This window comes from Pseudovibrio sp. JE062 (genome assembly GCF_000156235.1).
GTDB lineage: Bacteria > Pseudomonadota > Alphaproteobacteria > Rhizobiales > Stappiaceae > Pseudovibrio.
In genome coordinates, this window is record NZ_DS996808.1 from 30,679 (window position 1) to 261,364 (window position 230,686).

The following is a 230,686-nucleotide window of genomic DNA, read 5'->3' on the forward strand; positions in this document are numbered from 1 at the left end:
TGCCGAAGATCAATCCAGTTCTGTACCTCTACGAATGCCCAAAAACCATGCGGGCAACCTTCGATAAGCTGGAGCGTTTCCTGAAGGAGCGTAATGTAGAAACCGTGATCTTTGCACACGAAGAACCTATGGGCGTAGAAGGCACCATTGAACTTCTCAATGACTGCCGTCGCCGAGTGGATCAGGTTGAAAAGTCCATTCTGGACGCAATTAAGGAAAAGCCGGGCATTTCCTTCCGGGAAATCCGTGACCGTGCTTGCGACGATCAGGGCATGGTTCGCGAATGGCGTGCACTTGTTTCTGTCAACGCGAGCCTGAATGCCTTCGAAATGAAGGGTGTCGTGAAAAAAGAAAACAACGGATGGGTATACTGCGGTGAGTAAACTGCCAAAATGCGCCGTGATTGGCGCCGGCACCATGGGAACGCACATTGCGTTCTCATTGGCCTTCGGTGGAGCTGAAGTTGCTGTTTGGGATCGCCCGGAAGCTGATCTAGCAGATTCTGCAAAACGTGCAGAACAAGCTTTCGACTTTGTGGCTTCTGAAGGCCTCGCCAAAGCAGAAGACAAAGAAGCTGTTCTCAAGCGCATTTCCTTCACCAATGACATGAAGGAAGCAGCTGGACCAGCAGGCTTTATTATTGAGGCTGTGCTGGAAGACATCAGCATCAAACAGGCGGTGCTGAAACAGGCAGAGGAGTTTTGCTCAGAAGACGCAATCCTGTCTTCAACCACATCTGCTCTGAGTGCAACCTCCATCCAGGCTGCCCTGAGCAAACCAAGCCGCTTTTGTATCGCTCACTACGCACAGCCAGCGTATTTAGTAAAGCTTGTAGAGGTGGTTCCGGGTGAGCAGACGGATGAAGCAGTGACTGAAGCTGTTACACAGCTGCTGAACGGTACCGACAAAACGCCTGTTCTCTGTCCGGATATCCCAGGCTTCCTCTGGGCACGCATCCAGCATGCAGTCCTGCGGGAGTTTGTTTGCCTCGTGGACAAAGGCCTTGTCACTCCGGAAGCTTGTGACACCATCCTGAAGCAAGGTTACGCCTCACGTCTCCCGGCAATGGGCGCATTCGAACATGCTGATCTTGCCGGTCTGGACCTGATTAGTGGCGACGCTGCACAAGCCGTCTGGAAAGACCTTTACAACGTCAGCAACCCACACGAGACCTCAATCGGCAAACTCCTGAAAGAAGGCCACACCGGCATGCGCTCCGGTCAAGGCTTCTACAACTGGAAAGACCGTGACCCCGACCAATTCAAATCCAACCGCGACGCCGAAATCGTCCGCCGCGTGAAGATTCAGGCAGGTGCTAAGGTTGTGATGTAAAACAAAAGACAAAAGAAACGGTGGCACGGGAGGCCTGTGCTGCCGACTACCAAAACTGATTTAGCTATTTGACCCTAACTTGATGATCTCTACCTGAATTGTGACGCATTAAGAATACTAGTAGTTCTTAATCTTCAAGTTTAAGATGATCAGCCTGCATATTAACTGCGGACAATTATCTAAGCCTTAGAGACATAGGCCTTAAGGGGGAGTGAACTGGCGTTATCTGGAACTTGACTTGGTATGCAACTCGGTTGCTCTGTAATAAGTGAGCTACAATTAACTCCTGGTTGTAATCGTACTTTAGCTGGTAGATCTTGGATTTGGGTTAAAGTAAAAAAATGTTTGCTGTGAAGGTACGCAAGCCTAATTTAGACAAGATTGTACTGTCACCAAAGACAGCACAAACTCACAACACCTGCCTAATAAGTGAATGATTGGGGCGGCTTACTGGGACTAGTGTTCCATTTTTTAGCTCTATGTGGAGTTTGGAACCAGTTTCTACGGTTTTGAACACCGCGCTCTTTCGTACCCAGTGTGATCGATGGACCTTGAAACCTTCTTCACCTGCAAGATCCTTTAGCGCAAGACCGAACCTATAATGAATTAGCTCGTGCTGACCTTTTCCAGAAACGCAAGTGTAGTGTTCTTCCGCTTTCACATGATCGATTTCATCCAAGCTGCTAATAGACTGTAGGCGTCGCAACAACTCATTTTCTGATTTTATATAATCAATGGAAGAGTTCTGTTGGGGTAAATCTTGTGTTTCATATCTAAAACGCGGGTAGTTGAGCAGTCTGTCGAAAGCATAGTTTGATGTAAGCCAGAAAATGACTGCTCTAGCAGTTTGCATCAACTCTTCGCTCACAGGATTGGTTGCAGCGTGATTAAGCAACTCAGAGTCACGTTCTGTTGGCCAGTATTCAGCGAATAAATAAGAAACTTGAGAAACTAAAGGCACGACCAAAACGCATGCCAATGTCACACCAACGCTGCATATGACCCAAAGAGGAGGCCGATAGGCTCGTGCTGATACCCAAACAAGTTTTGTCGTCAGCTCTGCAATCCACCAGGATACGAGTGCAATGAAACTAATGTAAATTATAGCACCGCTGTACCCAAGGGTACGATTGTATCCAGTCTCTGTTGCGGTGAACGCAGCCAATGCTAGTGGGATAACAACGAAAAAACTAAATCCACGCATGTCACGACGGCTCTGGAATGTAAACGGCTTGCTTTCGGTTTTTTCGACGGACAATGAACACTCCCAGAGCTTACACAACAACCGCATCACATGTCGGGCTGCACTACCAGTTTGTGGGAGGACAATTAACATAGTCTTCGTGAGGATCGAAGCCTAATGAATGGTAGGTTCGTGAAAAAGAGGCGGAAACCAGCCACTTTCAAGCAGCACACTTATAGGATTCAACCCAACCATGACGATAGGTTCCCAAAAATTCAATGAAGTAGTGGTTCGGGAACTCTATGCCAATCGTCCCTCAAACAGATCAAGACACAAGCCTACTTCTACGCTCTTTCCAAATTGAGCGTGAAGAGCAGCAAGATGAGAAGTCTAACAGCAAAATAATACCACTGGTTCTGCTGTTCGCAGCCGTTGCTTGTGCAGCAGTATTCTTTTTTTGGTACTTTGGCCAAGCCAATCAGCGGCCTACAGCCGCTCAAATAAGACCTACAGAGATACCTAGTGTACCTCCTCCAACTCCACCTGCAGCAAGTTGGATCGTAGCCGGCTATTTGTCCGCCGGGAATGAAGCAATCATAAGTACAGAGGTTTCGTCCACGTTAACTCGCCTACTCGTTGAAGAAGGCAGTACGGTTATTAAAGGACAAACTATTGCTCTGCTCGACAGTACCTTGGTGGAAGCAGAGCTGGAAATTGCAAAAGGGCATAGAAAAGCAAACTCATTGGCGGCTCAAGCGATTGAAGTGGAGTTGCAGGAAGCCAGACGTGTCTTAAGGCGTGCCACTCAACTTAAAGAGCGCGAGCTAACGAGCCAAGCAGAGCTAGATAAAGTTCAAACCCAGGTTGCTGTTTTAGAGGCAAAACATAGAGAGGCTGTTGCCAGGCATGAAGTGTCAGCTCATGAAGTCGATCGAGTAACTACCCTCCTAAAGAAACATACATTGACGACCCCTGTCTCAGGTGTAGTGACAAATTGTGGTGCTCGTCTGGGAGCGACAACATCACCAGAAGCTTTTGGCACCGGAGAAAATGGCGGCCTTTGCTCCGTCGTAGACATGTCTTCCATCTACATCGAGATCGACGTTCCTGAGACGATGCTGCACCGAATTAAACTCGGAGCAACCGCTCAGGCTTACTTGGATGCATATCCCGAAGACGCATTTACGGTAACAGTGCAATCCATTGCACCGATCGCAAACCGCGCAAAGTCGACGGTCCAAATCAAACTCAGCTTTGCCCGACCGGATGAGAGACTGCGTCCAAACATGATCGCAAAAGCGCACTTAAAGACTAATCCAGAGAGGACTGAGGATGACTAAGACACCAATTATCAAAGTTGTCGATGGGTGCAAGACGTATAGCAAATCCAGAAATGATGCAGTTGTTTTCGAACACCTGAACCTATCAATACAACAAGGAGAGTTTGTTGCATTAATGGGCCCATCAGGTTCTGGAAAAACAACGCTTTTACATTCTATTGGAGGTCTTGAGAAACTCACAAGTGGCCAGATCCTTATTGGAGGTCAGCAAATTGACCACTTCAACGAGCGACAACTTGCCCGTCTGCGGTCTCAGACAATTGGTTTCATTTTTCAGTTCTATAACTTGATGCCAATGTTGAATGCAGCAGGGAACATTGAGTTACCTCTGATGCTTACTAAACTTGGACAAAAGGAAAGACGCCGCAGAGTAGATGAAGCTGCAGAAATGGTGGGAATTCGACACCGTTTGAAGCATCGCCCAAATGAGTTGTCAGGAGGAGAACAGCAACGTGTGGCGATTGCACGAGCTCTTGTCGCTGACCCACCCATATTGCTTTGTGATGAACCAACTGGTGATCTTGATCGCGCGACAGCTACGGAAGTCATGAAGATCCTGCAGCTGTTGGGCGAAGAACTTGGTAAAACCATCGTGATGGTCACACACGATCCGTCAGCAGCAGACTACGCTGATCAAACTTACACCTTCAACAAAGGTGAGATCAGCAAGATGGATCGTGCGGCATGAACTCGGCTAAGTTTATTGCACTGAACTTTAAATCAGCATGGCTTCGTAATCTTCTCCTGATGTCTTCGATAGTAATCGCATATATTTTGTTCGGGATACTATCAGCGTTCCAGCAGTCTTACGGAGCAACCAGCTCAGACGATGATGCGAGCCGAATGATCACTGCAAACAAGATCAACTTTACTCAACCACTGCCTCTTTCTCATTTTCATGAGGTTCAAAAGATCCCAGCAGTAGGAGAGCAAACATATGCGGCTTGGTTCGGCGGTTATTATCAAGAGCCTCGCAACTCGCTTCACGCCATTGCGGTGGAGCCACAATCTTATCTAAAGGTCTACGGCAAAGATCTGCACTTAAGTGATAGTGCCCGGAAGAGTTTTCTCGATGATCGCTCTGCAATTTTAGTCGGTAAATCCATGGCAGAACAGTATGGCTGGCATGTCGGTGATCAGATATCTATTCTCAATAAGCGCATTACCCGAGCCGACGGGGCTCACAATTGGGTCTTCAGAATTGCAGGCATTTTTGAAGGCGCTACGGAGCAAATAGATACGTCCTTTCTCTACATTCACTACCGCCGGTTAAACGAGGCACGTGATCAGAATGTGGACACCATTGGCTGGATTGTTACCAAACCAGAAGTTGGAGAGAGTCCCTCTGCCATGGGGCAGGCTATTGATCAACATTTCAAAAGTTTCACTGACAGAACAACGACAGAAAGTGAACGCAGCTTCTCTCAGGCTTTTGTAGCCCAGTTTGGGGATCTGGCACTCGTAACCCTATTGGTTCTTGCAGCCGCATTAATGAGTTTAATTATGATCGTCGGAAGTACAACAGCTCTTTCTGTCCAGCAAAGAGCTCGTGAAGTTGGTATTTTAAAAGCCCTTGGTTTCACTCGCCAACAAGTTCTCCAACTCATCGTAACAGAGAGTTTTAGTGTCACAATTATATCGGGTTGCTTTGGTTTAGCGATTGCAGCTGGATTACTTGAGAGCATGGCTGAGAGCTTCGCTTCAATTGCACCTGGAATTGCCATTACATCAGAGATTTTTGTTGCCGGAGTTCTCTCTATGATTGCTCTTGCATCATTAGCTAGCGTTATACCCGCTCTGAAAGTCGTAAATGCAGACACAGCAACTTTGCTGCGAAGGAGCTGATGGAATGCAAAGTTTTGTGAGCCAAACAATTGCCATCACAAGAATGAACCTGAGAGGGTTAAGTGGTCGGGTAACGCTTACAGCTGCCACAATCATGTGTGTCGCGTTAGTAGTCGGAACATTGCTGGGACTAACTGCTCTTTCAGAAGGTTTGAGGTTCAGTCTTAGAAACTCTGGAGCTGCTGACGTCGTTATTGTTATGCGAGGCGGCAGTCAATCTGAGTTGAATAGTGAAGTGAGCCGGGAGCAAGTTCAGGTCCTGCAAAGTGCCGTTAACACCTCCGCAATTTCTCCTGAAGTTAGTCTCATTGTCGATGGTTGGCGAAAGAGCGACAACAAGCGAGCAAACATCGGATTGCGAGGTATTTCCGCTGCCGGAATAGCTATGCGTGATGGTATTGAAGTTGTTCAAGGACGTTGGCCTCAGGTGGGAACTGCTGAGCTCGTTGTCGGCAATAATGTAGCCAAAACCTATCAATACATGGAGGTCGGTGACACGATTACATTTGGCACAACAGCCTGGACCATCGTAGGCATATTTCAAGCGAATGGCAGCATGTCGGAATCTGAAGTCTGGGGGGACCTGACTGCGGTCCAAAGCTTCTTTAATCGTGCCGACCAAGTTCAAAGCGTTCGCCTCCTGTTGCCAGATCCAGCAGCGTTTGCAGACCTCTCGAATTTCAATGAAACAGACCCTCGCTTATTGTTGTCAATACAAACCGAAAAAGCTTATTTCGCTCGACAGGCTGCAAAGAGTAGCGATCTTGTACAAAAGCTTGCCTGGCCGCTGACCACTCTCATGGCAATTGGCGCGATTATTGGTGTGTTAAACATCGTAATGTCATCTGTAGCAAAGCGAACTACAGAAATAGGCACCTATCGCGTTCTCGGCTTCACTCGTTCCGCGATTTGCGTGGGATTGATACTCGAATACCTAGCGATTTGCTTTGTAGCAGGATTGCTAGGTGGGGGAGCTGTTTACCTATTACTTGATGGCTTTCAGGCATCAGCTCTTGCAAATGGCGTGACAAACATTGGCTACACCTTGAGGTTTTCGCATGAAGGATTACTCCAAGGTCTCATGCTCGCGACTACAATCGGTTTTTTGGTGCAATTTGTCCCGCGATAATCGTTAGCCTGCGCTCTCCCATAAGCAATCTTAAAAAATGATGCAGGCGAGCCTTTAAGCATTTGCCGTCATCAAGAGCCGTTAAAGCGAGATTGAGTGTGGGGAAGAACAACTAACCGCAACTTTCCCTACTCAAAGCGTCGCCCTTTCCCCAACACAAAGGGCGACGCATCAAAGGCAAAACGGCTCATCAGCCCCCTTAAGTTGGTTTCGTCTTTATTGACGATTGCTCTAAGCGACTCGGAAAGAATGATGATAGATCCCCTTTTTCCGTAGATATCGTGCCTCTCGCGCAGCGGATATTGCAATCGTTCGCTGCGCTGCGAGAACGCAGGTAAATAAGTGGCAGTTGCCAGCATTTGAGGCAGTTAGCAGACATTCAGACTACTCTATCAAGAGTTGAAGAATTAACGGATCGGTAATGTTGTAAAGCTTTTCTCAAACTCCCCTCTAACATGACTTCGCGCGTGAGTACCTCACGAAGAGAGTTTAGCTGATCTGTACAAACATCTGGACGAACAGACATAGAGCAAGGACCAGAGTGGCCTGATGGACACTCGCCTATTTCTGCATATTTTCAAGTGCATCGCCCCTTCTGTTGGGAAAAGGGGCGATGCTTTGGAAGGAGATGAAAGATGCGGTAATTTCTTTCATCTCCAAACTGCATAGGATGTGGTTAGCTGTATTTAGGGTTACATGACTTTTTTGAAGTTAGACACAACACCCCAGCTCAGCTGTCGTATTGCAGATCTGCTCTTACCTGTAACATCACCAAGCACCACCAGTTTTGTGTTACCACCTGCAGTATGCTTGAGAGACGCTCTGAGCTTTTGCAAGTTTGCCTCATTTTTATGGGTCCAGCTAAACCGGTCGTACGGCAAGATGACACTTGTTGCGTTGCCATGGTGATACGCAATCAGCTGCCCGTTGACGTTTTCAATCTTTGTGATTTTCTGCTTACCGTGCAGAGTATTGAGCATTTTGATCGCAACCACATTGCTGAATGCTGTTGAGCGGTTGCGCGGAGTGCCGCCAAACTCGACAAGTGCTGTTTTCGCCCCCGGAATCCGCTCTAGAGCTTTCACGTAGCCGGTATAGATCGTCTTTTCGCTAGGTGTGTATTGTGAGTTGAGCAGGAACTTATCGACTGCCTTGCGGGAAGTCCCGTTACCGAGCAAACGCTCCCTATTCACCTCAGCCATCTCCTTCGGAGATTTGTTCAAGGTGCGTCTGGTGATGCTATCAACTGTTGTAACGCTCAAGACCACATAACCGCCGACACCTGGGATCATTCCAAGGCCAGTGTCCACACCGAAGCTACCAGCTGCTCTGGCGCTTGCGTAGCTTTTCAGCTCAGAACGCAGAGGTTTGTAGTGGGTGTATGGATCAACTTTAAGCTTAAATGCCGCTTCACGCAGTGCATCGGGACGTCCAACAATCCCTGCAATCATGCCGTCTTTCTCACGCTTTGCAGTCTCTTTCGGCAACTTACCCTTGTTGGTGACAAAGGTCTTGGCTTTAGAGAGGCCTTTCTTCGCGCTTTTGTAGGTGTCCTTCGCATTATCATATGCGTTATTTGCAGCTTTGACGGGAGACGTGACAGTCGAGTAGACAGATTTAATCGGTGTTACTACCGCATCGCCAGCCCCTTTTGCAAAAGCCACCACCTTGTTTCGCTCTTTGAGCTCTGCAAGAGCCTGTAACTCACGGGTATGCTTGCTCATGAGCTGATTGCCATGAACTTTATATGTACCTTCCGGCGTTTTGACTGTGTAGATGTAATAGCGCCCATCCGTTTTCACCTCTGGGGCAATCGAATAACCAACTCCTCTCAGGGACGTTGAAAGCGTTGAAGACGTATTTACTGGGGCTAACTTGTCATAGTTTCGAGTAGTTCTACCAATTTCTGATTGTGCAGCAATCGAACTGTAAGTCTCTGTCATTTTTGCATCAAACAAAGACGTGTCACTACTATTGGCCATACAGGCAGTTAGAGATATACTCATGGAAGCGCAAATAACAATATGCGATGGACGCATGACTTTAACCTTCGTGTTGCTTGATTGTGTTCTTATGTAATCATGCAGTACATTTCTTTACTGCAGTTCCGGTATCATGAATGCATCACTTATTCTTGCATTCATGACTTTCAGTGTCGAACTCTCCAATCATGCGGATTAGAATGAGTGCGAAGAACACACCTACGACCAAGTCTAACAGACAAATTACCCAAAGCATTTATGTCCCATATGATAATATAATCGACACCCAATCATCATTTATATTCCATGATTCGAAATATAAAATACCAACGTCATCTTAAGTTAGATCACATATTCTTGTTGCAACCCCGTATTAGATTTAAATATAGTAATAAATATCTGCACTATTCCTCGCATTATCATTTGTTAATGGATTTCCACTTTGTAGTTATTGGCAAGTATCCTATGGTGAATAAGCATAACTCAAACTGGCCAGGAGGAGTGGAGATGCCTTATCGTCATCTAATAAATGCCTCATAAGCCTCCTTCTAAAAGGAGGTGATGATATCAATTGGCAATCTAAGAGTACTACCCACAAACCCACGCAGGTTTTGCCCCAGTCCCTTTGGGCTTTTCGAAGTGGAATCCGAAATCAGGTCTGATTGCTCAAGTGTCTTTCGAAACTCTGGACTAAACTCTTCCAACTGTGAGAACTTGGTGTGATGCAGTCCATCAAGAGCATTTAACTCTGTGATGTCCACCACCGTCGCGCCAAGTTTCGCCAGCTCCTTCTCATTCGGGTAGGCACCAACTCGTTCTTTACCGCCAGCAAGCGCTGTTGATATGCGAAGTGCTCGGTCATCGCGGGAAACAATCACGGTAAAGGAGCTATGGGAGAAATTGAGTTCACTTAATTGCGCCCTGAACAAATCGATGTCGATGTCCGGGGCTGCAAGAATGACATGCTTTAGCTTCTTTGAGAGGAGCTGGCGTTCTTTTTCTGTTGCTTGAAGGACCGTTTCCATGAGCAGCCAAGTTCCCATGGAATGGGCCAGAACGGTCACTTCCTCTGCCTTGCTCTGCGCAAGCATAACCAATGTGTCTTGTAGAGCCTTCCGTGCGATGGCCGCGCTGTTTAAGTCGTAAATATAATCCTGCGCTTTGCCTCTTGAAGCCCAGGAGAAGAAAACCGGGATCGCATCTGTTTTCGTATCATGAGCTATCTGTGCAAACCGGTATAACCCCTCAGGGAAATGTATATTGTAACCATGAATAAAGAGAAATATCTGCCGTTTTCCTTTGGGAAGCTTTGATAGCCTTTGGTTCAGTTTTTCCTTAAACTGCTCCTTATCAGCGATGTAGTTTGCCTTACGTGCTACAAAATCTGTGCTTGGATTTCCCGGTAACTCCTTAGGCCATTCAATCGCACCAAGCTTATGTTTTGGAGGTACTGAGATGGACGCCTCCGCATAGCTTGCCCCACTCGCCCGCTCACCGTTGAAGTAGGTGTTGGGGCGTTCATCTTTTTCTCTAGTGGTGACAATCATGATGTCTTGCTGCTTTGCACCTTTGGCAAAGCTGTCGTTCAGCTCCAATGCGCCAACCGATGGCCTGCTCATACATGAACACAGTGAGAGAGAGACAAGCAGCAACAGCGCAATTTTAAGAGGATCAAGTTGTATTTTAGAAGATGTGATGCAAAGTGACAGCTGATGCATTGAGTTAATTTAGTCTAGTAAACCAGGCCTCTTCCTTCTTTTCTGACGAAGTGTTCATTGCAAGCTACAAAGCGTTTGGGAGCATGGCATTATACCTTGTTAAGAAAGAGAGTTTTTTGTAATTCAATTACTTATGACTGCAGGGGCAGGCCTTTTCTCTGACCTGCCCCTGCAACCTTTAGCATCACTCCGGCTGTGCTTTAAACTTCCCAAAAGCAAACAAAGTTCGATAAAGAGATGGCACGAAAACCAGCGTGATTGGTGATGCTAGTAGCAGCCCTCCAATCATCAGGGTCGCCATTGGCTGGAACAAAACGCCACCTGTCAGCGCCATAGGAACCAGTCCCAATACCGTTGTTAAGGACGTCAAAAGAATAGGCGTCACCCGCTTCTTCGCAGCCGCAACGATTGCCTCATCCAGTGGAAGGCTCCGTCTCTCAATGTCTATCTGATCGATAAGGACAATGGCATTGTTGATGATGATGCCCGCAAGAGAAATCAATCCCAAGATTGCGAAGAAAGAGAGCGGACGACCAGTGACATAAAGCGCAAGTGGCGCGCCGATAACCACCAGTGGGATCGTCATGAACGTTAAGGAAACGCGGCGTACAGAGTTAAACTGAAGCATCAATGCTGTGAGAATGAGTAGCAATGCTGGCGGCATACCATTCATGAGAAGCTCGTTAACTTCTTCACTCGTCTCGGATTCACCACCGACACCAAGAGAATACCCCTCTGGCAACTCAAGCTTTTGCAAATGGGGTTCCATAAATGCCTGTAACTCGGGGGCTGTTAAAGTGGCGCTTTTTCCAAAAACGGTAATCTGCCGAACCTGATTTTCTCTACGGATCTGCGCATATTCGAAATGAGGCTCGATATCTGCTATCTGATCCAGCGTGATCATTCCGTTTGGAGTTACGACAGCAAGGTTTTGCAAGTCGCCGATATTCGTCCGAAAATCGCTCTCAGCCCTTAAAACAATTGGAATAGACTCAGATCCTTCACGATAGATGGACTGTTCTTTCCCTGAGAAGAAGGTATCCATCATCTCTGCAATCTGTGCAGAAGAAAGACCGTGCACTCGCGCTTTGTCCTGCGAGACATCCATCGTGAGCTTTACACGCTTGTTACCCCAATCATTTTCGTTTGTGGTTATGCCGGGAGCAAGCGCAAGGCCAGCTTCGATCTCTTTTGCTTTGGCAAGCAAGACATCACCATCTGGACCACGAAGCTTGTATTCAACAATTCCGGGCTCGCCTTCCCCCATGGAAAGGCGCGTCACCCGATAGCGGGCCGCTGGACGATGATCAGTCAGATATGCCCATGCTCTATCAGCAGCTTCTGCAACTACCGTGCTATCGCTCGCATTGACGACAATGAATGCATTGGCTGGATCACCTTCAGCAGGGTCCAAGCCGATGTAAAACCGCGGTCCGCCACTGGCAACATAAACCGTTGTGTTTTCGATCTCAGGGTTGATTTCTTTATCGTTCAACCAAGTGTCAACGGCCCGCGCTTCTTCAATAGTTGCTTCAACCGTGGCACCCCGAGGCATATCCAAATAAACAAGGTATTCGTTTCGCTCAGAAGGTGGGAAGAGTTCAGCCTTGAGTACGCCAAAAAGAGAGATAGAAGCGGCCACTGCTCCAAGACTGACGATGAGAACAAATAACCCGTGACGAATGGTGCTACGGCACAACTTTCCATATAGCTTTACCAGTAAACTCTCTCGCTCTTTCTTCTTGGAAGGTTTGAGAATGTGAACTGCAAACAATGGCAGCAAATAGTGGGCGCTCAACCACGAACCTGTCAGCATGAAGGCCACAACTGCCCCCAGCGAGAAGGCCATTTCACCTTCAGCTCCATCCAGTATGAACATCGGAATGAAGGCAGATATGGTCGTAATAGACGCCATGGCAAGTGGAATGAGGAACTGCCCACCTGCCTGACACGCAGCTTCCTTAGGCGGAACGCCAAGATCCAGTTTCTTCTGAACTTCTTCAACAACGACCAGACCGTTGTCCACCAGCAGTCCGAGCGAAATTATCACAGCAGCAATAGAGATCTGCTCCAATGCAACACCCCACCGAACCATCACAATGAGTGAGAACATTGCCGCAAACGGAACAATGCTTGCTATCACCAATGCCGGACGGATACCGAGGAACAGAAGGACTGCCAGAAACACAACTGCAAAGGTTTGTCCGACATTTTTGAGGGCTCCGTTGATTGTCTGTGTTACGACCTGTTCTTGGAAGGTTGAAAATTCAAACTGTATGCCTGTTGGATGTTTCTGCTCAAAACGTGGCACCGCTTCCTTCAGCATATTGCCGATCTTTTGCACGTCCCGGTCCTCAGCCATTTCAACGGAAAGGATGAGAGCAGGTTTCTCGTTATAATAAATTGGTGCAGTTGGCGGGTCGGCATACCCGCGCCTGACGCTAACAAAATCCTTGAGGCGCGTGAAACCACTTTGCTCCGGAAGCTTCGTCAGCAAATCTCCGATGGCGTCAACAGACTTGAAATCACCATTGACTTCAAGAGAGATCCGTTGTCCACCAGCTGTGAGGGTGCCAGCAGATGCAATGATGTTTTGTGCCTTTAGGTCATCCAGAACCTGATTTACGTTCTTACCGATAGAGGCAAGTTTCCTACTATCAAGATCGAGCCAAATGCGCTCTTCCTGACGGCCAAAGACCGTAACTTTCTTAATGCCATTCAGCGTGTAAAGATCCTCACGCAATCCATCAGCCGCATCCCAAAGCTCTGCGTAGTCAAAACCTTCGCCCGTTACAGCAATGGTTGCAACACCAACGTCGCCAAAATCAGTGTTCACCATAGGCCCAACTGTCCCTTCAGGAAGCTGGCCTTTGGCATCTAGCATTTTGTTTCGGATGTCCTGAAAGACCCGATCCAGTTCGCTTGTAGGCACCGCCGCATAGATCGTCACAGAAAGCTCAGCTTTCCCATCTGTGACCCATGTTTCAATGTCTTCAATTTCGCCCACTTCTCGTGCAACACGTTCAAGCGGTTTAGCAATCAGATCTTCAACCCGTTGCGTGTCCATACCGGGAAAGGAAGCTTCAATCTGCGCGATACGGATGGTTACAGCAGGGTCTTCACGCTTGGGGATCTGGATGTAACTTATCACTCCCATCAATAGGATACCCAGCGCGATCAGGCAGGTCAGGCGGGAACGTTCCAACCCTACGCGGGTCAAAAAACTAGTGTTCATCACTCTGCCCCTACATCCAAGAGGCGTACTTTTTGACCATCTCGCAAGAATGCAACACCAGCAGAAGCAATACGTTCACCGGTTTGTAGACCATCAGTTACAACAATGAACTCACCCAAAACACCAGAGGTCTCAACTATTCTTTCAAGAACACAATTGTATTTTTCATCGTAGACGAAAACGATAATTTGTTCTTCGCCATTCTCCACTTTGCTCGCATCCGTACTGATTGCAGAAAATGGAATGAGATACCCCTCAGGCTTATCTAGCGGTATTTTGAACTCCACTTGTGCCGCCATGCCTGCACGAATATCAACGTCACTATCTTCAACGAGCGACAACCTCACAGGGAAGGATGAGACCGCGTCCGCTCTTTGGCCTAGCTCAGTCACAATAGCAGTCAAACTAACATCTGGCTGATCAGTGAGTGTAACTTCAGCAGTCGTACCGATGTGAAGCTGAGAGGACAGCTGGTAACCCGCTGAAATTCTCAGCTCGAAGGCATCTTTTTCATAAAGCGTCGCAATTGGAGAACCAACGCTGACCGTTGCATGAGACACCGCTTCAACCGAGTTAATGACACCGTCGAACGGGGCATGGAGCGTGGCTTTCGTCAGGTTGTTTTGAGCCGAAGCAACAGCTTGTGTGGCTTGATCCAGACGGGCTTTGCTTGTGATTTCAGTTGTTTCCGCATTCTCAATGGCAACTTTGGAAGCAGCACCACGAGAAAACAAAGTACGCGCCCGTTCCAAGGCCCGCACTGCGTTTGAATGCTCCGCATTAGCAAGGTTAAGCCGTGCTTGCGCTTCACTTAACTCAATCTTCAAAGAAGTCGGATCAATCTGCGCAAGAATCTCGCCTGAGGAAATTGGCTGCCCGATCGTTAAATCAAGCGGTTTTAATGTTCCGCCAATCTCGAAGGACAATGCGTTTAACTCCGCAGGTTCCAACACACTTGGAAAGCTACGCAAACTATAAACGGGACGCTCTTTGACCAGATAGGTCTTGAGCGGGCGGGCTTTCGGTTCAATAGGATCAGTTGTATTCTCCTGACACCCCACAAGCGCAAGTGTTGCGAGTAGGACCAAGATTTTGCCGAGTGTAGACATACGTATCATCTTCACCAGGCCTGCTTATCTTCTGTACGACTTTGAACTGAGAGAGAGCAGCTATTAGCAAACACCTTTTGAGCGCAATAGGACAGCGGGTCCATTCTCGTAAGGAAGCAAAAGCTTACAAAGGAAAACGGGGTAATTTTGTTTCCGACACGCACTGAGCAAACTCCTTACCTGAATCTGCTTCAGAGATACCTACAAGGGCGCGCGTGCGACGATAACCTTTGTTAAGAATTTTTGATTTTTGACCGAATTCGGCTCAAAGAAACTGCTGTGATCCTGAGGTAAGACGCAATGTAATAAACGAGAATCATTTTAAGTAAATAGGCATCACCTCCTACTCTTGCGTGTGAGAACAGCTGCTCTTTTGAAGAACTCTGGATCCCAGTCGGTGATTGAAGTTTCTTCTACGGCGGATTGGAGGCGGAGGGTTTGGTCGGAGACGAGGGCGGAGAAGCCGGAGAGAGCGAGGTCTTCCAGCATTGCCAGTTCCATGAAGGCTTTTTGGCGAGGGGAGCGTTGGGATTTGTACTCGCCGTTCCATTTTGTTGCGAGTTTAGGATTGCTGACGAAGTCAGTCAGGCCTTTTTGCTCCTGCGGTACGCTTAATAGATCGGATGTTTCGCTATTCAGAGGCTTTGAGTTGAGCCATTCGGTCGTTTCGCCTTCGATGAAAGGCGTTCCATCATCAAAACACAGTTCGCGCAACTCAGGGACACGACTAACAAAACTCTGAGTGCTTTCAGTGATCGCATTTGCGACCTGGATGTGATCGGCTTTGAGTGCCAGTTGTGCGGCGAGATACTGGCCTTCAATCCAAAAGGGCATGGAAAAAAGTGTTGTTTCCAGCTGGTGAATGATCGAAATATCTGGCGTGCCTTGCTTTAAGGCATCCCTATACTTGTCGCAGGTATCGATAGATATTGCCGGGATAATGGTTCGTGGTTCTGAAGTGATTTGCGGAGCGCCTGTTATCTCTTGCCAACACGCGTGGCGACGGAGTTGGTAGATAAAGGGCAGAGACGGGTCTTGCTTAAAGATGAGTGTACAGATCTCAGCTGTGAGGCGCTTAAAGGAGCGAGCATCCATTGCTGTCGATGAGCCGATTTGACCGGCACTTGTTGAATCTGCAGAGGTGCCGGAACTGGAGGCTTTGCGTGCTTGCTCGTTCTCTTGCTGTTTTTTCTCCAGCTCTATGCGTTCTTGAAGGACACGAAAATCTTTTATCAATCCATGTTCAAGCAAAAGCTCGTTTTTGATCAGGCGGGCAAGACTTTCCTCAAGCTTATCTGCCTCTGATCCGGGTTTTCCGGGTAAAGTATCCAGACTGAAGAGCCCGCAAATGCGTCTTAGGATGAGCTCAAACCTGCGATCTTCTTTGGGGTGAAGCTCTGACTTGGGTGTGGTTAAACATGCATCGAGCGCTCTGATGCAACTGGCCAATGCGCCACGAGTTTTCCGCGTCATTCTTGCCAGCAGGAGTGCTTCGAAAACGGCCAGGCTCTTTTGCGTGTTCTGCAACAGTTTAAGGGCTTCTCGCTCCACCAGGTTCCAATCGATCGAGCCATGTGAGAGTGTGCCGCGCTTCATTAACTCGTCACTGACGGCATCGAAATCTGGGTGATCTTCGATATCATCTTCAAACTCTTCCGAAATAGGCGAAAGAACCACCTCTGCCAGATCATCGTAGGATGTCACGAAAATGGAAGAAGCAGCCGGAGCTACCTCTTCAGAGTTTGTGTCTAATGTGGTCATAGGCATCACATCTTTGCTGGCAGGATAAGGCCAGAGAGCGGCTGCTTGCGTGCCAGTGAACTGGCTCCTTTATGAAGCAAGGAGTATGTTGCTTTCTGCCCGTTGAAGCTGAATTCGATCAGCGCGCCATTGCTATCAAAGCCTTTTGTCGTGGCAAAATCCAGCAGTCGGAAGCCAGACCACGGCCCCTTAAAGGTGGTGGTGTGTGGACGACCACGACCCGCTGGGAAGACTGATAGGCTGCTCTCAGCTTCATTTGTGAGAACATTCGGCCAAATCACTCTAATAGGGCGACGTGGGCCGTGAGAATAAGAGATGATTTGTCCTTCAATATTCATCACGGCGCGGCGGAGTTTTGCGGAAAGAGAGACTGGCTGGATGTTGTACTCCACACCGATCAGTCCTTCTGAGTTGAAGTAGCTTCTGCGCAGATCTAAGATGATCTTGAGATTATCCTGAAATTCCTTAGCGATGGCGAGATGGCGACCATCGATGGTTTTAGGCTCGCCCGTTGCCTCATCAACAAACACGATCAGGTTCTTTTTGTAGAACGTTTCGATCTTGCCACCCGGACCGAAGAAGCTTTCAAATTCTTCAAGTGGGATCTCTTGCTCAGCCTGCTTGTTGAAAGGATAAAGCTGTGCGTAGTTGAGGTTATAGTCTGCATAGATTTCCTCGTTCCAACTGCGTTGCAGCTCTTTCTTGGCTTCTTGCAGTAACACTTTCCAACTTTGATCAGCCAGTTTTGCGAAGAAGCGATTGAGTGGGCTGGGAAGATCCACACCAATGCGTTTGAGTGTGTAGATTGGGTCTTCGCCCTGAAGATCAATTCTGGCTTTGGCGCGCGACAAGGCCACTTCGCCAGATCGTTCTCCAGCTTGGCGGATGTCTTTCAGATACTCATACAGAGTATTAAGAGCCGCATCGAGATCTTCAAGGTATGCCTTCTCGCCCTCTTCAGCTTCTACCAATCCATTGAGATTGGAAAAGGCGCGGCGAACGCGGAGACCTTGCTCTCTGTAGATGTCAAAAGGTAGGTCAGAGTTGACGGCTTGCTCAGCATTGAGCTCAATGAGCTTACTCTCGTAAATTTCTGTTTCACTCTTAACCCGGTTGATGAGCCGATTAAGAGGTCTGTCTGGCCCAGTTAGTGTTTCCAGAATATCTACGGCGTGATCCAGATTTCTGAAGTCCGTAATTTCCAAACGGTTCAGCGCGTCATTCCAGTTTGAGATGTAGTTCGTTGCATAGCGGGATGCGATTTTGCGACGGAACTCTTTCAGGTCAGCTTGGGAATATTCAACGGTGTCCCGCTCATCGGCCACCCAGGCATCTTCCACGGCGACGACGGACAGGCCGTCATTCATTTTGACGAAATAATCGAGATAAGCATCTTTTGTAAAAAACTGCTTTACCCCAATTGGTTGGTCGTCATGAGCGGTGTTGCCGGTTCCGCTGAAAACGATGTTGTATGCCGGCCCGATGTCGTTTCTGAAGTTCACAGGAGAAGCCAGTTGTCTGTCACTCACTTGCTCGATGTTGCGGTAGAGACGCAGATCTCGTGGCACTTCTCTCAAATCTCGTTGAGAGGTCTCGACCAGATCTTTGTCCAGCTTCGCTTCTAGCTCGGCAGTTTCGATGGCAAAGACAAGGTGATCGCGTAGCGCTTTTTGCAGCTTGAGATTGCCTTCAAACTGCTCCTGCCATTTCTGTTCCATCCAGGATTTGACGAGAAGCTCATTCCGCCGGGAAGCATCGCCCAGCATTAGGTAGACGCGCAACGCTTCCAGCCGTTCATTACTGTCTTTGCTGGGTTCATCATTCCCAAGAGCTGCGATCTCGTTTCGAACATATGCTGCAACCTCTGGCAGGAAGTAGCGGGCCAGCATATCGACGTAGGCTTTTTCAACTTCCGGGCCGATCTTATAGCCCTGATAAAGTGAGAGTTGGGAAACAAGCCAGTTTCTGCCGCGATAATTGCCAAAGATGTCGCTTGCAGATGTGAGTGCGCCAAGAGGACGGATGTAGTTCTGCCCAGAGGCGTTAAGATTCTTATCAGGACCTTGCTGAAGCAGCTCTTCAAAGCTCTCGGTGATATCGACGACCTCATCAGCTCGTGCCCGATTATTTTCATAGCCGACCCAGTAGGTGCTGAAAAAGCCAACATAGAGTAGTGAAGCGGCAATGCCAGACCCGACGAGAGCAAAGCGTTTGGCACGTTCAATCTTGATGTTGTCACCCGCCAGGCCAGCTTCTTTGAACACGACCTGATCAAAGAGCGAAGCAGAGAAGTACTGTTTGGATGGGCCGCTATGAATGGGCAGGATAGGTGCTGCGATCTCATATTTCTGCGAAGTTGCCAGTAAAACCGGATTAGTTGGAATGGCTTCCTGACGTGCAGAGGAAAAGAAGACACCACGGATATGAGGAGCGGTTGAAAACTTGTCCTGGTGGAGGGCTTTCCCCAGAAAAGAGCTCAGTATGTTGCTCAGACCAGCCATTTCGCGCGTGAACAAGTATAGCTGGCGCCTTTGATGCGCCGACCGCATTTCAGAAAGTCGGTCTACAACGGTGTTGTTGAGGTCATCAAGAAACTTGGCAAAGGCTGAGTTGAACTCGTCCAGCCATTTATCCTGATCACGGCCATCGTGAAGATCAAATGTAAAGCCGAAGGGTTTTGCTCTTTCGGCAGCAGCCAAACAACCAATAAACTCATGGAAGCCATCAATCAGGTCAAACTTTGTGAGGACCACGTGTACGGTGTAGCGAGTGCCGAGCACTTCCGTCATTTCGCTCAGGCGTGCGTGAACAAGGGCAGCTTTCGTTGTTCGTTCTTGCGAGCTGAGTGAAAGCAGTTCGGAGAGGTCCAGACACAAAACGACGCCATTGATTGGCCTACGAGGCCGGTTATCCCGCAGAAGTTTTAGGAAACGCCGCCATAAACCCGAGTAATGCGTTTCTTTGGAGTCTGGTTGTTGTCCGTTTACATGTTCAACGAACTGGCCTGCGACATCAAAGAGAACAGCTTCATCAGTTACCCAGCAATCGACGTCTTTGGTTGGTTGAACGTGTTTTGCATCTTCCTGAGAGAATAGGTGGGCGAGCGGGAACTTTAAGTTCGATTCAACGATTAGGGATGTCTTACCTGAACTGGGAGAGCCCAATACGACGAACCAGGGAAGTGCGTAGAGGTTCTTTCCTTTCTTCCGTTCACCCTTGCCTGCCCAGTTTCTGCTGATTGTTTGGAGTGCCTGTGTGAAGCCGCGTTCAAACTCATTCAGATAGGATAGATCAGGTGTCTTTGGCTTTTCTTTTTTGTCTTTATTTTTACTTAAATCAATCTTTTTCTTCTTTATGCTTACATAAACTAAGTTACTCACGCCCCAAATGACAGAAAATATGGCCATTGCTACTGTTGCATAGATTAATTTTCTTTCGTCTGTTGGTGCGAAAGAGAAGATCGTATCCCTGAATAAAAATACGCATAAAAATAGTAAAATTAGAAATGTTAGGCTGATAAATATATATGACGTAGTTATTTTAATAATCGATAATAGTATTAATTTGATTATTGAAAGGGATTTAGCCATTACTACGCTTCTCTGATTGGTGTTAATAGGCGCGAATCACGTGTTGTGTTTGAATAATCTATTTGTTTCAGAATATTTACTTTGCTAATCAATATGACTAAAGTCTAATAATGCAACTTTTACTTTTCTGTTGTCGATCGTTTTTCTTTCCGATAGGCCTAAAGAAAATTTAGAGTCGAATTGACGCTAAAGTGTTTAATTTTAGATTTGAGTATAATCTTAGGTAAATCCTAAGTTGTTTTCTGATTTTCTAAGAAGAGATGGGGAAGTTCTATGGCTGGCAAGGAAGGTTCTGTTGCGCCAAAAGAGCGAATTAATATTCGTTATGTTCCGGCAACTGGTGATCAGCAGGAAGAAGTTGAACTGCCGCTGCGTCTAGTCATGCTGGGTGATTACAACGGTAAAGAAGATGACACGCCTCTTGAAGACCGCGAGCTGCTTTCCGTCGATAAAAATACCTTTGCATCGGTTATGAAAGAAGCTGGTCTGGAGCGTGAGCTGACAGTCAAAAACACCCTTGTTGAAGATGAGGATGCACAGCTGGCTGTGAACTTGAAGTTCGAAGGCCTTAAAGATTTCGAGCCAGACTCCATTGTTAAGCAAGTACCTGAACTTAAAAAGCTAATTGACCTTCGCGAGGCGCTGGTTGCTTTGAAAGGACCGCTTGGGAACATTCCGGCGTTCCGTAACCGGCTCGAGCAGATTTTGCAGGACAAAGAGCAAAGGGAAAAGCTTTTGTCAGAGCTGGATGCAGTCGTGTCTTCTCAGGAAGAAACCAGCTGATTTCGAGCTGTTGCAAGTGAAATTTCTGTAAAGCTGCGGAGCTCCATAGTTTTGATCCGCAAGTACTTTTCTAATTAAAAACATGGATATGATGACATGGTAGATGTATCAGCCTCTGCCGGCCAGCCGGATGTTGCCGGTGCGGGCGCCGCGATTTCTCTTTTAGATCAGATTATGGAAGAAACGCGCATTCGTCCGGAAGATGAAGAAAGCTATTCCATAGCGCGCAGAGGCGTTGAAGCGTTTATTTCTGACCTCCTTTCCAGTCAGGAAGTTGATCAGCGGATCAATCGCGTTCTGGTAGATCGCATGATCTCCGAGTTGGACTTGAAAGTTTCCTCGCAGCTGGACGAAATCCTTCATGATGAGAAGTTTCAGGAACTTGAGTCTGCCTGGCGTGGACTGAAGCTGCTGGTCGATCGCACGGATTTCCGCGAAAATATCAAGATTGATGTGCTTTCTGTTTCCAAAGACAAGCTGCTGGAAGACTTTGAAACGAGCCCGGAAGTCGTGCAATCCGGCCTTTACAAGCACGTCTACTCTAGTGGTTATGGTCAGTTCGGTGGCGAGCCGGTTGGCGCCATGATTGCGAACTATGACTTTGGTCCGGGTGCTCGCGATGTAAAACTGCTGCAGTTTGCTGCTTCTGTCGGTGCAATGGCACATGCTCCATTCCTTGCGGCTGCCGGTCCAAAGATGTTCGATGTTGACGAGTACGTGGACCTGCCTGCACAGAAGGATTTGTTCTCCATCTATGAGGGGCCACGGTTCCGCAAATGGATGGGTTTCCGCCAGAGTGAAGACTCTCGTTATGTTGGCCTTACCTGTCCTCGTTTCTTGCTGCGCATGCCATATGATGCAGAAGAAAATCCGGTTAACTCCTTTGTTTATAACGAGAATGTAACCGAAGAGCACGAGAGTTACCTCTGGGGCAACACATCGTTCCTGATGGCAACTCGACTGACTGAGAGCTTCGCAAAGTATCGTTGGTGCCCGAACATCATTGGTCCTCAGTCTGGTGGTGCTGTTCACGATCTTCCAGTGCATGTGTTCGAAGCATTTGGTCAGCTTGAAGAGAAAATCCCGACAGAAGTTCTCGTCACAGATCGTCGCGAGTTTGAGCTTGCAGAAGAAGGCTTCATTGCGCTGACCATGCGCAAAGGCTCGGACAATGCCGCTTTCTTCTCGGCTAACTCAGCTCAGAAGCCAAAAATCTTCCAGAACACCAAGGAAGGTAAAGAAGCAGAGACCAACTATAAGCTCGGCACGCAGCTTCCTTACATGATGATTGTGAACCGTCTGGCGCACTACATCAAAGTACTTCAGCGTGAGCAAATTGGTTCCTGGAAAGAGCGTGAGGATCTGGAGCGTGAGCTGAACACCTGGCTTCGCCAGTACGTGGCCGATCAGGAGAACCCACCTCAAGATGTGCGTTCACGCCGCCCATTGCGTGCTGCTGAAGTTATCGTCTCCGATGTTGAAGGTGATCCAGGTTGGTATCAGGTGTCTTTGAAGGTGCGTCCGCACTTCAAATACATGGGTGCAAACTTTGAGCTGTCGCTCGTAGGTAAGCTGGACAAGGATAGCTAAGGCTGACTTATGAGAAAGCGCGAAGATACCGTTGTTTGGGACAGTAGACTTCGGACAGCTCGGGGCAGTTTGTTTGAGCGTTTGATTGCTGATGAGGAGGAGGTAGCTCCTCCTCAGAGCGTTGATTTGCTGGAAGCCAAAGTAAATTCGATCAAACGTCACTTGGCCAAACTGTTGAACGCCAGAGCAGGGGCTTCTGCTGCTACTCCGGATTTAGGGCTGGTGGATTTCAACCTGTCCAGTGTTGCGACCAACGATCTGACCCAACACATCGCAGCGTCTATTCGTCAATGCATCGAAAGATATGAACCTCGGGTGAAGGTGCGATCAGTCCATTTTGTCCGTGATCCCGACAGGCCGTTAGAACTGCGCTTCAAAGCAACGTTGCTCATGCCCGCCCTTAGCAAGGGAGAGCAGGTGCAAATCGATATCCTCATGAAAGACGGGCATGTCGCCCACATTGTTTAGTTAAGCAGGCAACCAGCTGTGAAAGCTTCTTACTTTCAGGACGAACTGACTTATCTGCGCGAGAGCGGTCGGCTTTTTTCCGAGCGCAATCCGAGGCTGTCAAAGTATCTGTCTGATGCCTCCACGGATCCTGATGTGGAACGGTTGCTGGAAGGCTTTGCGTTCCTGACATCAAGATTGCGCGAAAAGCTGGATGATGAGCTGCCAGAGCTCACCCACTCACTCGTGCAGTTGCTTATACCGAATTTCCTGCGGGCATTTCCTTCAACAACACTGATGCAGATGGTGCCCGTTGAAAAAGCGATTACAGAACGTCAGGTTCTACCTGCCGGTTCGCAAATTCTGTCGAAGCCCGTTGATGAGATTGTTTGCCCGTTTCAAACCACTGCAGATGTAACCGTTTATCCGCTTGATATCGTTGAGCAGGACGTTCAGCGCTCACGCGAGAGCACGGTCCTAACGCTTAAATTCCAGACACTATCTGGTTTGCCGTTGTCCCGGTTGAGCTTCCGTGATCTGCGTTTATGGATCGCAGGAGATGAAGTCGCCGCGCAGATGCTTTATCTGTGGCTGGGGCGATATCTGAAGGACATCAGTGTTTGCTTTGACTCCGAAGAGGCAGGGGATGACGAAGTTACTCGCTATAAGCTTCCGATCTCAGCATTACAGCCGGGCAGCTTTGGTGGATCAGAGGCCCTGCTTCCCAATGAAAACTCGGCCTATGAGGGCTATCGCTTGCTGCAGGAGTACTTCGTCTTTCCTGCGAAGTTCCAATGCTATGATATCGATGGACTGGAACCGTTTTTCCGAAATCGCGAAGAGACAGATTTCTCATTAGAGCTCACGTTCTCCAGACCTCTGCCACCAGAGGTTAAAGTCCGCCCTGGAACGTTCCGTCTTTACTGCGTGCCAGCAGTGAACTTGTTTGCCTATGATGCTGAGCCGATGAAGATCGATCATAGCCAGATGCGGTATCCAATCAGGCCAACTGCCAATGGGCGCGGTGCGATCGATATCTTCTCTATCGACCGCATTATGAGTTGGCGTGCTGCAAAAGATCCATCAAGTGGGTCTCATTTGCGAGAGTATCCGTCTTTTGAGTCTTTCCATCACGAAGTTGAACGGGCAGACGGTCTCACTCAGATTTATTATCGCTTGCGGCTTCGCGAAGCCTTGGGCAAGCGCGGCATGGAACATCTGGTTTCATTCGTGCGCCATGATAATGAGCGTGCGATCCCGGAGCATGAAGTTCTGTCCGCAGACCTGAAATGCTTTCATCCCAATCATGCGATGGAACTGGGAGCAGGGGATGTGTGTGAGCCAACTGGTGAAACGCCAAGCTTTGTGACCTTCAAGAACTTGGGTCAGCCAACCGCGCCAGTTTATCCGCCACTGGATGGATCGCTCTACTGGAACCTGATTTCCAATCTTTCTCTCAATTACGTCTCTCTTCTTGAGAAAGAAGCGTTGAAGACCGTGATTGCGACCTACGATTTTCAGGCGCGCCTGAACCGGCAAGACGAGCGGGTCAGTAAGCAGCGTATTGATGGCATTGTTTCGATTGAGACAAAGCCAGTCGACAAGCTATTCCGAGGGCAGGCTGTTCGAGGTTTGAAAACAGTCATGTCCCTCAATGAAGAGGCGTTTCAGAGTGAGGGCGAAATGTTCTTGTTCTGCAGTGTGCTCGCAGAGTTCTTTTCTCTCTATTCAAGTGTCAATTCGTTCCACGAACTCATCGTAAATGGAACGCAAAATAATGAAGTTTATCAATGGCCAGCGAAAATTGGGCGACAGCCTCTGATTTAAGAGGTGACATGCAGTTTAATGCTCGCAGCTGGTCCTTCTTCCAAGCTGTTGAGTTGATCCAGCGTTGTTATGACGAAAGCACTGAAGTTGGCACGCATCTTTTGCCAAAAGATGAGAAGATCAACTTCAGTGTCATGCATTCACTCGGCTTTCCGCTCTCTGATATTGCCAGTATCGAGAAACGAGGTGAGGCAGAAGATAGTGACGAATCGATCAGTTATGCTGACTTCAATATGGAAGTCACATTCCTTGGCTTGCATGGCTCAAGTTCGCCGCTTCCCTCTTACTATCAAGAGGTTATAGCCAAGTATGATGCGCAGGGCTCCTTGATGAAGGGGTTCTTTGATTTCTTCCATAACCGCCTTGTTGGCCTCTTGCACCGTTCCATGCGCAAGTATCGCTTCTACGTGCGTTATGAACCTGGGGCGTTGGATCCGTTCTCTCAATGGGTGTTCTGCATCTTCGGGCTTTCAGATCAGGAAGCTCGTCGCAAATCCCCGATCAATTGGGCACGCTTGCTCACATTTGCGGGTGTATTGGCCTCCCGAAATCGCTCACCGGCTGCCATTGCCAGTGTCGTCTCACATGCCTTCTTTCATAAGGATGTTGAGGTGGAAGAGTGGGTCGCTCGCAAGGTGGACATTCCTGCAGCTCAACGCTCCGAACTTGGACAGCACAATATGCTTCTGGGTGAAGACACCATTATCGGGGACAGCGTTTCCGATATCTCTAGCAAGTTCAATATCTTTATCAAGAACCTGAGTTTCGAGCGTTTTCAGGATTTTCTCCCGCACGGGCGTGACTACAAGGCCCTGCGAGATTTGGTGGAGTTCATGCTCCGCGATCAGCATGCTTACGACATCAAACTGGAACTTGCACCCAAACAGGCCGCACCTGTTGAGCTTTCAGATGAATATCAAGGACGGCTGGGTTGGTCGACGTTTCTCGACAAAGGCGATGAGAGCCCTCGCGAAGTTCTCATTTCAGCGCGGTTGTAGGAGGTAAAATGAAGCTGGTTTTAGTCATCAACAACACCTCCACGCTAGAGAATGGCAGCAAAGCCACCGCCACGTTTGAGAAAACCGGCGGAAGCATCGGCTCTGGAGCGCAGTGCCATTGGCAGCTGATGGATCGGCACAACTCCGTCTCTCGCGAGCATGTGCGCGTGTTCTTTCAGGATGGTGTCTATTGCGCCGAAGCCGTTGGTGATGAAGGGATCATCGTAAATGGCTCAAACCGACCAATCCCGTCCGGGCAACGCTTTCGCATTTCAGATGGCGATGTCTGGAAGGTTGGGGCGTTTAAACTGACAACCTATGTGATCGCTGAAGGAAGCGAACTGGAGGACCACAGCGAGCAGTGGGCGGGCCGGTTTGCAGCTATTGATACCATCGTGTCAGGGCATTTGCAGGACGAAGACGAACAGTCTCAAAGCAACATTGAATACATCTTGGCCGATCGCCTTGAGAGCGATCTGAGCGAAGACTTTTTCGCAAGCAATCAACGCTCCAACGCGCTTCTTTGTGATCCGGTTGAGGTTCTTGACCAGCAGGATGAAGAAGGCCTGCCAGGAAATCAGGACCCTCTCTCCCAACTCAATCACGACAGTGAGCCTGAGCAGCAAGAGCAGGATGAAGATCTTCTGGGCACGCTGGGATTGCAACCCGAATACAGCGGGAAGGCGGTGGGTATCGATGACCCTCAAGCACATCACCGCCTTATGATTATGCCCCAAGCAAAAGGAAACCACGCAATGTCCACGACGAGTACAGAGCCGGTTGACCCGGAAATGGATAGCTATCTTGAATCCCTGACGAACTCGGGCGGGCAGGAAATGCTGGTCAGCGATATTCAGGAGACCGAGAGCTGGCATGGGTCGGTTTCTTTATCTGAAACGGGCGAAGAAGGCATGGTGGATCACGTAGTGCTGCGTCCTCTCCTGTCAGCATTGGGACTACCGATTGGCGACATGAGTTTGCCTGAGGCAAACCGCATTACGCAGGAAGTTGGTGCGGCTTTGAAGACAGCGATTTCCGGTCTGATGTCCATTCACGCTCAGCAGTGGGAAGACCGGTCTTCCATGAACGACACCCATTTGCATCCGGTGGAAGACAACCCAATCCGGTTGGCGCAAAGCCCTGAACAGGCAATTGAAGATTTGCTGCTCGTTCAAAGCCCTGTGCACCTGAATGCACCATCAGCCATTGAAGAGAGCCTCATGCAGATTGAGTTGCATGAGAAGGCAAGCCGTATCGCTGCTGACGAAGCTTTGGAAGCGGTTCTGTTTGGTCTTTCTCCTGAGAACCTGACCAAACGCTTTGCGCGTTACAAAGGGCATGCGCCTCGTACAGGCGATCTGGATAGCTGGAACTGGCAGATGTACGAGCACTACTACAATGAAATGCGCTCAGGCCGGCAGCGGGGACTTACACGCATGTTCTGGGAGATTTTCCGTCAGGTTTACGACCGTGAGATGCGCAGCCATCAGCTCTGTGCTGCGGAGTAAGCGGGATGGCGGATCAGTACACCCAATACCTTCAGCTTCCCAAATAAGAAGGCGGTAAGCAGAAAATGAACTGGGGTTGGACACAAAACGCGCTCCTGAAAAAGAGCTTCCACTTGGTTTGCATGTTCGCAGCACTGCTGGTGCTGGGCGCATGCGAAGCGCAGAAGATACCTGAAAAGGTTTTCAAGGTGGTCATGGATCCGGGCATTCCAGTTGGAGAGCCCAAAGACCAGCCGAGTTTGATTGATGTCACCATTTTCTCTGAGCCGGGATCAAACAAGAATGATCTTGGTGAGAGTGTTCCCATTGATGTCTGGGTCTTTCAGCTGGGTGATGACGGTAAGTTGCTTCAGTCCTCGTTTGAAGAGGCGACGGAAGACTATGAGAACGCTCTTGGAACCACCTTTGTTGACGTGAAAGAGGTTCAAGTCATGCCTGGGGAGTCAAAGGTTGTGACGGAACTGGAGCTGGATAAGGAAACGGTCTTCATCGGTCTGGTTGGTGGATATGCCAAGCCTGAGAAGGTCGACTGGCGCGCTGTCGAGAAGGTCAAGCCCAAGGGAGAGACGTACAAGCTACTTGCTGTGATCAGCAGAAAAAAAATTATCACAAACCTGCATCGATAGGTTTGAGAGCAAATAGGTTTATTTAGATTATGTCACTGCGAAATCATGTAATTTGGCGAGATGGCTTGTTTTTGAAGCCCCACCATTTTCAGCAGCAACAGCGATACTTAGAACATCTTATCCGCTCTCGCAGCGAAGCTATTGATCCTTACCAGCATGGGGTGAGCCGGTTGGAGATCAATAAGGAAAGCCTTCTGCATGGCAAGCTGCTCGTTGATTATGTGCTCGGCATTTTCCCCGATGGCACAACAATTGATGTACCCGGCGAGTCCATGGCACCGGCACCTTTGGATGTGAGCGGCGAAAATGTGGTGGGTCAGACCGTCTATCTGGCTTTGCCACTGCGCTCCAATGGTGTGCCGGAAGTCGAAGATCCGCTTAATCCTCAGGACGCGACCAGAATGCGCGCCTTCTCTCAGGATGTACGCAACAACACCAGCTCAGACACAGAACCTTTCATGGTGGATGTGGCGCAGTATCGTTTACGCCTGATGCTGGAACGCGAAGATCGCTCTGCTTTCACCTGCTTGCCGCTGACACGCATTCGGAACAAGAACTCAGATGGTAGCGTTGTGCTGGATGACGAGTTCCTGCCAATGGCCTCGACTATCGATGCTCAGCCGCGTTTGCGCAAAACGCTTGATGATCTGGTGGGATTACTGCGTCAAAGAGCAACGCACATTTCAACGCGTATGGGGACGCCCGGTCAAAGGGGGGTCTCGGATGTCTCCGATTTTCTTATGCTGCAGACGATCAACCGGCTCTGGCCTGAGTTCCGGCATACATCATCGCTCAAAGGCGTACACCCAAGAGAGCTCTACAAGATCTTTTCTGGTGCAGCAGGAGAACTGGCGACGTTCACCAATGAGCAGCGGATGCCTACGTCCTGGCCTGCGTATCATCATGAAGAGCCGCAGGTTTGCTTCGATCCGGTGATTAGTTCATTGCGCCAATCACTGTCGACGATCTTTGAAGCGAACGCGATTGCGCTGCCGTTGAACAAACAGAAGTACGGGATCATTACCTCTCCGCTCAATGATCGCTCACTGTTGAACTCAGCAATCTTCGTGGTTGCTGTGAAAGCAAGCATGGAGCTTGAAGAGCTGGCAAAATCCTTCCCGGCACAAACCAAGGTCTCTTCCATTGAGCGTATTCGTGAGCTGATCCATCTGCATTTGCCGGGTGTGGTTCTGCAGCGGTTGCCGTCTCCTCCGCGGCAGCTGCCTTATCATGCCGGGTTCTCATACTTCCAGTTGGATGCCAACTCAGCAGGCTGGCAATACATTGAAAACGCGAGTGGTTTTGCATTCCACATTGCGGGCGAGTTTGCTGATCTACAGCTGCAGTTCTGGGCTATTCGCAATGAAAGGACGGCATGATGAGTGAAGTCGCAAATCTGTTTGACGCTAGCGATCCTGAAGTTGCAGAGGATGTGCCTGTCGCAACAGCAGAAAGCGTTCCGCAGAACCTGAAAGATGTTTCTCCGAGACCTGTTCAACACATCAGCTTTCCGATGCGGGGGCACAGCATCAATAAGATCATTGATGCGAGCCAATCATTGCTGGCTTTGATCTCGCGTATCCCGGAAGTCTCAGAAAACAACAAGCTAGATTACCTCCATAAGGATGTTCGGGCAGAGATTGAATCTCTGGAACTTGAACTCCAGCGTGAAGGGTTTGACCGGGCGACTATTCTGGCTCACCGCTATTGCCTTTGCTCTGCAATTGATGAGGCGGTGATGTGCTCTCCATGGGGGCAGAATTCTGACTGGTCCGAGCGTAGTTTGTTGGCGTTGTTTCATAGTGAGACCTGGGGTGGAGAGAAGTTCTTCATCGTTCTCAGCAGATTGATGCGGGATCCGGTTCGATACATCGAGTTGATTGAGTTCTTGTATGTGCTGCTTGGCCTCGGTTTTGAGGGCAAATACCGGGTCATGCACAACGGCAAGCTGCAGCTTGAGGAAATCATGCGGGACGTTCGCCACATCATCCGTCAAGAAAGAGGTGAGAGGACTTCTGAACTCGGTCAATCAGAAAACAAAATCATAGAAAAAGCGCATGTTGTTCATTGGCATACGCCTGTTTCCCTTGTTTGGATTAGCCTTTTTATTTTGTGCGCACTGACCTACGTTGGGTTTTATTGGCAGATCGACCAATACACCGACGGCGTTGTCACTCAACTGCGCGAAATGCTTTAGTTTTGGAGATCGGGTATGGCTCGACTGGAAATCAAGGCGCTGATTGAGCGTCTCAACCCGTGCTGTCGGCAGGCAGTTGAAGAAGCTGCTAGCCTGTGCGTTTCAAACTCGCATCAGGAAGTAACAATTGAGCATTTCCTCATTTCTCTTGCTTCACAACCTGCAGTCGATTTTAGGCTTCTCATACAAAGCCAGAATGTAGATGTCGACGTGTTGAATGAAGCATTTCGCGCGACGTTCAATCGTTATCGTCGGGTAGAAGCCGATCGGACGCCAACCTTTTCACCACTGCTTCAGGACTTACTGCAGGATGCCTGGTTGATTGCTTCCGTCGAACAAGGTAAAAAGACTGTTCGCTCAGGAGCTGTGCTGATTGCGCTGTTGAATGACCGTGGTCGTTACATGCAGATGGACTACTATCCGCTGCTTGAACGCGTTTCCTCAGACACTTTGCTCCGACAGTTTGATGAGCTAACTGCGGGTTCATTTGAGAAGGACCATCGTGCCGGGCAGGGAGCTGGTGGTGCGGCAAGTGCAGGCGATACCGCAGAAGGGTTTCTTCATAAATATGGAACCAACTTCACCCAGCTTGCGAAGGACGGAAAGATTGACCCAATCTTCTGCCGGGACAATGAGATCCGCCAGATCATTGAGATCCTGTGCCGTCGGCGCAAAAACAACCCGATTTGTGTTGGTGAAGCAGGCGTAGGTAAAACTGCACTCGCTGAAGGGCTTGCACTGCGCATTGCAAATGGCGAGGTGCCTGAAGACTTTGCCAATGTCGCGCTATGGGGGCTGGATGTTGGAGCCCTGCAGGCGGGGGCTTCCATGAAAGGCGAGTTTGAAAAGCGCCTGAAGGGCGTGATCGATGAAGTGCGGTCCAGCGCTGAGCCGATTATTCTGTTCATCGATGAAGCCCATACCCTGATTGGGGCAGGGGGCGACCAAGGTGGTTCTGATGCCGCGAACCTTTTGAAACCAGCCCTTGCCAGAGGTGAGCTGAAAACAATCGCTGCAACAACCTGGACAGAGTACAAAAAGTACTTTGAAAAAGATCCGGCGCTCACCCGCCGCTTCCAGTTGGTGAAGTTGGATGAGCCAACCATTGATGAGGCGATCATCATCATGCGCGGGCTCAAAAAGGCCTATGAGGAAGCGCATGGCGTTTACATCACTGAAGAAGCTATTGGCGCCTCTGTTCGGCTGGCTGCGCGTTACATCACCGGTCGCCAACTGCCGGACAAAGCGATTGATGTTCTGGATACTGCCTGTGCCCGCGTGCGCGCTGGAGCCAACACTCCACCAGTAGAACTGCAGGATGTGGAGCAAAGCCTTCAAACCTTGAGTTGGGAGAGGGAAGGCCTGGAGCGCGATCAGCTCACAGCACCTTTAGAGCCTGAGCAACTGGAGCGCCTGAAGGCAATTGCAGATCAGATCAATGATCTTGAGGAACGCAAGCAAGAGCTATCTTCTCGCCTAGAAGCGCAGGTGGCACTGGCCGAAAACTTCATCGCTGCGCGTGAGGACTTGTTCCAAAAACAGCCGGAAACGCAGGAGGAAGATGCGCTGGAGCAGGACCGCGCTCTTCTCGTCAGTCACAAAAATGCACTGATAGAAGAAGCTGGTTCTGAGCCTCTCATTTCAGTCGAAGTGGGTTCTGCGGAAATCGCTGCCATTATCAGCGATTGGACAGGCATTCCAGTGAACTCCATGGTTCAGGATGATTACCATCGCCTTCTGACGCTTGCTGAAACCATGAAGAAGGCGATTAAAGGTCAGGACCACGCAATTGATGCCATCGAAGCGCGGTTGCGAGCATCACGGCTTGATTTGCATAAAAAAGGCCAGCCGTTGGGCGTGTTCTTCCTTGCAGGACCTTCAGGCGTGGGTAAGACAGAGACCGCTCTTGAAGTGTCGCGCCGGTTGTTCGGTGGTGAAGAGTTTATCACAACCATCAACATGTCTGAGTATCAGGAACGACATACGGTCTCTCGTCTGATCGGTTCGCCTCCCGGTTATGTCGGTTATGGAGAGGGTGGTGTTCTGACTGAAGCGATCCGCAAGAAGCCATACTCAGTCGTGCTGCTTGATGAAGTTGAAAAAGCTGATCCCAACGTCCTCAATCTGTTTTATCAGGCCTTTGACAAAGGGGAACTGGCAGACGGGGAAGGGCGCCTCATAGATTGTCGCAATGTGGTGTTCTTCCTGACCAGCAATCTGGGATCGGATCAGATTGAGAACTGGGTTGCAAATGCTGAAGATGATCAGGTGCCGAGTCACGGCTCTATGCTGAAGTCTCTTACACCGCTCTTTGCTCAACATTTCAAACCAGCGCTTTTGGCTCGCATGGAGCCTTTGGTTTACATGCCGCTTTCTGAAGAAGTGCTGGCCGACATCGTTCAAATGCGTCTGGATGATCTTATTGAGCTGCTGAAAGAAACCCAAAAGATTGCTCTTACAATCACCGAGGCAACCTATGGTCGTGTAACGCAAATGTGCCGGGTGGCCTCAAATGGTGCGCGACTTGTTGATCAGGTCATTCAGCGTCAACTGCTCCCCACGCTCTCTATTGAGATCTTGGAGGCAGGGCATCGCGGCGAGCATATCGCTTCAATCACCATCGACTCTCCAGAAGATGATGGCGGTTTCTCTTTTTCTGCGGTTTTCCAGGAAGATGCGGTTGCTGAACCAACCGATGAAAACACCTTGGAAGAGGCATAGAGGTGCGGGTATGGACACATCCTCTACAACAGACGCTCTTATGGCTTTCATAGCATGCAGATCAGAAAATGAGCTGCGTGCAAAGGTCCTGAAGACTATTCTGGCGTCTACCAAAGCTCAGGCAATTGCCGTGTACCTGCCGGATGTTACAGGCCGAAAACTGGTCCCTTTTGCTTGCGATGGTGGCTTACCAGTAAGCCGACTGCCAGAGCTTGAGAATGAAGTTGGTACGGAGCGTGATGGAGTTCTAGATGCTTTGCAGACTGAGCCCTTTCATGAGGCGAAAACACAAGGCTTGAGCAAAGCCCTGTTTTGCCGACATGGTTCACTCATTGGGCATCGCCTCTTGCTGGAGAGTGCAGAACGAAACAACGCGCATCAGCAGGTCTATGTCTTCCTGCTGATGCCTTCAACAAGCATCACAACGCTTCAAAAAGACCACGCCGCGATGCATGTGTTGTGGCACTCTTACTTCCATCTTTCTCTTCTTCTGAACTCACTGGATACACTGCAGAAAGATGGCGAAACACAAGCAGTTCAGTCCAAGGTGCAAAAGGGGCAGGTGGATGCAATGCTCTCTGAAAGCCTCGTAGGACGTTCGCCGCAAATCGTTCAGGTCAGAGAGAAAATAGCTCAGTTCGCACAAACCAAGTATGCGATCCTCGTGCAGGGTGAGACGGGGTCAGGCAAAGAAATTGTAGCCCGCTCTTTGCATCGTCTGTCTCAGTTCGCTTGTGGGCCGTTCATAGCTGAAAACATCTCGGCTCTGCCTGCAAACCTTATTGAAAGTGAGCTGTTCGGTTACAAAAAAGGTGCCTTCACCGGGGCGATGGAGAACAGAGATGGCCTCGTAAAACGTGCCTCGGGTGGCACTCTGTTTCTGGACGAAATCGGCGATCTCTCCATGGATCTTCAGGTGAAATTGCTCCGAATTTTGCAGGAGAAAAAGCTTCGGCCCTTGGGCAGTGACAACGATGAGCCTGTCGACTTCCGTCTTGTGTGCGCAACTCATGTCAATCTGCGAGAGGCTATTGAGCAGGGCAAGTTCCGCGCCGACTTATTTTACCGCATCTCCCAGCTTGCCATTGAGGTGCCGCCACTGCGTATGCGTGACGGCGACAGTGTTCACCTTGCCCGCTACTTCCTTCAGGAAATCGCAGTGAGTGAGGGAGATACGCCAAAGACGTTGAGTTCCGAAGCGATGTCAGTGCTAGAAGCTGCTGAGCTAAAAGGCAACGTTCGCGAACTCCAAAACTGCATGATCAAAGCTGTCTTTCTTGCTTTTGGAACTGATGAGATCACAGGCACCATGCTGCGGCAGGCCATGGATGAGCAGATAACGTGTGCTCCAACTGTCCAGAGCAATGATGCCGCGCCGCAGAGCGAGACTGAAGAACTGATGCTGGCTGAAAAAGGACTTCGAACGGTTCTGTCTGATTTCGAACACCGCCTGTTGAGCAATGCCTACTCTCGCTTTGATGGCGACCGGCGGAAGATGGCTGACTTCCTGCAAATCCCAAAGCGAACTTTGGCAAACAAACTCAGCAGCTTCAAGCTATCTAACGGTGGGGTTTGATTATGAAGACGAATAGATTTCACCGTTACTTGGCAAGTGCTGCATTGGTGGGATTGCTGGCTACAACGCATCCTCTTTCAGCTGAAACCATTCAGATCGATCAGCAGGCGCTTAAACAATGCACGATGACTTTGGGGCGCGTTGATCGACTGTCGTGTTTTGACCAGTTGCTCGGAACTCCCTTGGAGGTGCTTTCTGCAGCTGAGCCGCAAGCGGAGTTTGTCGAAAAAGCAAATGCGCCTGCTGGTCCTTTAGAGCAGCAAGCAAAAGCGATGGAAAGAATGCGGCGGGCTGGTAACTCTAACTGGATGTTCCGCTTCGGGAAAATCGGCTACCCACCCGTCTTTGAGTGGGAGGATATTCAGGAAGCAAAGCAGCCTGAAAAGACACTCAAGTCTCGAGAAGGTGTCGTGCCAGAAAAAACACAGGCACTCAGCACGCGGGAGGGGCAGCAACCGGTGATCGAGCCGGGGGCAACCAATGTCTATCTCAGTACGAAAGCGCTGAAATCAGTTGATGAAAGACATGACCAGCCCTCTGCGATCCTTCTGTTATCCTGCGTTGAAGACATCACAACGGTTGCATTGGTGCTGGATGAACCGCATGCCAAACGACGGGTTCCGATCCGGGTGTTGTTACGGGAGCAACGCATTGACAATGATGTGTGGCAGAGTGCGGAAAGCAAGCGCGTTTTGATCAGTCCCCGCGGCTTAACCAGTATCGCGCATATCAACCGATGGGCTCAGGTTGATCGGGTGCAATTTGATGTCCTCTCGGATGAAGGATCGCGTGCCTACCTCTTTGACCTGGCAAACCTTCGCGAAATGCTGCCGCCACTGCGTCAGGCATGCCATTGGTAACGTTTGCTTTTTAAAACAGGTTTCATTTCAATGAAGTATAGTTTCCGTATTGCCGTAACGCTGGTCACCCTCGGTTTTCTCACCATCCCGGCCTACCTGATTTGCGACTACCTCAATCTTGTTCCCGATGAATACTCGATGGTCCGAAACCTCGTGGTGCTGGCAGGGGGCAAGATTGAGATGTTCCGCGGTGAGTTACCGGTGCCGAAAGGGGTGCCATACACCCCGATCGAACAGACATCGGTGTTCTATAACGTTGCTGCGGGCTTAAGTGCGTTATTTACCGTTTTTGTCGCGATTCCTGCGTTCTTATTGCTCGCGTACATCGCCAGCTCCGCTTTTGCTGCGGTTAAAGCAACACGGCGCAATTACGTTCTGGGGCAGTTCACCAAAGCGGCTGAGCTTCTTGAATCAGGTAACGGCGCATTACGTGAAGCAGGAATTGTGATCCTCTCCGAGATCGCAAAATCCAACCCGAAAGAGCACCATCAGGATGTCCTTCAGCTTCTGGCCGCACATATTCGCAGTGCTAGTTCAGCTCAGCGTGCAAACCTGATGGCTGGTAAAGAACACGCTCGGGCACGTGGAGAATTGATTGCTTCCATTCAAAAGGTTTCCGAACTTAAGAAACTGCTCAAGAAGAAAGACCAGAGCATCCAGCTGGACCTGAGCGGGGCTTATTTCCGCGGCATGAAGAACAGCGGCCCACTGGCAGGAAAACTTGCCTCCAACGGTCCTGACCTGAGTTACTGCGTGCTGGCCGACAGCGTCTTCGACGATGCCGACCTCACCAACGCCAACTTCTCAGATGCAAACGTGAGCCGCGCTCGCGTTGAAGAAAAATGGAAAGCCCTATTCTCAGTCGAACAATGGGCAAGCGTCCAGGTCATCAACGAAAAAGGCAAAGTCATCCGCCCCCCGATTAGTTGAAGGGGCAGCATTGTTGGGATGTTTAAGCTCTAACATTGTAAGCTAAACTGAAGGATATGTTGGCAACCTAACCAATTTCACGCACTACTACAGATTGACCGTAACCTTGGACATCAATGAACTGGAAGTCGATGAGCTGAGCCAGAATGGCGAAATGCTCTGGTGCCTTCAGCTTCTTCAATTTCTCCAACTCTGGCACACCGCCAAGCCCAAGTGCAGGCACAAAGCCGTAGCATTCACCTATGCTGACTTCTCCAAGCTTTTTCCGAACTCGTGAAAACAAGGGTTTATCGTCGAGGTCGTACAACTCGTAGCGATCTTTTCTTGAAGAAAATGCTGTTATAAAGGTCTTATGAAAGCCAACCTCTTTCTCTTCCTCTTTAGTTAGCCCGCTACAATAAATTTCACCATCCAACAGCAATAATCGTGAGTATCCATACTCTTGATGCCAAAAGAAAATTTCACCAAAAGAAGAATATGCGTAGGCATGGCACAGCTTATGGTTAAAATCTGTGTCTGCCTTAAACACTAATGCAAGCATACCGCTCAAATCTATCGGATGGCATATCTGAATCCTGCCTTCAAAAAGCACAGAACGACCGTATAATCTGAAATAGTCGATCAGATCATCCGGCAAAATACTCTCAATCGATTCTATCTCTTTATCGGAAAGCGCATCTGTCACATAAGGCTCACCTATGTCTTCAAAAACATCTTGCCAATCTTCTGATAAATCCATCTTGTGCCTCAAGCTTTCTTAAGCGATGCCGCCCACAGAGGAACAGCGGTCAACTGTCCAAACAAACAGAAACGCTCCTGTGTCTCTTCTCGGAACCAACTCTAGAGATACTCCCTCTTTATTATGGCGCAGCTTGTGAGTTGAACAGAAAATCTGAAGTAAAAGCAATTAATTGCGAGGGGGGTGCCTATCATTACCTCCGATTGCACTAGCCGATTTCACGCACTACCACAGATTTACCGTAGCCTTGGACATCAATGAGCTGGAAGTCGATGAGCTGAGCCAGAATGGCGAAATGTTCTGGTGCTTTCAGCTTCTTCAATGTCTCCAGCTCCGGCACGCCGCCAAGCCCAAGTGCAGGCACAAAGCCATAGCATTCACCGATACCGATCTCACCCAGCTTCCTACGAGCGCGAGAGAACAGAGGTCTGTCATTAGTGTCGTAGAAATCGTATTCAAACGTTTCAGATGCAAAACCCACGATAAAGGTCTTAAGAAAACCAGGGCCTCGTACGGTTTTCTTTGTAAATGACCTGCAAATTACCTCGCCTGAAAGTAAGTTAACGCTTCCATATCCATGCTCTTGGTGCCAAAAGGATATCTCACCGAAGGAGCTAAAGAGGAACGCATGGCAGTTTTTATGCGTAAAATCTTTGTCAGCTCTAAAAATGAGAGACAATACGCCTCTCATATCGTCAGGGTGGCAGGTTTGGTATCGCCCTTCGAACAGAATGGATCTGCCGTAAACGGTAAAGTATTCAAACAAATCATCAGGCACGCTCTCTTTTAATGACTTAGCTTCTGATGATTGAATTTTTCTGAATTCCCTTGGCCTATCAATATCTTCAAACAACGACTCAAAATCTTCAGACAGCATATTGCACCTCAACACTTTTCTAACTTGACGTTCATTTTTTCTTTGCCTTTTCCATCCTTCTGCATTCTTTTTGCTTCATCTTCAAGAGACTGTGAGCGCCGTCCTTTCCATTGAGCTCCTAGTGAAGAGTTGGTTGATCGGTTACCCATACCGCTTATGTTACTCGGATCTCCGCCAGCAATGATGTCTAATGTGTGCGTTGCCGCCAACTTCTTAAGTTCTTTCATTGCAATCTGCTTGGCTTCCGATCGAGACAAGCCCTGCTGTTCACGTAACTCTAGCATCCGGTCCCGAAGATGCTTTTCTCGTGCATCTTGCTGCGCTTTATGATCACGTACACCTTTCGTCCCACCTGCATCACGAATAGCTTGCCTGCGTTCTACCAGCTTATCAGCACTTGTATTGTTGATCTCATCTTCTTGCTCATCGAGCTGGCGCTTGAACTCATCATCATCCAGATGATCGGGTTTGTTGAAACACTCCACCTCAAATACTTTTTTGGCTGTCACCCGGACATTTGATGCAGCTGTAGCTGTGCCTTCTTCTTTTTCCTCTTTTTCTTTGTTTTCGTCAGCTGTTTCAGCCTGTTTGATGAGTTCTTTTAACTCTTCATCGCTGGAAACACCCATTTGTTCCATCAACTGGCGCTTAATTTTCTCCGAACTTGTTGGGTTTCCAAATGTATCAGTAATGGGTGGGCCCTGATCCACTAAATCCTTGTAGCGTTTTATACCTTCAACAGCTGTGCTCATTCCTTGAATAGCGGCCCCAAGCGGATTTGGTCTTCTGACAAACTTGCCAGCTTGCCTAGCTCCCCAGCTCGCAGCACTCTCTCTCGGTGGTGCCGCATCAGTCATTGTTGCTGAACCTGCCTGCGCTACCTTGATATGCTGGTTGCCATGGGCAGTGGTGTCTTCGACCCAGCTAACAAGACCCACAGTGTTTTTCTTATTCATGTGGAACTTGTCGCCGTGGCGGATGATGTAAGAGCCTTCGGCACGCACGGTGCTTGAATGGTCAATAGGCTCACAAATGTCTGTCACCGTTCCAGACTTTACACCTTTGGCAGATCCGGGTTCATCACCTGTACAACACGTGGTGTTGGATCGCAGTACCATCACCTTTTGCTTAGTGAACTTTACCGAGCCGGTATACGAGGCATCATCTGCAGGGTTAGAGGTGATGGAGTAAGGAATGGGCGGTGTTGATGAGCCGATTGGCGTCTTACAAACGTCCGGTGTGGTAGAATAGATCAGCGGTGTGCCATTGTCGCGAATGCCTTCCTTGGGCGTTGAGGTCCAGTAGGCATCTGGTGGAGTTTTACTCATCAGGCCAGCTTCCTTTGTTCAGCAGAGGGTGTGGGCTGAATGGACCTTTCAGCCTTTACGCGTCGTGTGGTGTCAAGCGCGATTTCGCTCACACCGCTTTGCCATGCGAAGGTTGTGCGCCAGGTCATGCAAAGGCGCGGCAAGCCCTTCTGCAGTAAATCGAAATGAAGGCCATCCAGATGGAGGGTTTGAGAAGAGCTGACACCATCTTCGAAAGTGGCTGTTGCCTCCATTTTCAATGCCGGAAGCGTGAGCGTTATGTTTTTGTGTACGGGATGCAGATTCACTAATTGAATCGCCTCATCGCCTTGCAGATAAGGCGTGAAGATCAGATCCGGATGAGCGCAGTTGTAAAAACGGTAATCAAAGTCGGGTGGCAGAAACGGATGCCGTGTTTCCAGCCAGGTCTCATCATAGGTACCGGTATATTGCTCGCGAAATCGCCAGACAGGAGCAATGGGAGCAAAACCTTTTGGTTCATAATCCTTGCACCAATCTATGATTGGGTCATCAATAGCTTCAACCTGTGGTGCTGTAAATCGTATGCCTGATGAACAATGTTCTTGTAAAAGAACGCCAGGTCCAAGAGGATTGTAACGATGGCAATCTTGGAGGCCTTCTGCGGCTTCATCATCTCGCGGGATCAAACCACCAAACGCCTGATAATAACTCAGCGGAACGTGCGATACTGGTTCAGCCTCTCCCATCTCCCAATCATGTTGACCTTCAACAGGCTCCCAGAAGCGAGGGCCGTATACCCGCAGCGCATGCTCTTTTTCTCCCACTCTAATGCCAGTCAGCCAGCTGCTTTCAGGTTTGCCTGATGGTGAATAAGAACGAGCTAGGATCGTTAGGTCCGTTCCAGGCTTATAGGGTATAAAATCAGCTTGCTGAACCAGATGTGCGGGGGGGGCTTCAGGTCCTGTATATTGATCTTTTAACGCAATATCAGGCTGCTCTTCCATAAAACGCAGGCTGTTGCCATCGACGATCTCATAGGTTGCTTTGGCGGTGATAACGGCAAGAAGCTCTGCTCGGTTGTTATATTGCTGAAAGGCAAAAGCCGGGGTTGGATAGGGATTGATCAGTTTCATGGCAGGCCTCAATTCAAATCGATGGTTTTGCCATTGATTTGAACGGCGCCGCTCATGGTAATGTTGAGGTTGTCGCCCAGAAGCCGGACCGATCCGTCCTTCTTCATAATAAAACGGGACTTGCCGACTGTAATTACCAGTTCTTCGGCAACATTGATGGTATAGGTGTGGCCCACGCTAGTATTCTTGAATGCACCGATCTGCTTGGTCTCAGCGATTCCGATTGTCTCTGAGCGAAATTTCTCAATGATTGTGTTTACAATGCCGGACACAGGCATGAGGCTTGAAAGTAACCCTCCCAAAAAACTTGCCGTTCCCTGCTGATCTTTACCTGCATCTAGAAAGTGATTACCAGCGCCATTAAAGCTACCGTTTGCTCCAAGGGATGCAGCCTCAGCAGCAGCTCCTACCGCAGCGACCGCACCAGAAAACCCTGTGACCTCACCATTACCCATCCGCGCTGAGCCTGCCTGCGCATCTGCGCCACCTGCAGCCACGATGCCGCCCAGCATGCCGAGTAGTGCACCGCCAGTCCCACCGCCAACTGTGAAGTTCATGGAACCACCAATTTTCTCCTGATGATTGCCCCCAATCTCGATGCTCTTGTTGGAGCCAACGCTTTCGATTTGGTTGTTCTCAATGCGTTTGGCACGGTTGTTGAGCACCTTGATGGTCTGGTCTTTTTGGGCGTGTGTGAAGATGTTTTGCTTTCCAGCCTCATCTTCAAACGAAATTTCGTTGTAGCCTTCTTCTTTATGACTATCAGACCTGATCACCATTTTGGTTTTATGGTCTGGCAGCTGATAAGGGGACTTGTTGTTGGCGTGGTAGGTTCTGCCGGTGATGATCGGTTGGTCGGGGTCTCCTTCCAGAAAATCGACGATGACTTCGTGGCCGATGCGGGGGATGGCGATGTGGCCCCAGCTGGCGCCGGCCCAATTGGAGGCGACGCGGATCCAGCAGGAGGAGGTGTCGTTCTTTTTGCCGTGCCGATCCCACGGGAACCAGACCTTCACGCGGCCATGTTCATCGCAGTAAATTTCTTCACCTTCTGGGCCTGTCACATGCGCAATTTGCGGTCCATCTACGAGTGGTTTTGCGCTTAGCTTAGGTCGGTATGGCAAACGGGCTGGCATCACTTCAAACCCGGCGCTGTAGGTGGTTGCGCCTGCGCCTGCTTCTTCTCCCACAGCTTGCGGTTGGCTGCCTTGATGGGAGACTGCAAGCAGGTGATACTTGATGTTGTACTGGCCATTTGGGTGGTCGGTGAGAGCGAACTGATGGCCAGCCATCAGATGAATGGCGTTGGTTGCTCCTTGTCCTGTGGTTGCCTCTACACGGGCCGCTTCCAGCCGGTGTTTTGTAAACGGCTTGCCCACACCATCGGCTTTGTAGCGACCAGGATACTCATAGAGCGCGTAATCTCCTGCAGAGCCGTTGTCTTCTCCACGCTGATGAGCATGCTGCTGATTATAAGGCGGGTTTTTGAAGGTGTAGTCGCGCTGCATGAAGCTGGTGGCTCTGAGCTGCTCTCGCAGGACAAAGCTGTTGCAATAAACACCTTTGACCGCTCCCCCAACAGTGCTGTTGTACTCCAGCGAGGGCTGATCCGGCAGCTCGGAGACGATCTGCGGATTATCTATGAAATGTAGCGTGTGCTGACCGTTGGTGCCATAGGTAAAGAAATACCAGATGCCTTCTTCAGCGGTAATGCGATCCAGAAACCCCAGATGACTTTCGCGATATTGAACGCAATATTCCCGAGCTTCATGCGGCTCAGTGAGGTTCCACTTTACGTCTTCTACTCCATGCTCTTTCAGCAAAATCTTGGCGATCTCAGGGACGCTCTTTTTCTGAAAAATACGGCAATCAGAACCATGTGCCATACGATGTAAGCTGGGAAGCAGCGTGAGCGAGTAACTGGTGCGATGATGACCTTCGTTGCCGCGGGCAATCTCAGAAACTACGCCGGACAGATGCCGCAGGCCCTCGTATTTATGATGGATTGTCAGCGTTGCTGGGGTGTCCAGCAGTGCATGCAAATCCAAGGCATTGTTGGGGCTGGCTAGCTCAATATGGATCTGCGTAAGACCATTCAGGCGCTCAGAGGCCGAGAAGCCTGTAACCAGCAACTCAGTATCTGGATCAGCAGGAGCTGAAAACGTAAAAGCCAGATCTTGATCTTGATAGAGCTGGGGAATTTGAACAATCGCATTCATAACAATCTCACTGGCAAAAAGAAAAACAAAGCACTTGCAAAAGAAAAACGGTGGTTGAGAAGAGTGTGTGGGCCCCTAGTCTGGAGGTGGATAGGGTTTCCCATTGGAAGGTGTTGGGGGGCACAGCACGCCAGGGGCTACCAGTGTTTCGTCGTCACGACGGAAGTCTTCCAAAAAGGTTTGGTCGCAGCTTTGGTAGCCTGCGAGAACGGCTTGTGTGCGTGCATGATCAGTAAGAGCGAAACCTAGAAACGCCCCTCCAATGGAAACCACCAGGATTGCAACTGAGAAGCTTTGGGCAGATCGTTTGATCCAACGTTGGCCCCAGGGGGTGAGGGCATAATGGATCATTGGAAAGCAGAGGCCTGCCAGAACCCATTGTTTTTTCCCTCTAGGAACAGACAGAAGCTCTTGAGACTGCCCGTACAAGACGTAAATGTCGGTGAGGATGATCCAGCAAAGGATCACCACGAGGCAATCAATCAAAAACATTGCAGCATGTGTGCGTTTGATATCGGCAACAAGCCACCTTGCAGATCTGTCAATACGGTCGAAGCACCAATCAAACATTAGTACCTCCGGTAGATCTGGTGATACAGATCCGGGCCACCCAGATGCCAGATCATCTCGCGTTCCAGCCGATACAGGAAACTGTTGCTGCGGCGTTCAAACTCTTCAACTTTCTGGCGCATGGAAATGTGAGCAGCTTGAATGACTTCTCCAGTCTTTTGGATACCATGGGCCACGGCTTTACCTGTCCAGTACAGCGCGTCGCCAAGTTTCTCACGAAGCCCGAAAGCCTTATCAATCTCGGTTAGGGCCACGCCCACAAGCATGCCAACAGCAATCGCGCCGGCGGTAACCCCTATCGCAGGAAGAGCAATCACAGTAATTCCGGCCAACATGCCGGCCGCGAGTGTTCCCGCAGCCATGGCGACCGTTCCAATCGCAACATCAGTGATAATATTGGCAAACAGTTCGTGATAGAGCTGCTCATCGCTCATGATGAACGTCATCACATCCAGCACCACATAACAGGTGATCATTATGATCGCATTGGACCTGCCGGCAGATTTAAGCGCCTCCGGCCCCACTCCAAAAGCGACGACCTTTGGGGAGGTAGACAGGTATCGTGTGCCTTTCAAAGTCTCTCGCAAAGCGGAGTAGCCCTTGAAAACCACATAGGTATTGCCGTTGACAGCCTTGGTATAATAGCGTCCATTCAGGCCGATCTCTTTCAGAAGTGCCTGTCCGCCTTTCAGGTCTCTCAAGAGCACCGGCAGACTTGCCAAATCCAGCGCGCCACCTGTTGTCGCACCCAGACTCTTATGAGTATCGACAACGACCTGCGCAAAGAGCGTCATGTCCAGCACAACAGCTTCTTCCTGCCGCTGATTTAATCGCTCTTCTGCCAGTCTTTGCTCTGCCAGCGGATAGACCATCAGAATATCTCCTTATGAGGCTTATCTCCTGGCTTGACCATCAGGTGATGACCGGGAAACTGATCCAGAAAGCCGCGGATCTCCAGCTCATCAGACAGATCTTCATTCATAACGTCTGCACTGCGTTTTGGTCGGTCCCGACCTGCCAGAACCACATGAGCCGTTCCAGCCGGGTCGCTCTGTTTAGGGGCGTCCTCTGCGCTTGCTTCAACTTTCCGATGTCGCCACAACAGGTTGCGAAAGAAACTGGAAAGGTAGCCACGTTTTCTGGAGGTTTTGCCTGAGACAAACCGCATACTGGAACTCCGCAGAGCCGATCTTCAGATCGCCCCATGTAAACTTCACCCAAAGGCAGTGTCCGGGTCAAAGCTGACCCGGATCTGACCTCATACCATTTGGAAAACAGCGTTAGGCTGCTGGTGCACGCCAGTCGTCAGCACCGGAAGTGCCGGAGACGGTGTGTTCCCACATGATCTTGCGGTAGGAAAGCTCAATGGTCAGAAGCTGAGTGAAGTCAGCGTTTTTTGGATCCTGACAATGCGGCAGATCACACTCGATGTTGGTGACCAGTGCATCTTCCAAAGTGGTGGTGAAGAAGTGCTCCTGCTTGCCGGAAGAGTTGGTGCGATACCATTTCACTTCACACTTTGGCAGCATCTCACCAGTGCACAGGGCGTTGTACAGCAGAGGGATGGACTTGTTCATGGAGCAAGTGAATTTGAATGGTGTATGCACACGCTGACCTGCAGGCTGACCGGATTGTGGGTCACGCGGAATGATAACTGTATGATCAATCTGCTGCACCATGATTTCATCTTCATGGCCTTCCTGCCATACGTTACCGACTGAATCCTCGGTGAACGCACCTTGAGTAATTGGACCCTGGGTTGACCCTTCAATGCTGATATAAGCGGGAGTTGGCATTACATGCTCCTTAAAATCAATGAATAAACCCCATTCAATAAAAATGGGCAGCCCCGCCATTCCTCACTCAGCGGACGCTTGCCAACACATCAGCAATTTATGTGCCAATCACAACTGGAGCTTTTATAAATTAATTTCAAAGTCCTATCTACTTGATATATTGGGATATATTCTAAAATATGGTTTGCGGATCCGTCTATGTCCAGTGTCCATTAAAGGCTTCGTTAGACCGTTTTTGGCCTAAGCTGAGCCGAAAATGGTTCTTTGCTAAGTTTCCGTTTTCTTCAAAGGATACTATCCAGGTCGGTTTTTCATCCTTTCTCGAGGCAAGTATGGTATTCAACTATCGAGGATGAAGTATTCTGCCAATAGCTCGATGATATGGATTCTTCAGGTTACGAAAAAATATGACTGGATCTGCTAGATAAGCAGTCACGGCGCTTTCTCCACCAATTTTTCTGACGATTGGCGTAGCAATTGGGCAAATATACTGACGTCTCCAGTCTGTATTTCTAATGATATTTGTATGTATGGTATTCTTTGGTTCTTTTATACTTTCTATGGCTGCGTCTGCTTTGGAGTGTTCTCCGATAATTCCATCTATATCTATATTAAGAAGTTCATAAAAATACTTCCTGCCATTCATCTGCTTCTTATAACGTGGCTTGAAAATTATAAAATCTGAATACTTGGAGTGTATTTCTATGCTCAACAAGGTTCCTTGCTTTTCTATTTTGGGTTCCAGAAGCCCTTCAGCATCATAAATGTAGAACTCGCACTTATCATCCACATTGCCTGGTTCGTATTTAAACTGCAAAGTTATCTTTGATGCATTTCTTTCAATAGGAATAGAAAAGCCACTGCAGTAGTGGAAGGATTTGATCTTCTCTGACGATCTCTCCATTCCGAGGCCTAGAATGCAAAACCGGTTTAGTTTCTCAAATATCCCAAATCGATTGAAATTTATTTTTATACCTCCCAAGACCCTCTGCTGTATAGGAACATGAGTGTTGTATATATATTCATAAGTTGAATGCATTGTGCTGGGAGATATTAATCTAGAATATTTCGGATTAAGTCGGGATTTCTTTTCCGCAAGCGACTTAACCCATTGTTGCTCCAGTTTCTTCGCAACGTTACCGGCCAAAAAGTGCTTTTCAACTAATGAAAAGCCGCTTTTTCCAACTTGACTTCTCAGGTTTGGGTTGAGGGTTTTTTTCAAAACCTGAAACCATTCATCAGGATCTGATGTGTGAGTGAAAAACCCGTCTTCGTTATCATGAAGTAATTCAGCAAACCCCGTTTTGAAAGTAAATATGGGCTTAGCAAAAACCATGCCCTTAAGTAATCGGGAAGATAATCGATACTTATTGAAGGTGTCTGGAACTCCAGGGGCACATATTACATCACTAATTTTTATATAGTTAATGTACTCTCTGTCACCAAGACGCCCTAATGATTTGAAGTGCTTGATCTTGCCCTCAAGGTTTGTGTCTCCTTCATTTCCGCAAACCAGTAATGCAATCGGTTTAGGGCTATATTTCTGAAGTTTTATCATTGATCGAATAAATAATTGATACTCTTCAGAGTACCGGTATACAGTTCCGTTTACAAAATATACGATGCTGTCCTCGGGTATTTTGAGCAACTCCAGTTTTCTTTTACGGACCTCTTCCGAAACTGGAGATAAATCAAAGTTTTCCATTCTGAGGACAGGCGGCAAAAGATCACAAGGCTTATGAAATTTCCCCTCAAGTCTTTCCTGCATGGGATACCAAATTGCACTAAACCGATCAGCAGAATGATACATTAAAGATCGCAAACATGGTTCAACCCAACGGTATGCCGATGGACTTGAAAAAGTTTTGATGAAGTTATCGAGATCAAGAAATTTCAGGAACTCAGCAATATCTTTGTCGAATAGAAAAGGTTTATCTAAGCTATCCATTAAGGAAGGGTTTGGCTCTGGATAGTACTTACTGAATGGTTGAAACTCGTCGTCCTCGCCTTGAACTATAACCAATGGATTGTGGCGCATGATAATCTCAAGAGCAGCCCGAATTGGTTTAGTTCTTACCCCTACTTCAACTAGAATATTTGGCTGCAACTCATTGACAGCGCTTTTTATGGTTTCACTCAACAACTGTCCTTGGAACGATAGTCGCATCCATCGCACACCTTCATCATTTGGGATACAGGTGCCTTCAGATAAAACCAGAACTCTATGTCCTAACTTTACCAACTCTGCAGATAAATCCTGCAAATAGTACCCAGAACCTCCCCAGCTAGGAGAAGGATGTACTATTACAATCCTGAGTTGCTTATTTTTTTCAATTTTTGGCGTTGTTGCTATCAGTGAATGCCGTTTGCTCGCGTCAAAGGTTAAATCTGATAGTTTAGGGCTGATCTGCTTGGCAGTTTCAAGACTTGATTTGGAAATATCTACTAGAAGCTCAAAAAGCAAGTAATGTAGAAAGTATAGACAAATTTCTAAATCCTTACTCTCCAAAGGAGATAAACTAAGAAAACTAGATAACTCACTTTGCAAGCTATCTGAGTTTTTTAGCGCAGTACAATTCGGTAATATTTCGTAAAACGATTTTCCCAATAGGAAGATACGTTTTCCTTTTGCAGCCATTTCCAAGCCGGATTGTGAGTTAATTACAATGCCTGCCGAGGACGCGTCCATTAAACGATATACGTTCTCATTGTTTTCATCTCCAATAAACAGCACTTCATCATGGCCAGCGCATAGATTTTTCAATCGCCTTTTGTACTCTGTTTTATCTCCTGGGTGTGCCTTCACGATTAGCGGCTGTTGCAGTTTAACGCAGGCGTCAATAACTCTGCTGTAAGCTTCTAAGGAACTCTTAAAATGAGGATTGTCATAGGTGACTACAGTGTCAATGAAACATTGTCCAAGAAGTAGCAGAGGTGCCTTATTGAAAGATGAGATGAAAGAAATAGTGTTTGATGAAAGCTCACTTTTGGGTTGGTTCCGGACTTTTCCTGAGTAATTATTTGAAATCCAGCTCTGAACCTTATGTTTTTCGTGATCTGCAAGCTGGTCATTTTTTGAACTCAACCTTGGCCAGTCTGATACAATGGAAAACTCATTGCCAATGCGTCCTGCTGCATCGAAGTGAATTTTGTTTTTGTCAAAGGAAAATTCTATAGCATAGACGGGAATGTTGTTTTGTTTTGCTAGAGCTTGAAGTACTCGAGGTTCAATTAGCATCCCCCCCCAAACAACGACACAGCTGGGTCTCGTTCTGCGATAGATATCTATGCATACATCGATGCATGACATTGCCCGAGAATATATTAGTTCAACTTCGGCAAGAAGTTCATCTGAGTAGCTTTCAAGAAATGCTGGGCACTCGTATCCAATGCTGCCTTTACACAGATCCCATAAGTTAAAATCTTTATACTCTAAGGAGTAAACAGTGTCTTGATCTAAGCTAACATGATTATCAGAGAAGTCAGGTTTGTATGGAATATAAAATTCTCCAACGAGCTTCTCTCCAAAAACGCACACATCATATCCGAGTAAAGAAAGTGCGTTATGAACTTCAATCTTTACTGCTCCACCAGGCACAACTGTGTTGTCTAAAAGTATCATCTGATGTTCACCCTTAATCTCGGACATCGTGATTAAAGCTGCTATGTTTTCGGCTTCCAAGCCCTTTGATCTGGAGGTAATCCGCGAGCTAAAGCAATGAATGAATTAAATTTGCCTATAAGGGAGAGTCAGAGCGCAATCAGGTAATCAGCAGTGGTGTATTTAGTAATGCGACTGGCAAAAAATAGTAAGTATTTGCAGAGTGCTTGGAGCATATAAAAAATAATACATGATTTTCAATTGTTGCATATAAAATGAATTGTGAGATTCTTAAGTACTCGGCTTAAGAGGAAGTGCTTTATCTGTTCTATGTCGTTCGGAAGCTGAGACGAACTCCAAATTTACGCCCTTATGCTGCGAGGAGTACTTTCAAATGTCGAGCGATGTTCTTAGCCAGATTAGTCAAAGCATATCTGATCCTTCATACCTAGATGAGACAAGTAAGCTTGAGAGAGAAGCAGTCAACTTGCTGGTGAAATATGCTCAATACTCACAGTTGGGCGATCAGCAACCGCCGCTTTCAGGTGAGTTGCTTGTTCAAGAAGCTAAGCAATTTTTGAAAGCGTTATCAGAGTGGGAGGATGAGTTTGGAGAATTGGATGTTTTATATAAAGCTGCCCGTAAAGAGATTGGCGTTCTTCGTAGTAAGGTGATGAAAGAAAGGTTGCAAAAAGCTAATCTTCAGCGGACAAATAACATATTAAAACAAGCTTTTATACTGTCTACGGAAATGCGTGATGAGCATCTTTCAGAGGTTAAGGATTTAGCCTTCGCAAGAGAGCTTTTTGTTTCCACTGTAAAGATGGTTGAAATCGAGGTGTTTTCTTATTGCAACCGTGTTTGTTGGTTTTGCCCGAATGCCATTCATGATCGTCGTTCTGCAAACCATCATATGAAACACGAGACTTATATCAAGATCCTAGAAGATTTGAGATCATGTGATTTCGACAAACGAATAAGTTTTAGTCGATATAATGAGCCTTTGGCTGATCAATCTATTGTTGATAGACTTGCAGAAGCAAGAAGTTATCTGCCTAAAGCAATTTTGCATATAAATACAAATGGAGATTATCTTCATGAAGAGTATTTATCTCGGCTATATGAGGCAGGTTTGCGATCTCTGAATGTACAGATCTATTTAAACAATGAAGAAAAATATGATCATGGGAGAGTTAGGCAAAAACTAGAAAGAAGAGTTTCTGATTTAGGATTGTCAGTACATGATGTCAAAGATATCCCAAATACTTGGTTAGAGGTTGCAGCACCTTACCGAGACATGAAACTTCGGATGTATGGTCGGAATTTTGACGTAAATGGGTGTGATCGGGGAGGTACTGTAGAAGTCCATAGTAAGAGCCCACGAGTTTCACCTTGTCGCTCGCCTTTCTATCACATGTACATTGATTACAACGGGTCAGTAATGCCCTGTTGTAATGTTAGATCAGATGTGCCTGAGCATAGACAATGCAAGCTAGGTGTAATGAGTAAAGATACTTCATTGTTTGAGATTTATGCAGGATCGAAAGCTGCAAGTTGGCGTCGGGCAATGGTGGGTTTCAGGCCCAAAGAAGGTGTGTGCAAGAACTGCAATTTTAAAGAATTTACAGACTCTATTGAAACACGAAAGGCGCAAGAGAGCATACTTAAAACCGCGCTGGATTTGGAAAAAACTATTTAAATGGGTTACTTAGTGCGCTTTTGGTTTTACTCTCCTTTTGCGAGCGCCCCCTTAAACTGAACTACATTAGCCGCGATGGAATGAGCCTCTTTCGCTGCTTCAGATGTTGTTCGCTCTAACAATCTTGCACCAACATATCCTGCGGCAAACGAGTCTCCTGCTCCAGTGGTGTCGACTGGGATAATGCCGCTTTGTGGGGAGACGGTGACTTTCTCTCCGTCCATCAAGATCAAGCAATCATTACCGCCATCTTTTACGACGACCTCTGTTGAACCCCATGAAGACCAAGTGGTTGCGATCATATCTTTTGATGTCTGCTCCCAAAGAGTGATGTGATCTTCCTTTGAGACAAGCGCGATATCAGCTAGCTTTGCGAGTTGTTTGTTGGCTTGACGGCAAATGTCATTATTAGGCCACAGGTCTGCCCGGTAGTTGGGGTCGTAGGCGATGAGGCTATGTGGTTTCACAATATGCAGCGCTTCAATCAGATTGTGTCGTTGTGCCTCATCTAGAATGGCGAGCGATATACCGGAGAGGTACAGGCTATCGTAGGATACCAATAGCTCTGCAATTCTTGCGGAGTTCCAGCCATCAAACATGTGGCGGGCGGCAGATGCAGAGCGCCAATATTGGAAGTAGCGCTCACCAGAAGCATCGTTTTCGATTATGTAAAGGCCGGGCATACGCCCCTCAATGCATTGAAGCGCATTCGTGCGGATACCTTCGCTTTCAAATGCAGCGACCATTTTTTGACTGTATGTGTCACATCCAACACCTGTGATGAAGGAAACATCCAGTTCGTCACCGAACTGACGCGCCAGATAAACTGCAGTATTGAAGGTGTCTCCAGCAAAAGACTGTTTGAACAAACCGTTCGTTGTTGGAGCAAGTTCCAGCATGCATTCCCCAATGCAAGCGATGGATTTTCTTTTTAAATTTAACATTGGGAGGCCTGTACGCAACATCAGCAAAAAGTGGGAAGTTGAACAGCCAACGATGCCTGAGATCATGTTGGCTGTATCAGTGTTAGAGAGCGATGTTCAGTTCAAAATAGCGATTTGCATTGTTGAAACTGATATCCTGAACCATGCCACCAAGCAGCTCCATGTCTTTTGGTGCTTCGCCATCAACCACCCAGGTGCCGATCATGTTACAGAGGATGCGGCGGAAGTACTCGTGGCGGGTGTACGACAAGAAAGATCGACTATCTGTCAGCATTCCTATGAAACGTGACAGCAGGCCAAGTTGGGATAATTGCTCCATCTGACGTAACATGCCGTCCTTTTGGTCGTTAAACCACCAGCCAGACCCAAATTGGATTTTGCCTGGAATCCCGCCACCCTGGAAATTGCCGCACATGGTTGCAAGCACTTCATTGTCTCTTGGATTAAGCGCATAAAGGATTGTTTTTGGTAGAGCGTCTTCTTCATCAAGCTTGTTGAGCAGTCTACCGAGTGGCTGCGCAATCAGGCCGTCATTGATGCTGTCGAAGCCAGTATCTGGTCCCAACAGGCTCAACATACGGGAGCTGTTATTGCGAAGTGCACCAATGTGATACTGCATGGCCCAACCGCGGTGCGCATATTCTTTGCCCAGATAGATCAGGACAGCTGTTATAAACGCTGCGGCTTCTTTTTCACTGACGAAGGAACCGGAAAGGCGGTTTGAAAGGATGTTGTTGAGCTCGGTTTCAGAAGCTTCTTCATAAACAACTGTATCGAGAGCATGATCGGAGATTGTGCAGTCGTGCGCTGCAAAGTGGTCTAGCCGTTTAGACAGTGCAGCACACAAATCTGCAAAGCTATTGATTTCAGTATCAGACACTTCAGAGAGCTTGGTGATGTAATCGACATAGCCCGTTGCGTTGATCAGAAATGACTTATCGGGGCGCCAGGATGGGTTCATCCGAACAGAAAAACTATTGTCTTCCGCTGTTTTCTTATGCGCGCTCAGATCATCGATTGGATCGTCAGTTGTACCGACCATGCGTACATTCATTTTTCTCATGATGGAGCGTGCTGAAAACTCTGGTGAGGCCAGCATTTCATTTGCACGGTTCCAGATATTCTCAGCTGTAGCGCCATTTAACAAACTATCATCAATTCCGAAGGGGCGGCGTAGCTCCAAATGTGTCCAGTGATAAAGCGGGTTGCCGATGGTTGCTGGTACAGTTTCAGCCCATTTCTGGAACTTTTCACGGTCAGATATGTCTTTGCCAGTGCAATACTTCTCTTCAACACCATTGGCACGCATAGCACGCCATTTGTAGTGATCTCCTCTGAGCCAGATCTCTCCGAGATTTGCGAACTGATAGTCGTCAGCAACTTGCTCTGGTGGCAGATGGCAATGGTAATCAATGATCGGCATATCCTTAGCGAAGTCATGATAAAGCTCGCGTGCAACTTCAGAATGCAGAAGGAAATCGTCAGTTAGAAAAGTGGTCATTTTGATACTTTCAGCTGGAGAAATATCGGGGTCTGAAATAGTTAGGAGGATGAAGTACCAGTCCAATCCGCTAGGCGATCAAGCGTGAATGGTTCAGCTTGAAGGAAAGCAAGCGCTTCAAGTATCAAAGCCACTAGAGCATCACTTGCAATAGACTTGCCCCAGAACGCTTCTTCACTGAGAAACGCTCGGATCATAGTGTCTGTGCCTTCTGTAACTTGCAGAGTGTTGAGTGTCTTAAAACGCTCGAGGACTTCGTCAGCGTCACGGGCTGGAAGTTCCTCAGCGTGCTTGAAAGCGCCAGTATAGAAAATCAGCCATGCAGCAAGAGAAAGTGCCATGTATCGAGGAGGCTTGCTCTTGGCGGCAATATAGCTTTCAAATCGTGGGAGGTTTCGGGTTTGAAACTTTGCAATGCCATTGAGCGATATGTCATGCCAGCGATGCTTGATATATGGATTGGAGAAGCGGCGCAGAACTTCGTCGCTAAATGCGCTCAGTTCGTCTTTTGGCAATGAGAGGAATGGGATGATTTCCTCCTGCAACATACCTTCCAGAAATGCTCTGCCGACAGGATGTTCGATTGCAGACTGCACGGTTTCAGTTTGAGAAAGTAATGCGAGCGGGCAAAAGCCAGTGTGAGCACCATTGAGGATTGCCACCTTTCGCTCTTTGTAGCCATCCGCATTGGAAGTTATCAGTGTGCCGTCATCATACTCTCCCAAAGGCAAGAGCAACTCAGGTTGATCTTCTCGTTTCTCAATAACAAGAAAATGAAAGAGTTCTGCTGTGACCATCAAAGGGTCTTCATAGCCAAGCTCTGCCTCAAATGTCTTTGCTTCACCACGAGGATAACCCGGAACAATGCGATCAACGAGCGTGTTGTAAAATGCGGAATGTGTACTGATCCAGTTGATGAACTCTGTTGGTAGTTTCCAATCACGAGCATGCTGGAGAACAATCTCTTCAAGAGTGCCTCCGTTCTTTTCTATCAACTCACATGGCAAGAACTGAAAACCAGGCGCACTGGAGCCGCCGAAGCTATTGAAGCGCTCCAGGAGTAGTCTCGTCACTTTTGCAGGAAATGAAACAGGCGGTTCATCCTGAAGCTTGCAGTCAGGCAGATAGGTGATGCCTGCTTCTGTAGTGTTGGAGATAACCGTCGTAAAGTCTGAGTTTCTCGCGAGGGCAAGAACCTCATGCCACTCACTGACTGCAGACATTTCTTTTCGAATGCATGCGACCTGACGAACATCAGAAACAGGTTTCCCATCCTGATCAACCCCACGTGTAACTGCGGTGTATGCGCCGTCAGTCTCATTGAGTGAGAATGGGATTCCACCATCAATGGGCCGGACCACAACAACACCAAAGTCGGTACCTGCGCGTTCATTCATACGATCAATTTTCCAATCCATGAAAGCGCGTAGGAAGTTACCTTCTCCGAACTGGATCACTCTTGGTGTTGGGCGAGGACGACCTGCCAGGTTTTTCTCTGAGATACGGTTCATAAATCTATCTCCTTGTGATGTTTCCAGCTACAGAGTGACGCCCGTCTTGAAGATGACGATCTCTTGCATACGGTTGATTTCATTGAGTGTCTGTTTGCCGCTGGCGACTTGCATTAAGTAGTCTGCAAAGTCAGTGCACAACTCATCCATGTCCGTATCGTCGTGAACCAGCGTGCCTGCCGAAAAATCGATCCAGTGCTTTTTTCGATCAGCAAGCTCAGTGTTGGAAGCGACTTTTACGGTTGGAACGACAGTCCCAAGAGGATTGCCGCGGCCAGTTGTAAACAGCACCATATGACAGCCCGCGGCTGCCAGAGACGTGATCGCCGTTCCATCATTTCCGGGGGCTTCCAGAAGGTTTAGTCCGTTCTTGCTTAAGCGATCCTGATAGCGCAGTACGTCTGTAATGATCGAAGTACCTGCTTTCTGCGTGCAGCCAAGAGACTTCTCTTCTAACGTGGTGATCCCACCCTCTTTGTTGCCGGGCGATGGGTTCTCATAAATGGGCTGATCATGGTCGATGTAATACTGCTTGAAGTCATTAATCAGCGAAACGATGTCAGCAAACACGGACTGGTTTTCAGCGCGCTTCATCAAGATGCGTTCAGCACCAAACATTTCAGGTACTTCTGTAAGAACCGTGGCGCCACCTCTGCTGCAAAGCCAATCTGACAAAGCACCCAGCAATGGGTTCGCCGTTATGCCAGAGAATCCGTCGGAGCCTCCGCATTTCAAACCAATCCGCAAACGATCAACACCTACCGGCACACGTTTGTCGGAGCTCAGAATACCTGCAAGATCCTGCAAGTGGCGATATGCTGTTTCGAACTCATTTTCGGTTTCTTGGGCGACCATGCAGCGCAGGCGCGATTGATCGGACATCTCCAGGTTTTCGAGGAACTCGGTAAGCGTGTTGTTCTCACAGCCAAGCCCCATCACCAGAACGCCACCTGCATTCGGATGCATGACCAGATTTTGCAAAATCGTGCGCGTATTGACGTGATCATCGCCAAGCTGGGAGCATCCAAAAGGATGCGCCAATACAGTTACTTGGGTGCCTTCAGGAAGCTCTTCGCTGTGCTCAAACTGCCGTGCAACGGCTTGAGCAACACCATTTACGCAGCCAACAAGTGGGACAATCCAAAGATCGTTACGAATGCCAATATCGCCGTTTGCTCGTTCAAATGCAAAAATCTGCGGAACTTTTATTTCACGTTCCTGTTGCTCTGGTGCACCTGCGTATGTGTAAGTCTCGTCGGTTCCAAGTCCGGTCTTCAAGTTATGAGAGTGAATATGTTCTCCGCATTTGATTGCCGAGCGCGCACGTCCAATGGAAGCGCCATACTTGATGACATGCTCACCTTCAGCAATGTCAGCTCGTGCAATCTTGTGACCTGCAGGTATATCTTGAAGAAGGCTAACGCCTTCGATAATTTCATTTTTCTTGAATGACTTCAAAGCAACGAGAACAGTATCATCGCGATGAATTTGCATATGGGATCTCACGGTGACTCCAGACCATGTCTATCCGTGCAACAAACACGGGCTTTTTCGTTGATTTTGAGGGAGGGTTTGAAGGGTGACAGTGCACCCTTCATGCTGGTCAGTGCATTCCAAACAAACCAGGTAAGAAGAGTGAGAGCTCTGGAATGTAAATGATAGCTAGCAGTGCAATCAGCAGGGCACCGAAGAATGGCAGCATTGGTCGGATCATGTCGTGTAGTTTGACATCTGAAACCGAACAACCGACGAACAGCGCCGCTCCAACAGGTGGAGTACACAAGCCGATACACAGGTTGGCGACCAACATGATCCCAAAATGCACTGGATCCATACCCAGATCTTTTGCAATTGGCAGAAAGATTGGAGTGAAGATGAGAACGGCTGGTGTCATGTCCATGAACACACCAACGATCAACAAGATCACATTAATGATGAGCAAGATGACTATAGGGTTCTCAGAGATCGCCAGCAGTGCATCTGTAATCATATAAGGAATGTCGGCGCGGGTCATAACCCAGGACATGCCAATGGAGATTGCGATAAGCACCATTACGATTGATGTGGTGACGACAGCCTCCAAAAGCAGTTTGGGCAGCTGATGAAGTTTGATTTCGCGGTATACGATCACAGAGAGAAAGAACGCATAAACTACCGCGATCGCTGAGGCTTCAGTTGCCGTAAACACGCCGCCCAGAATTCCCCCCATCACAATAATGACGAGCAAAAGACTTGGTATCGCATCCCACGTCACTTTCAAGGCTTGCTTGAGAGTTGGGCGCTCGGCGACCGGATACCCACGCCGCTTTGCGATGATGCTGCCAATCACCATGAGGCTCAGCCCCATGAGAACACCCGGCAGGTAACCAGCCATAAATAGTGTTGCAACTGACACACCACCTGCAGTGAGTGCGTAAATGATCAATACGTTGGAGGGTGGAATGAGCAACCCTGTAATGCAGGAGGTGACGTTCACTGCAGCTGAATAAGCGGGATGATAGCCGGACTTCTTCTGCAATGGCGCCATCGTGCCACCAACCGCAGCTGCCGCCGCTGTTGCTGAGCCCGAGATCGATCCAAACAACATGTTCGCCATGACATTAACGTGTGCCAGCGAACCTGGCATGCGGCCAACCAGGATCTGAGAGAAGTTTATCAGGCGTATAGCAATACCGCCGCTGTTCATCAGCACGCCAGCAAGAATGAAGAATGGAATTGCCAGAAGCGCAAAGCTATCCAATCCAGCGACCATGCGCTGACTAATGACGGCAAGGATTACCTCTAAGGGCATCATCATAGCGCCGGCGATGATTGCAGAAACTCCGAGAGAAAACGCAATCGGAACGCCTGTAAAGACAAGAAAGAAGAAAGACCCAAACAGAGCTAGAGCAACATACCATTCCATCACGCTACTCCATCCTGCTCGAGTTCACCGGAGAGATTATGAGCAGCTATAGTCTTCTCGAAACCAAGTAAGTTCCGCAGTGCTTCAATGGCAAAGTGAAGAGAGTAAATAACGATTACGCCGCCGCTTAAGGGGAGAACAAGATAGATGTACTCCATTGGCAGCAGCATAGCCGGAGACAGTTGGCCAGTTGCCTGCACCTTGAGGAGCAGTCGCATACCACCAAAGATCATTGTTGCTGCTGCAAAGCCTCCAACAACCAGATTGGAGTATGCTGTAAAGAGTAGCTTTTTGCGGCCTGTCAACCGGCCAGTAAAAAGGTCAATCGCCAAATGACGCTGTGCCCCAACACAGTAAGCCCCACCTAGTAAACCAACCCAAATCATCGAAAACCGAGCGATTTCATCGGTGAATGTGCTTGGTTGGCCAAGTATATAGCGGCTCACAACCTGCCAGGTGACACACACCACCAGCAGGGCCATGACGGATACGCTGAAAGCTGCAATGATCACGTCAATGAACTTTTTGAGTTTGTTTGGAAGCATCACGCCTCTCCAAAACAGGTATAAAGAGAGTGCAACTCAAGCGTTGCTGCTGAAAGATGGAGGGACACAGTATGCCCCTCCAAACATGTTGAAGTTACTTGCCAACTGCCTCAATGCGCTCAATCCAGGAGTATTTCTTTGGATCTTTTTTGGCATCGTCATACAGGGGCTGAAGAGCCGCACGAAATGGCGCTTTATCAACCTTGTAGAACGTTGCTCCTGATGCAGCGGCTTTCTCACGAGAGTTCTGAACTTCTTTATCCCAGAGGACTTGCTCATACTTCTCGGACATCTCAGCGGCCTTCATAAGGATTTCACGCTGTTCTTCTGAAAGAGCATCCCAAGTCTGCGTTGCGATCACGAGATAATCTGGAACCGAGGTATGGCGGTCTTCAGAGTAGTGCTTTGCGACTTCCACGTGACGAGTTTGATAATAAGAAGGCTCGTTGTTTTCCGCCCCATCAATGACGCCTTGCTGTAGTGCTGTGTAGACTTCACCAAATGAGATCGGAGCAGGAGAACCACCAAGCAACTCAATCATTTTGTTGGTTGTTGGTGTTGAAACAACACGAATTTTCATACCTTTCATGTCTTCAGGAGACTGAATAGGTTTACCCGCATAAAAGCTACGCTCACCGGCTACGTAACCAGCAATTGGAAGGAAGCCTTTTTCCTTTGGTAGTTGCATCATCTCACGACCAACTTCACCAAAAAGAACTTGGTTGAAGTGTTCTTTGGAGCGGAAAAGGTAAGGCATGCTGAAGACGGAGAATGCGCTTTCAAAAGATTCCATCTCACTAGCGGAGCCTTTTGTCATATCCAGTGCGCCTTGCTGAAGCATTTCGAGCGTTTCACGAGGGCCACCCATCTGACCACCCGGATAAATCCGAAGCTTCATTTTGCCATCAGACAGCTCTTTCATGTCTTCAGCCATTTTTTCAAGCGTCTGCGCAACAACGTGGCTTGGGTCCAGATTGTGGGCCAGGCGCAAGGTTACTGCCTCTAGTGCATAAGCAGAAACAGAAGAAAATGCAGCAGGCAGAGCAACAACCAGGCCGAGTGCTAGCTTTGAGTATTTATTAGTCATGTAATCCCAACTTCTTGGAAGAACCACTTTCCTCATAATGCTTAGCTAAATTGATCTATAGCAGCCCGAAACTAAGCGGATATATGGTAAAATTGGTTCGACCAAAACCTCCGATACGAATTGGTAGTTTTAATTTCCCATTGCGCCTACTCCGTCCAAAGAGTCTAGCGCTGATGAATTTGTTATACCAATAATCCAATGTTAGCAAATAAAAATCCAAGAAAATGGGGATGCTGGGTAGTGTGTCAAATATTGGTATGACAAATAAAAGTTATTAAAATCAATATTATATGTAGCAAATTGGTGAATTTTGTCGCATCGGTTTACAGATTTCTCACAGATGTGGAATTGATGTCTAAAACCCGAAATGCAATACAATGATTTTTTGTTATACCAATTGAAGAGAGGAATGTTTTGTCTTAAAATCGAAGCCAAATTTTAGAGTGAGTTCTTTCCCATTGGCGAGAATGTTGTTTTTTAATCGCTGAATTTGATGAGAGCTAATCCCTGAAAAGACAGCGTAAACCATTGGATTCGAGGAGACGGATCTTTGAGCTTATCTTGGGAGGCGATTGCTTCCGCGGTATGATCTTGGATCTGGAGTTTGAATGACTGAAGCTAATAATCGCCTGTACCGTATGATCGGCGAGCAACTCAAAGAGAAAATCAAAAATAAAGAATATGCTATTGGAGGAAAGTTGCCGCCAGAGCGTGCAATCTGTCAGGAACTCGGTGTTAGCCGAACCGTGGTACGCGAAGCCATTATTATGCTGGAAATTGAGGGGATTGTCTCAGTACGTAAGGGCTCGGGAATTCATATTCTGAGTGATCAGCCCAAAAGGGTGGAGCAGGCTCCCGAGGAGCTCGATAGCATCCTCTCGCGAGTTTCATCTGATTTGAAAAGTACTGGTCCTTTCGAATTGCTTGAAGCACGCCAAAATTATGAATGCATGATTGCAGAACTGGCAGCAATCAATGCAACGCAAAAAGACATAGAAGAACTCAGAAGAATCCAAAAAAACGCATTGGCGGAAGATCGTTCTCGCGATTCAAAATGGGACAAAGAGTTTCACATCGCACTGGCCAGATCATCCTCTAACCCGGTTTTGGCAATGCTGGAGGAGATTCTGTGGCATGACCGCACAGCAAACCCGCTCTGGCAAAACCTGCACACGCATATTGATGTGAACGACCTAAACAGCTGGCACCAGGAACACCAGCTAATCCTCGATGCTATCGAAGCCCGAGACCCCAAACGCGCCTACAACGCCATGTGGAACCACATAGAAAGCACCAAAAACACCCTCTACAAAGCCTCTTCTGCGTTGGAGTGAGGTTCGCTTTTTCGGTTTTTCTCAACAAGTGTTGTGGCGCGTTATTGGCGCCACAAATCTAAAGGCAACTTTCTGCAACAATCTTATACAGACTGCACCTTGTACAGGAAGTCGTCGATCTGTTCGCGCAGGCTGATCACTTCTTCGCGGACGGAAGAAGCTGTTTTTGAGACCAGATCAGAGGACTGGTTGGTCTTTTCAGCTGCTTGCGCCACCAGAACCATGTTTTCAGAAACGTTCTGTGTTCCTGTTGCCGCCTGATGCACGTTTTCGGTGATTTCAGCCGTTGCTGCGCCCTGTTGTTCAACGGAGGCTGCGATGTTGGAGGCGAACTCGTTGACTTGGCGGATGCTGGAAGTAATTTCCTGAATGGCTTCCACGGCGTCCTTGGAGGAACCCTGAATTTCCGCGATCTGCAGGGAAATCTCTTCGGTCGCCTTAGAGGTCTGGCTTGCTAGATCTTTCACCTCGGTTGCTACAACCGCAAAGCCCTTGCCCATTTCACCAGCGCGGGCTGCTTCAATTGTGGCGTTGAGTGCCAACAGGTTGGTTTGCTCGGCAATGTCCTGAATGAGGTTCACCACCTCACCAATGCGCTGCGCGGTGCTATCCAGATCCAACACTTTGGCATTGGTTGCTTGGGCTGCATCATTAGTTTTTGTGATCACCTTATTGGTTCGGGAAATTTGTTGCGCGATCTCTTCGATGGAGGCAGAGAGTTCTTCTGAGGCAGAGGCCACAGTTTGAACGTTTGTTGTTGCTTCCTCTGAGGCTGCTGAAGTTGCTGTGGTCTGAGCATTTGTGTCTTCCGCGATAACTGCCAGTTCTTTAGAAGTCTGCTCCAGCTCGTTGAACCGGGTATGTATGATGCCAAGAGCTGTTTCTGCCATGCCAGAAAAGTCCCCAATGAGCTTTGCAACTTCCTTCTGGCGGTTAGCTTCACGCTCATGTTCCTTCTCCGCCTCAGACTGTAAAGTCTGACGTTCCGACACAGCAGTCACAAAGACCTTCAAGGCGTTAGCCATCTGGCCGATTTCATCAGAACGGCCTGTATACTGCACTTCGTCCTTCACATTGCCATCTGCCAGGGATTGCATCCTGTGAGTCAGATTGACGATTGGGCGGGCGATAGAGTTGCCAATGAACCAGAGTACGAGACAGCTCACAAGACCAGCTGCAAATGCAAGAAGCAGGATAATGTTTCTGGTCGTCAAATAACTTGCGTGTAGCTCTGCGGTCGTAACCGACATTCCTGCATACCAATACTGATTGGTAGTTCCTAACCTGAACCGTTCAAGAACAAACTGCCGGTCATTTATCGTCTGCAGGTTCGGCTCATCTGTGACGCCGGATATGATTGATTCAACCATTGTGCCAACGGGTTCACCAAGCAGTGTCTGATCTGTATGGCTCACCCAAAGGCCTTGTTCGCTGATGACTGCAAGGCGACCACTTTCATAAAGGTCATAGGCAGCTAACTTGCTTTTGAGCTTATGAAAATCAATATCGACGATAACACCGCCTATACTTTTACCGGTAGCATCCAGAATTGGGGTAGTGATGGATGCAGACACAGTGTTCTCACCATCAACATCAAAGGTATAAGGCTCTGTAACGTATTGAGATCTTTGTCTGAGTGCAGTTTGGAACCAGCGTTGCACTTCTGGCTTATCGATGCCAGATACCCTGAAGCCAACCTGGCTATCCTTTAGATAGAAATAAGGCGCGAACTGTCCGGATGGCGTTGAGTATCTGTCTGCCTGAAACTCAACATCTCTGCCAAGAACATTAGGTTCCAGGACAACGGCAATGCCGAGGACATCAGAAGTGTTTTTGAGTGCGGCGATAGTGAGATCTGCGATTGTATCGCGATCAGCATCACTTCTTTGGATCTGCTGAGCGAGTAATACGGCCAGATTGGTTGATGTTACTTCCGCTTCACGGGTGACGTCTCTTGCAGTCACTGCCATTCCATTAGCGAATGAAACGAAGAGCGCTTTGGTTTCTTGCTCTGAATGTTGCGAGTTGAGGTAGGTTGCAGTCGTGATGATCAAGGAAAACGACAGAAGAAGCACGACGACAGATGCCAGAACGATACGGTAGCTGAGTTTCATTGGAATGGTCTTTGTGTGAAGCAGAGAGTCCAACGCTTCAGCCAGGTCAGCGGGGTTTGTGATGGCTTGGCTGGCTGAAGCGGGGAGAGAGTTTGTGGCACACAGGGGCAGTCAGCAGGGTTTTACAAACTCTCTGGGAGTTCCTTTTGGAAGGTCGGTGGAGTGGGCAACAAGCTTTCCCACTCCACGTTGCTTTTGACTACTCGACGTAGTCTTCAGCAAAGAGTTCTGCATCCATGAGTGGGAGTGGCTCAGCAACTCTTGCAGGCGCGTAGTCCATCTGATCCAGAATTTGGGTCTGCAGGTCGATACCTGGTGCGATTTCAACCAGGTGCAGGCCGTCTTCATGCACTTCAAACACAGCACGTTCGGTCACGATCTTGGCTTGCTGGTTGCGCTTCACCACGCCTTCTTTCACCAGATAGGTGATGTGCTGGGCAGTTTCGACGAACTTCTTGATCTTGCCTTCTTTGACGATTTCAAGCTTGCCGTCTTTAACTGCGGTTTTCAGGCCTGCTGTTGTGAAGGTGCCGGTGAAGACCAGACGCTCTGCGTTGTGCGCGATGTTGATGAAGCCACCTGAGCCCGGATTCACCTTGCCGAACTTACTGACATTGATGGTGCCTTTGGAATCGAACTCAGCAAAAGCTAGGGCTGCGAACTTACACAGACCACCTTCGATGACGTCAAACTGAGTCAGGCCATCCACGAGTGCTTCTGGGTTAGCATTGGCTGAGAACTGCCAGCCCATCATAACCACGCCGCCGTAAGAGCCGTGCTCTGTGGTGAATTGGTAGTCGTAGATCTCATCACCATCGAACTTGCCATCTTCTGCCATTACCAGCGGAATGTCGCCGGATGCGCCGAAGCCGAGGATGCCGAGTTCATGCTTCTTGGTTTCCCAGGATGCGCGGCGGGCGATGATCTTGTCGACGCAAACTGGAGGACGTGGCAGTTCGGTCATTTCGATGCGGTTGAGGCCGAGGTAGTTGGCATCATAATCGATGTCGGTGACCATTGGCTGCTGAGCGCTGTCTACCAGAACCACGTGATCCACCAGAGCGCCCGGCAGCTTCACGATGTTGGTTGGGCGACTGCCGCGGTCTACCTTGTTTTCTACCTGTGCAATGACGATACCGCCGGATGCGCGAACGGCTGTTGCAATTGCGATGTTGGAGGACAGCAGCGCTTCGTTCTCAAAAGACAGGTTGCCGTTGTCATCCGCACTTGTTGCACGCAGCAGACCAACATGGATCGGGCGAGTTGGGTAGAACAGATAGTCTTCACCCTTAAATTGGATCTTCTCGACCAGACCGTCCTGCGAGCTTTCGGTGAACTTACCGCCGCATACGTCTGGATCAACAAAGGTGCCGATGCCGGTTTTGGTCAGGTAGCCCGGGCTGCGGCGGGCAACTTCGCGGAACCAATGCATGGATGTGCCCATGGCCCAGCTGAAGCACTCGATCTCATTGTTTTGGATCATCTGCATCAGTTTGGGACGCTCGCCAGTTTCCGGATGAACCGGGTTGAGCATGGAACCTGCCATAATGCGGCGCAGAAGACCTTTCTTCGCAATATGGTCCATACCGCCAATGTGCATTGCATCGCCGGTGCCACATGGGAAGTAGAAATCCAGATTGCTTGGATGACCGGTCGCTTCAAAACGGTCAGAAACACCTTTCAGAAGAACGTCAGGTGTGATCCAGCCAATTACGCCGGTGGAGGCAACGGTGTCGCCGTCTTTGATGACAGACAGAGCCTGTTCCAGGGTTGAAAATTTAGTCACAGCTATCTCCCAGTGATCTATTATTTTTCGAATTTTTTGAAGGTTTCTTGCGCAGCTTCCATCTGGCAATGCTGGCGGAAGAGAGTGTTAAGCTTGGCGTCTTCAGCCTCTCCATCCGCCAGACAAGCATCCAGATACCAGCGCTTTGTCGCTTGTACTGAAACCGGTGGAAGAGCTGCGAGCTGTTCAGCAATGGTGCGAGCAGTCTCAAACAGATCATCCAGAGCAACCACTTCATCCACCAGACCGGTGCGAAGCGCTTCTGTAGCGGTCATGAACTTGTAGCCCCAGGCTGCGCGCTGTGCGTGGCGCGGTGCCATACGAGCATTGAGGGCGTGGAAACCCCATGGGGTGATCCAGCCGTTTGGCACTTCCATGCCTTTGAACTTCACGTTCTCTGCCGCGATGACCACATCACAAGCTGCTGCGAGGAATGCGCCGCCGCCAACAGCATAGCCCTGCACTGCTGCAACGATTGGCTTTGGGCAGAGGGAAATGCGACGCAGGAAAGCTGCTTTGCGCTTCTCAACATCACAGATACCGTCCAGATCAAGCGCACCCAGTTCAGTCAGGTCGCTGCCTGCGCAGAAGGATGGATCGGCCCCGAAGATCACAGCTGCATTGATGGTGTCACAGGTTTCAACCCGCTCCATCGCTGCATCCAGCAGGTCCAGCATTTCTTTGTTTTGCGCGTTGCGCTGTTTAGGCCGATTCAGCTGTATGTAGGCCACTTTGTTTTCGACGGAAAACTCAACTGACATAGTCTGCTCCCAAGTAATCCTGATCCGCTTTGCGCGGTTCAGCTTCCCGTTAATGTCAGAGGAGCTGGAGAGCATTTGTGGTGCCTCTTTGCCCTTCTGAATTGAGAGACAGTCTATTTTTGATTGTCATTTTATTTTATATACAGTAACTCTCTTCCATATATACAGTTTCATAAACCGGATTCAGAAAGAGAAGAAAATGTACGCCAACCTGATCCGAATTGATCGAAATTCAACCGAGAGTTTGCAGACACAAATTCGGCGTCAGTTGGCAATTGCGATTGTAAACAGGCAGTTTCCCGCCCATCGCCCATTACCTTCAATCCGCAAACTTTCCAAAGACTTAGGAGTGAGCGTTACGACTGTCTCCCTAGCTTATGAGAGCTTGAAACAGGATGGTTTTGTTGAGAGCCGAGACCGTGCCGGGATTTATATTCGTGAAGATGCGCTTTTATCCAGTCAGGCTTCAGATCATCTGTACACATCACAATCCGATAGTAGTGATACAGATGTGATTAAGATGGACTTCCGCTCTCATTTCCGCGGGCGGAGTTTTAATATGCCGCGCGTCGTTAAACCAAGCGACAGTCTGGTGCGGTTTCGCTTTCCGTTTATCTGCGGTTTGATTGACCCAAACTTATTTCCAATCGCCAGCTGGCGCGAGTGTATTCGCGACTCGGTGAATGTGGTTGAGATGCGGAACTGGGCAACAGATTACTCTTCCATCGACGACGAGTTACTCGTTGAGCAACTGATGCAGCGTGTGCTGTCGAAGCGCGGGATCATCGCCCACCCCGAAGAGATACTAATCACGTTGGGAGGGCAGCAAGCGCTGTACCTTGCTGTGAAACTGTTGCTACGGACAGGTGAGACGATCGGAATTGAAGATCCGGGATATCCGGACATTCTGAATATGGCGCAGATGGAAAACCTGAATGTGCGCAGGTTGCCGATTGATAAAGGTGGGATGATCCTGAGTGATGAGATCAACCAGTGTAAATGCCTTTACACCACACCGAGCCATCAGTTCCCGACAACTGTCACCATGCCCGTTGAGCGACGGGAAGAACTGCTGCGCATCACGGCGCAAAACCGTCAGTTCATCATCGAGGATGATTACGAGGCAGAGATCGCCTTTGACAAGACGCCGCCTCCTGCACTCAAGAGTCTGGACCGATGTGGGAACGTGATTTATGCGGGCAGTCTTTCCAAAAGCTTGATGCCGGGACTGCGCATTGGTTATCTGGTGGCAGATAGGGAGTTTATCCGCGAGGCCAAGGCGTTACGGCACCACATTCTGCGGCACCCGCCCGTCAACAATCAGCGCAGTGTCGCACTGTTTCTGCAGCGAGGATACTTCGACCGGTTTTTGGCTAAGATTTCGCAGGAGTACAAAAGCAGATGCAAAACAATGCATCAGTCGCTTGAAGCGCATTTTCCGGGTGCTTCTGTACTGCCGGAGTTTGGTGGGGGAAGCATCTGGTTGAAATTGCCAGAAGACATTGATGCTGGGAAGTTACAGCAGAAGGTGATGGAATCCAGCGTTTACTTTGAAACGGGCGGCTTCACATTCTCTAATCCAAGCGAGAACCTGAACCACATCCGCTTGGGATATTCTGTCATAGACAATGCTCTTATTCCGGAAGGAATAGAGCTCATAGCCAAGGCGGCATTGGGAGGAAAGTAAAAGAGGCAGCCGGGGCCGCCTCTTTTGTGTTTCTTAAAGGTCAGCAGTGTTCACCGTCAAAGTTCCATCATCCTTCCGCTCAATCGCGGAATACTGGGAACGGAACAAATGCGGGAAGTCTGTGCGGGCTGCTTTGACCATGCAGTACGTTGCCAGGAAGCTGAGAGCCACCAGTGGAATAGTTGGCACCAAGGCCAACGTGATGACCACATCAAGACCACCCACTAGGATCACACCAAAGCTGATGCCAACAATGATCAGGCACCAGATCATTCTGGATGACGTGGAAGGCTCAACATCACCACTGATGTTCTTGTTCGTCATGGACGCCAGATTACGGGTACATGCTTCAATCGTGGTGATCACGAAGATCGCCACCATGACCAGATAGATTGGCACAGCCAGTGCTGGAAGTGGGGTGTTGCTCAACGCCAGCGCTACTGTAGACGGAATACCGTGTTCATTGAAGTTTGCGGCAAGATCAACAGTGCCGGAGAGCTGAAGCTGAACAGCAAAAGCACCCAGAATTGCGAAGAACACGAAGGCGGACAGAGAGCCGTAACCAACGCAGCCCAGCACAACGTTTTTCAGAGTTCTGCCGCGAGACACGCATGCTACGAACAGGCCCATCTGAGGTGCATATGCGATGTACCAAGCCATGTAGAACACGCTCTGGTCCTGCGCATAACCGTTGGACAGGCCGTAAGTATCCGTCCAGGTGAACACGTGTGGCATAAGCTCCATTGCATTACCGAAGATGCTTGTGAAGCTGTTCATGATGTAAGCCGTTGGGCCAAACAGGATCATCGCACCCAGCACCACAACAACGAGCCAGCCGTTGAAGTCTGAGAGCAGTTTCATGCCTTTCGAAATGGTTTTGGAAAGGGAGTACATGGTCAACGCACCGAAGAAGAGCAGAACGCCCACTTCCACGAACATGGTGTGCTCGATACCGATGAACACGGAAAGCAGACCAGCCAGCAGCGGAATAGCAAGACCAAGGGTCGTGCCGATACCACCGATCAGACCGAAAACAGCGAATGCATTGATTGCAGTGCCGATTGGTCCCTCAACCCGCTTTTGTCCGAGAACTGGCTCAAAACAGAGAGCGAAACGCTGCACTTTTGGCTTACGTGCAAATAAGAAGTACGCGAATGGAAGGCCGAGCGCCATGTAGCCTACCCAAAGGAACGGGCCCCAGTGGATCAGACCATAAGCAAGCGCATCTTCAGCAGCTTTTGCAGAGAATGGTTCTGCACCAGCAGGAGCAGAGGCCATGGTAATCATAGGCTCAACCATGGACCAGTTGACCACGCCGATACCGAAACCGGCTGCCAAGATCATGAAAGCCCAGCTTGAATCGTTAAAGGCTGGTTTATCATCTGCATTGCCCAGCTTTACGTTGGCCAGTGGGCCAAAGGCCACCCACGCCAGGAAGAACAGGCCAATGGTGCCATAAGCCATGTATGCCCAGCCAAAGCTGTGCGACACGAAGTTATTGATTGCTGTGATGTAAGGATTGAGTGCCTCACCCATCAGGATCATCGGAATGATGATCGCAAGGCTGAAGAGTAGACTTGGCAAGAAAATGGACTTGTCCAAGCTGGGCTTAAGTATCTCCCCCTTATTTGTGGTTGGTTTTGTCATGGGTTCCTCCAAAGCCATAATATCTCTCCCGATGTTTGGCCTTCAGACAAGGGTTTCGGCGGCGTCAGGCCGCACGAGCCCCTTTGCAGGAAGCAGCATCCTTACGGCTACAGCTTCCTACAGTTACTTGTGGTCAGTTTGAATGTGACTAGGTGCTACAATGCGCTGTTATTCACGCGCATTTTCTGGCGGATTTGCTCCGGATCCAGATCTTTGTATTTCACTGCACTTTCGAGTGAAATTTTGGTTGCGACAGCCGCTGCATGCCCCATCTCAAAGCACTGAGCAGTCACGCGGGCAGATGCCAACGCCTCATGCTCTGCGCTCAGGCAACGGCCGGCGACAATTGTATTGTCCAACTCCTCAGGAACAAGCGTGCCCCAAGGGATCTCGTAGTAGTCGTTCATCAGCCAATGCAGCTTGCTCTGCTTGCCTGCATGCAACTCGATTGGCCAGGATGAGCGGGCAATGCCGTCCGCTGGCTTTTCGCAGTTCACGACCTGATCGTTTGTCAGTGTTTTCGTGCCACGGATCGTCCGAGTCTGGCGCACGCCGATCTCTGGCGGCATATCGATCAGCTGTGTTTTCTCAAAGCCCTCAACGTTCTCCTTGAAGAAGGCATGATAGTCACGGGCTGAACGGCGGCCATAGATCTCTGCATAGGTTCGGTCAGCTGGATTGATGACATTCAGCATCCGGCCACCTTGCCCCGCAAGGCGAGTGCAGTTCATCAAAAACACACCGTCCTGCGGTGTTGGGAAGACCCAGACCTTGTCCCGCGGCAGATGACGCTCACCACTTGCGTTGACTTCGCGGATCTTCTCGGTGACCTCAGCCGGTGAAATGGTGTCCTCGCCAAAGACCTTATAAAAGCCTTCTGCTTCCACGTTGGAAAGACGGAACATCATGGTTGGGTTCTGGATGTTGCCCTTGTCGCCATAGGAATGCTCACACCCGGCCTTTGCCAGTACAGCGGCATCACCGGTCGCATCAATGAAAGCCTTGGCTTTCAGGAACGTACTTCCGGCTGAACTTTCCAGTTTGATCGCTTTGATGCGCTGATCCTCTCTCATCACCTCAGTGATGAGGCAGTGATACAAACATGTTACACCAGCTTCTTCCAGCAGATCATCGGCTACCTCGCGCCAGCGCAGTGGGTCGAATGTCAACACATGCGTGTTGCCGTAGATCTGGGGCTCTGTAACGCCCTGCTTACCTTCCAGTCTCTGACGAAACTCTTCTGCAAAACCAAAGACGACCTGCTTAGGTGTTTTCTTGGCGATTTCATCCTGCGTCAGGTACAGACCGCAGATCGTCCCAGACAGACCGGCTGTTGCAGCGCCACCGCAAAAGCCATTCTTCTCGACAAGGATTGTTTTAAGGCCATCCCGGGCGCTCATCACAGCCGCAGCAACACCTGCCGGGCCACCTCCACACACTACAACATCAGCCTCGTCCAACACCGGACTGTCGACTGCGCTTAATGCTAATTCCTTCCAAGCCATATCGCCACTCACATATAAGATAACATATTGTTATATAACGCTAATATGAGAGGATGAGCTGACTTATGAGCCCTCTCTTCCTAACTAACATATTGTGAAACACATCACGAAGAGCGGGCACTGACAAAAGTAGAAGAACGTACATACAGTCAGCTAAAATAGTCACTGACAGTGTTGTGGCGAGTAGCCCTAAATTCTCACTCACACAAAAATTGTCATTACAAAACAAATAGATAATCGATAATCTATTGGGGCGACTGTTATGCCCTATGTATACAGATAGAAATTACACAGCAGTCATCTGTACATATACTTGCGCACAGCTAAGCACTATTACCAGATATACAGTTTGAAACTTATCCTAAGTACAAATGTGGAAATAAACAGATTGCTTCACTCGCAGATTCCATTGCTCTAGCTTCACCGCCAGAATTTACATGCCAGCTTAAGCAAGCGGAGCACCAGGTGTCTGATTTCCAAGCAACAACACAAGCAGCTTTTGCCAAGGCTGAGATAGAGCGCAAAGTCATTTTCAGGGAGCTGGATACGGAGCAGCTTTACTCAGAAAACAAACTCTCTGCCATATTACAGCTTGGACGCACTCCCGTCAGAGAAGCCCTTCAGGCTCTGGAACAGGAAGACATGCTGAAAGTGCATGCACGAAAGGGTGTCGAGTTTCTGGAGATTTCAGCAGCGCAGCAACTTCAGCTTTTGGAGATCCGCAAAGAGATTGAACCGACTTGCATCAAATATGCGATCCTGCGTGGTAGCAGCGAACACCGCGTTCATATGTTGCAACTGGCGCAGAACATTTTGGAAAGCGCGCAGGGCGATGAAGATGCCAGTCTGCTGGAGGCATTGAGAGGCATTCACTTCGCTATCACCAATGCCAGCGGCAACCCATACTTTCACCATGCGCTCGCCCGCGTACAGAGCCAATCCCGTCGGTTCTGGTTTGCCAATAAAACGCGTGACGACACCATGGTCTGTAGCCAGTTCCACGCAGACATCATGCGCTCAGTCGCTATTGGTAATGAGATTGCCGCGAAGGAGCAGCTCTTGAAGCTTCACGAGTATCTTGCCGGGAGTGCGCTGAAAGTCATCAAACTCTCAGCCAACTGATCCTCTGCGATGAGATCACCGCAGAGGATGGGATGGATTAAACATCGATACCCATGATCAGTCTTGGCAGAGCCAGCGACAGTTCCGGGAAGAAGGTGACGATGAGAACCATCGGCAGATGCCCAAGCAGCAGGAACTTGAGTGTGATGCCCACATACTTATCCAGCGTGAGCTTGCTCACCCCGGCGGCCATATAGAGCATGGGCGCACACGGTGGGGATACATTCCCCAGCCCCAGATTGGTGCCAACAATCGCTGCAAAGTGAATTGGATGAACGCCAATCTCCGTTGCCACCGGAAGCAATACAATTGCCGCCAACACACTGCCGGATACATCATCCACGATCATACCAATGAGCAGCAAAATAAGGTTGATCAGCAACAGGATCAGGATCTTGTTTTCCGTCAGCGAGATGAGTACTTCAGCCACCTCACGCGGCACTTGCTGCAGGATCATTGCCCGGCTCATCACAAACAGGAAGAACAGCACTGCGATGATGGAACTCGTGGTGATCGCCGCCCGCACAAAGGCTGCCGGAATATCCTTGAAGCTCAGCCCTTTATAGATGAACACCCCAACAACAATCGCATAAACCAGTGAGATTGCAGCAGCTTCTGTTGGCGTGGCAATACCGGAGTAGATCACTCCCAGCACCAGCAATGGCATCATCAGCGCCCAGAATGCCTTCAGCCCGCTGCTGGCAACATTCTGCGCCGCTTCCCTAAACGGCAAAGGTTCCTCGACCTGAATGGTATCCACCTTGCGCAGGAAGAAGAAGTTGAGGCCGATGTAAACCAGAGCCAGCAGGACGCCCGGAATAACTGTCGACAGAAAAGCTGCCCCCACAGATAAGCCACCAGTAACCGCAAACACAATCATCGGAATAGACGGCGGGATCATCAGCGCCAACACAGAAGAACACGCAACCAACGCCGTTGCGTGGCCAACCGGATAGCCTTCCTTCACCATCCGCGGGATCATGATCTGCCCAATCGCCGCAATGGCGGCAGATGACGAGCCAGAGATCGCACCGAACAAGGCACAGGTGATGACGGTCACCGCACCAAGCCCGCCTTTCATACGCCCGACAAACGCATTCACGAAACTGAGCAGGCGATCTGATATGCCGCCTTCTGCCATCAGCGTTCCGGCTAGGACGAACAGTGGCAGCGCCAGCAAAGCGAAGCTGAGTGTGGTCTGATAGGCGTAAGGGATCAGGAAGGAAACGTTTGAGTCTGAAGCAATGCCGAACACCAGCGCACCAACACCAAACGCAAACGCGATTGGCATTTCAGCCAGCAACAGCACGACGATAAGCAGAAGAGAGGCAAGAAAAATGAACATGATTAGCCCTTCTTCACGACTGAAAGTCTTGTTTTAAGATCAATGGTTTGATTGATGGCTTGCAGCGAGAGGTAGATGATGGTGCCTGCAAAGCCGATGATCATGGAGGCAGACCACAGCCCCTTTGGCCAGCGCATGTAAGAACTTGCGCGCCCACGCTCTATTTCAAAGATCGCGTACTTGCTGGCGTAATACCCAAACACCAGACAGGCAGCTATGCTGGCCAGTGTCATAATCAAGCGGATGCCTTGGATCTTTCGCGGGCTTTTGATCAGCAGTGTCACGATGCCACCGTGAATGTGCTCTCCATTACGGGTCACATAAGCAAGCCCCAGAAAGTAAAACCAGGCTCCCATCAGCAGAGCAAGCTCTTCAATGCCGACAAACGGCAGCGCAAACACATAGCGGAGCAGAACCTGCACAAACATGATTGCAGCAAGACCAATGCCCATCAGCACCAGACCGAAATAGAGAGACCTTTCCAGAAGCCGCTCCGCTTTCAGCAGCGCAGCCATACTTCCGGATTGCGGACCTTCGGGGATTGCGGTGACATGGTCCGGCGGTTCTGTTTCAGTAATTTCCGGATCATAGATGAATGAAGCGACCTGCACCGGCGCACGCGGGTGCTGTTTAGACTCGCGGTTCACGGTCATATGCCTCCCAACCGAAGACCGGAGCACGCTCCGGCCTTCTCTTCAATTATTATTAGTTTGCAGCAGCTTGGCGGATCTGGCTCATGATCTCAGAGCCAATAATTTTCTCCATGGCTGGCCATTCCGTTTCATGAGCAATCTTGCGTGCAGCTGCCAGCTGGGCATCATCCAGTTCAACCACCTTGATCCCGGCATCTCTGGCTTTTTGCAGGAACTCTTCACTCTTTGCTTGCGCTTCTCCCCAAGACCACTCAAGTGTGGTGTCGATCGCAGTTTGCAGGGCTTCACGATCAGTCGTCTCAAGGCCTTCCCACCAGTCCTTGTTCACTAGCCAGAAGGCGTGCTCGAAATAGTCATTGGTGAGGATGTTGGTTTCCAGAACGTCACGCAGTGAGTAAGTCTCAACCGCGGTTGAGAATGAACGCGCATCGACCGTACCAAGCTGAAGGGCGGTGTAAACCTCTGCCAGTGGGATCGGCACAGCTGAGAAACCCAGATTGTTGAAGCGTTCCACTGCCATCGGCAGACCCGGAACACGGATCTTCAGGCCATTGGCATCATTAGGAAAATTGACCGGCGCCTTGCCAACGCCTTTGCGGATTACAACAGAACCAAAGTCCGTCGGAATAATCCCGACCGCGTGCAAGCCGAGTTCATGAAGTATACCGTTGTAGATATCCAGCATGTCTGAGCCCGGACCATAAAGCTTCTGCGCCTGCTCCCAGTTGGAAACCACATAGCCGAGGTAAGCGAGATCCAACCGACCATCAAACTCAGATGCACCCCATGTCAGGCTCATTGGCACGACACCCTGCATGGACTGTTCAAACAGGGAGGTCCAGTCACCAAGATCGCCGCCGGGGTGATAATCAATGTTGATGGCTTTGCCGTCCAGCTCTCCCATAAAACGCTCAGAAAGCGCGTGAAACACGTGATCCGTGTTCATCGCATGCGCCAGGATCAGGCTTTCCTCTGCTTGCGCCTGTCCGCCGGCAAATCCAGCCATGCCCAGTGACAAAGCCAATGCCGTTGTGCGTGAAAATCTCTTAAGTGCCCCAATCATATCCTCTCCCTTTCTGAAAGCAGCTTTTTATGTTGCTTCAGTCAGAGACCGCAGAACGGGAGACACGACACCTCATTTCCGGAAAGGATCTTTCCAGATGAACAAGACAAACATTTGCGAAGGTATGCAGACAGACTGATCCAACACCAGAGCATTTGCTCGAAGCTTAATTGAGCTCACCGACGAAAGTCGCTGCGGGGTTGCGCACTTGTCGCCACTGCCCCAGATCAGTTCCAGTTCTCTTCACACTCCTGCCACGGTTCCCAACCAAAGCAAGTGAAGCTTCCAGCAAAACCAAGACCCAATGCCTTAACTCCGCTCATCCTCTCCACTCCCAAAACCATACCCCGCATCCGCATACCTGCTTATATACAGTTTGATTTTCCATTGGGTGCAATGGGCAAGGATGTTTTGCATGCAAGATTCTGCGAGATGATTTCATTCCACTCAATACTGGACAAACAGTCTTGCGTTGGCGCCGTGGTCTACGGCTTCGTCGGAGAGGAGGCCGTAGTAGTTGACGTTGAGTTGGATGTGTTCAGTGAGGTTGGATTGGAGGCCGGTTTCGATCAGGGCGACGTTGCGGGCGATTGGGACGCTGGCCACGGTGAACGGATTGCCGCTGTCGATGAAGCTTTGGGTGTAGTCCAGCGTTTCAGCGGAGGCGTATTGCCAGGCTGCCAGCCCGACGAAACTGGTGTCGCCGTAAAGGTAGTTGGAAAGATCAAACTCGCCGCGTGTTCCAAGTGTCAGGAAGGTGAGGGAGTTGGACTGGCTGTCGGCCTTCAGTGCCGCTGCACCACCGCTTTCATTAAAGCCGGGGCCGGTGAGATAAGCGTAGGCAACACCAGCGAAAGGTTCCAGATTGCCATAGGTGCTTTCCAGCGTGTAGCCTAGCTCGCCAAACACCTGAACGGAGCCGGCAAACTGGTCAGCTGAAAGCGTTTCTTCCGGGAAGAGGGCCACATCACGATCGGTTGCAATGTTGTACCATGTACCAGCAACACCGCCGCGCAGTTTGACATTGTCGATCGGGTTGGCACTTGCGTAGCCGCCCACGCTGTAGCTGTCACTGTCTGAAGAGGCATCTATGGAGCTGATGTCGATGGAGGTGCGGCCAAAGCCAGCAACCACACCGAGCTGGACCATATCGAAGTAGGTCGCATCAACACCGACCAGAACGCCGCCAACGCTTCTGCCGGTGGTGCGGGCGTTGCCGTCAGAGAAGAACTCACCCCAGCTGCCGTAGACCTGACCCCACATCTCAAAGTCACCGACGGTGCGGGTAACCATGTCGTCATCCACTTCTGACGCAAAGGCGCTGTGGGCCTTGTAAAGCCGGTCATTCACAGCTTGACGTAGGAAGCGGCTATCGGCGAGGAGGATTGCCCGGGTTGACGCGTTAATTTCACCGGAGAGGGGATCAAGAAGCGCCTTGATCTGTGCGTTGTTCATTGGGGCAAGGTGTGTGAACAGGTCACCGCTTTCATTGATGGTGTCCAGCGCCAGCGTGACAGAGTGTTCGTTGCGCGTTGTCGCCAGACCGTTGAAGTTGTTGGAACTGCGGATGAACTGGATCGCAACGTCGTTGTCATCACCAGGAATACCGTAGAGCACGTTTACATCCAGCATGAACATGTCGTGGCTGACGGAGCTGAATGTACCAGTTAACAACGATCCTCCAACGGAGAGATTGTCGATAATGACGAACTCATCACCAATCTTCACGGGTGTCGGGCCCGCGACATTCACTAGATCAAGGGCAACACCGGTCAGGTCTACACTGCCACCTGCCAGGATCTCGATCTGATCCGCATTTGCCATTCCGGTAACAGGGTCGGAACCGATCTCCATTTCCAACGTGCCGCCGGTACCTGTGGCATCCAGACTGCCGAGCGTGATGGTGCCGAAGGAGGCGCCGGGAGCGATGATGCCGCCATTCAGAGTGACACTGCCGCTGACCGTTCCATATCCTTCCAGCCGTCCGTCTGAGTTGACCGTCAGGCTACCTGCCAGAGTGGAGCTGTCTGTCGAAGACGCTCCGATCCGCATGGTGCCGCCGTTGATGGTGGAGCTGACCAGTGATTTGGTGCCATCTGAGAGAATTAGTGTGCCAGCACCGTTCTTGAGGAAGGTGCCGCCACCGGGAGAAGCGTTGCCAGTCCAGGTGAGGGAGGCACCTGCATTGGCCATATCGATGGCGTTGTCGTTGCTGTTCACTTGCAGTTTAGTGGTATCGACGGTTTCACTGCCTGTGCCCAGATAGAACAGGGTGCCGCCATTGATGATCACATCACCGGAACCAATGGCGGAGGTGGAGAAGCCTTCTAAACCAACAGTACCAGAATCAATTTCAATATCAGCAGAATAATCAGAGTTGTCGCCCAGCAGGTTAACTTCGCCCGGGCCGGTGAAGGTGACCTGATCTGAACCTGTGAGACCTGACATGATGTTGATCTGACCGACCACATCAGTTGTACCCACCACGTTCCCGGTACCAGAGAAGGCGAGTTCATTGATGGTGACTGTGCTGCCGCCTGTGTAGGTCAGGGTTGAGGAGTTCAGTGTGATGCCCACATTGCCATTGCCGATGTTGGCGCCGTCATTGAAGATCAGCTCTGTGTCTGTGATGCCAAGGTCACCGGTCCATGAGCTGTTGGTGCCGGTGAGGGTGGCTGTTTGGCCGCCATCGATGGACAAGTTGCCTGAACCAGAAAGGTTGGAGGAGATTTCCAGATCGACCGTATTGTCATCAATATCGATTGTGTTGCTTGTGCCGCTGGCAATGGCAATCCTTGAAAGATTGACGTCTGTGGTGCCCTGGTAAAGCAGATTACCATTGCTGAGGGTGGTTGTGCCAAGCCCCAGACGATCCGGATCGGTAAACTCGACGGAACTGTTTTCCTGAACGATGAGGCCACCGGAGAAACTGTTGTCGCCTTGCAGGTTGACCGTACCGCCAGACCCAATGGTGAGAGTTCCCGGGGAGCTTCCGCCATCTGTGATATCGCCCGTCAGTGTCAGGGTGCGCCCGGATTGTACATCCAGCGTCCCATCATCGTGCATCTTGAAGTTGTTGGTAATGGTCGCATCCGAGCCGGAAACATAACTCAGATCACCACCGTAAAAGAGAACTTCCCCTGTGCCGATGTTGGCTGCGGCTCCAAACTCTACAGTACCAGCTGCTAGGTCCAGCCCACCGCTGAAGTTGCTGGTTGCTCCGCCCAGAACCAGTGTTCCTGTTCCGAGTTTTTTCAGCAAGCCAGTGCCGCTGATGTCATTGCTGGCGGTGAGTGTATCGCCGGAGCCAACTGTTATGGCAGAGGTGCCCGTCAGGTCGAAGCCGTTGGCGATCGTTGCCGTGGTGCCATTAAAGATGAGATTACCGTTGTTGAGCGCAATATTGCCCGTGCCAAGATTGCTGGCACTGGTGAAGCCGACGGTGCTGTTTTCCTGAACGGTCAGGCCAGCGGTAAACGTGTTGGTTCCACCCAGATTGACAGTGCCGCCAGACCCAATGGTGAGCATGCCCGGTGTGCCATCGCCGTCTGTGATGTTGCCTGAGATGGTTAGGGCGCGGCCAGACTGCAAATCAATCGTGCTGTCATCAAAGAGCTCAAGATTATTCGTGATCGTCGCCGATGTGCCGATAAAACTCAGGTTCCCGCTGTCCAGTCCGATGTCACCTGTGCCCAGATCATTGGAGTCTGCGAAGCCAACCGTACTGTTCTCCTGAATGACAAGACCGCCGGAGAAGGTGTTGGATCCACGCAGATTGACTGTACCGCCGGACCCGATGGTCAGCGTGGCGGGGGAGCCTCCACCGTCAATTACGTTTCCGGTGATGGTGAGCGTACGCCCGGATTGCACATCAAGCGTACCGTCATTGTGCATTTCAAATGTGTTTGTGAGGGTGGCGTCAGATCCTGAGACGTAGCTCAGATCACCACCGTAATAGATGATGTTTCCAGTACCGATGTTGGCTGCTGCGCCAAACTGAACAGTCCCTTCGGCCAGATCCAATCCACCACTAAAACTGCTGCCCGCTCCACCAAGAACGAGTGTTCCATCACCGAACTTCTTCAGGCGGCCCGAACCGCTGATGTCATTGCTGACTGTAAGCGTATCGCCGGTTCCGACGGTCATGGAGGATGTGCCGTCCAGATCAATGAGGTTGCTGATGGTAGCCGTTGTTCCGTTGAAGGTGAGGTTGCCGTTGTCCAGTTCAACAGTGCCACTGCCGAGATCATCGGAATCTGAGAACCCAACCGTGCTGTTCTCCTGAACCACTAGGCCGCCAGAGAAGGAGTTGGTGCCTTGCAGATCAACCGTACCGCCGGACCCGATGGTCAGCTTGCCGGGAGAACCGCCGCCATTGACGATGTTGCCTGTGATTGTGAGGGTTCGTCCGGACTGCACATCAAGCGTGCCGTTGTTGTGCATTTCAAATGTGTTGGAAATGGTCGCATCTGAGCCGGAAACAAAACTCAGGTCACCACCATAATAGATGATATTGCCCGAGCCGATACTGGCTGCGCTCCCAAACTGAACAGTTCCGTCAGCCAGATCCAACCCACCGCTGAAGTTGCTGCCTGTTCCGCCCAGCACAAGTGTTCCGTCGCCGAGTTTTTTCAGGCGGCCTGAACCCGAGATGTCATTGCTGACGGTGAGCGTGTCGCCCGACCCAACTTCCATGGAAGAGGTGCCGTCGAGATCAAACAGATTGTTGACTGTGGCTGTCGTGCCGCTAAATGTGAGATGGCCGCTGTTGAGCTCAATCGGGCCACTGCCAAGATGGGAGGCGGTGGAGAAAACAACCTCTGTGCCATCAATATCGGCACCGCCGGTCCAGGTGTTGTTGCCTGACAGTGTGGTTATGCCATTGCCTTCAAACCTAACTTTGCCGTTACCGATGATGTCTCCGGAAAGAGTGAGGTTGCCGTTGGAGGTTTCGAATGTGGCGTCATTCACTGCACCCACATTTGTGACTTCAATATCACCGCTGATAGTCGTGCTGCCAGTGGTCACAACTTTGCCGCCGACAAAATCGAGTTGAGCGTTTCCTACCGCGTTGGTTCCGGTGAAGACGGCTGTCGCGTTTTCCTCAAAGAACATTTTGCCAGAAAACCGGCTGTTATTATTCGTTATCTGAGTGGTGCCGTTTTCAAAAAGGACTTCGCCTGAACCCGATGAGACAGAGACCAGATCTGCCATAAGATGATTTCCACCGGAGCTCGTGGTGTTAATCACAATCTTGGAGCCGTTTAGCATGTAAATGTCGTCTACCCTGAGGTAGCCGGCGGAACGTGCAGCTGCGTTTTCTTCCCCACCAATGTTGATGGTTCCTTGGCCTTCCAGAACTATGTCGCCAGTTGGCGCAAAAAGCTGACCGCTCTCATAGAGGTTTATAGTGCCCTCGTTGAAACCGTTTCCAACTTCTATGAAAACGAAATTTCCTGACTGAGTGACTGACGCACCCTCATAAACGTTCAGCGTGCCGTTTGCGTTTGCAACACCGATCTCTACCAGTTGACCGATGGGTACTGTCGTTCCACTGAACACATTCAGTGTTCCATCAGCCCCGTTTTGACCGATGCGCAATCCATTTGTGCCATTAATTGTGAAGGGAGGATTGTTGATGGTGCCAGTAATAACGGTCTGAGCGTTCACCCGTTCCACCTGAAGGCTGAACAGGCAGGCAAACGCGAGACCCGCAAGTGCAGTTGTTCCGAGAAGACGCTCACTGTACCACATTTCAACCCTCACACATTTGCCAGCAACAGCAGTTCGGAGACAGTTGTTCGGTCGAGCACAGCCGTCACGGAAAGCTGCGCAGAGCAGAACGCAGTTTCAGTGTAAGTAATCGCATTAGTAATCTGTTAAGATTTCTTTGCGTCACACAAGTATGCTGTATTCGACTGAAGAGCTATAAAGTGATACGCAAAACATTTTTCACAAACTATAGATTACCTGAACCGAATATATGTATTAATAGAGTTTTTATTTATTAAATTAGATTTAATTGTGAATTTGATTTTGTGTTGGTGAAATATACTTAATGTAAAGCCGATAGGTAGACATCAGTTTATTTCTACTGCTTTTGTTGTGTAACTAAGACATCTGGCACAGGCAGTCCTGTTATTGCACTCTCAATCGTCATCTCATCAAGCACATCCAGAAATGCGCTGGAGGCTCGCTGCATCAGAGGTTTCAGGCGGCAGGAGGGCAGGAAGCAGCAATGAATTTCACCGCACTCGCTCTGACGTAAACATTCAACAACGGCAAAGTCATTCTCGACGGCACGAACAACATCCCCAACACTGATATGCTTTGCCAGACGGCCAAGCTTGAAGCCACCGCCACGACCACGCATGGTCTCCAGTATGCCCGCACGCGAGAGCTGGTTGACCAGTTTCATCACATGCCCGCGCGAAAAGCCTTGCTGCTGAACCACCTGATCGATGCGCTGAATTACATCTGGTTGCATGGCGCATTGCATTGTGAGTCGCAGAGCAAAATCGCTCGCCTGATTTAATCGCATCGTGAAGCTCCAAAGATATATCCACCGTATATCATATCTCTTCGCGTCTCTGAACATGAAAGATAAAGAACCCTCAGCTTGCTGATATCATTCAGAAAATTGCGAGAATTACATGTTCATTGAGATTGAGAGGACAATCTCAGAGTCTAAAAGATGTAAATTATATATTCCATTTAAGCGGCGATATGATAAACATATATATGAAATAGATATTTAAGAATCGCGGTGGAGCAGCTCGCGATGTACAGCACGTGTCGTGATCTTTTCTGTTCTCAAACTCCCAGGAAAAGCGGCGCGTGCTGTGCTGCTCAGCATGCTCTCACACCCTCAGCTCCACTCGAGTTTCTGCAAATGTTTGGAGGTAAGTCATGTTACCCGCAATTGTTTTAGTGGCCGAAGGTCTCGTCGTTCTTTGGTTCCTGCTGTTTCTGACAATGATCACCAGCACTTATCTGGATGGAAAAAACTACGGAACCGCAATCAGGACCAGAGTCGAACAGGCCTTCCTCAAACACATCCGCAATTTTGTTGTTCTCGGCATCACAACAGCCTGTCTCTTCACCCTCGCCGAAGCCTTTGAACTCGTCTGACGAAACAAAAGGAGAGCCCTATGAACCTCTACCCCTATCTCCCCGCCATCTTCATCTGGGCCATAGTCCCAGCCCCCCTCTGGATCTGGCTCTGCGTCTCCTGGTTTGTTTGAGAGGTGAGGGGAGGCTCTGAAGAGAGGTCTGACCGTCGACACCACCTCACTCGTTTTTATTAAATATTCGCTCGATAGAGGGGGATTAGTGAAACACTATCTCATGGCGTAAGTGATATCCCGCACTTAGGAAATATAGTGCGCCAAGAGGTCTGATATGGCTGGTTCTGATACCCCTTCCGGTTCAAATGAAGCTACTGGTACTCCGAAACAATCTGGTGATGTTGATGTATGGGCGACTGAAATGCTCAAGGTCTGCAGCATCGACCCTTCTGAGGCTGGTGTTGAAGCTGTCCAACCGATTGAGACACCAACTTCTCCCCGCGATCTGAGAGATATTTCTCTGAATGCAATCAAGCAAGCCTTCAAAGATTTTGGTGCTATCACTGACAAGGCCCATCTTATTGTCGACCGTGAAGAGCTCAAAGTTTTCGAGAAGTTTGAGCAAGAGGCCAACGATTCTCTGCTGGACGCAGAACAGCTGTTTGACGGCAAGGATTATACTAAGATTGATTATACTGGGATTGATGACAGTCTTCAAAACGCTCACCGCAATATGGATGGGATGCGCGCAGCGCTTGAGCGCGGATCTTCAACTGCAAACAGAATAGATGGTTACGTGCAGGAAGTCAGCGATCTGCTCAAAGAAGCTGGTACCTATTACAAACAGCGTAATCAGATTCCGTATGAAGAGCAGCTTTCTGACCTTTTGAGCTATCAGACCATGGTCGAGACGTTTGGGCAGGAGGCCAAACTGTTTCTCTCTGAAAACCGTATTGCTGATGCCAAGACAGCCATCGAGCAGATGAAGACTGCAATTGGCAATATGCCCAAGTGCTTTGAAAAGCCGAAGAACGCCAAAAATGCGAAGAAAGCAAGCGCAGATGACGTCGAGTACGGTCTGGTTTCAAGAAATGCGCGCGCTATCCCGGATGATGATGCGTTTGGGGATGTATTTGAAGAAGAAATTGCACTTGCAGAGCGAACGGATGTGATTTTTGCTCTGAACCAGAAGGTGGAAGCAGACCATAAGCAGGATCAGTCTGGCTGGTCAAAGAAATCTGTGGCCGAGTTTGCAGATGCTTATCAGTTGGCCAGGAATGCCTTGGATGGCGCCCAGGAAATGGCAACGTCAGATCTCTGGCTTGATTCAGATGTCAAAAAAGCCCTGCCGAAGATTGATAGTCTGATTGAAACTGCGCGAACCATGCACATGCGCATGAAGAAAGCTGGTTTGGCAGCGCAAGGACTTAATACGGCTGAAGCTGATGAAGTCATTGCGGCAGATAAAGAATCCCAAGGCGATGTCTTCGAAAACCGCCTTGCCAGACTGACGAGTGATCTTGATAGCCTGAGGACTGCCCTCAACACGAGCAATGCAAACTGGCGACCGATTTGTCAGGATGTGAATGGGGCAGAGTTTGATGCAATTTATCAGGCCTCACTTGGGCACTATGAAAACGGAGTGGCTTGTGCACAGGAGGATAGAGACGATAAAGAGGCTCAATGTGAGCAGCTTCAGCAACTTGTCTCCCAGGTCAAGTCTGGCTTGACGCAGATGCAGCAGCTTTTTGCAAAAGCTCAGGAAACCCGCAAAACAGACATTTCTGAGATCAATGCCAGAGCAAAGGAATCTACTGAAAAGCTGCAGAGTCTGGTCAAGCGCCGGTCTGAGATTGAAGCGTGGAATGTGGACCTTAGCGCTTTTGATCAGACGGGCACATCAGCGGCAAAAGCATTGCAAGCTCTCAATGTTGCCGTAAAAGACAAAAGCGCGATCAGGGGAGCTGGTGGGTTAAGTGCGCTCAACAGCCATATTGCTGATCTGCAGGAAGCTTTTGATGCAGCTGCAATCGAGGTTGAACGCGTCGGCGCAGATATGAAGTTCCGCTTCAAGAATATCAAAAGTGTGTTTGCTACTCTGGCAGCGCGTAAAGAAGAGCTGAAAAAGAAACCGAAGGAGTTTGCTGAGTTCTACAAGGCAAACAACGAAGCCTTTACGTTGATCACGCAGGATCAGGCGGTGTTGTCCAATCAGGATAAAAAGGCTGCTGATGATCTGTTGGCGGGTGTTGAAGTTGCACTCGGAAAAATGCGCAACTTGCTTGGTATGCCCGATGCCGGAGAAGGTGGCGTTCAAAATGATGCTTCAGGCCGTAGAGAAGAGCTGCTGCAGGCTGTGAGAGACAGATTTAGCCAGTTGAAGCAACTTGAAAAATGGGCCAATGAAAACCCAGAGGTGGAAGGCCTCTGTGGAGATTTCGATGATACATATGCCGATGCTCAGGAGCATTCAGAGGTCTTCAACGTCGGCTTGATCGAGCTAGGCAATATGGATCCTAAAGTGGTCGAAAATGCCTTACGCGCCATTGATAGAGATCTGGATGATATGGACACGATCTTCCAGGCAGCCAAAGAGAAGATGGAGCAGCTCAAAGGCGCTGATGCTGTTGCAGACGAGCTCACTGAGAAGTCAGACCTTCTGGAACGCATCAGAGCTTACAATCCTGAGATCACCAAGTATCAGGACAAAACTGGCCAGTTTTTGGATTTGGGTGAGAAGAACTTCTTCAAAGGCACAATTGCCAACCTCAAAGAATGCCTGCTGACGGCCTCTGACTTCTATTACAAGGATGAGGATGCAAAAGGTGAAGCTGAGCTGGATAAGGTTGAGGTCTACTTTGAGAGCCTTGATGAGTCCCTTAAACAAGCTGCTTCGACCCGGAGAGAAGTGAAAGAGTTCGAACATATCGTTGATATGGCGAAACAGTCACTGGCTGATCTGGAAGCTAAAGACGAGAACCTTAAAACCCGGCCACAGCGTAACACATTTGTGTTGAACAGCGCAGAGGTGAAAAAGCTGATAGGTGAGGTTGGAAAGCATATCGGTCAAGAGGATATCAAGCCGATCCGAGACATCATTCCGCAACTGCAGGCAGCAGTTCAGAAGATGGAAGAGGACTTCCCGAAATCCCGAAGTGAAAAGGTAAAGGCTGCTCTAGGCAAGAAGAGCAAAGGCACCTTCGAAGATGAGCTGGCCGCCATGCAACAGCGGCAGGCGGAGGCTGAAGCGGAAAAAGCAGCTGAAGCCGAACGCCGTGCTAATTCTGATGAGCATTTGAGCGAAGAAGAAAAGCAAGCCAAGGCTATCAAAAAAGAAATCTTCGATATGGAGCAGATTGTCTATAAGGCCTGTGAGCTTATGGTTGGCCTGGACAAGAAGTTTGAAGCAGCACAAGAGGTCCTGAAAAAGAAGCAGAAAGCTGCAAAGAGCTCGAAGGAAAAACAGAAGCTTAAGAATGAGCATGAGCCTCTTACGCTGTACTACAACAACAGAGAAGCCTTTAAGGCACTTATCGTTGAGATCGGCGAGTTGCATCGTGCTCAAAAAATCGACGAAGCTTGGGCCCTTATTCCTAAGATCAAAGCTGCTGCTTTGAAGATGGAAGATGAGTATCCAAAAACCAGATCCGAAAAAGCAAAAGCCGCACTCGGCAAAAAGAAGAAAAAAGACTTCTTCGGCGATGACATCGAGCCCAAGGGCGGCAAGAAGAAGTAACGTAACTTCTCCACCAAGAGGCGTAGCTGTCTACGCCTCTTCCATCCCCTCTACAATCATAATATCGGCAAAGGCTGCGTGGGCTCTGTGGGATTTGGCTTGTTGGTATTCGGGGGAGTGGTAGCAGGCGAGGGCTTGGGTCATGCTGTCGAACTCGATGACCACGTTGCGGGGATGGGCGGTGCCTTCTAGGTGTTCGGTTTTACCGCCGCGGGCGAGGAAGCGGGCGCCGTATTTTTGGAAGGCGGCAGGGGCTGCTTTCGTATAGTCGGCATAAGCCTCAGCGTCAGTCACTGTGACATGGGCAATCCAATAGGCTTTTGGCATTTATTTTTCGCTCTTGCTCAGCTCGGCAGTCAGAAGGGTTCTTGCGATGTTAGCTGCTTCTGTCAGGTGCACCTTGATGGCTGCGGCGGCTGCATCAGCATCGTTGGAATCGATCGCAGAGTAGATTTTTTCCATCCGCTTGTACCCGGCTTCATGACGGTCACGGGTTCCCAATGTCATTGCACGTAAGCGGCTGATGCGACCGTTGAGTCGCTGAACAACTTCCCATGCCACGTTCTGTCCGCTGATCTCGAAAATGCATTGATAGAACAGAGTTGTTGCCTCAAACAGATCATTGGTCTCGCCGCTGCTGTACGCAGATTTGAGCTGGCCGAGGGCTTTGCCGAGTTTTTTCTTATCCCCATCTTTGGCCAGTTCTGCGCATTTCTGTGCGGCGCTGGTCTCCAGAAGCATGCGGATTTCATAGATCTGCTGCGCGTTTTCCCAATCCAGTTTTGCGACGATTGGGCCTTTGTTTGGCAGGATTTCCACCAGCCCCTCAGCTTCGAGATAACGGATGGTTTCCCTTACAACTGAGCGACTTACGCCTAGCTGGTCGCACAAAGGGCGTTCCACCAGACGGTCCCCAGACTGGAAGTGCCCGGCAATGATAGCGGCCCGCATTTTCTCAAGGGCCATATCGCGAAGCGTCATTGTAGGACGCTCAATCTTCAAAGGATTATTTGCAGTCTCGATCATGGTCGCAATCTAGCCCGCGTTTACTTCATTCGCAAGAAGGTATTGACATTCGGTATTATGGTATACCATCTTATCACCATCGATTTTGTGAGTGGAATGAACGGAAGATCAAATGCCGGCAGAAATACGCAAGACGCTTCTTCATGTGGAAGACACGCTGATTGAGGGTGGCAAAAAAGCAGAGGTACCTTTGCGGATGATTGCTGCTGTGGCTGTCATCAAGAACCCATGGGCCGGACAGGGCTTTGTTGAGGATCTTCGCCCGGGCATCCATGATGTTGCGCCGGATGTTGGCAAACTGCTGACAGACATGATCATCAACTTTGCCGGCTCGGGTGAAGCGGTTGAAGGATACGGCAAAGCGGCTGTTGTTGGTGTGAACGGTGAAGTGGAGCACGCTTCTGCGCTCATTCACACACTGCAGTTTGGCAACTTCTACCGTGAAGCGGTTGGCGCAAAAACCTATCTGGCGTTCTGTAACACTCGCGCTGGTGCCAACGCGCCGATCATGATCCCGCTGATGGACAAGAACGATGGTGGACGTCGGTCTCACTACCTGACCATTCAGCTGGCGATTCCGGATGCTCCGGCCCCGGATGAGATCGTGATTGCACTGGGCGCTTCTTTGGCAGGCCGTCCGCACCACCGGATTGGTGATCGTTATCAGGACCTTAAGGAGCTGGGACATGACGTTGACAACCCTGCAGCTGTCACATCCTAAAGGCACCGTCTGCTACCGCGAAGTAGGCGAAGGCGAGCCGCTCGTGCTGGTGCACGGCGTTGGCATGCAGGACGCCTCCTGGGGTCCGCAAGTCGAGTTCTTCGCCAAAACGCATCGCGTGATTGCTGTGAATATGCCAGGGCACGGAGGAAGCACTGCGCTTCCTCAAGGCTCTCAGCTGGAGGACTACGTAGAGTGGCTTCATGCTGTGATCAGTGCATTGGGATTTGAGCAGGTGAATCTTGCAGGCCATTCCATGGGCGCGTTGATCAGCGGTGGTTATGCAGCAACGCATCCAGAACGCGTAAAACGCGTTGCTTTGTTGAACGGCGTTTACCGCAGAACACCTGAAGCCCGCAGTGCTGTGCAGGCGCGGGCTAAGGAGATTGCTCAGGGCAATATCAATATCGACGGTCCGCTGAGCCGCTGGTTCGGGAACAGCGATGTTGAGTTGAATGCCAAGGAGCAGGTCGGCAACTGGCTGCGGGAGGTAGATCCGGTTGGATATGCGATCACTTACAATGCGTTTGCACATGGTGATGCAACCTATGCAGACAAATGGGAAGAGATCCGGTGTCCCGCTCTTTTGCTGACAGGCGATGGTGATCCGAACTCGACCAAGGAAATGGCCGTGGATATGGCGCAGGCTGCTCAGGACGGCATTGTCTGCATCATTGAAGGCCACCGTCACATGGTCAACCTGACGGCACCGGAACAAGTCAACGCCGCGATGGCGAGCTGGTTGAAACAACCAATAAGAACAAACGGATAGAAAGGGAGATCTACCCGATGACAGCCATGGACCCACGGAGTTTGAGGAATGCGTTTGGGACATTCCTGACCGGCGTTACGGTAGTGACAGCCCATGGAGCAGATGGTGAACCGCTTGGCTTTACCGCGAACTCCTTCTCAAGTGTTTCTCTGGACCCACCCTTGCTGCTGGTGTGTCTTGCAAAGAGTTCCAGCAATTATGATGCGCTGACAAATGCATCCGGTTTCGCCGTCAATATTCTGGCTGAGACCCAGAAGGATGTGTCCAACACTTTCGCAAGCCGCGTTGAAGACCGCTTTGCGACCGTGGACTGGAAGGTTGGCCCAAATGGTGCACCAGTCATCTCCGATGTGGCAGCGTGGTTCGATTGCTCCATGCACAATGTGGTTGATGCGGGTGATCATGCGATCCTGATTGGTGAAGTTAAAGCGTTTGATACCGGCGTTGCTAATGGTCTGGGCTATGCCCGTGGCGCCTACTTTACGGCGACACAGGAAGTCAGCTCCATTCAGGTGGACAGCGAGACCATCATCAGCGCGCTTTTGGAACGAGACGGCAAACTGCTGTTTCTTGAAGATGATGCTGGGCAACTACGTTTGCCAAGTCGCACGGCCAGCAAAGGCACCCCTACAAAAGAACTTGCTGCGCTCTTGGAAGAAGCCGGGATTCCTTCTTCCGTTGGTTTTATCTACTCCGTTTATGAGGACGAGAGCGCAAATGCCCAGCATCTGGCCTTTCACTGCAGCGCTGGCGAGGGAGACAGCAAAGTCGGGAGCTTCCTGTCGCTGACGGATGACGTGCTGGCACGGGTGAAAGATTCAGCAACGCAAACAATGCTCACCCGATTTGCGAGAGAGGCGCAAAAGGGCAACTTCGGCATTTATTTTGGAAATCAGGAAAGCGGCGAAGTGCGCAAAATCGCACTGGGAGAGTAAGCCATGAAATTTTCACTATTCATCCATCTGGAACGTATTTCAGCAGACGAAAGTCAGCAAAAACTCTATGACGAGTTTCTGCAGCTCTGTGAGATCGCTGACAAAGGCGGCATGCATGCGATCTGGACTGGTGAACACCATGGCATGAACTTCACCATTGCGCCTAACCCTTTCATCAATCTTGTAGACTTGGCACGGCGGACTGAAAATGTACGTCTTGGAACTGGAACAGTCATCGCGCCCTTCTGGCATCCAATCAAGCTGGCTGGCGAAGCTGCTATGGCGGACATCATTATGGACGGCCGTCTTGAGCTGGGTATCGCTCGTGGTGCTTACAGCTTCGAATATGAGCGGATGATGCCAGGTCTTGATGCATGGGAAGCTGGTCAGCGCATGCGTGAGCTGGTGCCTGCGGTCAAGAAGCTCTGGGAAGGCGACTACACCCATGAAGGTGAGTATTGGCAGTTCCCGAAAACCACCTCTGCGCCGCAGCCGATGCAGCAGCCACACCCACCAATCTGGGTGGCGGCCCGTGATCCAAACTCCCATGACTTTGCAGTTGCAAACGGCTGTAACGTTCAGGTGACTCCGCTTTGGAACGGTGATGACGAAGTTGAAAGCCTCATGGAGCGCTTCAACGATGCTTGTGAGAAGAGCCCATCCGTTCCACGTCCAAAGATCATGCTGCTGCGCCACACGTATGTTGGCGGAGATGATGCGGATGTTCAGCAGGGTGCTGAAGAGATCAACCGTTTCTACAACTACTTCGGTGCATGGTTCAAAAACGAGCGTCCAATCACACAGGGTCTCATTGAGCCGCTGAGTGACGAAGATATTGCGAACCATCCGTTCTACAGCGCAGAGCAGATGCGTACCAACAACGTGATTGGCACCTCTGAGAAGGTTATCGAGCGCCTCAAGCACTACGAAGACCTTGGCTATGACGAGTACTCATTCTGGATTGATAGCGGCATGTCGTTTGAGCGTAAGAAAGCGTCTCTTGAACGCTTCATCAACGACGTAATGCCTGCTTTCCAAAAGGATGCATGATGAAACGCTTCCAGCACTATATCGATGGTCGTTTTGAAGAGGGTTCAGCACAGTTTCAAAGTCTGGACCCGGCAACCGGTCAGCCTTGGGCAGAAATGCCTGAGGCGCGGACAGAGGACGTCAACCGGGCGGTTGCTGCCGCTGAACGGGCTTTCTTTGATCCAAGCTGGAGCGGCCTGACCGCAACACAGCGCGGTAAGCTGCTCTACAAACTGGCAGATCTGGTTGAAGCCAACGCACCAAAGCTGGCTCAGCTGGAAACGCAGGATACCGGCAAGATCATCCGCGAAACCTCTGCGCAAGTGGCGTATGTGGCGGACTACTATCGGTATTATGCTGGTCTGGCAGACAAGATTGAAGGCGCTCACCTTCCTATCGACAAGCAGGATATGGAAGTCTGGCTGCGCCGTGAGCCTGTAGGTGTTGTGGCAGCGATTGTTCCATGGAACAACCAGCTCTTCCTGTCTGCGGTTAAGATTGGCCCGGCGCTCGCTGCTGGCTGTACACTGATTGTGAAAGCATCGGAAGAAGGCCCGGCACCGCTTCTTGAGTTTGCCAAACTGATTGAAGAAGCTGGCTTCCCGAAAGGCGTGGTCAACATCATCACCGGCTTTGGTCCAGAATGCGGTCAGGTGCTCACATCGCACCCATCCGTTGCCCATGTTGCCTTCACAGGTGGCCCTGAAACTGCCAAGCATATCGTCCGCAATTCCGCAGAAAACCTCGCCAGCACTTCGCTGGAACTGGGCGGTAAATCTCCGTTCATCGTGTTTGAAGATGCTGACATCGACAGTGCGGTCAATGCGCAGATCTCCGGCATCTTTGCAGCAACCGGGCAAAGCTGCGTTGCTGGCTCTCGTCTGATTATCGCAAAGAGCATCAAAGACGAGTTCCTGGCACGCTTGAAGGCGAAAGCTGAAGCCGTTGTCATCGGCCATCCGCAGGATATGGCGACTGAGGTTGGACCTCTATGTAGTCAGCGTCAGCGCGATCACATCAACGCGGTGATCAAAGCTTCCGTGGATGCTGGTGCCAAACTGCTGACAGGCGGTGCAGATTGTGAGCGAGACGGGTTCTATTTCCCGCCAACCATTCTGGATTGCTCAGAAGTGCCAGATGCCCCTTGCGTGACAACTGAATTGTTTGGCCCGGTGCTTTCTGTCCTCACCTTTGAGACAGAGGCTGAAGCTCTGCAGATGGCTAATGACACGAAGTTTGGCCTTGCATCAGGCATCTTCACGAAAAGCCTGACCCGCGCCCACCGCATGGTGAAAGGCATTCGCTCAGGCATCGTTTGGGTCAACACTTATCGCGCTGTTTCGCCAGTTGCTCCGTTTGGGGGGCAAGGCCTCTCCGGCCATGGCCGTGAAGGCGGACTGCAGGCGGCGCTGGATTACACGACAGTCAAAACAGTCTGGCTGCGCACGTCAGACGATCCGATCCCGGATCCATTCGTGATGCGCTGAGACAAAGGAGAACCCCATCCATAACCCCAGTTAATGGGGCTGTAGATAAGCCGGAGTGGAACCCGGCACGGGCAACATGCCCGAACATAGCCAGGGAGGGAACGATGGCTACCGATAACAAGCAGGCTCAGGGAGAACTGAGTGTTGCTGAAACCGGTCTCTTTAAGGGGCTTCACAACGGAATGTCGATTGCGGCCAAGGCAATGGTCGCAGCATTCGTTGTGTTTACAATTCTGAACGTTGATTATGCTGGCCAGCTGTATGGGGCGGTACGCAGCTGGGTAGAGACAGCGCTGAGCTGGTACTACATCTCTTCAGTCATGATCATCTTCTTCATCTGTATCGGCCTGATGGTCAGCCGCTTTGGCTCCATTCGTCTGGGCGATGATGATGCACGTCCGGAATTCAGCAATTTCGCATGGTTTGCAATGCTGTTTTCCGCAAGTGTATCTATCGGCATCATGTTCTTTGGTGTTGCAGAACCGCTGTTCTACTTCGATAACTCCGCAGGCTGGGGCTACCCGAACAACCCGTTCGCGGATATGGCTGGCCATACCGAGATGAACATGGACCGTGCAGTGGATGCTGTGCGCGTAACCAACTTCCATTGGGGTCTGCATGGCTGGGCCATCTACACCATCACTGGTCTTTGCCTTGCGTACTTCTCATTCCGCAAAAAACTGCCGCTGACGTTCCGCAGTGCTCTTTATCCGATCCTCGGTGAGCGCATCTACGGTCCTGCTGGCCATGCTGTTGATCTGCTGGCAGTTTTCGGCACAGTTTTCGGCATCGCGACCTCCATGGGCCTTGGCGTAAACCAGATGGCGGCCGGTCTGAACGTGCTGTTTGGAATTGATCCGGGTACGCTTACGCAGATTGGGCTGGTGATTGGTATCTCCATCATCGCAACGCTCTCTGCTGTTTCCGGTATTGGCAAAGGCATCCGTATCCTGTCTGAGTGGAACATCGCTCTAACGCTGATTTTGATCCTGTTCTTTGCACTCGCTGGTCCATCTCAGTGGCTTGCAAGCTTCTTCCTGACATCCGTTGGCGATTACATGTCTCACTTCCTGTCCATGGGTTTCTGGACTGCAAGCGAGCCGGGCGATGTGAAGTGGCAGGGTGGCTGGACCATGTTCTACTGGGGCTGGTGGCTGTCTTGGGCTCCATTTGTGGGCATGTTCATCGCACGCATCAGCCGTGGCCGTACCATCCGTGAGTTCATGTTCGGTGCAATGTTGGTCCCAACTGTGATGGCCTTCCTTTGGATTACCATCTTCGGCGGCAACGCACTCTTCATCGAGATGAATGCTCCGGGCGGTGTAGGCACTGCAGGTCTGATCGACACCGTAAACAGCTGGAACCTTGGCGGCGCGCTCTATGGCACCATTGAGCAGATGACCTCCAACGGCACAATCAGCTGGCTGATCGCGGCGCTGACCACCTTCTTGCTGGCCACATGGTTCATCACGTCCTCTGACTCCGGCACTTTGGTGATCACCACCATCCTGTCCATGGGTAACGCACATCCACCAAAACAGCACCGCGTCATCTGGGGTGTTGCTCAGGGTGTTGTCGCTGCGGCCTTGCTTGTTGCCGGTGGTCTGTCTGCCTTGCAAACAGCGGCAATCGCAGCAGCTCTGCCGATCAGTGCACTGGTTGTGTTGATGGCATGGGGCATCGTGAAGTCCCTGATGCAGGACCCAAGTGCGATCGCAGATGAGCAGAAAAAGCTACCACCAGATGGCACAACGCTTGATCGGGAACTACGAGCCTGACCCGATTTAACGGAAATTGAACAGTATGGGGGCCAAATCTTCTGGTCCCCATTCTTTTACGGCGTGATGAAAACCAGCGTGATTACAAGGAAAGACAAAAGGTGTCACCATGGACCTGAAGCTCAACAACCCCAACCTGCTGCAATCCGGTGCTTATATTGATGGCGGCTTTGTTTCGCGCCAGAAGACGTTCGCGGTCAACAACCCTTCAACGGGAGAGCTGATTGCCAACGTAGCCGATTGCTCTCGCGAGGATGTTGTTGATGCCATCAACGCGGCGAAAGTTGCCCAAAAAGCATGGGGCAAGCGCACCGGCAAAGAGCGCTCCCAGATCCTGCGCCGCTGGTTTGATCTTCTCATCGAAAATGCGGATGATCTCGCTGCTATCCTGACTGCAGAGATGGGCAAGCCATTGGCGGAGTCTAAAGGCGAGATCCTTTATGGTGCCAGCTTCATCGAGTGGTTCTCAGAGGAAGCCAAACGCGTTTACGGCGATACCATTCCGGGTCATCAGGAAGACAAGCGCATCATGGTGATCAAACAACCCGTTGGCGTTGTTGGTGCGATCACCCCGTGGAACTTCCCGAATGCCATGATCACCCGCAAAGCCGCGCCAGCTCTGGCTGCTGGCTGTGCCATGATTGTGAAGCCTGCTGACGAAACTCCGCTCTCAGCTCTTGCCCTCGCACTGTTAGCCGAACAGGCAGGCATTCCGAAAGGTGTGCTGAGCATCCTGCCATCAACCGATGCGGTTGCTGTTGGCGAAGAGTTGTGCAGCAACGAGATTGTTCAGAAAATCAGTTTCACCGGCTCCACCAATGTGGGCCGTATCCTCATGCGTCAGAGCGCTGATCAGATCAAAAAGCTCTCACTGGAGCTTGGCGGCAACGCCCCGTTTATCGTGTTCAACGATGCGGATCTGGATAAGGCCGTTGAAGGCGCACTGATCTCCAAATTCCGCAATGCCGGCCAGACCTGCGTCTGCTCCAACCGCATTTACGTGCAGGATGGTGTCTATGAGGCTTTTGCCAAAAAACTGGCAGAAGCCGTGTGCAATATGAAAGTTGGCGATGGCTTCGAGCCGGGCGTCACCATTGGCCCGCTCATCACAGATGCAGCCGTCGAAAAGGTGGAATCCCACATCCGCAACGCGCTTGAAAATGGCGCAAAGGTCGTTTGTGGCGGCGGTCGCAGCGACAAGGGCGGCACTTTCTTCCAGCCGACCGTTTTGTCAGACGTCACCAGCAAAATGGAAGTGGCGAGAGAAGAAACCTTCGGCCCCCTAGCACCACTGTTCCGCTTTAAAGAAGTTGATGAAGCCATTGAAGCGGCCAACAACACCGAGTTCGGTCTGGCCTCTTATTTCTACAGCAATGATCTGTCTACAGTCTACAAAGTGGCAGAAGAGCTGGAGTACGGCATGGTGGGTGTGAACACCGGCCTGATCTCGACGGAAGTGGCTCCATTTGGCGGCGTCAAGCAATCCGGCCTTGGCCGTGAAGGTTCCAAGTACGGCATCGAAGATTACGTCGAAATCAAATATATCTGCATCAGCGTTTAAGAGAGAAATTGTACATGTCTGACCGGTTTGAAAAAGGCCTTGAGCAACGCAAGGCCACCCTTGGCGCTGATTATGTGGAAGCCAATCTGGCAAAAGCGGACGACTTCAACCGTCCGTTTCAGGAAGCCATGACCGAATGGTGCTGGGGCTTTGGCTGGGGAGATGACGCCATCGACGCCCCAACCCGCAGCCTCATGAACCTGGCCATGATCGGTGCTCTGGGAAAAATGCACGAATGGGAACTTCACTGCAAAGGAGCTCTACGCAACGGCGTCACCAAAGAGCAAATCCGCGCCGCCTGCCACATCGTAGCCATCTACGCCGGCGTCCCCGCCGGAGTAGACTGCTTCCGCAGTGCAAGGAAGGTACTGGAGGAAGCTGGGGAGTTGTGAGCCTTTAGTTGAGAGTGACTGAAGCGCATTCCGCTATTTAGACTTATGCTTACGCTCTGCGTTCATTTCCGTACGCAGAGCGTAGTTCTCATTCTAGACACTGGTCATTGGGTTATGAGAAGGTTCAGCAAGACAAACTGCTTGTGAGGACCATACCGTGCTGCTGAATACGCCGATTTGTGATTTTGGTTGGAAAGCTCCCGACTTCACGCTTAAAGATGCTGATGGGCAGGGTTTTACGATGTCGGAGCACATAGGTGAGAATGGTCTACTGATCGCATTTATCTGCAATCATTGCCCTTATGTTCAGGCGATTGGTGACCGACTGGCGGCAGACACCAAGCTTTTGATGTCAGAGGGCTTTAGCGTGCTGGCTATCATGTCCAATGACTACAGATCAGTTCCGGCAGATTCTCCTGCAAAAATGAAAGAATTTGCGGAGCTCTATGGATTTGAGTTTCCGTACCTGATCGATGAAGATCAATCCATCGGCAAGACGTATGGTGCTGTATGCACGCCTGACTTCTTTGGTTTGAACAACAAAGGCGAACTCCAGTATCGCGGCCGTCTGGATGATGCAGGGTTTAATGACCCCACAGGACGAACACCCGAATTGCTCAACGCAATGCGTTTGATTGCTGAAACTGGCTCCGGACCTAAGGACCAAGTGCCGAGCATGGGCTGTTCAATTAAGTGGATTAATTAGTTCCATAATGTTGATTTTGCGTTTAGTGGCCTGAAAATGCTTTCAGCTACACAGCTTGCTTAACTCTTCCCCTACCCAAAACAAAAGAAGCCTGCGCGGGGCGCAGGCTTCTTGTTCAGCGGTGTTATTATTGTTTTTAGCTGACTGCGATACCTGGGAAGATGATCAGCAGGGCTACGGCGACGATCTGGATCATGATGAAAGGCAGCAGGGCCTTGAAGATCTCGCCGAGGCTTATGTCGGGTGGGGCCACGCTCTTTAGGTAGAAAGCGGCGGGACCGAATGGTGGTGACAGGAAGCTCACTTGCATGTTCATGGCGAACACAACACCAAACCAGATTGGATCGTAGCCAAGCTGTGAGACGATTGGCACGAAGATCGGCATGGTGAGCAGTGCGATGCCAACCCAATCCAGGAACATGCCGAGCACGAACAGGATCAGCATCATGAACAGGATCACGATGGTTGGATCATCAGAGATGCCTGTGATCAGTGCCTGAACGAAGCGAATGCCGCCCATCAGGTTGAACACGCCGACCAGTGCGGATGCACCAACACCAATCCATACGATCATACCGACGGTAGACAGTGTCTGCTTCGCTGCGCCCATGATGAGCTTCACGGTGAACTCGCGGCGGATGATGGTGGAAATAGTTACGCCGAGCACACCAATCGCAGAGGCTTCCGTCACGCTGGCGATGCCGCCATAGATGGAGCCGAGCACGAAGACTACAACGAGGATTGGCAGGAACAAGCCCTTCAGAAGGCGGATCTTCTCGGAAAGTGGGATCTCCCCCGCTTCTGGAATAGGTGCGACTTCAGGGTTGGAGTAGGCGCGGATCAGAATATAGGCCGCATACATAGCCGCCAGCATCAGACCCGGGAAGAACGCTGCGGTGAACAGATCGCCAATGGAAACACTGGCCGTCAGGCCATAGATGATCAGCACGATGGATGGTGGGATCATGGTTCCCAGTGCACCACCTGCGCAGCATACGCCAATGGCGAGTTTGCGATCATAACCAAGGCGTAGCATCTGAGGCAGGGCGATCACGCCGAGGAGAACCACCTCACCGCCGATGATGCCGGACATGGCGGCCAGAACAACAGCCACAAGAAGTGTCTGGATGGCGATACCACCGCGCAGGCGCCCACCCACAAGGCGCATGGCGTCAAACAGGTCCCTGGCGATGCCCGAGCGATCAAGGATCGCGGCCATGAGCACGAACATGGGAACTGAGACGAAAACAAAGGAGTTCACAAAGCTGAAGATGCGGCTGACGATGAGCGGCACCGCGCCGGGGCCGAACCAGCCCAATGCGAAGATGAGAGCAACCAGCAGTGTGACGAACGCAAGAGGCATGCCCGTCAGCAGCAGGAGAAGCAATGAGCCGAACATCAGAAGCGTAGCCACCTCGATGCCCAGAGCTTTAAAATCCGGGATCAGGAAGAGTAAATCGGTCATTTTTTCTTAGCGTAGTTGACGGCCAGAATTGCAAATTGCAGGCACATAAGAATGAGGATGCCAAGCAGGAACAGCTTCAGCAGACCTGGTGTTGGCGGGTTCCATGCCGAACCGGAGGTCTCCAGACGAAAGTCGCCGGAAGGTGTCCAGATTGCGCGCTTCACAACGAGCCAACCTGCCCAGGAGAACAAGGCACTGGCGAGCGCACAGGCAACGGAAATGGCAACGTTGAAAACGCGCCGCATTTCGGGAGAAAGTGCATCATAGATGAGAACCACACGGATGTGCTTGTTCGTAGATGCGCAGTAAAGACCACCAAACAGGAATGTTGTCGCCGTCAAAAAGATAACGGTTTCATGGGCCCAGGTGGTCGGTGAGTTAAACAGATATCGCATTGCGACTTCAACAATCAGAATTGCAGCAGACAATACGATTGTGAGTGAAAACAGCGTGCCGAATTTTGCTATTATGCTCCCGAACAGACCTGCTTCAGGTATGGCCTTTTGGCCTTTGTCCTTGTCTTCTTGATCTGACATTCACCTTGCCTCCCCCGCTAGGTACCGAACCGTCGGGGAATTTGACGGTCCGGTATGTTTCACGCGATTAAAATCGGCTTACTCAGCAAGCAGACCTTGCTCTTTCAGGTAAGCAGACAGTACCGCGTAAACGCGTTTTGCGTTCTCAGATTTTTCAGCAACTTTTTCCCACTGAGAGCGTGCGATTGTACGGAACTTAGCACGTTCTTCTGCAGACCAGTTGTGAACGGTGATGTTTGGATCTGCAATAGCTTCTGCCACTGCAACAGCGTCACGCATGGAAAGCTGAGCGGTGATGTCACGTGCGTAGTCACGAACGGACATTTCCAGGATTGCCTGAATGTCAGCTGGCATTGTGTCCCATGTTGCTTTGTTCATGGAAACTTCAACCAGTGGCATGGAGTGGAAGCCTGGGTACACTGGGTGGCCAGCTACGCCGTGCATGCCCTGCTGGTGGTTGGTGGAGAACACAGTGTAGTCAGCTGCGTCGATCACGCCTTTATCAAGAGCGGTGAATACTTCAGAACCAGGCAGGTTCACAGGTGCTGCGCCAGCTGCGGCAAATACGTTCTGAACCAGACCTTCAGGTGCGCGCATTTTCAGACCTTTCAGGTCTTCAACGCCGTTCAGTGGAACTTTGGAAATGAAAGCTTCAAGACCTGGGGTTGTTGCACCGATGAACTGAAGACCATATGGGTTCAGCAGTTCGTTCATCAGCTGCTTACCGCCACCGTACTCCATGAAGTTCAGCATTTCGGAAGGAGAGCCGTAAGCACCAACTGGGTTAGCGATCAGACCGAAAGCAGCGTCTTTACCGGTGAAGTAAGAGGTGTCGGTGATGTGACCGTCGATGATGCCTGCAGCAACAGCGTCCTGAGTTTCAGTGTGCTGAACGATGGTGCCTACTGGCAGCATTTCGATGTTCACACGGTCATTGGTGAGAACGCCTACACGCTTTGCCCAAGCCTGCTGCAGTTCAAAGTTTGGGTTACCAGCTGGGTCAGAAGACTGGAAACGCAGCGAAAAATCTGCTGCAAGTGCCGTGGTTGCGGTGGATGCTGCAATCACTGCTGCAGCTGCAAATTTCAAAAGTTTCATACTCACAGTACCTCCCTGAAGAGTATTCAGTATATTGGTGACCTCAGGCCACAGTTTCCGGCATGATTTGGCGCAAAATTTGATTGATGATTTCAGTTTTGGCGCCACTCACATCGATGTTTATGTGCAGCTCGTCAGATGACGGGGGCTGCAGGATTTCCAGTTGGCTGTCGAGCAGCTCAAGCGGCATGAAATGATCCTGCCGATTCACCATTCTTTCGCGAATGAGATCTTTTGATCCTGAAAGGAAGATAAAACAGGCATGAGGCACGTAGCTGCGGATGATATCGCGGTACGACCGCTTGAGAGCGGAGCATGCAACAACAACAGCAGGTGTTGCCTCTTGCTTGGACAGGTCAACAATCGCTTGTGAAAGATCGTTCAGCCAAGGCCGGCGCATTTCATCCGTTAACGGATGCCCCCGGCCCATTGCTTCAATATTGTCTTCAGGATGAAAATCATCGGCCTCGACATAGGTCGCCGGTAAACACGTAGCCAAAGCGCGTGCCACTGAAGTTTTTCCGACGCCACAAACACCCATGACGACAAATACTGATTTTTTATAGTCTTCCACGGCCCTAGTTTTCCTCCTAAGAGAATTTGATCATAAATGATTGCGCAATCATTTTGCAAGGGGTATCTGAAATATCTAAAAAGGCGCTCAGGAATAGGGAGTATTTTTTGATGCCAAAACCGACGCTTGTAGATGTTGGACGAGAAGCTGGAGTTAGCGCAATCACAGTTTCCCGCGCTCTTCGCTCACCGGAAAAGGTGTCGGAGGCTTTGCGCGCAAAAGTTGAAATTGCTGTGAAAAAACTTGGCTATGTGCCGAACCAATCCGCTTCTACTCTAGCGTCAAATAAGTCCAGTTCCATCGTGGTCATGGTCCCTTCCATCTCGAACAACGTGTTCACAGATGTGCTCGGGGGAATCAGCGACTCATTGTATGGATCGCGCTTCAACATGCAGATCGGTTACACCAACTACGACTCGCTGGAAGAAGAGCGTATCCTGCGTTCATTCCTGAACCCTACTCCCTCAGGTGTGATTATTTCCGGTATCGAGCAAACCCCCGAAACCAAGCAGATGCTTGAAAATGCGGGTGTTCCTGTTGTTCAGATTATGGACATCAGCGAAGACCCAATCGACAAGATCGTTGGGTTCTCTCACGACAAGGCAGCTGAAACAGCAACGCAGCATCTCATCGATTCAGGCTACAAAAACATCGGCTTTATGGGCGCACAGATGGATCCTCGTGCTCAAAAGCGTCTGGCAGGTTTCAAGAAGGCGATCAAAGCCAATGGTGAGCTGCAGGAAAAGAGCATCGCGGTAACCAACAAGCCCTCCAATGTACAACTAGGGGGTACATTGTTCGGCAAGCTGACATCGCAATTTCCAGAGTGTGACGCGGTTTTGTGCAACAACGATGACTTGGCGATTGGTGTTTTGTTTGAGTGTCAGCGTCGTGGGATCAAGGTACCGGAAGAGTTCGGTATCTGTGGCTTTAACGATCTGGGCGTCTCATCAGAAACCGTTCCGAGCGTTACTTCAGTCTCTACGAACCTGCGCGAAATCGGTCGATTGGCAGGTGCGATGGTGATTGGCAAAGAAGATGCGCCGACTGATCCAATTGTTGATCTGAGCTATCATATCTGCGTGCGCGAGAGCACTAGAAGGTCTTAGGCCAGAGCAGTCACTCTGGCCCTTTAATCAGTGGTAGTGTTTGCAGCGAGATGTTTTGCCCAGTCCCGGATTGAAGCTGTTTGTTGGGTCGATTGATTTGTAAAACTCGACCAGATCCGGTTTGGCTTTGTAGATGTGCCCGACATTATGTTCTGCTGGATACTCCGCACCACGGGTGTCCAGAATCTCAAGCATCTCCTGCTTGAGTGCAGCCACGTCAACACCCTTCTTCACGATGTAATCCTGATGAAGCACATGGCACATGAAGTGCCCGTAATAGAGACGGTGGATTAGCTTGTCTTCGATGTGGTCAGGCAGTTGCTCAAACCAGCTGCGATCATCGCGGCGCAGAGCAATATCCAGTGCGAGAATATCTTCAGCAGCATCACCATGAACGGCTTTGTAGCGCACCGCTGCTCCGGCAGCGGCAAAGCGGTGAAGCGCTGCCATCTTGCCTTCGGTGGCGTCACACTCAAAATAGCCCCCTGAGCGAGATGCAAAGAAGTCTTTCAGGAAGCCCCCTGCCTCATCAATCCCTTCATCGCTCATCTTCAAGATGAGATGATGTTCGTAGTCTTGACGATACTGGGTCATGCGCTCTGGCAGCACACTTGGCCAGATTTTTGCCAGCACCTGCATAAAGCGGTCTGTCAGGTTCTTGGGCAGGAAGCTGATCTTGTTCAGATAAGCATCCATTGCACCTTTGAGTGCAAAGAACATAGGCAAGCGATCCGTACCAAGATGATTGATCATCACCACGGTGTCTTTGCCGTACTTCTCTGAGATGTCGTAGGCTTCGCGGTGCATGTACTCCGCGGAAACCGGCAGGTTCTCGAAATGCGAGAGGATATGGCGGCGCAGTTCTGTCAGTTCAGCTGGATCATTTGTGCCGATGTAGAAAGTCTTTTCTGCGCCAGCTTTGGGGAACGTATCCAGACGAACAGCAAACACACCCAGCTTACCTGCACAGCCGCTGGCCTCATAAAGGCGCCGCTTATCTGCGTTGAAGCGGGCCGGGGTTGAGGCATCGACTTCACGAACGCGGCTGTGATACTCGCTATCAGAAGCTTTCTGGTTGGTGTCCTTCACATCTGCGGATGTGTAACTACCGTTTTCCAGATTGGTGAGGATCTCTTCAGCGGAACTGCCAAGCTCTATGCCGAGGTGATTGATCAGCACCAGCTCACCATTTGCGTTGAGCTGCGCAAAAAGAGAAAGCTCGGTGTAAGACGGGCCGCGATTGACCAGTGATCCACCGGAGTTATTGCAGACACCACCGATGATAGACGCACCGATACAGGATGATCCAATGACCGAATGGGCCTGACGACCGAGCGGTTCCAGCAGTTTCTCCAGCTCGAACAAGGTTGAGCCGGGAAAGCTGATGATCTGCTTGCCGTCATCCAGTGGCTGGATCTGGGTCATGCGGTTAGTGTTAATAAGAACCACATCGCGCTCATACACACCCTTCGGTGTCGAGCCTTCGGTAAGTCCGGTGTTGGCTGCCTGCATAATGACGATCTTGTCAGCTGCAACACAGGCTTCCAGAACTTTCCATTGCTCCAGCAATGTGCCGGGGCGGACAACTGCGATGGCCTCCCCTTCTCCAGAGCGGAACCCTTTTCGGAACCGCTCTGTTTTCTTTGGATCGCTGAGAACGTGGCGACTGCCAACGATGCTCTCAAACTGCTTGATCAGTTCTGCGTTGGTCATCACGACATCCTAGTAGGCGACGGATGGCAGCCATGTGGCCAGCGGCGGCATGTAGTACACCAGCATCAGGCCCAGCAGCTGTAGCAGCACGAATGGAATGATACCGCGGTAGATGTCAGTTAGCTTGATCTCTGGTGGACACACGCCCTTCAGGTAGAACAAGGCGAAGCCAACGGGCGGTGTCAGGAACGATGTCTGCAGAGTTACCGCCACAAGGATCACGAACCAGATCAGCGCAGGCTCATCAATCACGCCATAGCCGCCAATGTCGAGGCCAAGACCGTTGATGATTGGACGCATCAGCGGCAGCACGATCAGGGTAATCTCGATCCAATCCAGCACGAAGCCGAGCAGGAAGACGATGAATAGGATGAACAGAACAGTCCCGTTCGCGCCGAACCCGGTGGATGCCACCATTTCTTCGATCAGTGCGTCACCGCCCATCTCACGAAGGACGTAAGAGAAGATGGTGGCGCCAAGGAAGATAGCGAAGATGTAAGCAGTGGTGTTGAAGGTGGACTTCAGCACGTTGACCAGCTTGCGGAATGTGAGCTTGCGATAGCCAAGAGCCAACAGGGTCGCACCCAGAGCACCGATACCAGAGGCTTCAGTCGGAGTGGTCAGGCCTGCGAAGATGGAACCAAGCACTGCGAGGATCAGCAACAGAGTTGGCAGCGCTGCGATTAGAACATCTTTGATCGCATGCCAGTCCGGAGCCTTTGCACCTTCTGGCACAGGAGCTGCATCACGCTTCACCAAAGCAATCACGAAGATGTACAGCAGGTACAGCATGCCAATGATGATGCCGGGGAACACCGCCGCCATGAACAGATCACCCACGGACAGAGCCATCTGGTCTGCCATGATCACCAGCATGATAGATGGTGGAATGAGAATACCGAGCGTACCGGACGCAGACACCACACCTGCTGCGAGTGACTTGGAGTACTTCTGCTGCATCATGGATGGCAGGGACAGCACACCGAGCAGCACAACAGATGCACCGATGATACCGGTGGAGGCAGCAAGGATGATACCGATCAGCGTAACCGTGATTGCAAGACCACCGCGCACTGTACCAAACAGCTTCTGCATGGAGGTCATCAGGCGCTCAGCCACACCACTCTCATCCAGCATCAGGCCCATGAAGATGAACATTGGCAGCGCCACAAGCACGGCGTTGGACATGGTCGCATAAACGCGGTTTACGGTTGCGCCCAATGTCAGGTAGTCGAGGCCAGTGAACGTGCTCTCAAGGCCGGTCCACGCCATGTGGTCGTTATCAAACAGGTAAGCCAGACCGCAATAAGCGATACCGACACCTGCCAGCACCCAGGCAACTGGATAGCCAGAGAAGAGCAGCGCAATGAAAGTGAGGAACATTGCGATGACGAGCTTCTCTTCGGTTGTCTCCACGAGGAAAGACAGGCCGTAGGCAACCACGGCAAAGCCCAGGAATGCAAGGAGGATGAGGCGGATGCCCTTCCCTTTTCGCTCGCTCTCACTGTTGACCCAGATTGCGTGAACGTCGTGAATGAGGCGGGCGAGCGCTGCAACTCCTAGAAGGACAAAGCTTAAGGGGATGATTGCTTTGAAGGCCCAACGTGCAGGCAAGCCTGTTGGGCTGGAGGAGCGTTCGCCAACGCGGAAACTGTCGTAGAAATAGTCGTAGCCCTGATCCACCATCAGATAGATGAACGGAACCAGAAGCGCCAAAATACCAATAATCTCAATGAAGCGCTGGGTGCGTGGGCTCAGCTGCATGTGCAGCAGGTCAACGCGTACGTGACTGTCTGTCACCAGTGCGTAGGAAATACCCACCATGGTCACCAGACCGTAGAGGTGCCATTGCAGTTCATCAAGCTTAGGGAAGTTGTAGTTAAACAGGTAGCGCATTGTTACCTGAGTGACGATTGCGAGGATCAGGAACAGGTTGGCCCACATAACCACGTGGCCAACGCCCTTTACAAAGTGATCCAGTGCAACGGCTATGGGTTGTTTGTCAGTGTCTTCGTGCTCGAGAATTTCTTCAAAGAGCTCAATCGGATCTGAAGTGTCCTGAGGATTTTTTATCATAGCATTCACTCTTGCAGGTCAACGCCGCAACTATCTGGGCTGGAAGGCTGAGGCCAATAGCAAAAAAGGGAGCGGCAAAAGGGGGAGCCGCTCCCAAGTTTTTATTATTTACGCGGCAGGAACGCGTTTTCTTTCCAGATTTTGTAGTTGTCGCGGAACTGGTTCAGGTCAGCCAGAACCTTCGCGAAGAACGCATCGTTCGCAGCTTCTTCCTGAGCAACTTCGTCCCAGGTTGAGCGGAATACGTCGAGCATTTCAGGAGACCACTGCTTGATCTGAACGCCATTGTTGTTGACGTTGTCGAGCAGAGCTTCGTGCTGGATTGCTTCACCTTCTGCAAAGCTGTCAGTCACAGATGCCTTACAGGCGTTCTCAATGATTGCTCTGTTGGTGTCGCTGGTTTTGTTCCAGACGTCTTTGTTGATCAGCAGCTCAAAGACAGTTGCCTGCTGGTGCCAGCCCGGGAAGTAATTATACTTTACCAGTTTGTGGAAGCCGAGGCGTGCATCGATCGCTGGCATGGAGAATTCGGTCGCGTCGATCGCGCCTTTTTCAAGCGCCGGGAAGATTTCGCCACCTGGCAGCAGGGAAGTCGCAACGCCGAGTTTCTGCATCACCTTACCGCCAAGACCGAAGAAGCGCATCTTCAGGCCTTTGAGGTCTTCTGGGGAGTTGATCTCTTTGGAGAACCAGCCGGATGTCTCAGGAGCGATGATCGCACATGGCAGAACTTTTACGTTGTAGCCAGCCTGATCGTACATTTCCTGATAAAGGGACAGGCCGTTACCGTAGTAGAGCCATGCAGCGTATTCACCAGCTTCCGGGCCGAACGGAACGGCAGAAAACAGCGGGGCAGCTGGGATTTTACCTGCCCAGTAACCTGCTGTGGTGTAACCGGAGTTGATCTTGCCGGAAGAAACGGCGTCGAGAATTTCGAATGGTGGAACCAGCTTGCCCGGCTCATACACCTTCATTTTGATAGAGCCGCCGGACATCAGCTTCAGCTGGTCAGCGACGCGAGGAATTGGGCTACCCAGACCTGGCAGAGAGGTTGAGAAAGCGATTGGCGTCTTGAGCAGCAGTTTGTCGGCTGCATTCGCAATTGGAGCTGCGAGCACAGATGCAGCGACAGAGGCGGCGAGAGCAAGGCTTAAGACAGATTTTTTCATGTTTCCTCCAAATGGCATTCGGCTGCTAAACGCACTTTTGCGCTGTCCTCCCAAGCAGCTGATTGCTGGTAAATAATATTGACCTCTAAAATAAATCAAGAAATATATTTTGCGGTTTTAGCCGTTTTTCGGGCTTGACACGCGTGTAAATACTAATGGTGCGGTTGCGTATAAATTTTGGAATTTTGTGCCTAGGGAATGGAAATTAAGCGGTAAAACAACGTATTAGTGCGTAATACATGCTTTGATATATCAATATTGTGGCTCTCTGGCCTCTTCCTCTTGAATTGGAAAATAAAATCGACCAATATTGGATTTGTGTCCGGCGGGAAGTGTAAAATGGTGTCTGTAGATAATCTTTTTGAGCCGATCGATCACGATACAGTGGTGGATTCTGTAACTGAACAGATCGAGGGTCTCATTCTGGCCGGTGTGCTGAAAGAGGGTACGAAGCTGCCTTCTGAAAGGGACATTTCAGAGCGCATGGGCGTGTCTCGTCCCAAGGTTCGTGAGGCGCTGAAGCGTCTGGAGGATTCCAATCTCATAACCATTCGCCATGGAGAAGGATCGTTCATCGCGCCTTTGATCAGCGCGGCAATGAGCCCTGCCCTGATCAACCTGATCAGCCGAAACCAGACGGCTTTTTACGATTACCTTGAATATCGCCGAGTTCAGGAGGGTTTTGCCGCTCGTTTGGCTGCGGAGCGCGCAACGAAACTGGATCTTGAGCGCTTGGAGGCGATCCTTGAAAACCTGCGGGATGCACAGGCTCGGGCGGATGATATCGCCTCAAAAAAGAACGACATCGCCTTCCATCTTGCAATCGTTGATGCCAGTCACAACGCCATGCTCATTCATATGATGTCATCTATTTATGAGCTGACTCAAAAAGGTGTCTTCTATAACCGAGAGTTTCTGCGCTCGATTGACGGTACGGGCGAGCAGTTGCTGGAGCAGCACGAGGAAATTGGCCGCGCGATCTTCAGTCGTAATGGTGCTAAGGCAGAAGAAGCTGCGCATCGCCATATTGACTTCGTGGAGACGTCTTTCCGTCTGGGGCAGGATCAGCAACGCCGCGAACTCATCTCTTCAAAACTCTATGCTCTGCAAAGAGGTGAAGAATAATTACCACTGTTACGTATTGGGAAGCTCTGCCGTTTCCCATTCAGTGAAGGATCATTCGCAAGCGTGCCTCACGAATGATCTTTGGGCTAAGGTGCTTAGCGGTTCTCAATCCATGCTTTCAGGTCAGCAACGTTTGGCTCAATAAACTCCGCCATGCCGCCAGAGAACTCTTTGAAGGCGTCAATGTTGATGTCATTCGTGCCGACGAGCACTGACGCGCCGCTTTCCAGCGCTTTTACAATCAGATCCCTAAAGCCGCTGCCATTGGCTTCCTGTTCGCCAAACTTGTTCAGGATGAACACATCAAACGGCTGGTCAATGCGCTGAGACACCTCGCCGGCAGCTTGTGCAAGTGCTGATGTGTCCAGTCGGCAACCGGAAGATTCCTTGCCAAGAGATTGAGTGATCGAGATCTGTGGGCCATCTGGCAGGACGAGCACGTCCATGTCGCAGCGGTGACGATCTTCGTTCACTGTTTCTGCCTGCACAATACCGCAAGTCCGTATGCCGTCTTCCCGAAGTTTCTCGGAGAGTTCTGTCAGCACCAGTTTTCCTTTTGGCAGGGTGTAAGCAATTCTCATCAGGGGTCTTCCTTGCGCTTCTGTTTTTTCAGCTATGTGAAAACTCTCATATCAAACTGTAATAATCCTAGTTTGATCTACGCAAGGTTACCCCTGCGGCGAATGCGCACAATCTTCTTTCCAAGGCAGACTTTGCACATTCATTGCAGGATGAAAAGTGTGGCTACTGTCTCTGGTTTAGCCTGCATGTGCCAGTTCTGGCGGATGAAAAGCCTCTGCAAGGATATCTGTCAGGCGTGCTGGTGGCTTTGGCGATGTCGCATTGTTGAGTAGTTCCCTTACTTGTGGGGATGAAGTCGGGTCGAAACGAACAATCGCATTCGGTCCGCCAGTCAGCGTGATGGATTGTACCTTTATAGGCGATTGTGCGTAGGTGCCAAGAAGCAGCCGGAGCTCCTTTGCATTCAGTAACTCATAAGGTTTGGGCGTGGTCAGATGGACTCTGTCGGTCTCGATGCGGCGCAGGACAACTGGCGTTTCCATGTTGGTTCTGAGGCGTACAAGACCCGCTATATCCGTGTCCATGAGTGCGGAGGTCACCTCCTGTGCGCCGAAAAGGTGATCGTGCTCATGTGTGGGGTAGTGGCGCCGGAGCAGTTTCAGCTCATCCGGTGTCAGCGAAGCTGCGCCCTGGATTGGGCCATGAAGGAAGTGCTCCAACTCTTTTGCACTCCAGCGATTACCGTCATAAGCTGCCGACACTTTGCTTAGCTTTTGAAAGCTGTCGAACTCATATTCCATGTAGTATTTGAAGAGGTTGCGCTCCTCGGGAGTGTCACCATAGACCCTCAGGTAATCGGCGTGCATCTCAGTGAAGTTTAGATAAGCTCCGGTTGCTGTTGTGCCGTTCACGTAATCGAACGCATCAATCACTTCGTGGCTTAAACGCCTGAAGAGCAGAAGTGCCTCGTAGAAATCCATGTGCTTTGGAGTGCAAGCCATGACGAGATCGTGGATGCCCAAATCCTCTCTTGCGACCTGAAACATGTACTTCAGCAAGGCGTGGATGAGTGACCCCTCCTGAGAGCGGTAATCCGGGTGAACTGTGAGTGAGGAGGCTTCAGCGATGCGGCGGTCCCACTTGGTGATGTGATCCAGAGAGAAAATCTGCTCAACAGGCAGTTCTTCCTGAGACTTCACGATAACCGTTGTGGTTGCGATGACGGTATCACCCTGCTTTGCGATGAGAGTGTAGCTGGATGGGAGGATGTAGTAGGGCGTGAACCTGTAGCCCGTACCGTCCTCCTTCATGTAACCCACCTGAGTATAAGAGTCGTAGAGTAACTTGCAGACCTGGGTGAGCTCTTCAGGTGTATCTGCTTGTTTGAAAATGACGCCTGCAGGAGGGCTGTTTTGCAGCTTTACCCTTCTGCGGAAAATGGAAAACTTTCGCGATCTGGCCGCTTCATGATTTGCGCAGTGCTGATTTGTATTGATCATGCTCAATCACCTTTACTTGAACAATCTCGCTTGTTGCAGAATAAAAATCAAAATTACCTAAAGTTATAATTCTGCAATGCTTTGGTGAATCTGAATAGAATAAAAATAATATTAACGTTAATATTATAATTAACATTGACAAATACTTGTTATGATAAAAATATGCTTAGTTGGGTTGTGTTTTAAATTTAAGCGCAATCGATAAATTATATTACTGAGCGCGTTGAGCACTTGGATTGAATTCACGTTTTATTTGTGGAGGAAGGCATTGACTGTTTTAGCTGCATCCCAAGTTCCTGAGGTATCACCGGTCGCAAGCGCCGGATTTTCCTATGAAGCTGCATTTTCCAGAAACATTGGATGGGTCACTGAAGAGGAGCAACAACTGCTTCGAGGCAAGCGGGTTGCCATTGCCGGAATGGGTGGTGTTGGCGGCATCCATGCCGTTACGCTGGCGCGCCTGGGCATTGGCGCGTTCAGCGTGGCAGATTTTGATCACTTCGATATCGTTAACTTCAATCGCCAGATTGGCGCAACCGTCAGCACACTTCAGGAGCCGAAGGTCTCGGTGATGTCCGAGCAAGTGCGAAACATCAACCCGGAGGCGGATCTTCGTGTGTTTCCTGACGGAGTAACAGATGAGAATATCGATGCCTTCCTGGAAGGCGTGGACATGTTCGTTGATGGGTTCGATTTCTTCGTGCTTGGCATGCGACGCAAAGTGTTTGCGAAGTGTCGTGAACTTGGTATTCCGGCTGTGACTGCTGCGCCTCTTGGTATGGGGACTGCCTATCTATGCTTCACACCTGATGGCATGAGCTTTGAGGACTACTTCCAGTTTGAAGGTGAAGACGAGCTGCATCAGTACTTCAAGTTCCTGCTCGGTCTTGCCCCAAGTGCGTTACACCGCCATTCATTGGTTGATACCTCTCAATTGAACCTGAGTGAGGAGCGCGGCCCCTCTACGGCTGCTGGGTGCCAGTTGGCTGCAGGTGTTGTCGGTGCGCAGGCCGTGAAGTTGCTGCTTGGTCGCGGGCCTTTGAAACCTGCCCCTTGGTATCATCACTTTGATGCCTACGAGGGTAAGTTCGTCACCAAGCGCCTCCCTTCTGGAAATAGCAACTTCTTCCAAAAGTTGAAGCTTAAGAAAACGATGAAGATGTTTTCTTAGGAGCAGGTCTCTAAGTTTTGGTGCGCGCAGGATAAAACTTGTCCTGCGCGTGTTCTGTTTTGGAGATTTTGGAGCATTGCACGATTTAATATGAGTTAAAATCTCATATTATTGACTTTCGTCAAATAAGAGCGCCCGGGAACGTGATCTACAGTTCTTGCAACTCATTCGCATTTGCGAACTGCCCGTTTTCTATCCCTTTTCGATGGAAGCCCCGTAATGATCACACGTCGTTCTTTTTTGAGCCATTCTGCTGGCTTTGCTGCCGCCGCCTCAATTGGCGGAACTTTGCCAATCATGGCAAATGCAGCTGCGCCAAGCCTATCCCTTTATGGGCCTCCGGTCGGTCCATCTGTTGTGCTTTCTTACATTGCCAACAAAGGTTTGCTGTCTGAGTACACGTCAAAGGTGGATTTTTCCGTCTATAAGTCACCAGATGTTTTACGTGCAGGCTTTGTTTCTGGAGATTGGAAACTGGCAGGCACTCCATCTTATGTTGCAGCGAACCTTTCCAACAAAGGCCTACCGGTTAAGATGCTCAACATCATGACCTGGGGCATGCTCTACGTGCTCAGCTATGATGGTTCCGTAAAGGCTCCGGCTGATCTGGCGGGCGAGAAGATCGGTATGTTCTTCCGAAATGATATGCCGGATCTCGTGTTTGGCCGCGTTATGCAGCAGAACGGCCTGACTGAAGGCAAAGACTACACGCTGCATTATGTCAGCACACCGTTTGAGGCGCTGCAGCTCCTGCTTTCAGGTCGCATCAAACATTGTGTCCTGCCAGAACCAGCAGCGACAGCTGGCATGGTGAAAGGCAAAAAGCTTGGCAAGAAGATCCATCGGTCAATCGATCTGGCGAGTGAATGGGCTTCTGTTACCGGCGGCAAAGGCCGTTTCCCGATGGCGGGCATGATGGTGCATGAAGACCTGCTGAATGCGCAGCCAGAGCTGATTGAAGGTTTCCATAAGGCCTGCATTGAAGGCACCGAATGGGTTAAGGCAAATCCGAAGGAAGCAGCGGCAGTCGCTGCCGAAAACATTAAGCTTCCCGCACCAGTGATCGCCAAATCGGTGCCGCACACGCACCTGACAACAGAACGTGCGAAAGACATTCAGGCAGAGCTGGAGCAGTTCTACTCCATTCTGGCAGAGAAGAATCCTTCCATCATTGGCGGGAAGCTTCCAAGCGCGGACTTCTATCTCTAGCTAAGTTGGCTCGGCAGGCCGCTCAAAGGTTACGGTCAACTGGTCTGCTGAGCCCTTTAAAGAACAACGAGAAAATGCCTCATGATCCATCACATGCTATCAACGCTGCTCAATAAACTTTGGAGTGGGTGGGGCACACTTGCCGGTGTGTTTCTCATATTTGCGTTGTGGCAGATTGGATTTGAGGCATTCGGCTCTCTGGTGTTACCCGCACCTATGGAAGCACTTGGCCGGCTGATTGATCTGGTCGCATTGCCTTCCGGTTTTGAGTATATTCTGATCACTGCAAAACGCGCTTTCGCTGGCTTCCTGCTGGCCAGCGCTTTCGGCATCTCCTTTGGATTGATTGCCGGTTGGTCCAACACGCTTTCTCTGCTGTGTAAGCCATTTATTACCGTTGCTCTCGGCGTCCCTCCGATTGCATGGATCGTCCTGGCTTTGCTGTGGTTTGGAGGTGACGACGGAACTCCGATCTTCACCGTGTTCATCTCCACGCTTCCGCTCATTTTCGCCGGAGCCTTACAAGGCGTGCGGATGCGGGAGAAAGAGCTGGACGAAATGGCACAGAGCTTTCATGTGCCGCTGATACAGCGGTTCTGGCAGGTGCAAGCGCCGCAGATCGTTTCCTACCTCTTTCCGGCATGGGCAACAGCGTTGGGGTTGAGCTGGAAAGTGGTGGTGATGGCAGAGCTGCTCTCCAGCACCCGTGGGATAGGTGCTGGTTTGGCAGAAGCACGCGTAAACATCGACACCGCCTCCACCATGGCATGGATCGTGGTTGTTGTAGGCCTGTTGCTGGTGATCGAAGGCATGTTGCTGAACCCTGTCAAAGACTATGTGGAGGGCTGGAAGCATGCCGACTGAAACTGCTCCTCTGCTCTCTGTCGTGCCAAACACTTCAGTCGACCCAAAACCATCAGTCCTGTCCGTTACGGTGAAGGATCACCGATACCATCCGCTGCAGCAGACACTGGCACCGTGCACGCTGGAGCTTGCAAAGGGTGAGATTGTCAGCATCATCGGTCCGTCTGGCTGCGGAAAGTCCACTTTTCTTCGCATTGCTGCTGGATTGATTGAAGCCAGTGAAGGCAAGATCTCCAACTCGTCGAAGCGTGCCGCAATCCTATTCCAGGAGCACAGGCTGCTGCCATGGAAGAGCTTGCTCAATAACATAAGCTTCGGATTGCAGGGTCAGAAGCTAACTAAGTTTCAGCGTATGAAAAAGGCGCGTGAAGTGGCTTACGCCATGGGTTTTTCTGAGGATGATCTGATCAAGTATCCCTCAGAGCTTTCAGGCGGTATGCGCCAGCGTGGAGCATTGGCTCGTGCTTTGGCGGTGGAGCCCGATCTGCTGTTTCTGGATGAACCATTCAGCGCGCTCGATATTGGTCGCCGTCGTGACCTTTATCGGCAGGTGCTGCACGAGGTAGATCAGAAACAGTGCTCTGTTTTGATGGTCACTCACGATGTGACAGAAGCATTGGCCTTGAGTGATCGCGTTCTCATAATGGCGCCGGATCCGGGTTATTTTGCCAAAGAGTACAAAGTGCCATTGCCGCGTTCTGAGCGTACACGCCGAAACCTGATGGATCTGGAGGCAGGTCTGTTGGCAGATGATCGCATCGCTAGCCTGTTTAACATGAGCAATTGGGAGAAGCTGGTATGACTGATGTTGTACGTATGCCAGAGCATAAAGCCTCCTTTTTCGATGCTCCTGTTTTTTCTGAAGGGTTTCGGGTTTTCTTCCCGCTAACGGCGCTCTATGCACTGTTTTCCATCGCTATGTGGGGCCTCGTTCTGGCGGATGTTCTGCCAGTGCCTTTTGATGCTGACCCGCTGTTGTTCCATCAATACGAGATGTTCTTTGGTCTGTTCGCTGGTGCAATGGCAGGCTTTCTGACGACAGCCGTGCCTTCCTGGTCGAACACACCAAAGATAGCTGGAGCTGAACTCGCTGGCCTCGGTGCCTTGTGGCTGGCAGGCCGAGTGGCTTTCTGGACGCTCGATATTTTCCCGAGTGCCATTGTCTTCGGCATACAGGCTCTCTTCCCTGCAGCCTTGCTTGTCGTGGTGTTACCTAGACTGCTGCGAGCAAAGATGCGTCACCTCATGTGGCCCGTTTTGATGCTTTGTGCTGCACAGCTTGTTTGTTTTTGGGAGTATACCGAGCTTGGCGTGCTTAATCAGGGGCTTGCGATTGCTGAAGGTGCGTTCGTACTGATGGTTTTGACCGCTCTGGCACCGGTCTCCATGGTGATCGTGAATGATGCGCTCTTAACTCGTGAAGATGGTGCGGTGTTTATTCCTCGTCCGCCAATGAGACGCGCGGCGCTGTTCTGCATTTCAGCTTTCACGCTCGCCAAAGTGTTGGGTGTTTCGGATGCCTTGCAAGGATGGTTAGCACTGGCGTCTGCGTGTGCGGTTTTGAATGTTCTGCAGGATTGGCATCAGGCGGGATCCTTAAGAACCCCGTTCTCAAAAACGCTTTATCTGGTCTACTGGTTCTTCGGTATAGGCTTTGCTCTGGAAGCTGGTGGCCTGCTGGGAGCGTTGTCTGCTGGTTCTTATGTTTCCGGGCAACATATGATCTTTATCGGCGGATTGTCCTTGGCGACATTCATGGTTCTGACCATCGCAGGGCTGCGTCACGCAGGCTATTCCTTGCGGTTGCCCAAGGTGTTGGGTGTCGCGATCCTGTCTCTCATTGGAGCATGTCTGGTTCGCTCTCTCGGACCGCTCCTCGTGCCGGATCTGGATGTTATGCAGATTGCCTGGAGTTTATTCGCGTTGGCCTTCGGGCTCTACCTGATCCACTTTCTGCCAATTGTCTTTCGAGAAAACGTTGATGTGTAGGAGGTAACTATCGATGCTTTTCCTAACCAAACTGCTTGAACCGAAGCGATATGAGCTGACTGAAAAGAAGGTGTCAGCGGACAAGTTTGCTCGCACCTGCATGAGTGACACGGAGTGCTGTCATGATAACAGATGCGTGGTCCTCTCCGCCTATGCCAATAACGCAAGCACAGATCAGCATCAGTTCATTGATGCGATCTGGTCAGCAGACAAGCACTGATTGATTTCAGTGCTTTGTGAAGCCGCCCATGTTGAAGCGTTGCAGTTGTTGGTGCAGCGCTTCGGCGAGTTCTTCTTTGGTGTAAGGCTTGGCGAGGCGGGTGATTTTTTCTAGGCTTTCGCCTTCCGGTTCCAACGCTTTGGGGAAGCGACCTGAAGTGACAACTACCTTTTGGTCTGCGCAAGCTTTGATACTGGCCTCGGCCAGATCCCATCCGGTTTTACCGTCTTCCAGCTGAACGTCAGTGAACAGAACATCAAAGAACGTTCCGTTATCGATCAGCACCTTAGCCGAACCATAGCTGTTAGCCTCAATGCACACCAAACCCATCTCCTGCAGCATGGTTTTTGCGCGTAGTAGGGTTTGCAGATCGTCCTCAACCAGCAGAATACGATAGGGCTTGTCAAAGGTGATTGCGGTGTTGGGCACCAACTCATCGACCGGCGCCTGTGGGATGACGAGTGTGACTGTTGTGCCCTCCCCTTTCTCACTGGTGATGCCCATTTCACCGCCGGATTGCTTGATGAAGCCGAACACCATACTCAGACCAAGACCAGAGCCTGCTGACGTTCTGCGGGTGGTGAAGAACGGTTCATACACTCGGTCCAGCGTCTCTTGATCCATACCGCAGCCATTGTCTGTTACGCTGATGGAGACGCTCTCCACACCATTGACCTCAACCCGAATGGAGATGGTGCCATCCTCTGCAATCGCGTGCGAGCTGTTGATGCACAGGTTGAGCAGAGCGCTCTCCAGTTGGCCAGGATCAATGCGGACGTAAGTCTCTTCCTCGGGCAAATCCGTAGTTAAAATGATCCGCTCATCTACGCTGAGGGAGATGATCTCGGCGACGCTCTCAATGAGATGGTTGATCTCAATAACCTCAGGCTCAAGGTGCTGTTTGCGAGCGAAGGCGAGTAGACGTTGTGTGAGGTTGGTGGCCATCTCCACAGCGCTGTGAATGCGTTGGATGTTCCCTCTTAGATCAATCAGCTTGTCGCTCTTGCGCTCAATGATGCCCACGCTGCCAGAGATGCTGGTGAGGATATTGTTAAAGTCATGGGCCACTTCACCTGTCAGCTGGCCAAGACTCTCCAGTTTCTGTTTTTGTCGCGCCTGCTCCTGCACAAAATGGCGATCTGTTGCATCCGAGAATGACCAGACAGCGCCGCCTTCCGGTAGAGGGCTCTTACGCACTTCGATCAGGATACCATCATCATGGATCAACTCAGCGAACCGGAAGCGGCTGCCATGGGGGCGTACATTCGCGTCTTTCCAGCGAAAGCCTGAGTTCTGGATGAGGATACGGATGTCCTTTGCCGCTTTGATGTCGGTTTCTTTGATGCGGAGAGTTTCTGCAAGGCGTGGATTCCAGGCTGTCATATCCAACGAGTCGTTGGTCAACACCAGCCCTTCAGCGATGCAGTTGAAGGTGGTCTCAAACAGCTCCGTCTTGCGCTGCAGCTGTCCATAAATGCGTCTCAAGCGAATGGAGTTGGCGCGGAAGATACGGAAGGAGTGCAGCAGACGTGTGATCTCATCGTCCTGTCTGGCCGGACGCGGCAGTACGGTGGAATGATCTCCCTTTGCCAGATTGGACATGGCGCGGGAGATGCGGTTGATGTTCTTGGTAACGTATCCGGCGATGTAGTGCGCCGAAATCAAGGCCAGAATGATACTGGCTACCCCGGTGACCAGAACGACGAGCTGGGCGCTGGAGATGTAGGAGTAGGTTTCCTGTCGCTGCTTGGCGATCTCTTCGCCAGACAGACGCACAAATTCGGCAACAAGCTGGTTTATTGTCTGAGCGCTGGATTTGATTTTGAAAAGAGCGTTGCGCGCTTCCAGCTGCCCAGCCATAGCCAGATGGCGGGTGGCATAAAGCCCTGTTTCATCTTCGGCGATGGCTTTCAGTGTCTGTGTTGCCTGCTGAACTTCTGGCGCTGGCATCCCATCAAGATCCGCCATCTGCACGTGATAGCGGCGGCGCAGTTCACCAAGGCTGAGGAAATCGGTGACATGGGCTGCAGAGATCAACAGATTGGCAGCTTGTCCAATCCCTTGCCATGCTTTGCGCTCCTCTGCACTCTGGTAAAACGTGGAGGAGTTTTTGACGGCCAGACGTTCCATCTTTGTCAGGTCTACAAGAACGCGGCGCACCTGATCTTCGGACTCGCTGATCTGCTGAGCTGCGTTGACCAGCACGGCCACTTGAGAGCGCATGAGGGAGAGGTTCTTCTGCACTTCTGGCAGGAACCGCCCAAGGCTTCCTTCCTGACGAGATAGCGGAAAGTTATCGCGATACTGCTGTTCAGCCTTGCTCAACTCCACCAGCAACCGGGAGCCTTCATTCTCAATCTGATAGACGGAGGAAAGGTTCAAAATGAACGGAGCCGAACTCACCAGACCAGCAGATTTGTTAGCCAGCTGTAGGGAACTTGCAATGGCTTCGATGGTTTTCTGATAATGCCCAACGAGTTTCACATTGGCCTGATCCAGCCAATACCACGCGATGGACCCTGCAAACAAAGTTGCGAAGGTCAGCAGCGTGATGGCTGCAAGCAGGCGTGTTTTGATGGAAAGCAGGGCTTTCACACGTTGAGGCAGTAGGGTCATGGCAGATCTACAGCCGCATCTTCCAGCGCGAAGACATAACCTTTGCCGCGGCGGGTTTGCAGAAAGACTGGCTTGGAAGGATTAGCTTCAATTTTCCGCCGCAAACGCAGGATTAACACATCAACGGTGCGGTCCATATAGCGAGAGAGATCGCCACCCAGATGCTCCAGTAGTTCCACCCGGTCAATTGGTCGGTTTGGGTTCTCAATGAGGAACTCCAGCAGGCGCAACTCGGAGTTTGTCAGGTTTATTTCCCGCAGGTTCGTATCCAGCAAACGCCGCTCATCGCAAATGAAGGAGAGGTCGCCGAGTGGAATGATCCCAGCACTTGAAGCTTGTGGAACTGGTGCTTTAGCAACATTGGGCTCAGGTTCTGCCGGGACGTTGCGTTTGTAACGACGCAGAACCGCACGAATGCGTGCAATGAGCTCACGCGGATTGAATGGCTTCATCAAGAAGTCATCGGCACCGGTTTCCAGTCCAACGATCTTGTCTACTTCGTCGCCGGTGCCAGTCAGCAGGATGATTGGAAAATCATAGGACGTGCGCAGGCGTTGAGCCAGCATCATGCCGCTCTCACCGTCCAGTTTCAGATCGATGATTGCCAGATCAAGGCTTTCCAGTTCCTTCAGATTTATAAGGTCTTTGCTCCCATGGCACGGCAGTGCCTGAAACCCATACTCGTGCAGCAACTCCTGCAACACCTCACGGATAGCTGGATCATCATCGACGACAGCTACTTTTGAGGGTGACCTATCCCAACTCTCGGTCATTGACGTAACCTTCCTCGCAACCCGTACCATGCTCCCAGACGCATACTCGGAGGTCGTTTTTGATTTTCTTCAGATTGCGGCGACAATGCACGGGAAAGTGCCTTGTCATCAATAATTCTAATATTTCATATGTAACTCATTTCTGTAATAAATGTAACATTTAAAATATATATCTGCTAAATGAGAACATACTTAACGGTAAATCATAAGCGTTCCTGTGATGTTTCATGTAATTTTCAAATCAAGTTACGTGATGATGTGGGTGTACTTATAAGTTGTTACACTTACATGCGTTTTAACTTGGGAGAAGATAATGAAAAACGCTCTTTTAGGTGGTCTTGCTGCTGTTAGCCTCCTTGCTGCACTTCCTGCAACAGCTTCTGCAGAAGAACTCAACATGGTCTGCGGTGCAGAGCAGGACTGGTGTGAACTGATGGCTCGCGGTTTTGAGGAAGAAACCGGCAATGAAGTTCTGATGGTTCGTAAGAGCACTGGCGAAACGCTCGCCCAAGTGCGTGCAGAAGCAAGCAACCCTAAAATCGACGTTTGGTGGGGCGGCACCGGCGATCCACACCTGATCGCAGCGTTTGAAGGCCTGACACAAGATCCTGGCGTTGACACCAGCGAGCTGCTTGGCTGGGCATCCAACATGCACAAGATCTCCAACGGTGGCACCGTAGGCATCTACGCAGGCGCTCTGGGCATCGCCTATAACTCTGAAGTTCTGGAAGAGCGCGGCCTGCCAGCACCAGCTTGTTGGAAAGATCTGACCAACCCAGCTTATGCGGGTGAAATTCAGGTAGCGAACCCGAACAGCTCTGGCACCGCTTACACTGAACTGGCAACATTCGTTCAGCTGTTTGGCGAGGACGAAGCTTATCGTCTGTTGACTGAAATCGGCAAGAACGTGAACCAGTATACCAAGTCCGGTTCTGCACCAAGTAAAGCTGCTGCTCGCGGCGAAACCACCATCTCCATCGGCTTCATGCACGACATGGTTAAACTGGCAGGTTCCGGCTTCCCGCTGAAGATCGTGGCACCTTGTGAAGGTACCGGTTACGAAGTGGGTGCTGTTAGTGTGATCAAAGGTGCCAAGCACCCTGAGCTGGCAAAACAGTTTGTTGAATACGCGCTGCGTCCAGACGTTCAGTCCCGTTCTGTAGAAGTGAAATCTTTCCAGGTTCCTTCCAACTCTAAAGCATCTGTTGCTCCTGAGTCCCCAGATCTGGCAAGCATCAAACTGATCGACTATGACTTTGCAACATACGGTGAGCGTTCTACTCGTGAACGTCTTCTGAAGCGCTGGAACGAAGAAGTTAAAAACGCTTCTCACTAAGTAAATCAAGCGCTGAAGGGCGGATCCGTCCGCCCTTCCCTTACATGCATTGCTTCGTATTCGCGCTTGCGCCAATACAAAACTCTCGGATCAACATCATGCGAAAGACAATTGCGCTCTGGCTCGCCGCCGGAATAGTGGGATTTTGCATATTTCCCTGGTACTCAGTAGATAGCGGCTTTTGGTCTTTTAGCTGGTTGTTCAGCGAATTCCTCAGCGAAGACGCCGCACCTGCCCTCTTCCAAGCTCTGCTTTATAGCCGTTGGTGGTTTGTTCCATTGGCACTGGCATTCGTGGGCATTGCCCTGTCGTTTGCCGTGCTGAAAGATGAACGCACCCGTGCAAAAGCCCTTGTTATTCTGTCCATTACAGGCATCGTTCTGTTGTTTGCGCAGGGCTTTGCAATTGGCAGAACCGGCCCTGAACTGTTCAATGATGCGCTTAACTTCGGTTCAGCTGCGTCTGGACAGATTGGCTTTGGTGCCGGTGCCATGCTCACCGCTGGCGCTCTGCTCTTCATCCTCACCACCAGTATTTCAGGTCTTGGTCAGGGCCGCGGTGATGCGTTCATCGTTGGCAGTATCGGCCTCATCATTGCACTGGTCGTGACCTTCGTCTTCTATCCGGTTTCTCAAATCCTGATCCGCGCTTTTGAAGCATCAGATGGCAGTTTTGATATTACTGCCTTCTTTACCCGCTTCTTCTCCAGCGATATCTGGAGCCTTGCCTGTCTCGCTGGCGGCAAGACCTGCGGACCGGCATGGAACTCCGTTTTCCTCGCAGTGCTCACCGGTGCTGGTACAACCCTTCTCGGTCTCGCCTTTGCGTTGATCGCGACCAAAACCGCGTTTCCTGCGAAAAAGCTGCTGCGCGTTCTCACCATCATTCCAATCATCACTCCTCCCTTTGTGATTGGTCTTGCGCTGATCCTTATGTTCGGTCGTGCTGGTGTAGTGACAGATGTGCTGCATGAGATGTTCGACATCTCCAAGAGCCGGTGGCTCTACGGCTTCTCCGGCATTTATCTCGCGCAGCTGCTTTCCTTTACGCCGATCGCGTTCCTTGTGCTGATTGGAGTGGTTGAGGGCGTCAGCCCATCCATGGAAGAAGCCTCTCAGACGCTGAACGCAACCCAGTGGCAAACGTTCAAGAACGTCACCTGGCCTTTAATGCGCCCGGGTCTGGCAAACGCCTTCCTACTGGGCTTCATTGAAAGTATTGCTGACTTTGGTAACCCGCTGGTTCTGGGCGGCAACTACAACGTCCTGTCTACCGAGATCTATTTCGCGATTGTGGGTGCTGTGGCTGATCCATCCCGTGCGGCTGTACTTGCTGTGGTGTTGCTCATGCTCACCCTGTCTGCCTTCATCGCGCAGCGTCTCTGGCTCGGCAAGAAATCCTACGCAACGGTCACAGGTAAGGCTGACTCTGGCCAGCATTCTCCGCTGAACCCGGCTCTGAAGTGGGCTTGCTACGGTTTCGCGCTTCCTTGGGCAGCGTTCACCGCAGTTGTGTACTCTATGATTGTGTTTGGTAGCTTCGTGAAGCTTTGGGGTTACGACAACACCTTCACGCTGGATCACTACATCCGTGCGTTCTCCGTTAGCTTCAACAACGGCATTCGCTGGACCGGTGTGGCATGGGACAGCTACTTCACCACGCTGACCATCTCCACTATCGCAGCTCCTCTGACTGCTGTTGTTGGCCTGCTCACCGCTTACCTACTGGTGCGTCAGAAGTTTGCTGGCAAGAACCTGTTTGAGTTCAGCACAATGCTCAGCTTTGCAATTCCGGGCACAGTGATTGGTGTGGCTTACATTATGGCCTTCAACACACCACCAATCGAGCTGACCGGCACCAGCATCATCCTGATCATCGTGTTCGTGTTCCGTAACATGCCAGTGGGTGTGCGTGGTGGTATCGCGGCAATGTCCCAGCTGGATAAGAGCCTTGATGAAGCTTCTATCACTCTTGGTGCCAACAGCTTCGTCACCGTTCGCAAAGTGATCCTGCCACTGATGGGGCCGGCGATCCTCGCAGCACTGGCTTACAGCTTCGTTCGCGCCATTACTTCTGTGAGTGCGGTGATCTTCCTGGTGAGTGCACGCCACAACATGGCAACCTCGTTCATCGTAGGCCGTGTTGAGCATGGCGAGTACGGCATCGCGATCGCGTACTCCTCCGTGCTGATCATCACCATGCTTGTGGCAATCTTGCTGCTGCAACTCGTCATTGGGCAGCGCAAGTTGCGCCGTCAGAACCGTCTGCAAACCTCAAACAAGAACAAAGAGCTGGCTTCAGCTTAATCCTAGAGTTTCTGGAGTAAATCATGTCTATTATGCAAAAAGCAGGCTCTGTACAGTTCCGGGATGTTGTCAAAAAATACGGTTCTGTCACCGCACTGAAGCCTCTCAATCTGGAAATCCAGCAGGGTGAGCTTGTCACTCTGCTGGGGCCAAGTGGTTGCGGTAAAACCACCACCCTGCGTCTCATCGCAGGTCTGGAAGCCGCTACTGAAGGTACCATCTACATCGGCGGCAAGGATGTCACTCACCTGACTGCGACCTACCGCAATGTCTCTATGGTGTTCCAGTCCTACGCCTTGTTCCCGCACATGAGCGTTGTCGACAACGTGTCTTACGGTCTGCGCGTCAACAAGGTGCCAGCCAAGGAAGCCAAAGCCAAAGCGGAAGAAGGTTTGGCAATGGTTGGTCTTGCTGGCTACGGTGAGCGCCTTCCATCCGAGCTTTCCGGTGGTCAGCAGCAGCGTGTGGCGGTTGCCCGTGCTGTGGTTCTGGAGCCAGAAGTTCTGCTGCTGGATGAACCGCTCTCTAACCTTGATGCGAAGCTGCGGCGTCACGTGCGTGAAGAGATCCGCGAGATCCAGCAGAAGCTAGGTCTGACTGCTGTCTATGTGACGCACGATCAGGAAGAAGCAATGGCTGTTTCTGACCGCATCATCGTGATGAACAAAGCAGAGATTGCACAGTCCGGTACCCCACGTGAGCTCTATAACCAGCCAAACTCAGCGTTTATTGCTGACTTTATTGGTGACGCAAACGTGGTGGACTGTGAAATTGCAGGTTTCGGCGAAGGCACCGTTTCGCTGAATGTTGGTGGGGCATCTGTTGTGTTGCCTTACTCCGGTCCGGCCTGCAAGCATGGAAAGCTGGCGATCCGTCCGGAAGGAATCTCCGTATCTCAGAATGCGACCAATGGTATTGCTGCTGGCGTCTCCTATGCAGCTTATCTCGGCAACCAGATCCAGTACTCCCTCAACACTGGTATGGGCAAGTTGTTCGCCATTGATCACAACCTGAGTGCAACTGTGGTTCCAACAGGCACAGAAGCCTTCATCCACCTGAAAGAAGAGGGGCTGGCCTTTTTGCCAGAAGCATAAGGGCTAGGACGGCCACCTCCATCCGATCCCTCTCTTCTCTAGAAGAAGCCCGGAGATCCCCCTCTCCGGGCTTCTTTACGTCTGGCTCATGAGAATATGCGGGGTGCATGAGGTGTGGATACCCGCATAAGCTGTACTTACCTGCGATTGCTCGTTAGGTTTAATTGGCCTGCAGTTTTGGGAGGTGGCGATGGCGAAGAACATAGTGGTGTTTTCAGACGGGACCGGTCAAGAGGGTGGCGATGGTCCGGATACGAACGTCTATAAGCTCTTCAAAATCTGCGAAAACAGAACCAAGCGACAGGTGCTGTTCTATGATCGTGGTCTGGGGACCAAAGCCCATCGCTCTCGCCTCACACGGTTTTTGGGCAATGCCACGGGATTTGGCATCAGCAAGAACCTGAAGGAATGCTACCAGTTCATTTTCGAGAACTATCAGGCGAAGGATAAGATTTACCTGTTTGGCTTCAGCCGTGGCGCCACCACCGTGCGGAGCCTTGCAGGTTTTATCGAGATGTTTGGCATCCTCCCGAAATCCCGCCCTGAGCTGATCGACCAAGCCTACAAGATCTATCAGATCAGTGATGGCCATTTGAGGAAGGCCAAGGCGCAGGAGTTTCGTGAAAAGCACCACAACATGTGGGCGGAGATTGAGTTTATCGGCGTGTGGGACACCGTTGCGGCGCTCGGCCTGCCATGGAAGCCGCTTTCAGCTGCCATCAACAAACTCCCCGGCTTCAAACACGAGTTCCATGACCTGACTTTGCCCGCAGCGGTGAAGAATGCCTACCACGCGCTCTCCATTGATGACGAGCGTGAGGTGTTCCATCCCGTTTTGTGGAACGAGAGTACAGCTCCCAACCAGATTATGCAGCAGACGTGGTTTGCAGGTGTGCATACGGATGTTGGGGGTGGTTATGAGGATTCCCGTCTCTCTGACATCACCTTCAATTGGATGCTGGAGCATGCTGAGCGCAATGGCCTGCGCATTCACGACGGCAGCCGTAAAGCGGTGAGTGCCAAGATGAACCCGGATGAAACCGGTACCATCCATAACCCGCGTGAGGGTATCTTTGAGTACATCTACAAAGTGAAGCAGCGTGCGTGGCCGAGGTTGGACTTAAACGCACGAGAGCGTGGGCAGCCGCATGTTCATCCAAGTGTGTTCAAGCGAGCGGATAATCCTGAGATGAGCTACAAGCCGTGGATGATGGAGAAGAACCCGATCGAAGAGCCTCCGATCAAACGCACGGCTCAGGCGCGAGAAACAGAGGCGACTTAGTCATGAAAAAGCCGGAGCAGATGTTGCCGCTCCGGCCTGAAAATTTGCGTTAATCACTTGGCTTTCCGGTGACCCGTAATCATTGGTGTGACGAGGTCTTCCTTCTTCCAGAAACGGTAGAAGAAGATAGCTGCCACATGCAGGATCACCAGAATAAGCGTTGCGCGGGCCAGAATGCCGTGCCACGCCAATGCGGTGCGGGCGCTGTCGATGCCCACCCACGAGGCGAACGGCCCGACATTAATGTAGTCTTCTGGATCCACGAACAATCCTAGCGCCGCCTGCGCTCCGATGACACCCAGCAAAAGGAAAACGAACAGGCCGCCGAGCGGATTATGTCCTTTCCAGTTGCTTGCCTGCCGTTTTGGCAGTTTGGCGATGTAACAGAACAGTGCTTTGGGGCTATAAATGAAGCTTGAGAAACGGGCTGTCTCTGACCCGATGAAACCCCAAATCAGACGGAACACAATGAGCGCGAGCACTGCATAGCCAAACCAGAAGTGCAGCGTCATTATGTCGGGCCCGAACTTGCCCAAACCCCACGCGGCAGCCACACAGCCTGCAAAGAGCCAGTGGAACAGGCGCAGCGGCAGATCCCAGATACGGGTGCCTTTTTTCTCCTGCGTTTCCAAAGGATGATCAGTGCTCGCAGTCGTCATTTCTTAAAAGTCCTTTGCGCGGAATTCTTTGTGGCAACCTTTGCAAGTGCCGCCCAGTTGGCCGAGTGCTTTGCCCAGTGCAGGACGGCCTTCGCCAGCGACTTCGTTGAGTGCAACAAGTGCCTGATAGAAGTCTTTTCCTTTGGCCTGATAGCCAGCCATGTCTTCCCAGATCACTGGACGAGCACGGGTTTTGCCTGGCAGGTCAGCGTTTGAGGTGCCTGGCATGTAAAGGCCTGCTGCGTTGTAGCTTGCAACTGTCATCATGTTGCCTGCAGCTGCTTTTGCTTTCTCGGCGCTGTACTCAACTTCGCCTTTGGCCATCGCTGCCAGTGCACCCATGTCATGGCCAAGCAGAGTGAAGTAAGCGCGGCGTGCGTCGACCACGTCTTCTTTGTTGGCATCGGCTGCATAAGCCGTTGTTGCAGTCATGGCGACCAGTGCGGTGATCAATAGTTTACGCATGGATTTCTCCGTGTTTGGTGATTGGAAAGTAATTGATGAGGTTTGGTTGGTTTTGTTTGTCTTATTGGAAATATAGTTTTCTCATCTGATTGAAGATCAGATCGGATCTTTTATGTATTCCTGCTGTATCTATGTATATGCCCGTATAAGCCGCGTTTGTGCTTGTCTTCGCTGAGAATAGATGAGCAAAACAACGCTTCAATGGGAATGTTGTAATAGTTTGTCGCAAGGTGTAACGGGCGCCTGCATGTTTCAGTTGGTGAGATCATGCGGGCACAGCCTCCTCAACCAGATGCCCTTCATCCATGGTCAGAATACGGTCCGCCAGTTGCAGGATACGGTTGTCGTGAGTGACCATTACGGTGGTGATGCCACGCTTGTCGCCCAGCTCCTTCAGCAGCTCGACCACGGTCAGGCCAGTGTCCTTATCCAGTGCCGCTGTGGGTTCATCCGCGAACACGATATCCGGTGAGGAAACCAGAGCACGTGCAATAGCAACGCGTTGTTTTTGGCCGCCGGAAAGGTGAGCTGGCAGATAGTCGAGCCGGTCTTCCAGTCCCAGCAAACTCAGCATGTGCCGGGCTGCTTTTTCCTGTTGCGCAGCATCTACTATTGCCTTCACTCCGCTCTGATGCACCTGAAGGCCCATCAGCACGTTTTGTGTTGCGGTCAGGCTTTCATGTAGATTGTGGGCCTGAAAAATAAAGCCAAGACGACGGCGCAGCATGATCTTCATGGTCTCATCCGCGCCATGCAGCTCATGACCTAGTAAGGAAAGCTGACCTTTTTGTACGTCGCGCAAGCAGCCCATCAGAGTCAGCAATGTTGTTTTGCCGGAACCTGATGGCCCCATCAGCACTGTCAGGCTGCCTTTTTCGATTTCAAAGTTGACGTCAAAGATCGCCTGCTTGCGCGCTTCCCCTTCACCAAACCAATGACTGAGGCCAGAAACGCTGATCGGGGCGTGTGGTGTGTATGTCATGCAGCCCCCTAGAACAGATCAGCCGGATCAGCATGTGCCAATCGACGTGTTGCGATGGTTCCGGAAAGGGCGCAGGCCGCGAGTGTGCCAACAAATACGATCAGCGCACGAGCCAGTGTTAATCCCACAGGTAGTCCGGACTTCAGCGCCAGCATTTTGTAAATGCCCGTTGCTGCCAGTGCGCCGGGGAAAAAGCCAAGCACGGCAAGGATCATGGCTTCCTCAAAGATGATGCCGAGGAAGAAACCCTGGCTGAAGCCCATGGCTTTGAAGGTGGCGTATTCTTTCAGATGATCGGCGACATCTGTGCTGAGAACCTGATAAACAATGACGATCCCTACAAGCACGCCAATGATGGTGCCAAAGCCAAAGATGATACCAACCGGCTTTTCTGAGGTCTGGTAGGCTTGCTCATCTGCCGCAGCTTTGGCAAAGCTTCTGATTTTCAGCGTATCTGTCGGCAGAACCTGCTTCAGCAGCTCAACAGCTCGCTCAACAGAGGCGCCGGGTTGCACTTTCAGCAGGATGTGGTCTGGTGCGCCGGAACTGCGTGAAGGAGACAAACGCAGGACGCTTTGGTCGGACATAACCAGATTGCCGTCAGCACTAAAACCGGCGCCAATTTGCAAGGTGCCGATCAGTTTGATCTGGCGGTTGTTCATTTCAAAGATTGCGGGTGTTTCTGGTGAGAGTGAGTTGAAGAACTCTTCCGTCCCACCTCGTGTCTTACGGTCAACCAGCGCCGTATCCGGAAGGGCTAATTGCAGGAACTGAGGCCGCAGCACAGGTGCCATAAAGTCGATGGCTTCAATAGGAAGACCCACCAACTGCAAACCTGCAATCTGATCTTCCTGCACACGCCAGTCGACTTTGGTGATGTAAACCGGCGCAGCTGAAGCCACTTCCGGCACCGTCAGCGCTTGCAACATATGCACGCGGGCGACGTTACCGCCTTCAGTCAGAGATTTGGCATCGGAGGCAGAGATGAGAATATCCGCCTCAAACAGCTCGTAGGGCTGTAGTGTAGAGCCAGTCAGCGCGCCCATCATGCCGAGCTGCACGAACACCAGCACGTTGGCGAACGCAACACCCGCCAGAGCCGCAGCGAAGCGCCCTTTATTGTGTGTCAGCTGCAACCAGCCTATGGGCAAGCGGCCCAGCAGCCATGTGAGAAAGCGGGTCACTTGGTGTCCCTCTCAGATGCAGGCTGAAAGTAGCCGAGGATTTCCAGATTGGTCAGGTTTGCTGCTAGCTCAGAGGATGTCTCATCCAGTGTGACGACAACCGTCACCACACGTGCATCGGTGTTTGCAGCTGGATCTACGCTGATGATGTTCTGGCGACCTACAATCAGGCCGATCTCTGTCAATGTCCCACGCAGTTCCTGCGCCAGAGCTTCGGCCCGCAAAACCACCGCATCACCAATGTTCAGGCGACCGATCTGGTTCTGGTAAATCTCCATCTCAGCGGTCATCTCACGGGTGTTGCCGAACTCGATCAGACCCGCAGAAGATGGTCGCTCACCGGGTTGCACCAGAAGGTCAAGAACTGTGCCATCAAAGGGCGCGCGAACGATGGATTTCTCCAGATTTACTTCAGCTGTGCGCAGAGCGATCTGAGAGGACTGAAGCTTGCGCTTGGCAAGTTCCACATCCGCCTGAGAGATATCCGCCGTGCTGCTGTATCGCTTGAGCGTCGCTTCTTTGCGGGCTACATCTAGTAACGCGCTTTCTGCTTCCGCCTTTGCGCGATCCAGTTGAGCCTCTGTCACAACCTTGCGAGCAAACAGGGACTTTGTGCGTTCCAGTTCGGCGCGTGCCAGATCTGCATTGGTTTTGGCACGGTTCAGGTCTGCTTCGTTCTCAACCTGACTGGCTTTGATGGAAAGCTGAACTTGGCTGAGCGAGGCTTCAGAAACTGCTACCTCAGCTTTTGCTGCTTCAACACTTGCCTCCAAAGACGGACGATTGTCGAGGGATGCCAGGATAGTACCCTTCTTAACCCAATCTCCGACTGAAACGGGAAGGTCCGCAATGCGGGCATCCCCTGCCCCAAATGGCAGAGCGATTGTTGACACGCCGTCCCGCGGGATCAACTTGCCAAGCGCGACGACAGCACCTGCTTCCAGCGCTTTGATGTCTTCTGGTGTAACGGTTGTATTGATGGGAACAGCGATTTTCTGATCACTTCCTCCCCCCGGTTCAAGGCCCGTCATTTCATAGAACAGGCGTAGGCCAGCGGGTTGGAAGTACATGCCCATGACTCCACCAGTGAACATGATGGCGATGAAAACAGGGATGAGCAGAATGATCCGCTTGAACGGCAAGCCCTTGCGTGCCTTACCAGAAATAGAAGAAATGCCAGTGTCTTCTAAAGGCAAATCTTTGTTTGGCGCATTGTGATGGGTCACAGGACCACCTCTGCTGTGACTTGTTAGTTATTACTTTCTAATATTCTAATATGAAGTTCACGCAACCCAAAAAATGTACAGATTTGTAACACAGGTGGATTTTGGGTTTTGGGAGCGGAAGGGGATGTCTGGAAAGTGCCCGAGCTGTCCCAATGGACAGCCCGGTTAATCTCAAGCCAATTAAGCTGAAGCAGCCTGAAGCGTGGTTTCTTCTTCTGCGATGCGGACGAGGAAGCTGTCGACTTCGGCAGAAAGGTCGTTGGTGACCTGCTCCAGCAGAGCGGAAGACTGATTGGCTGCACCTGCCTCAGTGGTGGTTTCATTGATAGCACCACTCACGGAAACAACGTTGCTGGCCGCTTTGGCGGTTCCATCAGAAGCGGCTTGAACAGCTTCTGCGATTTCCGCTGTCGCCATCTGCTGCTGTTCAACCGCATCAGAAATAGACGAGGTCAGCTCGCTGATCTCCTTCACCGCGGCGGTGATAGAGCCAATGGCTTCTACCGTGCTGCGGGTTGAGCTCTGGATGCCGTTGATCTGCGCCGAGATTTCCTCAGTTGCATGGGCGGTCTGGCTTGCCAGTGTCTTCACCTCAGTTGCCACCACAGCAAAGCCCTTGCCTGCATCACCTGCGCGAGCAGCTTCAATAGTCGCGTTCAGAGCCAGCAGGTTGGTCTGCTCAGCGATGTCACGGATCAGATTGAGCACAGTGCCGATTTGCTCGGCGGACTTAGCCAGTGCGATGACCTCGTTGTCCGTGTTCTGTGCGATCTGAGAGGTGGATGCCACCAGTGTATTGGCGCGCGTGGACTGGTTGGAGATCTTCTGGATGGAAACTGCCAGTTCTTCTGCCGCTGCAGCCACCGTTTCCACGTTTTGAGAGGCGCTCGCAGAGGCTTCGCCAGCGCTGTTCGCCTGCTGGGTTGCCTGATTGGCCACGTCAAACAAACGTTCAGATGAACTGCGCATTTCCATAGACTGGTTGGAAAGCATGGAGACGTTTCGCTCCAGAACCACACGGAACTGCTCGACGACCTCTTCCTTCTTCTGCTGGCGGGTCAACTCACGGGAACGTTCTGTTTTCGCTTGTTCTTCCAGATCCCTGCGGGCAATGGCGTTTTCGCGGAACACAATCACCGCGTCCTGCATCTTGCCAATCTCATCTTTGCGGGCCGCCAGATTGAGGTCTACATCCACGGCACCGGAAGCAAGCTCACCCATCTTAGAGGTCAGGGCCACAATTGGCTTGCTGAGACCATTCGCAAGCCACAGAGCAAAGCCAAGGCCGGCAAGGCCAACAACCAACGCAAAGCTGAGGGAGATGATGTTCACCCGGCGTGCATCCGCATTGGCCTGTGCCAGAGCGGATTGGCTCGCAGAGACGGTGGAAGAGACAATCGCATTGATGGAGCTGCGCAGAGCCTGATTGTGGCGCTCGATCTTCTCTTTGGTTGGGATCATGCGGGATGGCGTGATGCCGAGCAGGATTGCTGCGTCCTTGCTCCAGTTCTTAAAGGCAGTTTGCGCAGAGGTAACGGCCTGTCGCATTTCATCATTGAGCGCCACATCAAGCGTTTGCTCAATGTCCATACCCAAAGATGCGTTGATATCATTGAACTCGCGGTGGAACTCTTCTGGCTCGATGAAAGTCGTCATTGCCAGTGCTGTATCAACGACTTCCTTGGCATGCTCAAAGTCATTCACGATGGTGAAGGAAAGCCGCTGTGCTTCCAGCGCCTTGAGTGTGACACGCCCCAGGTTCTCGCGGCCTTCTGCTGCTTGCCAGACGAGGAAGGCCATCAGGGCCATTGCAACGATGATGAGACTGAGGATCGGAATAAAGATTTTGTAGCGAATGGTCATGGATTCCGGCCCTTAGTTCGGCAGCGTTGGCATTGGCGTTTCGGTGCGCTCAGCGGTCAGCGAAACGAGGAAGTTCTTGAGGTCTTCCACTTCCTGCTCAGACAGGTCCAGCGGACGCACATGCTCAGAACGGGAAGGCCGCTCAATGCCGCCAGCATTGTAGTGGGCGATCATGGTTTCCAGATCAGGAATGCTGCCATTATGGGTAAACGGGGCGCGGTAGGTCAGATTGCGCAGGCCCGGAGTTTTGAAGGCAAACTGGGCTTTCGGATTGTCTTCCTCATAAAGCCCGCGACCGATATCTTCTGTCGGTGTGCCGATGTCGTGGAACTTGTTGTCGGTAAAGTTCCAACCGGTATGACATGGCGCGCAGTTCCCCTTATCGTTGAACAATGCAAAACCGCGTTTGGCGGAAGCGGAGATCGCGCCTTCATCGCCTTCGACCCAGCGATCAAACGGCGCCCAACCAGAAACAACGGTGCGTTCATACGTTGCGATGGCGGTGAGAACGGTGTCTCGCGTAATTCCTTCATTTGGGAACACAGAGCCGAACCACTTGTAATAGCCCGGGATCTCATCGAGGACCTCGACGATGGTCTCGAACTTGCCGTCCATCTCTTCCGGATTGGTGATTGGACCAGCAGCCTGTTCTTCCAGCGTTTCTGCGCGGCCATCCCAAAACATCGGCGCGACCCAGGCGGCATTCAGCACGGTGGGTGCCTGACGTCCCAGATGCGTGTTGGCGGATCCAACAGCGGTGGGCACCGGAACCTCGTAACCAAACGATGGGTTATGACAGCTGACGCAGTTGATGTTTTTATTGCCTGACAGGCGCGGATCAAAGAACAGCATTTTGCCAAGCGTCGCCATCTGCGGTGAGTAAGGCGCGCTGTCTGGAAACGGGATTTCCAGTGGTCGGCGATACTGTTCTTTGAGTGAATTAATGTCTGCAGCACTCAGAGGAGATCCGGTGAGCCCCAACACAACGGCAGCAGACAGACTGCCTACAACTCTTCCTAGAAACGACACAATGCTCTCCCCTAAGCAAATATAAGGGAGATCCCCTAGCTGAGGAGGCGTTAATGAATGCTTTATCGATTGTTTTGATTGGGCACCCTCACCGATATGTGATGCGAAGTTTAGATGGCTTTCCACCGAAACTGGAAAAATCCTAGTTTCTATAGGATGTTATACGCTTAGTCGGTTTTGAGGATCATGCGCTGGATTTGCTTTCCTGATTTTAGTCTCGACAATCAAGTGCGTGCTGCATGCGTAAAACGGCAAGATCGACAACTTGATTCATCGAGAATCTCAACTTCGCATCGTTAGTTGAATCCAACTGAACCTGTGCCCCCAATTTTCAAAGATTGCGACCTGTCGGGTCCATGGTCAGCCTAGACGTTAACTCTTTGTTTTTGGATTCGTTTGGCCGGCGTTCTGCGGTGAACCACCCGTTGAAACTGTCTGAGTGGTCCAAGCGTAACTGCCCGGCATACATTGCACAATTTGACGGGTAGAGTTTTGTGCTCGGCGTACTTCGAGAAGTTTAAGTGCCTTAGTTCTGTAGTCTGAGGATTTAAATGCGCGGCACCGTCACATCAGTAAAGTCACAGCGAGTGGTATCTTCCAGTAGGCTATACCAGTCCCTCCTCCTCTCCACAGCTCTCATTGCGCTGCCAGTTGCAGCAATCGCTCCGGCAAGAGCGCAGTCGGTTTCCCCGCAGCCGCAGTGTCAGATCAGTGGGACAACGGTGACGTGTTCTGGCGATCTGTCCGTTGGGGTGGATGTTCAGGGCGGCGCGGGTGGAGCCTATACCAATCTGATTATTGAAAATGTGACTGGCAACATCACGCCTTCCTTCTTTCTGCCGGGCATTCAGTTTGATTCCAATGGCAACATCACGATCAACAGTGATACCGGTGATTTTTTCATCTCGACAGACGGCCGAAACGCAATTGAGGTGGACCCAGACGGCGGGAACGTCTCTCTCACGCACACTGGCGATATTCAGACAATAAGCCAGTACGCCTCTGGTGTTGAGGTGAGAGACGCTGATGCAGTGACGGTTACACAGAGCGGCGATATTACAACGGATGGTTATTACAGCCGGGGCATTGAAGTTGTTTTGTCTCAAGAGATTACGATCACCCATACTGGTGATATCACCACCACTGGCAATTATTATGCTCAAGGGATTTACGCCACCACGCAAGGTGGCAGTACAGGTGCCATAACTATTACGCAGACCGGTAATGTCGATACAGCAAACGGAGGAAGTACAGCTTTGTTTGCACGGTCTGATGGGACGGGCGATGTCGAGATCACGCATGTTGGAACGCTGACCACCGCTGGCAATGACTCGCGTGGTATTTTTGCGCGTGCTCGCGGTGTTGGAACCGTGACGATCGACCAAAATGGCACCATTACCACAAGCGGTAGCGCCGCGCATGGCATCATGGTGTACTCCGAGAACACTGCGACTGTGACTCACAGCGGGACGATCAACGCGAATGGCACAAACTCGGATGGGATACTGATTTCAGATGGCCTTGCGCCTGCAAGTAGCTTTCAGATCAACCTGACCAACAGCACAATCGATGCGCAGTCGTTTGGTATCAATATTCAAACAGTCGGGGACACCACCTTCACGCTCTCTGGCACCAACGTAGTCTCAGGCGTGGTGGGTGATATCAAAGGTGGAACCGGAGATGACACGATCAACAACTCCGGCACGTTGACCTCCACTAATGGCATTGATCTTGATGCCGGGACCAACGCCTTCAATAACCTGAGTGGCGCGCGATTTAACTCCGGGGCTGAAGTCATTCTAGGAGCGGGTAATCTGCTGACAAACGCCGGGATTCTCTCGCCCGGCGGGGATGCCAATATTCAGGAAACGGATATCACCGGCGATTTCCAGAATGAGGCCTCTTCGACCTACATGGTCACCTTCAATGCGGATATGACGACGAGTGATACACTGGATATCTCTGGAACGGCCACGTTGAATGGTGGTGTGGTGCAGACCAGCGGGGCAACGTTTGCGCCGGTTGGTGCGTTCACCATTGTGGATGCAGCAGGAGGTGTGACGGGTACGTTTGATAGTGTGGTCGATACCCTGTTTATCGACTGGGAACTGAACTATGGAGCGACCGCCGTCACGCTGACGGCAACTGCGCTGGCCAACAACTTCTGCGGTTTGGCAGGCAATGAAAACCAGCGTTCCGTAGCCTGTGTTGGGTTGGACAGTCTGCCACTTTCAGACCCCTTGCCGCAGGCAGTGCTAGGGCTTTCTAACGGAGCTCAAGCCCAAGCGGCCTATGATGATCTTTCCGGGGAGATTTATGCCTCTATTCAAGGGGCGCTGGTTGAAAACAACTACCGCCGCATGGCGTTGATCAACAACCGCATCCGCAATGCAGATGCTTCTCTGGGTGCGATCTCAGCGTCTCTCGCGCCTGAACAGGATCCGCTCGACCCAGAAAAAGAGCGCCGCAACGGTCTGTGGGGCATCGGTTATGGGGCGTGGTCCAACACCTTCAGCACAAGTGATACGGCTTCTCTGGACAACAGTCTGGGCGGCTTGCTCTTCGGGTATGATCGGGAGTTTGATGACAACTTCCTGGCAGGTGTTCTGGGTGGATACGGGCGCACCAATGTGAAACAGGATGCGCGCTCGTCCAGCGGGTCAGCGACCACATGGTCCATCGGGATTTATGGTGAAACTGATGTGAAGGACGTTGGCTTCGTTCTGGCAGGTATCTACAACTGGCACTTCCTTGAAGGGGCAAGGACGGTTGATTTCTCTACAATCGATGAGCGGGAGCACAGCAGCTACAACGGACGCGGCTGGCAATTCTATGCAGAGGCGAACTACGAGTTTCCTTTGATTGATGCCTTTGTGTTTGAGCCATTCTTTGGTGTGTCTTACATCGATGTGCGCACAGACGGGTTCACTGAGGATGGCGGCATTGCAGCGCTCACGAAACAAGGCGGCAGTTTTGATAGCACCTTCACCAATCTGGGTGTGAGGGGCGCTTACAATGTTCTTGATTGGGTCAACGTCAACGCATCTCTCAGCTGGCGACATGCCTATGGGGATGTAGACCCGTCAGCGCTGCTGGCTTTTGGTGGCAGCACGGCCTTCGGCGTGGATGGTGCGCCTATCTCACAAGATGCTTTTGAGCTGGAAGCGGGGATTGATGCGCGGGCGACGGAAAACCTCTTCCTGAATGCGGAGTACAATGGCCAGTTTGGTGACAACGCGACGATCCACGTGATCGAGCTGGATTTCACCATCAGGTTCTGATGCTCACACATGTCCAACCCCAAGATCTGCCTGAGGTTTGGGCAGCGCAAAGCCCTTATAGTTGCTTAATCTCGCAATGCATAAGGGGATGAGATGAGCGCTGCATCAGAACAAGCCGGACAAGCAACAGAAACGCCGGTTCGGTTGGGGCCGGGTGATATCGCCTGCTCACGTGGGTTGGCAACATGGCTCAGCACCCATCAGGTATCGTTGGCGCTTTCCTCTTACCAGACCGGACAGTTGTTTTTGGTGGGCGTGAAACCCAGCGGCGGCATTCACTTTCATGCGGTGGGCACAAATCGCGCCATGGGCTTGTGGGCGGAACCGCAGACATTGATCCTCGCGACCGCCAATCAGGTCATTCGCTTTGAGAACATTCTGGAAGAGAACCAGCGTATTGGTGATGCAGACAAGTACTATGTGCCCCGTGTGGCGCACACGACCGGTGATCTGGACATCCATGACATCGTGAAACTGAAGGATGACAGCATCGTCTTTGCCAACACTATGTACTCCTGCCTGTCTACCTTGCATCCGGTACATTCCTTCGCCTCTTGGTGGACACCGGACTTCATCTCAAAACTTGCGGCGGAAGATCGGTGTCACCTCAATGGCATTGCGCTCCGCGGAGGTAAACCGGCCTATGTGACCATGGTCAGCCGTGCGGATGTGGTCAATGGCTGGCGGGATCGACGAGATCTCGGTGGCTGCATCATCGATGTGCGCAGTAATGAGGTGGTGACAGAGAACCTCTCCATGCCACACTCTCCACGCTGGCATCAGGGTAAGTTGTGGGTGGTAAACTCAGGTACAGGCCACCTTGGCTGGGTGGATACGGCGAGCGGGGCGTTTCAGGAAGTTTGCTTCCTGCCCGGGTTCGCGCGCGGGCTTTCATTCCACAATGGCCATGCCATCGTGGGGCTCTCGCTTCCGCGTGATGGATCGTTCAAGGGCCTGCCGTTGGATGATGAGTTGAAGAGAAGGGATGCCGACCCATGGTGCGGTGTGCAGATTGTTAATCTGGATACTGGCGATGTGGTCGAGTGGATCCGCTTCAGCGGGGTGGTGAAGGAAATGCTGGATGTGTGTACGCTGCCGGGTGTTCGTCTGCCATCAGCGGCCTCGCCCACATCTCCGGAAGTGAGCAACCTGCGGACTATTGCCAGCTCGTCTAAACACGTGGAACCTGCTTAAGGCTCGGTGAGTGAATGTGAGCAGAGATTTCCCTGCTCACGTGCTTTGTGAGAGGCCTCAAACTTTCTGAAGGAAGTCGAAGTCGCAGCCCTTTGTCGCTGGCAGAACTGTGTTGTGATAAAGCTGCTTGTAGCCGCGGGCTGGTTCCGGGTTTGGTGAGGTAAAGGCTGCGCGGCGGCGCTCCAGCTCGTCCTCAGGAACCAACAGATCGATGCTCTTGCTCTTTGCAGAGAGGCGGATTCGGTCGCCGTTTTGCACCAGAGCCAATGGTCCGCCGAGATCCGCTTCCGGCGTAACATGCAGAACGATGGTTCCGAATGCCGTGCCGCTCATGCGGGCATCGGAGATGCGGACCATATCCTTTACGCCAGCGCGGGCCAGCTTTTTCGGGATTGGCAGATAACCAGCTTCCGGCATGCCCGATGGGCTGCGTGGACCTGCATTTTGCAGCACCATTACGTCATCGGCGTTGATGTCCAGATCAGGGTCATCGATGCGGTTGGCGAGGTCTTCCAGAGAAGAGAACACAACCGCCCTGCCCTCATGCTCCAGCAGCTCAGGCGTTGCAGCCGCGCGCTTCAGGATTGCGCCTTCGGGTGCCAATGAACCTGTTAGTGCAATCAGTCCGCCTTGTGGGTCAACCGGATTGTCAGCAGTGCGGATTACATTATGGTCGATCGGATCAGCCTTTGGCGCATCCAAACGCTCACCAAGGCTAACGCCCTCAATGTTGATTGGACTGCGGTGTACCTTGTCCTTGATCGCCTCGAGAACCCCGTCCAATCCGCCAGCAGAATGGAAGTCTTCCATGTAGCCTTGACCAACCGGCTTCAGGTCCACCACCACGGGTGTCTCATCGGAAAGCTGGTTCATGCGGTCCAGTGAAATGTCGATACCCAGGCGACCAGCAACAGCTGTCAGATGGATGATCGCGTTGGTGGAACCTGAAACGGCAAGCAAAACGCGCAGGGCATTCTCAACCGCTTCACGGGTCATGATTTTGTCTGGCGTCAGCGCGTTTTCTGAGAGAGCCATTTTAGCGGCAAGAACGCCTGTCTCTTCAGAATTACGCAGACGGTCTGCATGGACAGCAGGGATGCCAGCAGAACCTGGAAGGATCATGCCGAGGGTTTCGGCAATTACAGCCATGGAGCTTGCGGTGCCCATCACGGCGCAGGTGCCTGCAGTCGTCGCCAGTCGACCTTCGATCTGGTTGATCTCCGGCTCATCCACGGTGCCCGCACGGTATTGCGCCCAAAAGCGGCGGCAATCGGTGCATGCGCCAAGGCGTTCGCCCTTGTGACGGCCAGTCATCATGGGCCCAGCCACAACCATGGTGGCTGGTTTGCCAGCAGATGCCGCGCCCATCAACAGGGCCGGAACGGTCTTGTCGCAGCCTCCCATCAGCACAACGGAGTCCATTGGCTGTGCGGTGATCATCTCTTCCACGGCCATGGCCATCATGTTGCGATAGACCATGGAGGTTGGGCTTAGGAACACCTCGCCCAGAGACATGATCGGGAATGGCACCGGCAGTGCGCCGGAAGCCAGCACGCCGCGTTTGATGGCTTCCAGCATCTCGGGGAAATGCCGGTGGCAGTTGTTAAAACCGCTTTCGGTGTAGCAGATGCCAACGATTGGTTTATCGAGGCTGGCATCCGTGTAACCCATGGACTTGGCGAAGGACCGGCGCAGGTAACGGGCAAAGCCCTTGTCGCCATAGTTTGTCAGGCCGTTTTCCAGCCCCTGTACTTTTTTGCTCATCAGATGTCTCGGGAGATTAGCAGGTGGCGGGTGTATTTCGGCACGAGGTAATCCATGATGCCGAGCGAACCGCCCTCACGGCCAAAGCCACTTTCCTTGTTGCCACCAAACGGCGCTTCTGCAGTTGCCAGCAGTGTTTCGTTTATGCCAACCATGCCTGCTTCCAGCCGCTCGGCGGTTTTGATTGCCAGTGCGCTGTCATAGGAGAACACATAGGCAGCCAGACCAAATGGTGTGTTGTTGGCGCGCTCAATCACGTCTTCCACATCATCAAAGGTGGAGATCGGCGCGACCGGAGCGAAAGGCTCCTCGATCATGATCGCGGCTTCATCCGGCACGTTCATCAGAACCGTCGGCTCAAGGAAGCTACCCTCTGGCAAGTTCTCTGGCTGGTTGCCACCTGCGAGTAACTCGGCGCCCTTGGCGATGGCATCTTCAGTCAGGCGTAGTGCATGGTCGACGGCACGCTGGCGAATGAGCGGACCAGTAGTGACGCCCTCTTCCAGACCATCGCCAACCACCAGAGACTTGGCGTAGCGGGCGAACTCTTCCGCGAACTCCTTCGCGATGGAAGAATGCACATAGAACCGGCTTGGCGAAATGCAGACCTGTCCGCAATTGCGGAACTTGGTGGCGGCCAGTTTCTGTGCCGCTGCAATCGGGTCAAAGTCCTTATGGATGACCACTGGCGCATGACCACCCAGCTCCATGGTGACTTTCTTCATGCCATCTGAGCACTGTCGCATCACGTCTTTGCCCACCGGCACGGAACCAGTCAGGGACACTTTGCGGATCTCTGGTGCGTTGATCAGGGCTGGTGCAAGTGTGCGGCTGTCACCGGTCAGGATTGCCAGTACACCCGGCATCAGGCCAGCGTCCATCAGGGCCTGACCAATGGCAAAGCACGGGCCTGCTGCTTCGGAAGCCGGACGAGCGATAACCGTACACCCAGCCGCGAGAGCTGCTGCGATCTTACGGGCTGGCAGAAGCGCCGGGAAGTTCCAGGCGGACAGCGCCAGAGACGGGCCAACCGGCTGGTAGTTTACAGTCAGCCGCTCATCTGCGTTGCGGCCCGGAATGGTCTGGCCGTAGATGCGCTTGGATTCTTCGGCGTACCATTCAAACTGATCCGCCGCTGCTCCGGTTTCGCCAACAGCTTCCGCCAGTGGCTTGCCGGTTTCCGTGCTCATCACGCGGGCAATGTCTTGCGTGCGTTCACGGATCAGATCTGCGGCTTTACGCAGAACCTTGGCGCGTTCCCATGCCGGAACCGCTGCCCATTTCGGGAAGGTATCCTTCGCCAGCTTCAACGCAGAGGCAATGTCGTCTGCACTTGCCGCGGCGATGGTGCCGATGGTTTTGCCGGTGACCGGGCTGTGCACATCGCGGGTGTCACCAATGCTGGCTGCCACCCACTCTCCACCAATAAGAAGTTTCGCATCTGTCATGATTAAATGCTCATTTTCAAATATTTGTTCTGAACGTCATCGCACCAGTTGCCAACGTTCCAGTTGCCATAAGCGCCCATGCCGCCAATCGGGTTTTCGCCGTGATAAACTGGCACATGAACCACGCTGAGGCCTTTATGCGCTCTGGCTTTCTCAAGAGCTTCACCCAGATCTTCCGCGCTGTGACCGCCGGAGATCGCCTGCACACCCTCGACCGCATTGGCCATGGCGATGTAATCGACAGCCACGCCGTCATTGGTGCGGTAGTCGTTGCCGTATTGGGCGAGCTGAAGGTGGCTAATGGCGGCCATGCGACGGTTGTCGAAGATGATGACCGTGCCATGCACGCCATGCTCCACGCCATCAATCAGCACCTGCGGGTTCATCATGAAGGAGCCATCTCCGGTGAAGGCGACAGAGTATCTGCCCTCCTCTGCGACACCGCCTGCAATGAGAGCTGAGACGGCAAAGCCCATGTAGGAGGCGCCGGTTTCTGTGATGGTTTCACCAACACGGTCGTCTTCCACCACCTGAAAGCCATTGGCCTGCACATCGCCTGCATCAAAGAACTTGATGGCATCGTGCTTTTTGCAAAAGTCTGCTGCTGCTTTGATGGCCTGAGGCTGGGTCATCACACCGCGATGCCAGACCGGGTCGTCAATCGCGCCTGCGGCGTAGCGGTCTGATTTGAAGGCAGTCCACTCGCCCTTCTTGGCAGCACAGTCTTTTAGCCACTCAGCTTTGTTGCTGACACCGCCTTTGGAGAGCTCTGAGAGCAGCAGTTTCACCACTTCGCCAATGTCGCCGTTCAAAGCCGTGGTGTGGGCATAATGCTGCACATCCACCGGGTCGGCGTTGATGTTGATGACGTGTTTGGCTTTGGGCCAGCCCATGCCGGAGCAGTCACTCTGACATACGGCGCGCGAACCGATGGCAACCAGAAGATCAGCTTCCTGCATGGCATAGTTGCCGCTGATGGACCCTTTGGAGCCACCCACATGCATGTTCTGGGGGTGGGAATCTGGCAGGATGCCCAGTGAGCCCGGAGCTTCCACCACCACTGCACCAGATGCTTCAGCCAATGCACGAACTTCTGACGCAAAGGGGCGAGAACCTCCCCCTGCTTTGATGGCGACTTTACTCGTGGACTTCAGCAGTTCCACGGCTTCCAGCAGATTATGGTCTGCTGCAGGAATGGTCGGCTCATAAGTAGGAATAGTCGGCAGGCTGTCCAGCCGGATATCCAGTTTCTGAGGCTGCGTGTTGAGCGGCAGGTTCAGGTAGAACGGGGCTGCTTTGAATGGATGATAGACGCAGCTGGCCCCCATACGCAGAGCATTGCGCAGAGCTTCCGGCGTGTGCAGCGTGTAGGCTTGTGACATAGCCGAGGTGATCTGCTGGAACAGACCCTGCTGCGGCTTTGGCACTTGCTGCATGTTGTAGCCTTCGCCATAGGTCGTCTCATCACCATAGATGTGATAGAGGCCGATGCCGTTGGAGGCAGCTGCCAGAGAACCTGCCATAGCCTGCAAAGCGCCGGGGCCGATGGAAGTCACCACCGCGCACACCTCGCCATAAACCCAGCGCAGCGCTGTGCCGGCATGGGCCATCTCGACCTCATTGCGAAATTGCCATGTGCGCACGAGACCTGCATCCTCATAGATGCGCAGCACCTCTCCCAGCTCTGTGGAGCCGTGGCCGAAGATTGCCAGATACTTGGTAACGCCTTGCCGCATCAGGCCCAGAACCAGCGCTTCAGAGAGCGTCATGGTCACCTGCTCAGCAAAATGACCTGCAGCGATGGCAGCTTCCAGTCCGCCTTGGGCTTGAAGCCACCTGGCGCGCTCCTGCATGCTGCCCGGAACAGATAAAGACATCTCTGTACTCCCGCTGCTTAGAAGCTGATTGTCTGGCCTGTGCGTGCAGATTCTTCTGCCGCCAGCGCAAAGCTTAAGACATCACGGCCCTGCCGCGCTGTTAGAATGGGGTCGCCGCCCTCGGTGATTGCATCAAGGTAATGGCGTGTGGAGTTGACGAAGCTCTGCTCCCAGCCCGCATAGATATCGCGGTACTCGGTGACGTTGCCTTCGCGGTAATGCACCAGTGGTGCCGGATCTCCAATGGAGCCATGGCCGCAGTTGATCCAGAGGACGCCTCGCGTTCCGGTGATCTCAACCCGGTCATCCTGTGCGTAATGCTTGGTCGCGATCTCCAGCTCAGGGGAGTAAACAACTTCCAGATTGCCGATCTTGTTGCCCGGGAAGCGGAAAGAGACCATGGACGGAGCGTCCAGATAGATGCCTTTGAACACTTCGGTCTGGCCGATAAAGGCGTGTACGTCAGACGGCATGCCCATAAAGTGCCAGGCAAGGGCGAACTTGTGATGACCGTCATCAAACACCAGCGGACCACCGCCAGCCATGTCTTTCATCTGCCGCCACGCATTGGCTGCTGCTGGCACCTTCCAGGCGGTTTTACTTTTGCCCGGATTGGATTTGATGCGGATGGAAATCGGGTCTCCAATCGCGCCTGCATCCACCAGCTCTTTGGCTTTTAGGACAGGAGGATGAAAGATGAAGTTTTCGAAGATCTTGAAAGGGCGATCATAGCCGTCAACGGCCTCTACCAGCGTGTTGGCCTCTTCCATGTTCATGCACATGGGCTTTTGCAGAGAGACCATTTTGCCAGCGTTGATCGCGTCCAGCGCGGCTTGCAAATGCAAATGGTGTGGCAGCAGAATCTCGACCAGATCGATATCCGGTCGCGCCAGAATCTCTTTGTAGTCGTCACTGATGATCGGGTCATCAATCCCCCATGCCTCTGCCTGAGACTGGGCCTGCTTTACGTTTTGATCACACAAGGCAACAATATTGCCTTTCGGGTTCTGCTTATACTCAATGGCATGCAAATCCGAAATACGACCTGTGCCCAGAATGGCAACGCGAACCGGCTGGTTCCCCATCCCTTACTCCCTCATAAAACACATTTTCTCGACAAGCGCACCGAGCTCCTCAAATCGCTTGTCATTAATTCGAACTGTCGGTCCTGACACGCCGATCGCGGCGATCATCACCCCATGCTCATCAAAAACCGGTCCCGCCACGCAGCGGATGCCGGAGGTAAATTCTTCGTCGTCAATCGCGTATCCGCGATCTCTGCTTTTGGATATTTCGGCTGCCAGTGCCTTATGGTCGGTCAGGGTCGCAGGGGTGAACTGCTTCAGCTCCTGCTTTGCCTCTGCATCACCAAAGGCCAGAAAGGCCTTGCCAAGGGCGGTGCAGTGCAGTGGGCCAAGAGAGCCAATGGGGTGGTCGACCTTGAGCGGAAGCTCAGAATCGATTTTATCCACATACCAGACCTGCGAACTGGCCAGAACAGCCATATGCGAGCACTCTCCCGTCTCGCGTGTGAGCTGTTTCAGGACAGGTTGCCACTGCTGCCGTGTTGCGACAATTGCCTCCGCCGTCGGCCCAGATCCTTGGGAACTGGTCATTTTTTCGCTTGCTGCGTAGCGTCGGTCAGTCCCTTGCGTAGCGTAACCGCATGCAACCAAAGTACGCAGAATATGCGTCGCATTGGACTTGTCGACACCAAGGTAACTCGCGATATCCGTAAGCCGCAAAGGTTTAGCCTGCTCAACAAGGTAGTCGAGCGTCTGAAGTCCACGGGATAGCGATTGTAAAAGGCGCAACGTCAATCTCCACTAACACGCTGGAATAAGTTGAAATATGGACAACTAATTACACAAAGTTAAACATAGGGCAACAAAATTCCTGCGTCTGGCTTCAGAATTGACACAGGTTTTACAGGAGCGCAAGAGGCCGTATACGTATTTTGTACAAAATAAGCTTGACATTTTGCGAAATGCGCGGCGAAATGGGACGTATATTCAGTTTTGTTGCGCATAGGGCAACTTATTGATGAAATGATTTTGTAAAACATATGAAAACTCTTGGGAGGGGATTGAAATATGAATAAGCGCAGAAGGCAACTTTTGCTTGCTGCGGTGCTTGCGCCTGTTATGGCGACAGCATCCATGGTTCCATCATTCGCAGCAGACGAAGTCACCATTTCTCACTACTTCACCGGTGAGCTGGGCCAGAAAGGCCTGAAAGAGATTTTGGATGGCTTTAAAGCCAAGTCCGGCATCACTGTGAAAGACAGCCCAATCGGTCACGAAGACTTCAAAACCGGCATTCTGGTGCGTGCGGCGGGCAACGCACTGCCAGATGTCTTCTCTTACTGGGCTGGTGCGCGCACGCAGTTCGTCATTGATGCAGGTGACCTGCGCCCAATCGACGGCATGTGGGACAAGGCTGGTCTGGACAACGTGGTTGCCAAGTCTGTTGCGGACGGTGCAACCAAGTATGATGGCAAGCGTTATCTGGTGCCATTCGGCTACCACTACTCCGGTCTGTTCTTTAACAAAGCTGTTATGGAAAAGGCTGGCATCACGGAAGCTCCTAAAACATGGGAAGAGTTCCTCGCAGCCTGTGAGAAGCTGAAGGCAAACGGCGTGACCCCTATCGCGCTGGGTTCCAAGAACCGCTGGCCTGCACAGTTCTGGTTTGACTATCTGATCCTTCGTACCGCGGGCCCTGACTACCGCGCGAAGCTCATGAACGGCACAGCCTCTTATGTCGATCCTGAAGTGAAGAAGGCGATGGAACTCTGGAAGAGCATGGTCGACAAAGGCTACTTTGTTGAAAATGCGAACGCAGACAGCTGGACAGATGCCTCTGACAAGGTTGCTCGCGGTGATGCAGCTATGACCCTGATGGGCACATGGATCACCGGCTACTGGAACTCCATCGGTCTGAAGCCGGGTGAAGACTATGACTTCTACCCATTCCCGGAAGTGACAGCTGGTGTGCCTAATGCTGTGGTTGGTCCGGTTGACGGTCTGGTGATCTCCGCAAACGCGAAGAACCCTGAGGGTGCTGAGCAGCTGCTTGAGTATCTGGTGTCTGATCCGGAAGCGCAGGCCAAGTGGGCCAACATTCAGGGCGCTCTGTCTGCCAACGTGAATGTTGCAAAATCCAACTACAATGCTGTGATGCTCAAAGCGCTCGATACCATCGATGCAGCGCAGACCTTCGCGTTCAACTATGACCTGTCCACGCCTCCACCAGTGGCGGAAGTTGGCTTGTCCATGTTCGCTCGCTTCATGGATGACCCATCCAACGTGGATACCATTCTGGATGAAACTCACGCCAGCGCTGCAAGCGCCTTTGCCGAGTAAGCATTGCAATCCAAACAGAGCCGGCCGCAACAGAGTTGCGGTCGGCTTGCCTCTATAACATCGAGCATATCGCTGGTCTTGCAGCAGGATATGCGCACATCTGAGGCAGGCTTTTTCTGAGACGGGTATGAATCAAAGCAACACATTCTGGCGCGTTGCCCTTTTGGCGCTCCCCCTCAGCGTATTCGCGCTGATCATCATCTGGCCGCTCCTAAGCTCGTTCTATTACGGCTTTACCAACTGGAACGGTTTCAGTGACACCTATGATTTCGTTGGCTTTGAGAATTTCGGGAAGCTGTTTTCCGATCGCCTCTTCATGTCTGCGGCAATAAATACGATTATCTGGATGGCCATCGCGGTGGTGCTTCCAACGGTTCTTGGCCTTTCGCTGGCGCTGCTCATCGACAGCCATGTGCCCGGTGGCCCGATCTTCAAAACCATCTTCTATCTGCCAATTTGCTTGTCTGCCGTGGTGGTTGGTCAGGTCTGGGTCTGGATCTACCAGCCGGACTGGGGGCTTCTAAACACTATCATCGAGTACGTCACCAACGACCGTTTCAACTACGCATGGCTGGCGAAACCAGACAGCGCGCTTTACTCGGTCATCGCAGCCTGGTCCTGGCAGGCAACCGGTCTGTCCATGGTGATCTATCTTGCGGGCCTGACGGCTATCCCCGGTGATCTGCTGGAAGTGTGTGAGCTGGAAGGCGCAACCACATGGCAGCGCATTCGCCACGTCATCCTCCCCTTGCTGACACCAGCCACCGTGGTGGTCGTTGCGCTGAGCGTGATCAACTCGCTGAAGGGCTTTGACATTCTGTACATCATGACAGGCGGCGGGCCGTTCAACAGCTCCGATACGCTGGCCATGCATATGTATAACGAGAGCTTCAAGAAGTACCTGATGGGCTATGGCAGCGCCATTTCCGTCGTGCTGTTCCTCGTCGCGCTGACCATCATTCGCCTCTATTTCAAACAGCTTAAAAAGGTGGACGAGATCTATGGCTGATACGGCTACTCTGGGCAGCACCAGCGGCGATTATGTTGCGCCGAAGCGGTTCAATCCGTGGCCTGTTGTCATCTTCATCTGCCTGTTTACGCTGGCAATCCTGTTTCTTGCGCCAACCTTCGGCGTGCTGCTCTCTTCTGTCAAAACAACGCGGGATATCGCACTCGGGGATCTTTGGGCGATCCCAAGCAGCATGTACTGGGGCAACTATGTTGAGGTGCTGAGCAATCCGGCAGTGCATGGTTACATGCTCAACACCTTCCTCGTGGCAGCACCGGCAACGGCGTTTTCCATCGCGCTTGGTGTGCTGGCGGGGTACGTGTTCGCCAAGCTTCCGTTCAAGGGCAGTGATCTGGTGTTTCTGCTGGTGGTGTCGGGCATGTTCTTCCCGCCGCAGGTGATCCTGATCCCGCTGTTCCGTCTATTCAACCTGATGGGGCTGATCGATACGCTGTGGCCGATGATCATCGTGCACACTGCGCTGGGTATCCCGATCTGTACCCTGCTGATGCGCAACTTCTTTGCCACCGTGCCGAACCCGCTGCGCGAGGCGGCTATTCTGGAAGGTGCCAGCGAATGGCAGGTGCTGACCAAGATTGCGCTGCCTATCAGCCTGCCAGCCATTGCGGTGCTGGCGACGCTTCAATTCACCTGGATCTGGAACGATTTCCTCTGGCCGCTGATCTTCACCCAGTCGGATGAGAAACGCACCATCATGCTGGGACTCGTGTTCATGAAGGGCCAATACTCCGTTGCCTGGGGCATTCAGGGCGCCATGTCGCTGATCGCCAGCCTGCCAACGCTGATCGTATTCCTGTTCTTCCAGCGCTACTTCATCAAAGGCATGACCATGGGTGCCGTGAAAGGATAATCGGGGACATTATGAGTAGTTTGTCACTGAAAAACATCAAGAAGTCATACGGCCAACATGAGGTCATCCATGGGGTGGATCTTGAGGTCGAAAAGGGTGAGTTCATCGTTTTCGTCGGCCCGTCCGGCTGCGGTAAGTCCACCATGCTGCGCATGATCTCCGGTCTGGAGGAAGTCACGTCCGGCCAGATCAGCATTGCGGACAAGGATGTAACCCGCGCCCATCCGTCCAAACGTGAAATTGCGATGGTGTTCCAGTCCTACGCGCTGTTTCCGCATATGAGCGTTGCGGATAACATCAGCTTTGGCCTGCGCCTTGGCAAAACGCCAAAGGATGAGGTGAAGCGCCGCGTAAATGAAGTGGCCGACACGCTGCAGATCACGCACCTGCTGGAGCGCTTCCCGCGTCAGCTTTCTGGTGGTCAGCGTCAGCGCGTGGCTATTGGCCGTGCGATTATCCGTAATCCGCAGGTGTTCCTGTTCGATGAGCCGCTCTCCAATCTGGACGCCGCCCTGCGTGTACAGATGCGTTTGGAGATCGCCCGCCTGCACAAGCGTCTTGGTGCGACGATCATCTACGTGACCCACGACCAGACCGAGGCAATGACCCTTGCGGACCGGATTGTGGTGTTCAACCACGGTGTGATCGAGCAGGTTGGCCGACCGATTGATCTGTATGAGCGGCCAGCCAACAAGTTTGTGGCCGGGTTCCTCGGGGCTCCATCTATGAACTTCATCGGAGCAACTGCACAGCAAGGTGCAATCCAACTGGATGGCTTCAACATCACCGATGCACAGAAGGCCCATGCCAATGGGGCGATCACGCTCGGCATTCGTCCGGAGCACATGCGTATCTCTGACACAGATGCCTGCGACTTTTCCGCAAAGGTGGAACTGGTTGAAGAGTTGGGATCAGAGTCCCTCGCCTACCTGCAAACCAGCTTCTCCTCTGATCCGCTGACCATGCGGGTGGACCACTCCATCACTGTGCGTGAAGGGGATATGTTGCCGGTTTCAGTCAACCGCGAGTTCCTGCATGTGTTCGAGGAAGGTGGGGCGTCCCTGTAAAGCAGGGCAGCTAACCCCCGCCGATGAGCACGCCTGCGGCAAACACCAGTGAGCCGCCAAGGACAACCTGAAACGTCGCCCGCAAGAGCGGCGTTTCCATGTATTTGCTCTGTATCCACGCGATGGCACAGAGCTCGACAGCCACGACAAAGAACGCGATGGACGTGGCTATCCAGAACTCGCTGATGAGATAGGGGATGGTGTGCCCCAGCCCGCCAATGGCCGTCATCACCCCGGAGGCCAACCCGCGCAGTGTGGGGGGGCCGCGCCCAGAGATCTGCCCGTCATCAGAGACTGCTTCCGTAAAGCCCATGGAAATCCCTGCCCCGATTGAGGCGGCAAGGCCGACCAGAAATGTGGTCCATGTGTTGCCCGTTGCAAAGGCGGTGGCGAACACGGGGGCGAGCGTGGAGACCGAGCCATCCATCAATCCGGCGAGACCCGGCTGAATGAGCGTCAGCACCAGTTTGCGGTGTGCCGTTTCATCCTCGCTCTCCGCTTCCGTCTCCATGTGTGATTGAGTCAAGAACCGGGCTTTGTCCTGATGGCTTGCTTCAACAGCTGCCAAATCTCCCAGCAAGCGCCGGGTGTCTGCATCCGTGCTTCTCTTCTCCGCGTTCTCGTAGAAGGTCCGTGAGGCGGTCTCCATGTTTTCAGAGATGTGACGGATCTGGTCGAGGGTCAGATGAGCTGAAAGCCACGTGGGTTTGCGGGCGTAAAAGCCAGAGACATGCTCGCGGCGGATCAGCGGGATGGTGTCACCGAAGCGTTTCTGATGCAGTTCGATTAAGGAGATGCGGTGCTGGTCTTCTTCATTCGCCATTTCTGAGAAAATGGCGGCTGTACCCGGATAGTCTTCATGCAGTCTGGCAGCGAAGCCGCGGTAGATGCGGGCGTCATCTTCTTCTGAGGAGATGGCAAGGGCAAGAACCTGCTGTTCGCTCAGATCAGAAAATCGCATGCGTGACGTCAGATACAACATCCGTGATGGTCCAGTTGTTCCGGTTTCGGCAGATCCTAAGCAGGTTTCATTGCAAACAGGCAGTTTCAGCCCCTCAAATAAGAGGCAAATTTGAGGGGGCTGGCCACTGAGTTCAGGAGAATTGGGCAATGCGTCTGTGATTGCGCTATCAGCGGATGTGATTGATGTTTTTGGGAAAATGTGATCGCCTAATCGGATCTAAATGAAGATCTTGATCGCATTTGAGCAGAGCGGTTTAATCAGTCTTAACTTATTATACTAAAGTCGATTACGTGCCTTAAAATAAACGGATAGGAGGAGCACAACTTTATTAGCCAATAACAAAACTTAGTTAGCAGGAGACGTGTCATGCCTGTAAATAAGTTGAATGCTGAACAACACGATTGGGCCAAGGCTGTTTACCAAAACATGCATTGGAACTTCCCCGAGGAAGAAGGGGATGAAACCAATCTGACAGCGCAAGCCTCAAACGAGCAGGCCAACGGCGTGAATGGCACTCATGACCAGCGCAATGGCACTGCTGAACCGGATTTGAGCGACTATGTCGTCGTCGACACTCCTCCTCCAGAACGACAAAATGGCTCCAAGCCTAGTCCTGTCCATGCTGTCTTTGAGGAAATTGGCCTCCCACAATCCGAAACACTTCGCGAGCAACTGGGTCGATTACGTGACTTCCAGCAGAAGAGGGAAGCCTTCTTAAAAGATCCGCTTGCCACAGCTTATGCTGACCCTGCAGCTGCCAAATGGGAGCATCATGTGAAAGATGTTCTGGGTATGCCTCAGGAAAAAGCTGATGAAATGGTCAAGCAGCAGTTCACTCGTGATCTGAAGAAAGACCTTAAGGATGAATCCCGGAGTGTCACCAAGGAGATCTTTGACTCTCAGGCTGATGATCCTCGCTTCACAGAGTTCCTGCAAAATGCAGCTAACTCCAATCCTAAACAACTGACTCCAGCACACCGCGAAATGCTGGTGTTCATGAGTCAGAACATGGTCAAGCTCGGCAACTCCCTCGTGAAAGACGTCAATGAACTGTATCGCCAGCACGCCTTCGGTAAGGCCATGAGCGATACCATCGACAATGCGAAGGAAAATGCCGTTTCTGACAGTGAACGACAAAAGCTGGAAGAAATAGAACAGGAAGTTATTGAGTACCGCATGGCTGTTGCACGGCAGCTGGGTATGGCCCTGAACACCACCAATGATGTGCAGTCCGCCATCAGCTTTGGCGAAACCGTCAACTCCGCCGTTGATGAACTCGCCGAACAGAACGACCGTGCACTGAACGCCGCTTCCGGCCTTGCAAAGATGGCAAGAAACATGGTCAACGACCACCTCGCCCAGACAAACAGTCCTCGCAAGACCATGAAGTGGGTTGAAACTCAGCCATGGGCAAAGCTGGTTGATATCGACATCACCACCAAGGGTGACTACTTCAACATTGAAGCCGAGCTGCGCGACAACAGCCCGCAGAACGAAGACACGGATGGTCTTGATATCGACGAAAACACCGATCTGGCACAGCGGAACCTTTCAAAAGAAAAGCTCATGTACAATCCAGAGCTCATCTTCAACGGTTTGCGCTCACCGGAAATGATGGCCGCCCTGACCAGCAAGGCCACAGGTGAAGCCAGCAATGACGATATTCCATTTGTAGAAAAGCCTAGTGATCTGGCAATGAACTGGGGTGAAACCCTTGCTCGCGCACAGGAAGGTGGCAGGGACATCAGCGATCAGCTGCCTGATTATATGACTTTGAAGCAAGTGCGCTATCACGACATCAAGAAGGGCTTCTTCTCAAACACCGATACCGTGAAGACCGCTTGGGTGGTTGAACAGAAACCAACTTCCGACACAGTTGCGGAAGTGAACCTGATCAACAATCTGCCACGAGCCATCGCGGGTGATCTTGGAGATCTGGCATTGAACATGTCCGATCTGCGGGAAGACCAGACGAAGAAGAATGATGAGATTCAGGACAAGCGGAGCCATCTGGATGACTTCCTCAGCTCCAAGGGTGATGGCCTGCTGCAAAGCTATGGTAATGCGCATGATGCAATCAGCAGCTTGCAAGACCACGCAATGCAGGAAGTCATGGCCAAGATGAGCAATGGCACAAGCATCCGCAAGATCCTGAAATGGGCAAAGGAACAACCTTGGTCAGCCATGTTCCGTGTTGAAATCACGCCAATGGAAGGCGGCAAGAAGGATCAATACAACGTGGTCGTCAAGGAAGTTGAACATGGCACCACGGAAGCAAACAGTGTTGTGCTGAACGAGCCAACAGAACGAGACAAGGAAAACGCCGGTAACATCGCAGATGAAGAAGATCAGGCCTTTGGTGAAGACCTGCATGGTTTGAGTGGTGCGCTGAAGGCTCTGCTGAACCCATCCGTCTATAAACAGCTGATCTCCAAACCTACCGGTGAAAACAGCGACGGAATGCCAGTCGTTGAAGAACCCACCAAGTTGGCACGGGATTGGGCGGAGCTTATTCAAAAGTCTGCCGGCCCCGGTGCAAGCTTGCCGGACTATCTGGAACTTCGCCAAGTGAAGTACCGTGTCCGCTCCTTCCTGCCTTGGAAGAGAAACAAGCTGGAAGCTTGTTGGGTTCTGGAATTCAAGCCTACGGCTTTTAAACAAGCCGCTTAACAGAGCTTCCCATGCTCTGACCTTATAAACCTTCCTTATCTAATGGCTGGGCTCTGCGGTTTACCGCAGGGCCCTTTTACATGCTGGTCTGCAGTGCAATCCAAAGCGGCAGGCTGATGCAGGACAGTAAGGTGGACTGGGCAATCAGCGTTGCCGGTTGGCGGCAATCAGCACCAAAGGCAGCGGCCAGCACGTGGGCGGCTGAAGCGGTGGGCAAAGCTGCGAACAACACCAGCACGGATGCCTGTTCTTTTGGAATGGCAAAGCTGTGCACCACAAACCAGGCAATGCAAGGCAAGGCCAGCAGTTTGATCGAGTTCAGCCCGCCGGTATAGATATCCAGCTTCATCAGTCCCTGCCAATCAAGTGTTGCTCCAATCGCCAACAATGCTAGGGGGATGGCAGCCAGAGCCAGTTGATTGAGACCTTCCGAAAGGACTGAGGGAAGTGGATACCCACTCAAGCCCACCGCAACACCGCCAAGGGCGGCCAGAAAGAATGGATTGAGAGCCACCTTTCCAACCGCCTTGCGCAGACCAAGACCTTTGCCCATGGAAAGAGCTGTTACAGCCATCAGGTTTGCCATTGGCACCGCAAAACCAATGGCAATGGCCATCAGGGAAGCGCTGTCCGCGTCCAACGCGTTGATGGCCACAAACCCGATTGCTGTGTTGAACCGCCATGCGGTTTGCCAGCCAGCGGCAAAATCCAGAAACCGATCCGGACCAAACGGGCGCAGCATCCACCCCAACAACAGCCCGACACCCAAAATACCCCAAACGCCCAATCCGATGATGGCTGCATCATCAAGATTGATGGGCCGGGCCGCCGCTGCTGAAAACATCAGTGCGGGAAACAGCAGCTGAAAGTTCAGCGTATCAATGCCACGCCACACTGTCTGATCCAGACGTTTGCCAAACACACCGCCCAAAGCCAGCAAGCCCAGACTTGGCAGCAATGCCATCGCGATCCCCATACGTTCTCTCCTCACGGTTTGGCTGGTCTTTCCTGTCGCTATGTCTTAGTCTAATGAGAATAGATAAGATAATAAGCAGAGCTTATAATGTGTGATGGCGGCCTATGACCAAACCTGACGGACCCAACAATTTCGCAACCCGCCTGCCGGAACTGGCCGTGCGTGCCCTGCCTCTGGTGCAGGCCGTTGGCTCTGTCACCAAAACGGCGCATCGGTTGGGTGTCAGTCAGTCCGCGGTGAGCCAGTCTATCGCGGAACTGGAGAAGCGGCTTGGGGTGAAGGTGCTGCGTCGCGGGGCACAGCCGGTGCAGCTGACGGATGAAGGCGATCTGATCGTTCAATATGCTTTGAGCGTGCAAGCGGCAGAAGAAAACGCACTGGCCCGCATCAATGACCTGCGGCAGAACAAAGGAGGCCGCGTTCGCATCGGTTCCTCCGGCCCTTCCGCCTCTACACGTCTGCTGCCAGATGTAATGAAACGCTTCTCCCGCCTTTATCCCGGCATCGCGCTGGAACTGCGAGAGGCGCAGGATCAGGAGATCATCGCCGCGCTGCGTCGTGGAGAGGTGGATGTGGCTGTGGTGCCGGGTCTGGATGGTGATGAAGAGTTCGAGAGCATACCGATCGCCTGTGACCGGCTTGTCGGCATTGTTGCCCGTGATATGGATTTGCCACCTGAGATGACCGCTGAGGACTTTCAGCGCCAGCCCTTTATTATGACCAAGGGTGGCAGTGAGCCTCTGGTGCGTAAATGGTTCAGCCGCTCAGACACAGAACCGCGCGTGGATCACTCCATTCAGCAGATCACATCCATTCTGGCTATCGTCCGGTCCGGCCTTGCCTCTTCCATCATTGCTGAACTAGCACTGCCTGAGCATCTGGAAGGTGTGATGGCCCTGCCTCTTGATCCCCCTGCCCCGCGCAGTCTCTTTCTAACCCGCCTGCCAACGACCCCCACCAACAGCGCCGTCACCCGCTTCTGGGATTTTGCGGAAAATGAGATCTACCAGGAAGAATAATCTTCCTTCCCTTAACGGAATACGCGGATACCCTTATCTTAGTTAATGAGAATGTGCTCATAAATTACAAAAAGGGGGATGAATTTTGCGTTTTTGTACCGGCTGGTCGGTTGAAATCGATATTTTCTTCCCGTTAGGCGGGAATTTTTCACCAAAAATTTTCGTGATTACCATAGGTAACCCACTATCTCACGCAATAAGTCATTGATATATAGCAAAAAACTTTGAAATAGTTCTATTGTACATGTATTCCCTATGCATGCTGAGGATGTAAGCTAAATCATAATAAAAATCATGGTGGGAGGCTAACCATGGAAACAATGACGAATATCCTAGGCGAAATTAATTCTATCGTTTGGGGCCCTGTGATGCTTATAGCCATTCTCGGGGTTGGACTTTTCCTCCAGATCGGACTCAAACTAATGCCCATCTTTAAGTTGGGCACGGGCTTTAGCCTGCTCTGGAAAGGTCGACAAGGCGCAGGTGGTGGCGAAATCAGCCCCTTCAACGCGCTGATGACTTCTCTTTCAGCAACAATCGGGACCGGTAACATCGCAGGCGTAGCGACTGCAGTGTTCCTCGGCGGACCTGGCGCACTCTTCTGGATGTGGATGACCGCTCTTGTGGGCATGGCCACTAAATATGCAGAAGCCGTTTGTGCGGTGAAATACCGTGAGCGTGACAACGCTGGCAACTATGTCGGCGGTCCGATGTACTACATCAAAAACGGTCTTGGCCGTAAGTGGTACTGGCTTGCTCCAACCTTTGCCGCGTTTGGCGCAGTTGCTGCGTTCGGCATCGGCAACGGCGTACAGGCCAACAGTGTTGCGAACGTTCTGAATGAAAACTTCGCTATTCCGGCACAGGCAACCGCAGTTATTCTGATGGTGCTGACCGCTGCAGTTATTCTGGGAGGGGTAACTCGCATTGGTAACGTTGCTGGTAAGCTGGTTCCATTCATGGCTGTTGCTTACATCACCGCTGGTCTGGTTGTTCTGATCCTGAACATCGATTCCATCGGTTCTGCTCTGCAGCTGGTCTTCGCTCAGGCATTCACCTCAACTGCTGCTGAAGGTGGCTTTGCTGGTGCTGCTGTGTGGGCGGCTATCCGCTTTGGTGTTGCCCGCGGCGTCTTCTCCAACGAAGCTGGTCTGGGTTCTGCACCAATCGCTCACGCGGTTGCTGAAACCAAGAGCCCTGTAAACCAGGGTCTGATCGCGATGCTCGGCACGTTCATCGACACCATCATCGTATGTACCATCACTGGTCTTGCGATTGTGGCATCCGGCGTGTGGACTTCTGGTTCCTCCGGTGCAGCGCTCACCTCTCTGGCGTTTGAGACGTCCCTACCGGGCGTTGGTGGTTATATCATCGCGATCTCACTTTCCGTGTTCGCGTTCACTACCATCCTGGGCTGGAGCTTCTACGGTGAGAAGTGCATTGGCTTCTTCTTCGGCCCTCGTGCTCTGAAGCCATACCGCATCCTCTGGGTTGCTGCGATCTACTTCGGTGCGACTGCAGAGCTCAGCTTCATCTGGCTGCTGGCTGACACGCTCAACGCAATGATGGCTATTCCAAACCTCATCGCGCTGGCTCTTCTCAGCCCTGTTGTCTTCAAGCTGACCAAGGAGTTCTTCTCCGAAGACGGCGAACCAGAAGGCGCAGAAGAAGCACCTGCTGAATAACAGAAAACACAGTTTTCAAGAAAATGGCCCGGTTCATCACCGGGCCATTTTTGTATGTGCAGCTGGATGTGCTGCTGCATGATAATTGTGCGCTCAGGCTAACCCGCCATGTTTTCCGAGCATTCCTGTTGTGGTGGTTTTGGAATGCCAATAGGATCAGAAACAGCTTTTGTTATGGAGCGGCTAAGTCGCAGAGTTACTGTAGTGGGGGCATTCATGAAAACAGCAGTGGTCTTTGACTGTGAGTTCCTGACATCCGAAGGGGCTCAGCGTAGATTCTGGTGCGGTCCGTTTGATCCTGACCCGGTCATCGCCCAGATCGGAGCGGTAAAATTATCGCTCGAAGGCAGCTTTGAACTCATTGATACGATCAAGGTCCATATCAATCCAGTTGATCGCTATGGCGACAGCTACAAGCTTGATCCGTTCTTCAGCAAACTCACGGGCATCACACAAGAGATGATTGATAGCGAAGGCATTTCACTGCAGGAGGTCAACGAACAGCTGAACGCGTTTGCTGATGGCGCCACGCTCTGGTCTTGGGGCAAAGATGAGCTGAACATGATGGCAATCAGCTGCTATATTGCTGGTATCCAGCCTTCCATACCCGCTCATCAGTTCGACAACGCCTGCAAGCTCATGCTCGCGGCAGGTATGCCCTACGAGGACATCAAACGGACGCGCAGTAATGACCTCGCTGATTACTTCGAGCTGGAACATCCTCCCTTAAGAGGACATGATGCCTTGGACGATGCTCTCTCCGTCGCCTACGTCATTCAGCACCTTCTGAGGAACAAGCGACTTTCGCCGGCTGAATTCGAGCGCGGTGGCGTTGAACTGGAAGGTTTGGCTTAGGTGAGGTGTGATCCCTGCCTATCCTTAAAGCAGGGACCAGGTAGGTTCTACTTCCACCACGAGTCTGGGGACGTGTAGGCGTCGTAGGTGTTGTTGTTTCGCTCCCATTGGTACTGGGCGGAATCGTAGGCAGACATGGACTCCAGCTTGGCGTCCGGATTGGTTTTCCGCGCATCAAACAGGTCTTCATGAGCTTTTGTGAGCAGGCTGACGACCGGGTCATCAGAGAAAAGATCACTTTCCTTGCCATTTGAAAGCCGTTTGTAATTGGCCTGTGCGCTCGCCTTGTTGACGGCCCACTCGAAGGCTGCTTTCTCTTCCTCTGAGCTTTCCTTTTCAAGATACTCCAAAAGCGACAAGTAATTGTCAGCTGTTGGCTCGGCATCAGGATCGCTCTTGTTGAGGGCTTGATCCAACTGCTCTTCCATCACGAGCTCAGCTGCTTTGATCTCTTCCTTAGAGAAGTAGCCGTTATCGTTGCTGGCGATCTGAAAGAGCGTAGCCCGATCGAACTTCAGATCGTCAAAGATCTCTTTGCGAAACGCCTCGATGTCGTCCTTGTATTTGGCAGAGGTGGTGTCCAGATCGCCGTAGCGCTCGGTTAGTTTCGCCCGTGCATCAACAGCGTTGTCCGGCATGGACGTCACGTCCACCTTGGTAGAATTCTTTTCTGAATCGTCATCCTGCGGTTGCGCGATTTGTGTCGCACGCGCTGCGAAAGATGTGGTGCCGTTGCTGACAAACTTGGCGACGCTGTAATTGGAAATGCTGTAGGAGGACCCACCTCCACCGAAAATACTCACAATCACTATCCTTTAAAAATCAATTGGCGTGATGCTAGCCGCCGAAACCTGCGCAGCGCTTGCTGTTGAGGTAGGTGGTATCACCTGATTTCAGTTGTGAGTGTGGTGTGTTCTGACAGGCCTAATCTGCTATCTCGAAAACTTCGCCGGAGTTCAGGTCTTTGATCATATCAATCGCCTCTCCGCTCCAGTGGTAACTGAAGTGACGCGCCTGAACAGGAGCCTCAATCACATCCGGATAAAAGGCTGCGATACACATGCCGCCTTCATCACGCACGCTGGGGTAGAGAATGCCGTCGCCGCCATCCTCCAGCAGCTTGCGGGCAAAGTTTTGGGAGGCGGAGTAATCATCGGGATGCAGAAGCACATCAAAGCGGGGATCTGTTACGTCCGCGAGTTTTGCATCCACACTGCCAATCAGCTCACGCATCTGCGCAATCCAACCGGGAGCCTCCTGAGTGGCTGCATAAAAGTTTCCGGTGTGGTGGACTGTCTCAAAAAGCGCCGTTTCAAAGGACTTGGCTGCGTAAAACGCGCCATAGGTGCCATCATGAAAGCGCCCTGCTCTGTCTGGAGAAGCATGGGTGAATGGAGCCATCAGGTAGGATGCGCCAGTTCCACTCACGCGGCGCTCAACAGGCACAAGATCCAGATTGCCAATGGTCACTGCAAGGCGCGGGTTTGTGCGACTTTCAGCTGCGGCCAGCAACTCCCAGTCTGCTGGAACAGCAATGTCTTCAAACAAATCTATGGGTGGGTAAGCCGAGTTGACCAGACGATAATATTGGGGCCAACTGACATGTGTTTCTGGAGCTTTCAGGTCCGTCTCCACCAGAGTTAACGTGGTCACCAGTTGCCTCGCTGCGCATCAAGATATCTGCGCACGCGCATCAAATCAGTCAATTGCCCGCCCAGCATAATCTCAAGAGCAGTTTTTCCGCCAAAATCCGTGTTAGGCCGCTTCACCCAGCCATATCCGCGGTTCGGATCGCTGAACAACAAACGCAGAGCTTTATGAATGCCGAGAAGGTTGGAAAGGCGCGCGGCAAGGTCAACACTCACACGGCCATAATGCTTGGTCTTCCAGCGTTGATAGGTGCGCTTGGCAATGTCGCCCAGCAACAAGGTGGCTTGCTCATCTGTCAACTGCCAGCGATCAAACAAGTTGATCACGGCCCGCTGCATGGCATGGACCTCTTCCTCCGTGAACTTAGGCCCCCCAGGCGCCAAAGGCTGCTCAATCTTCCGAAGACTAGGCATCGTCCCTCTCATCCAACCAACAAAACACTGAAAGTGCCATATGGCATTATATTATGATTATCATGCCAAATGTCAAGGTTTTGAGCGTGTTTTCGCGCGAATGACGATCTGCGACAAAACCCTGAGTGGCATATTATTCAAGTACATCCTACTATACGCAAGATCTAATATAAGCGTGGATGACCAAGCGTCCGCCTTGATGTGTGACGCCTGCGACTATAATTATCGATAAAAATACGAATAATTACAGTTGGGGTGGGGCCGTGACTTATAAATCTCGCAGTTTGAGCAGTGTTTCCGTATGCGCGCTCGTTTTAAGCAGTGTTTTGGTCGTACCAGCCGCGGCGCAGACGGTGAATATTACCGTACCCAACAGCGCTCCAAATGATGCATCTCTGGATACTCAGGTCATCACAGGGCCGCTTTCTAACTACTCTGGGGAACTACAGGTCGAAGTCGTTGGTGGTGAAGCCTCCGGTGCAGGAGCGACAGCGGAAATAACAATACGCGGTATTCGCTACGATATCACTGGAGACAATACCGGCAATATCTCAGTTGATGTCAGCGGCGGAAGTGCGGATAGCAGTACCAGTACAAATTCAGGTGCAACCGCTGCGATTACAATTGATGGTGTTGAAGGCACTCTGGAAAAGGACAATCTCGGAGCAATTTCTGTCAAAGGCATCAGTCAAAACGCCGTCTCATCGGGCACTGGCAAAGCCAGTGTAAAGGTGAACGTGAAGGCCATTGATGACCGACTGATGGGCGACAATCTGGGGACACTCTCCAGTTTTGCTCAGGCGGGTACTGCAACAGCTCTTGGCAGCGGCAATGCAGATGCAAGCGTCGAAGGCTTTGGAACTTACCTTGATGTTGAGGGCGACAATGTCGGTACCATCAAGGCAGAAGGCTACGCCGGAACTGCGAAAACGGGCACAGGCATCGCCTACGCAGATGCTGACATCACGGGCATTGACGAAGATCTGGAAGGCGAGAACAAGGGCCTGATCGACATTATTTCAAAAGGTGGGCAGGCAACCTCTGAGAGCGCAGGAAATGTTGATGTATATGCCCTGGCCATTGGTGTGAAAGGGTATGCGGACGCGAACAGCGGTTCCATTCTTGTTCTTGCCGACAACAGAAATGCCAGTGCGATCACAGAAAGTGGAGAAGCCAAGGCAGCGGCTGATGCCTATGGTCTTTATGGAGACCTTCAGATAAGCAATACCGGTTTGATTGATGTGGTCGCAAGAGCTGGCCTGTCAAAGACGGATGGCAGTGCCACTGCAAACTCTAAGGCGCTGGCAGTCGGTGTGAATGGTTCCGTCGATGCGAATAGCGGTTCTATTCTTATCGATGTTGATAACCGAACTGCAACAGCAACCTCAACAGGTGGCGAAGCCAATGCGGCAGCTGATGCCTTTGGCGTTCAGGGAAACCTACAGGCTGAGAATACGGGCCGGATAAGTGTGTATTCGAGCGCCGGTCAGTCAGAGACTGTTGGCAACGGAACCGCAAATTCCGCAACACTTGCAGCTGGTGTGAAGGGTTACATTGATGCGAACAGTGGCCTCATTTTTGTGCGGGCTGCCGGAGAAGGTGCAAAAGCAACTTCGGAAAATGGATATGGCAATGCATCTGCGATCGCGTCCGGCACAAAAGCTAACCTGAATGGCGATAATTCGGGTGAGATTGATGTAATCGCTCGTGCCGGAACCGCTTCTGGTCTTCGTACGAATGCGAACGCAACTGCGTTTGGCGTTGAAAACACGCTCCAAGGCACCAACTCAGGTGTCATCCGTATTGAAGCGCTTGCCGGAACTGCAGAGAGTGATGGAACCACCGGCGACGGGGCTGATGCAATTGCCAGTGCTGTGGGCGTCAATAATTACATAAGAGGCAGCAATAGTGGCACTGTATATGCACGCGGCGTTGCCGGAAAAGCAACGGCTGAAGGGGCGCTTTCAGCTGAGGCCACGGCAAATGTGTATGCCGTCAACAATGGGGTGGAAGGAGAGAACTCAGGCTCTCTGATTGCCCTTGGATATGGTGGCACAGCAGAAGCGAAAGGGAGCGGAAACGCATCTGCACATACCCGCGTCATGGGTCTCTTTGGCCGCCTGGATGGCTCGAACACAGGAACAGTTTTCGCTGAGACACGAGGCGGAACCGCAATAGCGCAGGGTTCAGGCAGTGCCAGTGCTTCAGCAGAGGCTATCGGTGTCTATCTTGGCATCAGAGATACTGGCGCAGGTGAACAGCCCGATAATCTGGGTGTTGTCAGGGCACTCGGTACTGGTGGAACCGCGAGTTCTGTTGGTGGCCCAGCTTATGGCTACGCAGATGTAACGGGTCTTGATGGCTCGCTTGGCGGTGAGAATAAGGGCCTGATAGAAGCGCAAGCGATTGGGACATCAGCAACAACGCAAGCGAATAAGACCGCCAATGCAGAAGGCCTTGCTCTCGGGATCAAAGGAGATGCCGAAGTAAACAGCGGAACCATTTTTGTGCGTGCCACTGGCGGTAAAGCTGAGAGCGGTGATGCTGCTCAAGCCAATGGTGGCGCACGTGCTTTCGGTATCGGCTATGTCGAAGGCACAACGCGCTACGGCATCGAAGGTGATTTTACCAACTCAAACCTCATTGATGTAAAGGCGGTTGCTGGCACTGCAAACGGTGTTCAGGACAAAGCCATTGCATATGGTGTGGTGCTCAAGGGTGACGCAACGCTCGACAATAGCGGGTTGATCCTGGCATCTGCGACCGGAGGTGCGGGGTCTGAAGCCTATCAGGTCCATGCTGGAACCAATGCGTTGACTGTGACTTCCTACGGTATTCTCTTCCAGGACGATATGGAGGAAAGCTTCGGCGGTACCATTCAAGCTGATGATCCGGCCAGTGTAACGTTCGACAGTGCCACACTTCACGTTCATCACTCCAACAGCACAAAGGTCAATGAGGCCTATGTAGTGCCGGATCTCGTGGCCGGTAAGGATGTTCAGCAGTTCACCACGCTCAATGCAGATGGCATTGTTGGCTATGGCTGGAGTGCTGAAGCGGTGGAGAGCAGCTGGAACACCAAGGATCAGCAGATCATCTTCAGATACGCGCCGAAGGTCTCCAGCCCGCAGCTGGTTGCGCAGCAGCAGCGCGGTGTGATTGATGCGACGCAGCGCGTTGGGGCGCAGTTGCTGAATGATCTGATGCTTGGGCAGGAATCTGCTGAGAGCGAAGGTCTGCTGCTTTCCTATGACGTGCAGCCGACATCAGACGCGGCAAAAGCTGTTGCGGATATGGCAGATGTGAAACAGCCGGTTGAGCAGTACGGCGTGTTCTACGCTGCCCCACTACATCTTTACCAGAGCAACGGTTTTGAGGAGCTTGGTTACTCCGCCCACACAACTGGCGTTTTGACAGGCTATTACCGTGTTGTTTCTTCTGAACTGATTATCGGTGCCAGCGCTTTTTATGGTCACAGCGCGCTGGAGTTTGATGGTGTTTATGATCAGGCCAAGGAGAGCGTGAACACCTATGGGGTTGGTGTTCAGGGTGCGTACCGCATGGATGATGTGCTCTTCAGTGGGCAGAGCACCTTCTATCACACCAGTAACACCTACAAGGACAGCTCTGTTCAAGCCAAAGAAAGCTACACCAGTCAGAACCTGCTGACCCGCGTCGCGGCACAATACATCTGGGAGTATGGCAACAACACCTTCACGCCGGAACTTGGCCTGAGCCATCTCTGGCACTCCCGTTGGGCATTCTCGGTTGACAATCAGAATGCACTGGATGTTCGCTATGATGCGGTCAGCAATCACCAGTTCTCTGTGGATGCGTCCCTTGGCTGGACGGGCACCTATGAGCTCGAAGAAGGTGAGTTGAAGGCCAATGTGCGCGCTGGTCTGCGTCAGATCCTCGGCGATGGCGGCTTTGAAGATATTCTGCGGTCCGGCGCTAACGGCGTCGCTTATGTGACAAACGATAGTGATCAGACACTGGCCCGCGTTTCAGCCTCACTGGACTACACCAAAGGTAACTTCGGAGCATCTGTTGGCGTGCTCGGCGAGTACGGCGAAAATACAACTGACACAGCCTTCTTCGGCCGCATGTCCTACAAGTTCTGATCGCCCACAATCAAAAGCATGCTGGAGCTTGGCTTGGGGCTCCAGCATGCGGCTGGGGAAAGGCTAAACGCGACTGCCCGGGCCTGTTCCGCCAGCGGTGTGGTCCGGCTATGAAAGCCTACCGGTTTAGTGCGAGTGCTCGGATGGTTTGGTCAGGTGCACGCCGGGGGCTGGACGTTTCAGGTCGTGGCTGTTCTGGCCTTCGGCTGGGAGTTCGACCCACGCGTTCTCGCCATCAGCGCATTCCTGCGTGGTTTTGAAGTAGAGCGTTTGGCCGGGAGCTAGCGTTTTGTGCAGCTTGCCGCGGAAGACGAACTCGTCGTAGTGCTCGTGCTGCAGGGTGCCGCTCCAGGTGATCTGCTTGACGCCTTCCTTGAGAGTTCTGCCGTAGTATTCGTAGCTCTTTGCATAGGGGCCGGTTTGGGTTTCCAGCTTCCATCCGGCTTTGGGCATTGGTTTGACGGAAACCACACCTTCAGGGATCTCAACGCGTACCTTGAGTGTTGGCTGGCCATCACAGCCATGACCAATGCGGATCACGCCCTTATAGGTGCTGCCGACCTCCGCCTCTTTCTGTTCCAGCGTTGCGTGCGCAAAAGCGCCGGAGGAAGCTGCGATCATGGTGAGTGAGAGGAGCGATAAACTAAGCTTTTTCATAGAGTTACTTTCGGTGTGAATGGTGGGATCTGACAGAAAACGGCACAGGAAGGCTCAGGCACGCAGTCCTCAGTCAGAACAACTGCGCGCTGTTTGCTTCTTGCGAAGGGGGAACCGTCAGAAGCTAATCAATTGTTTTTATTGGCTCTCAGCTTCGGCTTATGTCTTTGAGGCGACGTATTTGGCTCCTTTGCGGCCTGTGGCGAGGTAAAGCGGTAGTGAGGGAGAAAACAGGTACTTGCCGAAGAGTGCCATGAGTTTGCCAGCCTTTTCAGGTGAGCCCACGTTGAACACGGGATTGGGCGCAAATTGCAGCACCTGCTGTTCAATGTGGTGGGCGACGTCCTTGCCATAGACATCCTGCACCGCTCTCAAGGCCACCTCATAGGAGCCGATGGCCGGGCCTGCGCTGTAGAACTTGCCGTCATAGGCCACTTCGGTGCCGCTGGATCTGGCGCCCAGCTTATCCAGCAGCGGGGTGTGGTGATAGTTGGAGGTGGCCGTTCTGCCGTTCAGCAGACCAGCGGTGGCATAAACCAATGTGCCTGCACACACGGAGATCATGCCCTTCGCATTTGGCTCCTGCCGACGGACAAAATCCAATAACTGCTTATCTTTCAGCAGAAACGGTTGTGTAGCGCCCATGATGACAAAATCAACTTGCGGGCAGTCTTCAAAGCTGGTGGTTGGCACCACCTTTGGGCCAAGAAGACATTGCACCGGTGTTTTATCATGGGAGACCACATGAAGCGTTGAGTTGGGGAACGCACTCAGCACCTCCACCGCCCCCAGGAAGTCTGGCAAATAACATCCTGAGGGCAGTGCCATTGCGATGGTTGGAGCATCGCAATCTGCCAGATCCACCAGCCTGCTTGGCGTGTGGGCGGTGTACTGGCAGTGGGGATCGTATTCCAGGGTCAGCTCTGCAAATCTGGCAAAGCGGGTGCCACGCAGTTTCTCCAGCACCATGAACGCGGCTTCGATCATGCCAGTGGAGTGGCCTGCGGTGTGGAACTTGCCGTCCACCACGGCTCTGCGTTCAAACACCGGCTTTGCGCCGTATTCTGCCAGCAGTGCAGTGCCATGATCATCCGCTGTTGCTGCTTTGCCCTCCAACACATCCGCCTTGGCAAGGGCAACGACACCACCGCTGGACGCCACAACGTGCGAAATACGCGCGCACTGCTCCGCCAGAAATGTTTGGAAGGCCGGATCATCCTGAGCAGCTCTCGGAATATCCGGAATGACCAGAACATCCAGCGGCGTGCGATCCTGAAAGTCAGCGTTCGGCACAAAGGTCAGGCCATGCTGACCGGTTACTGGTGTTGTGGTGGCGCCGATGATAACGGGGCGATTGAGCGGATTGATACCCAGAACGGCCTGCATCTCGCCAAGCTCGGATTCGTTGAAGCCGGGCATAGCAACATAACCGATACGATAGCGTTTCATGGGTACTCTCCTTTTCCTTCGGTCGGGCGAACCCATCCAAAGATTCTTGTCACTCAATTTTGACAAGTTATATAAAAAATGTAAAAAGAGTCAAATGGCATCGATGATCAACTACAAGCCCGTGGTCGAGCTGCTCAGCCACTACGGGATTCAGAAAGCGACCATGGGTAATCTGGCAGAGGCTGTCGGGTGCACACGGCAGACGCTGTACAATCGGTTCAAGACCAAGGACCGGGTGCGCGACTGGGCGCTGCTGGAGTATATGACCGAGGTGAATGAGACCGCGATTGCCGTGTTGGATAACGCGCCTGCAGACACCGCACTGGATGCAATTCTGGAAGCGTTTGAGCGCTGGGGTGGTGATCACGTGGCCATGGTGCGCAGCTCACCCCATGGTGTCGACATTCTGGAAGGCGGCATGCAGCTGATCGCCTCCAAGACAGAAACGCCCATCGATCGCTTCGAGCAACGCTTAGAAAAATTCATCGAAAGCAGACATCTCTCACCTACTCCGGCGGAGACAACCATGGTGTTGGTGATGGCCGCCAAAGGGGTATTTGTCTCCTGCGCGGACGCGAAAGACTACTCGGGAAAAATGGAGGCGGTGGTCAAAGCTCTGCTCGGAGCAGTACAGACCGTGTGAGCAGGGTTCGTTTTGCATAGGAACGCACGAAAAACCAAAAGAACGCAAAGCAACGCACATTTCAACGCAAACAGAAGCCGCAAACTTTATGCCCCTCCTGAAAGCGGCATGAAAAAAAGCCGATGCAGAGCATAAGTCTGCACCGGCTTTGCGTCTGTGTAGGTCTGCCGGGTTAGCGCAGGCGAGCCAGAACGGCGTTGGCAGCAGCTTCTGATGATGCCGGATTCTGACCGGAGATGAGATTGCCATCTTCCAGAATGAAGGAACCCCAATCCGGACCTTTCTCGTAGAGCGCACCTTTTTCCTGCAAGGCATCTTCCACCAGCAGCGGCACAACATCAGTCAGCTGAACGGCATCTTCTTCTGTGTTGGAGAATCCAGTGACCTTTTTGCCCTTCACCAGAGCGGAGCCATCCGCAGCCTTTGCGTTGACCAGAGCAGCGGAGGCATGACAGACGACGCCAACTGGCTTGTCCGCAGAGTTCAGCTGTTCAATCAATGAGATAGAAGCTGCGTTGTCCACCAGATCCCAAAGAGGACCGTGGCCGCCTGGATAGAACACGGCATCAAATGCATCCGCAGAGACGCTCTCCAGCTTAACCGTGTTTGCAAGCGCTTCATTGGCGGCGCTGTCTGCTTTGAAGCGGTCGGTAGCCGGTGTCTGGAAGTCTGGCAGGTCGCTTTTGGGATCCAGCGGGGGCTGGCCACCGGCAGGTGATGCCAGAGTGATTGTCGCGCCAGCGTCTTTGAAGACGTAATAAGGTGCCGCGAGTTCTTCCAGCCAGAAGCCGGTCTTCTCGCCTGTGTTGCCCAGCTTGTCGTGGGATGTGAGGACCATTAGCACGTTCATTGTGATCTACCTTTCAGCAGGCATAGGGGGAGTGATCACCAGTGCCCGAAGGCACTGATGTTGGTGTTGTTTTTGTTGTTCTCGTTTAGAGGTTAGTCGCCGACTTTTACGACAACTTTGCCGAAGTTCTTTCCTTCGAGGAGGCCCATGAATGCGTCCGGGGCATTCTCCAAACCATCTACCATTTGCTCGCGGTACTTCACTTTACCCTGCGCGATCCACTGCTGCATATCTGCTGCGAACTTAGGGTAAAGATTTGGGAAACTGTCGAAGATGATGAAGCCCTGCATGCGGATCTTTTTGACCAGCAAGGTGCCCATCAGCATGCCGATCCGGTCCGGACCATCTGGCAGGCTTGTGGCGTTGTACTGAGAGATCAGACCGCACAGCGGGATACGTGCATGTGGGTTCAGCAGCGGCAGAACCGCATCAAACACAGCACCGCCAACGTTTTCAAAATAAACGTCAATTCCGTCCGGGCACGCGTCTTTCAGGTCCTGTGCAAAGGTTGGGGAGTTGCGGTCGAGGCAGACATCAAAACCGAGATTGTCTACGGCGTGCTTGCACTTTTCAGCGCCGCCCGCGATGCCAACAACACGGCAGCCTTTGATCTTGCCGATCTGGCCTACGGTTGCGCCAACAGGGCCGGTTGCTGCTGCAACAGCAATGGTTTCACCCTCTTTCGGTTCGCCGATTTCCAGAAGACCTGCATAGGCAGTGAAGCCCGGCATGCCCATAATGCCAAGTGCCCAGGATGGCATTGCTGGCTCTTTGCCGAGGTTGAACACCATCTCGCCATTGGAAATTGAGTAGTCCTGCCAACCGCCTAGGCTCACCACCCAGTCACCTTCGGCAAAACCCTTCAGGTTGGATTTTACCACCACAGACACAGTGCCGCCCACCATTGGAGCGCCAATCTCCACCGGGTCAGCATAGGATTTGGCGTCACTCATGCGGCCACGCATGTATGGATCCAGCGAGAGATAAACCGTACGCAGCAGCATCTCGCCCTCACCTGGCGTTGGGATCGCAGCATCTTCCAGGCGGAAATTCTGAGATGTCGGAGCCCCGACAGGACGTTCCGCCAGCACAATCTGGCGGTTTACTTCTGTATTCTGCGGCATTTCAGGTTCCTCAATTAATGATAGTAATGCTTTGTTTTTATTGATTTTATGAGTTCAATTTGGTGAACACGCGCACATCCACATTGCCACAAATAGCGTTGGAGTACGGGCAAAGCGTATGGGCTGTGTGGATCACATCTTCAGCCTGCTCACGGGTTAGACCGGAGAACTCAAGATGCAGATCAATGTCCAGCACGAAACCGCCCTCGTCCTTCTCGATGACATTGCCTTCGGCACGCACCTCGACGGCGTTGAGCGGATATTCCTTATGGCCGGAGACCATTTTTAGGGAGTGTTCAAAGCAGGAGGCATAGCCCACGGCAAAGAGCTCCTCTGGCGTTACACCTGGCCCCTCCGCTCCTGGTGGGGTCACTCGAATTTTCGCAGCTTCGTCGCTCAACGTCGGGCTACCGGAGCGTCCGTTCTCTGCTTTAGTGTCTGATTCATAGAAGACTTTCATATCTTCACCTTAGATTTTGGACTGGCGTTTGGGTCTTACGGGTTGATGGCTTTATGCAGCAGGCAGCATGATTTCAGTGACCTCCAGTGCTTTCTGGAGTGGTGTTTTTTCTCTTGTGACCTTCCCGATGAGGCTGGCACCCAGCCACATCTGGTAGAGCATCTGTGCTGTCATTCTTGCATTCAGTTTTGGAGCGATGGATCCTTCCTGAACACCCGCTTCGATAACGTCTCCAAGACGCCGTTCGACTTGTGCGGTCATTCGGGCCAGCAGTTCTCTCATATCTTCAGAAATGTCTGCGATCTCGGCGCTCAGCTTCACGATCAAGCAGTGCTTGGATGCATCCTCTGAATGCTGGTAGTTCTCCCAGAGGTGCCAGTACTGGAACAGCTTTTCTCGCATGTTCAGCGCGTCTGTTTCAAACAGCGCGTCCAAGCTCTTCATATACTCATCTAGGTATTGCTGAACCAATACGCAACCGAAGTGCTCTTTGGATTCGAAGTAATGATAAAACGAGCCTTTCGGAACTCCGGCAGTTTTCAGCAGTACGCTCAGGCCCATGCTGGAAAAACCCTGCTCTGCTATCAACTTACGACCGGTTTCCAAGATGTGTTGACGGGTGGCTTCACTCTTCTTCATCTTCATAAGGAGTGTTTTAATTAAAAATAGACCGGTCGTCTAGTGCCCTTCGCATTATCCCTGATGACGTCTCTTCACATTGACTTCATGACGGGAAATGTCAGGCGGGGATAAGCCTCAGGTTGTGCGTGCTGACGGCTTGGGCCGGGGCGCAGTTATGCCCGCAGCCCCTCTTCCATGATCGCCCACGAGTTGTCGAAGCGCTGCTCAAAGTCAGTAGACTCCTCCAACCGCGAAATGATCAGCGTACCTTCCACAAGCGCAATGATGGCTTCCACCACATCCTGCTCGTTCTTCTTCTTGATGGTTCCCTGCTCAATGCCTTCACGCACCAGCTTGGCAAGGCGGGCTTTGATCTGCCCGAAGAACCGGCGCAGAACCACCTTGGCCACGTTATGGCGATAGAACTCAAACCAGATCGCCGTGATAACCTTATGAGTTCGCAGGAAAATCAGCGATGTCTTGCAGATGTAGTAGATCTGTTGCAGCTGTGTGGCATCAGGGTCTTCATGCCCTTCCAGCTGCATACGCAGGTCGTCTTCATAGGTGGTGATGTACTCCGCGAGCACTTCATCCTTGGTTGGGAAGATGCTCGTGACGTCCTTAACCTTCAGGCCGGCGTTGGCCGCAATATCTGCGTAAGTGGTTTCAAAATAACCGAATTTTTCAAAGCAGCAGATCGCGGCTTCCAGAATTGCTGACTTGGAAACTGGGGCTGGAGAGTTCTCTGAATACCCTGCATGGGTGCTGTCCGTGTCACTCATAACCTGCCTCTTTTCCACGTCTACGCCTGCTACTTTTGTGTGTGAGCAAGCAGTCTGATTAGAAACTCATGATGGAACAACACTTTGCCAAGATGATGGTAAATCGGCATCTATGAATTCTGATAAAGATCGAGCGCTTGCTGAATTCGGCTGTTTTAATAATGAGTTACGTGGTGCTCAAGTCGGTCTTTTACATATTACGCTACGCGCTTGAACACGCTTGTCTGGAATTTTTGCTGGTTTTTCTTTGGCGTAATATGGGTGTGTTCCTGCGTTGCAATCTGCTCAAAAACACCCGGCGCAAGTGCTTCCAGTTTTTCGTTTAAGGACTGGGAGATAGCGCTGCACAGGAAGCCGGACACTTCTCTGGTCCGTCTTCCGCAAAGGTGGAAATGATGGCAATGCCACCAACAGGAACGGACTTAACCAACGCATCTAAATAGGCTTTCTGGTCTTGCTCGTTGGTGAGGAAATGAAACACCGCACGGTCATGCCAAACGTGATAGGTGCTCTCTGGCGACCACTTGGTAACGTCCGCTGCGATCCACTCCACATCATCAGCCACACCGCCCAGACGCTCTTTGCCTGCTTCCAGCACCACTGAGGAGATGTCCAGAACCGCGAGCGGACCATAGCCAGCGGCGTGCAGAATGCTGGTCAGCTTTGAGGCGCCGCCACCCACGTCGATGAAGCTCTGGCCCAGTTTGAGATAGCTGATAACAAGTTGATAAGACAGCGTTGGCTGGTTTTCATACCATGTCAGCTGCTCTTCCTGGCGGGCATCGTACACCGCGTTCCAATGTGCAACTTTCTCGTTCATCTCGGGCCTCGCCTTTGCAACAGGGCATATATGGGAGTAGCCGGCTAAGAAAGCAACATATAATTTAGATAATTCTAATCTACAATCAATGTATTGCGGTCATTACCCAGCGTCTTCCTTCTGTCCGCTAGGAGTTTAAGCGATTTTGCCCTGTCTCTGCAGTCACGTTTTTACGATGCGGACAAGCCCATGTTGCCTGTTAAAGGCATTTTTCCAGTCAACGAGCGATCTTATGCGCCAGTAACGGTGCGCAGAACCAAGGATCGATACATGCTTGAGCGGAAGAAACTTGAGAGCAATCTGGATAAGGTGGAAGTGCGGCAAGTGGAGTTTGAGTGCCACGGTGAGAAGCTGCATGGGGATCTCTATCTTCCTAAAAAACGACCGCCTTTTGGCAAACTTCCCGGCGTTGTGGTGACGGGCGCATGGACTTCCGTGAAGGAGCAAATGGCCGGCCTTTATGCCTCAGAACTGGCTATGCGCGGGTTCGTGGCGCTTGCGTTTGACTTCCGCGGCTGGGGGCTTTCTGCGCATGACGGCAAAACCAAGTATCTGGAAGACCCAGTTCGCAAAACCGACGATATCCGCGCGGCGATCGACTTCATGGGCCGCTGTCCGGATGTGGACCCTGACAGGATCTGCGGCCTCGGCATCTGTGCATCTGCGGGGTATATGAGCGCAGCGACGGGTGGAAACAGGCACGTGCATTCGTTGGCCTTGGTTGCGCCGTGGCTGCATAATTCTGAAATTGTTTCAGAGGTTTACGGTGGTGCGGAAGGCGTCAGTGAGCTGCTGAAGGTGGGACGGGATGCCCTGACCCACGAAGAGCCACGCTACATCGTGGCAGCCAGCAAAGTGGACGATACGGCGCTGATGTTCGATGTGGAGTATTACACCGAGGAAGATCGTGGCCTGATCCCCGAGTTCGATAACAAGTTCAACCTCGCCTCCTGGGAAGCGTGGCTGACGTTTGATGGCGTGCACACCGCTGAAAAGCAGAACCAGCCAACGCTGATCGTGCACAGCGAAGCAGCGGCCATCCCTAAAGGTGCAAGGGAGTTTGCGCGGCGGATGGGCGACAGAGCGACGACGCTTTGGTTTGAGGATGTGACGCAGTTTGACTTCTACGATAAGGCCCAACCCATTGATCGCGCATTGGAAGCTGTTGCCGAGCACTTCCTTTCAACGATGTGAGCAGGATCTTCCATGAGTGACCCCTCCGAACTTGAACTGGCCAAGGATGTTGCCGCCATAACCTCGGTTATTGAAGGCGTGGTCAATTGTTTTGATCGGGGGGATTATGAGAGCCTTGCTACGCTCTACAGCGATCATGTGGAGATGGATTACAGCTCTTTGTTCGGCGGCACCGCGCACAAGAAGACCCGGGAACAACAGCTGATGGATTGGGCAGGTTTGCTGCCCGGTTTCGATCTTGTCCGTCATTCCCTTGCTGACTTCAACGTGCGAATTGAAGAAGGCATCGCGATCACCACTTGCTCTGTGGTTGGACAGCTTTATCTGGGTGAGAAGGTCTGGGAGGTGGAAGGCCTCTACCAGTTCCGCTTGCACAAACGCAGCAACCACTGGCGTATCTTCAAGCAACGCTTTGTTTTGAAAACAGAAAACGGCAACGGAGATATCGTTGAAACCGCGAAGGATTGTGCCAAAGGTCACCCTCCTCCGTTCGTAAAACGCCGCAAGGCACAGGCTGCTGTTGTTCGGTTCTTAAAGGCATTGGAAAACAAGGATATGGACGCGCTGGCGGACGTGTGGTCAGAGAAGGCCGTGCAGGATATGCCTTATTCACCCGATGGTTTTCCCGATGTGGTGGAAGGTAAGAGGAACCTCATCAAGCACTACAGCGCCTGGCCGGAAAATGCGGGAGAAGCGGATTTCACCTCCAACCTCAAATTTTACCCCATGATGTCGCCGGAATGGGTGTTTGCCGAGTTCACCGGAGAAGTGGAAATCCTGACGACGGGCCGGGAATACAATCAGATCTATGGCGGTTTGTTCCACGTGCCTCATGGCAAGATTCAGTATTATCGTGAGTACTTTAACCCCGAACCCTTCCGCTTTGCCTATGATATTGAAGAGGGAAAAGAACCGGACAGCTTCCCAACCAGTGAACCTTGATTATAATATAAAAATGAATCACTTTTTAAATTAAGTGACGTCAAACAAGAACTGCAACAGAGGTGCCAGATGGCCAGACGTGCGTTGATTACCGGTGGTAACAGAGGCATTGGGTATGCCATCGCAAAAGGATTGAAGAAAGAAGGCCTTGAGGTCATCATCGGCTCACGCAATGCGGAAGCAGGTGCTGAAGCGGCCAAAGAGATTGGCTGCGGGCATGTGCAGTTGGATGTGACCGATCTACGCTCTATCGAGCAAGCCTATGATGATATTGGGGTTATTGACGTTCTGGTGAACAACGCGGGTGTGCTTTACGAAGAGCCTATGCTGGAAAATCCGCGCCAGTTTGAGCAGAGCATGCAGGTGATGGTGCATGGTCCCTATCACATGATACGACGCGCAGCGCCTTCCATGATCGACCGGCAATACGGGCGTATTGTGAACATGAGCTCTGAATGGGGCTCATTTGCAGAAGGACTAGGCGGACCTGGCGCTTATGGCGTTGCAAAGGCAGCTCTGAACGCGCTGACGCTTGCGCTTTCTCGCGAACTGCCATCTTGCGTCAAGATCAACTCCATGTGCCCTGGCTGGGTTCAAACCCGCATGGGCGGCAGCGCTGCGACACGCACACCTGAACAAGGCGCAGAAACAGCTATTTGGTTGGCGACTCTGCCGGAGGCTGGGCCAAACGGTGGCTTCTTCAGCGATCATCATCCAATGGACTGGTAACACCTTCTACTCGGCTGGGATAAGCTTTACTGCCTCGGCTTCTCCATGCTTGGAGAGAAGCTGTTCAAAATACTGGATCGTCTTGCCCAGCCCTTCCCGAAGTTCTGTGGTTGGACGCCACCCCAGATAATCTCTGGCGCGGGTAATATCTGGTTTGCGCTGGAGCGGATCATCCTGAGGAAGTGGCTCTCTGATGATCCGGGACTTGGACCCGGTTAGCTCCAGCACAAGCTCAGCAAGCTGCTTGATGGTGAACTCCTTGGGATTGCCGATATTGATCGGCATGGAGATATGATCCGGTGCGTTCATCAGTTTGATCATGCCATCCACCAGATCATCGCGATAACAGAACGACCGCGTCTGCATGCCATCGCCGTAAAGTGTGATCGGTTTGTTCATCAGCGCCTGCATGATGAAATTGGATACCACCCGTCCATCATTGGGGTGCATGCGCGGCCCGTAAGTGTTGAAGATGCGCATGACCCGGATGTTGATGTTGTTTTGCCGGTAGTAATCATAAAACAACGTCTCAGCGCAGCGTTTTCCCTCGTCATAACAAGAGCGTACACCGATGGGATTTACATTCCCCCAGTACTCTTCCGGTTGCGGGTGAACCTGTGGGTCGCCGTAAATCTCTGAGGTTGATGCCTGCAGGATCTTAGCCTTCACCCGCTTGGCGAGCCCCAGCATGTTGATCGCCCCAAGCACACTGGTCTTTGTGGTCTGTACAGGATCGAACTGATAATGCACGGGAGAGGCCGGGCAGGCGAGGTTATAGATCTCGTCCACTTCCACAAACAGCGGCTGACACACATCGTGGCGCAGCAGCTCAAAGCGCTTGTGGTCCAGGAGGTGTTCCACATTCATGCGAGTGCCGGTGAAGAAGTTGTCCAGACAGAGCACTTCATGCCCTGCTTCCAAAAGCTTCTCACTGAGATAGGAGCCGAGAAAACCGGATCCACCTGTCACAAGAATTCTGCGCCGATCATCAAGTGAGAACATGAGGCCAATCCGCAATATTGTCAGAGTTGGGAAAAGCCTATCAGCCTGCCTTGCGAGGTAAATATTGAAAAACCTCCACCGATAATTGGGAGTGTTTTCAAAGAGATGCCGCTCTGCACGCTTTTGTTGAGCAAATTTCAAATAAATGTGCTGGTTGAAGACTTGCTCACAGCGGCATGGCTGTTAGCATTGTACGTAGATTTCCTCACGCCTCGCGTGACTTCTCTGTTCCCCAATCTTGAGAGGTTCACGCCAACACTATGTTGCAGGGCTCTAATGAATTCCTCCTTTTCGGCTAGTGCCACCAGCGCTGGCATCCTCTCCGCATTCGTTGGCTTTGCCAGTTCTTTTGCTATTGTTTTGCACGGCCTAAGCGGTGTTGGTGCAACCGCCGAGCAAGCAACCTCCGGATTGATGGCGCTCGCAATCGCCATGGGCCTGTGTGGTATCGTCTTCAGCCTTTGGAAGCGCATCCCGATCTCTGTGGCATGGTCCACGCCAAGTGCAGCTCTGCTGGCGACCTCAGGATTGCCTGAGGGCGGCTTTGCGGCGGCTGTGGGGGCGTTCGTGTTCGCTGGCGTGCTCGTGGTCATCACAGGTCTTTGGAAGCCTCTGGGGCGCATTGTAGGGCTTATCCCGGTCACGCTTGCGCAGGCGATGCTGGCAGGCGTTATTCTGCCACTGTGTCTGGTGCCATTCGAGGCTGTTGCGGAGATCCCTGCTCTAGCCCTGCCTGTTGTTATCGCATGGTTTATCGCTGGTCAGGTCAACAAGCTTCTCGCGGTTCCCGCGGCTTTGCTGGCATTTCTGGTAGTGTTGTACTTCCATGCAGACACTTCAGCGCTTGGATCTCTGGAAGTGGTTCAGGCCCCTGTTTTCGTGATGCCGGAGTTCTCCTGGGCTGCGCTGATTGGCATTGGCATCCCGATTTACATCGTGACTATGGCTTCGCAGAATATTCCGGGTGTCTCCATTCTACGATCTTTCGGCTATCAGCCGGTTCCGGGGCCGTTGTTCAGCTGGACTGGGGTAGGCTCCGTTCTCAGCGCGCCATTCGGCGGGCATGGCATTAGCCTCGCTGCTATTACAGCAGCGATCTGCGCCAATGAGGATGCGCACAAAGATCCGGCCAAACGCTATTGGTCTGCAGTAGTCGCTGGCGTTGTCTATATCGTGTTTGGTGTGTTTTCGGCCGGTTTCGTCGGTGTTGTTGAACTTGCCCCGCGCATTCTGATCGGCGGCGTGGCAGGGCTGGCGCTGATTGGCACGCTGACCGTCTCTGTGCAAGGCATGCTGAAAGAAGCTGAAGGCAGAGAGCCAGCAATCTTGACGTTCCTGATCACAGCGTCCGGCCTGTCGTTCTTCGGCATTGGCGCTGCATTCTGGGGACTGCTGGTGGGTATGGGCCTGAAGCTCTGGATGGACTGGAAACAGCGCGGCCTGCAAGTGGAACAGGCCACGAAGAAAGCCTGAGGTTAGCTAGGTAGCTCGTCAAACTTGGTTACGTCTTCCAGCTTCTCATCCCAGTTGGCTTTGCTGCCCATGAAGATGTGCGCTGTTGGTTCCGCTGACACCGGTGTGTCTAAGGATCCTGCCGGAACGACGATAAAGCTGTTCTCGCGGTCATATGTTGGAACAGGAGAGCCGCAGCTCTCGCAGAAGCTTCTGCGATGGCGGCTGGACGGGACATTGTAGGATTTGATGGAGTCTTCCCCAGCGCTGCAAGTGAAATCAGCATCAAATGCAAAGAGATTTGAACCATGAGCTGACCCGGTTCCCTTCCGGCAATGGCTGCAATGGCAAAAGAAGAACTTCTTGAAAGTGGCTTGAATCTCAAACTGAACGGTCCCGCACAGGCAGGAGCCTTTATGTGTTTCGCGCATAATGATGGCCTTGAGGGGCAGAGAAATGGAATGGAGCTGCACTTTGGCAGCGTGTCTTTTCAATTGCAAAGCATAAAAAAACGGCGGAGCCTTTGCCCCGCCGTCTGTTGTATCATTGATACATAATTATGTTTTTTTAAGCGTTTGCTTCCGCCGCACGGCGCTCTGCAATGCGCTTGCGTTCTGCGATTGGATCTGGGATCGGAACCGCGTTGATGAGCTCTTTGGTGTAAGGGCTCTGCGGGTTGTGGATCACATCGTGCGCATCGCCGATCTCAGCAATGTCACCGAACTCCAGAACCATGATGCGGTTACTGATGTGCTTCACCACGCTGAGGTCGTGCGCAATAAACAGCAGGGACAGGCCCAGCTCTTGCTGCAGATCCATCAGCAGGTTCACCACCTGCGCCTGAACAGACACATCGAGCGCAGACACCGGCTCATCACAGATGATCATTTTCGGGTTGGTGATCAACGCACGGGCGATACCGATACGCTGACACTGACCGCCAGAGAACTCGTGTGGATAGCGGTTGATCATGCGGGCAGACAGACCCACCTTCTCCATCAACTCACGAACGCGTTTTTTAACTTCGTCCTTTGAGGTCTGTGGGAAGTGCGTCTTCAGCGGCTCAGCAATGATCTGACCGGCTGTCAGACGTGGGTTCAAAGACGCGAGAGGATCCTGGAAAATCATCTGGATTTCCTTGCGGATACCCAGCAATTCCTTCTCGTTCATCTTCATCAGGTCGCGGCCCTGCCAGAACACTTCGCCACCCTGAGACGGGATCATGCGAATGATCGCACGGGCGAGTGTTGACTTGCCACAGCCGGATTCTCCCACGATACCGAGGGTTTCACCTTCTGCCAGATCAAAGGAAACACCTTTAACCGCGCGCAGAATGTCTGGCTGATGCCAAGGCAGAGCATTTTGCTTCTTGATTTTGAATTCCACCCGCATGTCGCGAACGGATAAGATTGGCTCTTTCGTGCTCAAAATTAGCCCTCCGCCATTTGGGATTCAAAGCTGCGGTCCAGCGTCATCAAGCGGTCTTCGTCCTGATCCAGACGAGGAACAGCACTCAGCAGACCCTTGGTGTATGGATGGCTTGGCTTGCCGAAGATATCAACGGTAGAGCCTTGCTCCATCACCTCACCCTTGTACATCACCATGGTGCGCTCACAGGAGCCTGCCACGATGCCAAGGTTATGGGTGATCAGGACAATCGCCATGTGGAACTCTTCCTGAAGTTCCACCAGAAGGTCCATGATGCGCGCCTGAACAGTCACGTCGAGTGCCGTTGTCGGCTCATCTGCAATCAGCAGTTTCGGGCGGCAGAGCAAAGACATCGCGATCATCACACGCTGGCGCATACCACCGGAGAACTCATGCGGGTAAAGGTGAATGCGGTTCTTCGCATTCGGGATCTTCACCGCTTCCAGCATACGCACACATTCAGCAATCGCATCTTTCTTCTTCATGCGCTTGCCGTCTGGCGAGTTGTAGATCAGCGTCTCAGCCATCTGGTCTGAAATGCGCAAGTAAGGGTTCAGGGAGGTCATCGGATCCTGGAAGATCATCGCGATCTCATTGGAGCGAAGCTTGTTCATCTCCTCATGAGAAAGGCCGATAACTTCCTGTCCCTGATACTTGATTGATCCGGAAACCTGCGCGTTGTGCGGCAAAAGCCCCATGGTCGCGAAGGCGGTCTGGCTTTTACCAGATCCGGATTCACCCACGATCGCAAGAGTTTCACCCTTGTCGATCGTCAGGTTTACGTTTCTTACGGCTTCCACCAATCCGTCAGGAGTGTCGTAGGTGATCCGTAGGTTTTGGATATCCAGAAGTGCCACGATTTCACCTCCTACCGGTCTTTAGGGTCAAGCGCGTCGCGCAGACCGTCACCGATAAAGAAAAAGCTGAACAGAGTGATGATGAAGAAGAACATTGGGAATGCCAGCTGCCACAAAGTGCCATACTGCATGGTTCCCGCGCCTTCCGCGATCAATGCACCCCAGCTGGTGTTCGGCTCCTGAACACCCAGACCAAGGAAGGAAATGAAGCTCTCGGTCAGGATCATCTGTGGAACCAGAAGGGTCGCATATACAACAACAACACCAAGCAGGTTCGGCACGATGTGACGAAGAATAATCGTGATTGGCTTTACGCCTGTCGCGATAGCAGCTTCTACGAACTCCTTGTTCTTCAGCGTCAGGGTCTGACCACGCGCAATACGGGACATGTCCAGCCAAGAAATCAGGCCAATACCCACGAAGAGCATGAAGATGGAACGTCCGAACACAACCAGCAGAAGGATCAGAACGAACATGTAAGGGATGGACTGCAGAATATCGACGATACGCATCATCACGTTGTCGACCTTACCGCCAGTGTAGCCAGCAATCGCACCGTAAAGAGTGCCAACGACCACTGCGATCAAAGCGCCGATCACGCCAACCATCAGAGAGATCTGAGTACCCTGAACAACACGCGCGAACAGGTCGCGGCCAAGTTCGTCAGCACCAAAATAGTGGCCGTTTTCAATGCTTGGAGCACCGAGTTCTGCAATCTGACCCAGAACACCCCAGTCGATCTCTTCGTTAGACCACGCGGCGATCAAGTGACCGAAGGTGGAAAATGCGAGAACGCCAATAAGAATGATCAGGCTGACAAGAGCAGCTTTGTTTTTGAGGAAGCGGCGGCGCGCATCTGCGAAGAGCGAACGACCCTGCACTTCATCCTGAGCAGCCAGATTATCTGCTAGCTGCTCCATTTTTTGAACATCTACCATCATGTGCTCAGCCCTCAGTATCTAATCTTCGGGTCGACCCATGCATACAGGATGTCGACGATGAGATTGAAGAGAATGGTGAGACCGCCAACGAGGATGGTGATACCCATCATCACTGCATAGTCTCGGTTGAGTGCAGAGTTCACGTAGAACTGACCGATGCCACCAGTAGAGAAGTACATGTCGATGATAACGGAACCTGTGATCATGGATACGAACGCAGGGCCGAGATAGGACATGACTGGCAGCAGAGCAGGTTTAAGTGCGTGCTTGAAGATGATAACCCGGTACGGCAGGCCTTTCGCCATCGCTGTGCGAATGAAGTTTGTGTGCAGCACTTCCAGCATGGAAGAGCGAGTCAAACGGGCGACAGATGCCATGTAACTGGTCGAAAGCGCGATCACAGGCAGGATCAAGTGGTTCCACTGGCCGTCGTTCCAGCCACCGCCTGGCAACCAGCCAAGCCACAGAGTGAAGGTGAGAACGAGGATTGGTGCCATAACGAAGTTAGGCAGTACCTGTGCGCCGATAGAAACACCAACTGCAAAGTAGTCAAGCCAGCTGTTCTGTTTGAGCGCTGCTGCGATACCAAGCGCGCCTCCAACAAGGACAGCCACAGCGAATGACAGGAAGCCGTAGGTCAGAGTGACCGGGAAGCCATTTGCAATGATGTCGTTAACACTCCGGTCCTTGTACTTAAAGGATGGGCCGAAGTCGAATTCCGTAATGATTCCACCAATATAGTTGATGATCTGAACGTATATTGGATTGTTAAGGCCGTATTTGGCCTCAATGTTTGCAAGAACCGCAGGTGGGAGCGGGCGCTCGGATGTGAATGGGCCGCCGGGTGCCGCATGCATGAGCAAGAATGAGATGACTATGAGCAGCAGCAATGTAGGAATTGCAATCGCCACTCTTCGTAGGATGTAGCTGAGCATTGTTATTAGTGTCTCGTATGAAGAACGGGTGTTTCAGCAACAAAAACATGCAAAAACACCGGTGTCAGAAACACCGGTGTTCTTGATTGCTGAATTACTTCGCAACCTTGTAGAGGTTTTTCGCGTACCAGTTCTGCTCAGCGTTTTTGATTGGCCAGTTTTTCAACTGTGCGTTCATCATGTAAACGTTGGTGTAGTGGTAGATCGGAATGATTGGCATTTCAGCTGCCATGATCTCTTCTACACGGGTGTAGTTTGGCTGAGGATCAGCTGCAGACTTCGCGCCTTCCAGCAGTTCGTCAACTTCTGCGTTAATAAACTTACCGTCGTTGTAGCCGGACTCGGAGTCCATCAGGTCAAGGAAGGTAGAAGCTTCGTTGTAGTCACCGCACCATGCGCCACGAGCAAGCTCGAAGTTCTGGTTGCCACGCTCATTCAGGAATGTCTTCCATTCCATGTTGTTCATGTTGACTTTAACGCCGAGCTTCTGCTTCCACATCTGGGTCATCGCGATAGCGATTTTCTTGTGACCTTCAGAAGTGTTGTACACCAGATCGAACTCAAGTGGGTTGTCTTTGGTGAAGCCAGCAGCTTCCATCAGTTCTTTAGCTTTTGCATCACGCTCAGCCTGAGACCAACCAGCAAAGTCAACTTTTGGTACGTCGAAGCCAGCGGTTACTGCAGGAGTGAAGGTGTAAGCCTGGAACTGACCACCCTGAAGAACAGCGTCGGTGATTACGCGACGGTCAAGAGCGTATGCCAGAGCCTTACGTACACGAACGTCCTTGAACTCTTCCGGACCGGAATCGGACAGGTTGAAGGTGTAGTAGTAAGAGCAGAGACGTGGGAAGACCACTGCCTGATCTGGGTACTCTTTCTGAAGACGTGGGAACTGACCAGCTGGAACTTCAGTACGGTCGGTTTCACCTGCCAAGTAACGGGTCAGAGCGATGTTTTCATCGTTGATCACAAGGGTTTCAACCTTGTCGATGATGGTCGCGTCGTTATCCCAGTAGTTAGTGTTACGTTCCATGATAGCAGTTTCCTGCGGAACGTGCTTCACCAGCTTGTATGCACCGTTAGAAACGATGTTTTCAGGCTTTGTCCATTCAGCACCATGTGCTTCGATCGCCCAAGAAGGAGATGGGAAAGTACTGGAGTGAGTGGTCATTGCTGCGAAGTAAGGCAGAGGTTTGGTCAGCTTAACTTCGAGAGTGTGATCGTCGATAGCTTTAATGCCGAGCTCTTCAGGCTTCATTTCGCCCTTAACGATTGCATCAGCATTTTCTACGGACATCAGCTCAGCGTACCACTGGTACGGAGAAGCCAGTTCTGGGCTTGCAAGGCGGCGCCATGCGAATACGAAGTCGCCAGCTGTTACAGGCTTACCATCAGACCACTTTGCGTTGTCGCGCAGTTTGAAGGTGTATGTCAGCTTGTCATCAGAAACGGTGTGGCTCAGAGCAACACCTGGTACCAGGTTGCCGAGGTTATCCTGGTTGTACAGACCTTCAAACAGGTTACGTGCGATCTCGGAGCCGGATACGTCTTCGTTGACCTGTGGGTCAAAAGAAGAGTGCTCGTCAAGAATACGGTAAGTGAAAGTCTGGTCGTCAGCGAGCTTCTCGCCTGTTTCTGGATGAACACCCGCAGCAAATGCAGAGGTAGAGAGCAATGCGGTGCCTACTACGCTCGCCAAAAGAGCGCTTTTGCTGAATTTCATCTAGGAATCTCCTCACTACATCGGTCGCCTGTTCCCCAACAGCGCCGACTTGGATACATTTCTCAATAGGATCTGGAGTTCACCTCAATTGAAGGGCAAACCCAAAAAATTGCATATTTTCCTGAGAGCAACGCAAAATAGAAATTATTTCGCCGTTTAGCAGCTCCCCACGAGTGGCTTTATGCTCAGTTCCCCTCGCTGCTGGCAGATACGCATATCCCGGTACGCACTCTAACGTAGTTTTTATCTTATTCAATTGTATTCTTCGCAAGAAATGCCCGCTGCATCATATCCTGGGGGAAATCTAGTTAGAACGATAGGCTAGGAAGCTTGCACATTCCTAGGTTTTTGAAGCTTTTTAGGTAGTTTTGCGACCAATAAAATTTCCAAAGAAAAATATCTGAATCAATCAGAATGACTATTAACCAAAATTGCGAGTAATTAGTTAGGTATTCATAACCCATACTCTTTGCAGGGCAGAGTCTTCGGGTGGGGCATATGGAAGAAATTCAGAGAGTTCACAGGGCAGCGGATCCTGAATTACAACCTCCGCTCATATTAGATCTTGATCACACGCTGATAAGAACAGATTGCTTTTTCGAAGCGCTCATTCTGTTCCTAAAATCAAACCCATTGAATTTATTCAGTGTTTTGCAGTGGCTTTTCCATGGGAGAGCCTACGTCAAGCAACAGCTGGCGATCCGGGTAGATTTAAAAATCGATAATTTCCCCTTAAATGAGGATGTTGTTGCCTATGCACGGGCGGAAGCGGCCAAAGGGCGCAAGGTTCACATGGCGACGGCCGCTGATGAACTATTGGCACTCGCAATTGCTGATCGACTCGGCTTTGTTGAAGAAGTTCATGCAAGCAATGGCAAGATCAACCTGAAGGCGGAAAACAAGGCGGATTATCTTAAGACCCGTTTTCCAGAAGGCTTTGCATACGCCGGTGATAGCCTCTCTGATCTTCCCGTGTTCAAGAAGGCGTTGCAGTCGCTGATCGTCCACCCCTCCAGCTCATTCTCTAAAAGGGCTGAGGAGTGTGGTGCAGTTGAAATGACTTTTGCCCGGCCAGATGGTTTCTGGAAGCCCTTTCTGAAAAGCCTGCGCCTTCATCAATGGGTAAAGAATTCGCTGCTCTTTATTCCTCTCATCTTGGGAGGGCAGGCTCTGAACCTAGCAGCTTGGGGAAGTGCCTTCCTTGGCTTTGTCGCGCTCGGCATTTTGGGCCAGCTCGACTTACTTGCTTAACGATCTTTGGGACCTCGAAGCTGATCGCCAGCACTGGAGTAAGAAGGCCAGACCGTTGGCGTCTGGCAAGCTAAAGATTGCCCACGCCATATTCGCCATCCCAGTCGGATTGCTCCTGAGCTTCGGTATTGCTGCTGCTTTGGGCCCCTTCGTCGTGTTGGGATGCTTCTGTTATCTCGTCTCAACAGTCGCTTACTCATTTTATCTGAAGCGTGTACCTCTTCTTGATACTGCAGTCCTCGCGATGCTTTTCACCATGCGGCTTGGTATTGGTGTTACGCTCGTTGATGTACCGCCTTCCCCCTGGCTCTTTGTCTTTTCCATGTATCTGTTCCTCTCGTTGTCATTGGCAAAGAGGCACACCGAGTTGGGGCGTCATGTCGAGGCCGGCACCAATGGTGAAATGTCTGGTCGGGGGTATCAGAATAAGGATCTCCCTGTTCTGCTGGCTCTTGGTGCGGCGAGTGGATTGGCGGCGACGCTGGTTATGGTGCTTTATCTGACTAATGAGGCATTCAGCGCCGACTTCTATTCAGCACCTGTCCTTTTATGGGGTATGCCGCCGATCCTGTTCCTCTGGCTGGGGCGTGTCTGGCTTAAATGCCAGCGATTGGAACTGAATGACGATCCGGTGGTCTTTGCTTTGAAAGATCGGCAAAGTCTGATGCTTGGAGGTGTTCTCGGTTTGATGTTTATAAGCGCTTGGTTTGGAGGCTACTTGCTCTGATGGTTGCTGCACGCCTTGCGGCGCTCAAATCCTCCTATGACACGAACCCAGAGTTTCGCCAGATCGTCCGCTTTCTGTTTGCAGGCGGTTTTGCTGCCTTCGTGAACTGGCTATTGCGGATTGGCCTTTCCGTCTTTCTACCGTTCTGGCTGGCAGTCCTGCTGGCTTACTTCATCGGCATGAGCGTTGGTTACACACTCTATAAGCACTTTGTGTTTGTCAGGGCAGAGAAGCCTGAGAGCGTCAGACGGCAGGCTCTCATCTTTCTAGGAGTGAACCTGTTCTCTGCTGTAATCGTGCTTGGATTATCAGTTGGCTTGAATGAAGTGCTGCGAACAGCACTCCCTCTCTTTATTGCTCAAGCGCTTGCCCATGGTTTTGCGATCGCTGTTGGCGCTGTCACCAACTACCTTGGTCACAAGGTGATCACCTTCCGTTAGGCGTTGGCGACAAAAGCCAGTGCTTGCATGGCCACGTTCAGGAACAGTGCCTGCACCACCAGAAGTGCAAAGATACCAAGATTGTCGCGTTGAACGGTTCTCACCACAAAAAGCATCATGAGCGGTAGCCAATCCAGCACGTAACGCTGGACGGAATACTGAGAGAAGCCGTTGGAGTGATAGAAGAGCGTCACACCAGCGATAAGTGCAATCGTGAGTGCTGCAAAGAGATACTCCCGATCCCATTTGGCAAGAAAGAAATAAAGCAGGAACGGCGCACCGATAAAGAGTGCGATGCCTTTGTCTCCAAAACCACTCATCTCGGTCAGGTATTTACCCGAGAACTCTATGTCAGGTCCTTGTACGAAAAAGTGCATCAGGTTGAAGAGCAGATAATCTCTATGGAATAGGCCAAGCTCCTGGACCCTGTCCTCAATCCATTCCGCAGAAGGGTCTCCTAGTGCATCCCACTCCGGCGGGAAGATATAGGCATAGCCCGTCTGCATTGGATCGCCGAAGCGCGCGTAGTTGTAGGCGAAGTAAATGCCGATGGCGATGGCCGGGAAGACAGCCAGTTTGAGCAGTCGTTTGATGCTCTCTGCGTTGATCGCAAAGATGGATCTGTCTGGCGGGGCCATCAGAACGAAAAAGAAAGGCATGTATAGAATGCTCATCTGTCGCGTAAGGAACGCAAGGCCAATGAACAAGCCAACCAGCCATGCATTCCGCTTCACCAACGCAGACCAGATAGCAAGTGACGTCAACATGGCCGCGACCGCTTGAGCGAAGAACCAGACCCCATCAGACCGAAGCACCACATACTGCAGCGGTGTGGCAAACAGGAAAGCAGCAACCAACAGAAGCGCAAGACGATAATCCGCCTGATATTGCCGAGTGATCTGCCACCAAACCAATCCGGTTATGACGAAACACAGCACACCTAGTGCAATGAAGTGATGAAAGCTGACACCAAAGATAGCCACAAACGGTAGCGCGATCAGTGCTGGCACAGGCGGAAAAATCACGAAGATCTTTTCTTCAAAGAGTGCGCAATCCAGATCAAAACAACGCGCAGCATCAAACCGGCCCTGCAAGAATGCATCTGCTAAAAGTGCATATGAGTTGCTTTCCGGTTGTTCGCCTAGCAACCGAAACGCAATAGCTGCCAGAAGAATAAAGACCAGCCCACCCAACACTGCAGTGAGAAGTGCGCCTCTAAATCGCTCAATCAAAATCATGATGCCCCCAAAATATGGGAGAGTAATAGCATCAAGAATCCTAGTGTCTTCTTAAGGTTTTGCAGAACGTGCCAATGCCACTAACCGAAAACTCAGCTGGAACACGTCAAAGCGGTTCATTGGTTTCAACTCACCTCATTTCTTGATTTCACATTTGTTGCCTGATAGGTGAGAGATATTGCTCCCACAGATTATGCCGTGATCACGGTAGGTCCTGCGCTCTGGGTTTTAGACTGAACCTGCAAAACAGCCGGGATGAAACAGGAATATCCAGATGTCGGACTCTCCGAAAACCGCAGGTGCGAGCCTGGGAACGGTCGAATTTGTTGCCCTCATGGCCACGCTGACCAGCCTGACTGCGCTCTCCATTGATGCAGTGCTGCCAGCTTTTACGGTCATCGGAGAAGATCTACAGCTTGAAAACTCAAACAACGTTCAGTTCATTATTTCTGCGCTGTTTCTTGGACTCAGCGTCGGGCAGTTTTTCTTTGGTCCGGTATCAGACCGCTTTGGTCGCAAACCTGCTGTTTATGCAGGCTCAGTGGTGTTTGCGCTTGGTGCTGTTCTCGCGGCTACGGCAACATCTCTTCCCATGATGCTGTTTGGAAGACTGCTGCAAGGTATTGGAGCAAGTGCACACCGGACAGTGGTGATGGCGATTATCCGCGACAAATATGTTGGCGCGGAGATGGCCCGTATCCTGTCCTTCGTAACAGCTGTGTTTATTATTGTGCCAACATTAGCACCGTTGATCGGTCAGGGCATTCTGTTTGCTGCGGGATGGCGTGCGATCTTTGTTATCATGCTGATCATGGCTTCTGTTGGATGTATCTGGCTCGCAGTTCGCCAGCCTGAAACGCTAAAGCCGGAGAACCGCCGCACGATTACGCCGAAAGTGCTTTGGCAAGGCCTAGAAGAAGTCGTCAGCCACAAGGCGACCCTGCTTTATACAGCTGCCTCTGGCTTCGTGTTCGGCACCATGATGACCTATCTCAGTACGGCACAGCCGATGTTTGCTGACATCTACGACGTGCATGAGACCTTCCCGCTGTACTTCTCCGGCATTGCGGTGGTGTTTGGCATGGCATCCATAGTGAATGGCCGCATTGTGCGCCGCATTGGGTTGCAGAATATGTGCCGTGCCGCGCTTGGCATCCAGATTGTCGCCAGCCTTGCCTTTGCACTATACCTGCTGTTTGTCGACAGCACCCCTGCTCTGTGGCTGTTCATGACCTATCTGTCTTTTGCGTTCTTCTGTCAGCCGATGCTGAATGGTAATCTCAACGCTATGTCTATGGAGCCTCTTGGCCATATTGCTGGCTTGGCTGCCACGCTGATTGGTGCGTCGACCACGTTTATCGCGCTCATTCTTTCTGTGTTGGTTGGTCGTTTTTATGATCAAACCCTGCTGCCGCTGTCCTTCGCATTCTGCGTGTTTGGTGGGATCGCGCTGGTTCTGGTGGTTCTTGGCGCGCGGGTACAGAAAGCCGAAAAGATAGCGTCCTCAAACACGATCTCCGCAGAAGCCAGCGCTTAAGCGCTCAGAAAAGCAAATTGCATCGCCGGCTACTTCTTCTTCGGAAGTGTTCTCACCCAGGAGACAGCCGGCATTTCTACGTTTGAGCCGGGATACCAGTTGTCGCGAACTTCTTCGTGGCCTTCTTTGGTACACACGATCTGTGCGTCTTTGTATTCCTCAGGAATAACCAGTTGGCCGGGGCTCTTCACGTGCAGGTTCTCTGCAAAGCCATCCAGAATGCACTGTGCGCCTGATGGCTTGGTTTCAATGGAGACCACATAGGCGTCAGACGGTGGTTTGGAAGGATCCGGCCCGAATACGTTGGATTGGCATGCGGCGAGCAAAGCTGCAGATGCAACAAGAACTCCGACAGATGCTCCCTTTGAAATGAGAGAGCTGAAAGAACCAATTTCTGATGGTTTGGCGGTCCGCACGCGAATCTCCTGAAAATCTGGATTGCGCTTGGAAGCTACGCTTATTCGCTGAGCAGGGTGAATCCCCAAAATCACCCCCACAAATAATAGAGGTAAGCCTTCAGAGCAGTCCGATGGTTAGCTGGAGAAGGATTTACTGCGTGCCAGCTTGCTTATTCAATTTATCAACAACTTTTGCGTGTAAATTATTATTAGAATAGTTTTAGTTGAGGGTGCATCATTTCAAGCATAAAGAGTTTTGACTACTTCACCCAAAACCTGAAGAAAACTATTTCATTTCCACTCTCATAACACACATCTGAATTTATGCATGGGTTTTAAAGCATTTTATTTATTAGAAAATGCTGATTGAATGTTCTCTCAATATAATTAATAAAACTATTAGAAATTTAACTAATATATCTGAGTGGGGCAGGCGGGAATGTATAAAGCAAATTGCTGCATTTCTGCTGCGTCCATTTCGTTAATTACCAAACAATATCAGAGATGTAATTTCAAATGCGATTATTGATATTGGGCGGAGCTAGCGATGGCCTCTTTCATGCCACGCACCCTTAGGGCGAGAATTTGGGGTGCTCTTGGAATCTTATTTCTATGTTTCTTAATAGGTACAGCGTTTCAATCCTATGTGCTTTACCAAAGCTTGCTGACTGCTAAGAACCGTGAGCTGACCTCGATTATTACTGCAGCAAATTCAATTACTCGGCAGTATTATAAACGTGAGGTAGACGGCACTCTTACCCGTGAGGAGGCTCAGACTGCAGCATCAGCAGCTCTCAAAGCGCTGCGCTACGACGGCAAAGAATACATCTTCATTTTCAGCTATGACTATGACGGCGTCATGCACCCGTTCAACGCCTCGTTCCTTGGCGCAAACCAACGCCACACCAAGGATGGAGACGGAAAACCATTTGTTCTGGAGATGGTGGACGCTGCCAAGCAAAACGGCAGCGGTTATGTCACTTACAACTACATCAACGAGCATGGTGAGGCGAACCCAAAGCTTAGTTATGTTGAGAGCTTCCCAGAATGGGAATGGGTGATCGGCACCGGCGTACAGAAAAGCAAACTGTTCATGAACCTGGAAGAGGCGATTTCGAAACCTCTCCTAGTCCTAGGCCCTTTGCTGCTTGGTTCCCTGATTATAGGGCTTTTGCTGGGTAAACGTGTTGCTGCGGCTGTAGATTGGCTGTGTTCCAGCCTGCTGAAGCTATCCAGCGGCAATCTGAATTTTGAGAGTGTCTACAACAACTCTCAGGATGAGTTGGGTGACGTTTCCCGTGCTTTGACTAAGTTCCGTGATCAGGCTGAGCAGCAACAGCAAATGGAAGCTGAAACGCGTAAGAACTACGAAGCTAATCTGGAACGTGAGAAGCTAGTTATGAATGCGGTGGAAGACTTCCGCAGCACATATTCCAGCGCTGTTGGTGTGCTGAACAGCTTGGCTGAAAGAATGCGCGGCACCGCCCTCTCCTTCCGCCAGTTTGCACAGAACTCAGAGGAAGGCGCGATCTCAGCCACCACCGGCGCACAGCAGGCCTCTGCCAGCGTGCAAAGTGTAGCAGCAGCTTCTGAGGAACTGACGGCCTCCATTCAGGAAATCCGCGATCAGGTCAACCGTACCGTGAGCTTCGTTGGCAACACAAAGGCAACGGCGGCAAACTGTCAGGAAGATGCTGTCGTGCTGCAAAAGCTGAATTTGGATGTCAGTGAGTTCCTGGAGCAAATCAAAGGCATCTCCAACAAAACCAAGTTGCTGGCGCTGAATGCGACCATAGAAGCGGCGCGTGCGGGTGCTCATGGCGCGGGTTTTGCCGTGGTGGCCACTGAGGTGAAGGATCTGGCGGAGCAGACGGAAAAAGCGGCTGAGGAGCTGGAAGCGCACGTGCTTTCGGCCTCAAGCCGCACAGAAAGCAACGTCGCTTCGCTGGAACGGATTGGTGAGGAAGTTGAACAAGTTGTCAGCTACATGACGGCGATCAGCTGTTCCGTTGAGCAACAGCAGTCTTCGACTGAAGAAATCAGCCGCAGCTCACAGGCCTCGGCTCAGGGAACAGAGGCTGCAACGGCGAACTTTGAGATGGTTGCCAATGCGGCGGGTGAAACCCGCACGCAAGCAGAGGAGCTGCAACGCAGTGCTGATGACATCTCGGAGCACATCGATGAACTGAACAAGCAAACAGAGCAGTTTCTGATCAGAGTGCAGCAAGTTTGATGCCTTGAAGGGGAGAGCTGAGCGTTCTCCTCTTACTTATCCGACCAGACAGCCAACTCATTGTTGTTTGGATCAAGAAAATGGAACCGGCGTCCACCCGGAAAGGAAAAGATCTCACGGCAGATTTTGGCGCCGTTTTCTTCAAGCTTCGCTTGCAATCCCTCCAGATCTTCTGCGTAGAGCACAACAAGAGCCGCACCGCTCGCAGCTGATGACGACATATCGGCCTTGTAGAACCCACCGTCAAAGTCGCCATCGTTGAACGCGGCATATTCTGGTCCGTAGTCCTCAAACTTCCAACCTAGTGCATTGCCATAAAACGCTTTTGCGGCTTCCAGATCAGCAGCTGGAAGCTCGATGTAATTGATTTTGCCGGACTTGGTCATACTAAATTCCTTCGGAAAACAAGGAGCGACTACACGAGAACTCTCCTGCAAATCTCCAATATTGCAACAGATTTGGAATGGTGAGATAGATAACTCAGTCCTATCGTTATAGTTGTAAGCAAGATATTGAAATGAAGATTTTCGGTTTTCCCCTTTGTACAATTACAGCTCTTGCGATGGGAGCTGTTGCATTTCTTGAGCCCTCATCAGGCTTTGCTCAAACTGCCGCGAAACCGGAGGCCGCTGTTCAAAGCAGCCCTAAAGTCAGCAGGCAGCAGCATGGGGATTGGATGTTGGAGTGTTATGACCCCGCAGTGAATGGCATGAGCTGCCAGATCCAGCAGCGTGTGGTGCATAACGAAAGCGGCCAGACCATCATGCAGATGACGCTCAGCCATAATCCGAAAGACAATGCCGACATCGTGCAATACGTGTTGCCGCTGGACTTTCTGCTTGCGCCGGGTGTTGGCGTAAATGTAGGAGATTATCAGGCGGTTGCCCGAGTCACTCGCTGTACCGCGCAGGGCTGTATTATTGAAGGCAAGACAGAAGATGCCTTCATCAAGGCCATGAAAGCAGCAACGGAGCAAGGGCGCTTTATCATGATGTCCCGAGCTGGCAAGAAGGTTGGTATCAACTTTTCTGCCACGGGTTTCACAAAAGCCTACAACGAGATGAAAGAGCAAAACACAAAGTAATGAGCTCTTTCAGCGTCTTATTGGGCCGCGAGGCAATTCCATTCACCGCGTGAGCCCATCACCGCAATAGCACCAGCCACGCTGCAATGAGAAACCTCTGACTTTGCCAAGTGCAGTTTTGAAGTTGGGTTCGGGTTTGCAAGATAAGCAAGGCCAATTGCAGCGGTCAGAGCGAAGACACAAGCAGCTACGCAAAAGAGCATGCCCATGTTCCAGTTGGATGCAGGCAGGTGAGCAGAGGTCGTCATCTCAGGTTCAGGTCTTTCATTTCGGAAAACGTTCAACGCGAATGCGCAGATATGCTTTGCTGTAATGTAGATTATTCCTGCAATATGCATGTGAGGGAAATCCCCGTGTTTGCCTCGGTTATTCAAGGGATTTTCACTGTTTTTCATCGAAATGTGTGACGTGAAAACCTCTGTGCTCTCGTAAGTTGAGGTGCCCTTGCTGCATTACACCTCGTGTGCTCTTGGAAGCCCTGCGGTTTTTCTCTAATCCCTTTCTGAGTGTTTGTTTGTGTGTTGGGAGGCACGGTCCTGTGGCGAAGTCCAGTGGCAATCCATTGATAACCGGCAGTGGCCTGTGGCAGCAGTCGCCCGAACGTGTGCTGTTTGAGAACCTTTCGTTCGGACTGAATGCGGGTGATCGCGTCGGCCTAGTCGGACACAACGGCTGTGGCAAGTCTACGCTTCTGAACATCCTTGCAGGCCGTGGCGAGCCGAGCGAAGGCAGTATTTCTGTCTCCCGCGCTGCTGTCGTTTCCTGCGTGGAACAGCACCTTCCCAAGCATCTTTTTGACCTAAGCCTTGCTGAAGCCGTGCGCGATGCCTTGCCGGATGACAAGCGGGACTGGATGGACTGGAAGGTGGAGGTGATCCTGCCGGAGATGGGGTTTGAGCCCCATCAGTCCGAGGTACTCTGCAGAGATCTTAGCGGCGGGCAGATGACGCGTCTGATGTTGGCCCGTGCCTTGATGACCGAGCCCAACCTGTTGCTTCTTGATGAGCCAAGTAACCATCTAGATTTGCCGACTATCATGTGGCTGGAGAGTTTCCTGAAATCCTGGAAGGGCAGCTTCCTGATGATTTCGCACGACGCTACACTGCTGGATTCTGTCACCAATCGCACGTGGATCCTGCAGGACCGCAAGCTCCACGCGTTTGATCTGCCTTGTACAAAAGCCCTTGAAGAACATGAGGTTCTGACAAAAGCGCGGATTGCGCGACGCGAGGCTGAGGAAAAAGAGATCAAGCGGGTCGAAGCAAGCGCCAAACGCATCGCAGAATGGGGTCGCACCTTCGACAACGAAGATCTGTCGCGCAAGGCAAAGTCCATGGAGAAGATGGTTGACCGCATGAAGGATGACCAGACGGAGGCCGTCGAGGCCTATCCATGGAACCTGTCCATTGCTGGAGAGACCATTCAGGCAGATCGGTTGGTACAGCTCAAAGATCTGGATGTGACACCGCCTGTGGCGGATGTGTTCCTCTATCGTATTGAGGATATCGCCGTTCGTCCAGGAGACCGGATTGCGGTGATGGGTGCAAACGGAACGGGTAAGTCCAGCCTGCTGCGCTGTTGTTGGGAGAAGCGACAGAGCGAGGATGGCGAGGTCCGTGTTCATCCGCGCTGCCGGATTGCGTTTTACGATCAAACGCTTCAGCAGTTGCCGGGTGAGTCCAATCTCGTTGAGGGGATGATAGCTGTTGGTGAAGCACTTGGTGTGGATCTGTGTGTGCCCGACTGTGAGAAGACCATTATTGCAGCTGGTTTCAAATACAATCAGTTGCAGCAGAAGGTCTCAAAACTCAGTGGTGGGGAGCGTGCGCGTTTGTTGCTCGTCTCGCTGTCTCAGGTGCAAGCCAACCTGATGATGCTTGATGAGCCAACTAACCACCTTGATCTTTACGGACGCAATGAACTTTCCCATCAGCTTCAGTCATTTGGTGGCTCATTCCTGCTTGTCTCACATGATCGACATCTGGTGGAAGCGACTTGTAACCGGTTCTGGGTGGTCCAGAACGGTCGATTGCAGGAAGTCAACGATGTGGATGCTGCCTACGCGCTGATTGCGGAAACTCAGGTGAAGCCGATCAAGGTTGCTGCTGAGCAGGAAGCGCCTTTAGAGATCGAGCGCGAAGAAGTGGTTGAGGCTGAGGCCAGTTCTTCTGAAGATGTGCTGCTTGAGCGACTGATTGAGCTGGAAGAGCTGATGGAAGCAGATCTGGCACGGCGCCCAAACAGGCAGTCGCCTCACCTTCAGGTGAAATGGAAAGATGAGATTGCGCAGATCCAGGAACAGCTTGAACTCAACGGTTAGCTTGGATCTTTCTCTAAATCTGCGAGAGCTGCACGAAGCTGAGCCGAGTGTGTCTCTCGCAGCACGTCGAATGCCTCAGTGCCATACATTCCTTTGAGCGTGACTTGTGAGATCGCGAAATGTTGGATTGAGCCAATGAGCTGATAAATCCAGCAGAATAGCTCGGCGTCAGAGGCTTGAGACCACCGTTTCGTCTTATGCGCCAAAGCTCCCAATGCATCGAGGAATGGCTTTAATGGCCAACTCTCGCTGGACACTTGCGCGTCTAAAAGCGCGCGAAGAACCAGTTGGGTATCTGCAGGCTTTTCAAGAGATGCAGTAGAGAGTTGCAGAAAGAAGTTGCGCAACTGTTCATCTGGCGATGTCCCCTCCACGTTCTGAATGGAAGACAGTAAACGGTCTGAAAGAGCTTTCAACACCTCTTCATAAAGCGCTGCCTTTGAGCCGAAGAAATGCAGCAGTGCTTGCTTTGTTACGCCAAGTTTGTCGGCAATGCCCGCAAGGCTTGCTGCGTTGTATCCCTTTTCAGCAAAAACACTGCTGGCTGTTGAGATGTAACGCGTTTTCGGGCTGTCGGCGTGCTGGTCCAAATCACTCTCCCTATCCTCTTCGTATAGCCTGAACTTGACAACTTACCAAGTGGTAAGTTTATACTTACCGATTGGTAAGTGAGGAGAGTGCCATGACGCGGGATGAGGAAATTGGCCTGATTGCAGAGCTGCTTGGGTTGGATGCTGAAAACAGCAAGTTTCTGGATGAGGATGTCACGCGATCACCAATAGAGCGTTACAGTTGCCCGGATCGGTTTGCGGATGAAATGAAAGGTTTGTTTCGCAGCAAACCAGTAGCGGCTGTTCAATCCTTCGAACTTGCTGAGAACAATGCGTTCCTGAGCCGAACTGTGTCAGGCCTGCCAGTTCTTTTAACGCGGGATGCTGATGGTCAGGCGCACGCGTTCCTCAATGTATGTCGTCACAGGGGTGCCAAGCTGGTACGGGATGAAGCTGGCTGCAAAAAGCGGTTCTCCTGCCCTTACCATGCGTGGACATGGTCAAATCAGGGAGAGCTGATCGCCGTTCCTCAGGAGAGCCAAGGCTTTCCGGATCTGGATCGATCCCAGCATGCTCTGAAAGAACTGCCGGTTCATGAAGCCTATGGTTTTGTGTGGGTGATCGCCGATAGTTCCAGTTCAGATCTAGGAGAAATCCAGAACTCACTTGCTCCTCTCAGTGAAGACTTGAACTGGCTTGATTTGGCGGATCATAGGATTGCTGTCGAAGAAACCTTTGAAATAGCAGCCAATTGGAAGACGCTCATTGAAGGCGGGATCGAGGCATATCATTTCCGGGTTGCCCACCGCAAAACCATCGGCCCCTATTTTCCGGATAATCTCTCCAGCTATCAGATGCTGGGAGACAACATGCGGTCCGTTCTGCCGCGCATCACTCTGTTTGAGCTGTGCGATCAACCGCGAGAGACATGGAACATCCGCGAGCATGCCAATATCATTTATTCAATCTTCCCTGGAACTCAATTGCTTGTCCAGCAGGATCATGTGGTCTGGGTTCACCTGGAACCGCTTGCGGTGGACCGCACTCGTGTTCGGTTAGCAACATTGGTTCCGATCTCAGCTCCGCAAACGGAAGAAATGCAGAAACATTGGATGCGCAATCAGGCGATCACGATCACTACCTTGAAGGAAGACTTCGAGTTAGGTGAAGAAATTCAGCAAGGTTTTGCCAGCGGTGCCAACGAGTATCTGACCTTTGGCCGATTTGAAGGCGCGCTACACCGCTTCAATCAGGTGCTGGAGAATGCGATGAAAGTGCCAGAAGACGCTTGAGTTTCGACGTACAGGCAAAAGAAAAGCCCGCTGAAATGACAGCGGGCTTCTCAAAATCAGATGTGTCGAAGGATTAACCGACAAATGCGCGCTCAACCACAAAGGTGGAAGGAGACGCGTTGGAACCTTCTTCAAGGCCATGTTTTTCGAGGATCGCCTTGGTGTCGTTGATCATTTCCATGGAACCACAGATCATGCCACGGTCAACTGCCGGATCAAGACGCGGAACACCCAGGTCTTCAAAGAGCTTACCATTCTCGATGAGAGTCGTGATGCGCTCCTGACATGGATAGGGCTCACGGGTTGCTGCAGTGTGCAGGCGCAGTTTGCCAGCAGCAAGTTCACCAACGAGCGGATCGTTAATCACTTCTTCAACCAGTTCTTTCGCGTAGGTGAGTTCGTTCACTTCGCGGCAGGTCTGGGTCAGGATAACTTCTTCAAACTTCTCATAGGTTTCCGGATCACGGATCAGAGAAGCGAAAGGCGCAACGCCGGTGCCGGTGGAGAACATGTAAAGACGCTTACCTGGGATCAGGGCGTCATTCACAAGAGTGCCGGTTGGCTTCTTGCGCATAAGAACAGTGTCGCCCGGCTGAATCTTCTGCAGGTGCTCGGTCAGTGGACCGTTTGGCACTTTAATGGAGAAGAACTCCAGCTCTTCGTCCCAGGAAGGGCTTGCCACAGAGTAAGCGCGGAAAACCGGCTTTTCAGCATTTGGCAGACCGATCATGACGAACTCGCCAGAACGGAAACGGAAAGAAGCTGGGCGCGTGATGCGGAATTTGAACAGGCGGTCAGTGTAGTGCTGTACGGACACTACTTTCTCAGCAAAAACGTTTGCTGGGATAGGAAATTCGGTCTTGGCTTCCTGATCAAGCACAGGAGCTGGGGCCAACGCTGCGTCGGTCATGTGCAATCCTTAGATTGTTTTGATTAGGCCAGAGCCCGATACTTGGCCAATTGTTGCCTTCGCTTTATCCGAGCCAAGGTCCCAAAAGCAACCGTTTTATAAGTAAAATTTCAGAAATTTGCTCGTGAAAGTGACTAAGTCACCGTCCAGGCTCAAAGAACTGTCAGTTTTAAGAAGAAAGCGTGTAAGGTGAGCCGCAGGCCAATTGCAGCAATAAGTGGAAATACTCAAGTTGTCTCGCGGGATATCGATCACGTGGTTTTGCGAGCGAGTCGGAGTTACATGCATGTTTCGGGGATAAAATAGCAAGATATGTTCAGTCCCTCTGTGATGTAAGGGAGTTAACGACGACTGACGGGGGACGTTGAGAGTGAAACCGGAGCAGAACAAAGCAGCCTATGAAAAGCGAATGCTGCGCGTTCTTGAGTACATCTACAACAATCTGGATGGGGATCTGAGCCTGGATGCTTTGGCAGATGTTGCATGCATGTCGCGGTTTCATTGGCACCGGGTGTTTCAAAGCATGCGGGGAGAAACGCTGGCGACCTCTATTCGCCGGATCAGGCTGAACCGGGCTGCGCTGGACCTTATTCAATCAAAACAACCGATTACAGAGATTGCCGAGCAATACGGCTACCCCAGCGCGCAGAGTTTTTCCCGTGCGTTCAAAGGCGAGTATGGCATGGCGCCGGGGCAGTTTCGCGAAAGCAAGTATGCTGCGCCTACACTGGAAACGGAAAAGGAAAGCATCTTTTCCATGCATCCTGTTGAAATCAAAGAGGTTCCGGAACGAAGCCTGCAGGCGTTGTTTCATCGTGGGTCTTATTTTGAGATGGGCGTGGTGTTCAGCAAGTTGGCAGCGATGTTGTCGTCGCGGGGTGTTATCCGCAAGTGTGGGCCTATTGTCGGGATCTATTATGATGATCCCTCCCTCGTGCCGCTGGATGAGTTACGCTCCCATGTAGGGGCTGTTGTTCCGCAGAACTTTGCGAACACGGAAGGGCTTGAGCCTCTGGTTATCCCCGGTGGGCGGTGTGCGGTGTTAAAGCACAAAGGTCCGTATGCCGGGCTGAGAGGCGCGTTTCATTATCTTTACGGCGTTTGGCTGCCGACCTCTGGAGAAGAGGCCGCGGACCAGCCGTGCTATGAGGTTTTTCTGAACAGCCCAACAAATACAGCGCCGGAAGACCTCCTTGTCGAGATCTTCCTTCCCTTGCAATAACAACAAGTTAGTTCTGCAGGATGTTGTTTTCTTCTTCCGTTTCCTGCTTTTCGTTGATGTTGCCGTCCTTATTGATTTCCTTGATGCAGGCTTCCTGATCAGCGGCGGACATATCGCCGAAACCGAAGTTTGGCGGATAACCGAGAGGATCGGCGCCAGCGCCGCCGGATTGGTATTTCTCAGCAATGCCGGGGCAATCGGAGACCGGGCTGATGATGTCGGGATATTCTGACTTCAGCGGGTTGGCATCCGCGTTGGCAGTTGGGTCTTCAGCGAAGTTATTAATCTGCGTAAAACCGGCGCCGGATGAAATCACAAGGAAACTCAGTGCAATAAGAGAGACTGTTGTTTTTGACTGCATGACAAATACTCCCACCAATCGGAGAAAATGAAGGCTACAACCATTAAACAGGAGACCGGCAAAGACTATGTGAGTTCTTATGTTTTAATTGCGTTTAATTGGGTAATACATCGCTTTTTTGTTGCAGCTTCCTCGCTTTACAAGTCTTTAGCCCATGCGTAAGCTTTGGGCTCGCTCTGGAGGGTTTAACCTCTCACCGCGATCTGGGGGGACATCATGTTAAAGAAGATTGGCTGGGGTGTTCTGGCTGTTGTCGTGCTGCTTGCCGCTGGCGCATTTTACTTCCGACAGGACATTGCAGAGATCCGTGCCGTGATGGCCTATGCGGATGCATTTAAACCTGAGAACATCGATCAGAAGTTCCGCTCTCTCTACGTTGAGTATCCGAGCATCTCCGTTGAAGCGCCGGAAGAGACCTATCAGCTCCCGCGGCAGTATCAGGCGTCTCCGATGCCAGCGACCTTTATGTACAAAGGTGAAGCGGCTTCGACAGCGGACTACATTCTGGATTCCCACACCACCGGCCTTGCCATCATGCACAATGGTAAGCTGATTCATGAGTACTATGATCGCGGCAACTCAGCTGAAACTCATGCGATCCAGATGTCCGTCTCTAAATCCATGGCCTCGATCCTCGTGGGTGTGGCGATGGATGAAGGCTATATCGACAGCGTTGAGGATCAGGTAGTCAAGTACGTGCCGGAGCTGAAGGGTACTGCATATGATGGTGTGCGTCTGAAAGATGTGCTGGAGATGTCCTCCGGTGTGCGCTGGAATGAGAACTATGCTGATCTGAACTCTGATATTGTGCAGTCCGTTGTTGCGATCCTGCTTGGCTCGCAGGATGAGTTCACCAAGGATGTTCCGCGAGAGCTGGAGCCGGGAACGTACAACCGCTATTCCTCCATCGATACCCATGTGGTTGGCTGGGTGCTGCGCGGGGCGACAGGCAAGCCCTATCAGGAGTGGTTCAACGAAAAGCTCTGGTCCAAAATAGGAGCTGAATCCTCTGCTGAACTCATGGTAGATCAAGCCGGTCAACCGGTCGTCTTTGGCGGGGTGAACATTCGCCTGCGCGATATGCTGCGGGTTGGCATGGTGCTGGCCAGAGGTGGTACCAACCACAAGGGTGAGCGGATTGTTTCAGAAAAGTGGATCAAGACCTCAGTAACGCCGGATGAGCCGCGTCTGATGCCGGGCTATGATAATCCGCAGAGCCCTTCCCCGCTCGGCTACAAATACCAGTGGTGGCTGCCACTTGAATCTGATCATGGTGACTTCACCGCCATCGGCATTCACGGACAGTTCCTCTACATCAACCCTGCCCGCAACGTGGTGATCGCCAAAACCTCCACCTATCCGTCCTACCAGCGGGATAAGGAGATGGTGAAGATGAAATCAATCGCCCTGTTTCAATCCATCGCACGCCACCTGACCAAACAGGAAACGGTTGAGTTGGAGAGCCAGTAAACACGGCTCTCACGACAACACGTTCTTGATACTGTCAAACAGCCAGGAAACGGCGGGGCCCATGCGGGCGTGTTTGAGCTTGATGCATTCTACTGGGGGGCTCCAGAGCTTGTGCTCAAACCGCAAGTTCAGGCGTGCCAGTTGGCCGGAAGCGATGGCTGTACTCACCAGATGTTCTGGCAGATACGCCCAACCAACCCCTTGCATCACCAGTTCGCGCAGAGCGTGGAAGCTGGTTGCGTGCCAGACTTGAGTTGATAGCTCCGGAAACTGAGCAAGTACACTGCCTTGCGGGCTGCGCAGCAGAAGCTGGCGATGAGACAGTAGCTCATTTGCGCCAATCTCGGTCAACTTGGTGAGCGGATGGTTAGGCACACAAACGGAGACAAACGGCAGGTTGCCGATGAAAACCTGCTCCACCCCTTTTTGCACACTGCCGCCAGAGAACATCAGCCCGATATCTGCCTGATCTTGCGCCACAATGCTGGGGATGTCCGGACTGACGCCAGAGAGCAGATCGATCCGTGTGGCGGGAAACCTCTCTCCAAACTCGATCAGAAACTGACTGAGCGAGGGCAGCAGCAAAGCATCATCCAGCATGAGCCGAACACTGGTCTCTTCGCCTGAAAAGATGCTGTCAGCTGCGGTGGTCATGTTATCGACCTGCATCAGCACCGCGCGGGCGTAGGTCAGCATGCGTTCACCGTTTTCGGTGAGCTGGGGCTTGCGGGTGGTGCGATCGAAGAGCTCAAACCCCAGATCCACCTCCAGATTCACGATCCCCGTGCTTACGGCCGATTGGCCTTTGCCCAGTGTTCTCCCCGCGGCAGAGAAACTGCCGGATTCGGCGGCGGCGATAAACATTTTCAATTGTTCGATGCTTGGCAAACTGCACCCAATATATTGATGAAATCGGTAGTAACTAACTTTGTATCATCTGCAAATGAAATTAATCAATGGGCATGCCTCCATGAAGGAATGGAGTGCCCCTGATTTTTTGAAAGAGACTAAGCACATGAAAACTCTGTTGCAGATCAACACAAGTATGCTGGAAACAGACTCTCAATCCTCGCAGCTTTCCGACAAAATGGCAGAAAACCTGCTCTCTCGTTTTGCCGGTATGCGGCACATCAAACGCGAGCTGAGCAAAGATCCGATCCCGCATCTGGAACACAGTCTTTTTCAATGCTTCTATGACCCAAACGCTGCCGTTACGCCCGCACAACAAGCGGCACTGGCGCTGTCTGATACGTTGGTTTCTGAGCTGAAAGAGGCAGACTTCATTGTGCTTGGCGCGCCAATGTACAATCTGATGATCCCGTCCACGCTCAAGTCATGGATCGACTACGTGACCCGTGCAGGGCAGACCTTTCAGTTTACGGAAACCGGACCGGTTGGCCTGCTGGAAGGCAAGAAGTGTTATGTGGCGATCACGCAAGGAGGAAGTTTCCTCGGCACTGCCAATGATCTGGCAACGGCTTATCTCAAATCTGCGCTTGGTCTGATGGGCATCACAGATATTGAGTTCATCTATGCGCAGGGGCTGGCCATGGGGCCGCAAGCTGCTGAAGCTGGTTTGAGCAAAGCCAATCAGAAGATCGCTGAACTGGCCTAATAAGCATCGTTATCGCAAAAAAAAAGCCGGCTCTGGGGGATGAGCCGGCTTCTTGTTTAAACTGTCTAACTCAGCCTTATGCAGGCTGACCAGTTGCTGCGAGCAGAACTTCACGGATGTTGACGTTCTGTGGCTGCTGATAAACGAACAGCACAGTGTCTGCCACGTTCTGTGGGTCCAGCACGCCGCCCATTTCTTTCTTCCACTGCTCGTAACCATCAATGATTTCCTGAGAAGTGGTGTGGGACAGCAGTTCAGTCTGTACAGCACCCGGAGCGATGGTCATGACGCGCACGTTGTCCGCGGCCACTTCTTCACGCAGGTTTTCGCTGATGGCGTGAACCGCGAACTTGGTGCCGCAGTATGCTGCGTGTGCCGGGAAGGTTTTGCGGCCAGCAATGGAGCTGACGTTGATGATGGAACCGCCCTTGCGTGCTTTCATGCCTGGCAGAACAGCCTGGATGCCGTTCAGAACGCCCTTCACGTTCAGGTCGATCATGCGATCCCATTCGGAAGGATCCTGCACAGACAGATCACCCAGCAGCATGCAGCCAGCGTTGTTGACGATAGCATCTGCCGGACCAAACTTGTCTTCAGCCTCTTTAACTGCAGCGATCAGCTGATCACGATCAGTGACGTCAACGCCGCGGCACAGAGTGTTTGGAAGACCCAGAGCTTCCATCTGCTCAACGCGACGTGCCAGCAGAAGAAGAGGATGGCCAGCTGCACTGAAAGACTTCGCAATCGCTGCACCAATGCCGGAACTTGCGCCAGTGATAATGATAAGTGGCTTTGTCATTTTGTTTTCCTGCCTAGTTAACTTTTTCTTGAGCAAGATGGACTTGCGTTGTGTTGCGGCGATTGTACAAAAATGATCACGCTGATAAATGAGGGTAATTCAAAATGATTGTTAGGCTGAAATGAACAATATCTATTGGAATGGTCTGCGCTCGTTTCTGGCCGTGGCGGAACATGGCAGTTTTACCTTAGCTTCTGATGAAACTGGTCTTTCAAAAGCAAGTTTAAGTCAGCAGGTCAGCCAGTTGGAGGAGCAACTGGACGTTCAGCTGCTTTACCGGACTACCCGCAAACTGCGCCTGACAGAGATTGGTGAGCGCTACTACGAAATGTGCCGCGCGGGCGTAAAACAGATTGAGGATGCCTCTGATCTGGCGTCGCAGGCGACGGACAGTCTGACTGGACCAATCCGGATGAATGCCGTTGGCGGGTTGATTGGGGAGGAGCTCATCGCACCGCTGGTGATTGAGTATCAGCAGGCTAATCCGGGGATTGAAGTGAAGCTGGATTTCTCCAGCATACGTGAGGATTTATTGGAGACGGATTTTGACCTTGTGCTGCGCATGGGAGATCTGGAGGACAGCACCCTCATCGCCCGCAAACTGCACACCATCACCACTCGCTATGTGGCCTCCCCGTTCTTTGTGGCGGCGCACTCCAAAATCCGGCATCCCTCTGATCTGAAAGGCCTGCCGTTTATCTCTGGCAGTGTGCAGGAATGGATTTTCACCCGAGGACAAGAACGTATCGTGGTGCAGGCGGAGAAAGGCTTTCAGATCTCCAATGGCCGCGTCATGTGTCAGGCTGCTGTGGCAGGCCTTGGTATTGCGCGGCTTGCTGATGTTTACACCGATGCGCCGATCAAGCGTGGAGAGCTGACGGAAATGCTCTCAGGCTGGAAGCAAACAACCCCGCTGTGGCTGGTGAGTCCACCAACACGGCACCAGCTGCACCGGGTGCGGGAGCTGATGAACTATCTCAGCTCCAACTTCAAAGCCCGCTATGAGGCGGTGCTGGGTTAGCGGCGATAGGTGCCGACGAAGCCATCCGGCACGATGGCACCGGCCGGGCTGGAGTTGGGATCATTCACATCCACCGGAATGAACACGCGCTGGATGATGATCTTGTCACCATCCGGCGGTGGTGGACCGGGCAACACGGCACCGCGCGTCGTCTTGGAGCCTTTCAGCTCGCAAATGAGGTTTTTGCTCTCAAACCCAGCAGGCACAACCATCGGTCCGGGCGTGTGCTTCACGAAAATGGATGACCGGTAGCCCTGCAAATAGCAGAAGGCGCCATCTGGTGTGGTGTTGACGGTGATCAGCGTGGCCCCCTGCGGAATCTCCACGGTAGGAGAATACGCCTGCGGGATGCGCTCTTCATCAGAAACGCAACTGGCCAGAACAGGAAGCGTGAAGGCGAGAACGCACAGGGAGAGCTTGCTTGGCAAATCAGTGTCCTCATCAGATCGGTGTGTTGACCCTAACGATCCACCCTAATTGAAGACATCCATCAGATTTGCTGAGGCTATTTTGCTGATAGCCTCAGGATTGGTGAGGCGTGATTGAGATGGGCCGAGTTATCCCAAATGCGATCCACTGAAGATTTTGCAGGCAGACCTGCGGTTTCTCTCGAATATGCGTGATGGAATGAGGCTGCTTGAGAGGGCCTATGTGAGGCTGAGGCTCTTGAGATGTGTTCAGCTTAAACCCTGCAAACAGTAGAGGCTGAGTACCGGTTACACGGAAGGATTTAGGCTTTCTCAGAGAACGCCCGGCGTTCGAAATATCCGTTAGAGTGTTCAAAATGCACACGAACTTTATGAGCTGACTGAGCAAATGCCGAGTTTTTTATCAGGTCACGGTACTGTATTTCGGGAGCTATCTGCTTGTTGTTCGAGCCTGTGTATCTTTATATCCGAAGAGTAGTCAGGACTTTTTCGGCAAAATCAGCAGTTTAGGTCTGAGTGTTCCACTGGTCGGGTTAAGTATATATTTTTTGATTATTGAAAGGTGTTCAGGAATACATATTGCTGATGTGTTGATCGTCAGGCAGTGAATTTCTTCATTTTCTCCGTTTAATTTTATTCTCGAATTGATCTTGGTTCACGCATTAATGATAGGAGTTGCGCATAAAACACTAAGGAAAATTCGACAGGTTTTGTACTCTTGCATCCATGAAATTACAAAGTATCTATGTCAGAGAGTAAGCCCTGCGGTTTGCTAGGATATTTTGAGCCCATATAACCGTTTTGCGCAGATTAACGGAACGAGAATGACAAAATTAGGTGAAGCCACGCTGAAGCTGTTGGAAAATAGCGCTGTTCGCAAAGGTCTTGCTGAACTCCGCGTGGGGATCGAAAAAGAAGCTCTGCGTGTTGGCAGAGATGGCTTTATGTCATTGCGTGACCACCCGGACGCTCTGGGCAAGACGCTAACGCACAAGTTCATCACGACAGATTTCTCTGAAGCTCAGCTGGAGTTCATCACCCCTGCTGCGCATTCAGTTAAGGAAAGCCTTGAGTTCCTGAAAGAACTGCAGGCCTTTGCTGCGCGCAAGACGGAAGCAGGCGAGTACCTGTGGAACGCCTCCATGCCGCCGGAAATTACCAGCGACGAGACCATTCGCATCGCTGAGTATGGCAGTTCCAACGCTGCGCAGATCAAAACGCTCTACCGTAAGGGATTGGCGCATCGCTATGGCAAGCGGATGCAGACGATCTCTGGTATTCACTATAACTTCTCCATCTCCGATGGTCTGTGGCATGCGTTCCACGAGCAGTGTACCTCCGGCAGCAGCCTTCAGGACTTCCGCAGTGCAGGATATCTGGGTCTGATCCGTAACCTGCAGCGCCATGGCTGGCTGATGCTGTATCTGTTTGGCGCCTCCCCTGCGGTTGACAAGAGTTACCTGCCATCCGCTCACCCAACCCTGTCTATGCTGGGCGACGACACTTATTTCGGTGAATACGCCACCTCTCTGCGCATGAGTGATCTGGGCTACACCAGCGTTGTGCAGAGCGAGCTGGACATTCACTACAACTCCCTTTGCGATTACATCGAAGGCCTGCGCGGCGCTTTGGCCACATCCGTGCGCCAGTACGAGCAGATCGGTGTTGCTGAAGAGGGCGACTACAAGCAGATTAACACGCACCAGCTGCAGCTTGAGAACGAGCTGTATGGTTCTGCACGTCCGAAACGCAACACGGAAGAAGGTGAACGCCCGATTGCTGCGCTCTGTCGCCGTGGCGTTGAGTACATCGAACTGCGTTCTCTTGACATTAACCCGTTGAATCCAATCGGCATTTGTGAGCAGCAGGCGCACTTCCTCAACGCATTCCTCACCCACATGACGCTGGCACCTTCCGCCTGTATCACCTCTGCTGAACAGCAGGCGCTCAACGATCAACAGCGCATGGTGGCTTGGCAGGGTCGTCTGCCAAATCTGGTGCTGCCAGCTTATGGCGATGGTGGTCTGGAGCTTCGCGCTGCGGGTCACAAAGTGCTCGATGAAATGCGCGTGACTGCTGAGATTATGGACGACGTTTACGGCTGCACCGGTCACACCGATGCGGTCAATGCACAGGCTGAGAAGCTGGACAATCCGGACATGACGCCATCTGCGCAGATCCTGAAAGGTGTGAAGCAGAAAGGCTCTTACACCGGCTTCATCGCGGAGCTGTCTCAGAACCAGACTGATCATCTGAAAGCCATGCCGCTGTCATCAGAGCGCATGAAGTTCCAGGAAGCCATGGTGTCCCAGTCCCGCGCTGCTTATGAGCAGGTTGAGGGCCAGCCGGGCGATCACAGCTTTGATCATTTCCTGGATTCTCAGAACAAAACCGACGTTCTGCCGCCAGAGTGCCTCGACGGTCAATAAACGGGTGCCTGTGCTGCAGATTTCGCCCTACACCGCTGAAGAATACAATGAGCTTGCCGCGCTTTATGCAGACGTGGCAAGCCGCGCCTTTGCCTACGATCACACGCGTTTCATCCATGCAGATCAGTTTCAGAGCCTGATTGAAGACGAAGATGTCTGGGTGTTGAGGTGCGAGGGTGAGATCGTCGGCTTCATCGGCTATTACACGCCGGAGCACTTCCTGCATTCCCTTTACATCCGCTACACCCACCACAAACGCGGCTTTGGTCGTCAGGCCCTGCAGTTTCTGCTGGAACACTACGGCTGCGTTCATGAGCTGAAGGTGGACCGGATCAACCTGTCCGCTTTGAAGTTTTATGAAGCGATGGGATATGCGGATGTGACAGTGAAGGCGGATGCACACCAAACCTGGCTGCGTTTGCGCTCACCGTTGAGGATTGCGCTGAAATCCGCTGCAGCTATTGCGGTGGGAGACTAGGCCTCTCACCGGCAATAAATTTTGTAAATCAATGTGTTAAGATGGCATGCACAATGCTGGCAGGCGATCAATATGTGCTTTGATCGTCTGTTCAGCCAGAGCGCCATCTCCTGTCCGCACAGCAGTGATCAGCTGAGTGTGATCGTCCTGTACGCCTTCAGAGATGAAACCGGCACGGCGCATGGCTGCGCGGTAGCGGGTACACTGGTCATGAAGCATGTGAAGGAAACGGCTTGCCCAACTGGAGCCTGCACCTTCCACCAGCGTCATATGAAACACGCGGTTGGCTTCTTCCCACTCATTCCAGAAATCACGCCGTGACGCCTGCCACGTGCGTTCAATCTCCTGCAATGCATGATAAGCGTCCAGCACGCGGTCACGCCATTGTGCGTCGCCCTTTTCAACGGCGGTTCTCACCGTCGCGCTTTCCAAAAGGCGGCGCTGCTCAACGATATCCTGAAACTCTTTTTGAGAAAGTTCTGGAATATAAAATCCCTTGTGCGATTGAGTGGCAACAAGTCCCTGAGAAACCAGACGGGAAAGCGCTTCTCGTACAGGTGTTGGTCCAACATCAAAAGTGCTGCACATCTCGCGAATGCGCAGCTTGCTGCCCGGCTCCAATTGGCCAGACAGGATTGCCGCCCGCAGGTGCGCGTAGGCCCTGTCTATTAGAGAGGCGGATGACGGGACGTTTTGTGCAGTGACCGATGTTACGGCTCTTTCTAAGGTATCCTCTATTTTCAAAGTTATCTGCCTTACAATTATTATCTATGCAATTTGGCGTTTCTCTTCTTAGCTATGGAAACTAGGTCTTCAGCTTTGTTATCCGGCCAAGTTAAATTGCAATATGATCTGGCCAGTTTGTTCCCTCAATTGTAAAACAATATCTGAACTATAAAAGCAATGAAATTGCGTAGGTCTGACATAACTTTCCAATAAAACGAGCTTGTTTGATGGAAAAAGATGCTAGATTATCGATTATTTTTGCAAAATTTTTCATGTGCTTTCTTATTCATGCAGCATATGAATCGGACTTACTTAGAGTTCGTTGCGATGAAGTAGAGTTTATCCGCTATTTTAATAAAATATTCTCAACTATACTCTGCTGGTTTTCTTCCCGCCATATAAACGGGAGAAACTATTAGCCGCAACTCCGCTCAAATCTCACAAATGCTTGCTCAATCCACCCTGTAAAAGGTGATAGATTGCTCGGTTTATCACCCCATTTACGCAAACTTATCCCCCCTGCTGTGCGCGGTGTTATATCTCGTGTTCAGACCAAGAGAATCAACGGGAGGGAGTGTGAGTCGGAGTGATCTGAGGGGCGAATATGTTTCTTCAGAAATAGAATGGTTGTTTCGTCGATTTTATGCACGCATCGTTTTGACGTCTCTGCATAAGTCCATCCTATTGAAATTACTGATGAAATTACCGGTAATCCGGTGGATGGTCACAGGAGTTAACGGGAGTTAACCAAAAAGGGATTGAACTGAACTACAGGTCAGTTACCCTTTCGACGCAAACACGGGCCATATGGGCGCACTTTCCGTTTGTAGATGACTAGAACCGTTTGAGGGCTAAACGAAGTGGAATACGGCAACAACACTCTTTTGCGCGAGGAAACTCCGTCTGAGAAGATCTCCCGTTATTCTCAGCTCCTTTCTGGCCAGCTGCACCGCTTAAGGCAAGAACTTTATCCGCCTGAAGCACACAAAGCTCTGCGCGCCTTTTCTTCCGTCGACGTTGCACGTCTTATCGGGGTTTCTGAAAGCACAATCCGCCAGTTGGATCTGGATGGAGAAGGCCCTACCCCGACCCGCCTTGCCAATGGCCGTCGCAGTTATACGCTGGAGCAGATCAATGCGATCCGCGAAGTGCTGGCTGCGCGCAAAAAAGGCGATGAAGCGGTTAATATCCTGCCGCACCGCCGTGAAGGTGAGAAGCTGCAGGTGATTTCCTGTGCCAACTTTAAAGGCGGCTCAGCAAAAACCACCACTAGCACCCACTTGGCGCATTATCTTGCCCTGCGCGGCTATCGCGTTCTCGCGATTGACCTTGATCCGCAGGCCTCTCTTTCTGCCATGTTTGGTGTGCAGCCAGAGTTTGACGTTGAGCCGAACTGTACCTTGTTTGGTGCTCTGCGTTATGATGAAGGCCGCCGTTCGTTGGACGAGGTGGTGCGCCCAACCTATTTTGATAATCTGGATCTGATCCCGGCCAACCTTGAGCTGGCTGAGTTTGAGCACATTGTGCCAACAGCGATCGCATCCGGAGCCTCTACAGGCGAAAACATCTTCTTCCGCCGTATTCGCAATGTCCTAGCTGAAGTTGATGACCGCTATGATGTTGTTGTAATCGACTGCCCGCCGCAGCTTGGCTTCCTTACACTGGGTGCTTTGTTTGCGTCGACCGGGCTGCTCATTACGCTGCACCCGCAGATGCTGGATCTTGCGAGCTGTAACCAGTTCCTCGGTATGAGCTCTGACCTGATGGCAGTGATTGAGAACAATGGCGGCGAAATGAACCTGGATTGGATGCGGTTCCTCGTGACACGCCACAATCCAAACGACAGTCCGCAAACCCGCGTTGTTGGCTTGCTCCGCGCCTTGTTTGGTGAGGACGTGCTGACTGCGCCGGCGTTGGAATCCACCGCGGTTGCCAATGCGGGCCTTGAAAAGAAATCGCTTTATGAGCTGGAGCCGGGAGCCATTGGCCGCGAAACGCTGAAGCGTGCGCTTGAATCCATGGATTCCGTGAATCGGGAAATTGAAGATCTCCTCCGTGGCTCTTGGGGACGACCACTATGAACAAAGCTAAGGACCGGAAAAACGCACTCGATACGCTGTTTTCAGGCGGCGGCATGGCAGGCATGGTTGCAGACGCAACAGCCCCGCGCCCGCGCTTGTCTTCCGGAGCTATTGGCGCTGCCGAGATCAATTTGATCAAGGACGAACGCGACAGGCTGCGTGAAGAGCTGAAAACGTTGAACACGCAAATGGCGTCTTCTGTGAACGTGGTCGAGCTGGACCCGGAACAGGTTCAGCCTTCCTTCGTTGCAGACCGAATGGAAGTTGCGTTTGACCCTGCCTTCGAGGCGCTTAAAGAATCCATTGCTGAAACCGGACAGCAAGTGCCTATTCTGGTGCGCCCTGCCCCGGGTGAAAGCGGTGTCTATCAGATCGCTTACGGCCACCGTCGTTGGAAGGCCTGCCGCGCGTTGGGCAAACCTGTCCGCGGTGTGATCAAAGAACTTTCCGATGAGGAGCTGCTGGTTGCTCAGGGGCAGGAAAACCATGAGCGTAAAGACCTGAGTTTCATTGAAACCTGTCTCTTCGTTTATCGTCTGGCCCAGGATTATCCGCAGACGCTGATTGTGAAAGCGATCGGTAAAGACAAGTCACTCGTTTCCAAACTTCGCAAGCTGGCGGCAACCATGCCTGAGGAGTTTTTGCGTGTGATCGGTCCTGCACCGAAGATCGGCCGCCCTAGGTGGGAGGAGATGGCCAGCTTCTTTGAAGATGGAAGACTGGCATCAAATCACGAGAAGGCGGTGACCTCACTGTTTGCTCTGGATTCCTTCACCGAGCTGCACAGTGATGAACGCTTCAGCGAAGTGCTGCAGTTGTTGCAAGAAACACCTGCTGAGACAGAAGCAAGCTCTGCTCAGTCTGCGGGTGAGATCCCGGTCGCAGCACACACGCGAAAAGCTAACAGTTCAGAATGGCTTGGAAACAAGCACGTGCTGGTCAAGCACACAGGCAAAGCAACCGTGTTTTCCGTTGATAGCAAAACGCAGAGCGATTTCAGTGCGTTTTTGCTGAAGGAACTACCGGGGCTGATTGCCAAATATGAAGAGACGAAGGGGGAGGATGCCTGATGGTGTAGCCCCTGAATGACGAAAGGCCCTGCTGACGGCAATCAGCAAGGCCCCAAAATCGTCGCCCAAGAGAGTAATAATACTCGTCGTGGACCATCTTTAGCACGATCATCCTACGACGAACGCACCCTGCGAATCAAGTAAGCAATGCTTTCTTGAAACCCTTTGTGGCGCATTTTTGCTTTTTCGGGCGCTCAATCCCCAATCTTACTTGGATAACACCTTGGGTTTTCCCTCGGTGAATGGGTTTGCTATGCAAAGCACCGGTGTTGCGTCCTTCCGCAAAATGACACCCGGCATGTTGGAAAGCCAGCGACTGGCAATGGCGAATGACATCGTCAAAACAACAAAGGCCGAGGTGGCGATCACTCTCAAAAAGGCAGCCCCAGCCATGGGGATTGACGGAACTGCCTATCATATTCTGGATATCCTGATCGGTCTGACACGGGCTGATGATTGGAAACAGGACCGCCGTCCGCTGGTGGCAATCTCCAACGAAAAGCTGGCAGAGTATGTGTGCCGTTCGACCCGTACCGTGATCCGCGCGCTCAAACGGTTGGTTGAAGCGGGTATCCTTGCTTATCGTGACAGTTCCACGGGCCGACGCTTCATCTACCGCAATGATGCAAGCGGCGAGATCGATCGCGGGTATGGTTTTGATTTTTCACCGGCACGTCAGCGTGTTGCGGAAATCAAGCAGATTGGAGATGCCTTCCAGGCAAGACTGCGTGCTGAGCAGGAAGCAAAGCGGACTGTGAACCGGTTGTCCCGTGCAATCGTTGATGCCTGCCGTACCGGCCAGAGCGATGGAGTGGATTGTGAGGTCTACCTTCAGGAACTGACAGCCCTTATGGACACGCCAATGATGGTTGTGGAGCGTGCTGAAAAGATTTCTGAGCTCTATGAAGTTGTGATTGCTGATCTGGCAGCGGCACAAGAAGGGGAGACTCAAACAGCTGATAATTCAGATAAAACTGCTGAAATGTCAGGCGACCATGACATTGATGTCACCCCTTATAATATTACAACCCCTCAAACTCCTATAAACAGTAAACAATGGCAGCCATCTTATGATGGCTACTCAAAAACAAACTTCGCTTCTAACGAAGCTCAGAAGATTGCTCTTGAGAAAGATCAATCAAGCAAATTCTCTGCCAAATCCAGCGGCACAGCTCAATTGCAATCTCAGCAAGAAACCCTGTTGGATAACGGTTTAAGTGAGCATTTATCGGCTATTTCCATTGGTTTGATCGACAGTGCAACCGCACAAACCCAAGAAATTCTGGGTATGCCCTTCTCCAGTTGGTTCGACTTGCTGCAAAGCGCCGAACAGTTGCGATTGGCCATCGGTTTGTCGGAGGATGGCTGGAAACAAGCAATCCTGACACTGGGTGAGAAAATGGCAGCCGCTGTTTTGGTGGTAACCGTTGAAAAGACCCTGCGCGATCCGGAAGGCATCTCCAGACCAGCTGGTTACTTCCGCGCCTGTGTTGACCGGGCAAAAGACGGCAAACTCGCCCTGCACAAGTCACTTTACGGACTGGCTCTCGCGTAAAGATCGGGAGCTTCTGTTTCCTGCGGCGTCGACAGATTGATCCGCAGGTGAGGCGTTGGGGTGCGGTTGATGAATTCGTCTTCGATTATTTTAAAACAGAAGACTCTTCGAAACCTTCAGAAGGTCAGAGTAGTTTTGGAGCCTGCTAAAGCCAAGAGTGTGCAAACTACACTTTGCTCAGCCTGTTGTTTCTTCAATGTCAGTGGCTGCAATGTCCCGTCGCCCAGATAAGTTGATCCGGAGATGCGGGCTTGCTTTTCGTGCTACGAACTCTGAGTGGAGATACTCAAGCACGCGGCGCTGGCCGGGGAAGCTGAACAGCTCCATGGCGTCGTCGAATGAAAACCACTGATAGGCATCGTGCTCTTCGTTGATGGTGATTGGCGTTTCGCTGGAAATGAAAGAAACGAAAACAGGAAGTTTCTGGATGATGTTCTTTTCCGGAACATAGAACTCCTCGCAGAGATCCGCAGACCAGAGTTCATCAAGGATTACACCAGTTTCCTCTTTCACTTCCCGCAGCGCAGCTTCCCAACCTGTTTCATCCGCCTCAACTTGACCTGCAACCTGACACCAAGCGCCAAGAAGAGTATCAGCCCGGCGCATGAGAAGAACCTGCGGGACTTCGGCGTTCAGGTCGAGAAGAAAAACGGAAACACCGTTGCTGAGGATGGGAATACTGTTGGGATGCATAAGTAGCTCATAAAATAACTGATCCAATAGACCACGAGCATACTCAGAGAAAAGTCAGAATCCAAGAGAGGCAAAAGGCAGGAGATCTCTCCTCTGCCCTTTGAGTTTATGTTTTTGAATGAGCCGTTGAAGCTGAGACCTGGTCGTCGCTGGAAAACTGGCCGCGGGTCCGATTTGCATAAGAAACCAACGCCAACATCACTGGCACTTCAACCAGCACACCGACGATGGTTGCCAAAGCTGCGCCGGAGGTGACGCCGAACAAGCTGATTGCAACAGCAACAGCGAGCTCGAAGAAGTTGGATGCGCCGATCATTGCACCCGGTGCAGCAACATTATGCGGCTGACGCCATTTCTTCATCCAGAAGTAAGTCACGTAGAAAATCAGCACAGTCTGGATCAACAACGGGATTGCAATTAACACGATATCTGCTGGTGACGCGATGATGTTGTTGGCCTGCAGACCAAATAGAATGAACACAGTGCCAACCAGACCAGCGATGGAGAATGGTTTCATGCCAGCGCTGAAGGATGAAAGATGCTCTTTGTCTTTGAGCGCAATGCGGGTCAACCACCCTGCCCCCAATGGCAACGCAACAAACAATGCGGTTGAAACGAGCAAAACATCCCATGGTACGATGATGTTTGATACATCCAGCAAGAATGCGGCGATCGGAGCAAACGCGAAGATCATGATCAAGTCATTGGTTGCGACCTGCGCAACGGTGTAACTTGCATTGCCCTTTGTGAGGTAAGACCAGACAAATACCATCGCGGTACAAGGCGCAACACCGAGCAAGATCATGCCAGCGATGTATTGATCGGCAAGAGCAGCCGGAATGAAGGGGGCAAACAGATGGCGCATGAACAACACAGCCAATGCCGCCATGGTGAACGGCTTGACCAGCCAGTTCATGGCAAGCGTTACGATGAGGCCTTTAGGTTTCACAAAGCAGTTGCGGACTTCGGTAAATTCGACCTGTACCATCATTGGGTAAATCATCAACCAGATGAGAACTGCGATGATCAGGTTGATGCCACCAACTTGCAGATCTCCGATGAACTGAAACAGACCTGGTTGAAGGAGCCCCGCCCCTACCCCAAGTGCCATCGCGAGACCTACCCAGACTGAGAGGTAGCGTTCGAAAGTACCCATGATTTCTCCTGTCTATCGTCGATAGACGATATGTTCTGGCAAATTTTAGAGCTTGAAACTGCTTTCAAAGAGGAAGTTGAAACTTTTCAGTTCAGCTCGATTGACTGAGTAGCAAACGCGTGGACGCTGGACCTCTGCCAGTATGAAGCCTGCATCCTTAAGAATTCGAAGATGTTCGGACACGGTTGATTGTGCGAGTCCGATAGAGTTGACGAGATCACCACCAACGCAGCCCGGTTGAGCTGCCATGATCTTGAGAAGGCGAACCCGCGCAGGATGCGCCAGTGCTTTCGCTTGCAAGGCCAGCTTTTCCTCCTCCTCTTCATTGAGAGAAGTAGGTGCAAATTCGGTTACACAGGTGGTATCTGTCATCATTGATTCCGTATATCGTCGATAAACGATATACTCTTGCATTGGATGCTTGGCAAGAGGTTTGTGTGTTGACAGCTGTCAACTTTTTCTGCAGCAAGTTGACAGCTGTAAAGCCCCTCCCCTACTCGCCTTATCGCGCTGTAGAGTGATATTCAGGATTTGGCTGCATACCCGTTGCAGAGGCCATGCGATTGGACATGGAGAAGAACGCGGCAACCTCACAAATGTCCCAGATGTCTTCCTCGGTGAACCCAGCATCGCGAAGTTGCTGGCGATCTCCCTCCCCTATCTCCGAGGAGGACTTTGCCACCTTGGTTGCGAAGGCGAGCATGATCCGTTGCTTCTCGGTCAGGTCTGCATAACGATAGTTCATCACCATCGCTTCTCCCAGTTCAGGCTTGTTGGAGTACTCACGAACAGCAGCTCCATGGGCAACCTGGCAGTACCAACAGGAGTTGATGGAAGATACGGTCACTGCAATCATCTCCCTCTCCAGTTTGGAGACGCCGGACTCTCCAAGCATCAACTCATTGTACATCTGAGAAAAAGCACGCAGCTTGTCAGGCCGGTGTGCAAAGGCGATCAAAACGTTTGGAATTAGACCGAGCTTGCTTTGGCATTTCCCGAAAAGTTCTTGAATGTCATCGGGTAGTGGGTCTGGCAATGAAAGGTTGAGCGCAGTTGGATGCTTAAGGCTTGCGCTCTCAATCTTTGGAAAATCAGTTTCTGTCATAAATGGTCCCTCCTCCATTGCATTAGAGTACCTCTGAAAGGAGAGGTTGTCCTCACTACAAAAGGAGAGCAAAGAAAACCCACCTTCTGAGGCAGGAAGGTGGGTGAGTTTGGTGCTTGCTTGGGATTAAGCGTGGGCAGTGAGTTTTCTCTCTTTTCGCTTATTGGTGACGTGCACGTATCTGTAAGCCTGAAGCAGGATGAGTGGCGTGAAGTGAACCAGGGCCGGACCGATTTTGAAGTCCAAAAGGATCCAGTGGGCCAGTACCAACGCGGCGGCTGGGTAAGCAAGTTTTTGAAGACTCTTCCAGCTCCTGCCGAGTTTTGAGATGGACCAGTCATTGCTGGTGATCGTCAAAGGAATGAAAATCAGCGATGCAAGCCATCCCGTCCAGATGCCGATTTTGACGAGGTCTTCAAGGATGGGGCCAAGTGAACCTTTGTCGAGAAGATAGATGGCAAGATGAAGCGCAGCGTAACAGCCAGCAGCCACACCAATGTAACGACGGCGTGCCAGCAGCCAACGCACCCAACGTTGTCCATTTGTCAGGAACATCAGTGGGGTGATCATCAAGCTGACTATGAGAAAACGGGCTGCAAATTCTCCGGAAGGATGGAGGAGGTGCTCCAGTTTTTCTCCTTCACGAAGTAGCCCGCCAATGATGGGAAGTCCTGGCAGAGCAAGAATAAACCAGAATGTATACGGCGAGTTCCAAAATGCGCGAAGGTAAGACATGATAGCCCGAGTGGTTTTGCAGTAAGTGGTGGTGCACACTGCTGATTTCGCGGTGTTGGGGTTACGTGGGAGATCAGCAGTGTGCGGTCGATTGCGACTGCGGTGTCCGCTTTCAACCTTGTTCAAACACTGGCCCAGTCCAACATTTTCAGCAAGAAATCAGATGTAACGAAATGTCGTCGAGCCCGATGAATGATATTAAACTGCGGCTGCGGTAATCATTGAGTGACAGTTCAACCTTCTGAAACAACACAGGTTTTCGATGCGTCTATAGTTGGAGGTACGACTCCGCCAGATATTGCTTCCATTTTGGCAGTTCTGAGTGATTACACTTTAACAAGAGTTGTGGCGATCTTGATGCAAACGTTGTTGCAAACGCCTTGAATTGGGGTGTGTACTCTTCTGTCATGGGGAAGCTGATAGTGTGGAACTGGTAGATAAGAAGCTTCTGAATGACTGCTGCGTAGGAAGTCTGAGGGTGGAATGAGAACGATAATGGTTTCATCGGTTGTGGCCAATAATGGTTCTTATAGAGGTTGTTCTAACCGTCAGAGTCTCTCTGGTGGTCTACCTGACCAAGAGTTGTCAGCTGACAACATGATGCAAAACAGAGAGAACGGCGCTCCGATATTGCAGCTCCGAGCGCCGATGAAGTGGCTGTCTACTGGTTTAGGCGAAGGACCTGAGACCGTTTTTGATACTCCTCTTCATCAATTTCACCCTTCGCGAAACGTCTACTTAGAATGTCCAGTGCTTCGGAATTTGACGATTTTGGTTGCTCGGATTCGGTAGTTTTTGCTGTGCTTGGACCACCAAAGTAGCCATAGGACCGAGCAATCAGAAAGCCGACTATGAGCAAAAGAATGAGTACGATTGGGAACGGGAAGAAGTGAAATCCGTGCATTCCAGCCTGATGAAACATAGTGATCTCCTTGGTTTATATTAGGCATCACTACAATGGGGAGTGCAGCTTTTGGTTTCAAATTTCAATTGTAATCAACTGTCTCAGACCTGACAGACGTGGTGAAACCGTTACACTTTTATAAAAGTGGACAGCTGTCAACTTTTCAGTTGGCAGGTGATTTCCAAATTATCTCGAAACTACGAGGCCTCTGAAACAGGATAGAAGGTGGAGTTCGAGTACTATTCCGACCAACGAAAGAGGTGCCAGAATGATCAAAAAACTTCCTGAAAGTTCTGAGAATGTGCTCGGGTTTGAGGTCGATGGAAAGGTCGATATCACCGAAGAATTGAACCTGATTTCTCAGGTAGAAGAGGTGCTGGACAAGCATGCCAAGGTTAGCGTTCTGGTGATTTTGAATGAGAAAGCACACTGGGGTATCGAGGCTGGATACGAAGATTTGAAGTGGGCGATGACCCACGCAAAGAGCTTTCACCGGATTGCAATTGTCTCTGATCGGAAGATTTGGGAGTGGCTTGTGGCGATGGATAGTCCCTTCGCAGCGATGCTTGGCATAGGCGAAAAGCACTTCGATATGGCAAATCTGGACAAGGCATGGGAGTGGGTGAAGGAGTGAACTTGTCGCTCTGGCACCACTGGAAAATACCATGATCGAGACCTATCGAGGCGTCGTCTATCCCTATCAGTTGGACCACATGGGGCACATGAATGTGCAGTGGTACACGGAGAAATTTGACGAAGCCAACTGGCATCTGTTCTCTCTTGTCGGGCTAACTTCAGCATACTTCAGAGAGCATAATCGGGGCATGGCAGCGGTACAGCAAACCACGAAATACCACGCGGAAGCTTTGGCTGGAGATCTCCTTTTTTGCAGGTCTGGACTGACGGATATTCATGAGAAGACGCTCTATATCCTGCATGAAATGTATAACGCGGAAACGCAAAAACTGCTTGCAACGACGGAGCTGATTTGTGCGCATCTGGACCGGGAGGCTCGTCATGCCTGCCCATTTCCTCCTGCCATCAAAGAGACTGCTGTGCCTCTGCTCATCAGGGAATGAGTAGGTCCTTGATGGTGTTTCAGGACGCATTTTAGGTCCTATTTCGAGAACTAGGTCGCGACCTATCTTTGGAACTTCCATGGTTTCTACAGGAAATCAAGGAGTTTGCAGATGGCAACCAGCAACGGCACAAAGGTACTTATAGCGATCGCAGTGATAGCAATCGCGGCATATGCGACGGTCTCAACGGGAAGCGAAAGCACTCAGACGCTCTCGTCTCAGCAGGTGGAAAAGGTCAGAATTACGGGTAGCAATTTGGGCCTTCGGATCGTCGGAGCAAACAGTTCAGAGGGGCAGATCCAACTCGAAACCAGCGATGCACGTGGATGTGATCTGACAGCTGAAGCGACCCATCATGAGGATGGCAGTCTGGGCATTCACTTCAAACGAAGAGGCTCCTGGCTCCTCGGTTGGTGTGACCCTTCAGCAGATTTAAGACTGCCGAGACCTATGGATGTCAGCGTTGAAATGGATAAGTTGGCGGGTGACTTTGTTGGTCGGTTTGGAGAGTTTTCAGTCTCTGCCAATAAGTCTGTAATCTATTTCAAGGGAGATGTTTCCAGCTTCAATTTGGATGGTGAGATGGCAGCTGTCTATCTCAAATTCCCGGCGGATGTTCCTAAAGAGAACATCCGCATCAATGTCGAAAAGCTGATTTCCAACGTAGGCGTCATGCGTGGTTGGAGGCACGCAACAGATATCTTGCGAGAGATTTTCTAGGCAGGCTCAGTGGCTCCGGAAGTCCTACTCTCTTTCCTCCATGCACTCGGGCTCTTTCCCGTCACACGTTGGAACTCACGATTGAAGTTGGACTTGGTGGTGAAGCCAACTTCATAAATAATCGCGGTGATCGGAGTGTCTGTAGTCTCCAGAAGATGACAGGCCTCCGCCACACGAAATCCGTTAGTGTATTGAGGCAGGTTGATCTCTCGCACAGTGTTGACAGCTGTCGAAATCTGTCGGGCTGGGACACGCAGTTTCCGAGCTAACTTATCGAGAGACAGGTTCTCATCACGATAGAGATTTTCACTCCGCATCAGTTGGTCCAATGCGTCCACCAGTTCAATTTGCTCCGGTGTGGCCGAGACCTTCTCCGCTTCAATCTGCACTACGGGTTGCTGCGCGACTGATGGCTTCCGGCTCATCAGAACAACGAGCATGATCAACGCAACCAGCATCACTAGGTTCGCGGTACCCACAATGGTTGCGGCATAGCTACCTCTGTTCAAGGCGAAGTCAGAGGCGACGGCCAGATCGACAAGAGCTGAGGTTGAGAACACAGCACCGGCGATGAGCTGCGCTTGCCGTGTCGGGAACATCTGGTCAAGCGGCAGATGGCTGGTCCACTCCCATTGCTTCACGGTTGCCGACCGGAAGAAGAGCGTGCCGTATCCGAGATAGACGGCAACGCTGGTCAGGTCGATCAAGCTGGGAATGTTGAAGTTTGGTGCTACTACAAGAACGCCAAATGAAGCCGCTGTTGCACCTGCTGTCCAGCCAATGGCTTTTCTAGAAAACCGGTTGGTGAGTTGCAGAAAGGAAAGCCAGGTTGCTGGGGGAAGCAGAAGTGCCAATCCAGCAGTGGACCATGATGGCAATCCTCCCATGCCCCACTTGATGCCAAGCAGAACGGATTGCAGAGCATAGAGGCAGATCGTCACCAAAAGCATCACTGGCAGTTTGCGTCCATATCCAGCAACAAGGCGTAGCAGGATGAAGCACAGAAACAGTGCGGTGAAAAAGGGAAGGGGTAAGCTCGGCACGCGCCAACTCCGGTTGCAGACAATGCTCTATATCTAATCTGTCTGCTGGAGGAGCGAAAGAGCACCTCTTACATCTTTTAGCGGCAGAGCTTTCGGGCAACGTTCAGAACGAACATCCAGAGGATCGCCTGAGCCCAGACAATGCCGATCAACTCCCAACTGATAGCTGGAACAAGAAAGCCAGATCGACAGATGACAACTGCGAGTAACTGCGTGGTGATAATTGCCATGAGCAGTTTGGCCGAGGGTCGCGGTGCCTGCCAGAACCAATGATCGTGCCTACAGACGAACAGGAGCAAATGCCCTGCCACTACCAGCTGCAGGAACATGACGCTCTGTAGCTCTGCAGCTGGAACATCCAGCCAATGCCGTGCCGCCATCATGAGGATGAAGTTCTCGACAACAGATATGAGTCCGAGCACGGTTGCAGTGCGCAGCATGTTTCCGAGTTGCCATTCCATCGGCGCAGGTGCGGCCTCGGTGTTGTCGTAGGCAATGGTGATGATCGGGATGTCATCAAGGAGTGCCAGCATAACAATCATGATGGCTGTCAAAGGCACCTCTTCCAGCAGCAACACGCTGGCGGAAACGAACACCATCAGGTTGATGGTCATCGCCACGCGGTAGTCCACGTAGCTGATCATGCGTGCGAAGATCTTGCGTGCCTCGATCACCGCATCTGTAATGACGGAGAGACCCGGCAGTGTGAGGATCAGATCAGCTGCGGAACGGGCAGCATCTGTTGCGCCTGAAACGGCAATGCCCACATCAGCCTGCTTCAATGCGGGTGCATCATTCACGCCGTCTCCTGTCATGGCGACGTAGTCGCCGGATTGCTGGAGCGCTTTTACGATCCCGTATTTGTGTTCCGGGAAGACACGGGCAAAGCCGTCTGCGTTGACGATCTCCTCGCGGATGTTGGCGGGTAGATTGTCCATGTCCTTGTTTTCGGAAAAGACCTGGCTTGCGCTTTCAAGTGATGTTCCCAGACCCAGCTGTCCAGCAATCTCCCTGCCGATGGCAACATCGTCACCTGTCACCATCTTCACGGTGATGCCCGCATTCTGGGTTTCTTCAATTACCGCTTTGGAGTCATCGCGTGGTGGGTCGTAGAGCGAAAGAATGCCCAGCAGTCGCAGCTCGTGTTGCTCGTTGGTTTTGGCGATACCGAGGGCGCGGAGTCCCTTCGCTGCAAACTCATGCACGGCCTTGCTGGCCGCAGCCTTTTCTTCAGGTGCGTTGGCACAGAGATCGATCACCACCTGCGGAGCGCCCTTGATCACTTTGAATGCGCCGCGCGGTCCTGAGACGCCCGCCTCGGTTCTCTTGCTGACTGGGTCAAACGGCGTGAATGTGTTCTGCTTATAGAGTTCCAGAATGCCCCGCTCGGCCTTGCTGACAATCAGATGATCTATGACGTCCTTCTCGATTGTGCTGGAAGCAAGCGCGGCCATCACCACCAGCTCTTTCTCACTCGCAGCATCAAACAGAACTGGCTCGCCCAAAGTGAGTTCGTTCTTGGTGAGTGTCCCTGTTTTGTCTGAGCACAGCACATTCACGCCTGCGAGTTCTTCGATAGCCTGTAGATGAGAGACGATGGCTTTCTTTTTGGAAAGAGTGAGTGCGCCAAGGGCCATGGTGACAGAGAGTACGGCTGGCATGGCGACGGGGATTGAGGCGATGACCAGTACGAGCACCAACTCGATGATGTTGAGGATGCTTTGTTGAAGGTAGAGCTGTTTGACGATGATGAGTGCTGCGAGCAGAGCTGTACCCAGAATAAGGAACTTGCCAATGCCCAGAACACTTTTCTGGAAGTGCGAGATGTTACCGGCGGACTGAACAAGCTTGGCCGTGTTGCCGAAGAACGTACTGCCCCCGGTTGCTGTCACCAACGCCTGCATTGTGCCTTGTTTGATGATGGATCCAGAGTAAGCCACATCCCCCACTTGTTTATCGACCGGAAGAGACTCACCCGTCAGCGCAGCCTGATCGACAGCAAGGTACGGCCCGCTCTCCAAAATGCAGTCAGCTGGAATGATGTCACCATTTTCCAAATTGATGATGTCACCGGGCACAATATCGGTTGCGGGAATGTCAGCCCACTTTCCGTCTCGCTTCACGCGTGCCTTTAGTGCCATGGAGGATTTCAGCGCTGCCAGCGCATCTGCAGCTTTGCTGCTTTGAACGAATTCGATGCCGGAGTTCAGAACCAGCATGAACAGAATGATGGTGAAGTCTGCCCAGTGCTCAATGATTGCGGAAAGGATTGCTGCGATTTCGATAAGCCATGGGATTGGCCCCCAAAACGTCAGCAGCAGTTGGACCAGCTTGCTGGTTTTCTTCTCTTCCAGCGCATTGGGGCCGTATTGCCTCAGCCTGTTGGATGCGGTGGAACCTGTCAGCCCTTCAGGTGAGCTTTCCAGGCGTTTGAACTCATCAGCAAGATTGGGCTTATCCTGTTCAGCCATCAGGTCTTTCCATGCTCTGCACGTGCTTAACTGACCTATTCTCACCAGAGCGTGTAAACGGATGATGAGAGAGCAGGGGGCTTCTGCAAACCGTGGTTTCCTGATTACGAAGCTGCTTGCTCAAATTTGGTGCGTCTTGGGTACAGGGGAGGGGAGTTACACCTAGCGTTGTGGTTGCGCTCACTGCGTTTCCGTAACATACTCACGGGTATGTTTTGGTTTGGGAGGGAAATCATGCGTGCTGTTGTCTGTTCGGAATACGGCCCACCGGAAGCGTTGCGTGTTGAAGATGTTGAACGCAAAGAGCCAAAGAAAGGACAAGTGCGGATCGCAGTGGAAGCTGCTGGTGTCAACTTTCCAGATACACTGGTGATTGCGGGTAAGTATCAGATCAAGCCACCAATGCCATTCGTGCCAGGTGGAGAGGTCGCCGGTAGAATTGAAGCGGTTGGTGAAGGTGTTACGGGCTTTGCGCCCGGTGACCCGGTAATGGCGCTTCTGCTGCAGCAAGGCGGATATGCCGAAGAGGTTGTGGTGGATGCATTTGCTGTGATGAAGCGGCCAGAAACCATGTCAGCGCAAGTGGCTGCGGGTTTTACGATGACATACGGCACATCCATGCATGCTCTTAAGCAGCGGGCTCAGTTGCAGCCGGGAGAGACGCTGCTTGTACTCGGTGCGGGTGGTGGTGTTGGGCTGACAGCGGTTGAAATTGGCAAGGTTATGGGCGCCAAAGTGATTGCAGCCGCCAGTTCTGCCGAAAAGTTGGAAGCGGCACGCAAAGCTGGGGCGGATGAGTTGATCAACTACTCCACTCAGGATCTGAGGGAGCGCCTTAAGGAAATCGTCGGTAAGGCAGGCGTTGATGTGGTTTATGATCCAGTCGGTGGAGATCTCTTTGAACAGGCACTGAGGTCGACAGCCTGGAACGGTCGCGCATTGGTTGTAGGCTTTGCTGCTGGTGATATTCCCTCCATCCCAACCAATCTGCCTTTGCTCAAAGGATGCTCGGTCATGGGTGTGTTCTGGGGCGCGTTCCGTATGAGGGAGCCATCGAGTGACCAGAATAACTTCTCAGAGCTGTTTAAATGGCTACAGGAGGGCAAACTCAACCCAACTGTTAGTAGGAGCTATTCGCTTGAAGAAGCGCCTCAGGCGCTTCGAGACTTGATGGAAAGGCGCGTGGTTGGCAAAGTTGTTCTGGAAACGGGGAGGATTTGATGATGCAACCCAGATTTGCAGGAGAAACAGCGCTGATCACAGGTGCAGGTAGTGGCATCGGGCGTGCAACTGCCATTCGATTGGCCGAGGAAGGTGCTGCTGTTGCATTAGTGGACCGCAACGAGGATGGGCTGGATGAAACCGCCTCACTGCTTCCTGAAGGTTGCCGGGCGCGCATTTACGTCGTGGATGTCGCAGATGAGGAGGCCGTTGAAACCTGCGTGGAGGCCGTTGAGAACACCTTTGGTGGCATCAGCATTCTTTGCAACAATGCTGGTGTTATCTGCGAAGGTTCGTGGGGCGGCAGCCATGAAGACTTCGGCGACTGGCTCAAGGTTTACGAGGTGAATGTACTGGGTGCGATGCTATTCACCAAGTACACCCGCGAACAGCTTAAAGCTTCGGGCCGTGGCTCTATTGTGAATACTGCTTCGGTTGCGGGGATTCGCGCTGGCGCAGGTGGAAATGCCTATAGCGCCTCCAAAGCGGCGCTCATCAATTTCACGATGACATCGGCCTGTGATTTCGGTGAGCATGGGGTGCGTGTGAATGCTGTTTGTCCTGGCCTGATTGAAACCGGGATGACAAAACCGGTGTTTGATCACGCCCGCAGTGTGGGCAAAGAGGACAAGCTCGGCTCTCGCGCAGAGCTGCGTCGGCACGGCGATCCTGCTGAAGTTGCAGCTACAATTGCATTTCTTGCCAGTAAGGATGCCAGCTTCATTACGGGGCAGGCATTGGCCGTGGATGGGGGGAATACATCCTCTCTCAACATGCCGGGAATGAAGATCTGAAGAGTTGATTTGGTTAGCCAAAAAAGAGAGAGCCAGTCTGCAACACCGGGCAATGCTGTTGCGGACTGGCTCTCGCTGATCCAAAGGGGTGGACCAGATAACTGCGATTATGAAGTTACTTTAGAAATAATCACAAGTAGAAATACGGATTATTCAGTTAAAGACCCCGTCTTTTTAGCAGAAAGTCTATATGGTGAGCGCTATCACCGAGCATCTCTGTTAACACTCGGTCGCGTTTCATAAACAATCCGACATCAACTTCATCGGTCATACCGATTCCACCATGCATCTGCACCGCTTCTTCTGTCGCCAGTCGCGAAACCTTAGCAACCTTGGCTTTTGCTGCTCGAGTGAGCTCCTCTACACTATCTGAAGTTGTATCTATCGATCTCAACGCGGCAGAGATGAGAGATGCTGTTTCTTCGATCTGGCAGTAAAGGTCGGCCATTCTGTGTTGAAGTGCCTGAAACATGCCAATTGGAACACCAAATTGCTTGCGCTCATTCAGATAGGCTGTTGTGCGCTCTGCAACTTCTCTAGCAACTCCAAGTTGTTCTGAGGCAGAGATTGCGCACCCAGACCGGAGCATGGCTTCCAGCACTTCGGTGCCTTTGTCGAGCGGGCAAAGCAGATCTTTGCCGTCCAGATGTAGGTTGGTAATCTGGATGTTTGCCGCATTGCGGCTGTCCAGCATTGCATTGCGTTCAACTTCTACTTCAGCGGCACTTGGATCGACGAGGAAGAGGGCGGTCTCATCTCCGCTCTTTGCAACCACGATCAGGCGATCTGCGTTGTATCCGTCAAATACCGCGCGTTTTCTGGCGTTGAGGATGAAGCCGTTCCCATCTGGTTCAGCTGTTGCCTTAATGTGGGTGGGATTGTGTTTTGCGCCTTCATCGATTGCCAGTGCGATGACGGCTTCACCTGCGGCGATCTTCGGCCCCCACTCGCTCAGATGCTCGCCTCCTGCCTGACGCAGTGCAATTGCGCTCAAAACAGCGGTTGAGAGGAACGGGGAGGCTGTCAGGTTACGGCCCATTTCTTCCGCCACAAGGCCAGCTGCACGGTGACCGAAATCATAGCCACCAGCCTCTTCCGGCAGAAGCATACCGAACCAGCCCATCTCGGCCAGAGTTTTATGGAGCTCCTGATTGAAGCCGAGGGCTTCTTTCTGGTCACGCAGATCGCGGAGGGCCTGAACAGGGGCGTTTTCTGACATGAAGCCAGCAGCGGAGTCCTTCAATAGGGTTTCTTCAGAGCTGAAAAGTTCCATGTTTTCTCTCCTTAACCCAGTGATGGCAGACGAAGAACTGCCTTTGAAATGATGGAAAGCATGATCTCGGAGGTGCCACCCTCAATGCTATTGCCCTTGGAGCGTAGCCAGGAAGCTGACTGGTTGCCGATGCCGTTGTTCTCTTCTGGTCCAGACAATGCTTCCAGCCCTCCAGCCTGTACAACGAGGCTCTGGCGGCGTTTGTTCAGTTCGGTGCCAAGATACTTCAGCTCCGCAGAACGAGCGCCCAGCTGGTTGCCAGCGCGGTGAAAGTCCTTCGCAGCAGCCAGATGTGCGGTCAGAGCCATCTCATCGACGAGGAAGTCGCCAATATCCGCACGAAGCAGCGGATCATCCAGTCGGCCAGTTTCATCCAGACCAATTGATTCCACAGCGGTTTCACAAAGCCCCGCAGAACCGCCAAAGATCGCATCCAGATTGCTGACCATCTCACGTTCGTGTGTCAGCAAGTACTTGGCGATTGTCCAGCCATTGCCACGCTCGTCGACCACATTCTCCATGGGCACCTTCACTTCATCGAAGAAGGTTTCACAGAACGGAGAACTGCCGGAAATCAAACGGATTGGCTTAGTGGAGACGCCCTCGCTGGTCATATCAAACAGCAGGAACGAGATGCCCTTGTGCTTCTTTGCATCTGGGTCTGTACGCACCAACGCAAAAATCCAATCAGCTTTGTCAGCGTAGGACGTCCAGATCTTCTGGCCGGAGACAAGGAAGTGATCGCCCATGTCCACGCCCTTAGTCTGGACGGAGGCAAGATCGGAGCCTGAACCCGGTTCGGAGTAGCCCTGACACCAACGGATTTCACCGCGGGCGATCTTGGGCAAATGCTGCAGTTTCTGCTCGTGGGAGCCGTATTTCAGCAATGCAGGGCCAAGCATCCAGATGCCGAAGCTTTCCAGCGGAGACATGGCGTCGATGCGCTTCATCTCTTCCTTGAGGATCTTGACTTTATCTCCGCTCAGACCGCCGCCGCCATACTCTTTCGGCCAGCTTGGCACGGTCCAGCCGCGTTCGGCCATCCGCTCCAGCCACTGCTTTTGCGCTTCAGATTTGAAAGTCCAGTGGCGGCCACCCCAACAGATGTCTTCTTCGGTGGTTACAGCTTTTCGCATGTCCTGAGGGCAGTTCTCTTCCAGCCAAGCCCTTGTTTCCATGCGGAATTCATTAAGTGATGTCATTGCGTTCTCCCTGTTTTGGAGTGCAGATGCAAAGAAAAGGAGAGCCGTGGCTCTCCTGCCTTATCAGATCTTTTCCTGAGTGTGTTTGCGCAGTTCGGAGCGGCCAATGAAGTTGCGGTGCACGGCGTCCGGCCCATCCGCAAAGCGCAGGGTGCGCAGGTTCATCCAGTTGGTTGCCAATGGTGTGTCCTGCGAGATGCCCTGACCACCAAACATCTGCATAGCCTCGTCAGTGACCTTCAGAGACATACGCGGCGCGACCACTTTGATCTGGCTGATCCAGAATGCGGCTTCACGAGCAGAGGCATTATCCATCATCCATGCTGCTTTCAGACAGAGGAGGCGGGCCTGTTCAATCTCCATGCGACATTCAGCGATGATGTCAAAGTTAGCGCCCAGCTTGTAAAGCTGCTTGCCGAAGGCCTCGCGGTTGATGGAGCGCTTACACATCAACTCAAGCGCTTGTTCTGCCTGCCCAATTGCACGCATACAGTGGTGGATGCGGCCCGGCCCAAGGCGACCTTGTGCAACTTCAAACCCGCGTCCTTCTTCCAACAGCAGGTTCTCAACCGGCACACGCACATCCTCAAACCGCAAATGCAGATGACCGTGTGGTGCATGGTCATGCCCAAACACCTGCATCGGGCGCAGCTTGGTGATGCCCGGCGTGTTGGCGTCCACCACGATCATGGAATGCTGCTGGTGCTTGTTTCCGTCTGTTGGGGTGTAAACCATGGTGATGTAGACGGCACAGCGCGGATCCCCCGCACCGGAAGACCACCACTTCTCACCGTTCAGCACATAATGATCGCCATCACGCACGCAGGACATGCGGATGTTGGTGGCGTCAGAGGAGCCGTGATCCGGCTCTGTCATCAGATAAGCAGAGCGGATTTCGCCGTTGAGCATGCGTTTCAGCCATGTTTCCTTCATGGCGTCAGAACCATAGCGCTCAAACACTTCCATATTGCCGGTGTCTGGAGCGTTACAATTGAACACCTCTGGTGCGAGCGGAGACTTGCCCATCTCTTCTGCCAGATAAGCGTATTCAACGGTGCTGAGGCCGTAGCCACGCTCAGAGTCCGTCAGCCAGAAATTCCAGAGACCTTTAGCGCGTGCGCTTGCCTTCAGGCTCTCCAGAATCTCTGTCTGCCGCGGAGTATGCTGCCAGCGGTCGCCCACGGGGATCTCATCGTGAAACTCATCTTCAAGGGGCATGATTTCATCGCGAACCATGGCGCGTACTTGCTCAATCAGCGGTGCCACACGTGTGCTCACCCCAAGGTCCATAGCTGGACGTTCGGCTAATAAAGTGTCGCTCATCAATGACCCTCCCAAGACATTTGAGCTCTTTTATCCTTTCGCCGCTGCGGGAAAAATCCGCTTAATATCAATAGGATGTGTGATTATGAGCTCCCACGCACAATCAGGACCCAAGGCTGGAGAGACAAAAGATATCTGCTAAAAATTTTGCTTTACAACTCTTGATATACGGAAACATACTAGTGAGTATGTTGTCAACTGCACGCGGCGAGGAGCACGCTTGACCATTGGTTTAAGGTTGCATCCCCCTAAATAATGGGTACCGGTTTTCGGTTGAGGATGCGCTACAGTCAGGTCACAGGAGATGCGGTGGCAGCTCGAAGAACACTATGGGAGGTAGGGTGTCTTCATGGGATATCTTGAGGAACTGTTTGGTGTTGCTGGCAAAACGGCGCTGGTGACAGGCGGTGGCACTGGCATTGGCCGCATGGTTGCAACAGCGCTGGCAGAAGGCGGAGCACGCGTCTTCATCTGCTCTCGCAAGCTGGATGTGGTTGAGACAACCGCGGAAGAAATCAATGCAAACCTGAAAGCCAACAATCCGGAAGCTGCCGGATCTGTTGAAGCATTTCAGGGGGATGTGGGCTCTGAGGAAGGTGTGCTTGCACTGGCTGAGGCAGTGCGTGAGCGGAGCCCGAAGCTGGACATTCTGGTCAACAACGCTGGCATCACCTGGGGCGAGCCACTGGGCTCTTTCCCATACTTCGCGTGGAAACGGGTGATGGATGTGAACGTGGCGGGCCTGTTCCATTTGACCCAAACGTTGCTGCCAGAACTGAAAGCCAGCGGGCGTCCGGAAGATCCGGCTCGTGTGATCAATCTCGGTTCCGTAATGGGTTCCACCCCAATCGGGGACGGCGCTTATTCTTACTCCGCGTCTAAAGCCGCAGTGCACCAGCTGACGCGTATTCTCGCCAAAGAGCTGGCGCATGAGCACATCACGTTCAATGGCTTCGCACCGGGACCTTTCCAATCCAACATGACAGCGTTTGCGACAGATACAGACGAGAAAGCGGCTCGTGTCGGCAAAGGCGTTCCTCTTGGGAGGATAGGCCACCCGGACGATATTGCAGGTGCAACGCTGTTCCTGTGTGGCAAGGGCGGATCTTACGTGACGGGTGAGGTGATCCCACTGGATGGCGGCATTCACGTTGCCACTGGCACAAACCTGTTTGGATAGGGAGAAGCCCCGTGGAACTGACAGTAGAAGAACTAGAGGCCCGTGTCGGCCAGCAGATTGGCCTGTCTGACTGGGTGGAAGTGGATCAGGAGATGATCTCCACCTTCGGCAAATTGACGTTTGATGAGCAGTTCATTCATATGGATCCCGAGCGAGCAGCTGCGGAAACCCCTTTCGGTGGCACCATCGCTCATGGGTTCCTTACGCTTTCACTCGCCAGCAAGTTCGCTATTGAATCCCTGCCGGATGTGAAAGGGCGGACCATGGGTATCAACTATGGTTTCAATAAAATCCGCTTTTTGCATCCCGTCGCCACTGGTAAACGCATTCGGGGACGTTTCACTCTGGATGGTCTGACCCGCAAGGGAGATGGGCAGATCCTCCAGGAGTTTGGTCTTTCAATAGAGATTGAGGGTGTCGAAAGCCCTGCGTTGGTCGCACAATGGCTGACTATGACGTTTTTTGAGGAGGTAGCTGCATGACGCAGGACACGATGAATTTTGCCGGTCAGGTAGCGATTATCACAGGTGCAGGTGGTGGGCTTGGCCGTCTTTATGCGCTGGAGCTAGCCGCGCGCGGTGCTGCTGTGGTGGTGAACGATCTGGGCGGCTCGGTTGACGGCTCCGGCTCTTCCGCAACAGCGGCAGAGGCCGTTGTTGAGGAGATCAAGGCAGCTGGCGGCAGAGCAATAGCGAACGCTGCAGATGTAACTGATGAAGCTGCGGTCAATGCGATGGTCGCTGAAGCGGTCGAAGCCTTTGGCCGCGTTGACATTCTCATCAACAACGCTGGCATTCTGCGCGATAAGTCCTTTGCCAAGATGGAAATGGCCAACTGGAACAAGGTGGTAGATGTGCACCTCAACGGTGCAGCGCTCTGCACCAAGGCTGTCTGGAACGTGATGAAAGAGCAAGGCTATGGCCGTATCATCATGACCACCTCTCCATCTGGCATCTATGGCAACTTCGGTCAGGCGAACTACGGCGCGGCAAAAGCAGGCCTGTGGGGCATGATGAACACGCTCGGCCTTGAAGGTGCAAAGAGCAACATTCACGTAAACTGCATCGCACCTTCTGCGGGCACGCGTATGACTGAAACCATCATGGATGCTGGCACGCTGAAGATGCTGGCGCCAGAAAACATCACTCCTGCTGTTGTGTTCCTGTGCTCTCAGGCTGCGCCAACCCGCAAAGTGCTCGTAGCTGCTGCTGGCACCTACACACTGGCTGAAATGGTGGAAACGCAAGGCATTCATCTGGCGGAGGGGGATCGCACTCCAGAGGCAATTGCCGCCAACTGGGGACGGATTGCTGACCGCACAGATGCTGAACCAGTCAACAGCGCCATGGAAGGCGTCGCTAAGCTGGTGAAGGCAATGGCCAACGCCTGATACAGAGCAAAGTGAGAGCCTGACTGTTCACCGGACGGAGGAACTGTCAGGCTGATGGATGTTTCATGGAGGAGGGGAGCCCATGACGAACGCCTTGCATACATTGGAAAAACCAGCGCTTCAGGCTTACCTGCAGCAACACGTGCCGGAATTTGGTGAGCTTCTGGAAATTGAGAAGTTTCCGGGCGGACAATCCAATCCGACCTACAAGCTGGTGACTTCCGACAAGACATACGTCATGCGCGCCAAGCCTCCGGGAAATCTGCTGAAGTCCGCACATATGGTGGATCGTGAGTATCAGGTGATGGCCGCGCTGGCAGACAGTGATGTACCGGTGCCTAAGGTCTACCACCTGTCGGAGGACGAATCTCCAATCGGTACCATGTTCTTCGTCATGGAGTACGTTGAGGGGCGTATCTTCTGGGATCCGGCATTGCCGGAATGTTCAAACGAAGAGCGTATGGCGATCTTTGCGGAGATGAACCGCGTGCTTGCAGCGCTGCATGATGTTTCTCCCAATGCCGTTGGCTTGATGGATTACGGCAAGCCGGGCAACTACTTCGCGCGGCAAACAGGGCGCTGGATCAAGCAGTACAAGGCTTCCGAGACCGTCAGCATTCCAGCCATGAACCGACTGATGGAATGGCTGGAAGCAAACATGGTGGAAGATGACGGTTCTTCCTCTCTGGTCCACGGGGATTACAGGCTCGACAATCTGATCTTCCATCCCACAGAACCACGCATTGTCGCGGTGCTGGATTGGGAGCTCTCCACTCTCGGCCATCCGCTGGCTGACCTTGCCTATCAGTGCATGCAGTGGCGTTTGCCGTCCTTCAAAGGCCTGCGCGGTCTTGCTGGACTGGACCGCGTTGCGCTCGGCATTCCGCTTGAAGAGGAGTACGTGCGCCAGTACTGTATGCGTCGGGGGCTCAGCGAGATTGAGAACTGGGAATTCTATCTGGCGTTCTCGATGTTCCGGTTAGCAGCTATTATTCAAGGGGTTGTAGCACGTGCGGAAGCGGGCAATGCCTCTAATCCTGAAGCTGCCGATATGATGCGTAAAGCCGTTCCTCTCATCGCCACCATGGCTTGCGAGGTGATCGGCGAACTGGTGGAGTAAGCAGGCGATGAAACGATCCGGGCGTTGTATGTGTGGGGCGGTATCTTACAAGATTGATGGCGACCCGGTGGTCACCGCGCAGTGCCACTGCGAAGAGTGTCGTAGAACCAGCGGCACCGGCCATTCAGTCGGCGCTATGTTCTGTGTGGATCAGGTAAACATCTCCGGCGATCTGGGAGAGTATGTCTACACCTCCGCCAACGGTTCGCAGGTCACAAAAGCGTTCTGCCCAAACTGCGGAAGCCCAATCTATGGCCGCAACACCAATGCACCAGAGCACATGACGTTACCACTTGGATCCATGGACAACGCTGAAGATCTGGAAGTACAAGTCGTCATCTTCAACCGCGACAAGCCGCACTGGGACACTCTGCCAGAAACCACCGCGATCTTTGAGACACAACCGGATTGGAAGCCAGAAAAGGCTTAGTTTGCACTTAGGAATAGATGCGGACTAAATATCCTGCGTAGACCTACCTTCTTGTAGTCGGATTTCGGCCTCGTCTAACTCTTCGCCAATTTCTGTTTTTACAGTGATTAACGCCTCACGATAGTGCTGAAGTTGGATGTCGAATTCAGATACTACCGAAGTTATATCTTCTTTTAGACGTCGACGTTTAGAGCTAAAGATACCAATCCGAATAAGCTCAAGCTGCCTCTCGATGATTTGAAGCGCATTGGATATATCTTCTGCTTTAAACTCAAGATCCTCGTAAGACGAGATAGTTGTTTCGCATTTTCTAATGAGTGTTTGGAATTTACTATCGGTAGGCCCTCTTCCACCTTCGAAACGATCAATCGAACTGTTCCATGATTTCGTGAGCTTTTCAGCTTGAGAGTAGATAGAGGAAATATCATTCTCTAGGTCTGGTAATAGGTGCGCAATAGTTGACAACTTATCTTGTGTCATTGCGAGATTGTTGTCAGGTCCTTTGAGTTGTTGAGACCATGAAAGACCAGTCCCAGGTATTCCAACAGTGCTCCTAATTCCCTTCGAGCTAAGGTTAACTGACGCTCCTTTGCCTCCGATACTCGTAGTCACGCCCGATTTTGAAAGGTTGAGATGTAGGCCAGGAGCAACTTTGACGCGTTTTCTGAATCTAAAACCCATTGAATTCAAATACTTTAAGAAATTATTAGATTACGCACATGCTCGAAGCATGCACGTTTGCAGGAAAATTTAATCACATTCTATAGAGCTTAGCTATGGAATTCTGGGTCTGTAATGCATGAAAGTACTAAGTCGTTCGCGCAGGCTCCTAAACACAACCATGCCCGCCTAATTCGGGTTAGGCGGGCATGTTACGCAGAGCTCAATTGAGGTGCTTACTTCTCAAAGTAGAGCTGCTGCGGGTATGCGAGGCCAACGCCGCGTAACGCGTCGTCATGGACAAACCCCGCAGGGAAGTTCTTCAGATTGTTTTTGCGCACGTAGATTGCTGGTGTTTCGCCCACCAGGCCAATGTGCCAAACGTTCTTGGTGTGAACGTCAACCATCTGTTTTGCATAGGCATTTGCTTCTTCTAGGCTGGTTGCAGTCTGTGCTGAATCCCAAGCTGCCCAAACATCGCGGATTGCGTGATCCTTCGGTGGCTCTTCACCAGATTTGCCGTTGGAGTACCACCAGTTGAAGTAGTTCTGCGCAAAGCCACCGCGGCCCAGGAAACGAACTGGATCAGCGGTAATCACGGAAGAGCGGTCGAATGTGTCGAGGATCATGTCGAAGTCTGCGGTTTCAACATGCTGCTGGAACAAAGTCCGGTCGATAATGCGGACCAGAACCTCGATGCCCATGTCCTGCCAGTAAGTTCGCACCACTTCCAGCAGCTCACCCTGAATATCCCAGCGAGTCTCAAGTACGAAGCTGAGGCGGCGGCCATCCGGCATCAGACGGAAACCATCGGAATCACGTTCTGTCAGGCCGATCTCATCAAGCAGAGCAGCAGCCCGCTCTGGATCATACTCTGTCCAGCGGCTTTCTGCGCTTTCATCATAGAATGGAGATCCAGAGATCGGGGAGGCCTGACGGGCTTCACCAAGGCCTGAGAACGCCAGCTCGTTGATGGTTTCGCGATCTATGGAAACGTTAAGCGCTTCGCGGAAGCGAATGTCCTCAAACAAAGCCTGTTTGGTTGCATCTGCCGAGTTCAGGTTTGGCATGATGCTCCAGGTTAGAGCCTTAGTCCATTTCTCAATGGTGTAGTCGCCCTTGGCTTCGTTCTCTTTCAGGAGCGTGAAGTCGGCTACGTTGATGTGGCGGTTTTGCAGGTCGATCTCACCCTGAATGGCCATGAAGTTGATGGCTTCCGGGTCTTGGAACAGGCGATGCTCGATCTGGTCGATGTATGGAAGCTGGTTTCCTTCTGCATCCACGCCGTAATAGTAAGGGTTACGCTCCATGACTACGGTGTCAGATGGTGGCGGGGTCTTTACGCGCCACGCGGTCAAGACCGGCATATCCGGGTTGAACCACCATGCCTGGATCTGGCCCTTGGAATCCCAGAGATCGGTCCATTTCTTGGCGCCATGTTTGGCAATGGCCGCGTCTAGCTTGGCTGGATCAGCGTAAGTTGGGTGGTAGTCTTTGAGATAATGGAACGGCTCAATGAAGCCCGGACGGTCGAGGCCCGGACGACCGGTGCTTTCCTTAGCCAGAACGGTCAGGAACAGCGGATATGGCTTTTCAAAGGAGACTGTGAAAGTGTAGTCATCGGCAAAAGACAGCTTCATTGGCACCCCATTGGAGGTGTACAGCGCCTTGATGGATGGCATCAGGTCTTCGTTGAGGAACACGTCCTCATACCAGAAGCGCACGTCACGAGTGGTGACAGGGGCCCCATCAGACCAGCGCAGGCCTTCGCGGATTGTGAAGGTGAACTCGCGGGCATCTTCACTCACGGAGTATTCGCCGATCCAACCCGGAACCAGGGACAGGTTCTTCTCGCCGTCCATGTAGGTTTCCACCACACGCTCTTCCATAAGCTTGGTTGGCCCCCAGCGGTCGCTTGGGCCTTTGAAAGCGCGTTTCAGGACACCGCCATAGGTGCCGATGCTGTCGTAGACCGGGATGACGCGTGGATTTTTCGGCAGGCGCTCTTCAACCGGTGGCAATTGAC

General features: G+C 51.7%; 192 protein-coding genes and 2 pseudogenes (1 of these 194 cut by a window edge). 89 read left to right on the forward strand and 105 right to left on the reverse strand.

Annotated features, from left to right (window positions below; genetic code table 11):
- Positions 1-383, forward strand: a pseudogene (locus tag PJE062_RS10240) (MBL fold metallo-hydrolase); the annotation flags it as partial.
- The gene (locus PJE062_RS10245; RefSeq protein ID WP_008549068.1) at positions 376-1,332 is read left to right on the forward strand and encodes a 3-hydroxyacyl-CoA dehydrogenase family protein; all 957 of its coding nucleotides are present in this window, start codon (positions 376-378) and stop codon (positions 1,330-1,332) included. The pseudogene PJE062_RS10240 and the gene PJE062_RS10245, both read left to right, overlap by 8 nt.
- Before the next feature lie 409 nt (positions 1,333-1,741).
- Here PJE062_RS10245 and PJE062_RS25800 read toward each other — a convergent pair whose 3' ends face one another.
- Positions 1,742-2,590, reverse strand: a complete 849-nt coding sequence (locus tag PJE062_RS25800; RefSeq protein ID WP_050773897.1) for a LytTR family DNA-binding domain-containing protein — start codon at positions 2,588-2,590, stop codon at positions 1,742-1,744.
- 227 nt (positions 2,591-2,817) lie between these two features.
- Between PJE062_RS25800 and PJE062_RS10255 the strand changes: the two genes are divergently transcribed.
- Genes PJE062_RS10255 through PJE062_RS10270 form a run of 4 tightly spaced genes read left to right on the forward strand, consistent with a single transcriptional unit; the run spans position 2,818 to position 6,829 of the window.
- Positions 2,818-3,855, forward strand: coding sequence for an efflux RND transporter periplasmic adaptor subunit (locus tag PJE062_RS10255; RefSeq protein WP_008549360.1), 1,038 nt, complete (start codon positions 2,818-2,820; stop codon positions 3,853-3,855).
- A complete protein-coding gene (locus PJE062_RS10260; RefSeq protein WP_371256292.1) occupies positions 3,842-4,543 on the forward strand; it encodes an ABC transporter ATP-binding protein in 702 nt (233 codons plus the stop codon). Before PJE062_RS10255 ends, PJE062_RS10260 begins: the two co-directional genes overlap by 14 nt.
- A complete protein-coding gene (locus PJE062_RS10265; RefSeq protein ID WP_008548969.1) occupies positions 4,540-5,700 on the forward strand; it encodes an ABC transporter permease in 1,161 nt (386 codons plus the stop codon). Before PJE062_RS10260 ends, PJE062_RS10265 begins: the two co-directional genes overlap by 4 nt.
- Before the next feature lie 4 nt (positions 5,701-5,704).
- On the forward strand, positions 5,705-6,829 hold the full coding sequence (locus PJE062_RS10270) for an ABC transporter permease (protein WP_050773907.1): 1,125 nt from the start codon (positions 5,705-5,707) through the stop codon (positions 6,827-6,829).
- Between the two features lie 128 nt (positions 6,830-6,957).
- On the opposite strand, the gene PJE062_RS26350 is transcribed toward PJE062_RS10270, so the two are convergent.
- The 7 genes from PJE062_RS26350 to tssM form a co-directional block, all read right to left on the reverse strand.
- Complete coding sequence (locus PJE062_RS26350; RefSeq protein WP_008549166.1) at positions 6,958-7,188, reverse strand: hypothetical protein; 231 nt, start codon at positions 7,186-7,188, stop codon at positions 6,958-6,960.
- Between the two features lie 333 nt (positions 7,189-7,521).
- Positions 7,522-8,553 carry a hypothetical protein gene (locus PJE062_RS10275; RefSeq protein WP_157039128.1) on the reverse strand — a complete coding sequence of 344 codons (1,032 nt, stop codon included), beginning with the start codon at positions 8,551-8,553 and terminating at the stop codon, positions 7,522-7,524.
- An 806-nt stretch (positions 8,554-9,359) separates the two neighbouring features.
- Positions 9,360-10,406: an alpha/beta hydrolase gene (locus PJE062_RS10280; RefSeq protein WP_208982247.1), complete on the reverse strand. Its 1,047-nt coding sequence runs from the start codon at positions 10,404-10,406 to the stop codon at positions 9,360-9,362.
- Between the two features lie 307 nt (positions 10,407-10,713).
- The gene (locus PJE062_RS10285) at positions 10,714-13,764 is read right to left on the reverse strand and encodes an efflux RND transporter permease subunit (RefSeq protein ID WP_050773898.1); all 3,051 of its coding nucleotides are present in this window, start codon (positions 13,762-13,764) and stop codon (positions 10,714-10,716) included.
- Complete coding sequence (locus PJE062_RS10290) at positions 13,764-14,873, reverse strand: efflux RND transporter periplasmic adaptor subunit (protein ID WP_037036598.1); 1,110 nt, start codon at positions 14,871-14,873, stop codon at positions 13,764-13,766. Before PJE062_RS10290 ends, PJE062_RS10285 begins: the two co-directional genes overlap by 1 nt.
- A 336-nt stretch (positions 14,874-15,209) precedes the next feature.
- Positions 15,210-16,634 (reverse strand): TssA family type VI secretion system protein, encoded by a 1,425-nt coding sequence (locus PJE062_RS10295; protein ID WP_008549233.1) that lies wholly within the window; start codon positions 16,632-16,634, stop codon positions 15,210-15,212.
- 5 nt (positions 16,635-16,639) lie between these two features.
- Positions 16,640-20,224, reverse strand: coding sequence for a type VI secretion system membrane subunit TssM (tssM, locus tag PJE062_RS10300; RefSeq protein WP_256377907.1), 3,585 nt, complete (start codon positions 20,222-20,224; stop codon positions 16,640-16,642).
- Between the two features lie 273 nt (positions 20,225-20,497).
- Between tssM and tssB the strand changes: the two genes are divergently transcribed.
- The 13 genes from tssB to PJE062_RS10365 all read left to right on the forward strand — a co-directional run bounded on the left by tssB (position 20,498) and on the right by PJE062_RS10365 (position 36,287).
- Positions 20,498-21,007 (forward strand): type VI secretion system contractile sheath small subunit, encoded by a 510-nt coding sequence (tssB, locus tag PJE062_RS10305; RefSeq protein WP_008549395.1) that lies wholly within the window; start codon positions 20,498-20,500, stop codon positions 21,005-21,007.
- A 96-nt stretch (positions 21,008-21,103) separates the two neighbouring features.
- Positions 21,104-22,597, forward strand: a complete 1,494-nt coding sequence (tssC, locus tag PJE062_RS10310; RefSeq protein WP_008548882.1) for a type VI secretion system contractile sheath large subunit — start codon at positions 21,104-21,106, stop codon at positions 22,595-22,597.
- Positions 22,598-22,666: 69 nt separating this feature from the next.
- Positions 22,667-23,065: a type VI secretion system baseplate subunit TssE gene (gene tssE / locus PJE062_RS10315; protein WP_008549175.1), complete on the forward strand. Its 399-nt coding sequence runs from the start codon at positions 22,667-22,669 to the stop codon at positions 23,063-23,065.
- An 18-nt stretch (positions 23,066-23,083) separates the two neighbouring features.
- A complete protein-coding gene (gene tssF / locus PJE062_RS10320) occupies positions 23,084-24,871 on the forward strand; it encodes a type VI secretion system baseplate subunit TssF (RefSeq protein ID WP_008549386.1) in 1,788 nt (595 codons plus the stop codon).
- An 8-nt stretch (positions 24,872-24,879) separates the two neighbouring features.
- Positions 24,880-25,869, forward strand: a complete 990-nt coding sequence (gene tssG, locus PJE062_RS10325; RefSeq protein ID WP_008548997.1) for a type VI secretion system baseplate subunit TssG — start codon at positions 24,880-24,882, stop codon at positions 25,867-25,869.
- A gap of 8 nt (positions 25,870-25,877) precedes the next feature.
- A complete protein-coding gene (tagH, locus tag PJE062_RS10330) occupies positions 25,878-27,377 on the forward strand; it encodes a type VI secretion system-associated FHA domain protein TagH (protein ID WP_008548867.1) in 1,500 nt (499 codons plus the stop codon).
- Positions 27,378-27,442: 65 nt separating this feature from the next.
- Positions 27,443-28,003 carry a type VI secretion system lipoprotein TssJ gene (gene tssJ, locus PJE062_RS10335; RefSeq protein ID WP_008549447.1) on the forward strand — a complete coding sequence of 187 codons (561 nt, stop codon included), beginning with the start codon at positions 27,443-27,445 and terminating at the stop codon, positions 28,001-28,003.
- A gap of 29 nt (positions 28,004-28,032) precedes the next feature.
- On the forward strand, positions 28,033-29,382 hold the full coding sequence (tssK, locus tag PJE062_RS10340; RefSeq protein WP_037036601.1) for a type VI secretion system baseplate subunit TssK: 1,350 nt from the start codon (positions 28,033-28,035) through the stop codon (positions 29,380-29,382).
- Positions 29,382-30,200, forward strand: a complete 819-nt coding sequence (icmH, locus tag PJE062_RS10345; RefSeq protein WP_208982249.1) for a type IVB secretion system protein IcmH/DotU — start codon at positions 29,382-29,384, stop codon at positions 30,198-30,200. The genes tssK and icmH overlap by 1 nt, the downstream gene beginning before the upstream one ends.
- 15 nt (positions 30,201-30,215) lie before the next feature.
- Positions 30,216-32,921 (forward strand): type VI secretion system ATPase TssH, encoded by a 2,706-nt coding sequence (gene tssH, locus PJE062_RS10350; protein ID WP_008549057.1) that lies wholly within the window; start codon positions 30,216-30,218, stop codon positions 32,919-32,921.
- Between the two features lie 10 nt (positions 32,922-32,931).
- Complete coding sequence (locus PJE062_RS10355) at positions 32,932-34,497, forward strand: sigma 54-interacting transcriptional regulator (RefSeq protein WP_208982250.1); 1,566 nt, start codon at positions 32,932-32,934, stop codon at positions 34,495-34,497.
- A 2-nt stretch (positions 34,498-34,499) separates the two neighbouring features.
- On the forward strand, positions 34,500-35,357 hold the full coding sequence (locus PJE062_RS10360) for a type VI secretion system-associated protein TagO (RefSeq protein ID WP_208982251.1): 858 nt from the start codon (positions 34,500-34,502) through the stop codon (positions 35,355-35,357).
- Positions 35,358-35,387: 30 nt separating this feature from the next.
- A complete protein-coding gene (locus PJE062_RS10365) occupies positions 35,388-36,287 on the forward strand; it encodes a pentapeptide repeat-containing protein (protein ID WP_008549187.1) in 900 nt (299 codons plus the stop codon).
- A 67-nt stretch (positions 36,288-36,354) separates the two neighbouring features.
- Here PJE062_RS10365 and PJE062_RS10370 read toward each other — a convergent pair whose 3' ends face one another.
- The 10 genes from PJE062_RS10370 to PJE062_RS10420 form a co-directional block, all read right to left on the reverse strand.
- Positions 36,355-37,026: a T6SS immunity protein Tdi1 domain-containing protein gene (locus PJE062_RS10370; RefSeq protein WP_008549426.1), complete on the reverse strand. Its 672-nt coding sequence runs from the start codon at positions 37,024-37,026 to the stop codon at positions 36,355-36,357.
- A 208-nt stretch (positions 37,027-37,234) separates the two neighbouring features.
- Positions 37,235-37,903: a T6SS immunity protein Tdi1 domain-containing protein gene (locus tag PJE062_RS26005; protein ID WP_008549353.1), complete on the reverse strand. Its 669-nt coding sequence runs from the start codon at positions 37,901-37,903 to the stop codon at positions 37,235-37,237.
- An 8-nt stretch (positions 37,904-37,911) separates the two neighbouring features.
- On the reverse strand, positions 37,912-39,231 hold the full coding sequence (locus tag PJE062_RS26010) for a PAAR-like domain-containing protein (RefSeq protein ID WP_008549100.1): 1,320 nt from the start codon (positions 39,229-39,231) through the stop codon (positions 37,912-37,914).
- On the reverse strand, positions 39,231-40,325 hold the full coding sequence (locus PJE062_RS10390) for a DUF2169 domain-containing protein (protein WP_008549132.1): 1,095 nt from the start codon (positions 40,323-40,325) through the stop codon (positions 39,231-39,233). Before PJE062_RS10390 ends, PJE062_RS26010 begins: the two co-directional genes overlap by 1 nt.
- Before the next feature lie 8 nt (positions 40,326-40,333).
- On the reverse strand, positions 40,334-42,544 hold the full coding sequence (locus tag PJE062_RS10395; RefSeq protein ID WP_008549253.1) for a type VI secretion system tip protein VgrG: 2,211 nt from the start codon (positions 42,542-42,544) through the stop codon (positions 40,334-40,336).
- A 75-nt stretch (positions 42,545-42,619) separates the two neighbouring features.
- Positions 42,620-43,114, reverse strand: a complete 495-nt coding sequence (locus PJE062_RS10400) for a hypothetical protein (RefSeq protein ID WP_008548912.1) — start codon at positions 43,112-43,114, stop codon at positions 42,620-42,622.
- A complete protein-coding gene (locus PJE062_RS10405) occupies positions 43,114-43,986 on the reverse strand; it encodes a hypothetical protein (protein ID WP_037036603.1) in 873 nt (290 codons plus the stop codon). The genes PJE062_RS10400 and PJE062_RS10405 overlap by 1 nt, the downstream gene beginning before the upstream one ends.
- Complete coding sequence (locus tag PJE062_RS10410; protein ID WP_037036605.1) at positions 43,986-44,282, reverse strand: hypothetical protein; 297 nt, start codon at positions 44,280-44,282, stop codon at positions 43,986-43,988. Before PJE062_RS10410 ends, PJE062_RS10405 begins: the two co-directional genes overlap by 1 nt.
- A 112-nt stretch (positions 44,283-44,394) precedes the next feature.
- Positions 44,395-44,910 carry an Hcp family type VI secretion system effector gene (locus tag PJE062_RS10415; protein WP_008549198.1) on the reverse strand — a complete coding sequence of 172 codons (516 nt, stop codon included), beginning with the start codon at positions 44,908-44,910 and terminating at the stop codon, positions 44,395-44,397.
- Positions 44,911-45,253: 343 nt separating this feature from the next.
- Complete coding sequence (locus tag PJE062_RS10420; protein WP_157039130.1) at positions 45,254-48,559, reverse strand: glycosyltransferase; 3,306 nt, start codon at positions 48,557-48,559, stop codon at positions 45,254-45,256.
- Positions 48,560-48,905: 346 nt separating this feature from the next.
- Between PJE062_RS10420 and PJE062_RS10425 the strand changes: the two genes are divergently transcribed.
- Positions 48,906-50,210, forward strand: coding sequence for a radical SAM/SPASM domain-containing protein (locus tag PJE062_RS10425; RefSeq protein WP_008549369.1), 1,305 nt, complete (start codon positions 48,906-48,908; stop codon positions 50,208-50,210).
- 26 nt (positions 50,211-50,236) lie between these two features.
- On the opposite strand, the gene PJE062_RS10430 is transcribed toward PJE062_RS10425, so the two are convergent.
- The 7 genes from PJE062_RS10430 to PJE062_RS10460 form a co-directional block, all read right to left on the reverse strand.
- Positions 50,237-51,220: a sugar kinase gene (locus PJE062_RS10430; RefSeq protein ID WP_157039131.1), complete on the reverse strand. Its 984-nt coding sequence runs from the start codon at positions 51,218-51,220 to the stop codon at positions 50,237-50,239.
- Positions 51,221-51,236: 16 nt separating this feature from the next.
- Positions 51,237-52,655, reverse strand: coding sequence for a glucuronate isomerase (uxaC, locus tag PJE062_RS10435; protein WP_008549139.1), 1,419 nt, complete (start codon positions 52,653-52,655; stop codon positions 51,237-51,239).
- A gap of 41 nt (positions 52,656-52,696) precedes the next feature.
- The gene (locus tag PJE062_RS10440; protein ID WP_008549051.1) at positions 52,697-54,166 is read right to left on the reverse strand and encodes a tagaturonate reductase; all 1,470 of its coding nucleotides are present in this window, start codon (positions 54,164-54,166) and stop codon (positions 52,697-52,699) included.
- A 27-nt stretch (positions 54,167-54,193) separates the two neighbouring features.
- On the reverse strand, positions 54,194-55,660 hold the full coding sequence (locus PJE062_RS10445; RefSeq protein WP_008549099.1) for a UxaA family hydrolase: 1,467 nt from the start codon (positions 55,658-55,660) through the stop codon (positions 54,194-54,196).
- A 109-nt stretch (positions 55,661-55,769) separates the two neighbouring features.
- Positions 55,770-57,071 (reverse strand): TRAP transporter large permease, encoded by a 1,302-nt coding sequence (locus tag PJE062_RS10450; RefSeq protein ID WP_008549127.1) that lies wholly within the window; start codon positions 57,069-57,071, stop codon positions 55,770-55,772.
- Complete coding sequence (locus PJE062_RS10455) at positions 57,071-57,616, reverse strand: TRAP transporter small permease (RefSeq protein ID WP_014290217.1); 546 nt, start codon at positions 57,614-57,616, stop codon at positions 57,071-57,073. The genes PJE062_RS10450 and PJE062_RS10455 overlap by 1 nt, the downstream gene beginning before the upstream one ends.
- Positions 57,617-57,710: 94 nt before the next feature.
- On the reverse strand, positions 57,711-58,703 hold the full coding sequence (locus tag PJE062_RS10460) for a TRAP transporter substrate-binding protein (protein WP_008548988.1): 993 nt from the start codon (positions 58,701-58,703) through the stop codon (positions 57,711-57,713).
- Positions 58,704-59,311: 608 nt separating this feature from the next.
- Between PJE062_RS10460 and PJE062_RS10465 the strand changes: the two genes are divergently transcribed.
- Positions 59,312-60,037: an FCD domain-containing protein gene (locus PJE062_RS10465; protein ID WP_008549190.1), complete on the forward strand. Its 726-nt coding sequence runs from the start codon at positions 59,312-59,314 to the stop codon at positions 60,035-60,037.
- Between the two features lie 83 nt (positions 60,038-60,120).
- On the opposite strand, the gene PJE062_RS10470 is transcribed toward PJE062_RS10465, so the two are convergent.
- From PJE062_RS10470 to PJE062_RS10480, 3 genes are all read right to left on the reverse strand, one after another.
- On the reverse strand, positions 60,121-62,151 hold the full coding sequence (locus PJE062_RS10470; protein WP_008549379.1) for a methyl-accepting chemotaxis protein: 2,031 nt from the start codon (positions 62,149-62,151) through the stop codon (positions 60,121-60,123).
- A 199-nt stretch (positions 62,152-62,350) separates the two neighbouring features.
- Positions 62,351-63,937 carry a CoA-transferase gene (locus PJE062_RS10475; RefSeq protein ID WP_008549355.1) on the reverse strand — a complete coding sequence of 529 codons (1,587 nt, stop codon included), beginning with the start codon at positions 63,935-63,937 and terminating at the stop codon, positions 62,351-62,353.
- A gap of 20 nt (positions 63,938-63,957) precedes the next feature.
- Positions 63,958-64,698, reverse strand: a complete 741-nt coding sequence (locus tag PJE062_RS10480; protein WP_037036728.1) for an enoyl-CoA hydratase/isomerase family protein — start codon at positions 64,696-64,698, stop codon at positions 63,958-63,960.
- Between the two features lie 199 nt (positions 64,699-64,897).
- Between PJE062_RS10480 and PJE062_RS10485 the strand changes: the two genes are divergently transcribed.
- Positions 64,898-66,385, forward strand: coding sequence for a PLP-dependent aminotransferase family protein (locus PJE062_RS10485; protein WP_008549015.1), 1,488 nt, complete (start codon positions 64,898-64,900; stop codon positions 66,383-66,385).
- Between the two features lie 33 nt (positions 66,386-66,418).
- On the opposite strand, the gene PJE062_RS10490 is transcribed toward PJE062_RS10485, so the two are convergent.
- Both PJE062_RS10490 and PJE062_RS10495 read right to left on the reverse strand, forming a co-directional pair.
- The gene (locus tag PJE062_RS10490) at positions 66,419-68,032 is read right to left on the reverse strand and encodes a BCCT family transporter (protein ID WP_008549354.1); all 1,614 of its coding nucleotides are present in this window, start codon (positions 68,030-68,032) and stop codon (positions 66,419-66,421) included.
- A 155-nt stretch (positions 68,033-68,187) separates the two neighbouring features.
- A complete protein-coding gene (locus PJE062_RS10495; protein WP_008549045.1) occupies positions 68,188-69,537 on the reverse strand; it encodes an FAD-dependent oxidoreductase in 1,350 nt (449 codons plus the stop codon).
- Between the two features lie 465 nt (positions 69,538-70,002).
- On the opposite strand from PJE062_RS10495, the gene PJE062_RS10500 reads away from it, so the two are divergent.
- Positions 70,003-70,659 (forward strand): GntR family transcriptional regulator, encoded by a 657-nt coding sequence (locus tag PJE062_RS10500; protein ID WP_008549451.1) that lies wholly within the window; start codon positions 70,003-70,005, stop codon positions 70,657-70,659.
- Between the two features lie 37 nt (positions 70,660-70,696).
- Here PJE062_RS10500 and PJE062_RS10505 read toward each other — a convergent pair whose 3' ends face one another.
- The 5 genes from PJE062_RS10505 to PJE062_RS10525 all read right to left on the reverse strand — a co-directional run bounded on the left by PJE062_RS10505 (position 70,697) and on the right by PJE062_RS10525 (position 80,318).
- On the reverse strand, positions 70,697-72,004 hold the full coding sequence (locus PJE062_RS10505; protein WP_008549189.1) for a TRAP transporter large permease: 1,308 nt from the start codon (positions 72,002-72,004) through the stop codon (positions 70,697-70,699).
- Between the two features lie 2 nt (positions 72,005-72,006).
- Positions 72,007-72,657, reverse strand: a complete 651-nt coding sequence (locus tag PJE062_RS10510; RefSeq protein ID WP_008549268.1) for a TRAP transporter small permease — start codon at positions 72,655-72,657, stop codon at positions 72,007-72,009.
- Positions 72,658-72,709: 52 nt separating this feature from the next.
- On the reverse strand, positions 72,710-73,720 hold the full coding sequence (gene dctP, locus PJE062_RS10515; protein WP_008549393.1) for a TRAP transporter substrate-binding protein DctP: 1,011 nt from the start codon (positions 73,718-73,720) through the stop codon (positions 72,710-72,712).
- Between the two features lie 447 nt (positions 73,721-74,167).
- A complete protein-coding gene (locus PJE062_RS10520) occupies positions 74,168-79,474 on the reverse strand; it encodes an autotransporter domain-containing protein (protein ID WP_008549164.1) in 5,307 nt (1,768 codons plus the stop codon).
- 337 nt (positions 79,475-79,811) lie between these two features.
- Positions 79,812-80,318, reverse strand: coding sequence for an Rrf2 family transcriptional regulator (locus PJE062_RS10525; RefSeq protein ID WP_371256275.1), 507 nt, complete (start codon positions 80,316-80,318; stop codon positions 79,812-79,814).
- A 311-nt stretch (positions 80,319-80,629) separates the two neighbouring features.
- Here PJE062_RS10525 and PJE062_RS10530 point away from each other — a divergent pair, with 311 nt between their 5' ends.
- The gene (locus PJE062_RS10530) at positions 80,630-80,851 is read left to right on the forward strand and encodes a hypothetical protein (protein ID WP_008549137.1); all 222 of its coding nucleotides are present in this window, start codon (positions 80,630-80,632) and stop codon (positions 80,849-80,851) included.
- Between the two features lie 270 nt (positions 80,852-81,121).
- Positions 81,122-84,523, forward strand: a complete 3,402-nt coding sequence (locus PJE062_RS10535; protein WP_008549207.1) for a hypothetical protein — start codon at positions 81,122-81,124, stop codon at positions 84,521-84,523.
- Between the two features lie 30 nt (positions 84,524-84,553).
- Here PJE062_RS10535 and PJE062_RS10540 read toward each other — a convergent pair whose 3' ends face one another.
- The gene (locus PJE062_RS10540) at positions 84,554-84,850 is read right to left on the reverse strand and encodes a DUF1330 domain-containing protein (RefSeq protein ID WP_037036618.1); all 297 of its coding nucleotides are present in this window, start codon (positions 84,848-84,850) and stop codon (positions 84,554-84,556) included.
- Positions 84,851-85,549 (reverse strand): GntR family transcriptional regulator, encoded by a 699-nt coding sequence (locus tag PJE062_RS10545; RefSeq protein ID WP_008549077.1) that lies wholly within the window; start codon positions 85,547-85,549, stop codon positions 84,851-84,853.
- 112 nt (positions 85,550-85,661) lie between these two features.
- Between PJE062_RS10545 and PJE062_RS10550 the strand changes: the two genes are divergently transcribed.
- From PJE062_RS10550 to PJE062_RS10590, 9 genes are all read left to right on the forward strand, one after another.
- A complete protein-coding gene (locus PJE062_RS10550) occupies positions 85,662-86,270 on the forward strand; it encodes an amino acid synthesis family protein (protein ID WP_008549345.1) in 609 nt (202 codons plus the stop codon).
- Positions 86,236-87,042, forward strand: a complete 807-nt coding sequence (locus PJE062_RS10555; protein WP_037036620.1) for an alpha/beta fold hydrolase — start codon at positions 86,236-86,238, stop codon at positions 87,040-87,042. Before PJE062_RS10550 ends, PJE062_RS10555 begins: the two co-directional genes overlap by 35 nt.
- A gap of 17 nt (positions 87,043-87,059) precedes the next feature.
- Complete coding sequence (locus PJE062_RS10560; protein ID WP_008549113.1) at positions 87,060-87,977, forward strand: flavin reductase family protein; 918 nt, start codon at positions 87,060-87,062, stop codon at positions 87,975-87,977.
- A 3-nt stretch (positions 87,978-87,980) separates the two neighbouring features.
- Positions 87,981-89,027 (forward strand): LLM class flavin-dependent oxidoreductase, encoded by a 1,047-nt coding sequence (locus PJE062_RS10565; RefSeq protein WP_008549425.1) that lies wholly within the window; start codon positions 87,981-87,983, stop codon positions 89,025-89,027.
- Positions 89,027-90,493 (forward strand): aldehyde dehydrogenase, encoded by a 1,467-nt coding sequence (locus tag PJE062_RS10570; protein WP_008548861.1) that lies wholly within the window; start codon positions 89,027-89,029, stop codon positions 90,491-90,493. The genes PJE062_RS10565 and PJE062_RS10570 overlap by 1 nt, the downstream gene beginning before the upstream one ends.
- A 104-nt stretch (positions 90,494-90,597) precedes the next feature.
- Positions 90,598-92,271, forward strand: a complete 1,674-nt coding sequence (locus PJE062_RS10575; protein WP_008548862.1) for a BCCT family transporter — start codon at positions 90,598-90,600, stop codon at positions 92,269-92,271.
- A gap of 109 nt (positions 92,272-92,380) precedes the next feature.
- Positions 92,381-93,832 carry an NAD-dependent succinate-semialdehyde dehydrogenase gene (locus PJE062_RS10580; RefSeq protein WP_008549138.1) on the forward strand — a complete coding sequence of 484 codons (1,452 nt, stop codon included), beginning with the start codon at positions 92,381-92,383 and terminating at the stop codon, positions 93,830-93,832.
- 14 nt (positions 93,833-93,846) lie between these two features.
- Positions 93,847-94,224, forward strand: coding sequence for a carboxymuconolactone decarboxylase family protein (locus PJE062_RS10585; protein WP_008549335.1), 378 nt, complete (start codon positions 93,847-93,849; stop codon positions 94,222-94,224).
- Positions 94,225-94,381: 157 nt separating this feature from the next.
- On the forward strand, positions 94,382-94,930 hold the full coding sequence (locus PJE062_RS10590) for a thioredoxin family protein (RefSeq protein ID WP_008549229.1): 549 nt from the start codon (positions 94,382-94,384) through the stop codon (positions 94,928-94,930).
- A 136-nt stretch (positions 94,931-95,066) separates the two neighbouring features.
- Here PJE062_RS10590 and PJE062_RS10595 read toward each other — a convergent pair whose 3' ends face one another.
- The 4 genes from PJE062_RS10595 to PJE062_RS10610 form a co-directional block, all read right to left on the reverse strand.
- Entirely contained in the window at positions 95,067-96,395 is a 1,329-nt protein-coding gene (locus tag PJE062_RS10595) for a TRAP transporter large permease subunit (RefSeq protein ID WP_008549446.1), read from the reverse strand.
- Entirely contained in the window at positions 96,392-96,931 is a 540-nt protein-coding gene (locus PJE062_RS10600) for a TRAP transporter small permease subunit (RefSeq protein WP_008548877.1), read from the reverse strand. The genes PJE062_RS10595 and PJE062_RS10600 overlap by 4 nt, the downstream gene beginning before the upstream one ends.
- Before the next feature lie 78 nt (positions 96,932-97,009).
- The gene (locus PJE062_RS10605; RefSeq protein WP_008549437.1) at positions 97,010-98,029 is read right to left on the reverse strand and encodes a TRAP transporter substrate-binding protein; all 1,020 of its coding nucleotides are present in this window, start codon (positions 98,027-98,029) and stop codon (positions 97,010-97,012) included.
- Positions 98,030-98,072: 43 nt separating this feature from the next.
- Complete coding sequence (locus PJE062_RS10610) at positions 98,073-98,603, reverse strand: gluconokinase (protein WP_008549178.1); 531 nt, start codon at positions 98,601-98,603, stop codon at positions 98,073-98,075.
- A 110-nt stretch (positions 98,604-98,713) separates the two neighbouring features.
- Here PJE062_RS10610 and PJE062_RS10615 point away from each other — a divergent pair, with 110 nt between their 5' ends.
- On the forward strand, positions 98,714-99,712 hold the full coding sequence (locus PJE062_RS10615) for a LacI family DNA-binding transcriptional regulator (RefSeq protein WP_008549262.1): 999 nt from the start codon (positions 98,714-98,716) through the stop codon (positions 99,710-99,712).
- Positions 99,713-99,739: 27 nt separating this feature from the next.
- Here PJE062_RS10615 and dld read toward each other — a convergent pair whose 3' ends face one another.
- The 3 genes from dld to PJE062_RS10630 form a co-directional block, all read right to left on the reverse strand.
- Positions 99,740-101,425 carry a D-lactate dehydrogenase gene (gene dld, locus PJE062_RS10620; RefSeq protein ID WP_008549333.1) on the reverse strand — a complete coding sequence of 562 codons (1,686 nt, stop codon included), beginning with the start codon at positions 101,423-101,425 and terminating at the stop codon, positions 99,740-99,742.
- A 9-nt stretch (positions 101,426-101,434) separates the two neighbouring features.
- On the reverse strand, positions 101,435-103,501 hold the full coding sequence (locus PJE062_RS10625) for a TRAP transporter large permease subunit (RefSeq protein ID WP_008549428.1): 2,067 nt from the start codon (positions 103,499-103,501) through the stop codon (positions 101,435-101,437).
- A 104-nt stretch (positions 103,502-103,605) separates the two neighbouring features.
- Positions 103,606-104,670, reverse strand: coding sequence for a TRAP transporter substrate-binding protein (locus PJE062_RS10630; RefSeq protein ID WP_008549002.1), 1,065 nt, complete (start codon positions 104,668-104,670; stop codon positions 103,606-103,608).
- Positions 104,671-105,009: 339 nt separating this feature from the next.
- Here PJE062_RS10630 and PJE062_RS10635 point away from each other — a divergent pair, with 339 nt between their 5' ends.
- Positions 105,010-105,795, forward strand: coding sequence for a FadR/GntR family transcriptional regulator (locus PJE062_RS10635; RefSeq protein WP_008549269.1), 786 nt, complete (start codon positions 105,010-105,012; stop codon positions 105,793-105,795).
- A gap of 95 nt (positions 105,796-105,890) precedes the next feature.
- On the opposite strand, the gene PJE062_RS10640 is transcribed toward PJE062_RS10635, so the two are convergent.
- Positions 105,891-106,376, reverse strand: a complete 486-nt coding sequence (locus PJE062_RS10640; RefSeq protein ID WP_008549035.1) for a DUF2478 domain-containing protein — start codon at positions 106,374-106,376, stop codon at positions 105,891-105,893.
- A 177-nt stretch (positions 106,377-106,553) separates the two neighbouring features.
- Positions 106,554-107,816 carry a hypothetical protein gene (locus PJE062_RS10645; protein ID WP_008548953.1) on the reverse strand — a complete coding sequence of 421 codons (1,263 nt, stop codon included), beginning with the start codon at positions 107,814-107,816 and terminating at the stop codon, positions 106,554-106,556.
- A gap of 268 nt (positions 107,817-108,084) precedes the next feature.
- On the opposite strand from PJE062_RS10645, the gene PJE062_RS10650 reads away from it, so the two are divergent.
- The 6 genes from PJE062_RS10650 (at position 108,085) to PJE062_RS10675 (ending at position 113,269) form a co-directional block, all read left to right on the forward strand.
- The gene (locus tag PJE062_RS10650) at positions 108,085-108,987 is read left to right on the forward strand and encodes a ThiF family adenylyltransferase (RefSeq protein WP_008549011.1); all 903 of its coding nucleotides are present in this window, start codon (positions 108,085-108,087) and stop codon (positions 108,985-108,987) included.
- Positions 108,988-109,206: 219 nt separating this feature from the next.
- Positions 109,207-110,196, forward strand: coding sequence for an ABC transporter substrate-binding protein (locus PJE062_RS10655; protein ID WP_008549351.1), 990 nt, complete (start codon positions 109,207-109,209; stop codon positions 110,194-110,196).
- A gap of 81 nt (positions 110,197-110,277) precedes the next feature.
- On the forward strand, positions 110,278-111,060 hold the full coding sequence (locus PJE062_RS10660; RefSeq protein ID WP_037036622.1) for an ABC transporter permease: 783 nt from the start codon (positions 110,278-110,280) through the stop codon (positions 111,058-111,060).
- Positions 111,050-111,862 (forward strand): ABC transporter ATP-binding protein, encoded by an 813-nt coding sequence (locus PJE062_RS10665; RefSeq protein WP_008549118.1) that lies wholly within the window; start codon positions 111,050-111,052, stop codon positions 111,860-111,862. The genes PJE062_RS10660 and PJE062_RS10665 overlap by 11 nt, the downstream gene beginning before the upstream one ends.
- On the forward strand, positions 111,859-113,049 hold the full coding sequence (locus PJE062_RS10670; RefSeq protein ID WP_008549270.1) for an NnrS family protein: 1,191 nt from the start codon (positions 111,859-111,861) through the stop codon (positions 113,047-113,049). Before PJE062_RS10665 ends, PJE062_RS10670 begins: the two co-directional genes overlap by 4 nt.
- 13 nt (positions 113,050-113,062) lie before the next feature.
- A complete protein-coding gene (locus tag PJE062_RS10675; RefSeq protein ID WP_008549416.1) occupies positions 113,063-113,269 on the forward strand; it encodes a hypothetical protein in 207 nt (68 codons plus the stop codon).
- A 6-nt stretch (positions 113,270-113,275) separates the two neighbouring features.
- Here PJE062_RS10675 and PJE062_RS10680 read toward each other — a convergent pair whose 3' ends face one another.
- Together PJE062_RS10680 and PJE062_RS10685 are read right to left on the reverse strand one after the other, a co-directional pair.
- Positions 113,276-115,885 carry an ATP-binding protein gene (locus tag PJE062_RS10680; protein WP_008548895.1) on the reverse strand — a complete coding sequence of 870 codons (2,610 nt, stop codon included), beginning with the start codon at positions 115,883-115,885 and terminating at the stop codon, positions 113,276-113,278.
- Positions 115,882-116,658: a response regulator gene (locus tag PJE062_RS10685; RefSeq protein WP_008549414.1), complete on the reverse strand. Its 777-nt coding sequence runs from the start codon at positions 116,656-116,658 to the stop codon at positions 115,882-115,884. Before PJE062_RS10685 ends, PJE062_RS10680 begins: the two co-directional genes overlap by 4 nt.
- Positions 116,659-116,971: 313 nt before the next feature.
- On the opposite strand from PJE062_RS10685, the gene PJE062_RS10690 reads away from it, so the two are divergent.
- From PJE062_RS10690 to PJE062_RS10705, 4 genes are all read left to right on the forward strand, one after another.
- Positions 116,972-117,994: an ABC transporter substrate-binding protein gene (locus PJE062_RS10690; RefSeq protein ID WP_008548900.1), complete on the forward strand. Its 1,023-nt coding sequence runs from the start codon at positions 116,972-116,974 to the stop codon at positions 117,992-117,994.
- Positions 117,995-118,092: 98 nt separating this feature from the next.
- Complete coding sequence (locus tag PJE062_RS10695) at positions 118,093-120,300, forward strand: iron ABC transporter permease (protein WP_037036732.1); 2,208 nt, start codon at positions 118,093-118,095, stop codon at positions 120,298-120,300.
- A 23-nt stretch (positions 120,301-120,323) separates the two neighbouring features.
- Positions 120,324-121,394: an ABC transporter ATP-binding protein gene (locus PJE062_RS10700; protein ID WP_008549103.1), complete on the forward strand. Its 1,071-nt coding sequence runs from the start codon at positions 120,324-120,326 to the stop codon at positions 121,392-121,394.
- A gap of 190 nt (positions 121,395-121,584) precedes the next feature.
- Positions 121,585-122,676 carry a DUF2235 domain-containing protein gene (locus PJE062_RS10705; protein ID WP_008548925.1) on the forward strand — a complete coding sequence of 364 codons (1,092 nt, stop codon included), beginning with the start codon at positions 121,585-121,587 and terminating at the stop codon, positions 122,674-122,676.
- A 53-nt stretch (positions 122,677-122,729) separates the two neighbouring features.
- On the opposite strand, the gene PJE062_RS10710 is transcribed toward PJE062_RS10705, so the two are convergent.
- From PJE062_RS10710 to PJE062_RS10740, 7 genes are all read right to left on the reverse strand, one after another.
- Positions 122,730-123,335: a cytochrome b/b6 domain-containing protein gene (locus tag PJE062_RS10710; protein ID WP_008549274.1), complete on the reverse strand. Its 606-nt coding sequence runs from the start codon at positions 123,333-123,335 to the stop codon at positions 122,730-122,732.
- 3 nt (positions 123,336-123,338) lie between these two features.
- Entirely contained in the window at positions 123,339-123,800 is a 462-nt protein-coding gene (locus PJE062_RS10715; protein ID WP_008549133.1) for a cytochrome c, read from the reverse strand.
- A gap of 265 nt (positions 123,801-124,065) precedes the next feature.
- Entirely contained in the window at positions 124,066-124,782 is a 717-nt protein-coding gene (locus tag PJE062_RS10720; protein WP_008549364.1) for an ATP-binding cassette domain-containing protein, read from the reverse strand.
- 8 nt (positions 124,783-124,790) lie between these two features.
- The gene (gene devC / locus PJE062_RS10725) at positions 124,791-125,966 is read right to left on the reverse strand and encodes an ABC transporter permease DevC (RefSeq protein WP_008548899.1); all 1,176 of its coding nucleotides are present in this window, start codon (positions 125,964-125,966) and stop codon (positions 124,791-124,793) included.
- Positions 125,963-127,192 carry an HlyD family efflux transporter periplasmic adaptor subunit gene (locus PJE062_RS10730; RefSeq protein ID WP_008548935.1) on the reverse strand — a complete coding sequence of 410 codons (1,230 nt, stop codon included), beginning with the start codon at positions 127,190-127,192 and terminating at the stop codon, positions 125,963-125,965. The genes devC and PJE062_RS10730 overlap by 4 nt, the downstream gene beginning before the upstream one ends.
- Before the next feature lie 180 nt (positions 127,193-127,372).
- Positions 127,373-129,055: a methyl-accepting chemotaxis protein gene (locus tag PJE062_RS10735; protein ID WP_008549346.1), complete on the reverse strand. Its 1,683-nt coding sequence runs from the start codon at positions 129,053-129,055 to the stop codon at positions 127,373-127,375.
- Between the two features lie 12 nt (positions 129,056-129,067).
- Positions 129,068-130,084, reverse strand: a complete 1,017-nt coding sequence (locus PJE062_RS10740) for a cytochrome-c peroxidase (protein ID WP_008549433.1) — start codon at positions 130,082-130,084, stop codon at positions 129,068-129,070.
- Between the two features lie 551 nt (positions 130,085-130,635).
- On the opposite strand from PJE062_RS10740, the gene PJE062_RS10745 reads away from it, so the two are divergent.
- Both PJE062_RS10745 and PJE062_RS10750 read left to right on the forward strand, forming a co-directional pair.
- Positions 130,636-133,365 carry an autotransporter outer membrane beta-barrel domain-containing protein gene (locus PJE062_RS10745; protein WP_208982254.1) on the forward strand — a complete coding sequence of 910 codons (2,730 nt, stop codon included), beginning with the start codon at positions 130,636-130,638 and terminating at the stop codon, positions 133,363-133,365.
- 93 nt (positions 133,366-133,458) lie between these two features.
- Positions 133,459-134,559 carry a TIGR03032 family protein gene (locus tag PJE062_RS10750; RefSeq protein WP_008549129.1) on the forward strand — a complete coding sequence of 367 codons (1,101 nt, stop codon included), beginning with the start codon at positions 133,459-133,461 and terminating at the stop codon, positions 134,557-134,559.
- Between the two features lie 57 nt (positions 134,560-134,616).
- Here PJE062_RS10750 and PJE062_RS10755 read toward each other — a convergent pair whose 3' ends face one another.
- The 5 genes from PJE062_RS10755 to PJE062_RS10775 are packed head-to-tail and all read right to left on the reverse strand — an operon-like array spanning position 134,617 to position 141,462.
- Positions 134,617-136,323: a dihydroxy-acid dehydratase gene (locus tag PJE062_RS10755; RefSeq protein ID WP_008549358.1), complete on the reverse strand. Its 1,707-nt coding sequence runs from the start codon at positions 136,321-136,323 to the stop codon at positions 134,617-134,619.
- Complete coding sequence (locus tag PJE062_RS10760; protein ID WP_008549367.1) at positions 136,323-137,771, reverse strand: NAD-dependent succinate-semialdehyde dehydrogenase; 1,449 nt, start codon at positions 137,769-137,771, stop codon at positions 136,323-136,325. The genes PJE062_RS10755 and PJE062_RS10760 overlap by 1 nt, the downstream gene beginning before the upstream one ends.
- Positions 137,772-137,773: 2 nt before the next feature.
- Positions 137,774-139,648, reverse strand: a complete 1,875-nt coding sequence (locus tag PJE062_RS10765; RefSeq protein WP_008548992.1) for a thiamine pyrophosphate-binding protein — start codon at positions 139,646-139,648, stop codon at positions 137,774-137,776.
- 17 nt (positions 139,649-139,665) lie between these two features.
- Entirely contained in the window at positions 139,666-140,733 is a 1,068-nt protein-coding gene (locus PJE062_RS10770; RefSeq protein ID WP_008549464.1) for a Gfo/Idh/MocA family protein, read from the reverse strand.
- A gap of 3 nt (positions 140,734-140,736) precedes the next feature.
- A complete protein-coding gene (locus tag PJE062_RS10775) occupies positions 140,737-141,462 on the reverse strand; it encodes an IclR family transcriptional regulator (protein ID WP_037036624.1) in 726 nt (241 codons plus the stop codon).
- Positions 141,463-141,741: 279 nt separating this feature from the next.
- Between PJE062_RS10775 and PJE062_RS10780 the strand changes: the two genes are divergently transcribed.
- From PJE062_RS10780 to PJE062_RS10795, 4 genes are all read left to right on the forward strand, one after another.
- On the forward strand, positions 141,742-143,013 hold the full coding sequence (locus tag PJE062_RS10780) for an ABC transporter substrate-binding protein (protein ID WP_037036625.1): 1,272 nt from the start codon (positions 141,742-141,744) through the stop codon (positions 143,011-143,013).
- A gap of 127 nt (positions 143,014-143,140) precedes the next feature.
- A complete protein-coding gene (locus tag PJE062_RS10785; protein ID WP_008548929.1) occupies positions 143,141-144,022 on the forward strand; it encodes a carbohydrate ABC transporter permease in 882 nt (293 codons plus the stop codon).
- Positions 144,015-144,893, forward strand: coding sequence for a carbohydrate ABC transporter permease (locus PJE062_RS10790; protein ID WP_008548945.1), 879 nt, complete (start codon positions 144,015-144,017; stop codon positions 144,891-144,893). The genes PJE062_RS10785 and PJE062_RS10790 overlap by 8 nt, the downstream gene beginning before the upstream one ends.
- Positions 144,894-144,904: 11 nt before the next feature.
- The gene (locus PJE062_RS10795) at positions 144,905-145,960 is read left to right on the forward strand and encodes an ABC transporter ATP-binding protein (protein ID WP_037036626.1); all 1,056 of its coding nucleotides are present in this window, start codon (positions 144,905-144,907) and stop codon (positions 145,958-145,960) included.
- 10 nt (positions 145,961-145,970) lie between these two features.
- On the opposite strand, the gene mbfA is transcribed toward PJE062_RS10795, so the two are convergent.
- Positions 145,971-146,921 (reverse strand): iron exporter MbfA, encoded by a 951-nt coding sequence (gene mbfA / locus PJE062_RS10800; RefSeq protein ID WP_008549342.1) that lies wholly within the window; start codon positions 146,919-146,921, stop codon positions 145,971-145,973.
- A 369-nt stretch (positions 146,922-147,290) separates the two neighbouring features.
- Between mbfA and PJE062_RS10805 the strand changes: the two genes are divergently transcribed.
- Complete coding sequence (locus PJE062_RS10805) at positions 147,291-149,594, forward strand: hypothetical protein (RefSeq protein ID WP_008549225.1); 2,304 nt, start codon at positions 147,291-147,293, stop codon at positions 149,592-149,594.
- 76 nt (positions 149,595-149,670) lie between these two features.
- Here PJE062_RS10805 and PJE062_RS10810 read toward each other — a convergent pair whose 3' ends face one another.
- Positions 149,671-150,570, reverse strand: a complete 900-nt coding sequence (locus PJE062_RS10810) for an AEC family transporter (RefSeq protein ID WP_008549095.1) — start codon at positions 150,568-150,570, stop codon at positions 149,671-149,673.
- A gap of 104 nt (positions 150,571-150,674) precedes the next feature.
- Between PJE062_RS10810 and PJE062_RS10815 the strand changes: the two genes are divergently transcribed.
- The 3 genes from PJE062_RS10815 (at position 150,675) to PJE062_RS10825 (ending at position 154,129) form a co-directional block, all read left to right on the forward strand.
- Entirely contained in the window at positions 150,675-151,589 is a 915-nt protein-coding gene (locus tag PJE062_RS10815) for a LysR family transcriptional regulator (protein ID WP_008549311.1), read from the forward strand.
- Positions 151,590-151,957: 368 nt separating this feature from the next.
- Positions 151,958-153,274 carry a sodium:alanine symporter family protein gene (locus PJE062_RS10820; RefSeq protein ID WP_247643120.1) on the forward strand — a complete coding sequence of 439 codons (1,317 nt, stop codon included), beginning with the start codon at positions 151,958-151,960 and terminating at the stop codon, positions 153,272-153,274.
- 216 nt (positions 153,275-153,490) lie between these two features.
- Positions 153,491-154,129 (forward strand): 3'-5' exonuclease, encoded by a 639-nt coding sequence (locus tag PJE062_RS10825; protein WP_037036629.1) that lies wholly within the window; start codon positions 153,491-153,493, stop codon positions 154,127-154,129.
- 47 nt (positions 154,130-154,176) lie between these two features.
- On the opposite strand, the gene PJE062_RS10830 is transcribed toward PJE062_RS10825, so the two are convergent.
- From PJE062_RS10830 to PJE062_RS10840, 3 genes are all read right to left on the reverse strand, one after another.
- Positions 154,177-154,932 (reverse strand): hypothetical protein, encoded by a 756-nt coding sequence (locus PJE062_RS10830; RefSeq protein ID WP_008549372.1) that lies wholly within the window; start codon positions 154,930-154,932, stop codon positions 154,177-154,179.
- A 121-nt stretch (positions 154,933-155,053) separates the two neighbouring features.
- Positions 155,054-155,782 (reverse strand): RES family NAD+ phosphorylase, encoded by a 729-nt coding sequence (locus PJE062_RS10835; protein WP_008549387.1) that lies wholly within the window; start codon positions 155,780-155,782, stop codon positions 155,054-155,056.
- A complete protein-coding gene (locus PJE062_RS10840) occupies positions 155,779-156,117 on the reverse strand; it encodes an MbcA/ParS/Xre antitoxin family protein (protein WP_008548976.1) in 339 nt (112 codons plus the stop codon). Before PJE062_RS10840 ends, PJE062_RS10835 begins: the two co-directional genes overlap by 4 nt.
- A 338-nt stretch (positions 156,118-156,455) precedes the next feature.
- On the opposite strand from PJE062_RS10840, the gene PJE062_RS10850 reads away from it, so the two are divergent.
- On the forward strand, positions 156,456-160,316 hold the full coding sequence (locus PJE062_RS10850) for an autotransporter domain-containing protein (RefSeq protein ID WP_208982255.1): 3,861 nt from the start codon (positions 156,456-156,458) through the stop codon (positions 160,314-160,316).
- Positions 160,317-160,442: 126 nt separating this feature from the next.
- Here the strand turns inward: PJE062_RS10850 and PJE062_RS10855 are convergent, their stop codons facing one another.
- Positions 160,443-160,973 (reverse strand): YcnI family protein, encoded by a 531-nt coding sequence (locus PJE062_RS10855; RefSeq protein ID WP_008549289.1) that lies wholly within the window; start codon positions 160,971-160,973, stop codon positions 160,443-160,445.
- Positions 160,974-161,132: 159 nt separating this feature from the next.
- Complete coding sequence (locus tag PJE062_RS10860; protein ID WP_008548933.1) at positions 161,133-162,422, reverse strand: DJ-1/PfpI family protein; 1,290 nt, start codon at positions 162,420-162,422, stop codon at positions 161,133-161,135.
- 103 nt (positions 162,423-162,525) lie between these two features.
- Here PJE062_RS10860 and PJE062_RS10865 point away from each other — a divergent pair, with 103 nt between their 5' ends.
- Positions 162,526-163,065, forward strand: a complete 540-nt coding sequence (locus tag PJE062_RS10865; RefSeq protein ID WP_008549381.1) for a TetR/AcrR family transcriptional regulator — start codon at positions 162,526-162,528, stop codon at positions 163,063-163,065.
- Between the two features lie 172 nt (positions 163,066-163,237).
- Here the strand turns inward: PJE062_RS10865 and PJE062_RS10870 are convergent, their stop codons facing one another.
- The 6 genes from PJE062_RS10870 to PJE062_RS10895 all read right to left on the reverse strand — a co-directional run bounded on the left by PJE062_RS10870 (position 163,238) and on the right by PJE062_RS10895 (position 167,722).
- Positions 163,238-163,915, reverse strand: coding sequence for a type 1 glutamine amidotransferase domain-containing protein (locus PJE062_RS10870; protein WP_008549033.1), 678 nt, complete (start codon positions 163,913-163,915; stop codon positions 163,238-163,240).
- 92 nt (positions 163,916-164,007) lie between these two features.
- Positions 164,008-165,039 (reverse strand): NADP-dependent oxidoreductase, encoded by a 1,032-nt coding sequence (locus tag PJE062_RS10875; protein WP_008549265.1) that lies wholly within the window; start codon positions 165,037-165,039, stop codon positions 164,008-164,010.
- Positions 165,040-165,085: 46 nt separating this feature from the next.
- Positions 165,086-165,499, reverse strand: a complete 414-nt coding sequence (locus tag PJE062_RS10880; RefSeq protein WP_037036633.1) for an Ohr family peroxiredoxin — start codon at positions 165,497-165,499, stop codon at positions 165,086-165,088.
- A gap of 51 nt (positions 165,500-165,550) precedes the next feature.
- Positions 165,551-166,144, reverse strand: coding sequence for a TetR/AcrR family transcriptional regulator (locus PJE062_RS10885; RefSeq protein ID WP_008549271.1), 594 nt, complete (start codon positions 166,142-166,144; stop codon positions 165,551-165,553).
- 149 nt (positions 166,145-166,293) lie between these two features.
- Positions 166,294-166,902, reverse strand: coding sequence for a TetR/AcrR family transcriptional regulator (locus PJE062_RS10890; protein ID WP_008549459.1), 609 nt, complete (start codon positions 166,900-166,902; stop codon positions 166,294-166,296).
- Between the two features lie 322 nt (positions 166,903-167,224).
- Positions 167,225-167,722, reverse strand: coding sequence for a trans-aconitate 2-methyltransferase (locus PJE062_RS10895; protein WP_008548983.1), 498 nt, complete (start codon positions 167,720-167,722; stop codon positions 167,225-167,227).
- 189 nt (positions 167,723-167,911) lie between these two features.
- On the opposite strand from PJE062_RS10895, the gene PJE062_RS10900 reads away from it, so the two are divergent.
- The 3 genes from PJE062_RS10900 to PJE062_RS10910 all read left to right on the forward strand — a co-directional run bounded on the left by PJE062_RS10900 (position 167,912) and on the right by PJE062_RS10910 (position 170,587).
- Positions 167,912-168,916 carry an alpha/beta hydrolase gene (locus tag PJE062_RS10900; protein WP_247643116.1) on the forward strand — a complete coding sequence of 335 codons (1,005 nt, stop codon included), beginning with the start codon at positions 167,912-167,914 and terminating at the stop codon, positions 168,914-168,916.
- 12 nt (positions 168,917-168,928) lie between these two features.
- The gene (locus tag PJE062_RS10905; RefSeq protein ID WP_008549458.1) at positions 168,929-169,858 is read left to right on the forward strand and encodes a nuclear transport factor 2 family protein; all 930 of its coding nucleotides are present in this window, start codon (positions 168,929-168,931) and stop codon (positions 169,856-169,858) included.
- 69 nt (positions 169,859-169,927) lie between these two features.
- Entirely contained in the window at positions 169,928-170,587 is a 660-nt protein-coding gene (locus tag PJE062_RS10910; RefSeq protein WP_008549196.1) for an SDR family NAD(P)-dependent oxidoreductase, read from the forward strand.
- 6 nt (positions 170,588-170,593) lie between these two features.
- On the opposite strand, the gene PJE062_RS10915 is transcribed toward PJE062_RS10910, so the two are convergent.
- A complete protein-coding gene (locus tag PJE062_RS10915; protein ID WP_008549074.1) occupies positions 170,594-171,589 on the reverse strand; it encodes a UDP-glucuronic acid decarboxylase family protein in 996 nt (331 codons plus the stop codon).
- Positions 171,590-171,865: 276 nt separating this feature from the next.
- Here PJE062_RS10915 and PJE062_RS10920 point away from each other — a divergent pair, with 276 nt between their 5' ends.
- A complete protein-coding gene (locus PJE062_RS10920; protein WP_008549337.1) occupies positions 171,866-173,062 on the forward strand; it encodes a benzoate/H(+) symporter BenE family transporter in 1,197 nt (398 codons plus the stop codon).
- A 2-nt stretch (positions 173,063-173,064) separates the two neighbouring features.
- Here PJE062_RS10920 and PJE062_RS10925 read toward each other — a convergent pair whose 3' ends face one another.
- From PJE062_RS10925 to PJE062_RS10950, 6 genes are all read right to left on the reverse strand, one after another.
- Positions 173,065-173,472, reverse strand: a complete 408-nt coding sequence (locus PJE062_RS10925; RefSeq protein ID WP_037036740.1) for a GFA family protein — start codon at positions 173,470-173,472, stop codon at positions 173,065-173,067.
- 136 nt (positions 173,473-173,608) lie between these two features.
- On the reverse strand, positions 173,609-174,469 hold the full coding sequence (locus tag PJE062_RS10930; RefSeq protein WP_008549003.1) for an ATP-binding cassette domain-containing protein: 861 nt from the start codon (positions 174,467-174,469) through the stop codon (positions 173,609-173,611).
- Positions 174,470-174,471: 2 nt separating this feature from the next.
- Positions 174,472-175,326, reverse strand: coding sequence for an ATP-binding cassette domain-containing protein (locus PJE062_RS10935; protein ID WP_008549061.1), 855 nt, complete (start codon positions 175,324-175,326; stop codon positions 174,472-174,474).
- Between the two features lie 11 nt (positions 175,327-175,337).
- On the reverse strand, positions 175,338-176,267 hold the full coding sequence (locus PJE062_RS10940) for an ABC transporter permease subunit (protein ID WP_008549445.1): 930 nt from the start codon (positions 176,265-176,267) through the stop codon (positions 175,338-175,340).
- 11 nt (positions 176,268-176,278) lie between these two features.
- Positions 176,279-177,202 carry an oligopeptide ABC transporter permease OppB gene (gene oppB / locus PJE062_RS10945; protein WP_037036634.1) on the reverse strand — a complete coding sequence of 308 codons (924 nt, stop codon included), beginning with the start codon at positions 177,200-177,202 and terminating at the stop codon, positions 176,279-176,281.
- Positions 177,203-177,296: 94 nt separating this feature from the next.
- Positions 177,297-178,925, reverse strand: coding sequence for a peptide ABC transporter substrate-binding protein (locus PJE062_RS10950; protein ID WP_008548928.1), 1,629 nt, complete (start codon positions 178,923-178,925; stop codon positions 177,297-177,299).
- Positions 178,926-179,423: 498 nt separating this feature from the next.
- Between PJE062_RS10950 and PJE062_RS26535 the strand changes: the two genes are divergently transcribed.
- From PJE062_RS26535 to PJE062_RS10960, 3 genes are read left to right on the forward strand one after another with little or no spacing between them, the layout of a single operon-like run.
- Positions 179,424-180,176: a hypothetical protein gene (locus PJE062_RS26535; RefSeq protein ID WP_050773899.1), complete on the forward strand. Its 753-nt coding sequence runs from the start codon at positions 179,424-179,426 to the stop codon at positions 180,174-180,176.
- On the forward strand, positions 180,127-180,903 hold the full coding sequence (locus PJE062_RS26015) for a UbiA family prenyltransferase (protein WP_198136849.1): 777 nt from the start codon (positions 180,127-180,129) through the stop codon (positions 180,901-180,903). Before PJE062_RS26535 ends, PJE062_RS26015 begins: the two co-directional genes overlap by 50 nt.
- Positions 180,903-181,343, forward strand: coding sequence for a GtrA family protein (locus PJE062_RS10960; RefSeq protein ID WP_008549032.1), 441 nt, complete (start codon positions 180,903-180,905; stop codon positions 181,341-181,343). The genes PJE062_RS26015 and PJE062_RS10960 overlap by 1 nt, the downstream gene beginning before the upstream one ends.
- On the opposite strand, the gene PJE062_RS10965 is transcribed toward PJE062_RS10960, so the two are convergent.
- Positions 181,340-182,581: a glycosyltransferase family 39 protein gene (locus PJE062_RS10965; RefSeq protein ID WP_008548977.1), complete on the reverse strand. Its 1,242-nt coding sequence runs from the start codon at positions 182,579-182,581 to the stop codon at positions 181,340-181,342. The two genes, PJE062_RS10960 and PJE062_RS10965, sit on opposite strands and share 4 nt — an antisense overlap.
- A 274-nt stretch (positions 182,582-182,855) precedes the next feature.
- Here PJE062_RS10965 and PJE062_RS10970 point away from each other — a divergent pair, with 274 nt between their 5' ends.
- Positions 182,856-184,118, forward strand: coding sequence for a multidrug effflux MFS transporter (locus tag PJE062_RS10970; protein WP_008549442.1), 1,263 nt, complete (start codon positions 182,856-182,858; stop codon positions 184,116-184,118).
- A gap of 29 nt (positions 184,119-184,147) precedes the next feature.
- Here PJE062_RS10970 and PJE062_RS10975 read toward each other — a convergent pair whose 3' ends face one another.
- Entirely contained in the window at positions 184,148-184,534 is a 387-nt protein-coding gene (locus PJE062_RS10975) for a hypothetical protein (protein WP_008549454.1), read from the reverse strand.
- Positions 184,535-185,162: 628 nt separating this feature from the next.
- Here PJE062_RS10975 and PJE062_RS10980 point away from each other — a divergent pair.
- Positions 185,163-186,749, forward strand: coding sequence for a cache domain-containing protein (locus PJE062_RS10980; protein WP_008548990.1), 1,587 nt, complete (start codon positions 185,163-185,165; stop codon positions 186,747-186,749).
- 32 nt (positions 186,750-186,781) lie between these two features.
- Here the strand turns inward: PJE062_RS10980 and PJE062_RS10985 are convergent, their stop codons facing one another.
- A complete protein-coding gene (locus tag PJE062_RS10985) occupies positions 186,782-187,135 on the reverse strand; it encodes a VOC family protein (RefSeq protein WP_008549331.1) in 354 nt (117 codons plus the stop codon).
- A 131-nt stretch (positions 187,136-187,266) separates the two neighbouring features.
- Between PJE062_RS10985 and PJE062_RS10990 the strand changes: the two genes are divergently transcribed.
- Entirely contained in the window at positions 187,267-187,833 is a 567-nt protein-coding gene (locus PJE062_RS10990) for an invasion associated locus B family protein (protein ID WP_008549080.1), read from the forward strand.
- A gap of 17 nt (positions 187,834-187,850) precedes the next feature.
- Here PJE062_RS10990 and PJE062_RS10995 read toward each other — a convergent pair whose 3' ends face one another.
- Positions 187,851-188,081 carry a hypothetical protein gene (locus PJE062_RS10995; protein WP_037036747.1) on the reverse strand — a complete coding sequence of 77 codons (231 nt, stop codon included), beginning with the start codon at positions 188,079-188,081 and terminating at the stop codon, positions 187,851-187,853.
- A 290-nt stretch (positions 188,082-188,371) separates the two neighbouring features.
- Here PJE062_RS10995 and PJE062_RS11000 point away from each other — a divergent pair, with 290 nt between their 5' ends.
- On the forward strand, positions 188,372-190,153 hold the full coding sequence (locus tag PJE062_RS11000; protein ID WP_008549030.1) for an ABC-F family ATP-binding cassette domain-containing protein: 1,782 nt from the start codon (positions 188,372-188,374) through the stop codon (positions 190,151-190,153).
- Here PJE062_RS11000 and PJE062_RS11005 read toward each other — a convergent pair.
- Positions 190,150-190,743, reverse strand: a complete 594-nt coding sequence (locus PJE062_RS11005) for a TetR/AcrR family transcriptional regulator (protein ID WP_008548963.1) — start codon at positions 190,741-190,743, stop codon at positions 190,150-190,152. The two genes, PJE062_RS11000 and PJE062_RS11005, sit on opposite strands and share 4 nt — an antisense overlap.
- A gap of 92 nt (positions 190,744-190,835) precedes the next feature.
- On the opposite strand from PJE062_RS11005, the gene PJE062_RS11010 reads away from it, so the two are divergent.
- Complete coding sequence (locus tag PJE062_RS11010; RefSeq protein ID WP_008548973.1) at positions 190,836-191,996, forward strand: SRPBCC family protein; 1,161 nt, start codon at positions 190,836-190,838, stop codon at positions 191,994-191,996.
- A gap of 73 nt (positions 191,997-192,069) precedes the next feature.
- Here PJE062_RS11010 and PJE062_RS11015 read toward each other — a convergent pair whose 3' ends face one another.
- Positions 192,070-192,906, reverse strand: coding sequence for a ferredoxin--NADP reductase (locus PJE062_RS11015; RefSeq protein WP_008549111.1), 837 nt, complete (start codon positions 192,904-192,906; stop codon positions 192,070-192,072).
- A 370-nt stretch (positions 192,907-193,276) separates the two neighbouring features.
- On the opposite strand from PJE062_RS11015, the gene PJE062_RS11020 reads away from it, so the two are divergent.
- Entirely contained in the window at positions 193,277-194,128 is an 852-nt protein-coding gene (locus PJE062_RS11020; RefSeq protein WP_008549315.1) for a GyrI-like domain-containing protein, read from the forward strand.
- Between the two features lie 7 nt (positions 194,129-194,135).
- Here PJE062_RS11020 and PJE062_RS11025 read toward each other — a convergent pair whose 3' ends face one another.
- Entirely contained in the window at positions 194,136-194,489 is a 354-nt protein-coding gene (locus PJE062_RS11025; RefSeq protein WP_008548958.1) for a hypothetical protein, read from the reverse strand.
- Between the two features lie 216 nt (positions 194,490-194,705).
- Between PJE062_RS11025 and PJE062_RS11030 the strand changes: the two genes are divergently transcribed.
- Positions 194,706-195,959, forward strand: a complete 1,254-nt coding sequence (locus tag PJE062_RS11030) for a serine hydrolase (protein ID WP_008549153.1) — start codon at positions 194,706-194,708, stop codon at positions 195,957-195,959.
- A gap of 9 nt (positions 195,960-195,968) precedes the next feature.
- On the opposite strand, the gene PJE062_RS11035 is transcribed toward PJE062_RS11030, so the two are convergent.
- Positions 195,969-196,847: a LysR family transcriptional regulator gene (locus tag PJE062_RS11035; protein WP_037036635.1), complete on the reverse strand. Its 879-nt coding sequence runs from the start codon at positions 196,845-196,847 to the stop codon at positions 195,969-195,971.
- Positions 196,848-196,974: 127 nt separating this feature from the next.
- On the opposite strand from PJE062_RS11035, the gene PJE062_RS11040 reads away from it, so the two are divergent.
- Positions 196,975-197,574 (forward strand): FMN-dependent NADH-azoreductase, encoded by a 600-nt coding sequence (locus PJE062_RS11040; RefSeq protein WP_037036636.1) that lies wholly within the window; start codon positions 196,975-196,977, stop codon positions 197,572-197,574.
- A gap of 76 nt (positions 197,575-197,650) precedes the next feature.
- Here PJE062_RS11040 and PJE062_RS11045 read toward each other — a convergent pair whose 3' ends face one another.
- Positions 197,651-198,373, reverse strand: a complete 723-nt coding sequence (locus PJE062_RS11045) for an SDR family oxidoreductase (RefSeq protein WP_008549082.1) — start codon at positions 198,371-198,373, stop codon at positions 197,651-197,653.
- Between the two features lie 121 nt (positions 198,374-198,494).
- Between PJE062_RS11045 and PJE062_RS11050 the strand changes: the two genes are divergently transcribed.
- Positions 198,495-199,394 carry a LysR family transcriptional regulator gene (locus PJE062_RS11050; protein WP_008548996.1) on the forward strand — a complete coding sequence of 300 codons (900 nt, stop codon included), beginning with the start codon at positions 198,495-198,497 and terminating at the stop codon, positions 199,392-199,394.
- On the opposite strand, the gene PJE062_RS11055 is transcribed toward PJE062_RS11050, so the two are convergent.
- Complete coding sequence (locus PJE062_RS11055) at positions 199,391-199,822, reverse strand: hypothetical protein (protein ID WP_037036637.1); 432 nt, start codon at positions 199,820-199,822, stop codon at positions 199,391-199,393. The genes PJE062_RS11050 and PJE062_RS11055 overlap by 4 nt on opposite strands.
- Before the next feature lie 824 nt (positions 199,823-200,646).
- On the opposite strand from PJE062_RS11055, the gene gshA reads away from it, so the two are divergent.
- Positions 200,647-202,251, forward strand: coding sequence for a glutamate--cysteine ligase (gshA, locus tag PJE062_RS11060; RefSeq protein WP_008549230.1), 1,605 nt, complete (start codon positions 200,647-200,649; stop codon positions 202,249-202,251).
- 10 nt (positions 202,252-202,261) lie between these two features.
- On the forward strand, positions 202,262-202,729 hold the full coding sequence (locus PJE062_RS11065) for a GNAT family N-acetyltransferase (RefSeq protein ID WP_008549374.1): 468 nt from the start codon (positions 202,262-202,264) through the stop codon (positions 202,727-202,729).
- Positions 202,730-202,765: 36 nt separating this feature from the next.
- On the opposite strand, the gene PJE062_RS11070 is transcribed toward PJE062_RS11065, so the two are convergent.
- Complete coding sequence (locus PJE062_RS11070) at positions 202,766-203,473, reverse strand: GntR family transcriptional regulator (RefSeq protein WP_208609185.1); 708 nt, start codon at positions 203,471-203,473, stop codon at positions 202,766-202,768.
- An 842-nt stretch (positions 203,474-204,315) separates the two neighbouring features.
- Between PJE062_RS11070 and repA the strand changes: the two genes are divergently transcribed.
- The 3 genes from repA to repC all read left to right on the forward strand — a co-directional run bounded on the left by repA (position 204,316) and on the right by repC (position 208,161).
- Positions 204,316-205,536 carry a plasmid partitioning protein RepA gene (gene repA, locus PJE062_RS11075; protein WP_008548880.1) on the forward strand — a complete coding sequence of 407 codons (1,221 nt, stop codon included), beginning with the start codon at positions 204,316-204,318 and terminating at the stop codon, positions 205,534-205,536.
- Positions 205,533-206,606 carry a plasmid partitioning protein RepB gene (gene repB, locus PJE062_RS11080; RefSeq protein ID WP_008548881.1) on the forward strand — a complete coding sequence of 358 codons (1,074 nt, stop codon included), beginning with the start codon at positions 205,533-205,535 and terminating at the stop codon, positions 206,604-206,606. The genes repA and repB overlap by 4 nt, the downstream gene beginning before the upstream one ends.
- Positions 206,607-206,859: 253 nt before the next feature.
- Positions 206,860-208,161 (forward strand): plasmid replication protein RepC, encoded by a 1,302-nt coding sequence (gene repC / locus PJE062_RS11085; RefSeq protein WP_008549324.1) that lies wholly within the window; start codon positions 206,860-206,862, stop codon positions 208,159-208,161.
- A gap of 177 nt (positions 208,162-208,338) precedes the next feature.
- On the opposite strand, the gene PJE062_RS11090 is transcribed toward repC, so the two are convergent.
- The 6 genes from PJE062_RS11090 to PJE062_RS11115 form a co-directional block, all read right to left on the reverse strand.
- A complete protein-coding gene (locus PJE062_RS11090) occupies positions 208,339-208,854 on the reverse strand; it encodes an NUDIX pyrophosphatase (RefSeq protein WP_008548944.1) in 516 nt (171 codons plus the stop codon).
- A 106-nt stretch (positions 208,855-208,960) separates the two neighbouring features.
- Positions 208,961-210,010, reverse strand: a complete 1,050-nt coding sequence (gene arsB, locus PJE062_RS11095) for an ACR3 family arsenite efflux transporter (RefSeq protein ID WP_008549204.1) — start codon at positions 210,008-210,010, stop codon at positions 208,961-208,963.
- A gap of 45 nt (positions 210,011-210,055) precedes the next feature.
- The gene (locus PJE062_RS11100) at positions 210,056-210,382 is read right to left on the reverse strand and encodes a helix-turn-helix transcriptional regulator (protein WP_037036751.1); all 327 of its coding nucleotides are present in this window, start codon (positions 210,380-210,382) and stop codon (positions 210,056-210,058) included.
- A gap of 130 nt (positions 210,383-210,512) precedes the next feature.
- A complete protein-coding gene (locus tag PJE062_RS11105) occupies positions 210,513-211,115 on the reverse strand; it encodes a peroxidase-related enzyme (RefSeq protein WP_008548962.1) in 603 nt (200 codons plus the stop codon).
- A 126-nt stretch (positions 211,116-211,241) separates the two neighbouring features.
- Positions 211,242-211,850, reverse strand: a complete 609-nt coding sequence (locus tag PJE062_RS11110; RefSeq protein ID WP_008549150.1) for a sulfite oxidase heme-binding subunit YedZ — start codon at positions 211,848-211,850, stop codon at positions 211,242-211,244.
- A 661-nt stretch (positions 211,851-212,511) separates the two neighbouring features.
- Positions 212,512-212,772 (reverse strand): SHOCT domain-containing protein, encoded by a 261-nt coding sequence (locus PJE062_RS11115; RefSeq protein ID WP_037036639.1) that lies wholly within the window; start codon positions 212,770-212,772, stop codon positions 212,512-212,514.
- A gap of 250 nt (positions 212,773-213,022) precedes the next feature.
- Here PJE062_RS11115 and PJE062_RS11120 point away from each other — a divergent pair, with 250 nt between their 5' ends.
- The 3 genes from PJE062_RS11120 to PJE062_RS11130 all read left to right on the forward strand — a co-directional run bounded on the left by PJE062_RS11120 (position 213,023) and on the right by PJE062_RS11130 (position 214,553).
- Positions 213,023-213,388 (forward strand): STAS/SEC14 domain-containing protein, encoded by a 366-nt coding sequence (locus tag PJE062_RS11120; RefSeq protein WP_008548874.1) that lies wholly within the window; start codon positions 213,023-213,025, stop codon positions 213,386-213,388.
- 31 nt (positions 213,389-213,419) lie between these two features.
- The gene (locus PJE062_RS11125; RefSeq protein WP_008549122.1) at positions 213,420-213,833 is read left to right on the forward strand and encodes a thioesterase family protein; all 414 of its coding nucleotides are present in this window, start codon (positions 213,420-213,422) and stop codon (positions 213,831-213,833) included.
- 111 nt (positions 213,834-213,944) lie between these two features.
- On the forward strand, positions 213,945-214,553 hold the full coding sequence (locus tag PJE062_RS11130; protein WP_008548871.1) for a hypothetical protein: 609 nt from the start codon (positions 213,945-213,947) through the stop codon (positions 214,551-214,553).
- Here the strand turns inward: PJE062_RS11130 and PJE062_RS11135 are convergent.
- Both PJE062_RS11135 and PJE062_RS11140 read right to left on the reverse strand, forming a co-directional pair.
- Positions 214,550-215,596 (reverse strand): AraC family transcriptional regulator, encoded by a 1,047-nt coding sequence (locus tag PJE062_RS11135; RefSeq protein WP_008548873.1) that lies wholly within the window; start codon positions 215,594-215,596, stop codon positions 214,550-214,552. The genes PJE062_RS11130 and PJE062_RS11135 overlap by 4 nt on opposite strands.
- 77 nt (positions 215,597-215,673) lie before the next feature.
- Entirely contained in the window at positions 215,674-218,067 is a 2,394-nt protein-coding gene (locus PJE062_RS11140) for a plasma-membrane proton-efflux P-type ATPase (protein ID WP_008548898.1), read from the reverse strand.
- A gap of 234 nt (positions 218,068-218,301) precedes the next feature.
- Here PJE062_RS11140 and PJE062_RS11145 point away from each other — a divergent pair, with 234 nt between their 5' ends.
- Positions 218,302-219,288, forward strand: a complete 987-nt coding sequence (locus PJE062_RS11145) for an NADPH:quinone oxidoreductase family protein (protein WP_008549232.1) — start codon at positions 218,302-218,304, stop codon at positions 219,286-219,288.
- Positions 219,288-220,082, forward strand: coding sequence for an SDR family NAD(P)-dependent oxidoreductase (locus tag PJE062_RS11150; protein WP_008549368.1), 795 nt, complete (start codon positions 219,288-219,290; stop codon positions 220,080-220,082). The genes PJE062_RS11145 and PJE062_RS11150 overlap by 1 nt, the downstream gene beginning before the upstream one ends.
- Before the next feature lie 157 nt (positions 220,083-220,239).
- Here the strand turns inward: PJE062_RS11150 and PJE062_RS11155 are convergent, their stop codons facing one another.
- From PJE062_RS11155 to PJE062_RS11165, 3 genes are all read right to left on the reverse strand, one after another.
- Positions 220,240-221,355 (reverse strand): acyl-CoA dehydrogenase family protein, encoded by a 1,116-nt coding sequence (locus tag PJE062_RS11155; protein WP_008549220.1) that lies wholly within the window; start codon positions 221,353-221,355, stop codon positions 220,240-220,242.
- Positions 221,356-221,366: 11 nt separating this feature from the next.
- Positions 221,367-222,557: an acyl-CoA dehydrogenase family protein gene (locus PJE062_RS11160; protein ID WP_008549432.1), complete on the reverse strand. Its 1,191-nt coding sequence runs from the start codon at positions 222,555-222,557 to the stop codon at positions 221,367-221,369.
- A gap of 63 nt (positions 222,558-222,620) precedes the next feature.
- Positions 222,621-223,880, reverse strand: a complete 1,260-nt coding sequence (locus tag PJE062_RS11165) for an acyl-CoA dehydrogenase family protein (RefSeq protein WP_008548872.1) — start codon at positions 223,878-223,880, stop codon at positions 222,621-222,623.
- A gap of 349 nt (positions 223,881-224,229) precedes the next feature.
- Between PJE062_RS11165 and PJE062_RS11170 the strand changes: the two genes are divergently transcribed.
- The 5 genes from PJE062_RS11170 to PJE062_RS11190 all read left to right on the forward strand — a co-directional run bounded on the left by PJE062_RS11170 (position 224,230) and on the right by PJE062_RS11190 (position 228,000).
- A complete protein-coding gene (locus PJE062_RS11170) occupies positions 224,230-225,060 on the forward strand; it encodes an SDR family oxidoreductase (RefSeq protein ID WP_008548866.1) in 831 nt (276 codons plus the stop codon).
- An 11-nt stretch (positions 225,061-225,071) separates the two neighbouring features.
- The gene (locus PJE062_RS11175; RefSeq protein WP_008549171.1) at positions 225,072-225,542 is read left to right on the forward strand and encodes a MaoC family dehydratase; all 471 of its coding nucleotides are present in this window, start codon (positions 225,072-225,074) and stop codon (positions 225,540-225,542) included.
- A complete protein-coding gene (locus PJE062_RS11180; RefSeq protein WP_008548950.1) occupies positions 225,539-226,450 on the forward strand; it encodes an SDR family NAD(P)-dependent oxidoreductase in 912 nt (303 codons plus the stop codon). Before PJE062_RS11175 ends, PJE062_RS11180 begins: the two co-directional genes overlap by 4 nt.
- 82 nt (positions 226,451-226,532) lie before the next feature.
- Positions 226,533-227,570 carry a phosphotransferase gene (locus tag PJE062_RS11185; protein ID WP_008549427.1) on the forward strand — a complete coding sequence of 346 codons (1,038 nt, stop codon included), beginning with the start codon at positions 226,533-226,535 and terminating at the stop codon, positions 227,568-227,570.
- A gap of 7 nt (positions 227,571-227,577) precedes the next feature.
- A complete protein-coding gene (locus PJE062_RS11190) occupies positions 227,578-228,000 on the forward strand; it encodes a GFA family protein (RefSeq protein WP_208982257.1) in 423 nt (140 codons plus the stop codon).
- Positions 228,001-228,024: 24 nt separating this feature from the next.
- Here PJE062_RS11190 and PJE062_RS11195 read toward each other — a convergent pair whose 3' ends face one another.
- The 3 genes and pseudogenes from PJE062_RS11195 to PJE062_RS11200 all read right to left on the reverse strand — a co-directional run.
- Positions 228,025-228,480, reverse strand: a complete 456-nt coding sequence (locus PJE062_RS11195; protein ID WP_037036641.1) for a hypothetical protein — start codon at positions 228,478-228,480, stop codon at positions 228,025-228,027.
- Between the two features lie 48 nt (positions 228,481-228,528).
- Positions 228,529-228,681 (reverse strand): annotated as a pseudogene (locus PJE062_RS27090) (DUF4236 domain-containing protein); the annotation flags it as partial.
- A gap of 215 nt (positions 228,682-228,896) precedes the next feature.
- Positions 228,897-230,686, reverse strand: partial view of an ABC transporter substrate-binding protein gene (locus PJE062_RS11200; protein WP_008549117.1) — the 3' portion only. The gene runs 109 nt beyond the window's last position; only the last 1,790 of its 1,899 coding nucleotides appear in the window; its start codon lies off the right edge, out of view; its stop codon occupies positions 228,897-228,899.

Excerpts from the sequence above, each read along its gene's own strand:
- PJE062_RS10255 (WP_008549360.1), top strand. The coding sequence starts at position 2,818 with ATGCCAATCGTCCCTCAAACAGATCAAGACACAAGCCTACTTCTACGC.
- PJE062_RS10265 (WP_008548969.1), top strand. The coding sequence starts at position 4,540 with ATGAACTCGGCTAAGTTTATTGCACTGAACTTTAAATCAGCATGGCTT.
- PJE062_RS10270 (WP_050773907.1), top strand. The coding sequence starts at position 5,705 with ATGCAAAGTTTTGTGAGCCAAACAATTGCCATCACAAGAATGAACCTG.
- PJE062_RS26350 (WP_008549166.1), bottom strand. The coding sequence starts at position 7,188 with ATGCTGGCAACTGCCACTTATTTACCTGCGTTCTCGCAGCGCAGCGAA.
- PJE062_RS10275 (WP_157039128.1), bottom strand. The coding sequence starts at position 8,553 with ATGAGCAAGCATACCCGTGAGTTACAGGCTCTTGCAGAGCTCAAAGAG.
- PJE062_RS10285 (WP_050773898.1), bottom strand. The coding sequence starts at position 13,764 with ATGAACACTAGTTTTTTGACCCGCGTAGGGTTGGAACGTTCCCGCCTG.
- PJE062_RS10290 (WP_037036598.1), bottom strand. The coding sequence starts at position 14,873 with ATGTCTACACTCGGCAAAATCTTGGTCCTACTCGCAACACTTGCGCTT.
- PJE062_RS10295 (WP_008549233.1), bottom strand. The coding sequence starts at position 16,634 with ATGACCACATTAGACACAAACTCTGAAGAGGTAGCTCCGGCTGCTTCT.
- tssM (WP_256377907.1), bottom strand. The coding sequence starts at position 20,224 with ATGGCTAAATCCCTTTCAATAATCAAATTAATACTATTATCGATTATT.
- tssB (WP_008549395.1), top strand. The coding sequence starts at position 20,498 with ATGGCTGGCAAGGAAGGTTCTGTTGCGCCAAAAGAGCGAATTAATATT.
- tssC (WP_008548882.1), top strand. The coding sequence starts at position 21,104 with ATGGTAGATGTATCAGCCTCTGCCGGCCAGCCGGATGTTGCCGGTGCG.
- tssG (WP_008548997.1), top strand. The coding sequence starts at position 24,880 with ATGCAGTTTAATGCTCGCAGCTGGTCCTTCTTCCAAGCTGTTGAGTTG.
- tagH (WP_008548867.1), top strand. The coding sequence starts at position 25,878 with ATGAAGCTGGTTTTAGTCATCAACAACACCTCCACGCTAGAGAATGGC.
- tssJ (WP_008549447.1), top strand. The coding sequence starts at position 27,443 with ATGAACTGGGGTTGGACACAAAACGCGCTCCTGAAAAAGAGCTTCCAC.
- tssK (WP_037036601.1), top strand. The coding sequence starts at position 28,033 with ATGTCACTGCGAAATCATGTAATTTGGCGAGATGGCTTGTTTTTGAAG.
- icmH (WP_208982249.1), top strand. The coding sequence starts at position 29,382 with ATGAGTGAAGTCGCAAATCTGTTTGACGCTAGCGATCCTGAAGTTGCA.
- tssH (WP_008549057.1), top strand. The coding sequence starts at position 30,216 with ATGGCTCGACTGGAAATCAAGGCGCTGATTGAGCGTCTCAACCCGTGC.
- PJE062_RS10355 (WP_208982250.1), top strand. The coding sequence starts at position 32,932 with ATGGACACATCCTCTACAACAGACGCTCTTATGGCTTTCATAGCATGC.
- PJE062_RS10360 (WP_208982251.1), top strand. The coding sequence starts at position 34,500 with ATGAAGACGAATAGATTTCACCGTTACTTGGCAAGTGCTGCATTGGTG.
- PJE062_RS10365 (WP_008549187.1), top strand. The coding sequence starts at position 35,388 with ATGAAGTATAGTTTCCGTATTGCCGTAACGCTGGTCACCCTCGGTTTT.
- PJE062_RS10370 (WP_008549426.1), bottom strand. The coding sequence starts at position 37,026 with ATGGATTTATCAGAAGATTGGCAAGATGTTTTTGAAGACATAGGTGAG.
- PJE062_RS26005 (WP_008549353.1), bottom strand. The coding sequence starts at position 37,903 with ATGCTGTCTGAAGATTTTGAGTCGTTGTTTGAAGATATTGATAGGCCA.
- PJE062_RS26010 (WP_008549100.1), bottom strand. The coding sequence starts at position 39,231 with ATGAGTAAAACTCCACCAGATGCCTACTGGACCTCAACGCCCAAGGAA.
- PJE062_RS10390 (WP_008549132.1), bottom strand. The coding sequence starts at position 40,325 with ATGAAACTGATCAATCCCTATCCAACCCCGGCTTTTGCCTTTCAGCAA.
- PJE062_RS10395 (WP_008549253.1), bottom strand. The coding sequence starts at position 42,544 with ATGAATGCGATTGTTCAAATTCCCCAGCTCTATCAAGATCAAGATCTG.
- PJE062_RS10400 (WP_008548912.1), bottom strand. The coding sequence starts at position 43,114 with ATGTTTGATTGGTGCTTCGACCGTATTGACAGATCTGCAAGGTGGCTT.
- PJE062_RS10405 (WP_037036603.1), bottom strand. The coding sequence starts at position 43,986 with ATGGTCTATCCGCTGGCAGAGCAAAGACTGGCAGAAGAGCGATTAAAT.
- PJE062_RS10410 (WP_037036605.1), bottom strand. The coding sequence starts at position 44,282 with ATGCGGTTTGTCTCAGGCAAAACCTCCAGAAAACGTGGCTACCTTTCC.
- PJE062_RS10415 (WP_008549198.1), bottom strand. The coding sequence starts at position 44,910 with ATGCCAACTCCCGCTTATATCAGCATTGAAGGGTCAACCCAGGGTCCA.
- PJE062_RS10420 (WP_157039130.1), bottom strand. The coding sequence starts at position 48,559 with ATGTCCGAGATTAAGGGTGAACATCAGATGATACTTTTAGACAACACA.
- PJE062_RS10425 (WP_008549369.1), top strand. The coding sequence starts at position 48,906 with ATGTCGAGCGATGTTCTTAGCCAGATTAGTCAAAGCATATCTGATCCT.
- PJE062_RS10430 (WP_157039131.1), bottom strand. The coding sequence starts at position 51,220 with ATGATCTCAGGCATCGTTGGCTGTTCAACTTCCCACTTTTTGCTGATG.
- uxaC (WP_008549139.1), bottom strand. The coding sequence starts at position 52,655 with ATGACCACTTTTCTAACTGACGATTTCCTTCTGCATTCTGAAGTTGCA.
- PJE062_RS10440 (WP_008549051.1), bottom strand. The coding sequence starts at position 54,166 with ATGAACCGTATCTCAGAGAAAAACCTGGCAGGTCGTCCTCGCCCAACA.
- PJE062_RS10445 (WP_008549099.1), bottom strand. The coding sequence starts at position 55,660 with ATGCAAATTCATCGCGATGATACTGTTCTCGTTGCTTTGAAGTCATTC.
- PJE062_RS10450 (WP_008549127.1), bottom strand. The coding sequence starts at position 57,071 with ATGGAATGGTATGTTGCTCTAGCTCTGTTTGGGTCTTTCTTCTTTCTT.
- PJE062_RS10455 (WP_014290217.1), bottom strand. The coding sequence starts at position 57,616 with ATGCTTCCAAACAAACTCAAAAAGTTCATTGACGTGATCATTGCAGCT.
- PJE062_RS10460 (WP_008548988.1), bottom strand. The coding sequence starts at position 58,703 with ATGACTAATAAATACTCAAAGCTAGCACTCGGCCTGGTTGTTGCTCTG.
- PJE062_RS10465 (WP_008549190.1), top strand. The coding sequence starts at position 59,312 with ATGACTGAAGCTAATAATCGCCTGTACCGTATGATCGGCGAGCAACTC.
- PJE062_RS10470 (WP_008549379.1), bottom strand. The coding sequence starts at position 62,151 with ATGAAACTCAGCTACCGTATCGTTCTGGCATCTGTCGTCGTGCTTCTT.
- PJE062_RS10480 (WP_037036728.1), bottom strand. The coding sequence starts at position 64,698 with ATGTCAGTTGAGTTTTCCGTCGAAAACAAAGTGGCCTACATACAGCTG.
- PJE062_RS10485 (WP_008549015.1), top strand. The coding sequence starts at position 64,898 with ATGTACGCCAACCTGATCCGAATTGATCGAAATTCAACCGAGAGTTTG.
- PJE062_RS10490 (WP_008549354.1), bottom strand. The coding sequence starts at position 68,032 with ATGACAAAACCAACCACAAATAAGGGGGAGATACTTAAGCCCAGCTTG.
- PJE062_RS10495 (WP_008549045.1), bottom strand. The coding sequence starts at position 69,537 with ATGGCTTGGAAGGAATTAGCATTAAGCGCAGTCGACAGTCCGGTGTTG.
- PJE062_RS10505 (WP_008549189.1), bottom strand. The coding sequence starts at position 72,004 with ATGTTCATTTTTCTTGCCTCTCTTCTGCTTATCGTCGTGCTGTTGCTG.
- PJE062_RS10510 (WP_008549268.1), bottom strand. The coding sequence starts at position 72,657 with ATGACCGTGAACCGCGAGTCTAAACAGCACCCGCGTGCGCCGGTGCAG.
- dctP (WP_008549393.1), bottom strand. The coding sequence starts at position 73,720 with ATGATTGGGGCACTTAAGAGATTTTCACGCACAACGGCATTGGCTTTG.
- PJE062_RS10520 (WP_008549164.1), bottom strand. The coding sequence starts at position 79,474 with ATGTGGTACAGTGAGCGTCTTCTCGGAACAACTGCACTTGCGGGTCTC.
- PJE062_RS10525 (WP_371256275.1), bottom strand. The coding sequence starts at position 80,318 with ATGTTCAGAGACGCGAAGAGATATGATATACGGTGGATATATCTTTGG.
- PJE062_RS10530 (WP_008549137.1), top strand. The coding sequence starts at position 80,630 with ATGTTACCCGCAATTGTTTTAGTGGCCGAAGGTCTCGTCGTTCTTTGG.
- PJE062_RS10535 (WP_008549207.1), top strand. The coding sequence starts at position 81,122 with ATGGCTGGTTCTGATACCCCTTCCGGTTCAAATGAAGCTACTGGTACT.
- PJE062_RS10540 (WP_037036618.1), bottom strand. The coding sequence starts at position 84,850 with ATGCCAAAAGCCTATTGGATTGCCCATGTCACAGTGACTGACGCTGAG.
- PJE062_RS10545 (WP_008549077.1), bottom strand. The coding sequence starts at position 85,549 with ATGATCGAGACTGCAAATAATCCTTTGAAGATTGAGCGTCCTACAATG.
- PJE062_RS10550 (WP_008549345.1), top strand. The coding sequence starts at position 85,662 with ATGCCGGCAGAAATACGCAAGACGCTTCTTCATGTGGAAGACACGCTG.
- PJE062_RS10555 (WP_037036620.1), top strand. The coding sequence starts at position 86,236 with ATGACGTTGACAACCCTGCAGCTGTCACATCCTAAAGGCACCGTCTGC.
- PJE062_RS10560 (WP_008549113.1), top strand. The coding sequence starts at position 87,060 with ATGACAGCCATGGACCCACGGAGTTTGAGGAATGCGTTTGGGACATTC.
- PJE062_RS10565 (WP_008549425.1), top strand. The coding sequence starts at position 87,981 with ATGAAATTTTCACTATTCATCCATCTGGAACGTATTTCAGCAGACGAA.
- PJE062_RS10570 (WP_008548861.1), top strand. The coding sequence starts at position 89,027 with ATGAAACGCTTCCAGCACTATATCGATGGTCGTTTTGAAGAGGGTTCA.
- PJE062_RS10575 (WP_008548862.1), top strand. The coding sequence starts at position 90,598 with ATGGCTACCGATAACAAGCAGGCTCAGGGAGAACTGAGTGTTGCTGAA.
- PJE062_RS10580 (WP_008549138.1), top strand. The coding sequence starts at position 92,381 with ATGGACCTGAAGCTCAACAACCCCAACCTGCTGCAATCCGGTGCTTAT.
- PJE062_RS10585 (WP_008549335.1), top strand. The coding sequence starts at position 93,847 with ATGTCTGACCGGTTTGAAAAAGGCCTTGAGCAACGCAAGGCCACCCTT.
- PJE062_RS10595 (WP_008549446.1), bottom strand. The coding sequence starts at position 96,395 with ATGACCGATTTACTCTTCCTGATCCCGGATTTTAAAGCTCTGGGCATC.
- PJE062_RS10600 (WP_008548877.1), bottom strand. The coding sequence starts at position 96,931 with ATGTCAGATCAAGAAGACAAGGACAAAGGCCAAAAGGCCATACCTGAA.
- PJE062_RS10605 (WP_008549437.1), bottom strand. The coding sequence starts at position 98,029 with ATGAAACTTTTGAAATTTGCAGCTGCAGCAGTGATTGCAGCATCCACC.
- PJE062_RS10615 (WP_008549262.1), top strand. The coding sequence starts at position 98,714 with ATGCCAAAACCGACGCTTGTAGATGTTGGACGAGAAGCTGGAGTTAGC.
- dld (WP_008549333.1), bottom strand. The coding sequence starts at position 101,425 with ATGACCAACGCAGAACTGATCAAGCAGTTTGAGAGCATCGTTGGCAGT.
- PJE062_RS10625 (WP_008549428.1), bottom strand. The coding sequence starts at position 103,501 with ATGATAAAAAATCCTCAGGACACTTCAGATCCGATTGAGCTCTTTGAA.
- PJE062_RS10630 (WP_008549002.1), bottom strand. The coding sequence starts at position 104,670 with ATGAAAAAATCTGTCTTAAGCCTTGCTCTCGCCGCCTCTGTCGCTGCA.
- PJE062_RS10635 (WP_008549269.1), top strand. The coding sequence starts at position 105,010 with ATGGTGTCTGTAGATAATCTTTTTGAGCCGATCGATCACGATACAGTG.
- PJE062_RS10640 (WP_008549035.1), bottom strand. The coding sequence starts at position 106,376 with ATGAGAATTGCTTACACCCTGCCAAAAGGAAAACTGGTGCTGACAGAA.
- PJE062_RS10645 (WP_008548953.1), bottom strand. The coding sequence starts at position 107,816 with ATGATCAATACAAATCAGCACTGCGCAAATCATGAAGCGGCCAGATCG.
- PJE062_RS10655 (WP_008549351.1), top strand. The coding sequence starts at position 109,207 with ATGATCACACGTCGTTCTTTTTTGAGCCATTCTGCTGGCTTTGCTGCC.
- PJE062_RS10660 (WP_037036622.1), top strand. The coding sequence starts at position 110,278 with ATGATCCATCACATGCTATCAACGCTGCTCAATAAACTTTGGAGTGGG.
- PJE062_RS10665 (WP_008549118.1), top strand. The coding sequence starts at position 111,050 with ATGCCGACTGAAACTGCTCCTCTGCTCTCTGTCGTGCCAAACACTTCA.
- PJE062_RS10670 (WP_008549270.1), top strand. The coding sequence starts at position 111,859 with ATGACTGATGTTGTACGTATGCCAGAGCATAAAGCCTCCTTTTTCGAT.
- PJE062_RS10675 (WP_008549416.1), top strand. The coding sequence starts at position 113,063 with ATGCTTTTCCTAACCAAACTGCTTGAACCGAAGCGATATGAGCTGACT.
- PJE062_RS10680 (WP_008548895.1), bottom strand. The coding sequence starts at position 115,885 with ATGACCCTACTGCCTCAACGTGTGAAAGCCCTGCTTTCCATCAAAACA.
- PJE062_RS10685 (WP_008549414.1), bottom strand. The coding sequence starts at position 116,658 with ATGACCGAGAGTTGGGATAGGTCACCCTCAAAAGTAGCTGTCGTCGAT.
- PJE062_RS10690 (WP_008548900.1), top strand. The coding sequence starts at position 116,972 with ATGAAAAACGCTCTTTTAGGTGGTCTTGCTGCTGTTAGCCTCCTTGCT.
- PJE062_RS10695 (WP_037036732.1), top strand. The coding sequence starts at position 118,093 with ATGCGAAAGACAATTGCGCTCTGGCTCGCCGCCGGAATAGTGGGATTT.
- PJE062_RS10700 (WP_008549103.1), top strand. The coding sequence starts at position 120,324 with ATGTCTATTATGCAAAAAGCAGGCTCTGTACAGTTCCGGGATGTTGTC.
- PJE062_RS10705 (WP_008548925.1), top strand. The coding sequence starts at position 121,585 with ATGGCGAAGAACATAGTGGTGTTTTCAGACGGGACCGGTCAAGAGGGT.
- PJE062_RS10710 (WP_008549274.1), bottom strand. The coding sequence starts at position 123,335 with ATGACGACTGCGAGCACTGATCATCCTTTGGAAACGCAGGAGAAAAAA.
- PJE062_RS10715 (WP_008549133.1), bottom strand. The coding sequence starts at position 123,800 with ATGCGTAAACTATTGATCACCGCACTGGTCGCCATGACTGCAACAACG.
- PJE062_RS10720 (WP_008549364.1), bottom strand. The coding sequence starts at position 124,782 with ATGACATACACACCACACGCCCCGATCAGCGTTTCTGGCCTCAGTCAT.
- PJE062_RS10735 (WP_008549346.1), bottom strand. The coding sequence starts at position 129,055 with ATGACCATTCGCTACAAAATCTTTATTCCGATCCTCAGTCTCATCATC.
- PJE062_RS10745 (WP_208982254.1), top strand. The coding sequence starts at position 130,636 with ATGCGCGGCACCGTCACATCAGTAAAGTCACAGCGAGTGGTATCTTCC.
- PJE062_RS10750 (WP_008549129.1), top strand. The coding sequence starts at position 133,459 with ATGAGCGCTGCATCAGAACAAGCCGGACAAGCAACAGAAACGCCGGTT.
- PJE062_RS10755 (WP_008549358.1), bottom strand. The coding sequence starts at position 136,323 with ATGAGCAAAAAAGTACAGGGGCTGGAAAACGGCCTGACAAACTATGGC.
- PJE062_RS10760 (WP_008549367.1), bottom strand. The coding sequence starts at position 137,771 with ATGACAGATGCGAAACTTCTTATTGGTGGAGAGTGGGTGGCAGCCAGC.
- PJE062_RS10765 (WP_008548992.1), bottom strand. The coding sequence starts at position 139,648 with ATGTCTTTATCTGTTCCGGGCAGCATGCAGGAGCGCGCCAGGTGGCTT.
- PJE062_RS10770 (WP_008549464.1), bottom strand. The coding sequence starts at position 140,733 with ATGGGGAACCAGCCGGTTCGCGTTGCCATTCTGGGCACAGGTCGTATT.
- PJE062_RS10780 (WP_037036625.1), top strand. The coding sequence starts at position 141,742 with ATGAATAAGCGCAGAAGGCAACTTTTGCTTGCTGCGGTGCTTGCGCCT.
- PJE062_RS10785 (WP_008548929.1), top strand. The coding sequence starts at position 143,141 with ATGAATCAAAGCAACACATTCTGGCGCGTTGCCCTTTTGGCGCTCCCC.
- PJE062_RS10790 (WP_008548945.1), top strand. The coding sequence starts at position 144,015 with ATGGCTGATACGGCTACTCTGGGCAGCACCAGCGGCGATTATGTTGCG.
- PJE062_RS10795 (WP_037036626.1), top strand. The coding sequence starts at position 144,905 with ATGAGTAGTTTGTCACTGAAAAACATCAAGAAGTCATACGGCCAACAT.
- mbfA (WP_008549342.1), bottom strand. The coding sequence starts at position 146,921 with ATGCGATTTTCTGATCTGAGCGAACAGCAGGTTCTTGCCCTTGCCATC.
- PJE062_RS10805 (WP_008549225.1), top strand. The coding sequence starts at position 147,291 with ATGCCTGTAAATAAGTTGAATGCTGAACAACACGATTGGGCCAAGGCT.
- PJE062_RS10810 (WP_008549095.1), bottom strand. The coding sequence starts at position 150,570 with ATGGGGATCGCGATGGCATTGCTGCCAAGTCTGGGCTTGCTGGCTTTG.
- PJE062_RS10815 (WP_008549311.1), top strand. The coding sequence starts at position 150,675 with ATGACCAAACCTGACGGACCCAACAATTTCGCAACCCGCCTGCCGGAA.
- PJE062_RS10820 (WP_247643120.1), top strand. The coding sequence starts at position 151,958 with ATGCTTATAGCCATTCTCGGGGTTGGACTTTTCCTCCAGATCGGACTC.
- PJE062_RS10825 (WP_037036629.1), top strand. The coding sequence starts at position 153,491 with ATGAAAACAGCAGTGGTCTTTGACTGTGAGTTCCTGACATCCGAAGGG.
- PJE062_RS10840 (WP_008548976.1), bottom strand. The coding sequence starts at position 156,117 with ATGCAGCGGGCCGTGATCAACTTGTTTGATCGCTGGCAGTTGACAGAT.
- PJE062_RS10855 (WP_008549289.1), bottom strand. The coding sequence starts at position 160,973 with ATGAAAAAGCTTAGTTTATCGCTCCTCTCACTCACCATGATCGCAGCT.
- PJE062_RS10860 (WP_008548933.1), bottom strand. The coding sequence starts at position 162,422 with ATGAAACGCTATCGTATCGGTTATGTTGCTATGCCCGGCTTCAACGAA.
- PJE062_RS10865 (WP_008549381.1), top strand. The coding sequence starts at position 162,526 with ATGATCAACTACAAGCCCGTGGTCGAGCTGCTCAGCCACTACGGGATT.
- PJE062_RS10870 (WP_008549033.1), bottom strand. The coding sequence starts at position 163,915 with ATGAACGTGCTAATGGTCCTCACATCCCACGACAAGCTGGGCAACACA.
- PJE062_RS10875 (WP_008549265.1), bottom strand. The coding sequence starts at position 165,039 with ATGCCGCAGAATACAGAAGTAAACCGCCAGATTGTGCTGGCGGAACGT.
- PJE062_RS10880 (WP_037036633.1), bottom strand. The coding sequence starts at position 165,499 with ATGAAAGTCTTCTATGAATCAGACACTAAAGCAGAGAACGGACGCTCC.
- PJE062_RS10885 (WP_008549271.1), bottom strand. The coding sequence starts at position 166,144 with ATGAAGATGAAGAAGAGTGAAGCCACCCGTCAACACATCTTGGAAACC.
- PJE062_RS10890 (WP_008549459.1), bottom strand. The coding sequence starts at position 166,902 with ATGAGTGACACGGACAGCACCCATGCAGGGTATTCAGAGAACTCTCCA.
- PJE062_RS10895 (WP_008548983.1), bottom strand. The coding sequence starts at position 167,722 with ATGAACGAGAAAGTTGCACATTGGAACGCGGTGTACGATGCCCGCCAG.
- PJE062_RS10900 (WP_247643116.1), top strand. The coding sequence starts at position 167,912 with ATGTTGCCTGTTAAAGGCATTTTTCCAGTCAACGAGCGATCTTATGCG.
- PJE062_RS10905 (WP_008549458.1), top strand. The coding sequence starts at position 168,929 with ATGAGTGACCCCTCCGAACTTGAACTGGCCAAGGATGTTGCCGCCATA.
- PJE062_RS10910 (WP_008549196.1), top strand. The coding sequence starts at position 169,928 with ATGGCCAGACGTGCGTTGATTACCGGTGGTAACAGAGGCATTGGGTAT.
- PJE062_RS10915 (WP_008549074.1), bottom strand. The coding sequence starts at position 171,589 with ATGTTCTCACTTGATGATCGGCGCAGAATTCTTGTGACAGGTGGATCC.
- PJE062_RS10920 (WP_008549337.1), top strand. The coding sequence starts at position 171,866 with ATGAATTCCTCCTTTTCGGCTAGTGCCACCAGCGCTGGCATCCTCTCC.
- PJE062_RS10925 (WP_037036740.1), bottom strand. The coding sequence starts at position 173,472 with ATGCGCGAAACACATAAAGGCTCCTGCCTGTGCGGGACCGTTCAGTTT.
- PJE062_RS10940 (WP_008549445.1), bottom strand. The coding sequence starts at position 176,267 with ATGATGGTAGATGTTCAAAAAATGGAGCAGCTAGCAGATAATCTGGCT.
- oppB (WP_037036634.1), bottom strand. The coding sequence starts at position 177,202 with ATGCTCAGCTACATCCTACGAAGAGTGGCGATTGCAATTCCTACATTG.
- PJE062_RS10950 (WP_008548928.1), bottom strand. The coding sequence starts at position 178,925 with ATGAAATTCAGCAAAAGCGCTCTTTTGGCGAGCGTAGTAGGCACCGCA.
- PJE062_RS26535 (WP_050773899.1), top strand. The coding sequence starts at position 179,424 with ATGGAAGAAATTCAGAGAGTTCACAGGGCAGCGGATCCTGAATTACAA.
- PJE062_RS10960 (WP_008549032.1), top strand. The coding sequence starts at position 180,903 with ATGGTTGCTGCACGCCTTGCGGCGCTCAAATCCTCCTATGACACGAAC.
- PJE062_RS10965 (WP_008548977.1), bottom strand. The coding sequence starts at position 182,581 with ATGATTTTGATTGAGCGATTTAGAGGCGCACTTCTCACTGCAGTGTTG.
- PJE062_RS10970 (WP_008549442.1), top strand. The coding sequence starts at position 182,856 with ATGTCGGACTCTCCGAAAACCGCAGGTGCGAGCCTGGGAACGGTCGAA.
- PJE062_RS10985 (WP_008549331.1), bottom strand. The coding sequence starts at position 187,135 with ATGACCAAGTCCGGCAAAATCAATTACATCGAGCTTCCAGCTGCTGAT.
- PJE062_RS10990 (WP_008549080.1), top strand. The coding sequence starts at position 187,267 with ATGAAGATTTTCGGTTTTCCCCTTTGTACAATTACAGCTCTTGCGATG.
- PJE062_RS10995 (WP_037036747.1), bottom strand. The coding sequence starts at position 188,081 with ATGACGACCTCTGCTCACCTGCCTGCATCCAACTGGAACATGGGCATG.
- PJE062_RS11010 (WP_008548973.1), top strand. The coding sequence starts at position 190,836 with ATGACGCGGGATGAGGAAATTGGCCTGATTGCAGAGCTGCTTGGGTTG.
- PJE062_RS11015 (WP_008549111.1), bottom strand. The coding sequence starts at position 192,906 with ATGACCGACGCAGCGTTGGCCCCAGCTCCTGTGCTTGATCAGGAAGCC.
- PJE062_RS11025 (WP_008548958.1), bottom strand. The coding sequence starts at position 194,489 with ATGCAGTCAAAAACAACAGTCTCTCTTATTGCACTGAGTTTCCTTGTG.
- PJE062_RS11030 (WP_008549153.1), top strand. The coding sequence starts at position 194,706 with ATGTTAAAGAAGATTGGCTGGGGTGTTCTGGCTGTTGTCGTGCTGCTT.
- PJE062_RS11040 (WP_037036636.1), top strand. The coding sequence starts at position 196,975 with ATGAAAACTCTGTTGCAGATCAACACAAGTATGCTGGAAACAGACTCT.
- PJE062_RS11045 (WP_008549082.1), bottom strand. The coding sequence starts at position 198,373 with ATGACAAAGCCACTTATCATTATCACTGGCGCAAGTTCCGGCATTGGT.
- PJE062_RS11050 (WP_008548996.1), top strand. The coding sequence starts at position 198,495 with ATGAACAATATCTATTGGAATGGTCTGCGCTCGTTTCTGGCCGTGGCG.
- gshA (WP_008549230.1), top strand. The coding sequence starts at position 200,647 with ATGACAAAATTAGGTGAAGCCACGCTGAAGCTGTTGGAAAATAGCGCT.
- repB (WP_008548881.1), top strand. The coding sequence starts at position 205,533 with ATGAACAAAGCTAAGGACCGGAAAAACGCACTCGATACGCTGTTTTCA.
- repC (WP_008549324.1), top strand. The coding sequence starts at position 206,860 with ATGCAAAGCACCGGTGTTGCGTCCTTCCGCAAAATGACACCCGGCATG.
- PJE062_RS11090 (WP_008548944.1), bottom strand. The coding sequence starts at position 208,854 with ATGCATCCCAACAGTATTCCCATCCTCAGCAACGGTGTTTCCGTTTTT.
- arsB (WP_008549204.1), bottom strand. The coding sequence starts at position 210,010 with ATGGGTACTTTCGAACGCTACCTCTCAGTCTGGGTAGGTCTCGCGATG.
- PJE062_RS11100 (WP_037036751.1), bottom strand. The coding sequence starts at position 210,382 with ATGACAGATACCACCTGTGTAACCGAATTTGCACCTACTTCTCTCAAT.
- PJE062_RS11105 (WP_008548962.1), bottom strand. The coding sequence starts at position 211,115 with ATGACAGAAACTGATTTTCCAAAGATTGAGAGCGCAAGCCTTAAGCAT.
- PJE062_RS11110 (WP_008549150.1), bottom strand. The coding sequence starts at position 211,850 with ATGTCTTACCTTCGCGCATTTTGGAACTCGCCGTATACATTCTGGTTT.
- PJE062_RS11115 (WP_037036639.1), bottom strand. The coding sequence starts at position 212,772 with ATGTTTCATCAGGCTGGAATGCACGGATTTCACTTCTTCCCGTTCCCA.
- PJE062_RS11120 (WP_008548874.1), top strand. The coding sequence starts at position 213,023 with ATGATCAAAAAACTTCCTGAAAGTTCTGAGAATGTGCTCGGGTTTGAG.
- PJE062_RS11125 (WP_008549122.1), top strand. The coding sequence starts at position 213,420 with ATGATCGAGACCTATCGAGGCGTCGTCTATCCCTATCAGTTGGACCAC.
- PJE062_RS11130 (WP_008548871.1), top strand. The coding sequence starts at position 213,945 with ATGGCAACCAGCAACGGCACAAAGGTACTTATAGCGATCGCAGTGATA.
- PJE062_RS11140 (WP_008548898.1), bottom strand. The coding sequence starts at position 218,067 with ATGGCTGAACAGGATAAGCCCAATCTTGCTGATGAGTTCAAACGCCTG.
- PJE062_RS11145 (WP_008549232.1), top strand. The coding sequence starts at position 218,302 with ATGCGTGCTGTTGTCTGTTCGGAATACGGCCCACCGGAAGCGTTGCGT.
- PJE062_RS11150 (WP_008549368.1), top strand. The coding sequence starts at position 219,288 with ATGATGCAACCCAGATTTGCAGGAGAAACAGCGCTGATCACAGGTGCA.
- PJE062_RS11155 (WP_008549220.1), bottom strand. The coding sequence starts at position 221,355 with ATGGAACTTTTCAGCTCTGAAGAAACCCTATTGAAGGACTCCGCTGCT.
- PJE062_RS11160 (WP_008549432.1), bottom strand. The coding sequence starts at position 222,557 with ATGACATCACTTAATGAATTCCGCATGGAAACAAGGGCTTGGCTGGAA.
- PJE062_RS11165 (WP_008548872.1), bottom strand. The coding sequence starts at position 223,880 with ATGAGCGACACTTTATTAGCCGAACGTCCAGCTATGGACCTTGGGGTG.
- PJE062_RS11170 (WP_008548866.1), top strand. The coding sequence starts at position 224,230 with ATGGGATATCTTGAGGAACTGTTTGGTGTTGCTGGCAAAACGGCGCTG.
- PJE062_RS11180 (WP_008548950.1), top strand. The coding sequence starts at position 225,539 with ATGACGCAGGACACGATGAATTTTGCCGGTCAGGTAGCGATTATCACA.
- PJE062_RS11185 (WP_008549427.1), top strand. The coding sequence starts at position 226,533 with ATGACGAACGCCTTGCATACATTGGAAAAACCAGCGCTTCAGGCTTAC.
- PJE062_RS11190 (WP_208982257.1), top strand. The coding sequence starts at position 227,578 with ATGAAACGATCCGGGCGTTGTATGTGTGGGGCGGTATCTTACAAGATT.
- PJE062_RS11195 (WP_037036641.1), bottom strand. The coding sequence starts at position 228,480 with ATGACACAAGATAAGTTGTCAACTATTGCGCACCTATTACCAGACCTA.